The following is a 214,049-nucleotide window of genomic DNA, read 5'->3' on the forward strand; positions in this document are numbered from 1 at the left end:
CCTGGGCACCTCGATCGCGGTGGCCTTCGCCCGCTCGCCGATGACGCTGGCGTACACCGCCGACGATCTTCAGCGCCATTCGCACGGTCGGCTCACCCTCGGACTCGGCTCGCAGGTGCGGGCGCATGTCGTGCGGCGGTTCGGGATGCCGTGGGGGCGGCCCGCCGCGCAACTGCGCGAATACGTGCTGGCGCTGCGGGCGATCTGGTCCTGCTGGCACGAAGGCGCCGCGCTGGCTTACGAGGGCGAGTTCTACCGGCACACCCTGATGCCGCCGGATTTCGTTCCGCCGCAGCATGATTTCGGCCCGCCCCCGGTCCTGCTGGCCGGGGTGGGCGAGGCGATGACCCGGGTCGCCGGTGAGGTCGCCGACGGGTTCCTGTGTCACGGCTTCACCACCGCCCGTTGGTTGCGGGAACGCACCGTCCCCGCGCTGCGCGAGGGCCGTGCGCGCGTCGGCGCCACGATGGACGGATTCGACATGGTGGCAACGCCTTTCGTCGTCACCGGCACCGAAGCCCAGATCGCCGCCGCAATACCCACGCTCCGGCAACGCATCGCTTTCTACGCCTCGACCCCCGCCTATCGCGGCATCTTCGAACTGCACGGCTGGGCGGAAACCCGCGAGCAGCTCACTGCCCTGTCCAAGGCGGGCCGCTGGGACGAGATGGCACGCCTGATCACCGACGAGATGCTGGATGCCTTCGCGGTCATCGCCCCACCGGACGAACTGCCGTCCCGCATCGCAGATCGCTTCGGCGGCTTGCTCACTCGTCTGTCGCTGACGCTGCCACCGAGTTTCGACCGAGCCGAGGCCGCCGACCTCGCCCGCCGAATCCGGGAGGAATGCACGCTCCGGGAGGCCAGTGCCTCGTCCGGATAGGCCGGTGCCGGCACGCCAACCACCCGGAAGATTGAGACTAGGACTGCTCACCATCGGGATCGATCGTAGTGATCACATCGCCAGGCTCTACATTATGGGAGATGGGCTCGGAAAAAATGATCGAGAAATGATTCGGGGCGACCGAGGACGTGTGAATATGCATTCCGGTCATCACCCCGCGGTAAACCCGGCCATCGCGCTTGGTGAGTTCCACTCTCTGTCCGACTGTGAACTCCCCTTGGACAAATCCGGTAACTATGGGCAGCTTTTGGAAGCTTACCCTGAATACGTCGTCCACCTCGAATTTACTCAACCTGCTCACTTTCCTCCGTTGGCGATGTACTTTGCCCAGAATGCATCCTCGGCAGCGTAGGCCTGAGCCTCGAGTCCAGCGCTTGTTCCCGTGCCGATTTGCGTTCCGCTGGCGTACTGATCCACGTGAACCTTCTCATGCACCAGGGTGCGCATCAGCGTCTCGGGGTCGGAGAACGCCGAGGGGGCCAGTGTGATGTCGTTGCCGGTCGTGCTTCCGACCGCTTTCTCGGCATCGTAATATCGGATGTCGTCGGCGGATGTGCCGAGGTGTACATTGACACCTTTCAGGTCGACGCCCGCCTTCGCAGCGTATTCTTCGATCGTTTCCTGGGTTATAGGGAGGTGGTCGCCACTCTCCATGATGTCCTTGCTCAGTCGGCTGGCACTCCGGGAGAACAGCTTGCCGTCCCGGTAGCCGCCGCCTCGTGCGAAGATGCTCAGGTTTGTCCGAGCTTCGTCGACCCACTTCTGGACACGCTGAAGAATTGGCCTCGCCCGTTCGAGCAACGGTGTGAGCGTTTTGGAAACTATTTCCCCGGAGCGGGCGATCAAGGCGCTGATGAACCCTTTGATCTTCTCCGCCTTCTGGGCGATGCGACCGGCATAGGCGGCGTTGCCGACCCATTCGGAGAGAGTGCCGGTGAAGGGTGCCAAGATGGCGAAGGCGGCTTCGAAGGCGACCGCTTCTTCGACGAATTCGGCCAGCTCGTCGACGGCCTTCTTTTGTGCGTCGTCGAGATTTTGGGCGTAGTCGTTGCAGGAGTCGCCCAGTTTCTGGCAGATATCGGCAAGATCGGTGAAGTCGGTTTTACGTTGGTTACAGGAGGCGACAGCGGTGTCGATCTCGGGAGACTGGTTGTTGCTGAGCAACCCCACGGCGCTGGTCACCGCGGTAGCGAGGGTGCGGTAGTCGGAGGCCGCAGTGTGCCAGGCGTCGGCTGCGGCGTGCAGTTGGATCCGGTTGCCGTTCGGCCAAGCATTACTGACCAGGTCTTGTACGACGGACCAGCCGAACGGCACGTCGATGCCGCCTCCAGCGGCCGGGGAGACAGTCGTGCCCAGGGTGATGTCGGGTGTCAGCGTCGGTTTGGCCGGCGACGTGGCGGTCGAGTGGTTGGCTGTGGCTTCGGTGACAGCGTGGTTGTAGACGCCGACCGCGATCAGGTTGCGGGTTTGCACACATGCTTCGGCCAACGTCGCCGAGGTCCCGATCGCCGCTTGCGCTGCCTGGTCGTAGGTGGTGGCCCACTGCTTGCCGGCGTCATCGACTCCGGCCATGCCGCTGTAGTAATTGAGCACCGCGAGCAGGGCGTTGTGAGTGTCGGAGGCGTCAACGCCGATCTTGGCGAATTCCTCACCGGCGTCGTGGTAGTCCTGGGACCGGAACACGATGTTGGGCACCGTCGGCGCGGGCACAGGTGTTTTTTTCGGCGGCGGCTTCGCCAGCGTCGGCGGGGGGTTGTCCGGCGCAGGGGTCGGTACTGGAGCAGGTGCGGGCGAGGTGGGTGGCGGGTTGGAACGGTTCCCGGCGTGGCCGCTTTTGTCGGTGGTGTCGGTGGTGTGGTCATTGTGGCCACATCCCATGGTTGGTGGGCCCGACTGTCTGGTACGCGGTCAATGCGTCAGCGAGCTTTTGTCGCAACGTCGCCAACGCCTCGTTCATGTCGGCGACGGCTCGGATCCGGTTGTCGTGCGCTGTCTTGTGGGCGTCTGCGGCGTCACCGGTCCAGGTGACATGCAAATCGCTGATGCGCTGGTCGATCTCGGTGATGTTCTGTTCGATGGACGATTTCAGCGTTGCGGTGTCGTCGATCAATTTCGCGAGTCCGACGAGGTCGACGCGATAATCGGTGGCCACTTCCATGCCTGTCCGGGACCCCGCGCTAGATCGGCGGCAGGTTCAGGCTCGAGCCTGCCTGGCTGATCGCAGTCGCCTGGTTGGTGTCGGTCGTGGTGTAAGTGTTTGCGGCGGTGTGCAGGGCGCCGACGTCGGTGTAGAACGAGCCGACGGTGCGCCGTGCGCCGTCGGCCCAGGGGTCTTCGTGTGAGGTCGCAGCGATGCCCTGCCAGTCGCTGCCGAGGAAGCTCGATATCGCCTTGACGTGCGCCTCGATGGCGGTGGACATGTCGTCAGCTTGCTGCTGCAGCCATTGCGCAGTCTGGTGGACCGTCGCCGGATCAACTTCCATTCCCGCCCCGTCTCTACATGTTCTCAATTTGTCAGCCGACCACTCAGGCACCACGGGCACCACGGCTCCAGATCTATGTCTGTGGTCACACTGCTGGTCAAGTTCAGCGAGCTTCATTTGGGTGGGTGCAGGAAGTTCACCAGACACCCCGGGGCAGTGCGCCGTCGCCCAGGCTCATTGCGTGATGCAGCACCACGTCGGCTGTCGGGCGACCCGCCGCTCGCGCAAAGCAGCTGCTGCGCTCTGGGCTTTTGTCGATACCGGCCGCGTCGTGCCGGATGTCAGCAAGCCACGGTGATCGTCGATGACTCCACTCCCCGGTAACAGGCTCCGGCAACCGGTTGGCCGGCATGAGGAGTCGGATGCCGCGAACAATCGGGACCGGTGCGCGGTGTACGGAATGCCCCGCCGCGCAACGATTCTGATGATGGTCAGCTCACTCAGGGAGTTCGGCTACTCCCCCGGGTGGCGCGCGCCGTCCGGCGCTCCGGCACCGCCTCGGTCACTGCGTCAGCGTGAAACCGTCGTAGTCGTCGGCGGCGACTTGGTCGCATTTCTCGCGATATGCTCCGACGCCGCCGATGTACGCGTACATCACCCTCGGCTTGCCGGGCACATTCGAGCCCACGTACCAGGAGTCGACCTTCGGATACAGCGTCATATTGCCCGCTTCGTCGACGTGCCGAGTCCATTCCTGCTCCGCGTCGACCTCGGCCTCCATGCTCGTGACGCCCTTGGCGCGCAGCGCGTCGATCGCGTCCGCCACCCAGTCGACGTGCTGCTCGATGGACACCATCATGTTCGACAGGACCGAGGGGCTACCCGGGCCCGTGATCGTGAAGAGGTTCGGAAAGCCCGCCATGGCGAGACCGAGGTAGGTGATGGGCCCGGCGGCCCACTTCTCCCGCAGCGACGCACCGTCCCGGCCGCGAATGTCGATCGCGTCCAGCGCACCGGTCATCGCGTCGTATCCGGTGGCGTAGATGATGTCGTCGAACTCGAAACTCTCCTGCGTCGTCGCGAGTCCGGACTCGGTGACCTCGGTGAGCGGGGTCGCGCGCACGTCCACGAGCCGGACATTGGGACGGTTGAAGGTCTGGTAGTAGTCGGTCCCCAGAACCGGGCGCTTGACGCCGAAGAGGCCGGCGGGCTGAAGTAGCCGGGCGACAGCCGGATCCGTCACCATCTCGGCGATTCGGTCGCGGATGAACTGGGCGGCGGTCTCGTTGGCGGCCTCGTCGGCGAGCAGGTCCGTGAATCCGACCAGCATGCTGACCAGTTCGCTGTTCTTGTCCTCCCACACCCTGCGGTAGAAGGCATTTCGTTCCTCTTCGCTCACCTCGAGCGCCCCCTTGGTGGCCTCGGGCTGGGCGATGCCGAAGCCCGATTCCCGGTTGGCCTTGCGCACTTCGCGATAGCGCGACTTGATCCCGCGTTGGAATTCGGGGTCGATCGGGTGATTGCCTGCGGGCAGAACATAGTTCGGGGTCCGCTGGAACACGGTGAGCTGCTCGGCCGCTTCGGCGACCAGCGGAATAACCTGCACCCCGGAGGAACCGGTGCCGATCACCGCGACCCGCCGGCCGGTGAAGTCCACCTCCTGCTCGGGCCAGTTGCCGGTGTGGAAGCTGCGGCCCCGGAACGTCTCGATGCCCGGAACCTCCACCATCTTCGGCACCGACAGACAGCCGGTCGCCATGATCGCGAACCGTGCCGAGACGACCTCGCCCCGATCGGTCGTGATCCGCCACCGCGCGGCGGACTCGTCGTAGACCGCGGCGGTGACCCGGGTCTGCAACTGCACGTCCTTACGCAGATCGAAACGATCCGCGACGTGGTTGATGTAGCGGAGCAACTCCGGCTGCGGCGGCAGCTTCTCCGTCCACTCCCACTCCTGCTCGAGCTCCGGGTCGAAGGAGTAGTTGTAGTACATACTCTTCACGTCGACGCGTGCGCCCGGATAGCGGTTCCAGAACCATGTGCCGCCGAGTCCGTCGCCCGCTTCGAACACCTGCACCGAGAGCCCGAGTTCGCGCAACTTGTGCAGCATGTGGAGCCCGGCGAATCCGGCTCCGACGACGACGGCGTCGATCTCGCGAGCCTCCTGCCCGGTCGAGAATGTGGAGTGCTCCGAGGTCGTTGTCATTCCTGCCCCCTCATGTCGCTGCGGCTCGGTTGATGTCACGAGCTCATCGGTGCGCGGATGAGCTCGCCGAGCGTCAGTTTTCCAGACCGGTACAGGCTGCAGGTTAGCGGAACATCCTTGCGCGCGTTCGTTGTTCCGCACAATGCCAGGTGAAACCGCTTGCCGGACATCACAACGCGAGTACGCCGATCGCATGTCGGTGCAGGATAAGAACTGCCGATGCCGTCATCGCGACTGCCAGTGCACGACAGGCGAATCCGCCATCCGCACGAGACGCGCCCGGTTGCGTCCGCCGTCACCACCGATAGCCCGGCAGCGGACGGCGGTGCGCGCGGACCGGGGCGCCGCGGCGTATCAGCGACCGTCGGTGTTCGGTGGGAGCCGGGTGGGCGGGGCTGCACGGCGGCCCTGGCGGGTGCCGTTCTCTATGGTGGACATGAGGTCTCGGGCTTGTTCGGCGGTGCGGTTCGGGCGCGGGGCCGTGGAGTCGACACCCGGGGTCTCGGCGAGTTCGGGGGCGAGACTGGCCTGGCGGCGGCGTTTGGGGAGGGCGGGTTTGCCCTGGCCCGACGCGGCCGGTCGGGGCTGCGGGGCGGTCATGACGGGCGCGGCGCCGACCGGGACCGCGGCCACGGGCTCGGGGGGAGGTGAAATCCGCTGCGGGGCATTCTCATCGGTGACCGGCTCGATGCTGACGCAGGAGTTCGGGATGAGGACGATGGCGCGGACGCCGCCGTAATCGGACTCGGTCAGGCGCACCGAGATGCCGTGGCGCGCGCCGAGCAGCGCGACGACGAACAGCCCCAGCCGGGAATCGGCCGACAGCGTGGTGACGGCGAAATCCGGTGGCCGGGCCAGCATCTCATTGGACCGACGCATGTCCTCGGGGCTCATGCCCATCCCCTGATCGCCGATCTCCACGGCCACCCCGCGCCCGACGACCGTGCCGGTGACATCCACGCGGGATTCCGGCGGCGAGAACGAGGTGGCATTGTCGACCAGTTCGGCCAGCAGGTGGATCAGGTCGCCGACCACATCGCCGAGGATGTACGCGTGTGGCATCCGGCTGGTGTGCACCCGGGCATAGTCCAGGGTTTCACCGACCGCGCTGCGGACCAGTTCCATCAGCGGCACCGGTTTACGCCACTGGCGGCCGGGTCGCCCGCCGCCGAGGATCAGCAGATTCTCGGCGTTGCGGCGTTCGCGGGTGGCCAGGTGATCGAGCCGGAAATACACGTCCAGAACGGCCGGATCCTCTTCGCCCCGTTCGGCTTCGTCCAGGATCTCCAGTTGCCGATGCACGACGAGCTGACTGCGGTGCGCGATGTTGAGGAAGACCGCGCGCACGCCCTCACGGGTGCGCGCCTCGGTGACCGCGGCGTCCACGGCGGCGGTGTGCGCCTGATTGAAAGCCTGTGCCACCGCGCCGATCTCGTCGCGACCGAAGTCGAGCCGCGCGGCGCGTTCCTCGGCCGAGACGTCCTCGCCGGCGCCGAGTCTGCGCATGGTCTCGGGCAGCGCGACCTCGGCCAGGGCGAGGGTTTCGGTCCGCAGTCGTTGCAGGCGTCCGATGATCCGGTTGGCCAGCAGTAGCGAGAGCAGGAATCCCAGTAGCGCCAGGCCTGCCATGCCGATTCCGACGATCAGTGAGTTGTGCGCGCGATGCGTACCCGAATCGGCGGATTGCCGCTGCGCGGTGGCATTGTGCTCCACCCACAGCTGCATCATCTGCCCCTCGACGGTGTCGGCGGTGCGCCGCCAATCGGCCAGATTCATCGGCAGCACAGCGGAATTGCCGGATCGCCCGGTCGCCGCCGGGTGCAGGATCGCGTCCTCCATATCGCTGAGCTGCCGCCAGTCCGGCGCGGCGACCATCTCGGCGATCCGCTTCTCGGTGGCCGGATCGGTCTCCACATATCCGGCCTGCACCTTGGCCAATTGCGTGTGATACCAACCGACTTGGTTGCGGTACTCGGTCAGCAGCGTCGGCGGCATGCCCGCGGTGGTCCCGGCCAGGGCGGTCAGCGAGATGGAGCGGGCCATCGCCTCCACGACGCCGAGCAGGTCCGCGGCGTGGGTGAGCTGGATGGCCGAGGCGATATCGGGCGCGGACTGCTCGATCGTGTAGGTGCCCTGATCCACGCCGTCCAGCAGGCGGCTGTAGAAGGTGTAGACGTCCGAGAGCGGTGCGGTGCCCGCGTCGACGCCCTTGCGCAGCAACGGAAGTTGCGTCTTGAGCGTGTCGAATCCCTGGAGGGTTCCGGCCACCGAGGTGCCCTGGGTCTTGGCGAACTGGACCTCGACCGGGATGATTCCGTCCAGCGCACTGTCGAAGGCGGTGCGCGCGGCCGGGAGCGCGCCCGGATCGATCCGCTGCCCGGCCAGCTTCCACAGCGACAGCAACCGCTCCTGCTCCACCGCGACGACGAGGTTGCGAGCCGGAGCCTCGTTGGCGCGCAGGTCTTCTGCGAAGTTCTCGGCACGATGTCCGGTGATCACCAGGTAGATGGCTCCGGTGATGCCGATGGCCAGCAGGACGAGGCTGGGGACGAGTGCGACGGCGAGGATCTTGCTGCGGATCCCCGCGAATCTGGCGGGTAGCACCGAGCCAATATAACGGAAAACCATAAAAAGTAATCAGCTCTCGCGGAGAGAATTCGCAGCTAATCGCCGGGATTCCGATGGTCGGCGGCGTCGATGGCGGTGGCGAGCGGGCCCAGGTCCGCATTCAGTTCCGCGGCGAGGTTGCGAGCTACCGACACGTCCTTGCGCAGGAATTCGCCCACCGACTCGGCGAACGCCGCCACCGACCCCTTGGCCGCGACACTGCCCAGCGCGCGTCCGGCGCTGCTGGCATGCGGCAGGGCCGACAGCAGCGCGGACTCCTCGACGCCGAGTTGTGTTGCCAGCCGCACCGATTCGGCCACCAGGCCGATCTGCGCGGCGAACAGCACATTGTTGACCAGCTTGACCCGCTGTCCCGAACCCAGCGGGCCCAGGTGCAGGATCGGATCCCCGTAGGACGCCAGCGCGGGCCGGATCCGCTCCAGCGCCGCGGCGTCCCCGCCGCCGAACAGGGTGAGCTGCCCGGCGGCGATATCGTACGGCCCACCGCTGACGGGTACGTCGAGCACCTCGATGTCATGGGAATCCGCCACCGCGGCAATGGCTTCCACGGTGCGCGGGCTGCCCGTGGTATGCACGGCCAGCACCGAGCCGGGCGGCATGGTCTCGAGCAGCGGCGTGTCCAGGCAGACCGCCCGCACCTGCTCGTCGGTGAACACGCAGATGATCACCGCGTCCGCCCGGGTTCCGGTGGCCGCGGGGAAGGGCACGGCCTGCGCGCCCAGTTCGATGATGGCCCGGCGCGCATCGGCGTTGCGGCCCAGCGCAGTCACCTCGTGTCCGGCCGCCACCAGCCGCTGGATCATGGGCCTGCCCATCCGGCCCGCACCGACGAATCCGATTCGCATCGCGTGTATCCCTGTCCGGCAGTCGAATTCAGCGTGGGTGCTGCATCATCGCGAGCGTCGCATCGGCCGCGGTGAGCACGATGCCGGGCTCGATGTCGGCGTCCGAGGCCAGGCCCGCGATCAGGCCGACATCCTTGCGCAGCAGAGTGGCCGCGTGCGCGGCGAGCACTTCGAGCGTGCCGCCACCGGTGATCCGGCCGAGGGCGAAGCTGTTCGCGGTGCCGTGCGTGATCACCTCGCCCAGGCGCGCCGCGTCGACGCCGAGCGCGTTCCCGAGGTCCAGGGCGCTCTTGGCGGTGGCCAGGTTCGCGGTGAACAGCAGGTTGTTGAGCAGTTTCGTGGTCTGCCCGGAGCCGACGCCGCCCAGGTGCACGATCGGGTCGGCATAGGTCGCCAGGACCGGCCGGGCCCGTTCGACCGCATCGTCGTCGCCGCCGACCATCACCAGCAGCCGCCGCGCCTCCGCGGCCATACCGCCGCCGCTGACCGGCGCGTCGATGAGCGAGACGCCCTGTGCGGCAGCCTTTTCGGCCAGTTCGCGGCAGGTGTCGGGGTGCACGGTGCTGTGAATTGCGACGATGCCGCCGGGCCGCAATCCGGCCAGTACGCCCTGTTCGCCCTCGAGCACCTGCCGCACATCGTCGTCACCGACCACGCACAGGCACACCAGATCACTGGCCGCGGCCAGTTCCGCCGGGGTGGCCGCGGACTTCGCGGCGGTGTCGGCGTAGGGCTCGAGCGACGCCGGACGGCGTGCCCAGAGCGTCGTCTCGAAACCCTCCTCGACGATCCGGCGGGCCATCGGGCCGCCCTGACTGCCCAGTCCGATGAATCCGACCCGCATGCGGTGCCTCCCTATCGAAAAATGCTCCTGCGCACCGCTGTTCGGTGGCGCGGTGATGATGTCTAGTTCTGCGGCGCGACCTCGGGCGCGGGCTGGGGCCGGTAGAACGTGGCCAGCAGTCCACCGGTCGCGACCACTCCGAGGATCAGGGCGACACCGCCGCCCGCCCACCCGGTGATCGCGATTCCGCCCGCGTGGTCCAGCGACAGCCAGCCGGGTCCGAGGATGCCCAGTGCCAGCGCCACGACGCCCAGTACGAGTACGTATTCATAGCCCTCTTTGAAGACGAAGAACCCGTTGGTGCGATGCGCCAGCAGTCCGGCGACCAGCATCACCGAGATCACCGCCGCGGCCGCGAACGAGGTCAGCAGGCCGAGGATCAGCAGCGCTCCGGCCGCGATCTCGGTCAGCACGCTCAGCCATGCCTGCAGGATCGGCCGGCGCAGCCCGAGGCCGCCGAACCACCCGGCGGTTCCGGCGATCTTCCCGCCGCCCAGCCAGTGGTTGACGCCGTGCGCGATCATGGTGCCGCCCAACACGATTCTTACCAGCAGTAACGCGACATCGGTCACGCTCATGACAACTCCTCCGATAACTCCGGCCGATCAGGTGTCGCTACGCAGCAGCAACGCCCCGCCCGGGGTCAGGCCGCCGCTGGAGACGACCGCGACGTGGGCGTCGGTGACCTGACGGGCCTCGCCCGCGCCGCGCAACTGCACGATAGCCTCGTGCAGCAGGCCCATGCCATGCGTGCGGCCGTGCGAGAGCTGGCCGCCGTGGGTATTGAGTGGCAGTAATCCGTCCCGGGCGATGTTCTTGCCGCCGTCCAGGAAGTCCTTGGCCTCGCCGATTCCGCAGAACCCCAGCGACTCGATCCAGGACAGGCAGTTGAAGCTGAACCCGTCGTAGAGCTCGGCCACGTCGACGTCGGTGGGACGCAGCGAGGTGCGGCTCCACAGATGCGCCGCGGGCCCCAGCGACTGCGGCTCGTGGGTCAGCGTGCTCTGATCCCAGTCGATGCGCTCGATGATCTGCGTGCCGACCGCCTCCACGAGCACCGGTTCGACGGGCAGGTCGCGTGCGGCGTCGACCGCGGAGACGATGACCGCGACAGCGCCGTCGCACGGCACGTCGCAGTCGTACAGGCCGAACGGAGTCGTGATGGTCCGCGCGGCGAGATAGTCCTCCATGGTCATCGGATCCCGGTACACCGCACTGGGATTCAACTCCGCGTTGGCGCGCTGGTTCAGAGCGATCCAGCCGAGCGTCTCGCGCGTGGTGCCGTAGCGGTGGAAGTGCCGCTGCGCGTTCTGCGCGAGAGTGTGCGCGGCCGAGGACGCGCCGAAGGGCATCTGCCAGCTCGTCGTGCGTCCGCCGCCCGGCGCGGGCACCTTGCCCGCACGCATGCGTTCGTTGAACGTGGCCTCCCACACCGTGCGGAAGCACAGCACGTGCCGGGCCAGGCCACCGGCGACCGCGAGCATCGCCGCGATCACCGAACCGCCGGGCCCGAACGTCTCGATGCCGCCGTTGTGCCAGGTCGGCCGCAGCCCGAGGGCCGCTTCGAGTGCGGTGACCCCGCCCTCGGCGAACCCGCCGAGATTGCCGCCGCCGGGATAGGTCGACAGGCCGTCGATATCGGCCATGGTCAGGCCCGCGTCGGCGACCGCCTGCTCGCAGGCGTCGATGGTCAGCTCGAGCGGTGGGCGCATCAGCCGCCGCCCGATCTGCGACATGCCGATTCCGGTGAGCGCGACCTTGTCCTCGAACTTCTCGGTCCGGACCATCGGCCGCACGTATTCGCCGAATCGCGCCGGGTCGATCTCGTCCCGCGGCAGCGGCGCGGGCTCGGACCGGGGCGCCGCAGGCCGGAACACCGGCAGCCAGACGTCGCCGTCGGCGAGGAAGGTGACCTCGACCCGCATGCCCAGCGTCAGCGAGTCGGGATCGGCGTCGATGATGTTGGTGGTCAGCCGAACTCGCGGATCGTCCTCGAGCGCGACCTGCGCGATGACGTAGGGCGCGGGCATGCCCGGCAGGCTGAACCGCTCGTTGACGGTGAAGCTCGACAGCGTGCCGAATCCGGACACCACCCGCACGCCCAGCTCGCGACTGCGGCAGTACCGGCAGATCGGCTGCGGCGGATGGATCAGTGCCGCACAGGATTCGCACTCCTGTATCCGCAGGTTGCCGTCTTCCCCGGAGGTCCAGAAGAACTCGTTCTCCAGGGTGAGCAACGGTAGCGGTCGTCCCGATTCCTCGGCCATCTCGCCTCCTTACCTTGCCGTGCTGCGTTGTGCTGCGTCGTGATTCGCCGTGCGTGCGGGTGTGCCCGATCAGCTCTGCGTGCGGGGCCTGCGAGCGGTGACCGGTTCGGCCAGGCGCTCCTCGTCGCAGAGGCGCTGCAGCGCGACCAGGGTCTCGTCGAGTCCCGCGCCCAGGCGCTGTCCCGGGGTGAACGTCGCGGGCAGATGCCGCATGCCCTGGATGACGCCGATGGTGTCGTAGTGCATCGTGCCCTCGGCATCGCACCGGAAGTCGGGCATCCGGTCCAGGACCGCCAGCAGCATTCGCTTGAACACCATGCGCGCCATATTCGAACCGATACAGCGGTGCACCCCCAGCCCGAAGCTGTAGTGCCGGTTGCCCCGCCGCTCGAGATCGACCTCGTGCGGATTGTGGAACACCCGGGGATCGCGATTGGCCATCGCCCAGGACAGCCACAGTCGCTCGCCTTCGACGAATCGCTTACCCGCCACCTCGCAGTCCTCGGCTATGGTGCGGCCGTCGCCGGGTGCGGGGGTGAAGTAGCGCAGGAATTCCTCGGTTGCCGAGTCGAGCATGAGATCCCGCTCGCGGCTGAGCAATTCGCGTTGATCGGGATGCTCGGACAACCACTCCAGCGAATGCGCGGTGAGTGCGGTGGTGGTGTCGAAACCGCCGCCGATGATCAGCGCGAGCATGCCGATGGCGTCCATATCGGAGATCGGCTCGCCGGACAGGGTGGACCGGGCCACCGCATCGATCAGCCCCGGGCGCGGATTCTGCTTGATCCGAAGGTAATTGGTGAGCAGATCCATGCCCATGGCCTGGTTCATCTCGCCGACCCGCCCGTTGTCCGGGGAATCGGGCGGGGTGTAGACCGAGGCGTGCGCCGGTTCGTTGTAGATGGTCCAGTTGTCCAGCGGGATGCCCATCATCGCCAGGGTGAGCACGGCGGGAACGATATTGGCCAGATCGTCGACGAAGTCGATCCGTCCCGATTCGATCTTCTCGTCGATACTGGCGCGGATCACCTCGTCCGCCAACGGAATCCAGCGTTGCACCGCGGCGGGGGACAGGTAGGGGTTGAGCGCGGCGCGCAGTTCGGTCTGCTCGGGCGGGTCCATCTCCAGGATTCCCGAGCGCCTGGCCACTCCGCGTTCGGGCGTGGGGATTGTGATCCCCTGGTAGCCGCGACGTTCCCCCGCGGGGTCGTGATCGTTGGAAGTGTACGGGCAGCGGGCCAGTTCGAAGACCTCCCGATTGCCCGCGGCGACCCAGTGCCCGCCGTAGGTCTCGGTCCAGGCGATCGGGCAGCTGTCCTGCATCTGCTCGGTGATCGCGGTGAACTGCTCGCGGTAGTGCGGGGTGTGCCGGTCGAAATGGAAGATCGGCCGTCTGCGCTCGGCAGCGTTGTCCACGCTCATGGTGGTTCCCTACTCGGTGATCGCGATCGCGCGCTCGGGGCAGGAGCGCACGGCCTCGCGCACGTTCTCCTCCTGATCGGTCGGGACGTCCTCGCTCACCGGTGAGGAGTGACCGTCGATCTCACTGAGCTCGAACATCTTCGGGGCGATCATCGAGCAGAGGGTGTGTCCCTGGCAGCGATCGGCGTCGACATGAACCTTCACGATATTTCTTCCCTTCAAGTGTGGTAGCCGTACCACTCGAGACAGCCGTCGGCCGCGCCTGCTCGCTCGCGGTCAGGTGTTGCGTCCGCCGTTGACGCCGAGGATCTGCCCGGTGATGTATCCGGCGTCCTCGGAGATCAGGAACGAGCAGGCCGCGGCGATGTCGGCGGGCTTGCCGACGCGGCGTACGGGGGTGCGCTGGATGTGTTCCTCGATGGTGCCGCCCAGCAGTCCCTTCTCCTCCGAGCGGCGCAGCATGGGGGTGTCGATGAAGCCCGGCGGGACGGCGTTGACCGTGATCCCGTACGGACCCAGTTCCAGCGCAAGGGATTTGGTGAGCCCGTTGAGACCGGACTTGGCCGCGACGTAGGCCGACATGAACGGCTGGCCGGAGTGGGTGCTCGAGGAGGAGATGTTCACCACCCGGCCCCAGTTCGCGGACATCATGTCCGGCAGCACCCCCTGCACGGTGTGGAACACCCCGTGCAGGTTGACGTCGATGATCTGTTTCCATTCCTCGAAGCTGAGGTTCTGGAACCGCCGGTACTTCTCCACGCCGGCCGCGTTCACCAGGACCGTCACCGGGCCCAGCTTCTCGCGGACGTCGGTCAGGGCGGCGGTGACCTGGTCGGGATCGCTGACGTCGGCCCGATAGGCGAAATCGTCGTCGGCGGCCGGGTTCAGGTCGAGGGTGGCGACGTGCAGGCCGTCGGCGCGCAGGCGCTCGGCGATGCCGAGACCGATACCGGACGCGCCGCCGGTGACTACGGCGGTTTTCACGAAAGAATCTCCCTTCCGAATGCTGAGAACGGTACTCTCGCGCTGAACGGGTGCGCAAGGTTTCCGCGGTGGCGGAACCGAGTGGTGACCGGGCGTTCCGGGCTGGAGTGTTTGCCAGGTCATCGATTGTTGCTACAGTCCGCTGGAGAAGAATGTATCATTCTCCATTAAAGAGAATGTAATTTTCACGCGCAGCTAGGAGACGCGATGTCAGCGCAACAACAGGAGGCGGGCGTCACCCGACGGCTGCTCATCGATGGGCAATTGGTCGAGACCGAGCGCACGCTCGACTCGCTCAACCCCGCGACGGGGCAGGTGTACGGGTACGCGCCCGAGGCCGGTATCGCCGAGACCGATGCGGCCGTGGCCGCGGCGCGGCGCGCGTTCGACACCACGACCTGGTCCACCGACCACGCCTTCCGGGCGCGCTGCCTCGATCAGCTCTACACGGCGCTGCGGGACAACGTGGAGGAGCTGCGGGAGCTGACCATCGCCGAGGTCGGCGCGACTCGCCAGCTCACGCACGCCAATCAGCTCGAGGTTCCGTTCGAGATCGTCCGGTATTACGCGGATCTGCTGCCGAAGTACTCCTTCAGCGACGACATCGGCGAGATCGAATTCCGCGGACGTCCGCATCGGCGCTGGGTGGAGCGCGAGGCCGGGGGCGTCGTCTCCGCCATCGCGGCCTACAACTACCCGCATCAGCTGGCCCTGGCCAAGCTCGCGCCGGCGCTCGCGGCCGGATGTACGGTGGTGCTCAAGGGCGGGCCCGACACTCCGCTCGCGACCCTGGCTCTGGGCGAGATCATCGCCCAGCACACCGATATTCCCGCGGGCGTGGTGAATGTGCTTGCCTCCTCGGATGTTTCGGTGGGCGAGCGGATGACCACCCATCCGGACGTGGACGTGGTCACCTTCACCGGTTCGACCCCCGTCGGACGCAAGATCATGGCCGGCGCGGCGGGCACGCTCAAGCGGGTGTTCCTCGAACTCGGCGGCAAATCGGCGGCGATTCTGCTGGACGACGCCGACTACAAGTCCGCCGCGATGTTCGCGGCGTTCAGCATCGTCAGCCATGCCGGTCAGGGGTGCGCGCTGACCTCTCGGCTGCTGGTCCAGCGCAAGGACCACGACGCGGTCGTGGAACAGGTGGCCAACTTCATGGGCATGGTGAAGTACGGCGATCCGGGTGATCCCAAGACCATCATGGGCCCGCTGATCAGCGAACGTCAGCGCGAGAAGGTCGACGGTCTGGTGCAGCGCGCGGTCGAGGCCGGGGCGAAGCTGATCACCGGCGGCGAGAAGGTCGATCCGGGCTACTTCTACAAGCCCACGCTGCTGGCCGGGGTCGACCCCGACAGCGAGATCGCGCAGGAGGAGGTCTTCGGGCCGGTCCTGGCGGTGATCCCGTACGAGGACGACGACGATGCGGTGCGCATCGCGAACAATTCGATCTACGGGTTGTCCGGCGGCGTGTTCAGCGCCGACGAAGCACGTGCGCTCGCGGTGGCGCGGCGCATTCGCACCGGAACCATGAGTATCAACGGCGGCAATTACTTCGGCGCCGACGCGCCCTTCGGCGGGTACAAGCAGTCCGGCATCGGCCGCGAGATGGGAGTTGCGGGTATGGAGGAGTTCCTGGAGACCAAGACCTTCGCGGCGGCGTCGGCATGAGCGGGCCGTTGGAAGGGATTCGCGTCCTCGAGGTCGCCATGTACGGCTTCGTGCCCTCGGCGGGCGCGGTGCTGTCCGACTGGGGCGCGGACGTGATCAAGGTCGAGCACGCGGTCACCGGCGACCCGCAGCGCGGGCTGCGGCAGATCGGGCAGTTCAAGGTCGAGGGCGATCCGAATCCCAATGTGGAGCATGCCAATCGGGGTAAGCGCAGCATCGGCGTGGACATGTCGGTGCCCGAGGGGCGGGAGGTGATCCACGAGCTGGCCAAGACCGCCGATGTGTTCCTGACCAGCTTCCTGCCGCAGCACCGCCGCAAGTTCGGCATCGATGTGGACGACATCCGCGCGGTGAATCCGACCATCGTCTACGCCCGCGGCAGCGGCCTGGGCCCGCGCGGCGCCGAGGCGGACAAGGGCGGCTACGACATGACCGCCTACTGGTGCCGCGGCAGTGTCGCGGCGACCATCACCCCGCCCGATGTGGACGGGTTGATCGGCCCGCCCGGTCCGGCTTTCGGGGACACCATCTCCGGGACGAACCTGGCCGGCGGCATCGCCGCGGCGTTGTTCAAGCGCGAGCGCACGGGGGAGACCTCGGTGGTGGACGTCTCGCTGCTCAGCAGTGGTCTGTGGTCGATGGGGCACACCATCGCCCTGTCGGCGCACGTCGGCGAGCCGCTGCAGGCCGGGCCGACCGGGGCGCACGGCTCACCGGCGAATCCGCTCTCGGGGCTGTACGCCACCAAGGACGGCCGGTATCTGTCCCTGGTGATGTTGCAGCCGGGCAAGTTCTGGGCAGACGTGTGCCGCCACATCGACCGGCCGGAGCTGGCCGATGATCCGCGGTTCGCCGACGCGGCCTCGATCGCGGCCAATACCCCTGCGGCCGTGGAGATTCTGCGCGAGGTGATCGGCACGCGCACGCTCGCGGAGTGGACCGAGCGGTTCGGCACCCTGTCCGGCCCGTGGGCCCCGGTGCAGGACGCGTTGCAGGTGCTCGCGGATCCGCAGGTGCGGGCCAACGAGTACATTCGCGAAGCTGGTGAGCTGCAACTGGTTTCGAGTCCGGTGCAATTCGACCTGACCCCGCCGCAGCTGCGGCCCGGCCCGGAGTTCGCCGCGCAGACCGACGAGGTGCTGCAGGATCTGGGCCTGGACTGGGACCGCATCATCGCACTCAAGTCCGCGGGCGCGGTCACGTAATTCGCTGGAGTACCAATGCCGTTCATCGCATCGCTGGGGACGTATCTGCCGTGCTGGGGCGCACCGCGCCACCGGGTACCCGGATCGGACGAGGACGCGGTCACCCTCGCCGTGGAGGCCGGGCGCGCGGCCCTGTACGACGCCGGTCCGGTGGAACGGGTCGTGGTGGTCAGCCGGGATCTGCCGCTGGTAGGCAGCAGTAACGCCGCGGTCCTGCTGGCCGGGCTGGGCCTGGATCCTGAGCTGGAGGTGATCGAGCGGCTCGGCGGCGCGCCCGCCACCCTCGACGCCCTGAGCTCCGCGCGCTCGCGCACGCTGATCATCGGCGTGGATCTGGATCCCGCCGGTGCGGCGGCGGTCCTGGTCTCCGATCACGGCCTGCAGATCCGCATCGCCGCCCGGGTGGCGCGGAGTCTGCCGGTGCGCACCCGCAATGCGATCGGCACGGTGCACGACTACGGCGATCCCCGGCTGCTGCACGAGCGCGGACTGGTGGCCTCGCTGGCGGCGGCCTGGCTGGATACCCCCGCGGCGGTGGCCGGGGTCGGCGACAAACAGGCCGCGGACCTGTGCCGCTCGGTTCCGCCCCCGCTGCCGACCCTGGGGGCCAGTGCGAGCCTGTTCGCGCTGGCGGCCATGGTCGATTGGGGCACAACGGGTTTGCTGGTCGGCGTGGAACAGGCCGGGCTGTCCGGGCTCACGGTCGTCGGCGGCGATGCCGCGGTGCACCGGCGCGAACCGGCGGCCCGGGACCTGCCGCCGAGTGATCTGGTGCCCGGTTCGGAGATTCCCATCTCGCTGGCCGCCTACGAGCGGGCCTTCGAGGCGAAGGTGCGCTGGGAGGCCGGAAAACATTCCGGCAGTGACGAACTGGACTTTCCGCCGCGTTATCGAATCGGCGAGGACGGCGCGCTGAGTACCGAGTACACCCTGGTGCCGCTGCCGCGCACCGGCACCGTCTACACCGAATGCACTGTCGCGGTTCCGGTTCCGGGCCTGCCCACGCCCTACACGCTGGTCATCGTGGAACTCGACGACGTCGGCGTGCGGGCGTTGGCGAAGGTCACCGGCACCGATCCGGGCACGGTGGCGATCGGCGATCGCGGGCGGATGGTGCTGCGGCGCGTGGCGGTGCGATCCGGGGTGCCCGATTACGGTTACGCATTCGATCCGGAGGTCCTGCCATGAGACGGGTGGCCATCGTCGGCGCGGGGATGACCCCGTTCGCCGAGCATTTCGCGTTGGGTATCAAGGATCTGGTGCCGATGGCGTTCGCCGAATGCCTCGGCGGAGTGGACCGGGGGATGTGCAAGACCGATGTGCAGGCCGCCTGGTTCGGCGCGATGGGCAATACCGACGGCTTCCCGGCCGGCATCCTCGCCGATGCGCTGGGCATGCCGGACCTGCCGGTGACCCGGGTCGAGAACTCCTGTGCCACAGGCAATGACGCCGTGCGCAACGCGCTGTTCGGCATCGCCTCGGGCGCCTGCGACGTGGCGCTGGTGGTCGGCGCGGACAAACTGCGCGAGACCGCGCAGAAGGACATGCTGTGGGAGTGGGAGGCGATGGCCCGCGATATGGCGTGGGACTATCCGCTGGGCCTGATCGCGCCCGCCGGATTCGCCCTGCACGTCTCGCGCTACCTGCACGAATCGCCCGCCACCCGGGAGCATCTGGCCATGGTGGCGGTGAAGAACCACCGGCACGGCATGCGTAATCCCAAGGCGCGCCTGCAGTTCGAGATCACCATGGAGCAGGCGCTGGACGCGCCGATGGTGGCGGGCCCGTTCGGGGTGTACGACTGCGCGCCGCAGAGCGACGGCGCGGCGGCGCTGCTGCTGGCCGCCGAGGACGTCGTGGACCGCTACACCTCCCGGCCGGTGTGGATTCGCGGCGTCGGACTGGGCCTGGATTCGGTGATGCACCAGCACAAGCAGGATATGACGACGTTTCCCGCGACGGTGCGCGCGGCCCGCGCGGCATTCACCATGGCGGGGCTGTCCCCGCGCGATGTGGATGTCGCCGAGGTGCACGACTTCTTCACCGGCATCGAGCTGATCAGTTACGAGGACCTCGGCTTCGCCGAACGTTTCGAGGGGTACAAACTGCTGGAGACCGGCGCGACCAGCGTCGGTGGCACATTGCCGGTGAATCCCAGCGGCGGGCTCAAGACCAAGGGGCATCCGCCGGGTGCGACCGGGGTGGCGCAGTGCGTCGAATTGTTCGAGCAGTTGCGCGGCGAGGCCGCCAATCAGGTCGAGGGTGCGCGAATCGGGTTGGCGCACAACCTCGGCGGGCCGACCGCGGTGTCGGCGGTGACCCTGCTGGAGGGGCCCGGAGTGTGAGATGACCGCAGCACCGGGGCCCGAGGTGGTCGCCCTGATCTCCGGCAGGCCGTCGGTGCGCCGGATCATCCTCGAATGGGCCGCACGATACGTCGGCCGGACCGGCACCGTGCACGTGGTCTGCGACGGTATGCCGGACCCGCTGCTGGCCGGTTCGATCGCGCTGTGCGGTCTCGTGGTGGACGAAGGGTATCGCGAGCACATCGATTTCCACTGCACCGCAACCACTCTCGCCCCACACGGCTGCGGCTGGACCTGGCAGTACGTCGCCCTGGGTGCGGCCGGGCAGGCATTGCGCCGGGCGAAGCTGGCCGGGGTGGTGGCGGTGCTGCCGCGCCGTTCCTCACTGCTGCGACCGGCGTCGATCCGGGTGGTGCGGCCCGAGCGCGGCTGAGCGGCCGACTCGTTTCACTATGCTGTGAAGGCAGAACGACACGAGAGCGGTGAGCCACGAGGAGGCCGGATGAGCGAGGCGGGCGCACCTGTGCGACGCGGGGCCGGTCGGCCGACTCGCGAGCAGGCGGCGGCACGGCAGGAGGAGTTGCTCGACACGGCGCTGGATCTGTTCCTGGAGAACGGATTCGACGTGACGACCGTGGAGATGATCGCGTCCCGGGTGAATATGACCAAACGCACCATCTACGCGCGCTACCCGGACAAGTCCGCGCTGTTCCTGGCGGCGGTGCATCGTGCCGTCGACGGCCAGATCGTGCCGCGCGAGGTGCTCGAGGGATTCGACTCCGGAGATCTCACGCGCACGCTCGAATCGGTCGCCCGGCTGCGGATCGATCAGGTAATGACGCCCAATGGTCTTCGGCTGCAACGGATCATCAACACCGAGGGGTACCGGTTCCCGGAGATCTTCGTGGCCAACTACGAGCGCAGCGCCGGACCGGTGATCGACTTCGTGGCCGGTGTGCTCGATCGGGCGATCACCGACGGCACGATCGCGCCGATCGATACCGATCAGGCCGCACGCGCGTTCATGAGCATGGTGGTCGGCGGGCAGGTCCGCAGTATCGTGGCGGGGCGCCCGCCCAGTGCGGCGCAGCTCGAGGAGCGGGTGGGGTTCACCGTGCGTCTGCTGCTGGACGGGTTGCGCCCGCGCTGAACCGCCGAAGTCAGATCGGTTCCCAGACCTTCATCGTGGTGTGCTCGGGATCGCCCAGGGTGCTCGCCGACATGCGTCCGTCCTTCAGCCGCGCGCCGATCTCCTTGCGCACGGTGTCGATATCGCCGTCGATCTCGTAGATGGCGAGGAATTCGGCCGGCTGTCCCTCGCGGGTCCGCAGCCGGTGGCGCGTACAGGAGCTCACGCCGTCGATGGCGAGCATCTCCGGCACGTGCACGGTGGCGTACCAGGTGTTGTACTCCTCGTCCTTGCCCGCGATGGCGCGGGAGTTCACCAGCATCTTCATCAGGTCCTCCGTTCGGGTGACCGTGCGGTCCAGGTGCGCGCCGACGGTCTTGTCTCGGTGACGAAACATCATTATCGTATTTAGAGAATCACATTTCCACCACTGTTGCGCCAGTGCTGCGACCAACGATGCGGGAGATCTCATGGAGAACCACACGAATGCGGCCCACGACACCTCGGCGGCAGATGAATCACTGGTCGAAGGCGTCTCGATCGATGGCATGTGCGGTGTGTACTGACGCGCGCCGACATCCGTCGTCAGCGGACGGGGCAGCGAAAGGCGTTGTACTGCAAGTGATCGTGTGGGAGAGGACAGCGTCATGGCACGTCCGTACGGGAAGGTGAACTCCGGGGAGCATCGCCGGGTGGCGCTGGTGACCGGCGCGGCGCGGGGGATCGGCGCGGCCACCGTGCTGGAGCTGGCCGATCGGGGCTGGTCGGTGCTGGCGGTGGACGTCGCGAGCGACGATCCGGTGCTGCCGTATCCGATGGGCAGCAAGAGTGAGCTGGTGGCGGTGGCGACCGAGGCCAGCAGTCGGGTCAGCCGGGTCGGCGCGGTGCGGCCGTTCGTCGCCGATGTGCGCGATCCGGAGGCATTGCGCGCCGCGGTCGCCGAGGCGGTCGAGACCTGGGGCGGATTGGATGCGGCGATCGCGGTGGCCGGGGTCATCGCGGGCGGAGAGCCGTTGTGGGAGATGCCGGTCGAGCGCGAGCGCGCCGTCATGGACATCTGCCTGGGCGGGGTGATGAACCTGGCCCGCGCGGCGATTCCGGCGCTGCTCGCGCGTCCGGCGCCGCGCACCGGACGTTTCCTGGCCGTCGCCTCGGCCGCGGCCACCAAGGGGCTGCCGCAGCTGGCGGCGTACTGTGCCGCGAAAGCCGGTGTGACAGGGCTGATCCGGGCGCTGGGCGCGGAACTGGGTGGTACCGGGGTCAGCGCCAATGCGGTGAGTCCGGGATCCACCGACACCGAGGTCCTGGCCGAGACCGCGCGGATCTACCACCTGCCCGACGCGATGCGTTTCGGCGGGCAGCAGCCGGTCGGCCGGCTGCTGGATCCGGCCGAGATCGCCTCGGTGCTGGCCTTTCTCGCCGGTCCGGACAGTAGCGCGATGACCGGTGCGGTCGTGCCGGTGGACGGCGGCCTGGCGCTGTGACCGAGTGGTTCCTGTTTCTCCCGCAGATCCGCATGGGTGTGGCCGATATCGTCGAGCGCGCCCGAGCCGCGGAGGCCGCCGGATTCGACGGGACGGCGTTCATCGATCATCTGCTCGCACCCGGCGCCGAGCAGCAGCCGCTGTGGGAGGCCATGACGGTGGCCACCTGGGTTGCCGCGCGGACCGAACGGCTGAAGATCGGTCATCTGGTGCTGTGCGATGCGTTCCGGCATCCGGCGGTGCTGGCCAAACAGGCGGTCACGTTGCAGGAGGCGTCCGGGGGACGTTTCGAGCTCGGGCTGGGCGCGGGCTCGGTGCCGGGGGAGCTCACCGGATTCGACATCACCCGGGACAAGGCCGTAGCCCGGCGGGCGCGGCTCGGGCGCACACTCGAACTGCTGCAACAGTATTGGGGTGAACCCGGTTCGGACGGACCTGTCCAGCCGCCACGTCCGAGCACGCCGATTCCGATTCTCATCGGCGGTTCGAGCGACCCGGTGCTCGAGCTGGTGCGTCGTCATGCGACGTGGTGGAATCTGCCCGTCTCGCACCTGGATCGGCTGGAATCGCTGAAATCCGAGGTTGGTTCGGCGCGGGTCTCGGTGCAGCAGATGGTCGGATTCGTCGGGCGTGAGGGCGATGCCGATCAGGTGCGTGCGCAGAGTGAGCGCCGATTCGGTTATCTCGGTGCGGGTTTGGTCGTCGGCGATGCCGCGCGGCTCGCCGAGCACTTCGCGGAGCTGACCGCGCGCGGAGTCGAGCGGTTCTACGTGTGGTTCGCCGATTTCGCGGCGCCGCGGACACTTGCCGAGTTCGGCGAGACGGTCATCGGCGATCCCCGCTTCGGGTCCGCGGTTTCCTAGACCCCGGCGGGCGGCGATTACGCTGGTGCACCACGAAATCCCCTGACCACCAACGTCATTCGTGTCATCAGCTCACTTCAGCTGGTCCTTGACCACCTTGCCCGTGGCGTTCATCGGCAGCGCGGTCCGGAACTCCAGCGACCGCGGCACCTTGAACCCGGCCATCCGGTCCCGGCTCCAGCGCAGCAACTCCTGTTCTGTCGCAGCGTCTTTCAACACCACGAACGCCTTGCCCACCTGCCCGAGCCGCTCATCGGGCACCCCGATCACCGCCACCTGCGCCACGGCCGGATGCTCCAGCAGGAAACCCTCGATCTCGGCCGGGTAGGCGTTGAAACCGCCGACGATGAACATGTCCTTCTTGCGGCCGACGATGCGCAGCCGCCCATCCGGATCGAGTTCGCCCAGATCCCCGGTGTGCAGCCAGCCGTCGGGATCGATGGCCGCCGCCGTGGCGTCGGGATCGTCGAGATAGCCCTGCATGACCGAATATCCGCGAACCAGGACCTCTCCGTCGTCGCCGAGATCGATCTCGATGCCGTCGCAGGCCGTGCCCGCGGTGGTGGCGATCTGCTCGAAGGTGTCGCCCGGTCGCGAGGCGGTGACGGTACCGGCCTCGGTCAGCCCGTAACCGGTCATGATGGATCCGAACGGCAGTTCCTCGCGCATCCGGCGAACCAGTTCGACCGGAATGTCGGCCGCGCCGGTGACCGCCGCACGCAGCGAGGACAGATCGTGCCCGCTGCCCTGTGCCTGTAGCAGCGAGTGGTAGAGGGTCGGCGGGCCGGGCAGCATCGTCACGCGTTCGCGCTCGATGAGATCCAGCACGGCGGGCATGTCGAGTACCCGCACCGGCAGCATCGTCGCGCCGCGGGTCAGCGAGGCGACCAGTCCGGCCTTGTAGCCGAAGGTGTGGAAGAACGGATTGACCAGCAGATACCGGTCGCCCTCCCGCAGATCGGCCAGATCGCACCATTCGGCGTACAGCCGCAGCGTCTGACGGTGATTCATCATGACGCCCTTGGGCTTTCCGGTCGTGCCGGAGGTGTAGATCACATCCGCCACGTCGGTGCCGAGCATCTCGGCCTCGAAAGGCTTTCCGCTGGAAAGGAATTCCGAGGCCAGATCGATCACCGGCACCTCCGCGGTGTACTCCCTGTCCAGAAATCCCTGTTCCGCCAGCACCATTCGGGCGCCGCTGCGGCGGATCACGTCGGCGGCCTCGGCGGCGGTGAACCGGGTGTTCACCGGGACCAGCACCGCGCCCGCGGTGAGCACGCCGAAGGCCGCGACGATCCACTGCGCCGAATTGGGCGCCCAGATCGCGACGCGCTCACCCTTCGCGATCCCCGCCGCCGCGAATGCGCCCGCGGCGCGGCGCACCCGATCGGCGAGTTCGGCGAAACTCCAGCGCAGCGGGCCGTCGACGACCGCTTCGGCCGAACCGAAGCGGTCGCCCGCGCTCAGCACCAGCTGCGCAAGGGTGTCGCAATCATTGCTCATACGCTGTGCCTTCCGGGCGCATGAGCGGGGCCCTGCGTGGTGACGCTCCGCTGCCGCCGCTGTGTCGGATCGCGGTGCTCCCGGGTCGCTCCGTGGTTACGCAGGCTGCCGCCTCCGCTCCTGCCGCTCGCACCGCGCGCCAGACCGCTCATACGCCCAGCAGCCGAGCCAGGTTGCCGCCCATGATCTTCGCCTGGTCCGCCTCGGGGAGGTGGCCGAGCATGTCGGCGAAGTGGGTCGGTTCGGCCAGGCCCTCGGGATGCGGGTAGTCCGAACCGAACAGCACCCGGTCCACACCGACCAGATCGATCAGATCGGTGACGCCCTCCTCGTAGAAGGGGCTGACGTGGATGCTCTTCTTGATCGCGGCGACCGGATCCTGCATGCCGAAGCCCTCGGGGGCCTTCTTGTAGACGTCGGCGAGGGTCTCGAGCAGCGGCTTGAGCCAGGCCGAGCCGTTCTCGATGACGGCGATCTTCAGCTTCGGATAACGGAACAGCGCGCCGTGGCAGACCCAGGAGGCGACGGTGTCCTGTACCGGCCGCCACTCGTTGACCATCCGGAAGGCGTTGGTCACGAACGGCAGCATCTCGCTGCTGTTGCCCTCCCATTCGGCGTCGAAGCGGGAGTAGCCGCTGTCCGAGGAGTGCATCGCCACGAGAATGTCGTGATCGACCACGCGCTGCCAGAACGGATCGAACTCCGGCAGTGCGAACGAGCGCGGGCCCTCGAGGCCGGGCACCGGCGCGGGACGCACCAGAATCGCCTTGGCGCCGTTGGCGACCACCCAGTCGAGTTCCTCGATCGCCTTGTCCACGAACGGCAGGGTGATCACCGGCGTGGTGAAGATGCGGTCCTCGTAGTTGAACTTCCAGACGTCCAGCAGCCATTCGTTCAGGGCGTGCACGACCGCGACGATCAGCTTCGGATCGTCCCGCATACGCTCCTCGACGAGGCTGGCCAGCGTCGGGAACATCAGCGAGCGCTGCACCCCGAGCTCGTCCATCAGCTTCAGCCGGGCTCCGGGCTCCCGGAAGGCCGGGATCGACTTCATCGACTTGCCGAAGATCTCCCGGCGGCTCTTGCCCTCGGGATTGCCGTTCTTGAAGTAGTCCTCCATCGCGCCGGGCCGCGCGACCACCTCGAAGGTGGGGTTGGGGATGTAGTCGCTGATCTGGCCGCGTACGGCAATCTTGGTGCGCCCGTTGACATTCACGTACTGGATCGCGTTCTTGTACCGGTCGGGCAGGTACTTGGTCAGCGACTCTTCGGTCTCGTAGAGGTGGTTGTCGGCGTCGAACAGCGGGTACGGCAAGGTCCGCACTGGCATGAGATCCTCCTTCGCTTGTTGGGAGAATCTTATTCTCATAAGCGATGCATCGCAATCGCTTGGTCGAGACCTGTGTGTGAGAGCTGGGGTTCAGTCGACCCCGACGGCGACTTCCGCTTCGGCGGGGGCCGGGGTCACGCGGGCCTTGCGTCCGGGAGCCCAGGCGCCCAGCGCCACCGCGACCACCAGGGTGGCCGCACCCAGCACCGTTGTGGCCTGGTGCAATCCGTGTACGAAGGCCGCCTCGGCCATATCGGCGAGCGGTTGCGCCTGCGGCCCGATCCGGTTGGTGACCTCGAGCGCGCCCGCGAGCGAGCCGGACACCGGCCCGCGTAGCTGCTCCGGAATGAGCGGAATCACACCCGCGATGCGGTTGCTGTACCCCGCCGCCAGGATGCTGCCCGCCAGCGCGATGCCGATCGCCGCGCCCACCTCACGCGCCGCATCGTTCACCGCGGCGGCGACGCCGTGCTTGTCCGGCGGTGCGTCGTTGACGATGGCCGCCGTCGCCGGGGCCGCCGACAGACCCAGTCCGGTGCTCATGATCAGCAGCGGCCAGAGCAGATCGACGAACGTGCTGTGCACCCCCAGGTGTCCGAGCGCGAGCAGGCCGATGCCGACGATCGCCAGGCCGCTGGCGGTCGGCAGGCGCAGCCCGTAGCGTTCGGCGAGCCACGGCGCGATCAGCGCCAACCCGACCATCGGCACGATCATCGGGGCCATCGCCACCGCCGACATCAGCGGCTGGTACCCCAGGATCAGCTGCATGTACTGCACGATCAGCATGAACAGGCCGAACGACACCATGAACTGCAGTGCGACAGAAGCGGTTCCGGTGCCGAATCCGCGCCGCGCCAGCAGTCGCACATCCAGCAGCGGATGTGTGACGCGCAGTTCGATCACCGCGAATCCCGCGCCCACCACCACCGCGCCGATCGCCGCGCCGATGACGATCGGCGAGGTCCAACCGCGTTGCGGCGCTTCGAGTGCGGCGATCACCGCCAGCGCCACCGCACCCGCCCCGGTCAGCGCGCCCCAGGGATCGAAGGACGGCCGCGAGGAGTCGCGCGATTCCGGGACGGTGCCGGTGGCGATCGTCAGCACGCCGCCGATGGCGGCCATCGCGATCATGATGGACTTCCACGAGAAGTTCGCCAGCAGCAGTCCCGAGCCGAGAATGCCCACGATCGCCCCGACGCCCACCGTGCCCGCCCAGATGCCCACCGCGACGTTGCGTCGCTCGCGGGGCAGTCCGGCGGTGAGGATCGACAGTGTGGAGGGCATCACGAACGCGGCCCCGGCCCCGGCGACCGCGCGTGCCGCGATCAGCCAGATCGGTCCGTGCGCGACCAGCGGCACGATCGAGGCGACGGTGAACACCGCCAGCCCGCCCAGTAACATCAGTCGTCGGCCGAAGCGGTCGCCGAGGGCTCCGGCGGGCAGCACCAGACAGGCCAGGGCCAGGGTGTACCCGTCGATGATCCAGGTGAGTTGTCCTTGGGTCGCACCGGTTTCGGTCGCGATGTGCGGCAGCGCGGTGTACAGCGCGGCCATCGCCGCGACGACCAGCGCCACGGACAGACAGGACAGCAGCACGACCCATCGCATTCTTGCGGACATCTGCGTCACCGGGTGGTCCATGGTTGTCTCCCAAGAAACGAAACTATGAGTATCGCTACGCAACTACCAGTATCATAGTGCCGTCACCGGCGACAGACCTTCCCCGAGGAGCATGCTTAGTCCATGGCCATGAGCAGTACCGATGGTCGTCCGTACCACGACGACGATGTCGATCCACGCAAGGTGCGCTCGCGGACTCGCCTGCTCGACGCCGCCACCGCGCTACTGGAGTCCGGTGGACTCGACGCGGTGACCATCGACGGCGTCACGCGGCTGTCGCATGTCGCCCGCACGACCCTGTACCGGCACTTCGACAATGTGGTGCAGCTGCGCGCCGCCACCCTCGAACGCATGCTGCCGCCGGTGGTGCAGGTCCCGGTCGAGGGCACGCTGCGCGAACGCCTGATCGAACTGGTCACCCGGCAGGCCGACGTGATCAACGACGCCCCCATGCACCTGACCACCCTGGCCTGGCTCGCCACCGCCGAACGCGACGAGGCCGCCGGCGCCCGCGTCGGCTCGCTGCGTCACCGCCTGATCGAGCAGTACCGCAAGCCTTTCGACGAACTGTTCGAGGCCCCGGAAGCTCGTGCACTGCTCGCGGGCCGCGAACTGGCCGCGGTCCTGGCGCAGCTCATCGGGCCGATCATCTTCCCCCGTCTCACCGGCATCGGCTACGCCACCCGTGCCGACTGCACCCGAATAGTCGACGACTTCCTCGCTGCCACAGCGGCTTCCGGCGAATAGCCTGCGGCCTCGGCCCGATCGCGCGGTGGCGGCTCACTCCTCGAGACGGCGATTGGTCGCGGCCAGCTGGCGATCGGTGGCAGTGGCGAGCCGTTCGACCAGGCCGGTGTCGAGGCGGCCGCACGGATGGTCCCAGTGCAGCGCGATATGGTCGCCGATCGCGATATCGGCGACGGATTCGTCTGCCGGAGCGGTCATCTCGACCACGCGCGGGATCTCCTCGGACAGGAACAGCTGCCCGCCGTCCCAGCGCAGGCGGCGGGCGCGGACCGTGAGGGTCGAGCCGTTCCGCTCGCAGACCCGCGCCGGGGTGATCCGGCAGCTGTCCAGGATCCGGAGCGGTAGCTCGTCCGGGCCACGTCCCAGCAGACGGGTCCACGGGTAGATGCCGAAGACGTGGAAGCTGTGGTCCGCGGCGGCCTCGTCGGACAGATCCGCGGTGAGGTGCTGCCAGTATCCGCCCGCCATCGGGCCGATGAGCGTGAGCAGATTCGACAGGAAGGCCGCGGGATCCACATCGGCACCGATACCCCCACCGAGCCAATAGGATTCGACCAGCCGGACGTCCAGCGGGTCGGTGATTCCGGTCATCCGCGACAGCACCCGCAGATACGGCCAGGCTCCGGTGAATCGGGTTGCCAGCTCGCGGATCTCGGCATCGGTCCCGCCGGCCATCGCCGCCGCGTCCGGGGGACCGCAGTAGCCCAGGGCATTGGGAGCGTAGGCGTAGCGCGCGAACAGCCGCGGCCCGCTGACCGCGGTCACGACGGGGACCTGGGGATCAGCTCGTCGCCGCGCCTTCGGCCCAGCGCGGTGTACCGCCACAGGGCCAGGGCCAGCAGCCACGTCCCGAGGAACAGGGCCACCAGGACGATGCCCATCGAACCCAGATCGAGATTGCCGATCCAGGCCAGCGGCCCGGAGGTGATGTCGAGTCGCTCGGCCAGGATGGAGATGATCTCCTGTGCGCCGATGAGCAGCGCGACGGTGACCGACAGCCCGGTCATCACCAGGTTGTAGTAGATCTTGCGGACCGGTTCGGCGAAGGCCCAGCCGTAGGCGAAGTTCATGTACGCGCCGTCGAGCGAGTCGAACAGCGTCATGCCCGCCGAGAACAGCAGGGGCAGAACGATGATCGCGTACCAGGGCACGCCGGTGGTCGCCGCGCCTCCGGCCAGCACCAGCAGGCTCACCTCGGTGACGGTGTCGAATCCCAGACCGAACAGCAGCCCGACCGGATACATCTGCCCCGGCGCGCGGACCGCGCGCAACAGCGGCGCGAGCACCCGGTTGACCGCGCCCCGCGACTGCAGTCGCCGTTCGAGTTCGCGCTCGTCGTAGCAGCCGCGCCGGGCGGTGCCGAACACCCGGCCGATGCCGATGAGCGACACCAGATTCAGCAGGCCCAGCAGGATGAGGAAGGTGCCCGACACCCCGGTGCCGACGACCCCGGTCCACCGTTGCAGGCCCGAATTCCGGTCCTCGATACCGTGCGCCAGCGCCCGCACGCCCAGGCCGAGCGCCAGCACCATGACGAATACCACCGTGGAATGTCCCAGGGAGAACCAGAATCCGACCGACAGCGGCTTCCTGTTCTCGGCCACCAGTTTCCGGGTGACGTTGTCGATCGCGGCGATGTGGTCGGCGTCGAAGGCGTGCCGGATGCCCAGCGTATAAGCGGTGACGCCCAAGCCGATTCCGAAGACCGTGGTACCGGCCGTGTAGTGACCCGGCACGACGAGGGTGAGCAGCACGCCCCAGCCCGCCAGATGCAGCGCCAGCACGACGCACGTCATCAGCGTCACGCTACGTCGTTGCGCCCGAGTGGATTTCGACCATATCCGGGTGAGCGCGGCCGAGATCGCCGGGCGCGTCCCTGCTTTTGCCTGTCGCATCGCCTCGCCGGTGATCGCTCAACAGATCCGCGGCAGTTGTTCACCGGCGGGAAGGTCCACCACGCGCGTCCCGCCCAATGCGGTCCGTGCGACAACCATACCCGGATGGTCCTCGACACAGACCCCGATCGCCTGTGCCCGCGCGCCCAGTGGATGCGCCCGCATCGCCTCGAGTGCGCGATCGGCGTCCTGCGGGGCGAGGAAGGCGACCAGCTTTCCCTCGTTCGCGACGTACAGCGGATCCAGGCCGAGCAGACCGCAGGCGTCGCGCACCGAATCGGGAATCGGCAGTGCGCGTTCGTCCAGTCGCACACCGACATTCGCCTGCGCGGCGATCTCGTTGAGCGAGGCCGCCACACCGCCGCGGGTGGGGTCACGCAGGACGTGCACATCCGCGCCGGTGGCCAGCATGTCGGCGACCAGACCGTTCAGGGGTGCGGTGTCGCTGCGCACGGTGGTGCCGAATTCCAGGCCCTCGCGGCAACTCATCACCGCGATCCCGTGCACGCCGATATCGCCGCTGATCACCACGACGTCACCGGGCCGCGCCCGATGCGGGCCGATGTCCACGCCCTCGGGGACCAGGCCGATTCCGGCGGTGTTGACGAATATCCCGTCACCGTGCCCGGCGTCGACGACCTTGGTGTCGCCGGTGACCAGCTTCACCTCCGCGGCAGCTGCTGCGGTGCCGAGAGATTGTGCGACACGGGCGATCTCGGCCAGTTCGGTGCCCTCCTCGAGGATGAAGGCGGTGGACAGGACCAGCGGGCGCGCGCCCATCATCGCCAGATCGTTGACGGTGCCGTTGACCGCCAGTTCGCCGATGGTGCCGCCGGGGAACGTCAGCGGCTTCACCACGAACGAATCGGTCGAGAACGCCAGGCGGACACCGCCCACCTCGATCACCGCCGCATCGCCGAGAGCGGCGTCGGCGGCCGCGCCGAACGCGGGCAGGAACAGGTGCTCGATCAATTCGCCCGACATCGCGCCACCGCCGCCGTGCGCCATCACGATCGTCGGCGAATCCCGCAGCGGCAGTGGGCATACCCAACTCCCGGCATCGAATCCCGGTGGCGAGGAGGGGTTCGCGGCCTGGTCAAGCATGGGCCACCTCCGCGGGCTGATCCAGCCGCCGGTACAGGTAGTAGGCGGCGCACGCGCCCTCGGAGGAGACCATGGTGGCGCCCAACGGATTACGCGGCGTGCACTTCGTGCCGAAGGCCGCGCACTCGGTCGGCTTGATCAGGCCCTGCAGCACCTCACCGGACCGGCAGATCGAGGATTCGTCGGTGTGCACGTCGGTCACGCTGAACCGGTGTTCGGCGTCGTAGTCGCGATACCGCTCGGACAGTCGCCAGCCGCTGCGCGGAATCACGCCGATACCGCGCCAGCCTCGGTCGGTGACCTCGAACACGTCCTCGAGCATCGCCTTGGCCGCCGGATTGCCCTGCGCCGGAACCGCACGCGGGTAGGCGTTCTCGACCTCGTGCCTGCCCTGCTCCAGCTGCATCACCGCGCGACGGATGCCCTCGAGGATGTCCAGCGGCTCGAATCCGGTGACCACCATGGGAACTCGGTACTTCTCCGCCAGGGGCGGATACTCCGCGGTCCCCATCACCGAGCAGACGTGTCCGGCGGCCAGGAAGCCCTGCACCCGGCAGTCGGGCGATTCCATGATCGCGGCGATCGCCGGCGGGACCAGCACGTGCGAGACCAGCAGCGAGAAGTTCTCGATACCCAGGCGCTGGGCCTGGTACACCGTCATCGCGTTGGCCGGGGCGGTGGTTTCGAATCCGATGCCGAAGAACACCACCTGCCGGTCGGGGTTCTCCCTGGCGATGGTGAGCGCGTCCAGCGGCGAATACACCACGCGCACATCGCCGCCCTTGCTCTTGACCCGGAACAGATCCTCGGAACTGCCCGGCACGCGCAGCATGTCGCCGAAGGAGCAGAAGATCACATTCGGGCGCGCGGCGATCTCGAGCGCCTTGTCGATGATCTCCAGCGGGGTGACGCAGACCGGGCAGCCGGGCCCGTGGATCATCTCGATCTGATCCGGCAGCAGCTGGTCGATGCCGTGCCGGATGATCGAATGCGTCTGGCCCCCACAGACTTCCATGATCGCCCAGCGGCGGGTGGTGGTGGCGCGAATGCGTTCGAGCAGATGGTGGGCCAGCTCGGGATCGCTGAATTCGTCCAGGTATTTCATCATTTCACCTCGTTGTCGTGGGCGGGCTGGGACGGCGCGGTCGGGTCGGGCAGACCGGACTGGCGGGCCGCGATGGCGAACCCGTCGCCGAATTCCTCGTTCAGCACACCCAGATGCTGGAATTCGGCCAGGGTCTTGAGGGCCGATTCCTCGTCCAGCCGCTGGATGGCGAATCCGACATGGACGACGACGTAGTCGCCGACGGCCGCGTCCGGGATGTACTGCAGGCAGACGTCTTTATGGACTCCGCCGAAATCGACCACCGACATCAGGGTCTGGTCGCGCTCGTAGAGTTCGAGCACCTTCCCCGGGACTGCCAGGCACATGATCGGTTCCTACCTTTCGCTCATCCGGCTCCGGCAGCGAGCAACTGTCCGAAGGCCAGGCCGCCGTCGTTGGGTGGCACCCTGTGGTGGGTGATGACGTGAAATCCGTTCTCCTGCAGGCGACGACGCGCGAGTGACAACAGCAGAGCGTTCTGGAACACCCCGCCGGACAGGGCTACCGGGACGCCCGGTTCGCCGAATCGGCACGCCGCGTCCAGGATCAACTCCGCCACCGCCGCATGGAATCGCGCGCCGATCAGCCCGGCTCCGGCTCCGGCGAGCACGTCGGCGACCACCGCGGCCACAAGAGATGCGGGACAGATGCGGGCGACCCCGTCGGCATCCGGGTCGCTGATCTCGAAGCGGTAGGCGTGCTCGGGTGCGACATCGCGGGCCAGGCCCTCGAGTTCGATGGCGGCCTGCGCCTCGTAGTCGACGCGGTGCCGCACACCGGCCAGCGAGGACACCGCGTCGAACAGCCGCCCCATACTCGAGGTCGGCACGCAGCCCAGTCCGGTCCTCAACTGGTGCAACAGGATCCGGCGTTCCGCGGGCGGGCAGACGGCGACCGATCCGATCCCCTCGGACCAGTCGATCCCGGCGGCATACAGGTGTGCCAGCGCCATCCGGTAGGGCCGGTGCACGCTGGTGTCACCGCCCGGCAGCGGAACGTACGCCAGGTGCGCGAGGCGGCGGAAACCCTTGTACCCCGCGGCGAGTATCTCCCCGCCCCAGATCGCTCCGTCGGCGCCGAATCCCGTGCCGTCGAAGGCGATTCCGGTGACCGTCGCGGAGCCGGGCAGGCCGTGCTCGCCCATCACCGCCGCGATGTGCGCGTGATGGTGCTGCACCGAGGACACCGACCGCTCGCCCGCGGTGCGGTGCGCCCACGCACTCGAGCGATACCCGGGGTGGGCGTCGGCGGCCAGCTGTCGCGGCCGGACCCCGGTCAGTTGCTCGAGATGCGCCTCGGCGGCCTCGAACGCGCGCAGGGTGGCCAGATCGTCCATATCGCCGATGTGCTGACTCAGCCACGCGTACCGCCCGTCGGCGAGCGCGCAGGTGTTCTTCACATCCGCGCCGACCGCGACGGTGGGTTCGACGGGCATCGGCAGTGCCAGTGGCAGCGGCGCGTATCCGCGCGAACGACGGATCGGCAACTCCTCGCCGTCGACGAGCCGGACCACCGAATCGTCGCAGGGCACCAGAATGCGCCGGTTGTGTCCGAGGACCGCGTCCGCGAGCTCCGTGAGCCGGTGCGCGGCATCGTCGTCCGTGTAGCAGATCGGCTCGCCGCCGAGATTGGCCGAGGTCATCACCAGCACGTCCGGACCGGGCGGATCGCCGGGCAGCCCGAACAGCAGCAGATGCAGCGGCGTGTAGGCCAGCATGACGCCGAGATCGCGATTGCCCGGAGCCACCGATGCGGCGACGGGGCGGGTTCCGCGCGGCAGCAACAGGATCGGACGTTGCGGCGCGGTCAGGATCTCGGCCGCATCATCGTCGAGTTCGGCGATCGCGCCTGCGGTGGCCGGATCGGCGACCATGACGGCGAAAGGTTTGTCGCCGCGCCGTTTCCGGGCGCGCAGCAGTGCCACGGCGTCCTCGTTGTCGGCGTCGCACGCCAGGTGATACCCGCCGATCCCCTTCACCGCCAGAATTCCACCCTCGCGCAGCAGCTTTCGTGCCGCAGCGAGCGGATCGTCGCTCCCGGCAGCGGAATAGGTGAGGCTCGGGCCGCAGTCCGGGCAGGCGATCGGCTGGGCGTGGAAGCGGCGGTCGGCCGGATCGTGATATTCCCGCGCACACCGCTCGCACATCGCGAAATCCGCCATCGAGGTCCGGTCGCGGTCGTACGGCAGGCTCGCGATGATGGTGAACCGGGGGCCGCAGTTGGTGCAGTTGATGAACGGGTGACGGTACCGGCGATCGTCCGGATCGGTCAGTTCCCGGGCGCAGTCCGCGCAGATCGCGACATCGGGGGAGGCCAGCGTGCGGCCGCTGCCCCGGGTGGTTCCGGCGATCTGGAATCCGGTTCCGCCGCGCACCGGCAGCTCGGTGCGTTCGATCGACTCGATCACCGCCAACGGCGGCGGCCGGTGCCGCAGGCGTTCGGTGAACTCGCGCAGCGCGGCGGGTGCGCCTTCGATATCGATCGTCACTCCGGCACTGTCGTTGGCGACGCTGCCGGTCAAGGCGAGTTCGGCGGCCGTGCTGTAGACGAACGGCCGGAATCCGACGCCCTGTACGACGCCGCGCACCAGCAACCGGCAGCGACCGCGGTCGGCGCTCACGACTGCACCTCGCCGGCGCTCGGCTCCGTCGTGCCCGCCGGGCGCTGCGCCCATGGTTCGCTCCGCTGCGCTCCGCTCACGGACTGCTCGCCCCGGCCCATCAGCTCCAGGCCCGCCAGCGCCCGGCGCGCCCCCGCCTCGTCGGTCCGTTCGACCGCCAGGCCCATGTGGATGATGACCCACTCCCCGGCCTGCACCGGATCATCCTGGAGCAGGCCGATATTCACCTTCCGCTGCTCGCCGGAGACGTCGACCAGGGCCAGCTGCCGGTTGTAACCCTCGATGATCCGCACGACACGTCCGGGGATCCCGAGACACATGCTCACACCTCCGCTCGCTGGTCACACAGCTCGGTCACGACCCGCCGCACGGTGTCGACCGCCGGATCCACCGCGGCCGCAACGGGATCGGACAATCCGATGCCCTCCTCGGTCGAGTGCACCTGACAGCCGACGACCACCGTGGGCGGTACCGCGCCGCCCAGTGCCCGCACACCGGCGAACACCGCGGCCGGATCCATACCGTGCGCGTCCAACTCGGCCGGTCGGTCCTGATCGGGTTCGGCGCGGATCACCTCGAGCCGGCCGGGCTCACCCCGGTTCGGCACGGCGTCCACGAGTACCAGCGCATCCCAGTCCTCGAGCAGGTCGTAGGCCAGGTGCATCCCGCGGATGCCGTAGTCGACGATCCGCGCCGATTCCCCTGGCCCGGAAGGCATTCGGCGCACCACCTCGGGGCCGAAGCCGTCGTCACCGAGGAAGATGTTGCCGATCCCGGCAACCAGGACCCGGCTGGTCACATCCGCCGCATTCGCAGGTAGCGCCTCATGTCCGGGACCGACCGCAGGCCGATCGCCGCGGCCAGGAGGATCGCCACCACGATGATCACCGTCAAGATGATTCCCATGACCTCCATGGGTGCTCCTTTCCTCGTGCCCGCGTCGCGGGCAATCGTCGGGTTCAGTTGTCCGGTCTCTCCAGTGGTTCCAGTTCGTCCGGGTCGAAATACAGGTAGCGCCCGTACCATTCGTGCAGGTCGGCGCCGGGGTCGTCGAGGATGACCACGCCCACGTGGGTGCGTCCGTCCACGTCGGCGTGCACCGAGGTGACTCGTGCGTCACGGCCGTCGAAGAACATGTCGTGGATGTCCGCGCGGCGCGCGGGATGCAGCCGCACCCGGCTGCCCTGGCGCACCAGCACGCCGCCGATGGGCACCGCGTCCGATTCCGGCCGGACCGCGCCGTCGGCGTCGGGATCCCACCAGTCCACGCCGGGCGGGATCTCCGGGATCGCGTGGGCCTCATCGGCGTGCGGATCACGCAGGACGCCGTGCAACCGGTCCAGCTCGGGTGCGGTCATCGCCTCGCAGCGGTCCACGATGCGTGCCGCGCGGGGATCGGTCGCCCGCGCGGCGGCCTTCTCCGCGTCGGTCATCGTCAGCACGCGCAGGGTGAGGATCTCGTCGATCTCGGTCGAGTCGAACAGCGGTTCCGGGCTCTGCTCGGCGATCTCGGGATGGTCGTAGAGGATGATCGGCGAGACCAGCAGCAGACTGTGGTCGCCGGGCGGTCCGGCCAGTACCGGGAAGCAGCGGTGGTGCGTGCAGCGGCTCACGGCCGCTTCGGCGTCCGGTGGCGGTTCGAGGAGCGAAACGAATTGCGCCCCTTCGGCTTCGGCGATGATGTGCGCGCCGATCAGTGATCGGGCGATGGCGTCGCGCTGGTCCGTGGCGGGCTCCCCGGTGTTGCGCACGGTCATCGTCAGGCGCAGATATCCGTCGTCCGGTTCGACGGCCAGTTCGAACTGTCCGTCCAGCGCGCACCGGGTGCGCACGACCGAGCCCTCGGGGTCGCCCGCCGGGTCACCGAGCCGTTCGACCTCGACGCCGCCGGGGATCTCGATCGGCGCGGTGATCGCCACGGGCGCAACGGGATCCAGGGCGAATTCCCGCTCGACCGCCTCGTCCCAATCCAGCCACGTCCGCCCGGCGGCGGTCAGTTCCGCGACGGGTTCGTCAGCGGCATCGCGGATGCCACGATGCTGAAGTTGCAGGAACCGCACGGTGATTCGCAGCGAGCACGCACCGGTGACCTCGAGCAGCGCTTGTCCGCTGATCTCGCTGTCCTCGCCGAACCCGTCCGCGGCCGCGCCGACCGGTCCGAGAACGCCGAACTGCCAGCGGGAGCGGTTCTTTCGCGCATCGGCGCGGTAGGGGTACAGCAGATATCCCTCGTAGAGCACCGCGTCGGCCACCGCGCGGGCACGTGCCCGCGCTGTCGACTGCGCCTCCGGCCTACTCATGCCGACTCCTCGGCCGTGGCGAGCAATCGCTCGACGGTGTCGTCGAAGCCGAGCATGCCGTGCTGAGCCTTGAACGCGGTGAGCGCGGTCATGGTGTCCTCGCGCAGGCGGACCCAGCCCGCGTGCGGGAAGTGCGCCGCCATCAGCTCGCGCCACACCGTGACCGGCATCTCGTAGCGGTCCTCGCGATCCCACGGGATCTGCTGTACCGCGAAACCGGTACTGCCCTTGCTGAACACCGTGCCGCTGAACAGGAACTGCAGCGGGATCGTGCCCTCCTGCAGGGCGTGCAGATATTTCGATCCGGCGACCTCGAAGTCGTAGGTGCACAACATCGGCAGGTCCACCTCCGAACCGCCGGTGAATCCCGGAATCGTCGTCGCGCAGTGCATCCAGAGGAAGGACCGCTGCGTCTGCGCCCAGCGCTCGCGCGGTCCGAACAGATCCAGCAGCCCGGCGCTCTCGGCGTCGGTGTAACCGCGCCGTCCCGGCTCGATCCGCACCTGGGCGCGCAGGGCGATCGCGTGCACGGGTTCGTCGCCCACCGAGGCGATCCCGACCCGCGCGGACAGGATCGGGGTCACCGCATACGGTTCGGGGCGGATGTCCAGCACCGCGAACGTCGTGGAATAGGCCGGGCTCACGAGACCTCCCCGGATCCGGCCACATCGGCCGGGCGAGCCCTGGCCGACATCGTGGCGAAGAAGTCGTCCACGTAGCGGTGCACCGCCGAGCCGCCGTCGAAACCGTGCCACAGCAGGCGGATTCGCCCGACGAACTCGTAGCACGCGTCGATCGGCAACAGCAGGCACTGCGCTGCCGCGACATCGCGATCGGGCACCCGGATCAACAGCGCCTCCACATCGTCGGCGAGATCGGCGAATTCACCGTGCTGGTCGACGAACTGCTGCCAATCACGCAGCGGCAGCTCGGATTCGGTCGCCCCGGCCGGTCCGGGATACAGCGCGACGGTGCGGTTCGCGGCCGAGTTGCGGAAGAAGAAGGCCAGGCCCACCGGGATCTCGAGCCCGTCCCATTCGGGCATGCTCAGGGTGAAGTCCGGGAACGACAGGTACCGCTGCGGCACGGCCCGGAAACGCAGTGCCGCGCGGCGATCGGTGAACAGCAGATAGCAGCCGCGGCATACGCACATCAGTTGCCGCGCTTCGACATCGACGACGTGCTGATGTTCCTCGGCGATGGCTTCCGCGCACATCTCGCACCGCTCGCCGGGGGCCGGGGCGGGTGGCCGATCGGCCGCGATCCGCCGCAGGGCCCGTATCGTCGGATTCATCCGGCCACCCCCGCGGGCACCGCGACCGACAGCTCCCCGGACCGCACCAGCACCGGGAAGGGCTCCAGATGACCGTCGCCGTCGAGCCGGTCCCCGGCGTGCACGACGTCGAAGTGGGCGCGGCAACTCGGGCAGCGCAACACCGGATCACCGGATCCGAGTTCGCGGTGCAGCGCCGCGCCCGCCAGCGACCGGCTGCATGCCGCGCACGAGTCGCGGTAGACGTAGACGTTCTCGCCGACCCGGCACGCCAGCAGCGTGATCCCGGCCAGCTCGAATCCGCCGACCTCGCCGGGCGCGAGCTCCTCCAGTTCCGGTGCGGCGACCCAGTTTCCGCCCGATCGCACATGCGAGAACAGCGTGTCCGGGGCGATGACCGCGGCCTGGGCCGCCGGCTCGGCCGCGACCGCCTCGATCGCCGTGACCTCCGGCGCCGCCGCGCGCACCGCATCCTCCACGGCCAGTTCCAAGGTCACCGTCGAGGACGGGCAACTGCGACAGCTGCCCGTCAGCTCGAGCCGGACCACGCCCTCACCGGTGATCTCGAGCAGCCGCACGTCGCCGCCGTGCGAGCCCAGATACGGGCGCACACTGTCGAGTCCGGCCGCGACCCGGGTCCGCACGTCCTGCGGATGCAGACCGTGGACCAGCAGCAGGCTGGCCACCAGATCGTCCTGGACCAGGCGTCGCACCGCGACGTCGTCGAGTTGCTCGACGATGCGTCGCAGTCCGGCGCCGTACAGATCCACGACCTCGCCGACGAGCGCCTCGGCTCGTTCGCGCGCCACCGTGCCGTGCGCGGACGCGGCGTCGAGCAGGCTCTCGATTCGATCGCCCACACCGCGCCACCGGTCGTCGTCGACCGCTACGTCGGGGTCGTTGTCCTCGGAGCGCGTGAGTATCGCCTCCTTCACCGTGGCCCGGCCGGTACGACCGGGCCGGGCATCATTCGCCGGTCAGTGCCTGGGTCGGAGAGTGCAGGGCGTCCAGCGTCTTGCCCTTGCCCAGATACATGTGCACACCGCAGGGCAGGCAGGGATCGAAACTGCGCACCGTGCGCATGATGTCGATGCCCTTGAAATGCTCGCGGTCGTTCTCCTCGAAGATCGGCTGGCCCTGCACCGCGTCCTCGTACGGGCCCGGAGTGCCGAAAGTGTCGCGCGGACTCGCATTCCACGGCGTCGGCGGATACGGGTGGTAGTTCGCGATCTTGCCGTCGCGGATCACCATGTGGTGCGAGAGCACGCCGCGCACGGCCTCGGTGAAACCGCAGCCGATGCCTTCGTCGGGCACCTCGAACTTCTCCCAGGTCTTGGTGTGGCCCGCCCGGATCTCCGCGAGCGCCTGCTCGGCGAAGTGCAGTGCGCAGGCGGCCGCATAGGCCTGGAAGTAGGTGCGGGCGCGGTCGCGTTCGATGGTGTTGCTCCCGTACGCCGGGATCTTCCACTCGAACTCCACCGGCCCCTTCAACGCGGTCTTGGGCAGGTTGATCTGCACGCTGTGCCCGGTCGAACGCACGTAGCCGATATCGACCAGACCAGCCAGCGCCGTGGACCACAGCCGAGCCAGCGGGCCGCCGCCGGTATCCAGGGCGAGGTGGTCCTTGCCGTCGAACCAACGCGGGGACATCACCCAGCTGTACTTGTCGTCCAGATCGCGTTTCTGCGGTTTGGGGTTGGTGTGCTGGTTCCAGGGGTGCCGCCGGTCCACCGGATTGCCCAGCGGATCGGTCTTCACGAACATCTCCTGATCGGTCCAGTCCTCGTAATACGAACTGCCCAAGTGGATTCGGAGACCGAGGTTGATGTCGACGAGCGAGGTGGTGAGCAGTTTGCCGTCCACCACGACGCCCGGGGTCACGAACATCTTGCGGCCCCAGTTCTCCATGTCCTTGTAGGCGAAGTTGCACGCCTCCGGATCCTGGAACGAACCCCAGCAGCCCAGCAGTGTGCGGCGCAGCCCGACCTTCTCGTAGCCGGGAATCGCGGTGTAGAAGAAGTCGAACAGATCGTCGTGCATCGGCACGACCTTCTTCATGAACTCCACGTACCGCATCAGCCGCGTCATGTAATCGGTCATCAGCTGAATGGTTGCCACCGTTCCGACGCCGCCGGGATACAGCGTGGAGGGATGAACGTGCCGACCTTCCATGAGGCAGAACATCTCTCGCGTGTAGCGGCTGACCTGCAGCGCCTCGCGGTAGAACTCACCGGTGAACGGATTGAGCGCTTCCATGATCTCGCCGATGGTGCGGTAACCGTGCATCGCCGCGTGCGGCGCCTCGGTCTTGCGGGCGGCGTCCAGGACGCTGGGATTGGTCTCGGCCACCATTTTCTCGCAGAAGTCCACGCCGACCAGATTCTCCTGGAAGATGTTGTGGTCGAACATGTATTCCGCGGCCTCGCCGAGATTGACGATCCACTCACCCAGATGCGGCGGTTTCACCCCGTAGGCCATGTTCTGGCAGTAGCAGGAACAGGTCGCGTGGTTGTCACCGCAGATACCGCAGATGCGGCTGGTGATGAAATGCGCGTCGCGCGGATCCTTGCCGCGCATGAATATCGAGTAGCCGCGGAAGATGGACGATGTGCTGTGACATTCGACCACTTCCCGGTTCTCGAAGTCGATCTTCGTATAGATACCGAGGCTGCCCACGATGCGGGTGATCGGGTCCCACGCCATCTCGACGAGCGAATCGGGCTCGATCTTCTTGTGTGAAGCCTCCGGGATGATCTGTGTCATCTCCGAGATCCTCCTACCAGGTGCGAGTGGCCCCTGTCTCCAATTTCTCTCCCCGGTGCCGCCAGTGCGGCTCCTTGTCGACCGTGCGATCGGTGATGTGCCGCAGGCTGCGGATCACCGAGCCGTACAGCCCCGATGCCGTGGACGAGATTCTCGCGCCCGGCGGTTCGTCCATGAACGGCATGAACATGTCCGGGAATCCCGGCATCGTGCAGCCGATGCAGATGCCGCCGACATTGGGGCACCCGCCCACGCCGTTGAGCCAACCACGTTTGGGCACATTGCATTTGACGACCGGACCCCAGCATCCCAGTTTCACGATGCATTTCGGCGATCCGTACTCGTTGGCGAACTCGCCCTCCTCGTAGTATCCGGCGCGGTCACAGCCCTCGTGGACCGTCGCGCCGAAAAGCCATTTGGGACGCAGGGCTTCGTCGAGCGGAATCATCGGCGCCTGTCCGGTGGCCATGTAGAGCAGATAGGTCAGCGTCTCGGACAGATTGTCCGGTTGGATCGGGCAGCCGGGCACGCAGACGATCGGAATACCGGCCTTGGACTTCCAGTCCCAGCCGAGATAGTCCGGCACGCCCATCGCACCGGTCGGATTACCGGCCATCGCGTGAATTCCGCCGTAGGTCGCGCAGGTGCCGGCCGCCACCACGGCGGTGGCCTTCGGCGTCAGGCGGTCGAGCCATTCACTGGTGGTTATCGGCTGGTTCGTCTCGGGATTGTTCCCGAAACCGCACCAATAGCCGTCACCGTTGATCTGCTCGTTCGGAATGGATCCCTCGACGACGAGCACGAACGGCTCGAGTTCACCGCGGTCGGCCTTGAAGAACCATTCGAGGAAATCGTCGGCTCCGCCGGCCGGGCCGCATTCGTAATCGATCAGCGGCCAATGTACGGCGATCTTGGGCAGACCGGGAAGCGCTCCGAGAGCGATCTCCTCGACGCTGGGCTGGGTGGCGGCAGTCAACGCCACCGAATCGCCGTCGCAGCTCAAGCCGGCGTTGATCCACAGCACGTGTATCAACGTTTCTTCGGCCTCGACTGCTTCCTTCGTGGGCATGAGCGCCACCTTCCCGAGCCGGGCGGGGGCTGTCCGATCCGGCTCGAAGCCGTCTCAATATGCACTGTCTCAACCTGTGATGCAGGCCACATAATTTTATGCTTGCTGGGAAGTAACCTCAATGGCTCGTTCGAGGGTGGAACGTCGCCGCTCGCCGAGCCACTCGTACCACTCGCCGAACCCTTCGCCCGTCGTCGCCGACAGCGTCAGCAGCTCGACACCCGGATTGGTCGTGCGGGCGTAGCGCACACACTGGTCGAGGTCGAAGTCGACATACGGCAGCAGGTCGATCTTGTTGATCAGCACCAGCTCGGCCGCGGCGAACATGTGCGGATACTTCAGTGGTTTGTCCGTCCCCTCGGTGACCGAGACGATGACGACCTTGGCCTGCTCGCCGAGGTCGAACAGCGCCGGGCACACCAGATTTCCGACGTTCTCGATGAAGACGACGCCGCGCTCCGGCGGGTTCAGCGCCTCCAGTGCGTTCCAGGTCATCTCCGCGTCCAGATGGCAGCCCGCGCCGGTGTTGAGCTGTACGACCGGGCAGCCCGTGGATTCGATCCGCCGGGCGTCCAGCAGGGTCTCCTGATCGCCCTCGATGACCCCGATCGGGAGGTCCGGGCATTCGCGGATGGTTCGCTCGAGCAGCGTGGTCTTGCCCGCGCCGGGCGAGCTGGTCAGGTTCAGCGCCAGGATCTCGCGTTCGGCGAACCACCGTCGATTGCGCTGTGCCAGTTCGTCGTTCTTCGCGAGCACCTGCTGTTCCAGGATCACCGTCTCGGTGGCCGGGTGATCGTGCTCGTGGTGGTGCGGATGGTCGTGTTCGTGCTCGTGTACGTGCGGTTCGGTGATCACCGCCGTGCTGTCGCGGCCGCATCCGCAGGTAGCGCACATGGATCGCTCACCTCCATCGAACGGATTCGCAGGTCTGTGCCCGCGCTGATGCCGACGTCCGCACTTCCGCAGTCGCACAGGGGAATCGGCTCGTGCAGGGTGAAATCGCGCTCGCATCGATGGCAGTGTCCCCGGGCGGGGACCTGCTCGATGATCAGCTCGGCTCCCTCGGCGAGGGTGCCCTCGGCCGCCAGTTCGAAACAGAACCGCAGCGCGTCCGGCACCACCGCGCAGAGCGTTCCGACCGCGACGGTCACGCGAAATATCTGTCGGCCCGCCGCATGCTCACATGCTCCGCCGATGATTCCCTGTGCGATTGCCAGCTCGTGCATGAGATATCTCGATTCCTCGGATACCTATCGATTTTCCGGAACGCCGACGCTCCGAGCATACCTCCGCGAAGTCGCCGCGGAACAGGTATGGAGATACCGCCGGGGTGGTCGGCTGTGGTGGATCGACATTGCCGACCGGACTGCAATACTGCGATTGCTATTATGTTGCCGTTGCCTGCGAGTGCTCGCTGGTGGGGTGGATCTACGAAAAAGCCGGGCGGCCAGGAGTATCGGCCGTAGTGATGGCGAATACTCCTGGCCTGAGCCGGGTTCGGCGAGCCGATCAGTCGATCGTGCAGCCGGAGACCGGCTTTCCGTCCAAGCGGTCGACCAGATAGCCGATCGCGTTGTTGGTGCCGTAACCGTCGATCAGCTCGGGGCCGAAGTGGTTGGGCAGGGTGGCGCCGGGCAGGATGGGCGGGAGGTTGTTGGTGCGGAAGGTGACCGTGGCGCCCTTGGCACACCAGTCGGAGGCGAGCCGGCGGGCCTGGCCGTAGGGCACCGTGTCGTCGTTGCGGCCGCTGGTGATCAGCACCGGGGAACTCGGGCGCAGCGTGCCGATGCGCTGCTCGTTCAGCACCTGCACGGCCTCGGGGATGGCGTTGAGGTGATCCAGCATCGAGCGGTGGTCCACGGTGAGCGCACTGGTGCGCATGAACGGCTGCTTCACGATGACGTCGCCGATGCAGTCGGAGGCCAGGCCGTCGAGCACCGCGTGGCCCTGCGGTGTGGCCGCGCTGTCCAGTGCGGTGCGCAGCTGCGGGTTCCGGGCGACGAATCCGTTGATGGCGAAGCCGATCACGCCGCTGATCAGCGTCCCGTCGACCTGCCCGAGCACCTTGGCCAGATCCGCGGGCGGGGCGCCGGCCCAGGTGCCCTTCAGATTCAGATCGGGTGCGTAACCGGGCTGCAACTCCGCGGCCGCCGCGGTCGCGCCGCCGCCCTGGGAGTAGCCCCACAAGACCAGGGGAGTGCTGTCGGGAACACCGCCGAGCCGGTTCGCGGCCCGCGCGCCGTCGAGGACCGCGTGCGCCTCCTCGACGCGGTTCACATAGGTGTGGATCCCGGGCGTGCCCAGGCCGATGTAATCGGTGACCAGGACGCGCGCACCCATCGAACTCCACGCCGCGGCGGCGATCGCCTCCTGATTCGGCGACATCGACAGCGGGTCGGTGCTGACGACGAAGCCGGTGGAGAACGCGATCGAGGGGGCGCACTGGGTGCCCTGCCCGACCGTGCCCGGTGCGATCACCACCGTCGGACGCGGGCCGCCCCCCTGCCACGGCCGCGTCGGTTCGATGTAGGTGCCGCTGACCGCGACCGGCGCGTCGTCCTGGGTGCGCGAGGTGTACATCACGCGTTGCGCGGCCACCGGCCACTGCCCGCCGCCGCCCGGCAGCGTCGCGAAGATCGGCATCGGCTCGGACTTCACGACCGCTCCCGGCTGCGCGGGCAGCCGAGCGGGCGGGGCGTAGAAAGCGCTGACCGGTGCGGCATCGGCGGCCACGGCGCCGGTGACGCAGGATCCGGCCGCGACGGCCACCGCGGCGACGGTGCACGCGGCGAACCGGCGTAGTCGCGAATTATGTTCTTGCACTGGATATTTCCCCTCTGTAGAAGCCCGGACTGCCGAGCGGGCATCCGGGCGGTGGCGACCTCAGATGACGCTGCCCACGTCCTGCGGCACGAGGTGGTCCAGGGCGCGTTCGGCGACGGCCGCGATGGTCATCGAGGGGTTGCACGCCCCGCAGTTGCCCGGGATCAGCGCACCGTCGAGCACGTAGAGCCCGCGCTGACCGTGCACCCGGCCCTCGGCATCGCAGACCGAGCCCATACTCGCCCCGCCGAGCGGATGCCAGGTGGAGGGGAAACCCAGGTTGGTATCGGTCAGGATGCTGCCCGGCCCCGCGATCCGGTTCGCCAGCGGCCCGATCCGGCCGTTCTGGATGACCGCGTCGCCCTCGTGCGGCCAGCGCAGTACGGCGTTGTCGTCGGCCGCGGTGTATTCGAAGTGACCGCGCGCCTTGCTCACGCCGTAGCCGACCATCATCGTGCTGTGCGTGTCCATGCCCATCGGCGGGATGGACGCCTGGATGAGGGTGGCCGCGTTGGCCGGATCACTCCAGTTCAGGCTGCCGAAGACGACCGGGCCGCCCTGCGGGTAGCCGAACGCCTCGTTCGGCTGGGACCACACGTAGATCCGGTCCGCGTTGGTGCCCCAGTTGCCGCCCAGGCCGGCGGGCATGTCCGGGATGTGGCCTTTGGCGGCCGCGCGCACGAGCAGTTTGGTGGTGTTCAGGCTGCCCGCGGCCATGATCAGCGCCGGGGTGGTGAGGATCAGGTTCTCCAGGACCTTGCCGGAGGTGTCGATCCGGTTCACCGAGACCGTCCAGCGGCCGTCCCTGGCCCGCTGGATATCGGTGACCTCGTGCAGTGTGCGGACCTGCACCCGGCCGGTGGCCTCGGCCGCGGCGATGTAGGTGACGTCGACCGAATGCTTACCGCCGTTGTTGACCCCGAGCGCGCCGGCGCCGTTGGTGTAGGAGGGGGTCATCTTGCCGTGCAACTCGTCCAGCGCGTAGTTCCAGTCGATCGGCATCGGGATCTTCGACACCGGCAGCCCGGCCTTGCGGGCGTGCTCGGCGAAGATCCGGGCGGCCTTGTAGTTCGGGCTGTCGACGAGGGCGTCGGGTGCGGTCTCCAGCTTCAGCATGCGTGCCACGCGCGGGTAGTGCACCCGGTTCATCGTCTGCCAGTCCAGGTCCATCGGGAACATGGACGCGAACACGGCCTCGGTCGGTTCGAGTGACATCCCTTGGTAGACAAGCGATCCGCCGCCGACGCCCGCGGCGCACAGGGCGGTCATGTTGTCCCCGGCGACCGCCTCGATCAGGCCGGTGTAGGGCTCGAAGATCAGCGGCGTGCCGAAGACGTTCGGGTTCGAGCGGTACCAGAGCATGCGCTTGTCCGGCTTGGTCGCCAGCGGGAACGTGGTGGCGTTCGGGCCGGTCTGCCAGCGCCGTCCACGCTCGAGCACCAGGACCGGAACCCCCGCCTGCGCCAGCCGCAGGGATGCCACGCCACCGCCGAAGCCCGAACCGATCACGATGACCCGGTGCTCCTCGCGGGTGAGCGGAACGCGTGCGGCCGGATTGGTATCGGCGCGAGCGATTCCCGTGCTCGCCAGCGCGACTCCGGTGGCGGCGGTCGCGCCCAGGAAGGAGCGACGCGAGAGTGCGGGCATGAATGACCTCCAGAACGCCGACGGACATCTCCGCATGCGCGAGGCCGAGCATCCCGACCGTCCGCTGCACTGCGGCAGTTCTGCCCGAATCGGCGTGTCCGGGCTCGCTCAAACTAGACAGTAACTTACGAAAGTGTCAAGAATTACATCCGTGATCGGAGATCAACGGTGTGTGAGCGACAACGCAGGCACCACCCAGCGCGCGATCAGTCGCCGTAGATCCTCGTCGGACTCGATGTCCGGGTCGTCGAACAGGACCACCGACAACCCCAGGCGGATCCCGATCTGCGCGATGTCGTCCAACTGTGGCTCGATCGCCGGATCCAGCTTCATCAGTGGCCGGAGCAATTCGTGGGCAATGGGTTTCGCGCGGGCGATCATGTCGGCGTCGAAGATCGGGTTCCCCGGTTCGATGCGCACCAGCCGCGCCAGGATCGGGTCGTCGCGGACCACCGCGCGCCCGACCACGAACAACTCGACGATGTATTCGGCGGCGTCGTCGATCTCGGCGAGGCGAGACCGCAGGCCGGTCGTCGCGCGGAACAGCAGATCGGCCATCGCCTGGGAGACCAGATCCTCGCGAGAGCCGAAATTCGAGTACACGGTCTGCCGAGTAACCCCGGCCGCATGCGCGGCAGCGGCGATGTTCACACCGCCGAAGCCCTCACTCGCGATCAGTTCGAGCGTGGCGTCCAGGATCTTCCTCCGCGACCGCATCCCCCCAGTATCTGCGATCGTCGGCATCGGCGTTGCCAAAGGTTGCCGGGCATCCCGCAGAACCGAACCGCTGCGTCCGGAGCAGACCGGAGCCGACCGATCGAGCACGGCAGCGACACGGTATGAGCGATTTCTCGGCAACAGGCGTGGCTCTGGTTACCGGATCGCCGATCCGCCGGCCGGTCGTTCGGGTCGAAGATGCTGTGGCCCAGCTGTATTCGTGCGACGTCATTCGCGCCGATGCGCGCTGGATCAGTTGCTCGCCAGCTGAATGTGGACGTAGCGGGTCGAGGAGTCCCGCTCGTCCACGACGATGGTGCGGTTGACATGCTTTCCGTCAGGACGCGAGTAGTAGTCGTAGGCCCGCACCAGTGATGGCGAGGTCTGCAGCGGCGGACCTGCAATGGCGTGTTCGGACTGATAGGTGGTTCTGGTGAGTGGTGCGGTGAATTTCGATGCCGTGAGTAGCTCGGTGAGCCCCTGCGGATCTGTGGATATCGCCAGTTGGTAAATGATGACCCGGTTGTCCGTCGACCGGGCAGCGAGGAGGGTGGCCTTGGGGGGCAGGACGATGCCGCCGTAATCCGAAGCCTCCCTGGCGATATCGGCAGGCTTCTGGGTCGGCTTGCTGCCGGTGCAGCCTGTCAGGCACCCGGTGATGGCCATCAGGCATGCGAGGGCACAGGCAAGTATCGCCTGCCGGATTCTGGGCATGGCAAACTTCATCGGGTGGGGTCGGTCCTTCCTCCGTCTCGGCTGCCGTGCGCGGCCGGTAGAATGCCCGGCCCGCTCGAGGGCACCGGCCCCGCGTACTGCCGGGCTCCGCTGGATCCATCCATCTCGTATTCGCGCGCCAGCCCCGCCGTGTGCAGTGCCCCCATGCGCTTGTCGGTGACCGTGACACCGGCGATCTCGGTGCTCTTGCCACCATCCCAGTTGTAACGGTCGTGCACCCACACCTTGTACTCGGTGGTGATGTTCGGCTGTGCGCCATCGGCTGGCTTGTTCACGGTGACGACACCTGTCACCGACATGTGGATGGAGCCCATCGCAAAGAACCAATCCGGGCTCTGCGTCTGATCGAAGGTGTAGCCCTCCCATTGCGACTGGAATTGCACCGGATTGTCGTAGTTCTTGGCGGACGATGCTCTGATGGCGACCTGCTGGATCTCTGTCGCGGCCATTCTGTTCGCGTTGTTGTCGGCGTCGGACACATCCCGCAGTAGTTCGTCGACCTTGGGGTCCAGCGGGTCGCCGGTGTTGTCGAGGTAGTGATTCAGAAAACGGGCGGCGTGCGTCCAGCCTCGCGAATCCGCGGCGACGACCGCGGCGGCGGCGACCTGGGCGAAAGCGAGATCGTCGGCGCGGCTGTAGATGGGCTGGGAGCCCCATGCGCCTGCCCCGGAATCGTCCGGCGGGTGAGGGAGCGGATCGGGTATCGGTGTCATGGTCCTCGAGGTTCGTCGATGTCGAAAGCGCTAGGTCAGCTCGTGGAGCCGATGGTGTGTTCGAACCAGACGCTGTTGCCGTATCCGTATCGGCTGGCGCCGAGGTCCACGGTGACCTTGGCGGGCAACTCGAATTCGCTCGGGTTGTATGTCGGGGCGGCGCGGCCCGGCTGATAGTTCACTGCGCCGGAGATGCGCTCGATGGTGGCCGATATCGCGTCGTGCCGGGCCGCGGCCGATTTCTTCAGGGCATCGACGGCCGAGGAGACCTCGGACTGCATCGGCTCCCGGAGGTGACCGCCGCCCAGCTGCGCCCAAACACCGAGGGGCAGAGTGAAATTGAGGTAGTGCATGGACTTGGTGATGGTGTCGGCCAGATCCATTGCCTGGTTGTACACGAGACGTTCGAGTAGCAGCCCGCCGTTCTCGACGATCTTGGCCACTGCATCGAGGTCCTCGCTGCGGTCGGCCAGGGATTGCCTGAAGGCGGTCGCGGTGGTCCCGAATGCGCTCGATGCCTCCCCGGACCAGCTCTTCTGTAACCAGCCGGCACCGTTGGAAAGGTTCTGTGACGCCACGTAGTCGTTGACTCCGAGTACGCCGATCTGTTTGCCCACCGATCGCAGAGCCTCCCAGTCCGCGGAAAGCGGGGACAGATAGTCGGCGACGGGTTTGATGCCGATCGCCCGGCTCACGGGCTCGTCGTATGGGGTCAGGGCCTCGATGCTCGCGGTGACCACCTGGCGGACCGTGTACTGGACCTCCTGCGCGTCCTGCAATGCCGGGAGCTGCAGCCCGCTGTACCGCGTGAGGCCTTGTGCCGAACTGGTCGCGGCAACGCTCTGCCCGTCGAGGGTGGTCGCTGCCCGGGAAAGGCCGGCGGCGTGCTATTCGTCGGAATTCTGATATTGATTCTTCGCGGTGCCCAGGTTCGCGCCGAGGGTATCGAAGACGCCCGAATCCCGCTGATACGCGCTGGACAGCGTGGTGTTCAGTTGTTGAACGGGCAGAGTCAGCGCGGCCAGTTGTCCCGTCGTTCCAGCGGGCAGTGCCACCTTCGGCAGCAGCCGCTTGGCGTTCGACGAGAAGTTGGCTCCGAGGTCCTGTAGATCCACCGTGAACCCAGAAAGCTTGGATGGGTCGACAGTGAAGCCAACCAATGGTTCCCCCCATTTTCATCATTGCCGTTGCTGCTCATGAGCCCGACTGCGACGCCTCACAGTAACACGGCAATTATCCAGGGCCGCAATATTTCTCGACTGCTCGGTCGAACCGGGGTCAGCTGGCGTCCGAGTGGCGGGTGGTGTCGCGATCCTCGGGTTGGGAGCCTGCGGCGACTTCCATGCCGCGGTTGAAGGCTGCGATGACGGTCGGATCCAGGCGCAGCGGGTGGGCGGGATCTCCGACGGTGGGGCGGTTGCGGGCGCGGCGGGCGGCCGGTTCGTTGTTCGCGGTCAAACGGCGCATCACCCGCTCCAGGATGGGCAGGATCTCGGTGATGTCGAGGGTTTTGTCCGCGACGCGGCCCATCAGGGCGTAGGCCATGTTGGCCAGGACCAGGCCGACGTCCTCGATGTATTCCGGATCCGCGCCGCCGAAGATCTGACCGGCTACCGGCAGCACCGCGTCCAGGCCCTGGGTGTCCAGTCGCGTCCCGCCCGGACCCGAGCGGGCGCGGTGGAAGGCCTCGAGCATCTTCGGGCTGCGTTCCCAGGGCTGGAAGACGCTGTGCAGTACGCGCATCAGGCCGTCGTGCAGTGTTTCCTCGGGGCCGGGCGGTGCGAGGTCCGGGTAGGCGTGATCGGCCATCCACCGCTCGATCGCGGTGACGATCAGTTCGTCGCGGGTGTGGAACAGCTTGTAGACCGTCGCCAGTGAGACGCGGGCACGGCGTGCCACCTCGCGTAGCTGCACCGCGTCGTAACCTTCGGTTTGCAGCAACGTGAGCACCACGTCGATGATCTGCTCCGACGCGTCGCGTCCAGGGGCCCTGCTCACACCATTACTGTAACACGGTTACTACAGTAACATCGTTACTTGGTTTATCCGGAGACGCTTCGGTGACGAAGTCGAGCGTAATTGCCGACCGAGTGCGGAGCGTTTGCGGCACAACGCTATTGATGCCGTATCCCGATCGCACACGGGATACGGAGCGTACCGCCTCCGGGCGCTCAATCGCGAATCATGCTCTGGCGCACGCGATATTTCTGAATCTTGCCGCTCGGCGTGCGCGGGAAATCCTCGACCACGTGGATCTCCTCGGGCCACTTCTGCTTGGCCAGGCCCACCTCGGCGAAATGCGCGCGCAGATCCTCGAGTGAGGGTTCGGGGGAGTCGGCGGCCAGGCGCACCACCGCCGCGACATGCTCGCCGAGCCGGTCGTCGGGGGCGGCCACAGCCACCGCCTCGACGACGTGCGGCATGCTCAGCAGCACCTCCTCCACCTCGAGTGCGCTGATGTTCTCCCCGCCGCGAATGATCAGGTCGGTGGTGCGGTCGGTGATGGTCAGGTAGCCGTCCGCGTCCAGGACGCCGATATCGCCGGTGTGGTACCAGCCCTGTGCGTCGAACGCCTTCGCGGTGAGGGCGTCGTCGGTGTAGCCGAGGCACAGATCCGGTCCGCGACTGAGGATTTCGCCGTCCTCGGTGAGCATGATCTCGACGCCGGGCTGCGGGTCGCCGTCGGTGTAGAGGCGTTTGGGACGGGGGTCGGTGGCGTCCGAGGCGGTGATCGAGGGATGTTCGGTACTGCCGTAGGAGCGGTAGACCGTCAGGCCCAGATTCGTCAGGCGTTCGGTGACCGAGGCCGGGACCGACGCGCCGCCCATTCCGGCGTACTTCATTCGCGCCAGATGGTCCGGGCCGAAGGTGGGATGTTCGATGAGGCTGGTCAGGTAGTACGGCACGCCCCCGCCGAAGGTGATGTCGTACGTGGTCATCAGGTTCAGGATCAGCTCCGGATTCCAGGTGTCCACCAGGTCGACCGAGATGCCGTCGCGGATCGGGATGAGGAACGCGTTGAGCATGCCGATGAAATGCCCGACCGGTGCGGCGGTGATCTGCGGGCCCAGATCGTCGGGATAGTGCTCGGCGAGTTGGCGGGTCTCGCAGCCGAGGGTCTGGTGGCTGTGCACCACGCCCTTGGGTGCGCGGGTGGTTCCCGAGGTGAACGCGATCAGGGCGGGACCGCTCGGGTCCACCGCGGTCACTCCCTCGAAGGGCTCGGCCGCGAGCAGGTCCTCGAATGTGCTCCCCACGATTCCGGTGATCGGCACCCGCTCGTACACCGCCGGGTCGTAGGTGATCGAGCCGAAGCGGTCGGTGGTCACGAACGCCTTGGGGTGCACCGCGTCCAGGATGTACCGCACCTCGCGTGGGCCGTAGATGTGCACGATCGGGACCACCATCGCCCCGAGAAACGTTGTGGCCCAGAAGGTTGCGGCGGCCTCCATCCAGTTGGGCAGTTGGCAGGCAACCGCGTCGCCGGGGCCAACGCCACGCTCGTGCAGACCCTGGGCCAGGCGGCGGGCGATCAGTTCGACCTCGGCGAAGGTGCCGGTGTAGGGCCGGGTCGCGGAGTGCACGCGCAGCGTCGAGCCGGGCGCCGAGGCCAGGCCGCGCGCCAGCAGATCGCCCAGGGTGTCGCGGGTCCACCACCCCTCGTCTTCGTAGCGTTTGACCAGTTCGGTGGGGATCGTGCGCATGGTGGGACTCCAAGTCCGGATGCGCGGGCGTGACGGCCACACCCGCGGGCTGCCGGGTGGTTGCAGGGATCATCGAAACGGGGGCTGTCCGTGGCGGATATACTATTCTCCAAATACAAGAATTCCAATATCTTGATCGGAGAACCGGTTGTGGTCGACCTCGAGTTGGACGACGGGCTGGCAGTGGTCACCATCGACCGTCCCCAGGCGCGCAACGCCATCGCGCCAGAGACGATGGATCAGCTCGACGAGGCATTGGACGCCGCCAAGGGCGCACGCGCACTGGTGATCCGGGGTGCGGGGGACAAGGCGTTCGTTTCCGGCGGTGATCTCAAACAACTCGCCGCGATCCGCACCCTCGACGGCGCGGCCGAGATGGCCTGGCGGATGCGCGGCATCTGCGATCGGCTCGCGGAATTCCCGGCCCCGGTGATCGCCGCGTTGAACGGGCACGCCTTCGGCGGTGGCGCGGAGGTGGCCGTCGCCGCGGACATCCGGGTCGCCGCCGACGACATCCGGATCGGATTCAACCAGGTCGCCCTGGGCATCATGCCCGCGTGGGGCGGCGCCGAACGGCTGGCCGCACTCGTCGGCCGCAGTCGCGCACTGCTGCTCGCGGGTTCGGGCGCCGTGCTCGATGCCACCGAAGCCGAACGGGCCGGGCTGATCGATCGCGTACTCCCACGCGAGTCCTTCGAGGAAGGCTGGCGCACGCTGGCCCGCTCCCTGGCCAACGTTCCCGCCGGCCGGATCAAACACGTCCTGTCCGGCGTCACCCCCGACGAGGCCGTCGACGCCTTCGCCCACCTGTGGATCTCGGACGAACACTGGGCCGCCGCGGATCGCGCGCTGAAGAAGAAGTAGCGCCTCGCTGCTCCTGCGAGTCGCAGACCCCGCCCACTAGCCTGGGTCCGTGCCGACGTTGCTGATCATCCATCACACCCCGTCACCGTTCATGCAGGCGATGTTCGAGTCCGTGGTGTCGGGTGCGACCGATCCCGAGATCGAAGACGTGGAAGTCGTGCGCCGCGCCGCGCTGGCAGTGTCCCCGACCGACGTCCTCGAGGCGGACGGCTACCTGCTCGGCTCCCCGGCCAACCTCGGCTACATGAGCGGCGCCCTCAAACACGCATTCGACGTCATCTACTACCCCTGCCTCGATTCGACCCGCGCCCGCCCCTTCGGCCTCTACCTGCACGGCAACGAGGGCACCGAAGGCGCGGAGAAGGGCGTCACCGCCATCACCACCGGGCTGGGGTGGGTGAAGTCCGCCGAGTACGTGACGGTGTCGGGCAAACCGTCCAAGGACGATCTGCAAGCGTGCTGGGAACTCGGCGCGACGGTCGCGGCGCAACTCATGTCCTGACCGGTCACTTTCCGCTCCCCCCATGGAATCAACGGCTCACGTCGGGGCTGCTGCCCCGGCATACTCGAATCCGATACGTTCCGGATTCGGTCGGTGTGGGTGCCGATCGAAGGGGCGAGGTGGTCGTTCCCGGAACACGGGATCTGGGAAGAGGTGAGAGCGCTGTGGAGCCGACATATGAGGGCGCGGTCCGGCCGCGACGGATCGGGCTGGTCGAAGATCACGAATCCGTGGCGCTCGGGCTGGCCAGTATGCTGGCGCCCGAGCCGGATCTGGACCTGATCATCACTGCCGGGACCGTGGCCGAACTGTTCTCCGCCGCACCGGAATTGGATCTGGTGGTACTCGATCTGCGGCTCGCCGACGGGTCCGCGCCGGAGGACAATGTGCGCGCATTGCGCGAGGGCGGGCACGAGGTGCTCGTATTCACCGGTGCGGACAATCCGTTCCTGGTGCGTGCGGCCGCCCGAGCGGGGGTGCTCGGGGTGGTCCGCAAATCCGAGGATGTGCAGACCGTGGTGTCGGCGGTGCGTGCGGCCGCATCCGGCGAGCAGGTGGTCACCACCGACTGGGCCGCGGCCATCGACGGAGATCCGCAACTGCCCGACGTCGGACTCAGTCCGCGTCAGCAGGAGGTGCTGACCCTGTACGCATCGGGGGAGAAGGCATCGCGGGTGGCGCGGATGACGGGTCTGTCCGAGCAGACCGTCAACGACTACCTCGGCCGGATCCGGCAGAAATACGCCGACGCCGGGCGTCCCGCACCCACCAAGACGGACCTGTACAAGCGCGCGGTGGAGGACGGGTGGTTGCCGGTGCCCGAGCGCAACCCACGCGCATGACCGTGTCCGCCGCGCGGGGCGTCCCGCGTGCGCGTCCCGGGGCGCGGGCGTCGACAGGCGTCGGCCGGAGGGGGAGATACGTTGCGTCCCGGCATGTCTCACCGACCGCGTCGGAGGGGATCATGCGGCGGCTGGGCCTGTCGATGGGCCTGGGCGGGGTGATCATGGGCCTGGTGACGATGCCGGAGATCGTCGAGCAGGGCCATGACGCGCCGGGCTGGTGGAGTCCGGTCGCGGCCGTGCTCACCTTCGGCGGATTCCCGGTGCTGGCGGCGGTGTCGGTGCGGTCGCGTCCCGCGGTGATCCGCGTGGTGTCCGGCCTGACGGCGCTGAGTTTCCTCCTCGCGCTGGCGATCACGCCGATCGCGGTGCAGCCGCACACCCTCGACGCGTCCTCGGTATGGCTGTATCGGATGCTGCCGCTGGGCATGCTCGCCGCGGCGCTGGCCTGGCGGCTGTTGTTCTCGGTGGTGTATCTGCTGGTGGGCTCGACCGCGGTGGCGTTCGTCAACGTGTATCTGGTCGAGCAGTTCAGCACCATGTCGGCGCTGAGCGGTCTGCTGCGGGCCTCCGGGCTGGCGACTCTGTTCCTGTGGTGTGTCACCTGTGCGCAGGGCGCGGGCGCGCGGGTCGACCGGGAATCGGCCGTCGCCGGTCGGCGTGCTGCCGCGACGGCCGCCTCCACCGCCCGCGATCACGAACGCGCCCGGTTCGCCGCGCTCATCCACGACGCGGTGCTGTCCACGTTGCTGGACGCCTCCCGCGGTGCGGAGGACGTGCCCGCGGGTCCGCCGCCCGCGGGCGCACCCAAACCCTGTCCCGGCGGGTCGCCGGGTGAGGTCTCGGTGTTGCGGCGACAGGCCCAGTCGACGCTGGATCAGCTCGACGAGATCCGGGTCGAGGTGCGCGAACCCGATGTGCTCGATGCGCGGTCGGCGGTGATCTTCCTGCGTTCGGCGGTGCACGAGATCAATCCCGGCATCCGTTTCGCCACCCGCACCTGGCCCGGATTCGACGATCTGCGGATGCCCGTGGCCGTGGCCGGGACGGTGGCCGCAGCGCTGGGCGAGGCGGTGCGCAACAGTCTGCGTCACGCCACGATCCCCGGTCAGCCGGTGCATCGCACGGTCACCTGCACCATCAGCGCGGGCAGTATCCGGCTCGTGTTCAACGACGACGGCGCGGGTTTCGATGTGGCGCAGGTGTCCGCGGACCGGCTGGGCATCTCGGTGAGCATTCTGGGCCGGATGCGCCAACTCGCGGGCGGTGCCGGTTTCGTCGAATCACAACCGGGAGAGGGCACCACCGTGACGCTGGTGTGGGGTGGCGATGGCTCAGCGTGAGGCGGGCGGTGACTTCGACTCCCGATTCGGGCTACGAGATCTGCTGGGCCTGCGCGGCGGGATGGCGTGGCTGTTCGTCCTGATCCTGGAACTGATCATCGTGCTGTACATGCTCGGCAATCTGCAGGCCGCGTCGCTGACTCAGACGTTGGTCGCCCTGGTGATCATGGCCGCGGCCGGGGCGCTGGTGCTACTGGTGCCCGACGATCCGCTGCCGTGGAGCTCGACGGTGTTCGTCACCGTCGCGGGGCCCGTGGCCACCGCGCTGACGGCGGTGGATCTGGGTTCCGCGCCCGCACATCACGTCGTGTGGACGGCTTTCGCCTGCTCGTATGTCCTGGCTGCGCTGGTGTTGCGTGGCCGGATCGCGGCGGCGTGGCTGAGCGTGGCCGCGTCGGCGGCGGTCCTGGTGGTCGCCGGGCTGCGGATCGATGTCCGGTTCGACGCGATCGTCTCGGCGTCCATCGTCCCGATCGGCACGGTCGCGGCCATCTCGGCGTTCGCGGTGATCATCCGACCGACCCAGCGTTCGCTGCGGATGCTGCGCGAGGAGGCCACGATTCGGGCGGCGGCCGAGGCGACGATGATCGCCGCCGACGGTGAGCGGATCCGGCAGCTGGCCCGGCTGGATCGGGTGGCGCGCCCGATCCTGGAGCGGATCGCCGACGGCGCGGTGCTGACCGGCACCGAGCGGGAACAGTGCCGGTTGCTCGAGGCCGAGCTGCGGGACGGCCTGCGCGCGCCGCAATTGGTGACCGAGGAGCTCAGCGGGGCGGCCCGGGGTGCGCGGGCCCGCGGGGTCGAGGTGGTCCTGCTCGACGACGGCGGTTTCGAGGGCGTGCCGCAGTGGGTGCGACAACGTGTGATCGATTCCGCGGTAAGGGAATTGGATGCCGCGAACGCGGGCTCGGTGACGGTGCGGGTACTGCCGCTGGGGCGGCGCGTGCTGGCGACGGTTCTCGCGCACGCCGCCGATGACGACCGGCGCACCGAGATCGATACCGACGGCAATGTCGCGGTGAGCACCTGAGCGAGCCCGTCGGCGGGATGCGCGCATTCCGGTGTGCGTGTACGTCGACCAGCACGGGTGGCTCACCTGATGTCATGGTGACGCCACCCTGGCGTCTCCGGTTGATTACCCTGTGCGCGAACGTAGTTCAGTCCTCGCGACGCCTCGGCCCGCCCCAGCGAGTCTGATCGCGCAGCGCATCCTGGACGGTCGTGGACAGCCACGAGTTCAGCGACATGCCGTTCTGCTCGGCGGCCTGCTGCGCGCGGGACTTGATCTGGTCGACCATGCGCAGGGTCACGCGGCTGATGTCACCGGTGATGTCCTCGAAGGTCGGAGAGTCCTCGTCGGGTGACGGGGCGTTCTTGCGAACGTCCACCTTCGCATCGGTCCCGTCCAGCGAGACGTGCACGGTGCGATCGCCGAGCTCCGTACTGACCTCGGCCGCCAGATCCGACAACGCCGCCAGCAGCGTGAGCCGCGCGGCGTTCTCGGTTGCGGAAGCCAGCGCTGCCGCAGTGGCCTGGGTCTTCTCGTCGCCGAGAGCGGCAGCGGTCACCAGATCCTCGCGTAGCCGCGCGGTGTACTTATCGATATCCATGACGCCATTGTGACGTCACCAGTGACATCATTCAAGGAAAAATGTCCGGCAAACAAATGCTGATGTGTCCCCGACTGGCTGCTGACGCACTCACCGAACAACTGTCGACGGACTCACCGAGCGGTTGACGACGTGCCCAGCGAATAACCGGCGACGACGCTTGTGAACGACTGGCGACGTGCCCAGCGGCGAAGCGTCTGCGTCCGGCCGGAACTCGCCCGCGAAGCGAAAGGCTCAGCAAGAACACCTGCAAGTTTTTCGGCGCGGCTCGTCGTTGCGCGCTCGAAGCGCATGGGCGAAGCCCGAGTCTCGAGTGCGCAACGACGAGCCTGAGGGCGCCGAAAAACCAGCCGGAGCGAAGCGGAGGCAGAAGACACAGTAGCCTTTTTGACCATGACGAACGGTGAATCGACGGGGAACGGGCTGCGCGCGTCCGGCACGGTCGGTGTCGCGATGGTGACTCCCTTTACTGCCGACGGCAAGCTCGATGTCGATGCCGGCGTCGCACTGGCCGCCCATCTGGTCGATCAGGGCGTCGACCTGCTGGCCATCTCCGGCACCACCGGGGAGTCTCCGACGACCACCGAGAGTGAGAAGTTCGATCTGCTGCGCGCGGTCGTCGACGGTGTGGGTGACCGGGTGACCGTCATCGCCGGGGCCGGTACCTACGACACCGCGCACAGCATCGAGCTGGCTCGTAATGCGCAGCGCGCGGGCGCGCACGGGCTGCTCGTGGTGACCCCGTACTATTCGCGTCCCACGCAGGAGGGGCTGATCGCGCATTTCACGGCGGTCGCCGATGCCACCGATCTGCCCGTGACGTTGTACGACATTCCGCCGCGCTCGGTGGTGCCGATCGCGTCGGAGACGATTCTGCGGCTGTCGGAGCATCCGCGGATCGTCGCGGTGAAGGACGCCAAGGGTGATCTGGCCGGTGGTGCGCAGCTGATCAGCGAGACCGATCTGGCCTACTACTCGGGCGATGACATCCTGAATCTGCCGTGGCTGTCGGTCGGCGCGGTCGGATTCATCAGCGTGATCGGGCATCTCGTGCCCGAGCGGCTGTGTCAGCTGCGGGATGCCTATCTCGCCGGTGACGTGGTGAAAGCGCGTGAGCTCCACGTAAGTATGTTGCCGCTGTGCCGGGCGATGGCCCGGGTGGGCGGTGTGTCGATGACCAAGGCGGCGTTGCGGCTGCTCGGGGTGGAGACCGGTGAGCCGCGTCTGCCCCAGTTGATGCCCGATGCCGAACAACTCGAAGCGGTTGCCGCAGATCTGCGGGCCGCGGGGGTGCTGAAATGAGTGAAGAGAATTCGGGTGCGCCCGTGACGCGTCGTCCTCGGCGGGCGGCCTCCCGCTCCGCTGGTGCTCCGGCTCCGGCCCCGCCGCCGGAACCGGTGGTTGTACCGGAACCGGTTGCGCCGGAACCGGTTGCGCCGGAACCGGCTGTGGCGGAAGCGGTTTCGGAGGAGCCGAAGAAGCGGGCCGGGCGAGCCAAGTCGGCCAAGGAGGAGACCCGGGTCGCGAAGACCCGGGCCCAGGACACACAGCCGGAGAAGGTCGCTCGCGCCGCGAAGGGCGAGTCCGCACCGGACAAGGGCGCGCAGGACAAATCCGATCGCGGCGGTTCCGCGCGTCGGTCGGGCCGTGGCCGGCAGCCCTCGAAGCGGTCCGAAACCGCTGCCCCGCAACCGGGCTCGGTCCTCGGTCAGCCCGCGGGTCTGCCGCCGACGTTGCCGCGCAACGGGTTACGCGTGTTCGCTCTCGGCGGTATCGGCGAGATCGGCCGCAACATGACCGTGTTCGAGTTCGGCGGCAAACTGCTCATCGTCGACTGCGGTGTGCTGTTCCCGGAGGATCAGCAGCCCGGTGTGGATCTGATCCTGCCCGATTTCCGGCCGATCGAGGACCGGATGGACGATGTGGTCGCGGTCGTGCTCACGCACGGCCACGAGGATCACATCGGCGCGGTGCCGTTCCTGCTGCGGCAACGCCGCGACATTCCGGTGATCGGTTCGAAGTTCACGCTCGCCCTGGTCGCGGCCAAGTGCCGGGAGCACCGGTTGCAGCCGAAGCTGATCGAGGTCGCCGAGGGTGAGAAGACCACGCACGGCCCGTTCGAATGCGAATACTTCGCGGTCAACCATTCGATTCCGGATGCCATCGCGGTTGCCATCCGCACCCCTGCGGGCCTGGTGTTGCACACCGGTGACATCAAACTCGATCAGCTGCCGCTGGACGGCCGCCTGACCGACCTGGCCGGATTCTCCCGGCTCGGCGACGAGGGCGTGGACCTGTTCCTGGTCGACTCCACCAACGCCGAGGTGCCCGGGTTCGTCACGCCCGAGCGTGAGATCGGCCCGGTGCTGGACAACGTCATCGGCAAGGCCAAGGGCCGGGTGATCGTCGCCTCCTTCGCCAGCCATGTGCACCGCATCCAGCAGGTCGTCGAGGTCGCCCAGCGCTACGACCGGCGGGTCTGCTTCGTCGGCCGCTCCATGGTGCGCAATATGCAGATCGCGCAGGATCTGGGTTATCTGGAAATTCCGGACAGCGTGGTGGTGGATCTGGATCAGGCCGCCAACCTGCCGGTGCACAAGCTGGTGCTGATCTCCACCGGATCGCAGGGTGAGCCGCTCTCGGCGCTGTCGCGGATGGCTCGCGGGGATCACCGCCAGATCAACATCCGCGCCGACGATCTGGTCGTGCTGGCCTCCTCGCTGATCCCGGGTAACGAGAACGCCGTGTTCGGCGTGGTCAACGGCCTGGCCCGGCTCGGCGCGACGGTGGTCACCCAGCAGAGTGCCAAGGTGCACGTCTCCGGGCACGCGTCGGCCGGTGAGCTGCTGTACCTGTACAACGCGGTGCGGCCTACCAACGCGATGCCGGTGCACGGCGAATGGCGGCATCTGCGCGCGAACGGTGCGCTGGCCGCGGCGACCGGTGTCCCGGCCGATCGGGTGATCCTGGCCGAGGACGGCGTGGTGGTCGATCTGGTCGACGGCATCGCCTCGATCGTGGGCCGGGTGCCGGTCGGACAGGTCTACGTCGACGGCCTCTCGGTCGGTGACGTCGGCGAGTCGACCCTGTCCGATCGCCTCGTGCTGGGTGAGGGTGGTTTCATCTCGATCACCGTCGCCGTCGACGCGACGACCGGTAAGGCGGTCAGCACTCCCGAGGTCAGCGGCCGCGGCTTCTCCGATGATCCCGACGCCCTGAGCGAGGCTCATACGCTGGTCGAGGCCGAGTTGGTCCGCCTGGCCGGTGAGGGCATCACCGACACCCACCGCATCGCCCAGAGCGTCCGCCGCGTGGTGGGCCGCTGGGTCGCCGACACCTACCGCCGCCGCCCGATGATCGTGCCCACCGTAATGGGAGTCTGAGCTGTATTTTCGGCCTCCGCTTCGCTGCGGCGGGTTTTCGGCGCTGTAAGGCTCGTCGTTCAGCCCTCGAGACTCGGGCTTCGCCCATGCGCTTCGAGGGCTGAACGACGAGCCCGCGCCGAAAACCTTTGGAGTTGGCGTGTCTTGCCTGACTATTCCGGCGTATGGAGACGCTTCGCCGTGGTGATCTTCGGAGCAGCGCCGGGTCCGCCGCGCACGTCGCGGAGGTGGTTCTGCGGTTCCGACCGGCTCGAGGTTGGTTGAGTGCGGATTTGCTGCCGGGGCGCGGGGTGGAGAGGTCGCCCGGTGACGTGGGTGTGGATAGGGTTGGCCTATGAGTATGGCTCAGGACGAGCGGCGGGCGTTGGTTGTGGCGATGACCGCCGCGGGGCCGGACGCGCCGACGTTGTGTGGGACCTGGACGGTGCAGGATCTGGCCGCGCATCTGGTCGTGCGGGAGCGGCGGCCCGATGCCGCGCCCGGCATCATGATCAAATCCCTTGCCGGGTACCTGGATTCGGTGCAGGCCAAGGCGGCGCAGCGGCCGTTCGCCGAACTGCTGGAGCAGGTTCGCACCGGCCCGCCGTGGTGGTCGCCGCTGCGGCCGGTCGACGCGGTGGCCAACCTGACCGAGATGTTCGTCCATCACGAGGATGTGCGGCGCGCCGAACCGGGTTGGGAGCCCAGGGAATTGGCCGCCGAGGATGAGCGGAATCTCTGGAATGCCCTGCGCCGCATGGCTCGTATGGCCTACCGCAAGGCCCCGGTGACGGTGGTGCTGGCGACCCCGGACGGTGAGCGCGTCACCGCGCACAGTGTCGATGGCTCCGAGGTGGTGCTCACCGGCCCGCCTTCGGAGTTGCTGCTGCACGCCTTCGGCCGCAAGGAGGTGCGGCTCACCGCCACCGGCAGCGACGAGGACGTGCGCGCGGTCCACGACTGCGACCGGAGCATCTGAGCCGCGCTCGATCGCTTCCGAGGCCGGAGAATCGGTCGTCTGCGGAGCGTCGTGGGGCGTGTCGAGTGGGTGGCGGCGCGGTCTGCCGATATTCTGTGACACAGCTCTCGGCGGGGTGTTCGTTGACATCGGTTCGCCGGACGGTCGCCCAGATTTCCCCGGCTGATGTGTGTGGGGTGGGTGTTGCGGATGGTCTGGATGGGGCTGTTGCGGCTAGCCTGAGGGTATGGCAGGCAAGTCCCGCAGCACCACGGCGTCTCGTTCGCGGGCGGGATCGGCGCGGGGGCGGGCTCCGGCACGGTCCCGTTCGGCCGGTTCGCGTTCCGGATCATCCTCGGCCAACTCTCGGAAGAATCCCGCGCCACGCGCGCGAAAGGCCCCGGCTCGCCGTCCGGCGCCGCGGGCCCGTTCCAACACCGCACCTCTGGCGGTTTTCCGGCGCGGCGTCGGCAACGGCTGGACCATGCTCGCCCGCGGGATGGGCGCCACCACTCGCACGCTGAGCCGTGCCGGGGAGATCGAGCACGGGCATCGCCGCGACGGAATCGCCTTGGCGCTGGTGGCATTCAGTGTGATCATCGCCGCGGCGGTCTGGCTGTCCGCGGGCGGTCCGGTCGGGCACGCGATCGATACGGCCGTGCGGCTGTTCACCGGATCCGCTTCGGCCGCACTGCCTCTCGTGGCCTGCGCGATCGCGGTGGTGCTGATGCGCACCGAACCGCGCCCGGAGATCCGGCCCCGACTGGTACTCGGCGGGCTGCTCGTCGCGCTCCCGGTCCTGGGGGTGTGGCACATCGCGGCCGGTTCGCCGACCGACGCGCACGGCCGCGCGCACGCGGCGGGTTTCGTCGGTTACGTGATGGGCGGGCCGCTGCGCAACGGCCTGACCGCCTGGCTGGCCACCCCACTGTTGTTGCTCGCCATCGCATTCGGTGTGCTGCTGCTGACCGGGACGACGGTGCGCGAGGTGCCCGATCGCCTGCGCTGGCTGTTCGGCACCGACGCTCGCGACGAATACGACTCGTACGACGACCGATACGGGTACGACTCGGACGAGTACGACGAGAACGGCCTGCCGGTGCACGAGCCGCGTCCGCGTCGGCGGCGCGGCCGCACACCCGAGGAGAACTACCCGACCGACGAATTCGGCGGATCCGATTCGGCCACCGAGATCATGGGCGAGCCTCCGCTGCAGGACGCCAAGCCCGTCGCGGCGGAGAAGTCCGAGCCCGCACCCGAGCCGAAGCCGAAGCGCAAGGCGCCCAAGGTCATCGATCAGACCCCGCCGCCCCCGGAACCGCAGCAACTGGAATTCGTCACCGAACGCCAGGTCGACGGCGACTACCAGCTCCCGCCGCTGTCCCTGCTGACCGACGGCGAGCCGCCGAAGAAACGCAGCGCCGCCAACGAATCGATGATCGAGGCGATCACCGAGGTGCTGGTGCAGTTCAAGATCGACGCCGCGGTCACCGGATTCGTGCGCGGCCCGACGGTCACCCGGTACGAGGTGGAACTCGGTCCGGGCGTGAAGGTCGAGAAGATCACCGCGCTGGCCCGCAATATCGCCTACGCCGTCGCCACCGAGAACGTCCGCCTGCTGGCTCCGATCCCGGGCAAGTCGGCCGTCGGCATCGAGGTGCCCAACGCCGACCGCGAACTCGTGCGCCTGGCCGACGTGCTCAAGGCGCCCTCCACCCGCAACGACCAGCATCCGCTGCTGATCGGCCTGGGCAAGAACATCGAGGGGGAGTACCTCTCGGCGAACCTGGCCAAGATGCCGCATCTGCTGGTCGCCGGCTCCACCGGTTCGGGTAAGTCGAGCTTCGTGAACTCGATGCTGGTCTCGCTGCTGCACCGCGCCACCCCCGAGGAGGTGCGGATGATCCTGATCGACCCGAAGATGGTGGAACTCACACCGTACGAGGGCATTCCGCATCTGATCACGCCCATCATCACCCAGCCGAAGAAGGCCGCCGCCGCGCTGGCCTGGCTGGTGGAGGAGATGGAGCAGCGCTACCAGGACATGCAGGCCAGCAAGGTCCGCCACATCGACGACTTCAACAAGAAGGTCAAGTCGGGGCAGATCACCACGCCGCTGGGCAGCGAGCGTGTCTACCGGCCGTACCCGTACATCCTGGCCATCGTCGACGAGCTCGCGGATCTGATGATGACCGCGCCGCGCGATGTGGAGGATGCGATCGTGCGCATCACCCAGAAGGCTCGTGCGGCGGGCATCCACCTGGTCCTGGCCACGCAGCGTCCCTCGGTGGATGTGGTGACCGGTCTGATCAAGACCAACGTCCCCTCGCGGCTGGCGTTCGCCACCTCCTCGCTGACCGACTCGCGCGTCATCCTCGATCAGCCCGGTGCGGAGAAGCTGATCGGTATGGGCGACGGGCTGTTCCTGCCGATGGGCGCGTCCAAGCCGACCCGTCTGCAGGGTGCGTTCATCTCCGACGAGGAGATCCAGGGCGTCGTCGATTTCGCGAAGAATCAGGCCGAACCCGATTACACCGAGGGCGTCACCGCCGCCAAGGCCGGGGAGAAGAAAGACGTCGATCCCGATATCGGCGACGATCTGGACCTGTTCGTCCAAGCGGTGGAACTGGTCGTCACCTCGCAGTTCGGCTCCACCTCGATGCTCCAGCGCAAGCTGCGGGTCGGTTTCGCCAAGGCCGGTCGCCTGATGGATCTCATGGAGACCCGCGGCGTCGTCGGTCCCAGCGAGGGATCCAAGGCGCGTGACGTGCTGATCAAGCCGGACGAGTTGGATGGCCTGCTGTACACGATTCGTGGTGGAGATCCGGCCGACGTGTCCGACGACGCCGCATCCGAGAGTGCGGGGTAGACGAAAATTCGCGTGCGACGGCAGCCGCCGGAGTGTTATTTTCTGGCGGCTGTTTGTTCCGCGATGGAGGAGGTTGTCGTGAAGCGCTCCGATTTCGAGAGTTCGTTTCGAGCGAACCAGTAAGCGCCGCAGGGGTTTCCCTTAGCGAGACCAGCGTCAAACGTGGTGCTCGCAGTGTCGGCGAGGATACCGAGCTGATCGAGAAGCTCGGTGGAAACGATCTGTGTCCCTGTGGATCCGGGCGTCGGTTTCCGTCGCTGTTGCCGGTCTTCGGGACGGTTCGACGACAGTCTCGGGCACTACTACGTGCGGGACTGATCAACCGGTGTAGGACCAGCCGGAGATTGTCCGCACGGCGATCCGGACTACCGGGCCCTGTGGTGGATTGTCTTGGTACTGCTGGTATTTCGCGGTGAGCCAGGCGATCGGCGCGGCGCGGTCCGATGGTTCGGTGAGGATGCGGGCCGTGCCGTCCAGGCGGACCCACCACAGCCGGGTCCAGTCCTCGGCGTATTCGTCGGCCAACAGTGAAATTCGTTCCGTGGCAGCGATATTCCGCAAGCGTCGCAGATTCGTCGTGGTCTTGGGTTTGTGATCGATGGCGAAGACTGCGATCGGCTCGGGTGTGTCCGGGGCCAGGGCGAAGGTCACCGGGACGACGTGCGGTTGCCCGTCCTCGCTCACTGTCGCGAGGCGGGCGACCCGCGCGTCACGAAACCGCGTCAGCGCATCCTGCTCGGTCAACCGCACGTGCTCAGGGTATCGACCACGGGTGGTGGATTGCCGGGGCGCTCAGGCTCCGGCGGTTTCGCGCTGGATCTGCTCGGCCGCCTCGCGTCGGATCTGCTCGAACTGTGCGCCCATCGCCTCGGACAGGGCGGTCGCGGCCGAGAGCGGCCGGACCATCACCGTGAGCTCGTTGACCTTGCCCTGCTCGTTCAGGTGGACGAAATCGCAACCGTTGACATGCTTTCCGCCGACAGTGGCCTCGAAGACCAACGCCGCGTCCCGGCCGTTCGCATCGACGATCTCCCGGACGTAGCGGAAGTCCTCGAACACCCGCAGCACCCCGCGCAGAATGGCCGCCGTGATCGCCTTACCCGGATACGGCTTGAACGCCACCGGACTGGTGAACACCACGTCGTCCGCCAATGTCGCCTCGATCGCCGCCGCATCGTGCGTCTCGACCGCCTGCCGGAATGAATGCATCGCCACCTCACCTATGCAACTGGTTGTATAGGTGCACTGTACCGAACCCTGCCGGTTGTGCGTAGTGCGTGAGGTAGCGGCACGCTCGGGTAACACCGAGAATCCGGCAGCGAAACGGATTTGTTCGCTGCCGGATTCGTGGCTGATTCGATGGTGAAATTGTTTGTGGTGCAGGGGATTTCGTTGCGGATCAGTCGACGAACGCGCCCATGGTCGGCTTCCACTCCACGATGCGCGCCTCGTGCAGCAGGTCGTGCTTTGCGAACGGGTCCTGCGCGAACAGGGTCTGCGCGGCGGTCAGGTCATCGGCGCGGACCAGGATCAGGGCGCCGGAGCCGTTCGGGTAGGGGCCGCTGGTCAGGACTGTGCCCTGGTCTACCAAGTCGTTGAGCCAGGCGCGGTGGGCCGGGCGGTGCTCGTCACGACCAGCGGCCTGGGCCTCGGCGTAGGTGTAGAGGACGGCGAAGATGGCCATGGTGACTCCCGGGGCGTTCGGCGATGGGTGGGGTAGCGGAGGCTCGATCGTGCGATCAGAGGTTCAGCAGCATACGAGTATTGCCGAGGGTGTTCGGTTTGACGTAGCTCAGGTCCAGGAACTCCGCGACGCCGGTGTCGTAGGAACGGCACATCTCGGCGAACACCTCCGCGGTCACCGGCGTCCCGTCGATCTCGGCGAAACCGTGCCGCTCGAAGAAGGGCACCTCGAAGGTGAGCACGAACAGCCGGCGCAACTGCAACTCCCGCGCGGTCGCGATGAGCTGATCGACGATCAGGCGGCCGACGCCCTTGCTCTTGACGCTCGGATGCACCGCCACGGTGCGCACCTCACCCAGATCGGCCCACAGCACGTGCAATGCGCCACATCCGATCAACTCGCCGTCCAGTTCGGCGACCCAGAACTCCTGGACCGCCTCGTAGAGGGTGACCAGGTTCTTCTCCAGCAGAATCCGCCCGGCATACACGTCGACCAGGGTCTTGATCGCGGGCACGTCCGAGGTACGGGCGCGGCGGACGATCGGGGCGTCCGCCACCGTCCCGTCGCTCGAACCGCTGTGTGTCGCCCGTGTCGTCATGGGGTGCACAGTAGTCGGGTTCGGTACCGATAGTCTGGTGTGGTGCCGCACATCCACTCCGCCCGCTCGCCCGAGGTTTTCCGGGCCCGTCCCGGACGAGGGTGCCGGTGAGCGTGCAGAGCGACGATATGGACGGCGGCTGGTCGGACTCGCTGCGCCCGCAGACCGAAACGCCCCGTTCGCGCCCGAATCTGGTACCGGCCCCGGCCGTGCCGAGCATCGAACCGGCCGCGGTGCCGGTGCTGAACATCGCCAACATTCTGACCGTGTTGCGGATTCTGATCGTGCCGTTGTTCCTGGTGGCGCTGTTCACCGGGACCGGGCACGACACCGGCTGGCGGATTCTGGCCGCGGCGCTGTTCGGCATCGCGGCGATCACCGACCGCATCGACGGACAGGTGGCCCGCAAGTACGGTCTGGTCACCGATTTCGGCAAACTCGCCGACCCGATCGCCGACAAGGCGTTGATCGGCGCGGCGTTGATCGGGTTGTCGGCGCTGGGGGATCTGGCGTGGTGGATCACGGTGGTGATCTGCGCCCGTGAGATCGGAATCACGCTGTTGCGCCTGGCTGTCGTGCGGCGCGGAGTCATCCCGGCGGGCCGTGGCGGCAAGCTGAAGACGCTCGTGCAATCGCTCGCCATCGCGGTGCTGCTACTGCCGCTCTCGGGTGCGTTCGCCACGGCGGGACTGTGGTTGATGTACGTGGCCGTCGCGCTGACCGTGGTCACCGGCCTGGATTATGTCGTGCAGGCCGCGCGTCTGTGGTCGCGCTCGGCCAAGTCGCGATGACCGATCCGCTGACGGTGGCGGTCCCGGCCGCAGACCTGGTGCGACGCCTGCTGTCCGCCCGCGCGACGGTGGCGACGGCCGAATCGCTCACCGCGGGCCTGCTGTCGGCCACCATCGCGGGCGTGCCCGGCGCCAGCGCCGTCCTGCGCGGGGGCCTGATCGTCTACGCCACCGACCTCAAACACACCCTGGCCGGGGTGGACGAGCACCTCCTGGCCACCGAGGGCCCGGTCGCGGCCGGAACCGCCGAACAGCTCGCCGCCGGGGCGCGGCGAGTCTGCGGAGCGGACTGGGGAATCGGCCTGACCGGGGTGGCCGGGCCCGACTCACAGGACGGTCACGCGGTGGGCACGGTGTTCCTGGGGGTGTCCGGTCCGGAGAGCACCGAGGTTTTGCGGTTGAAACTGGCCGGTGACCGGTGGACGATCAGATTGGGAGCGGTGCACGCCGCCGTGACCGAACTCGCTCGCGGCCTGGGCGGGGGATGAGCGCGTAGCGCTCGTGACGCCGGGGTACCGGCGAGGCAGCGGCCACGGTTGGGAACCAGCCGAGGGCATGTGACGTTGTCACTTGCATAGGCTCGTCCGGCCAGGCATGAACCGTTAGGAGAACGAGATGACGCTGCTGCGAGAGGCAATCGGAGATAGTTTGCGGCGTGCTCGGATCGCCCAGAGCCGGACCCTGCGGGAGGTGTCGACGTCCGCCCGGGTGAGTCTGGGATATCTGTCCGAGGTGGAGCGCGGTCGCAAGGAGGCTTCCAGTGAGCTGCTGGCGGCGATCTGCGAGGCCCTGGACGTGCCGTTGTCCGAGGTGCTGTCCGATGTGAGCATCAACATGGCAGAGCAGGATTTCGCCGCCGCGCGGACCCGGCGCGAACCGGCCGCGGCCGAGCGCGCCACCGCGTCCGCCGCACCGGTCGACGCCGCGCCCGCCCCGTCGCCGTCGACCTTCGCCCGGATCCCGGGTGAGACCAGGATCGTCATTCCGGCGCCCACCGCCGACAAGCTGGTACTCGTCCAAGCGAACTGACCCGGGGAAGTTATTCGACCGGCAAAGGTATGTGATCGGTATCGGCGAGGCTGTGCGACGGAACGGAAACGGATAGATTCTCTAGTGAGCATCGGTCCCGGGCGAGTTCGCCCGTCCGGGGCGCCGGGCGATGGAGGATAGGTACCACAGGGGTGCGTGACGGTCGCGCACCACAGTCGCGTGGGAGCGCGGCGCGTCAGATGGAGGCGGGATCAATCGATGGCTAATCCGTTCGTCAAGGCCTGGAAGTACCTGATGGCCCTCTTCGATTCCAAGATCGAGGAGCACGCGGATCCGAAGGTCCAGATCCAGCAGGCCATCGAGGAGGCTCAGCGGCAGCACCAGGCACTGTCGCAGCAGGCCGCGTCGGTGATCGGCAACCAGCGTCAGCTGGAGATGAAGCTGAACCGTCAGCTGGACGAGGTGGAGAAGCTCAACTCCAACGCCCGTCAGGCGGTCATGCTCGCCGATCAGGCCACCACGGCCGGTGACACCGACAAGGCGATCCAGTACACCAACGCGGCCGAGGCGTTCGCCGCGCAGCTGGTCACCGCTGAGCAGTCGGTCGAGGACCTGAAGGTGCTGCACGACCAGTCGCTGCAGGCCGCCGCGCAGGCCAAGAAGGCCGTCGAGCAGAACGCGATGCTGTTGCAGCAGAAGGTCGCCGAGCGCACCAAGCTGCTGAGCCAGCTCGAGCAGGCCAAGATGCAGGAGCAGGTGTCCGCCTCGCTGCAGTCGATGGATTCGACGCTGTCCACCCCGGGCAGCACGCCGAGTCTGGACGCGGTGCGGGAGAAGATCGAGCGCCGCTATGCCAATGCGCTGGGTGCGGCCGAGCTGGCCGGTAACTCGGTGCAGGGCCGCATGATGGAGGTGCAGCAGGCCAGCGTGCAGATGGCCGGGCACAGCCGGCTCGAGCAGATCCGCGCGTCGATGCGCGGTGATTCGCTGACCGCCGGCGATGCCACCCCGCAGGTCACCGCCCCGAACTCGAATCCGGCCGCCGCGCAGCCGCAGGCCAACCCGGGCCAGGCCGCCCAGCAGTAGTTGTCCGTGCGGCGCTCGCGCCGAGTTCGAAAGGCATCGAGGTGATGGGGAGATCGCAGGCCGCCGACGAGCCTGCGATGGGCCGCGTCCGCGGCCGCGCATCCGGTGCGATGCGCTCCCGGGTGGCGCGAGAAGTGTTGACGCAGTCCGGGATCGAGCCCGCACAGCTCGACCGGGCACGGCGGCTGCCCGACACCCTGCGCGAGGCGGGGGAGACCGCGATGCACGCGGTGCGCGCCTGGGCAGATCCGCGTGAGCGGGAATTGCGACGGCGCAGGCGCGCCCGGCGACGCAGTCTGTGGTGGAGTGCCGCCTCCGGAATCACCGCCCTGGGCGCCGCGGGACTGGTGGTCGTCTCGGCTCCGGCCTGGGCGGTGATCGTGCTGGGCAGCGGTGCGGCGGCCATGGTGACCGGCGCCGCCGTCAGCACCCGGAATTATCTGCAACTTCGTCGAAATCCCTTGCCGCAGGCGGCATTCGTGCCGCGTCGCCTGCCGCCGGTCCGGTCGGCGGCGCGCGGATCGATCGCGCGGCTGGTGCGCGCCGAGGCCGCGTTGCACGCCCTGAGCGGGCGGATCTCGCAGGGTGGTCGGATGCCTGCGGAGGATCTCGCCGACACCGTCGAGACCGCCGCCTCCTGCGCCGCGGCGCTGCACGCACTGGCCGCGGACATCGCCGCCATGGAGAAGACGGCCGAGGTTGTGGGCGAGGGTGATTCGATCCCGGGCCTGGACCTGTCCGGCCAGGTACGCGTGGTGATCGCCCGGCTCGACTCGGGCGTCATCGAATACGAGGCGTTGGTCGCCGCCGCGGGCCGTATCCTCGCGGTCCCCGAATCCGCCGCGGTCCTGTCCGAAACCGATTGGGCCCTACTGAATCTGCGCGAATCCGCCGACCGCCTGGACGGCTGGGCGCAGGCGCTGACCGAGCTCGCGGACAGCCGGTTCCGCGCGTAGTCTCCGGTCGACCGGGGACTGTGACAGTTTCGCTGCGCTGCAACGTCTTTACCCGACAAGCCTGGTAGTTGGTCGGCCCACGGCTGCGGCCTCGCAGGCAGTCGATTTCTCGGTTGTCCTCCGGGACAGGTGATTCGGTGCCGCGACCGGATCGTTGTCGGGCAGGTCGATCCGGCGGACATTTTCTGCGCTATCGATCGGAAAGATCTGATGGGCCGCAACGCTTCTCGCGGGCCTGTCCGGGGCGAGTGCGGTAGATCTGTGGGGGTGCACCGAGCGGTCACTCCTCGGCGGTTGTCCCGTGTTCCCTGTCGTAGGCGGTGCGAGCGGCAGCGACGGTATCGCGATGGCGGGTTGCCCATCCGGTCAGGCCCTGCAGGGAGTCGAGTAGTTCGGTCGCGATGTCGGTGAGGGTGTATTCGACGCGCGGCGGCACCGTGGGGTAGACGGTGCGGGTCAGCAGGCCGTCGCGTTCGAGTCTGCGGAGTTTGAGGGTCAGCATTCGGCGGCTGATTCCTGGCATCGCGCGATGCAGGTCGGCGAAGCGGACCGGGCCCTGGGCGGCTGCGGCGAGGATGCTGATACTCCATTTGCCGCGGACATGATCGATCACCTCGGCGACCGGGCATGCGCGGCTGACCAGGGCGGGTACATCGATGTGACTCGGGGACACGAAAGTGCCTTCTTCCGCTCGTGCTGAACCGACACCACCATGGTCGCTGATACAGGACGGCCCTGGTCGAGTTGGACGCCCGATGCGCGAAATCCGCGGTGCCGGGAACCACTCGGCCGGGCTCGCAGACGAGGAGGAACATGCGTATCGGCGTGAACATCGGCGGCACTCCGCCGCTCGAGGAGATGCTCGCCACCGTCGGCTCGGTCGCCGAGGCCGGGCTCGACGGCGTGTACTTCAATCAGGTGTTCGGCTGGGATGTGCTCACCCTCGCCGCACTGGCCGGTCGTGCCGCGCCCGGTCTCGAGGTCGGTACCGCCGTGGTGCCGACCTATTCGCGGCATCCGGTGGCCCTGGCACAGCAGGCGCTGACCGTGGCGGCGGCCACCGGCGGACGGTTGGTGCTCGGCGTCGGGCCGAGTCACGCGGCGGTGGTGGAGCAGGTCTACGGCGTGCCGGCCGAACGACCTGTCCGGCATCTGCGCGAGTATCTCGCCGCGCTGCTGCCGCTGTTGCGCGGGGAGAGCATCGAATTCGTCGGCGAGACGCTGAAATCGACTGCTGCGGTGGATGTTCCGGGTACCGAGGTGCCACCGGTGCTGCTGTCCGCATTGCGTCCGGCGATGCTGGAACTGGCGGGCTCGACCGTCGATGGCATCGTCACCGTCTGGACCACAGCGGAATTCATCGCAACGAATATCGCGCCCCGGCTCACCGCCGCGGCCCGTGCGGTGAATCGTCCGCAGCCCAGAATCGCCGCCATCGTCACCGCCGCTGCCGCCGCCGATCCGGTGCGGGTCTCGCGGCAGGTCGCCGAACGGACCGCCGCCGCATCGGATCTGGCCAATTACCGTGCGCTACTGGAACTTCAGGCGCTGACCGGGGTGCACGAAACCGCGGTGATCGGCACCGAGACGGCGGTGGCCGCGGGGCTGCGGGCCTACGCGTCGGCAGGCGTGACGGATCTGCTGATCAGCCTCGCCGGTGACGCGCAGGACCGTGCCCGCACCCTCGCGTTGCTCGCGGACCTGCGCCGGGATCTCGCCGGACCCGGCCATCACCAGGGCAGCGGCCCGGAGATGTCGAAGTAGCTCCCGGTCGGGCCGTCCGGCGGGGTCCGGGCCATCCGGACGACGATCTCGGCGGCCTGCTCGACGGTCTGGTGGCCGGAGTGGCCGTTGAGATCGGTTGCGGTGTAACCGGGTTCGACGACGTTGATCCGCATCGCCGGAAACGCCTTGGCGTACTGCACGGTGAGCATGTTCACCGCGGTCTTGGACGTCGGGTAGGCCAGTCCGGGATAGGCGTGCGCGGGACTGTCCGGGGCCGAGACGGCGGTGAGCGAGCCCAGGCCGCTGCCCAGGTTCACCACCACGGGTGCGGTCGAGCGCGCCAGCAGCGGCAGGAAGGCGTGCATCACCCGGACGACGCCGAATACGTTGGTGTCGAACACCTCTCGGATCATCTCGCCGGTCGTCTCGCCCGCGCCGGGGACGCCGTTGTCCGGGCCGCGGGTCTCGATGCCCGCATTGTTGATCAGTACGTCCAGCCCCCCGTCGGCCTCGATGGTCTTCGCCGCGGCGGCGACCGAGGCGTCGTCGGTGACGTCGAGCTGGACCAGGCGCGCGCCGATCTGCTCGGCCGCCCGGCGGCCTCGTTCGAGATCGCGTGCGCCGATGTAGACGGTGTGTCCGGCGGCGATGAGCCGCCGTGCGGTTTCCAGGCCGATTCCCTTGTTCGCTCCGGTGATCAGTGTTGTCGTCATGGCTTCAGCTTCTCTCCGCCCGAACCGCTCAGCCAGTCGCCTGGATGTCCTGGGACTGGCGGTACCAGGCACGACGCGCTCGGATATCGCAGACTGGAACCATGACGGCCTCGGAGTTCGGTGCGGCGATGCGGCGGTGGCGCGACCGGCTCGAACCGGGGGATGCCGGGCTGCCCGCGGGCGAGCGGCGGCGGGCTCCCGGACTGCGTCGTGAGGAGTTGGCGTTGCTGGCGGGGATTTCGGTGGACTACATCACCCGCCTTGAGCAGGGGCGGGCATCGAATCCGTCGGCGCAGGTGGTGGAGGCGCTGGCGCGGGCGTTGCGGTTGTCCGGCACCGAACGGGCGCATCTGTTCCAGCTGGCGAATCTGCCGCTGCCGGATCCGGACCTGGTCCCGCGCCGGATCACGGCCAGTGTGCAGCGCGTACTGGATCGTCTGACCGGGACGCCGGTCGCGGTCTACGACGCGACCTGGCAACTTCTGCTGGCCAATCCGCAGCATGCGGCGCTGGTCGGCGATCAGTCCGGGCTGGTCGGCGTGCAGCGCAACGGGGTGTGGCGGCACTTCCTCGGGTCCGCGCCCCATGCTCGCCGCACCCCGGAGGCTCTCGCCGCCTACGAGACCGCGCTGGTGACCGATCTGCGCACGGCCGCGGCCCGCTATCCGGCCGACCGTCAGTTGCAGGAGTTGATCACCACCCTGCACACCGGCAGTGCCCGATTCGCCGAGATCTGGGATTCCGGTGCCGTCGGCCGACGTGACGCCGCCCCGAAGATCATCGATCATCCGCTGGTCGGCCCGGTGACGTTGGACTGCGACATTCTCACGGTCACCGGCAGCGATCTGCGCATCATGATCTACACCGCGGAACCGGGCACCGAGGATGCCGAGCGCCTGGCCCTGATCACCGTGCTGGGGACGCAGACACTCACCGGGTGAGAGCGGTCTGCGCCCGCCGTATGCGCTTCGGCGTGGTCGTCCGGGAACGCGGTCGACGGCAGGTAGGGTCGGCGGCCGTCGGTGTCGTCGATGGTGGGAGTGGGATTCATGCGCATCAGAGCAACACTTGCCGGAGTGGCCGTCCTTGCCGGATTCGCGGCAGTGGCGGTGACCGCACCGGCGGCCGGTGCGCGCCCGATCGCGCAGCAGAGGTACACCTGCACCGGTACGGACTGGTCCGGAAAACCCTTGCAGCCGGTCACCTTTCAGATAAAGGGCAATCGATATCAGGCCGCGCACCGGGCGCAGACCACCTGGCGCGGCGTGGCCAAGTTCTCCTCCATCGTCTGCCAGTCGAGTTGATCTGCACCGCACCATGATTCGGCGGCGTGCCCAGTGCGGACGCACGCCACTCCGGGAATCGGGCTCGTGGCCGGTCTGATCCGGTTGTCGCGTGCTGCCGAATGGGCTGCCGGGAAGATCGCCGGGCTCCGGGTGATTCGTCGTCGACCGTGTGCGTACCCAGGTTAGGCTAAGCTTCGCCGAGTAGGCTGCCGGTCGATTGCGCGACGGCGGGTCGGATCGTGGGGAGGAAAGCCGAAGTGGTGCGAGAGACCGAGACGGGGAGCTCCGCGGGGCACACCCAAGGGGAGAGCACGTGGGTGCGGACTCCGGACGGACGCGAACTGCACGCGATGGTGTTGCCCGGCCCCGATCAGACACAGGCGCCGACGATCGTGTTCGAATCGGGTGCGGCGGTGAACCGTTCGCTCTGGGCATTGGTGCAGCCGTTGGTCGGGCAGTGGGCGCGTGCGATCGTCTACGACCGCTCCGGTTACGGCCGCAGTGCGCCGGACCCGCATTCGCGAACCCTGGCCAGGATCGTCGAGGACCTCGGCTGCGTCCTGGACCATTTCGGTCCCGGACCGTATGTGCTGGTCGGGCACAGTGCGGGCGGTCCGATCGTGCGTGCCGCGGCGGCCGCGAATCCGCAGCGGATCGTCGGCCTGGTGTTGGTCGACCCGACCGAGGAGGGGCAGGACGTGCTGTTCAACCCCGTGGTGCGGCGGCTGGAGAAGGTGGGGCCGGCCGCGCTGCGGCTGGCCGCGCGACTGCGGGTGCTGCCCTGGTTCTACCGCTCGACCGTCACACCGCTGCCCCCGGATGCCCAGCAGGACATGCGGCGCGAAGCGTTCACCCTCCAAGCCATGCGGACATTCACCGAGCAGCAGCGCACGAATCTCGACGAACTGGCCGAATACCGGCACAGCCCACCGGATTCGGGCGATCTTCCGGTCACCGTGATCTCGGCGGCGCACGGTGGTCACGGTGTGCTTGCTTCGCAGCGTCCGGTGCTCAACGCACTGCATGCGCAGCGGGCGGCGCGATCTGCGCACGGCCGCCACGTCGTCGCCGAACACTCCCACCACTACGTTCTGCTGTCCGAACCGGGTCTGGTCGCCGACGAGATCCGCCGGGTGGCCTCGAGAGATCCTCGGGAAGTACCCTGATTTTACCCTGATATCCGGGTTGACCTGGTGATTTTCTTGGGTGGGGTCGGCACTATGGAGGGTGTCGGATCACGGAGGCGAGGTTCGACGGAAACCTTCGGGAGGATTGGACCAAATGAGCATGTTCTGGAAGATTCTGGGCGTGGTCGCAGTCGTGTGGCTGGTGTTGATCGTGGTCGGAGCGCTGGTGAAGGCGCTGTTCCCGATCCTGATGATCAGCTTGGTCGTGTTCGGGCTGTACCTGCTGTACAAGGCGGTGTCGGGCTCGAAGTCCACGGTCGACAAGCTGTAGATCTCGCTGCGCGGGCCGCCCGGAATCGGATCCGGGCGGCCCGCTCGCATGTGCGGTGATTCAATGGGACCCATGGATCAGGTACCCGAGGACTGGCAGACCGGACTCGTCATCGTCGCGCATCCCGGCGACATCGAGTACGAGGCTTCGGCCGCGGTGCACCGATGGACGATGCAGGGCAAGCGCATTCGCTATGTGCTGGCCAGTCGCGGTGAGGCCGGTATCGCCGGATTGCCTCCGGGGCAGACCGGTCCGCTGCGCGAGCGGGAACAGATCGCCGCGGCCAAGGTGGTCGGCGTGCAGGACGTGGAATTCCTCAGTTACCCGGACGGCAGGATCGAGGACGGCCTGGCGTTGCGGCGGGATCTGGCGCGGGCGATTCGCCGCCATCGTCCGGAGATGGTCGTACTGTTCAACTTCCACGACACCTGGGCGCCCGGCCGCGCCAACAGTGCCGATCACCGCGCGGTGGGGCGGGCCGCATTGGATGCGATCGCCGATGCGGCCAACGAATGGATCTTCCCGGAGCTGAGCGGACTGCCGATCTGGACGGCCCGGTGGGCGGCGGTGACCGGGTCGGTCGTCACCCATGCTGTCGATGTCACCGATTCGATCAAGGCGGCGACGGAATCCATTCTGGCGCATGGTCGTTACCTCGCGGCGCTGGGTCCGGTGCCGGTTCCCGAGCAGGCGCGCGCGATCGTCGAGGAAGCCACCGCACCGATCGACGGTTTTCCGGCCGAGCGGGCCATCGGATTCGAGTTGTTCTACGGTCGCGGCTGAGCCGCGACCCGTTCGATCACCGGCCGCCAGGATGCCAACGGCGCCACCATGAGCCCGACGACCTTGCCCGAATCATCGGCCCGGCGCAGGGCAAGCGCGGCCGCGAACTCCGGATCGGCTTCGAACACGGCCACTTCGGCGTTCGTCATCGGACCGCCCTGAGTGACGAGGGTGCGCCTGCTCGATGCGGACAGTGCGGCCGTGTGCTGCGAATCCGTCGCCGCCAGATAGCGTTTCGCGACGACGTGCAGTTCGACCAGCCGTGCGACCCGCGCGCCGAGCAACTCGCGCACCGCGACCGCGCCGGTGCGGCCGTGCCCGGCGTCGTCGCCGGGGGCGAGCAGATGGCCGATGTCGTGCACCAGCCCCGCGATCTGGAGCTCCTCGTCGTCGGGGTGATCGCGGCGCAGCAGTTCGGCGCACTGCCGGTCGTGATCGAGTATGTCGACCGGATCGCCGCTGCGATCGGGCATGTCCCAGACGTCGGCGCAGGTTGCGAGCAGCGACATCAACTCGTCCACGGTGCCGGGTACGTTCCGCGCCTCGCGCTGATCGGTCTGCTCGCTCACGGCTTCCTCCTCGCGTCCGTGCCGTCATCGTAACCAGCGCATGCCCACGGCCCGGCCCGCGCCTGTCGGGGCGATGTGGCAGGCTGGGCGGATGCGAGTTGCTGTGGTCGCGGGACCGGATCCGGGGCATGCGTTTCCGGCGATCGCACTGTGTCTGCGGTTGCTGGCGGCGGGGGACGAGCCGGTGCTGTTCACCGGTCCACGCTGGCTCGACGCGGCGCGGGCGACGGGGATCGGCGTGCGGCGGCTGAAGGGGCTGGCGCCGCGCCCGCAGGACGACGATCTCGATGCCGGGCAGCGCATTCACGAGCGCGCGGCGCACATCTCCACCGAGATCCTGCCCGAACTCGGGGCGATGCTGCCGGAGCTGGTGATCGCCGATGTGCTCACCGTCGGCGGCGGGATGGCCGCCGAACGGATCGGGGTGCCGTGGGTGGAGCTGTCGCCGCATCCGCTGTATCTGCCGTCGAAAGCGTTGCCGCCCATCGGAAGTGGGCTGGCGCCGGGGGAGGGGTTGCGGGGGCGCGCGCGGGATGCGGTGCTGCGCGGTATGACCGGGCGGGCGATCGCCCGCGGTGAGCGTCAGCGCGCGGCCGCACGCGCGAGTGTCGGTCTGCCCGAACAGGATCCGGGTCCGGCCGCCCGGCTGGTCGCCACCCTGCCCGCACTCGAGCTGCCGCGGCCGGACTGGCCGCACGACGCCCAGGTGATCGGCCCGCTGCTGTGGGAGCCGACCGAGAAGGTGCTGGCGTTGCCGCCCGGGGACGATCCGCTGGTCGTGGTCGCCCCCTCGACCGCGCACACCGGCGTGTCCGGGATGGCCCAGACCCTGCTCGAGGCGCTGGCCGGGGCCGGTGTGCGGGTTGCGGTGTCGACGCTGGACACGCCGCCCGCGGATCTGCCGCCGTGGGCGACCGCCGGACTGGGCCGCCAGGACGAGTTGCTGCGGCACGCATCGGTCGTGGTCGGTGGCGGCGGACACGGGCTGCTGGCGAAATCGCTGCTGGCCGGGGTGCCGATCGTGACCGTCCCGGGCGGGGGAGATCAGTGGGAACTCGCCAATCGCGCTGTGCGCCAGGGGAGTTCGGTGCTGGTTCGGCCGTTCACCGCCGAATCCGTGCGCGCCGCGGTGCGCACGGTGCTCGCGGAGCCGTCCTTCACCACCGCCGCGCGGGCCGCCGCCGCGAGCGCTGCCGAGGTCGCCGATCCGGTGGAGATCTGTCATCGCGTCCTGGACCGCGCCAGTTCCCATTGAGCCGCGCGCGACCTGTAGCCTCGGCACCGTGCGGTTGACGGAATTCCAGGAACTGTTGCATACCGAATTCGGGGTGTCCCGCGGCGACGTCCTGCTATCCGATCACGTGCTACCCGCCATGGGTGGCCGCACCGGCGCCCAGGCCATCGAGGACGGCGTCGATCCGCGCGATGTCTGGCGCGAGCTGTGCCGCGAATTCGACGTTCCGCGGCCCCGCTGGTAGGAACCGGCGCACCGACCGGAATGTCCGGTCCGGACGGTACGGCGAGCGCGCCGACCGGCCGTGCAGCCGTACGGGTTTGACCAATAGCCCGGTACGTGGCGACTTCGGGGTGGATCATCATCGGCGGATCCACCCGTCTGCGCCGCGGTCGGTCATGTGCATCGGACATTGTTCGGGTCTCGTCGGTTGTCGGGTGAGATGCCGTGCCGGGTGTCGTGTGCCCGGCTGACACGCCGATCGATTCCGGTGTCGGCGGGCGGGTCCGGCCGATGGTTCGAACCGGTCCCGAGTGAGCAGATCAGGGGGCAGCCGAGGTGTTGCCGAGGTCTAATCGACACTGCTCGCCGACTTGGTCGGGATCAGAGTGAAAACGGAGCTTCCGTCAGACGGAAATGCTACTCTCGTCACTTGTCCGAACTGCCGAACGTGCATGTTTGGTACTGGATGTGCACGCTGGGGCGTTGGTCGGGGGTTGTCGGGTGAATGTCGAGGGTGTTGCCCGGGGCGGAATGTTGCTACAGTAACTGTGTTACGGAGGTAACATTCTCCTTTGAGGAGAATGGCGCTTCCTACTCCAGGAGGAGGCAGGATGCCGGGGCAACACCCTGACGGATCCGCCTCACCGATGCCGGGCGAGTACGCAGCCCTCGTGCTGCCCGAGCGCTCGGCATGCTGCGTCGGTCGCGCAACTCGCGGTTGCGGCATGGAAGTACGCCGGATCAGGGAGGAATCGATGACCGACAGTGCCGAACCCGTGGCGAGTGAAGCGAGGCCGTGATGAGCGCACCAGCGGCCGGAACGGACGTCGCCGGGCAGTCGGCGGTCGGTGAGATCAAGCGGTGGACGGGCGGATATCTGCGCCGTCACCCGCTCGCCTCCCTGGAAACCGTGGGCGGCCAGGTCATTCTGGGCGTTCAGGCCATCCGGTACCTGTGCACCGACATCGCCACCGGGCAGTTCCCGTTCCGGGAGTTCGTGCAGCAGGCCACGTTCATGGCCAAGACCGCGGTGGTGCCGACCGTTGCCGTGGCGCTGCCGATCAGCGCCACGATGTCGATCCAGTTCGGTCTGCTGGCCGGACAGGTCGGCGCGACGTCGCTGGCCGGCGCCGCGGGCGGTCTCGCGGTGATCCGCCAGGTCGCACCCTTGGTGACGGCGATCTTGCTGGCGGCCGCGGTCGGCTCGGCGATCTGCTCGGACCTGGGTGCGCGCACGATCCGCGAGGAGATCGACGCCATGGAGGTCATGGGCGTCTCGGCGCTACGGAAGCTGGTGGTGCCCCGGCTGGCGGCCGGGATCCTGGTCGCGATGGGCCTGACCGGACTGAGCTGTTTCGTCGGATTCCTCGGCGGATATCTGTTCAACGTCTATGCGCAGAATGGCGTCCCGGGCAGTTATCTGGCGACGTTCTCCTCCTTCGCCACCATCGGCGATCTGTGGTTGGCGATGGTCAAGGCCGTCACCTTCGGCGTGATCGTCACGCTCGTCTCGTGCCAGAAAGGATTGAGCACCAAAGGCGGACCGGGCGGTGTGGCCAATTCGGTCAACGCCGCGGTGGTCGCGTCCATCGTGCTGCTGATGATCGTGAACGCCGGATTCACCGAGTTGTACACCCTGCTGTTTCCGAGGACGACGCTCTGATGGCATCGCGATACTATTTCCCGGGCACGAAAACGGCGGTGGTCGCTGGGAACACGGCGGCGGTCCCGGTCATGCGACTGGGCTATATGGCGACATTCTTCTTCCGGATGATCGGCGGAATTCCCGTGGTGCTGCGGCACTATCGGTCCGAATTCCTCAAGATTCTGTCGAATGTGACCTGGGGCAACGGTTCCATCGTGGTCGGCGGCGGCACCGCGCAGGTGATTCTGGTCCTCGGGGCCGCGGCCGGGGTGGTCGTCGGGATCGAGGGGTTCAGTGCGCTGAAACTGCTGGGTATGGCCCCCGCGACGGGCATGATCGCCTCGACGGTGGCGACCCGCGAACTCGCGCCGATCATGGCCTCGATCGCCTTCGCCGCCCAGGCGGGCTGCCGATTCACCGCGCAGCTGGGATCCATGCGGATCGCCGAGGAGATCGACGCGCTCGACGCCATCGCGATCCGCCCGATCCCGTATCTGGTCACCACCCGGATGCTGGCCTCGATCGTCGCGATGATTCCGCTGTATCTGGCCTGTCTGGCGGTCAGCTACCTGGGTGTGGAAATCGTCGTCGGGGTGGCGGGCGGTCAGTCGCCGGGCACCTACGAACACTATTTCCGCCTGGTGCTCAGCGGGACGGACATAATTTATTCCCTGGTGAAGGCGATCATTTTCGTCGTCACCACCACCACGATCCAATGCTATTTCGGCTTCTACGCCTCGGGCGGCCCGCAGGGCGTCGGAGTGGCGGCCGGACGGGCGATGCGCGCGAGCATCACCGTGATGATCTTCGTGGATCTGATGTTGACACTGACGCTGTGGGGTTTCAACTCCGGCGCGAGAATCAGCGGGTAGCCGATGTCCATTGCATTCGAATCCGACGGCAAGGTCCTGCCCAATTGGAAACTTTTCCTGCGCGGGCTGGGATTCCTGGTCGTACTCGTATTGATCGGGGTGGCGATGATCGCCCGATCCGAGGGCGTGTTCAACAAGAGTGTGCAGGTTACCGCCGATCTGGTGAACGTCGGCGACGGCCTGCCCAGCAAATCCGATGTGAAGTACGAGGGTGTGCTGGTCGGCATGGTGGACAGCGTCACCCCGTCCACCGACGGCGGGCCCAACCACGTGCACATCTCGCTGCTGCCGCAGTATTCCTCCGGAATTCCCAGCACGGTGACCGCGCGCGTGGTGCCCAGCAACGTGTTCGCCGTGCCCTCGGTGCAACTGGTCTACAACGGCCAGAGCCGGTCACTGGCCTCGGGCGCGCACATCACCGAGGACCGAAGCCTGGCGACCGTGCGGTTGCAGACCTCGCTGACCGCCCTGGACAAGATCGTCGCCGCCGCCGGACGTTCGGAATCCGATCCGGTGCTGGGCATCTTGACCACGGTCGAACAGGCCACGGCCGGACACGGCGCCGCGGCCGCGCGGGCGGGCGCCGAGCTGACCCGGATCGCCCAGGCGTTCAACGGTGTCATGGCCCCGGACGGCACGGTCTCGATGCTCGCCACCCTCGCCGACGCTCTGAGCGGGCTGCGCGATTCCGCGCCGGATCTGCTCGGCGCGGTACACAATGCGGTGGGCCCGCTGCGCACCGTCGCCGAACAGCGAGATCAGTTGTCCGCCTTGCTCAGTGGCGGCCTGACCACCACCGGGACGGTCGCCGCGGCACTCGAGCACAACACCGGAACCATCACCAACATGACCAGCAAGTTCTCCCCGGTGCTGGATGTACTGGCAAGGGGCAGTGCGAATTTCATGCAGATGACGACCTCGGAGACGAACCTGTCCAGCAAGTTCCGCACGCTGTGGAATCCCAAGACGCAGAACATGACCGGCAAGATCATCATCGAACTCACGCCGCACAAGCAGTACACCCGCGCGGACTGCCCGCGATACGGCAATCTGGTGGGCCCGAGCTGCGCCACCGGCCCGGCCGGCGGGCCGACGATCGTCGCTCCGCACACCGCTCCCGCGAGCTATACCGGCGGCAACGTCGGTGACGTCGGCAGTGCGCGTGAACAGCGGCAGATCGCCTCGATTCTGGGCGGAAAGCCCAATACCGCAACGGATCTGATCGTCGGGCCGCTGTTGCGAGACAACTCGGTGACCATTGCCCCGGCCGCGGATACGCAGCCCGTCGAACCGTCAGGAGCGCCTCGATGAGCTATCGCAAACCGCTGATCGGCCTGATCCTGTTCCTGACGGTCTCGATTCTGCTGACCTGGACGGTCTATATCACCCTGGCGCGCAGCGTGAGTGGGCGCACCGACAGCTATTCGGCGGTGTTCACCGACGTGTCCGGACTGCATTCGGGCGATGACGTGCGGATGGCCGGGGTGCGGGTGGGCCGGGTCAAGGCGGTCGAACTCGACGGGGTGAACGCCAAGGTGACCTTCGACGTGCAGCACGATCAGGTGCTGTACGGCAACACCGCCGCCTCGGTCACCTATCAGAACCTGATCGGGCAGCGCTATGTCGGGCTGTCGCTGGGCAACTACGGCGATCCGAAGGTGCTGGCGCCGGGCGGGCAGATTCCGCTCGCGCACACCGAGCCGTCGTTCGACATCTCCAAGCTGCTCAACGGATTCGAGCCGCTGTTCAGCATGCTGGACCCCAAGCAGGTGGACAACATCACCGCCGCGGTGGTCCGGGCGCTACAGGGCGACAACGGCGCGATCACCTCGCTGATCACTCAGACTTCCCAACTGGCGCAAGCATTTTCGGGTCCGGATCAGATCCTGGGTCAGATCATCGACAATCTGGCCGGAGTGATGTCGGATCTGGCGCGCCAGAGCGGCAATCTGCAAACGGTCGTGCAGCAGACGCGGCGGATCTTCGACGGCCTGTCACAGGATCGTGACGCGCTGTTCGGGCAGGTCAGCTCGATCTCGGCGGTGGTCGGGCGCGCGGCGGCCGTGGTGCAGGGCGCGGCGCCGGCGATGAACGACTTCGTCGTCCGCCAACCGGGATTCGCGCAGCATTTCATCGACAACAAGAAGAAGTTCGAGTTTCTGGGATTCAACCTGCCGTACATGCTGAAAGGTCTGTCCCGCATCACCGATACCGGCGGGTATCTCAACGCGTACGTCTGCAATGTGCAAGTGAGCGCCGTTCCCGGAATCGATCCGCTGATGTCGGAGATCCTCGGGATGACGACGCCCAGTGGCAAGGTCGAGAATTCGGCGATCTGTCGATAGGGATTATCGTGACACGACTCAGGCAAATGTGGCAGCGGATGCGTGGACGTCCGTTCGAGGAGTACGGCAAACTGCGCATCGGCATCGCCGCGATGGTCGTGCTCGTGGTCGTCGTCGGCATCACGGTCTTCGTGAACTCGCTGCATGTGGGTGATGACACCTACACCGCGAATTTCGCGCAGGCGGCCGGGGTCGGCGCGGGAGATGCGGTGACGCTGGCCGGAATTCAGGTCGGCACGGTCACCGGAACCCGCCTCGACGGCGACCACGTCGTGCTCACCATGAAACTGCACCGGGATCTGCCGCTGGGCAAGGACACCAAAGCCGCGATCAAACTGACCACGCTACTGGGATCGCGCTACGTCGAATTGCGGCCCGCCGGTTCGGGACATCTCGACGACAACGTTATCCCGTTGTCCGACACCGAGGTTCCCTACAATCTGCAGACCGCACTGGAGAATGCCACGACCACCTTCGGCGGGATGGATGCCGACCGGATCGCCTCCTCCATGCAGGAATTGAGCACCCAGTTGCAGGGGACGCCGAAGCTGGTGCCCCAGGTGCTGCAGAACGTCAGGGACCTCGCGACCGTGATCGCGGACCGGCGCAATCAACTGGGTTCGCTGCTGACCAGCACACAGCAGGTGACCGACGTGCTGGTGCAGCAGAAGGCCGAACTCGCGCAGTTGATCAGTCAGGGCCGGGATGTGTTGTCGCAGATCATCTCTCGGCAGCAAGCGGTGGTGAATCTGCTCAACGCCGCCACCACGCTGATCCAGCAGCTCGAGCCGATCGCGGCGGGCGACCGCGCCGAAATACAACAGCTGCTCACGAATCTGCGGCAGATGACCGGGATGCTGGCCGGTCACGACGATCTGCTGCGCAACATCCTGCAGATCCTCCCGGTGCCGTGGCGACTGTTCGCCAATGCCACCGGTGCCGGTCAGGAATTGGTGGGCAACGGTCCCGACGGCGCGTTCATCGACTCGTTCATGTGCGCGCTGAGCGGATACGCCAAGAAGGTGAATCGCCCTGCGTACCTGAAGGATTGCCGATGAGTACCGTCAGTCGCGCGCTCAAGCTGCTGGTCGTCGCCGTCGCGACCGTGGCGGTGGCCGGATGCTCGAGCGGCCCCGTGGGCGATCTGGTCGATTCCTCGATCACCGTTACCGCGCAATTCACCTCCGCTAATGGCCTGTACAAAGGCAATACCGTTGCGGTGCTGGGGATGAAGGTCGGCAAGGTCGTCTCGGTCACCCCGCATCCGACGTATGTGGACGTGACGATGACGGTGGACAAGTGGGTGAAGATCCCCGCCGACGCGATGGCTGTCACGGTCTCGGACTCGCTGCTCACCGATCGGCACGTGGAATTCACGCCCGTCTACCACAGCGGACCGACCCTGCGCGACCACGCCGTGCTGAACACCGACCGCACTCGCACACCCGTGGAGTTCGACAGCCTGCTCGCCATGGCGGACAAGCTGTCCCAGTCGCTGGGCGGGGACGGTAAGGGCAACGGACCGGTCGCGGGCCTGCTCGATGTGAGTTCGCAGATCGCCACCGGTAACGGCAAGGAAATGCGCGATGCGATGACCGAGTTGTCCCGTGCGCTGCAGCTCGGCTCGGGCAACGGCGCCTCGACCAAGGACGCGGTGACCACGATCGTGCGGAACCTGGACGTGCTGACCTCCGCCGCAGCCCGCAACGATCAGCAGATCCGCCAATTCGGTTCCGGCGTGGACACACTCAGCGGAATCCTGGCCGATCAGAATCTGGGCGCGGGGGACACCGGCAAGAAGCTCAACGAGATTCTCGTACAGGTCGCGGATCTGTTGCAGCGCAACCGGGGCAATCTGCACGGCCTGGCGACCAATACGAACACCATCACCAAGTCGATGGCCGACTACAACGACAATCTGGCCGAGTTCCTGGACATCTTCCCGATGGTCACCGACAACGTCTACAACGCGATGGACACCAATATCGGAGCGTTGCGCGGCACCGTCGGCCTGGACAAATTCCTCTTGGACGGTCAGATGGTCAAGGAGGTCTGCAACCTACTGCAACTGCACAATCTGGGCTGCGCGACCGGCACGATGCGCGATATGGGGCCCGACTTCGGCCTCGGCGCGATGCTCACGGCGATGGCGGGGGTCCCGGCGGAACAGCAAGGGGTACCGAGGAAATGACGAGATTCGGACCGAGGCGGCGACTGGCCGGACTCGCGGCGCTGGTGGCATTGTCGAGCACCGCGTGTTCGGTGAGCCTGGACAAACTCCCGCTGCCCGCGCCGGGCGTCGGCGCCGACTCCTATTCGCTGACAGCCACATTCGGCAACGCGCTGAATCTGCCGACCAAGGCCAAAGTGCGGCTCAACGGTGCGGACATCGGTGAGGTCGAGTCGATGCAGGCGAAGAACTACACGGCCGTGGTGCACATGCGGATCAAGGCCGGGGTGCTGCTGCCCGCCGGCACCTCGGCCGAATTGCGTTCGGCCACACCGATGGGCGACGTCTTCGTCGCGCTGACCCCGCCCGCGCATCCGGCCCCGGACGCCCCCCGGCTGGCCGACGGCGCGAGCATTCCCGAAGAGTCCACCGCGGCGGCCACGACCATCGAGGAGGTGCTCTCCCGCGCCGCCCTGCTGGTCAACGGTGGGGCGATCGAGAACATCACCACTTTGGCCAACAGCCTCGGCGAGGCGGTCGGCGGGCGCGGGGATCGCCTGGCCACCATGATCCAGCAGACCCGCCAGCTGGTGGACAGCCTGCTCGCGCGCACCGATCAGATCCGCCGGGTCCTGGCCACCACGAAGGATCTGAGTGCGACGCTGGCCGCGCATCGGTCCGATGTGGACGCCGCGGTGGCCGCGGCCGGCCCGGCGGTACAGGTCATCGGCGACAACACCCAGCAGATCGTCGACCTGGTCGGTCAGCTGAACCGGATCAGTCAGCAGCTCTCGCAGTACCCCTCGGTGAAGGGCACCAACAATCTCAGCCTGATCAAATCGATCAACTTGATGGCCGCCAATATGAATGCCGCGGCGAACAATCCGAAGGCGAATCTCGATCCGCTCATCGGGATCCTGCCGATCGTGGTGAAGGTGACCGACGCGCAGTCCGCGCACGTGAACGTCGACATCGTCCGCCTGGCCATCGGCGCGACACCCGACATCCACTCGCCCGGTGATGCGGGTTCGACCCTGCCGACTCCCACCGATTGGACGAATTTCGTGGGTTCGCTGGAGTACACCCTGAGCCGATTGAGAGGCCGGTTGACGGTGCCGGGGCAAGCGCCGCCGCCGGCGCCCGGACAAGTGGCAGTGCCGGGACAACCGACACTGCCCGGTTTGACACTCCCCGGTTTGACGCTGCCCGGTTTGACCTTGCCGGGGCAACCGACGGGACCGGGACGATGAGTATCTCCGCGGTGTTCGAACCGCCTGCGCGTGTACTGGTTTCGGGCACGCGTGCGATGACGCGGCATCGTCTGCTGACCTCGATGGTCGGTCTGGCGCTGGTGTTCGTGCTGGGCGCGGGCTATCTGCTGCTGGGGTCGCTGAAGATCGATCCGCTGCACTCGCAGTACCAGGTGCGCGTGGAGCTGGCGCAGTCCGGCGGGCTGCTGCCGAATCAGGACGTCACGTTGCGCGGTGTGCCGGTGGGGCGCGTGCAGTCGGTGAGTGTGAACGGCGACAAGGTGGTCGCGGTCGCGGCGATCGACGACGGCGTGCACATTCCGGTGGGCGGCGACGTGCGGGTCGCGGCGCTGTCGGCGGCGGGAGAGCAGTATCTGGACTTCCTGCCGACCACCGACAAGGGGCCCTACCTGACCGACGGCGCGGTGGTCGATCCGTCGCGGACCACGACGCCGGTGCCGCTGGCCACCCTGCTCGATCACCTCAACGGCCCACTACAGCAGATGGATCCGGCGAAACTGAAGGCCATCGAGAGCGAACTCGGTGTGGGGCCGAAGGGGCCGGAGAAGTTGTCGGCGATCCTGGACGGCGGCATGTTCATGCTCTCGACGCTGGATTCGGTGCTGCCGCAGACGGTTTCGCTGCTGCACAACAGCAAGTCGGTGCTGACCATGATGAGCCAGGTGAGTCCGGGTCTGCGGGTGACGTCGCGGAATCTGGCCGAGACCATGGCCGGGGTCGGCTCGATGACCGGCGGCTACCGGACCATGGTGAACACCCTGCCCGGGATGACGACCTCGATCGATCAGGTCATCGCGGACAATTCCCCGACCATGGTGCAGCTGCTGGGCAACCTGACCACCACCGCCCAGATGGCCTACGTGCACATTCCGGCGCTGAACGAGTTCTTCTGGCCGCAGCAGCGCGCCGGGTCAGCGCTCGATGCCATCTCCTCGGCCTTCCACGACGGCGGCGTCTGGGCCGAGGTGGCCATCTATCCGCGCAGCACCTGCGATTACAACGTGCCGCGGCTGCCGGGTCGAGTGCCCGACTCGCCGGAGCCGTACCTGAACGTGCGGTGTACCGATCCGGCCCACAATCCGGTCCGCGGCGCGTCGAATGCGCCTCGTCCGCCGGGCGACAACACCGCGACCGCGCCACCTGGCTCGAATCCGCTGCAAACGTCGGATCCGACACCGACCGGCCCGCTTTCGATTCCGACCCCGTACGGCGGCCCGCACGCCGCTGGATGACGGTGCCCGCGGTAGCCGTACGAGGCCCGACGATTGGAGAAACAGATGAACGACCGGACTGCGGTGGCGACACCAGGCGAGGACGCCGATACGGTGAAAGAGCCCACGGCGCTGTCGGATTCGGATCTCGCAGACGGGACGCTCGCTGAATCCGCGAAGCCGACGGGGGAGTCGGCGGTCGCGGGCGAGTCCAGGGCCGGAAAGGAATCTGCTGCCGCAGAGAAGGAGCCGGCCGCACAAGACTCCACTGGCGTGGAGAATTCCGCGGTGGATTCGGCTGCTGCGGACAAGTCCGTGCCGGCGAAAGAGTCTGCTGCCGGGGGTAAGTCGGGGGCTGCGGAACAATCGGTGAGCTCGGGCAAGTCGGCGGGTGCGGAGACATCAGCGGTCACGGAGAAGTTTCCGGTCGGGGGGAAGACGGAAAGTGCTGCGGGCGACGATGGTTCGGACTCGGCGACGGCTGATGAGAAGTCCTCGGAAGGAACCGTCGAGACAGTGGAGGAGTCCCGTTCCCGGTGGCGGAGTCTGGTACCCCGGCCGGTGACCGGGGTCCTGCTGCTCCTGCTCGTGGTCGCGGTGGTCTGCGCGGCGGTGTTCGGCTGGAAACTGAAGGCGCGCAACGACGACGAGGCGGCCGGGCAGGCCGCGATGGCCGCGGCGAAGGATTACGCGGTCGCGTTGACCAGCATCGACTCTGCGCACATCGACACCGACTTCTCGACCGTGCTGAACGGGGCGACCGGGCAGTTCAAGGATATGTACAGTCAGTCCGCCACCCAGCTCAAACCGCTTCTGTTGCAGGCGAAGTCGGTCAGCAAGGGGAACGTGGTGGCCGCGAGCGTGCAGTCCGCCTCGTCCGATCACGCCGTGGTGATGCTGTTCGTCGACGCCCAGATCACCAACGTGACCAATCCGGACCCGCGCGTCGACCGAAACCGCATCCTGATGACCATGGATCGGGTCGGCGGGCGCTGGCTGGCCAGCAAGGTGGACCTGCCCTGAGGCGATGCGCGTGGCCGCGGCCGGAAACGGCTGCGGTCAGCGGCTTTTCGCGTAGGGCGCGCTGACCGCGGGCGTCGCGACGCCCACCTCCACCCGCACCCGGTCCTGATAGAAGGCGATGTGCCCGCGCAGCAGCGCGACCTCCGGATACGGTTCGGCGTATTCCCAGGCGATCGGTTCCGTGCCGTCGCTCGCGCGCCAGTACCGCGCGGTGCCCTTGAACGGGCAGCGGCTGGTCGTATCGTCGGGGACGAGCAGATCGACGCGGACGTCGGCCCGGGGCAGGTAGAACGCGATGCCGTGATCCTGTTCCGCGACGAGCAGACCCGCGCTCGTCTCGGCCAGGACTCGATCCCCGGCGGTGACCCGGATCAGATTGCGGACCCGCTGCACGTCCACGCGGTAGTCCGGCCAGTCGACATACCCCGACGGCTCCATGATCCTGCCTTTCTCCTGGTCGGGTGCGGTGCCGGGCGGCACCGGGACAACGCGTGAACCCGGCACCGGAGCGTTGTCCGGTACCGGGTCCACGATAGATGTGCGATCAGCCGGCCCGCTGGGCGTAGGCCGCGGCGTACTCCTTGCGGGAGGTGGTGGAGGTGTCCACATCCTTGGCCTGCGCGCGCAGCGCGCCGACGGTCGCCTGCTCCTTCGGGATGTGCGCGAACGGATCCCAGTTCAGGAAGCGGCAGGCGTTCTGCCAGGTGATCTTGTCGATATCGGAGTCGTCGGCGTCGACGGCCTGCAGCTCGTCCAGCACGAATTCGGGCGCGTTGGGCCAGATCGAATCCGAGTGCGGGTAGTCGCACTCCCAGGCGATGTTGTCGATGCCGATCTCGTGCCGCAACTTCAGCGAGGTCTTGTCGGTGACGTAGCAGGCGACGGTGTGCTCCCGGAACACCTCGCTGGGCATCTTGCCGCCGAAGTCGCGGCGCAGCCAGCGCTGGTTGGTGTAGTGCCGGTCCGAGCGGTCCAGGAAGAACGGGATCCAGCCCACGCCGCCCTCGGAGAAGGAAACCTTCAGGCCCGGGTAGCTGCGGAACGCCGGGCCCCACAGCAGGTCCTGGGCGGCGATCAGCGAGACGCTGGGCGCGAGCACCATCAGATTGTCGATCGGCGCGTTCGGGGCCAGGTTCAGCACCCGGAAGCCCTGTCCGATATGCAGATTCATCACGGTGCCGTGATCGGACAGCGCCTGGAACACCGGGCCCCAGTACTCGATGTCGTGGTAGCTGGGCAGGCCGTCCAGATGTGGCAGCTCGGGCATGGACACCGAGTGGCAGCCCTTCTCGGCCACCCGCTCGATCTCCGCGACGGCCAGCTTCGGATCCCACAGCGGCAGGATCGAGAGCGGGATGAACCGGCCCGGGTACGCCCCGGCCCAGTCCTCGATGTGCCAGTCGTTGTACGCCTGGATCATCGCGACGGTGATCTCGTCCTTGAAGTAGGCCAGATGCCCGGCGCTGAACCCGGCGAAGGTCGGGAAGCACATCGAGGCCAGGATGCCGTTGGCGTTCATATCGCGGATGCGCTCGTGGACGTCGTACACCCCGGGACGCATCTCGGCGTATCCGGCGGGGTCGTAGCCCCACTCCTCGGCGGGCCAGGAGACCACGGCGTTGAGGCCGGTGACGCCGGTCGGGCGGTCACGGTAGACCCACCGGTCGATGCCCTTCTCGTCGACGATCACCTTCGGGGCCAGATCCGCCCACTTCTTCGGGACATGGCCGTCGAACATGTGAATCGGCTCGACCACATGGTCGTCGATGCTCACCAGGATCATGTCGTCGATATTCACGGGACTCCTCGCTAGTTCGTGCGGAATGTCGTATGGGTCGACCTCGGCTGCCTCTTGGAGATGAACAATCTCCGTCAAAGAGAATGATACTCTCGCGCCCCTCCTGGCCGCCAGGGGAGTCGGACGATGTGGTGGCCGAAGTCGTGTCGGACCACGATCGAAACCTCCCATTGTCATCTTGGAGAATGATATTCTCATTTAAGTTATACGAGTGCGCTGCCGGAGGCGTTTTCGATCGGTGTCGTTCTCGTCGGAGTTCCCGCAGGGGCTGGATGGATGGAGAAACACGTGCGAACGACGACGTACAGCGCGCGGGCCGAGACCTTGAATTCGCTACGCGAGGGCCTGCGGGTGCAGGCCACCCGAACGGTCGTGCTCTACTCCGCGGTCGCGGCCGATCTGGGCATCACCGTCGCGGATCTGACCTGTCTGAATCTGTTGTGGATGCGCGGGCGGCTGACGCCCGGCCGGCTCGCGGAGTTGCTCGGCATCGCCCGGGGTGGCGCGATCACCGCCGTGGTCGACCGGCTCGAGCGCGCGGGATACGTTCGGCGAACCCGTGATTCGGAGGATCGCCGCAGGGTGTGGGTGGAATTGGTGGCGGTGCGCGCGGAGGTCGCCGTCGCCCCGTTGTTCGGTGAGCTCGCCGCGCTGGACGAGACCCTGCCGCAGGACGAGGAGAGTCTGGCGACGCTGGTGGATTTCGTCGAAGAGGTCAATACGGCGCTGGCGCAGGCGACCGCGCAGGTTTCGGGCAACCGCGCGCTCTGAGTGGTCCGGATCGGCGCGGATCGCGCCCTCGCCGATCCTTTCGCACGGATCTCGTCAGAACGACTCGCTTCCATGGGGAGAATGCTATTCTCGCCCTGATGCCGCCCCGGCTCCGGCGAAGGATGGAAATCATGGTTGCTCACAACTCCGGTCCCCGCGATTGCGTCCCCGGCGAGGTCTACTCGGTCGCCGGCTGGCGGGCGCATTCCCGCAAACACCTGCTGCGGTACCGGCTCGCGGTCGTCGCGTCCGATGCGGTGGAGGCCGTCCGGCACGTCGGCGGCTGGATGTACGACCGGACCATGGCGGGCTGGGAGGTCACCGCCCTGCTGGCCGACACCACCGATGTGCGCCCGCTCCGGATTCTCGGTGCGGCGGTGCTGGATCTGGAGGATTCGCTGGCCTCGCCGGTGCACGACATCTGGCCGCACGCGGTGGCCGTCGCGCCGGAGTTGATCGCGAACGATCTCCGGGTGCGCCGCGGTGTGCTCGAATCCCTCGAGCAGCGGCGTACCGAGGTGGCGCTGTGGGGTGCGGATCTGCCCGCCGAACTCGACGGGCGCCTGGATCTGGCCCAGCACCGGCTCAGCGTCGCCGCGCGGGCGTTCAAGAGTGCCGCGCTGGCCGCCGCGGGTGAACCGGCGGCCGAGGTGGGCGGCGTGGAGGTGTTCCACTGCGGTGAACTGCTGCTGACCGGACTGTGGGGCGGGGCGGATCTGACCACGCCCGCCTGAGTCGCGATGACGGATATGATATTCTCGCATAAAGAGAATGGCGATACCGCACCTCGGAGGGATCCGCGCGGATCGTCGTGGCCGAGGAAAGGATCGCAATGGTCAAGAACGGCAATCGGCTACGCAGCCAGGTGTGCGATACGGAAGTGATCGTCGTGCGGGCTTCGGACAGCCTCGACGATCTGCGCGCCGGGGGTGTTCCTATGATTCCGATCGACGGGAAGCCGGAACCGGGCGCGACGGTGGCCGCGGAACTCAGCGACGGCAATCTGCTGGGCAAGCGGTACGTCGACGAGTCCGGAGCCGAGGTGCTGGTGACCAAGGCCGGTGCGGGCACCCTGAGCATCGGCGCGACGCCGCTGGCGCTCAAGGAGGCCAAACCGCTTCCCGCCAGCGATTGAACCGAAGGATTTCCGTCATGAACTCGAAGATGCTCGTATTCTCCAATGCCGTTGCCGGACAGGACGATGCGTTCAACGACTGGTACGACAACACACACCTCGCCGAAGTGGCCGAGGTGCCCGGCGTGGTACGCGGTGAGCGGTACGAGATCGTGCCCAGCGCCCTCGGCGGCGGCGGTGAGCCCGCGCACCGCTATCTGGCGGTGTACGAACTCGACGGCGATCCGGAGGACGTGGCCAAGGCGTTCGGCGCGAAGGCCGCCACCGGGGAGATCAAGCTGAGCCCCACCCTGGACATGTCGACGCTCTCGGTCCAGATCTGGCGCGCCCGCGACGCGGGCAAGTAGGCGCGGGCTGAATACGCGAAAAGCCTGAAAATGCCTGTGGCCCGGCAAGATGAGCCGGGCCACAGGCATTTTCGCGCCCAGGGACGGAAGGCGGCCGGCGATCTATGATTCGGCATCCGGCATACGGATGATGGCGTGCGCGGGGCAGTCCAGCAAGGCGCGCATCACCCCGTCGTGATCGACCGCATCGACCACGCCGTCGCCCTCGAGCGAGGCGTAACCCCAATCGTCCAGGGAGAAATACCCGGGTGCGTGCTTGGTGCAGGTACCGAATCCGTCGCACATCGTCCGGTCGAGTCGAATCTTCACGGCACCAGTACCTCTCGTGCGTCGAACGGCCGATCGGCCAGGTAGAGCTGCTGTGCGCACTCGGGGCACCGGCCGTCGAGGTGGCTGGCGACCTCGGCCGGGAATCGGGTCAGCAGGGTCGCGGCGGTGTGGCACGCGCCGTCCAGGGTGCCGCAGGCGCCGCGGCCGCGCAGCACCACCGACCAGCGTTGCAGGCGTTCGACATCCGCGTGCGTGGCGCGTCCGTCGCGCAGAGCCGCCGCCACCGCCGCCATGGCCGCGGTGCCGTTGAAGCAGGAACCGCACTGTCCGGCGTTCTCCCGGTCGAAATATCCGAGTACCGAGGCCGCCACCGCGACCGGGCATTCGCCGGTGATCAGCGATATCGCCCCGCAGCCCAGGCCGTAGCCGAGACCGCGGATCGATTCGTGGTCCAGGGTGGCGTCCAGGATCGCGCGATCGGCTATCCCCGAGAAGTAGCCGCCCATCAGCGCGCCGCGTACGTCCTGTGCTGAAATCCGATGTAAGGCAAGCAGATCGATGAAGCTCGCGCCGTGCGGGAGTTCGTAGAGGCCGGGCCCGCGGCCCGCGCCGGTGACCGTGACCAGGAAGGTGCCGGGCGATCCGGCGGTACCCGCCTCGCGGAATGCCTGGCCGCCGTGCCGATGGATGAACGGCAGATTCGCCAGGGTCTCCACATTGCTCACCGCTGTGGGCAGATCGTCCACGCCGGATTCGAACGGCCGCGGCGGTTTGTCCGAGGGTTTGGCCGGGCCGCCGTTGATCGCGCGGATCGCCGCGGTCTCCTCTCCGGCGACGTAACCCGGTGCGACGGTGACCAATTCGATCCGTACCCCGACTATCCCGGCGCCGTCCAACTCGGTCAGCGCCGCGTCGACGCGCCGCGCGGCCTCGGTATCGGAGACGTACACGTAGGCGTGCGCAGCACCCGCGATCGCGGCGGCCAGACGCAACCCGTCCAGGACCAGATGCGGGCGGTGGCACAGCAGCCAGCGGTCCTTGAGCGAGGCGGGTTCGCCCTCCTCGCCGTTGGCGACCACCACGGTCGCGCTGCCGCGCAGATGCGCGTCGCGCACCGAACCCAGTTTGATCGCCGTCGGGAACGCCGCGCCGCCGCGGCCGCGCAGACCGCTGTGCCGGATCTCCTCGAGCAGCTCCGCCGCCGAGTCCGACGCACGATAGCCTCCGCTCGCACGGTAGGCGGCCAGATCCTCCACCTCCGATCCGGCGCGGAGCAGACGTGGTTCGATACCGGGGGCGGCGAGCACCCCGACCGGGTCGAAAATCTCTTGCATGGCAACCTCTTTCGGCTGGAAACAGGCCAGTGGGCGGAAGGTCGGCCGCGGGCTGGTGGGTGCGCCGCGCCGGTGGTTACGCTGGCGGACATGAGAACCGCAGTGCTGCGCATCGATGTCGACCCGGCCCGGGAGCTCACGGCGGCCCGGTGGGCGCAGGGGATGAGCGCCCTGCGTGCCGACGCCGCGACGCTCGGGGCCGAAATCCAGGGCGACAGTGCGGAACTCCCGCTGCGACGCGAAGTGCAGCTGCTGATCGACACCGACGACGCCGATGCCGGCGTGCGCGAGGCAGTGCTGTTGTGTGCCAAGGCATTCGGCACCGAACCGGTGGCCGCGGCGGTGACCTACGTCAGCCGCGGCACCGACGCCGACGCGCACGGCGTCCTGGCCGGTTTCGGATTGAGCGCCGAGGTGGTGCGCGAAGCCGATGCGGACGGCTTCGACATCGTGCACGTCACGCTGCGGTCCGCCGACCTCGAACGCGTCCCCGAGAGCCGGATCCACACCGCGCTCGAGGCGGCGCTCAACTGCGAGGTCCGCATCAGCACCCGGTGAGGGGCGGGCGGCCTGCGTCATGGGCAGTCCAGGAATTCCAGGATCGGCGGGGCGGCCTGCACCCAGGTGTCGAACAGGTTGAAGTGATCGACCCGCCCGCCGGCCTGATCCTCCATCGCGCGTTCCCAGGCGTCCTCCGGCCACGGCGGTTCGATCACCGTCGAGCCCGCGATCAGGCAGCTCACCTCGAGCGAGGTCCGCTTCGGATGATCCAGATCGCCGACGCCGCCGCGAATGATCAAGGTGGGCACCGTGATCCGCTCGAACATCTCGTCGTCCACCCCGGCGATGGTCTGCCCGGGTTTGGGCACGTACGCATTGAGCCAGCGCAGCGACAGTTTGATGAACTCGTCCCGGTCCAGATCCCGCAGGCGCTGGTCGTTGCGGGGATTGGCCGCCACCCGCTCGCGCCATTCCCGCAGCTTCGGCAGCGCCGCGGTGCCGCCGCCGCGCACGGTCTGCAGGCTCGGCAGCACGTAGAACGCGCCCAGGTTGAACATCCCGTAGACGCCCCCGACGATATTCCACAGCGCGAGTTTGGTGACCCGCTCCGGATACAGCATCGCGGTGAGCATCGAATCGCGCGCACCGCCCGAGCCGCCCGCGAGGATGCACGGACCCTCGTCCAGTGCGTCGAGCAGGCCGTCGAGCGTCTCGGCGCGCATATGCGATTCGGACTGCCCGTAGAACTGCACATCCGAGGCGCCGCAGTTGGGCCGATCCCACAGCAGGACCCGATAGCCGCCGGCCACGATCGCCTCGGCCAGCGGGCGCAGTCCCGGAACATTCATGCCGAATCGGCCACCCGGCGTCAGGACGACGAGATCGCCTGCCTCACCGAGGATTTCGTGGACGACCTCGCCGCCGTGCACTGTCACCGAAGCCATGGGCATCCTCTCTCACGCCAGCACGACGACGGAATCGCCGACGATCCGCACCGGATAGGTGCGGATACTCCATTCGGGTTTGACCGCCGTGGTCCCGGTCGCCAGCTCGAAACCCCACTGGTGCCACGGGCAGTAGATGTACTCCTGATCGCGCACCATGACCTGGTCTCCGGGCACGGACTCGTCGACGATCGTGCGCCCGCGCGCGCGTCCGGAACACAGCGGACCGCCCTCGTGCGGACAGTAATTCGCGATCGCGTAGAACGTGCCGTTGACGTTGTAGACACCGACCCCGTGCCGCCCGATCGGCACCACCTTGGACGACCCGGGCGGAATCTCCTCGACCGTCGCGACGACGTGTTCGCGTCCCTGGGCCAGCCGGGGTTGTTCGTTTTCCTCGGCCATCAGAAGACCGGCCTTCGACCGTCCAGGGACGGCACCGACGTGGGCAGGTGATAGGTCTCGATGCCGTTGAGGTACATCACCCGATCGCGCGCGTGCGCCGGCAGATGTTTGACCAGCCAGCGCGGATCGTCGAACGTCCAGTGCGGATAGTCCGAGGAGAACAGCAGGATCTTGTCCGCCTCCATCCACTCGAACGCCCGGGTGAGTTCGGTCTTGTCCTCGGGGTAGTCCAACGGCTGGGTGGTGAAGCGGATGTGTTCCTTGACGTACTCCGAGGGCTTGCGCCGAAGGCCGGTGAAGGACCCGCGCTTGGCGTAGATCGCGTCCATCCGCCACATCAGCGGCAGGATCCAGGTGAACGCGTGCTCGACGAACACGATGCGCAGCTTCGGATGCCGGTCGAAGACGCCGTCGAAGATCAGGCTCATGATCTGGTTCGCCGCCAGCAGCGAGTAGGTGACCATGAAATCGTGGTTGTAGCTGGGGAATCCGACCGGCGGCATGGGCATCGTCTCGTACGCGCCGCGGCTGAGATGACAGCTGACCACCAGATCGTGCTCGACCGCCGTGGCCCAGATCGGGTCGTAGGCCGGATCGCCCCAGGACGGGCGCGGTTCGGCCTTGATCAGGATCTGCGACATGAACGGATGCCCGGCCCAGTGCTCGATCTCGCGCACCGCGCCCGCCGGATCGTCGATGGCCACGCAGATCGATCCGCGCCACCGCTGATGCCAGTTGTTCTTCGGGTCCAGCCAGTGGTTGGCCAGCCAGTGGTTGACCCCGATCGCCATCGCCTGGGTGGCCTCGGGCAGGCGGGTCGCCTTCACCGTCGGTTCCAGGATCGCGATATCGGACCCGGCGTCCACGATCAGCTGCCGGAACGCCATTTCCGGGTCACTGCCGGGGAAATTGCCGTCCGCGGGGAAGGTGTCGGTCCGCATCGCGAACGAGTGCGCGTAGTCCGGCGCGTCGTAGATGATCGTGTCGCCGACGCGGTGGCTCAGGAAGAACGAGCTGCGGTGCGGCTCGGGGATGTACTCCACGAGTTCTCCGCGCCGCGGTACCGGATGCACATCCGAATCGACCACCCGGACCGCGGTCTGCTCGGCCGCCGGTGCGCGATGCTGCTGATGAGCCAGTGTCATGGTCCCTCTCCTCTCAGACGGTGGCCGTCGGGGCCGGGACGTCGATGCCGTAGAGGCGAGATGCGTTGCGCCAGAGCAACTTCTCGCGCTGCTCGGTGGTGAGTGCCTGCGGCAGCTCGTCGACGTCGCCGCAGTGCCAGTGCGGATAGCTGGAGCCGAACATCACCATGTCCTGTTTGCCGGTGAAGTCGAGCCATTCGCCGGCGAAGTCGGCCTCGCCCGGACCGTCGAGACTGTTGTGCACGAAGTACACGTGTTCGGGCAGATAGTCACTGGGCATGCGTGGCGCCCACGGGGTCTGCTCCAGATGCGGCCGCCCGAAGGTGTCCATCCGCCAGGTGAACGGCGTGAGCATGTCCGCCGCGCCGTCGGCCCAGACGAATTTCAGCTCCGGAATCCGCTCGAACACGCCCTCGGCGATCATGTTCATCAGGTGATAGATGTAGTTCAGCGAAGTGAAGCCGAGGTACTGCTCGTAGGTGCGGGTGTGCCCCGACGGGGTCGGCGGGAACGCGATGCTCTCCCCGGTCTCGCTGTGCACGGCCACCGGCAGGCCCGCGTGCGCGGCGGCCTCCCACAGCGGCCAGAACTGCGGTTTGCCGTACAGCTCACGCGACTGCAGCGGAACCCCGATCTGCACGACGCCGGGATGGCTTGCCCACCGGTCGATTTCGCGCAGCGCACCGGTGATGTCCTCCGGATTCACCCGGATCGTGCCGCGGAACCGGTCGGCGTGCGGATTGGCTTCCAGCCAGCGCGAGACCATCATCTCGTTGTGCGCGGCCAGGACGGCCGTGGTCAGATGCCGGTCCGGCAGGATGCCGCGGGTCATCGGATGCAGCACCGCCACATCCACGCCGCGACCCCCGAACAGCGCCTCACCGACGAGTTCGGGGTCCGAGCCCGGGTACTGCTTGTCCGGCCCGCGGGTGCCCTTGGCATATTCCCCGCCCGGCGCCCCGTACCAGTCCATCTCCACATCCGGGATGCCCCGGCTGGCGAACGGCTCGCGCAGGAATCCGCGCATATCGCGATTCGACCCGAAGAAGATGTGCACGCTGGCATCGATGACGGGTATGCGGGTCCCGTCGGCTAGTAATCTGCTCATCCGCTCTCTCCCGGTGCGCTGTTCGCGTCAGTCGATCCGCGCGATATCGGGCCGCTCCGTCACGGGTGCGGCGAGTTCCTGTGTGTCGCAGATCTTCTGGAGCTTGTCCAGGGTCTCCTCGAGTCCCGCGCCCTGGCGCTCGCCGGGAGTGAAGGTGGCCGGGAGATTGCGCATGCCCTGGATGACGCCGATGGTCTCGTAGTGCACGGTGCCCTCGGGATCGCACTGGTAGTCCGGCATCCGGTCCAGCACCGCGGTGAGCATCTTCTTGAACACCGCGCGCGCGACGTTCGAGCCGATGCAGCGGTGGATGCCCAGCCCGAAACTGAAGTGGCGGTTGCCCCTTCGGTCCAGCACCACGTCGTTCGGGTCGGGGAAGACCTGCGGATCGCGATTGGCCATCGCCCAGGACAGCCACAGCCGGTCGCCCTCGGCGAACCGGGTGTCCGCCACGGTGACATCGGCGGACATGGTGCGGCCGTCACCCGGCGCGGGGGTGAAGTAGCGCAGGAATTCCTCGGTGGCCGGATCGAGCAGATGCTCGCGCTCCTTGCTGAGCATCTCGCGCTGGTCCGGATTCTGCGACAGCCACTCCAGCGAATGCGCGGTGAGCGCGGTGGTGGTGTCGAAACCGCCGCCGATCAGCAGGCCGAGCATGCCCAGGATCTCGAGGTCCGGGGCGGGCTCGCCGTCGAGGCGGAGTTTGATCAGGCCGTCGACCAGGCCCGGCCGCGGGTTCGCCTTGATCTCGACCAGACTGTTCAGCAGGTCCAGGCCCATCGTGCGGTGCATCTCGGCCACGCGGGCGGCGTCCGGGGAACTCTCCGGGGTGTACACCGCGGCGTGCACCGGCTCGCTGTAGAGCGACCACCGCTGCAACGGGATGCCGAGCATGGCCAGGGTCAGCACGGCCGGGACGATATTGGCCAGATCGTCCACGAAATCGATGCGGCCGGACTCGATCTTCTCGTCCAGGGCCGCGCGCACGATCTCGTCGATGACCGGATCCCAGCGCTTGACCGCGGCGGGGGACAGGTACGGGTTGAGCACCTGCCGGTACAACCGGTGTTCGGGGTCGTCCATCTCCAGCATGCCGCCGCGCACGGCCTGGGCGCGCTGCGCGGTGGGGATCGAAATGCCTTTGTAGCCATTGCGATCGCCGGTCAGGTCGTGGTCGTTGGACACATGCGGGCAGCGCGCGAGTTCGAAGACCGACGTGCTGTCCGCGGCCACCCAGTGCCCGCCGTGCGTGTCGCTCCAGGCGACCGGGCACTTGGCCTGCATCTCCTGGGTGATGTCTTCGAACCGGTGCCGGTATTCGGGGGTGTGCCGGTCGAAGCTGTATCGGTTCTTCTTGCGGTCCTGGTCGACGGTGGTGTCTTCGATGCTCACGTTGTTCTTCCTCCGCTACTCACGGATTCGGTGCGCCCTCGCCGGCACCGCGGGTGCGGTGCGCGGCGAGGGCGCGTGCCGGGACGATCACATGTGGTAGTCGTACAACTTCAGGTAGCCGCCGCCGTCGACGCGCATCTGCGTGCCGGTGACGTACCGGGCCTCCTCGGAGGCCAGGTAGAGCACGGCGTTGCTGATGTCCTCGGGCTCGACGTACGGGATGCGCATGGACTGCTGCACACCGAACACCGGTTCGGCATCGGCGCGGGTGGGGTGCTCGAGGTCCGGGCGGAACGAGCGGTACATCGGTTCGCTCTGCAGCATCGGGGTGTTGCAGTTGGTGGGGTGCACGATGTTGGCGCGGATGCCGCGTTCGGCGAGCTGGCGCGCGAGCTCGTAGACGTAGGCGGTCAGCGCCCGCTTGGAGTGCACGTACGCCGAACCGCCGGGATCCTTGCCCGGCTGATCGACCTTGGAGATGTCCATCAGCGCGGCGGTGGACCCCGTCGCGATGATCGATGCGCCCTCTTTCAGATGTGGCAGCGCGACCTGGATGGCGTTGATCGTGCCGACCAGATTCGTATTGATCACATCGGTCCACGCCTGCATCGCCGGCTGGCCCTTCATACCGGCGACACCGGCCTGGGCCACGACGATGTCCAGCCGGCCCAGTTCGGCGATGCCGGTTTCCAGCGCCGTCTGCAACTGTTCGGCGATGCGCACGTCCGCCTTGGCGGTCACCACCCGACGACCGGTCGCGGCAACCAGTTTGGCGGTCTGCTCGAGATCCTCCGGACGCGCCAGCGCGTATCCGATGGTCGAGATGTCCTCGCACAAATCCACCGCGATGATGTCGGCGCCCTCCTCGGCGAGGCGGACCGCATGACTGCGACCTTGCCCGCGCGCTGCGCCGGTGATGAACGCGACCTTGCCCTCGACACGTCCCACAGCTGACCTTCCAATCTCTATCCCCGGGGTGGCGGTGCCGCCGCGACGGATCGCCCGTCCCCGCTGGTTGCCGCGGCGGCCGATGCATACGACATCGGCCGCTTCATGATCTCGCCATAGAAGAATTTTCCTTGCGGTGAAAGAGAACATTACTCTCGCGCCGAAGTTGCCGCAAGGTCTCGACATTGGCTGTCAGCCGTGGGGTGCGGGGGAGATTTTCGGGGAGAAGCACTGTCGTTTGGGCGTATTTCCGGGCTTTTTCCGCGAAAGTGACCTTTGCATCTGACGAGAACGTTATTCTCGTCTACATCGAAGGGGTATGCCTCCGATGCCCCAGTGAGTGAGAGCTGAGATGCGAACCATCCCCGAGGAATTGAGCCGCCGCTATGCGCAAGCGGGCTGGTGGAGGCCCGAGACGCTCGGCGACCTGCTGAGTCGCGGCCTGGCCGCCGCGCCCGAGGCCGAGTTCCGGGTGCATTCGCGGGTCAGACCGTGGTCGGGCACGGTGGCCGAGGTCGAGCGCACCGCGCGGCGGCTCGCGGCCGGCCTGCGCGCACGCGGCGTCGGGCCCGGCGACGCGGTCGCCTTCCAGTTGCCCAACTCGATGGAGGCCGCCGCAACCTTCTGGGCCGCAGCGTTTCTCGGCGCGGTGGTGGTGCCGATCGTGCACTTCTACGGCGATCGCGAGGTCGCGCACATTCTGGCCACGGTCCGTCCGGCGGCCTACCTCACCGCGGAGCGATTCGGCGCGCGCAGCTTCGATCCGGACCTGGCCGCCGAGGTTCCGGTGGTGGGCGTGGTCGGACGGGATTTCGACGCGCTGCTGGCCGACGAGCCGATGGAGGGCACGATCGGCGTGGATCCCGCGGGCCCGGCGCTGATCGCCTTCACCTCCGGAACTACCAGCGCGCCCAAGGGAGTGGTGCACAGTCATCAGACATTGGGTTGCGAGGCAAGGCAATTGGCCGAGCAGAACGCCCTCGACGAGGGCAATCAGCTCACCGCGACGCCGGTCGGCCACTTCATCGGCATGCTCGGCGCATTCCTGTTGCCGGTGCTGGGCGGCAGGCCCATTCATCTGCTGGACGTGTGGGAACCGGGGCACGCGCTGGCGCTGATGAGTGAGTACGGCCTGTCGGTCGGCGGCGGCCCGCCCTACTTCGTGACCAGTCTGCTCGATCATCCGGATTTCACGCCCGCACATCTCGAGCACGTGCGGTACGTCGGTCTGGGTGGTTCGGCGGTGCCCGCCGCGGTCACCCGCAGACTCGCCGATCTGGGGCTGGTCGCCTTCCGGGCGTACGGCAGCACCGAACATCCCTCGATCACCGCCTCGCGCTACACCGCACCGGAGTTCGAGCGGCTGTGCACCGACGGGCGGCCGCTGCCGGGCGTGGAGATCCGGCTGGCGCAGGACGGCGAAATCCTCAGTCGCGGACCGGATCTGTGCCTGGGCTACACCGACCGGGAGCTGACCGAGCGGGTTTTCGACGCCGAGGGCTGGTACCACACCGGCGATATCGGCGTCCTGCACCGGGACGGTCATCTGACGATCACCGATCGCAAATCCGACGTCATCATCCGCGGCGGCGAGAACGTCAGCGCCGTGGAGGTGGAGGAGGTACTCGCCACCATGTCCGCGGTGGCCGAGGCGGTCGTGGTGGCCGTCCCGGACGAGCGCCTGGGCGAGGCTGTCGGCGCGGTGCTGCGGATTCGTCCCGGGCACGTCCTGCCTTCGATCCAGGCCGTGCACAGGCACTTCCGGGCCGCGAGCGTCGCGCGGCAGAAGTGGCCGGAGCGGTTGTTCGAGGTGACCGACTATCCCCGCACCCCGAGCGGCAAGGTCCGCAAACAGCTGATCCGCCAGCAGATTGCCACATCCAACTGACGAGAATATGATTCTTCTCATTCGTAAATGGAGGTCTCATGGCTAGCCGTGCAAACGAAGCCGACACACCCGAATCCGAGGTCGACGTCGTCGTACTGGGCAGTGGTGCATCCGGCCTGACCGCGGCGCTGACCGCCGCGGTCCGCGGCGCCTCGGTGGCGATCGTCGAGAAGGCCGCGACCGTCGGGGGAACGAGTGCGGTTTCCGGTGGCATCGCATGGATTCCGGCACACGACCGATCGCCCGACGGGCCGCTGAGCGTCGAGGACGCACTGCGCTATCTGCATGCCCAGTCGCTGAATTCGATGGACGACGAACTGGTGGAGACCTTCGTGCGCACCGGTGCGCGGATGGTCGAGTTCGTCGAGAAGCACAGCGGGTTGCGTTTCGAAATCGCCGACGGCTTCCCGGATTACAAGCCCGAACTGCCCGGCGGGCGGCCCGGCGGCGGGCGTTCGCTGAGTCCGGTCGCCTTCGACCGGTCCCGGCTGGGGCAGTGGCGCGAGCGGATCACCGCCTTCCCGGAGGACTGGAGCAACGTCGGCTTCGACGCCGAGACCCGGGCGCGGCTGCACGCCGGGACCGATACCGAGTCCACCGATCTGGTCGTGGCCGGAGCCGCCCTGGTCGCCGGACTGCTGTTCGGCGTCCTCGAGACCGGCATCGTGCCGCGCACGAAAGCCCGTGCGGTGGAACTTCTTTCGGAGGACCGGCGGATCACCGGCGTGCGGTTCGAGACGCCCGAGGGCGCATCGATCTTGCGGGCCCGCAAGGGCGTGGTACTCGCGACCGGCGGCTTCGAATGGGATCCGGGACTGGTCCGCGCCTATCTGCGCGGCCCGATGTCCGGCCCGGTCTCCCCGCCCAACAACACCGGAGACGGTCTGCGCATGGCGATGGCGCACGGCGCGGATCTGGGCACCATGAGTGAGGCGTGGTGGGTTCCGGTCGTGCAGATCCCGGGCGACACCATCGAGGGAAAGCCGCGCAGCCGCAGCGTGCGGCTCGAGCGCACCCGCCCGCGCAGCATCATGGTCAACCGCGCCGGACGGCGGTTCGTGAACGAGGCGTCGGAGTACAACTCGATGGCCGGGGCGTTCCACTACCTCGACCCCAAGGGCGGTTACGTCAACGATCCGGGCTGGATCGTGTTCGACGCCGAACATCTGCGCAAGTACGGCTTCCTGGGCGTCGCGCCGGGCGAGGCGGTGCCCGAATGGTTCTGCGAATCGAAGGATCTCGACGAGCTGGGCGCCAAGACCGGTATCGATCCGCAGGGCCTGGCCGCGACGATCGAGGCCTGGAACCGCAACGTCGCCGCGGGCGCCGATCCCGACTTCGGGAGGGGCGCAAGCGCTTACGACGGCTGGTGGGGCGACGAGAACGCGACTACTTCCGCGGGCCGCACCCTCGGCCCGCTCGACACCGGTCCCTACTACGCGGTGCCGGTCACGGTCGGCGCGATGGGCACCAAGGGCGGGCCGCGCACCGATCGCGACGGGCGGGTGCTGCACGTGGACGGCGAGATCATCCCGGGTCTGTTCGCGGTCGGCAATGCGATGGCCGGTGTCACCGGGCGGGCCTACGGCGGTGCGGGCGGAACCATCGGCCCCGGCATGGTGTGGGGATTCCGGGCCGGGCACACCGTCGCGACCGGTACGTCTGCGGACGCCTGAACAGCGAAAACAATCAGCGCGCCCGAGTCGCCAGGACGGGCAGGCCGGGTTAGGGAGGTTACGAGTTGTCGGAGTACGAGAGCATCTGGAGCGATCTACAGGGTGTCGCGTTCACCCAGGGATATCTGGACGTCGGCGGTGTGCGCACGCGCTACTGGCAGGCGGGCGACCGGGACAAACCGGCGCTGGTGCTGCTGCACGGGTCCGGCGGGCACGTCGAGGCATACTCCCGCAATCTGCAGGCGCACGCCGAACACTTCTCCACCTGGGTGATCGATATGCTCGGGCACGGTTACACCGCCCGGCCGGGGCACCCGCTCGAGGTGAAACACTATGTGGCACACCTGATCGCGTTCCTGGACGCGGTCGGCGTCGAGCGGGCGAGCATCAGCGGTGAATCGCTCGGCGGCTGGGTGGCCACGCGCACCGCGATCGATCACCCCGATCGCGTCGAGCGGCTGGTGCTCAACACCGCCGGGGGATCGCAGGCCGATCCCGAGGTGATGAAACGCATCATCACGTTGTCCATGGCCGCGGTCACCGAACCGACCTGGGAGACGGTGCAGGCTCGGATCCGCTGGCTGATGGCCGACAAGGCGAAGGATTACGACGACGTCGTCGCCAGTCGCCAGCGCATCTACCGTCAGCCCGGATTCGTCGAGGCCATGAAAGACATCATGGCGCTGCAGGATCCGGAAATCCGGCAGCGAAATCTGGTGTCCCCGCAGGACTACGGCCGGATCACGGCGCCGACCCTGGTGCTGTGGACCAGTGACGACCCCACCGCCGACGTCACCGAGGGACGCCGCATCGCTTCGATGATCCCCGGCGCGCGCTTCGAGGTGCTGCCCGACTGCGGGCACTGGCCGCAGTACGAGGACCCGAAGAGCTTCAACGCCTTGCACATTGATTTCCTGCTGGGCGGCTGACCGTGTCCGAGCAGAACAGCGCCGGGACGAGCGGGAGCAAATCCGTCCAAAGCAGCGGCGGGCCGGGCGAGGGGGAGATTGGCCTCGGCTCGAACGGGTCCGCACACAGTGGTGCCGGGTCGAGCAGGCGGGAGGCTGGTCATGACCCGAGTGGATCCACGCAGATTGGTTCCGCGCCAGTGGATTCCGGGCCTTCCACCGATGTGGACGTGCTGCTGGTGGGCGCGGGACCGGTCGGGCTGACGCTGGCGAACATCCTGGGTATGTACGGGGTGCGCACCCGCGTGGTCGAGGAACGTCCCACGCTGATCGACTATCCGCGCGGGGTCGGCCTGGACGACGAATCGCTGCGCACCTTCCAGTCCATCGGCCTGATCGAGCAGATCCTGCCGCACACCACGCCGAATCAGTTCATGCGATTCGTCGACGGCCGACGCCGGTTGCTCGCCGAAATCGCCCCCACCGACGCGCAATTCGGCTGGCCCAAGCGCAACGGTTTCGTGCAGCCGCTGGTGGACGCCGAACTGCTGGGTGGACTGTCCCGGTATCCGCACGTCGAGGTCGTCTGGGGCGCGGGGATGAGCTCGGCGGCCGATTCGGGTGATCGGGTCGCTGCCGAACTCGTCACCGCCACAGGCACTTCCACCCTCACCGCCCGCTATCTGATCGGCTGTGACGGCGGGCGCAGCGCGACCCGGCGGCAGATGGGCGTCTCGTTCGAGGGCACCACCTCCTCGACCCGCTGGCTGGTGGTCGATCTGGCCACCGATCCGCTGGGCCATCCCAATCTCGAGGTGGCGGCCGATCCGGCCCGGCCGAATGTGTCGGTGTCCATCGCGCACGGCATCCGCCGCTTCGAATTCATGATCCACGACGACGAATCCGACGAACTCGCCGAGGATCCCGCCTTCGCGCAGCGCCTGATCGCGCCGTTCGTGCCGCATCCCGATCGGCTCGAGGTCATCCGGCGACGGGTCTACACGCATCATTCCCGGATCGCCGGTTCCTTCCGCAAGGGCCGGATGTTCCTGGCCGGTGACGCCGCGCATCTGATGCCGGTGTGGCAGGGGCAGGGATACAACAGCGGTATCCGGGACGCGGCCAATCTCGGCTGGAAGCTCGCCGCGGTCGTCACGGGTAAGGCCGGAGACGGCCTGCTCGACAGTTACGATCTCGAACGCCGCAAACACGCGCGGGCGATGATCGACCTGTCCACCATGGTCGGCAAGGTGATCTCGCCGACCGACCACAGGGTCGCCGTGGTGCGGGACGTGCTGGTTCGCGCCGCGGCCGCGATCCCGCCGGTGCGCCGGTACGTGCTGGGCATGCGGTTCAAGCCGATGCCGAAGTACGAACGGGGCGCGGTGGTGCACACCTGGTCTCGCACACCGAAATCCGCGGTGGGCACCCTGTTCATCCAGCCCCGGGTGGATACCCGCGAACAGTCGAACGTGCTGCTGGACGAGGTGCTCGGTCCCTGGTTCGCGGTGCTGTGCTGGAACAACGCACCCCGGCGGGTCCTCGGCGACGATGCGTTCGAACAGTGGAAAGCGTTGGGGACCAGGTTCTTCGAGATCTTGCCGGTCAACCAGCTGCACTGGACCGGGCACGACGATCCGGATGTGACCGTGCTGGCCGATCGCGGTGGCGCGCTGAAGAAATGGTTCGACGGCCAACAGGATTCGGTGCTGTTCCTGCGCCCGGACCGGTGCATCGCGGGCGCGACCATCGCCCAGCTCGCCCCGGAACTCAGCGCGGATCTGCTGCGCACCCTCACCGCCGCCCCGGGAGGAGGACACGATGCCGCTGGCCCTGTGCTGCGTCTCGCACAGCCCTCTACTTGATCTGCCCGGACCGGACCGGGAGTTGCTCGACGAGATCGGCGCGGCCCTGGACCGGGCCGCGGAGTTCGTCCGCGAGTTCGATCCCGAACTGGTCGTGACGTTTTCGCCCGATCACTACAACGGGTTCTTCTACAAACTGATGCCGCCGTTCTGCATCGGCGCCGCGGCCTCGGGCGTCGGCGACTACGGCACCCATTCCGGGCCGCTGGACGTGCCCGCGGATCTGGCCCGCGACCTGGCCGAATCGGTGCTGGACGCGGGGGTGGACGTCGCGATGTCGATGACCATGGAGGTCGACCACGGCACCGTGCAGCCCTTGCAGCGGCTGCTGGGCGCGGCCACCGCGCGGCCGGTGATCCCGATCTTCGTCAACTCGGTCGCGGTACCACTGGGTCCGCTGCGCCGGGCCGCCGTGCTGGGGGCGGCGGTCGGCGATTTCCTTGCGGGCCTTGGTAAACGGGTCCTCGTGGTGGGATCGGGCGGGTTGTCCCACGATCCGCCGGTGCCCGCCCTGGCCACCGCGACCGGTCCGGCCCGCGAGCGAATTCTGCACGGCGGCACCATGTCCGCGCAGCAGCGCGCCGCGCGGCAGGAGCAGGTGATCGCGGCGGCGCGCGAATTCGCTTCCGGGAATGGGCAGTTGCGCTCACTCAACCCGGACTGGGACCGCCGGGTGCTCGCCGCGCTCGACGACGGGCGGCTGGACGAGTTCGACGACTGGTCCAATCCGTGGATCACCGAGGTGGCGGGCAATTCCGCGCACGAGGTGCGCACCTGGGTCGCGGCCTTCGGTGCACTCGCGAGCCAGGGCCCCTACCGGACCACCGTGCGCTACTACCGGCCCGCCCCCGCGCTGATCGCCGGATTCGCCGTGCGCACCGCGCTCGGGCAGCGCGATCTCGATTCGACCAGCAGGAGGCAGCCGTGACAGCAGAGAACACCGGCACCGGCACGCCGGAAAACGGTGCCGCACAACAGGATGACGCCTTCGACCGCACGGTGGACGTGTTGGTGATCGGCTCCGGTGGCGGCGGAATGACCGCGGGTCTGGCCGCTCAGGCCGCGGGTCTGCGCACCCTGATCGTCGAGAAGTCCGCGCAGTACGGCGGATCCACCGCATTGTCCGGCGGCGGCATCTGGGTGCCGAACGCTCCCGCGCAGGTCCGCGACGGCTACAGTCCCGACCCCGAGAGCGTGGTCGAATATCTGCGCACCATCACCCAGGGCCTGGTCACCGAGGAACGGCTGCGGGCCTATGTGGACACCGCGCCGGAGATGATGGAATTCCTCGAGCGCAGCAGCGACTGGCTCGAATTCGTCTGGAAGCCGGGCTATGCCGACTACTACCCGGAGCTTCCCGGTGGTTCGGGCGAGGGCAGCACGATCAATGTGCCGCCGATCGATCTGCGCAAGCTCGGCCCCGACGAGGAACAGCTGCTGCATCCGCTCGCACTGGCTCCGAAGGGAATCTGGCTGGGGCCCAAGGATCTTCGGATGTTCTACCAGGTCCGGCAGAACTGGCGCGGTAAGGCGGTGCTGGTGAAGCTGGTGTGGCGGATGTTCCGCGCCAGGGTGTTCGGCGATCGCATCGCCGCGATCGGCCAGTCTCTGATGGCCCGGATGCGCCTGGCGCTGCGCGAGCACGACGTGCCGCTGTGGCTCGACTCCCCGATGACCTCGCTGATCACCGGCCCGGACGGCCGGGTGGTGGGCGCGGTGATCGAGCAGGACGGTCGTGAACTGCGCGTGCGCGCCGAGGGCGGTGTCATCCTGGCCACCGGCGGATTCGAGCACGACATGGTGTGGCGCAAGGAATTGTGCCCGGAGGTCGACCAGGACTGGAGTTTCGGCAATCCGGCGTCGATGGGCGACGGGATCCGTGCGGGTCAACAGGTCGGCGCGGACACCGATCTGCTGGACGAGGCGTGGTGGTTCCCGTCGATCCAATGGCCCGACGGCCGTATGCAATTCATGCTCAACGAGCGGATGATGCCCGCCCAGTTCATCGTCAACGGCGCGGGCGAGCGGTACATCAACGAGGCCGCGCCGTACATGGACTTCGGCCACGCGATGATCGAGGGGCAGAAGTCCGGCGTGACACACATTCCGAGCTGGCTGATCACCGATGCGCGCTCTTGGCGCCGGTACGTCGTCGCGGGGCATCTGCCCATTCCGAAGGTTCCGTTCGCGCCGGTGCCGACCGGCGGGAAGATCCCGCGGGCGTGGCTGGACTCCGGCGTGGTCAAGCAGGCGAACTCGTGGGCGGAACTGGCCGCCAAGATCGATGTGCCCGCCGACCGATTGGCCGCTACCGCAGAGCGTTTCAACGAACTCGCGCGCAACGGCCACGACGACGACTTCCAGCGCGGGGACAGCGTCTACGACAACTACTACGGCGACCCCACGCTGCCCAACCCCAACCTCTACCCGCTGGGCAAACCGCCGTACTACGCGTTCCGGATGGTGCCGGGCGATCTGGGCACCTCCGGCGGTCTGCGCACCGACGAGTTCGCCCGGGTGCTGCGGGCGGACGGGACGGTCGTGACCGGTCTGTACGCGACCGGGAACACGACCGCGGCGGTGATGGGCCGCAGCTATGCCGGGGCGGGGGCCACCATCGGTCCCGCGATGACCTTCGGATACATAGCGGCCCAGCACATTTCGGGGAGAGACCGAGCCGACGACAGCGGTTCGGCACAGGTGACGAGCACCGATTCCAATGGAGGAAGTAAATGAAGATATCGCTGTTCTACGAGTTCGCCCTGCCGCGGCCGTGGGTTCCCGACGACGAGCGGCAGATGTTCCAGGACGGACTGGACGAGGTCGAGGCCGCCGACAAGGCCGGCTTCTCCACGGTCTGGCTGACCGAGCACCACTTCCTCGAGGAGTACTGCCACTCCACCGCACCCGAGATGTTCCTGGCCGCGGCGAGCCAGCGCACCAAGGACATTCGCCTCGGCTTCGGCGTCATGCACCTGCCGCCCGCGATCAACCACCCCGCGCGCGTCGCCGAGCGGGTCGCCTCGCTGGACCTGATCTCCAACGGCCGCGTGGAATTCGGCACCGGCGAATCGTCTTCGGTGGGTGAGCTCGCCGGCTTCAACATCGACCCGGCAGACAAGCGCGGCCAGTGGGAGGAGGCGCTCGACGTCGCCATCCGCTGCATGATCGAGGAGCCGTTCACCGGTTTCAAGGGCAACCATATCGAGATGCCCCCGCGCAACGTCGTGCCCAAGCCCGCGCAGCGCCCGCATCCGCCGGTGTGGGTGGCCTGTACCCGGCCCTCCTCGGTGCAGATGGCGGCCCAGAAGGGGATCGGCGCACTGAGTTTCGCGTACACCGGTCCCGGCCCGCTGGCCGAGCGCGTGCGCGGCTACTACCAGGAGTTCGAGGACAAGGCCGAGCCCACGATCCCGATCCTGAACCCGAACATCCTGGCCATCGGCGGCGATCTGTCGATGATGGTCGCCCCGACCGACGAGCAGGCCCTGCAGCGCCTCGGCGTCGGCGGCGGGTTCTTCTCCTTCGGCATCATGCACTACTACATGACCGGCCAGCACATTCCGGGCCGCACCGGGGTGTGGGACCGCTACCTGGACGCGGTCAAGGAGGACGAGACGCTCGCCTACGGTCCGGGCCGCGGCGCGATCGGCTCGCCGGACACCGTGCGCGAATTCCTGCGCGGTTACGAGGAGAGCGGGGTCGACGAGATCATCCTGCTGCTCAATCCGCGCAGCCACGAGGGAACCATGGAGTCCATCGAGTTGATGGGCAAGGAAGTGCTGCCCGAATTCATCGAGCGCGACGAGAAGCAGGTCGCGGCCAAGGCCAAGCGGCTCGAGCCGGTCATCGAGAAGGTCGAGGCGCGCCGCAAGCCCTTGGCCGGACCGGAATTCGACGAGACCTACTCTTTCGGCGGCCTGCCGACCGGCCGCGGCGGCAAGTTCACCGCGAGCGAGATCCCCGAGGCCATGGCCGAGATCAACGAGGGCCGGGTGCAGGCCGCCCAGCGCGCCAAGGACGAGCAGTAGCAGCACGGCGAAGACGAGGTATCCGAGATGGGACGAACAGATCAGCTGTGGCGGTACGACGGCCGCCGGGTCGTGGTGACCGGATGCTCCTCGGGCATCGGCGCGTGTGTCGCCGAGCAGGTCCGCGACCTGGGCGGCACGGTGATCGGCCTGGACGTGGCCGAGCCGTCCGGTGAACTCGACGAGTTCCACCGGGTGGACATGGCCGGCGCCGCATCGATCGATCGTGCCGTCGCGGCGATCGGCGCCCCGGTGGACGCGTTGTTCAACGTCGCCGGGGTGTCCTCGGGCATCGGGGATCCGATCAAGGTCGTCACCATCAATTTCCTGGGCCTGCGCCGGTTCACCGAGGCCCTGGCCGAGCGGATGGGCCCGGATTCGACGATCGTGAGCGTGTCGTCGCTGGCCGCGTCCGGGTACCTCGATCACCGCGAGCAGTCCGACGGGCTGCTCGCGACCGCCGATATCGACGACGGGATCGCCTGGTGCACAAGCCATCCCGAGGCGATCGCGGACGGCGGATACCGGTTGTCCAAGGAAGCGATCATCTACTACACGATGCGCAACGCCGTACCCCTCGGGGCGCGGGGCATCCGGATCAACTGCACCGGTCCGGGGGTCACCGAGACCCCCATCCTGGACCAGCTGCGCTCGGCGTACGGGCCGCAGTATCTCGACACCATCCCCAAACCGCTCGGCCGCGTCTGCGAGCCGGCCGAGCAGGCGGCCGTCCTGGTGTTCCTCAACAGCCAGGCTGCCAGCTATGTGCACGGCCAGGTGCTGTGGGTGGACGGCGGCAATGTGGCCGCGCGCATCGCGGGCACACCCACCACAGAAGGAGAGGCATAGTGGCCACCCTGACCGAATTCCGGCGCGTCGCCGAACAAGTGCGCAACTGGGGCCGCTGGGGCGCGGCCGACGAACTCGGCACGCTCAACTTCATCACCCCGGACAAGATCGCCGCGGCGGCGAAGCTGGTGCGGCACGGGCGGGTGTTCCCGCTCGGGGTCGACTTCGACTCGTCCGGACCGCAGGGGGCGTTCAAGTTCCGGCAGAACCCGGTGCACGTGATGACCGTCGACGGCGGTGACGCGCGGACCATGGCCGAATACGGACCGCAGTGGGCGGCAAACGGTTTCGGGCAGGAGTTCGGCGGTTTCTTCGCCGGAGAAGAGAATCCGTTCCGGTTCAACGACGACATGATCGTCATGCCGCTGCAGGCGGCCACGCAGTGGGACGCCCTGTCGCACGTCTACTACGACGACAAGCTGTACAACGGCTTCCCGGCCGATTCGGTCACCAGTGCCGGCGCGTTCCACTGCGGTATCGACAAGGTCGACGGCAAGGGCATCACCACCCGCGGCGTACTGCTGGATCTGGTGCGTCATCGCGGCGCGGACGTCTTCCTCGAGCCCGGAAACCCGATCACCCCGGACGAATTGGACGAGGTGGCCAAGGCTCAGGGCGTCGAGATCGGCCGGGGTGACATCGTGCTCGTGCGGACCGGCTGGTGGTCCCGGTTCCAGGAGACCCGCGACGGCGCGGAGCCGTATTCGGGCCTGGACTGGATGTGCGCCAAGTGGTTGCACGAACGCGAGGTCGCCGCCGTGGCCGCGGACAACCTGATGGTCGAGGACGTGGTATCCGGCGTCGAGGGCACCTTCCTGCCGATGCACATGCTGTGCCTGCGCGATATCGGCCTGATGCTCGGCGAGTACTGGGATCTGACCGCCCTGGCCGCGGATTGCGCCGCCGACGGCGTGTACGAATTCCAGCTCGTCGCACCGCCGTTGCGGGTGGTCGGCGCGGTCGGCTCCCCGATCAACCCCATCGCGATCAAGTAACCGAGCCAAGCCTGGAGGTTTCGAGTTAACGGTTCTCCCGCCTGAGGGCGGGAGATTTCCAGCTCAGACCGCAACCGAACCATCCACCCGCAGGAGGTGATCCGATTGTCTGACGTCCTCGACACTGACGTGGCCCCGTTCTGCCACGGCCAGAACCACTCTGGCAGCGTTCCGGTCCCGACTGTCGGCGTAACCGCAGTGCGGGCACCGGAAGTCTCTCTCGTGCAGTTCGAGTCGCTTGGTTCTCGCGAAACACCGGCTGCACGTCATGGTCGTGTACGCGGGCCGGACCATCACCACCTTCCGCCCGGCCCGCGTGGCACGCTCGATCAGTTCACGCTTGGCCGCGCCGATCGCGGCATCAGCAGCATTGCGCGCCATGGTGGACTTCGCCAGGAACTTTGGCTCGAAGTCCTCGACGGCGATCAGATGGTGGTGGTCGACAACGCGTTTGGCCCACACACGCGAGTCGTGAACGGTTCGCAGGGCAGATCTCTTCGCCAGCCGGGCAACATGCCGCCTGGCATCGGCGTAGCCCCGCGACTGCGGACGGCCCTTGCGGTGACGTCGCGCCATCGTGCGTTGCGCTCTCGCCAACTCCGCAGCGCATCGCCTGCGATGGCCGAGATGTGGGAGATCGAAGGCAGGGGCGGTGGTGGTCGCCGTGGTGGTCACACCCCAATCGACCCCGATGTTGCCCTGGCCGTGCGGATGAGGCTGGATCTGACGGCGCACGACGAACGAGGCATACCAATGCCCCAAGCTGTCCCGGCCGACACGCACCGACGTCGGCTCGCTCGGCAACTCCCGGGACCACACAACCGGAACCGCAACACCCTTCGGCAGGATCAAACGACCTTCACGGATCGAGAACCCTCGCCTCGTGTACTCCAACGACGGCAGAGAACTCTTGCGGGACTTGACCTTCGGACGACCACGCCCCTTCACCGTGAAGGACTGATCCAACGCTCGCGCGTAATCACTCAGCATCTGCTGCTGGGCGACCTGCGAACCTTCGCGCAGCCACAACATCGCCGCTCGTGCCTGGGTCAGCAGCTTCCCGAGCCGCGCGAACGTCGGCTTCCGACCCGATCGCTGCTGATGGACCGCCTCGTTCCACAACCATCGACAACGCCCCCACTCGGCCACCAACGCTGCCTCGGCAGTGCACCCGGGCCGAAGCCGGTACGTGTACCGCACCACCTCATCCATTCGAACATACTATCGAAAGATGCTGTAATGCGACACAAACGACACCCTCACCTATTGCTCTCTGCCGTCAACGATGACGTATCCAAGGCGGATGCCCGATGACTGCAACTACGACCAGCGCGGACCCCACCGTCGCGGACCACGACGGACGGCCGTTCGTCGTCGGCCTCGGCGGGACGTTGCGCGCGGGCTCGTCGACCGAGCGGGCGCTGCGGCACTGTCTGGCGGCGGTCGAGCGGCAGGGCGGGCGCACCGCGTTGTTCTGCGGTGCGGATATCAACCTGCCGATGTACAACCCGCATGATCCGGATCGCACGCCGGAGGCGATCGCGCTGATCGAGGCGTTGCGGCGTGCGGACGCCGTGGTGATCGGCTCGCCCGGTTACCACGGCGGGATCTCCGGACTGGTGAAGAACGCCCTGGACTACATCGAGGATCTGCGGGGTGACCCGACGGTGTACCTGGACAACAAACCGTTGGGCTGCATCACCTGTGCCTTCGGCTGGCAGGCCGCGGTGGGCACGCTGGGGCAGTTGCGGGCGATCGGGCACGCCCTGCGCGCGTGGCCGACTCCGCTCGGCGTGCCGATCAACTCGGCCGATCCGATCTGGGACGCCGAGGGGAATCTGTCCGACGACACCGTCGCCGCGCAGCTGGAACTGCTCGCGACCCAGGTGCTCACCTTCGCCCCGGCGGGCGGTGCGCGGGCGTGACTCCCCGGACACCGGACCCGGCCGCGGTGCGCGCGGCGATCACCGCGCTGCGCCGCGGTCGAATGGTGTTGCTGGTCAGCGAGATCGACGGCGGGTACCGCGGTGATCTGGTGCTGGCCGCCGAGCGGGCCACGGCCCAGACGGTCAATCTGCTCACCGGTATCGGACGCGGACTGGTCCAGGTGGCCATGCGTTCGGCGGAGCTGGATCGGCTCGAGATACCGCCCGCCGATCCCGCCATGACCGGACCGGGCCGGGCGCGGTTCCGGGTTCCGGTGGGTGCGGCCGCGACCGGTGCGCACGCGTCGCAGCGAGCGAAAACCATTCGCGCGCTGGCAGATCCGTCGAGTACGCCGAGTAGTTTCGGTCGGCTCGGGCACGTGTTCCCGCTCGGTTGCGCCGAGCGGGGCGTACTGGACGCGCCCGCGCCGCCCGAGGCGGCGATGGATCTGGCCGAGCAGGCGGGCATGTCGCCCGCGGGCGTGCTGTGTGAGGTGTGCGGGGCCGACGGGGAAGCGGCCCGGCTCTCCGAACTGCTCGAACTCGGTGGCGCGCACGGGTTGCCGGTGGTCTCGATCGAGGATCTGATCGCCTACCGGCGGCGCGAACTGTGCCGGGTGGAGCGTCGCGGTGTGGCGCGAATCCCATTGCCGGTGGGTGAATTTCGCGCGGTCGGATTCATCGACGGGCTCGGTCGCGACCATATCGCCTTCGTGCACGGCCAGCCCCGGGCCGATCGGGTGCCGTTGGTGCGGGTGCATGTGGAATGCCTGTTCGGCGATACGCTGGGTTCGCTGTTCTGCGACTGCGGGGCGCGATTCGATCGTGCGCTGGAGCTGATCGCCCGAGCAGGACACGGTGTACTCGTCTACGTGCGTTCCCGTGACGCCGTGCTGCGCGGTCTGCCAACCTCGTCTTCAGGGGAAAGCCGGACTGCCGCAACACATCCGGTGGATCCTGCCGACCTGCTGTCGGCGTTCGAGATCCTGGATGAACTCGGCTTGCATGAAGTTCGCCTGCTCACCGCGTCGGGGGAGAACCACTTCATCCCCGACCAGGTCCGCATTCTCGACCGGGTCGCGATGGGCGATGACGTGAGCGAGACGTCCTTCCGGGCGCCGATCTGGTCGGACGCCGCGTCTGCCGAGGATCCGATGGGGAAGGTTTCGTGATGAGCGGATTCGTCGCGCGGACTCAGGCCCGCGAGGTCGGGACGTTGAGTGAACTTCAGCGAGAGTGTCTGCGCTGCAGGGCTTGTGCCGGTCATGCGCATGATCGCAGGCCGATAGCGGAAGGGGATCATCGATGAGTCAGGAGTCATCGGTTGTGCGGCCCACAGTCGGCGCGCAGCGCAGGACGTTGATCGTGGACGGCCTGCTGACCAGTTATCTGGAGGCCGGGACCGGTGAGCCGGTCGTGCTGCTGCACGGCGGCGAGTTCGGCGCGGGCGCCGAGGTCGGCTGGGAACACACCATCGATGCGCTCGCGCAACGCTATCGCGTGCTGGCCCCGGACATGCTGGGATTCGGCGAGTCGGCCAAGGTGATCGACTTCACCGATGGCCGGGGCCTGCGAATCCGGCACATCGCACGGTTTCTCGAGCTGTTGGGCGTGGAATCCGGGCATTTCGTGGGTAATTCGATGGGCGCGGTGAACATGTTCGCCGATATCACCTCCGCGACGCCGCGTCTGCCGATGCGCAGTATGGTCACGATCTGCGGCGGCGGGGAGATCCAGAGCAACGAGCACATGCGTGCGCTCTACGACTACGACGCCACGCCGGAAGCCATGCGGCGCATCGTCACCGCGCTGTTCCACTCGGACGATTATCCCGCCGACGAGCAGTACGTGCGTCGGCGGTATGAGGCGAGTATCGCCCCGGGAGCGTGGGAGGCGTTGGCGGCCGCGCGGTTTCGCCGTCCTGGTGCCGATGCGCCGTCGGGGCCGTCGAGTCACCGTGCGTACGAACGCATCTCGATTCCGGTCCTGGTGGTCGAGGGCGGCTGCGACAAGCTCCTGCCACCGGGCTGGGCCGCCGAGATCGCCGGGGCGATCGCCCGCGGACGAGCCGCGGTCGTCCCGGAGGCCGGGCACTGCCCGCAGATCGAGCAGCCCGAGGTGGTCAACGAGTTGTTGCTGACCTTCCTGGACGAGCAGTCCCGCACGACCACCGAGTCCGACCGGCCCGCCCCGCTCCGGGCCTGACACCGCAGACCGCGAGTTCGGCTATGGCCGAACCGAATCGAAAGGATCACAGGCATGATCGACGAACTGGCCGGAAAGGTCGCCGTCGTCACCGGCGGAGCCTCCGGAATCGGCCGCGCGACCGTGACGAAACTGGTCGCCGAGGGCGCGAAGGTTGTCATGGGCGACCTGGACCCCGAGCGCGGCGCGGCCTCGGTCGCCGAACACGGCGACTCTGCGGTCTTCCTGCAGACCGACGTCTCCGATCCAGCGCAGGTCGAACGGCTGGTCGAGCACGCGGTGCGGACTTTCGGCGGGCTGCACGTCATGTGCAACAACGCGGGCATTCCCGGCACGATGCATCCGAGCCTGCTGCTGGACGATCTCGCCGATTTCCACCGGGTGCTCGGGGTGAATCTGCTCGGCGTGATGGCGGGCACCAAGTTCGCCGCGCGGCATATGGCCGAGCACGGCGGCGGGTCGATCATCAACGTCTCCTCGGTCGGCGGCCTGCAGGCGGGCGGGGGAGTGCAGACCTATCGCGCGTCCAAGGCCGCGGTCATCCACTTCACCAAATCGGCCGCGATCGAGTTGGCGCAGTACGACATTCGGGTGAACTGCCTGGCACCCGGGAATATCCCGACCGCGTTGCTGACCACCTCGGCCGCCGGCATGCCGCCGGACAAGGTGGAACGGTTCGCCAAGGCGGTGCGCGCGTCGATGAACAACGACCGGCCGCTGCCACGGGAGGGTGAGCCCGAACATGTCGCGGATGCGGTGGTCTATCTGGCCGGTGACCGGTCGCTGTACGTCACCGGTACGGTCCTGCCGATCGACGGTGGCACAACCGCGGGTAAGCCGCTCAAGCCCCGGAAGAAGCCCGAGGAACGCACGCCTGCGGAACCGAATTCGGCCGCTCGGCCGGTCGCGTCGAAAAACTGAGTCGCCGCGGATCTCTCGTTTCTAAGTCAATCAGTTGACTTAAGACCCTTCTAGGCGTTGACTGGAGGTAATCCCATGATCGGATACGAGAACATGATTCTCCGTCGTCCGATCGACCACGGTCGGCGTATGGACCGGACCGCACATCCGAAGGGGCACATGATGGGATCCGTTCGTTCCCAGCGCGTGGACAGCACGCGCGAAGCCATCCTCACCGCCGCGGAACGCCTGTTCGCCGAGCGGGGGATCGCGGCGGTGTCGAACCGTCAGGTGAGTGAGGCCGCGGGCCAGGGCAACAACACCGCGGTCGGCTACCACTTCGGCGGGAAAGCCGATCTGGTGCGCGCGATCGTGCGCAAACATCACGCGTCCACCGAACAGCTGTGCCGGGAGATGGTCTCCCGGCTGGATGCCGACGCCGGACTGCGGGACTGGGTGGGCTGTCTGGTCCGCCCGATCACCGAACATCTGGCGGCACTGGGCAATCCGACGTGGTACGCGCGCTTCAGCGCGCAGGTCATGCCCGATCCGGTATTCCGCGATCTCATCTCGGACGAGTCGCTGGCCTCCCCGTCGGTGGTGCGCATCGTGGACGGTCTGCAGCGCTGTCTGCCGGAGTTGTCACCGCAGCTGCACCGGGAGCGAAACGCCATGGCGCGCTTGCTGATCGTGCACAGCTGCGCCGAACGCGAGCGCGCGCTCGCGGACGACACTCTGGTCTACCGCACGAGCTGGGAGGAGGCCGCGGTCGCCCTGATCGATGCGATCACCGGGCTGTATCTGGCCCCGGTCACCCGGTGAGTGGCATCGAACCCCGCATGCGCAGAAAGGAATTCGCGACATGACCACATCCGCCCGGACCCGCCGCACGGGGGTGCTCGTCGTCGGCGCCTCGGTGTCGGGGCTGAACACGGTGGAAGCGTTGCGCCGCCGGGGTTTCCGCGATCGCATCACGGTCGTCGGCGACGAGCCGCACCTGCCCTACGATCGTCCGCCGCTGTCCAAGCAGATCCTCTCCGGCGCATGGCGTCCGGAGCGCACGCTGTTGCGTGCGCCGCGCATGCTGGCCGATCTGGATATGGAACTGCTGCTGGGGCATCGCGCGCTGGCACTGGACCTGCCCAGCCGCACGGTGCGGACCACCGCGGGTCCGATCGCCGCCGACGCCATCGTGATCGCCACCGGCGCAGCGCCTCGCACACTGCCGGTGCCCGAGGGAGTGCGCGGGGTGCACGTGCTGCGCACCCTCGACGACGCCCTCGCGCTGCGCGACGAATTCGCCGCGGGCCCGCGCGTGGTCGTCGTCGGCGAGGGTGTGCTGGGCGCCGAAATCTCCGCCACGGCACGGCAATCCGGCCTGGACGTGACCATGACCGGGCCGCTGCACGCGCCGATGGCCGCGCAACTCGGCGATCTGGTCGCCGGACAGCTGGCGGACCTGCACACCCGGCACGGGGTCGCACTGCGGCTCGGAGTCGGGGTGCAGAGCATCCTCGGCGAGCGCGGCCGGGTATCCGGTGTGCGCCTGGCGGATTCGCGAACGCTGCCCGCCGATCTGGTGGTCGTGGCCATCGGCGCGGTCCCCGCGACGGACTGGCTCGCCGGCAGCGGACTGACCCTCGATCGTGGCGTCGTCTGCGATGCGCGGTGCCGCGCGGCCGAGGGCGTCCACGCGGTCGGCGACGTCGCCCGCTGGCACGACCGTGGCACGAATACCGCTGTGCGCCTGGAAAATCGCACGCACGCGGCGGAACAGGCCGCGGTGGTCGCGGCCAACATCCTCGGCGCGCAGGATGTCTACCAGCCGATTCCGTACTTCTGGACCGATCAGTACGAGGTCAAGATCCAGGTGCACGGCACCGTCACACCCGATGCGCGCGCCACCGTCGTGGAGGGGGATCCCGCACAGGGGCGCTTCCTGGTGCGGTACGAACGCGACGGCGTGCCGACCGCGGTGCTCGGCTGGAATATGCCCAAACAAGCCCGCATGCAACGCCAGATCCTGCTGGACGCGCAGTCCGCATCCGGTCCGGCGCTGACATCCGCGCACTCATCCTAGGAAGTAGGTCCCGATGAAAGTGACTGTCGATCAGGTCAAATGCATCGCGGCCGGGCACTGCGTCATGCACGCGGGCGCGGTGTTCGATCAGCGCGACGAGGACGGCATCGTCATCCTGCTCGACGAGAACCCGCCCGCCGAGCTCGCCGACGACGTCCGGCACGCGGCGGCGATGTGTCCCGCGATGGCCATCCAGATCGAGGAATGAACCGACACCCTGCGGTTCGCCCCGCAGCCGATCATCAGGAGTGAGAAGTGTCCGAAGCGTTGACCGACGAGACCACCGCGACGACGGAGGTCCCCGAATACCCGATGTTGCGGTCGTCCGGATGCCCGTTCGCGCCCCCGCCCGAGGCGACCCGGCTGGGCCGGGACAAACCGCTGAACCGGGTGCGGATCTGGGACGGCAGCACGCCCTGGCTGGTGACCGGGCATGCCGAATTCAAGGCGCTGATGTCCGATCCGCGGGTCAGCGTGGACGACCACGTCGCCGGATTCCCGCACTGGAACGAGGGTATGGCCGCGATGGTCGACACCCGCCCGAAATCCCTGTTCACCACCGACGGCGAGGAACACAGCCGGTACCGTCGGATGCTCACCAAACCGTTCACCTTCAAGCGGGTCGAGGCGCTGCGCCCGGCGATCCAGCAGATCACCGACGATCACATCGACAAGCTGCTGGCCGGTCCGCAGCCCGCGGATCTGGTTGCGGGACTGGCACTTCCGGTGCCGACGCTGATGATCAGCGAGATGCTCGGCGTGCCGTACGAGGATCACGAGTTCTTCCAGCAGCAGGCCGTCACCAGCGTCGACCGCTTCGCCACCAAGGAACAGGCCGAGAAGAGCCGAATGGGCCTGGCGCGCTACCTGATCGATCTGGTCAAGAAGAAGCTGGACGAGCCCGCCGAGGATCTGGTCTCCGATATCGCCGAGCGCGTGCGCGCCGGGGAGATCGATATGAAGGAGGCTTCGCAGCTGGGCACCGGCGTGCTCATCGCCGGACACGAGACCAGCTCGAACATGATCTCGCTGGGAGCCCTTGCGCTGCTGCAGAATCCGGAGCAGTTCGCGCTGCTGCGCGATACCGACGATCCCAAGGTGGTCGCCAACGCGGTCGAGGAGCTGATGCGCTATCTGAGCGTCATCCAGAACGGCCAGCGGCGAGTTGCGTTGGCGGACATCGAGATCGCGGGGGAGACCGTGCACGCGGGTGACGGGTTGATCCTGGACCTGGCCCCGGCGAACTGGGACGAGAAGGCCTGGGAGCAGCCGGACAAGCTGGATCTGACCCGTCCCGCGGCTCAGCACGTGGGCTTCGGCTTCGGCCCGCACCAGTGCGTCGGGCAGCAGCTCGCGCGCGCGGAGTTGCAGATCGTCTTCCAGACGCTGGTGCGCCGGATTCCCACACTGCGCCTGGCGATTCCGTTCGACCAGGTCGAGTTCAAGCACGATCGGCTCGCCTACGGGATCTACGAGTTGCCCGTGGCCTGGTAGCGCGCGGTCCCCGGACCGCTCTACCGGTCAGCCCGCCCCCGCCCCTCGGTGCCAGCCCGGGGCGGGGGCGGGCTGTGTTCTGCCTGGATATCGCTGAGAATGAGACTCTCGAGATATGAGAAGATCAGTTGCAACAACGTACTGTCACATTTACACTGAGTAGTACTTTTTCCGACGACTCGGTCCCGGTGAAGCCCGCCCGCACCGAGCACGATGACTTTTCTGCGAGAGGTGAACCTCTGTGACCACCAGCGCGGCCAGTGACGTCTACTACGACCCCTACGATGTGCGGCTCAACGCGGACCCCTATCCGATGTTCAAGCGGCTGCGCGAGCAGGAGCCGCTCTACTACAACGAGCAGCACGACTTCTACGCGCTGAGCCGGTTCGAGGACGTCAACGCGGCGTTGCTGGACCACGGCACCTACAGCTCGGCCAAGGGTGCGATCATCGAGCTGATCAAGGCCGACATCCCGATCCCGCCGGGCGTGCTGATCTTCGAGGATCCGCCGATCCACGACATCCACCGGAAGCTGTTGTCGCGCATGTTCACTCCGCGCAAGATCCGGGAGCTCGAGGACAAGATCCGCGAATTCTGCGCGCACAGCCTGGACCCGCACGTGGGCACCGGCAAGCTGGATTTCATCGCCGATATCGGCGCGCAGATGCCGATGCGCGTGATCGGCATGCTGCTGGGCATTCCGGAACAGGATCAGGAAGCCATCCGCGACTTCGCGAACGAGCAGATGCGCACCGAGGAGGGCAAGCCGATGAAGGCCGCCTCCGAGGGGATGGACGGCGGCGACATCTTCGGCGCGTACATCGACTGGCGGGTCGAGCACCCCTCCGACGACATCATGACCGAGCTGCTGAACGTCGAATTCGCCGACGAGACCGGCGCCGTGCGACGGTTGACTCGCGAGGAGCTGCTGACCTACGTCAATGTCGTGTCCGGCGCGGGCAACGAGACCACCACGCGGCTGATCGGCTGGGCAGGAAAGGTTCTCGCCGAACATCCCGATCAGCGCCGGCAGTTGGTCCAGGATCCGAAGCTGATTCCGAACGCCGTGGAGGAACTGCTGCGCTTCGAGCCGCCCGCACCGCATGTCGCGCGGCACGTCACCCACGACGTCGAGTTGTACGGCCGCACGGTCCCGCAGGGCAGCGCGATGATGCTGCTGATCGGTGCGGCCAACCGCGACCACCGCCACTTCGCCCCCGACGGCGACGTCTTCGACATCCATCGCGACACCCGCCAACATCTCACCTTCAGCGTCGGCACCCATTACTGCCTCGGCTCGGCGCTGGCCCGCCTCGAGGGCCGAATCGCGTTGGAGGAGATCCTGAAGCGCTTCCCGGAGTGGGAGGTCGACCTGTCCTCGGCCAAACTCTCGCCCACCTCGACCGTGCGCGGTTGGGAGACGTTGCCCGCGATCACGCGCTGAGCCGATCAGCCGCGGCGAGCGAACCGTTCGCCTCGCCGCGCAGCGCGCCACCACCGATGTCCGGTGTCGACGGCACGACGGATCCTGCGCACCGCGGGTACCTGTGTGAGCAGGTGTCGCTGGTACTGCCACGGCATCTGCAACCCGTGCCGCACCGCCATCGCATAGGCGAACCGCACGGCGCTGCGGTCGAGATAGCGATCTGCGTTCTCGTACCAGATCATGCTGGTGCGGGCGGCGGCCTGGATCGGGCGCAGTGCCGCGCGCCGCTGCGCGTCGTAGTTCTCCAGCGCGTCGGCGACCTTGTCGTGCTCGTACAGATTCTGTGCGAGCACGACGGCGTCGATGATCGCCAGCCGGGTGCCCGACCCGATCGTGAAGTGCGTCGTGTGCGCCGCATCGCCGAGCAGTACGACGTTGTCGTGATACCAGCTCTTGTTGGTTACCTCGGGAAAGCGGCTCCACCTTGCGAATTCGCCTCGCGTGTTGCTGATCAGCGAGTGACCGTCGAGACGGCGCGCGAAGATGTTCTCCAGGAGACGAAGGTTTTCCAGGTTGTCCAGCGCATCGAAGCCCAGTCGCTGCCAGGTCCGTGGTTGACACTCGACGATGCAGGTGCTGATCTTCCCGGCGATCGACGGGTAGGCGTGGAACCAGATCCAGCCTGCCGCAGTGTGTTCGAAGGCGAAGGTGAACCGCGTGAACACCTTGTTCGTACCGAGCCAGATGTATTGATTCTCGCCGAATCTGACGGACGTGCCGAAACGGTGGTCACCGAGCTGTCGCACCCGGCTGTTCGCGCCGTCGGCGGCGACGACGAGATCGAAGTCCTCGAAGCCGGACAGATCGTGGATCTCGCGGTCGTGCCGGACATCGACGCCCAGATCGCTCGCGCGCCGGGAAAGCACGTCGAGCAGGGCGGCGCGTCCCATGCTGAATCCGTAGCCCCCGAAATGCGCAATCTCGTTGTCGCGCACATGGATTTCCTGGTCACGCCACAGGACGGACCCGGCGCGCACCGCCTCTGCGCTGTCGGGGTCGTTCCGATACAGAATGTCGAGCAGGTCGTCCCAGTACACGACGCCCCAGCCGTAGGTGGATCCGAGGGGATTGCGGTCGATCACCGTGATGTCATGGGCCGGGTCGCGCCGCTTCATCGAAATGGCGAAGTACAACCCGGCCGGCCCGCCACCGATACACACGATCTTCATCTCGCCACCAGTTGGTCGAATCCGGCTGCACAGGAACGGTATTCGATGCGATCGAGCCCGGCACGCGGCGCGTGCCGGGCTCGATCACCGGCGTCAGAAGCTGCCCCAGCCACCCCATCCGGGTAGGTTCCACCAGCCGGGATTCCATCCCCAGCCGCCGCCGTGACCCCAGCCACCCCCGTGACCCCAGCCGCCGCCGTGGCCCCAACCACCACCCCAACCCCCGCCGTGACCCCAGCCGCCGCCACCCCAGCCCCCGCCGTGACCCCAACCGCCGCCGTGACCGACGTCCCCGGCGAGTTGGGTCGTGGATGTCGGTGTCGCCGCCTGCGCGCTGGACGCCTGCGCCGCGGTGGCGACGACCGGAACAGCGGCAAGTGCGGCAATCCCGGCGGCGGCCGCGAACCTGATGAACTTCCTGTGCGAATTCTTTCTCTCGATCATGATGGGCTCCAGATACAGTCCCGACCTGCCAGAATTCTACGCGGCTCCGCCGAACTGCAGGAATTTTCGCGTTAAGCCCGCTATAATGCGCACCGCCTCAGATGGGCTGCGGACGGCGGCGCCCGCGTCCCCGGCCGCCGGCGCTCACGGGCGTGCCGGGGTCGATGCGCTGCCGGGTGCGCGGGCCGAATGCGGCGAGCACGATGGCGCCGACCATCCAGGTGGCGGCGATGAAGAAGAACACCGATCGATAACCGCTCCAGGTGTAGAGGTGGGCGATGATCAGCGGCCCGGCGGCATTGGACAATCTCCCCAATCCGTAGGAGACGCCGGTGCCCAGCGAGCGGGTGCGCGTGTCGAACAGTTCCGGGGAGTAGGCGTAACCGAGTGCGGTGTAACCACGTTCGAACAGGTTCACCAGGAAGCCGAAGGTGACGATCATCAACGGGGTGAAGGTGAGCCCGTACAGCAGGCCGCAGACGGCGATGACCGTGCCGAAGGCGACCAGGCACCACTTGCGTTCGAACCGGTCGGTGACCAGCGCGGCGAGATACGACCCCAGCGGCGCGCCGACCGTGGACAGCGCCACGTACAGCGTCGAACTCTGCACGCTGAATCCCTCCTTCGCCAGCAGCGAAGGCGCCCAGGTGGAATAGCCGAAGAACCCGATCGACTGGGTCACCCACAGCACGGTCAGCAGCAGGGTGGGTAGCAGATACCTGCGCTGCAGCAGCAGCGACAGCGGCGCCCGCGTGGCAGGCTCCGCATCGACGGGCGGCGCGGGTTCGGGGAGCGGTCCGCGCTCCGCGCTCACGCGGGCCTCGATCTCGCGCAGCATCGCGTCCGCGGCGGCGTGGTCGCCCCGATTCTCCTGCCACACCGGCGATTCGGTGAGATACCGGGCGAGGAACAGCACGACCAGTCCGAGCGCGCCCCACAAATACACCAGCCGCCACGACCAGGGCGCGAGGCCGACCACCCCGCTGGCGATGAAATTGGTGACCGGTGTGCCGCAGATGCCGATCACGATGGCGTACGCCTGGTACTTGCCGCGCACGGCCGCCGGGAAGATCTCGCTGACGTAGATGACGGCGACCACCGTCATCGCCGAGAGTCCCGCCGAGGTCAGGACTCGAAATACCCCGAGCGACACGATATCCCACGAGAATACGGCGGCCAGGGAGAACACCGAGAAGGTGAGCGTCGTCCACAGCAGCGCCTTCTTGCGGCCCCAGCGGTCGGCGATCCATCCGGCTGCCAGCGAACCGATGAACATGCCCACGAAGGACAGCGAGGTGACGTAGGCGATCTCGTTGACGCTCACCTTCCACAACTTGATCAGCCGCGGTGCGGTGATGGCGAAGCTGTTGATGTCCGCGAATTCGAAGAAGTAGGCGATCGCGACCGCGGCCAGGGTGAGGTAGTGGAACCGGGAGATCGGAAGCCGGTCCAGCCGGTTGGACGCATTGCAGCGCTGCATTGGGCGATCCTTGTCGAGCAGAAAAGTGGAAATCGGTTGTGGTTCAGGACTTCTCGTCGGGCCAGTACAGCCGCATCGGATTGCCGACGAGCAGCTTGCGCTGCAGTTCCGCCGTCGTGGCGATATGCGGGATGTGATCGACCAGCAGCCCGTCGTCGGGCATGTGATCGGTGAGGTTCGGGTGCGGCCAGTCGGTGCCCCACAGCACCTGGTCCGGGAATTCCTCGACGACCCGGCGCGCGAACGGCACCACGTCGGCGTACGCGTTGCGCTCGCCGTCCAGGGCGACCGGGCCGGTCACCGAAAGTCGTTCGGGGCAGCTGACTTTCACCCACGCTCCGGTGCGCTCGGTGAAGCGCAGGAAGCGCGAGAACTCCGGCCCGTCCACCGGTCGCCCGACATCCGGGCGGCCCATGTGATCGACCACCAGCGTGGTGGGCAGAGTGGCGAAGAAGTCCTCCAGCTCGGGCAGATCCGCGGCCTCGAAGTAGATCACGATGTGCCAGCCGAGCGGGGCGATCTTCGCGGCGATCGCGGCCAGATCGTCCTTGGGCGCCGCGTCGGCGAGGCGTTTGAGGAAGTTGAACCGCACCCCGCGCACACCGGCCTCGTCCAGCGCTCGCAGTTCGGTGTCGGTCACGTCGGGGCGCACGGTGGCGATGCCCCGCGCCCGGCCGCCGGCGGCCCGCACCGCATGGACCATGGCCCGGTTGTCGGCGCCGTGGCAGGTCGCCTGGACGATGACGTTGCGAGCCAGGCCGAGATGGTCGCGCAGCGCGAACAGCTGTTCCTCGGACGCGTCACACGGGGTGTATTTGCGTTCCGGGGCGTACGGGAACCGGTCGCCGGGCCCGAAGACGTGGCAGTGTGCGTCGACCGCGCCGGCGGGCAGCTGGAAGGTCGGTGTCGTGGGGTCCGCATACCAGTCCAGCCAGCCCGCGGACTTGGTGAATCGGGTGTGAGCGTCAGCGGTCATGAAGCAAACATAATCGTTGACAAGATTGTTGACAATAATTCCGGAAATCTTTGTTCCGGCCGTCGAGTATCAGCGGGCGCTGTCAGGGCGGCTCGGGCTGCGACAATGTGGGTGGTGTGTCGTCACAAGCCGACAACGGAGGTGGGAAACGATGGGTACGGTGGTGCATCACAGGTATGCGACGGTCCGCGGACATCGACTCTTCTACCGTGAGGCAGGATCGGCCGATCTGCCGACAATCGTTCTGCTGCACGGCTTTCCGACCAGTTCGTTCATGTTCCGCAATCTGATTCCGCAACTCGCGGGCTACCGGGTCATCGCGCCGGACCATCTGGGGTTCGGGCTCTCGGACGCGCCCACGGTCGAGGAGTTCGACTACAGCTTCGACGCACTGGCGGAGCTGACGCAGGGGCTGCTCGAGCAGCTCGGCGTGCAGCGATACGCCATGGTCGTGCACGATTACGGCGCGCCGATCGGCTGGCGGCTGGCGATCGCGAACCCCGAATCGGTGGTCGCGGTGATCAGCCAGAACGGGAACGGTTACGACGAAGGTTTCGTCCCGAGCGGCTGGGCGCCGATCTGGGCCTACCAACGCAATCCGAGCAGCGAGAACGAGGCGACGCTGCGCGGGGTGTTCACGCCGGCGGCGATTCGCGGTCAGTACGTGACCGGCGTCGCGGACGAGAGCGTCCTGAGCCCCGACACCTGGACCCTGGACCACGCCTATCTGTCGCGTCCCGGCAACGCCGAGGTCCAGCTGAAGCTGTTCGCGGACTACATCACGAACCCGCCGCTGTATCCCGCACTGCACCGATGGCTTCGGGACAATCAGGTGCCGGTGCTGGCGGCGTGGGGCGAAGGCGACCCGTTCTTCGGGCCCGACGGTGCTCGGGCCTTCGCCCGCGATACCGACAAGGCCGAGATCCACGTGCTGGAGGGCGGCCACTTCCTGCTGGAGAGCGCCTGTGACGAGGTCGCGTCACTGATCCGGGAATTCCTCGCCAAGTACCTGCCCGCGGCCTGAGCCGCGGGCTATCGGCAAGCGGATCGGCGCGGCGTCCCCAGCCTCCGCCTGCACCACGCCGGACTAGTTGGCCGCCAGCTCTCCGGCTCGTGCCGCCTGCTCCTGGGCCTGAGCCCGATACAGTCGACGCAACCGCAAGACGCCCAGATCGTGCTGATAGAGGTTCTCGGCCTGGTCGGCATCGGAAGCCATGTGCTCGAGCATGACGCGATCCTGTTCGAGCACATGCCAATGCCGCTCCTCGAGCTTGGTGCGATACAGGAACTGCCACACGTCCCGTTCCCAGCCGGTGACCCGGCGGTAGCGCCAGAAGAACACCGCGGTACGCCGTTCGTCGATCGGCGTACCGATGCCGACGATGCCGAACGGACCGCCCGGACCCGCGGTCGGCGGGTAGGGGATCTCGAGGTCGACCCAGTCGATTCCGGTGCGGCAGAACTCGACCCAGTCGAAGTTGACGCCGCGCTGGTCCGTCTTCTCGAAGAAGAAGCCGCGGTCGGTCTCGCGGATGCGGAAACGTGCGGTGGTCCCGCCCGCGAACATGGTGTGCGAATCGCGGTGCAGGAACGCGCCGTGCATCGGGTCGAGCAGATTCTCCATGGCCCAGCGCCACGGCGACTCCCATTCGGCGTAGCACAGGAACGCGGCGGTGTCCTCGTCCACGAGCGGGCCGGGCAGTTCGAGCGGGCCGGGTTCGGCGGCCGGGTCGATGCCGACCCACGCCAGGATCGCGCCCGCGACCTCACGCACGGGCAGGCTGCGGACGAGCTGTTTACCCTCGAGGTTGCAGCCGGGCATACCGGGCACGGACACCACGGTTCCATCGCCGTCGACCTCGATGCCGTGGTAGCGGCAGGCGATCCGGTCGCCGAGGTGCTGGCCCAGCGACAGCGGCGCGCCGCGGTGCGGGCACCGGTCGGCGAGCATGCGCACGGTGCCGTCGGACTGCCGGTACAGCAGCCAGTTCTCGCCGAGGCGGGTGATGCGCTTCATGCCGCCGCGCTCGACGAAGTCCGACGGGCAGATGGCGTGCCACTGATCGCGCATACCGGTGGTGAAGATCCGGTCGGCGGTCAGTGTGGTGGTGGGGGATTCGTTCATCAGCGGGCTCCCAGCCGTGCGATTTCGGTGGTGAAGGATTCGGCGGTCCACGCCTGGCCGTCGGGCGCGTAGATGCTGCGGCCGTTGAGCCCGGCCACCAGTGCGTCCAGGGTGTGGCTGCCGCCGCCGAAGACTTCTTCGATGGCCCCGGCCAGCTTCATTTCGTACGGTGTGGGTTCGCCGGTGCGAGCCTGGTGGATGACCAGGTACTGGTCGTTCATTCGATTCTCCTAGAGGTCGAGCACGAGCTCGTCGGTGAGCGCCCGGGAGACGCAGATCATCATGGTTTTCCCGGCCGCCTGTTCGGCGCTGGACAGCACGTCGTCGCGGTGGTCCGGAATGCCTTGCAGCACAGTGGTTTCGCAGCTGCCGCAGATACCCTCGCGGCAGGAACTGGGCACCTCGACACCGGCCTGTTCGAGGGTGTCGAGGATGCTGCACCCCGGGGTGGCGGTGGCGGTGACGCCGGAACGTCGGCACACCACCCGCACCGGCTGCTCGCCCGCTGCGTCGCCTTGGGTGGACCGAGTGGTGGGTGCGAAGCGTTCCAGGCGGACCGCACCTTCGGGCCAGGCCGAGCCGAACTGCTCGACGGCGGTCAGCATGCCCTCGGGGCCACAACTGTAAATCAATGTGCCGGAGCGGGATTCGCCGAGCAGACCGGGTAGGTCGAGCCTGCCCTCGCGGTCCTCGCTGACGATGTGCACGCGGTCGCCGTGTGGCCGGAGTTCGTCGAGGAAGGCGAGCGCGGCGCGGGTGCGTCCGCCGTAGTGCAGTTCCCAGTCCGCGCCGCGCCGCTGTGCCTCGCCGATCATGCCGAGCAGCGGCGTGATGCCGATGCCGCCGGCGAGGAACAGGTAGTTCGGCGCGTCGAGCATCTCGAAGTTGTTGCGCGGCAGGCTGACTGTCATCGGCTGGCCGGGCCGCAGGTTCTCGTGCACATAGCGGGAGCCGCCTCGGGAGGCGGGGGCGAGATGTACGGCGATGCGGTATCCGGTCTTGTCGGTGGCGTCGCCGCACAGGGAGTACTGCCTGATCAGGCCGTTGGCCAGGTGCAGATCGATGTGTGCGCCCGGGGTCCAGTCGGGGAGGGTCGCGCCGTCGGCGTCCTCCAGCCGCACGGATACGACCTCGCACGCCTCCCAGCGCAGCTGGCGCACTACCAGCTCGAGCGTGTCGAGTCCCATACCGGCGATCTGTTCCCGCGTCCCCATCAGGACTCCGTCGGCACCGACACCGGCGGCGTGAACGCCGTCCGCATCGGCCCGTACGCCACCAGATCGACCTCGACGATCACGGGCGCCTGCAGGCTCGCGGCCTCCGCCAGCACCGCGACCGCCTGATCCGCGCTCTCGATGCGGCGGTACGGAACCCCGATCGACTCCGCGAGCAGTGCGAAGTGCGGATTCACCAGATCCACCGCGTACGTATGAGTCCCATTGGCCTGCTGCATATTTCGCAGCACCCCGTAACCGCCGTCGTTGCACACGAGCAGCACCAGCCACGGCTTCTCCTGCGCCATGGTCAGGATCTCGCCGAAGTGCACCGCCAGCCCGCCGTCGCCGCACAACGCCAACGTCGGGCGGGTCTCGTCGGCCAGCGCCGCGCCGAGCGCCATGCCCAGGCCCTGCCCGATACCGCCACCGCGCGGGAACACATTGGCGCGCGGGTCGTAGATCGGCAGCAGCCGGTTGCCCCACGAACTGGACGCGATGGTGACGTCCCGGGCGATCACCGCGTCCCGAGGGAGCGCGGCGCGCACGGCGTCGGACAGTACGGCGTGGTCGCCGAGTCCGTGCCGCTGCGCTGCCCGTACTCGTTCGCGGGTCCTGCGAGCGCGTTCGGTCCATGCGGCATCGACGGGCGTGAGGCGGCCGGATTCGGTGACAGCGCGCAGGAATTCGCCGATGTCGCCGGTCACCGGCACGGTCGCCGGGTACACCCGGCCGTTGGCCGCCGGGTCGAGATCCACCTGCACATGTGCGGCGGGCACCGGCATGCTGTAGTCGCCGGTCTCGTTGGAACGGAAATGCGTTCCGAGGGAGAGCAACAGGTCGGCCTCGCCGAGCAACTCCCTGCCCGCGGGCGAAGTGCCGTAGTTGCCGATGCACAGCGGGTGATCCTCGGGAACCGCGCCGCGGCCCGAGTTACTGGTCAGCAGCGGCACACCCCAGTGTTCGACCAGCGCAAGCAGTTCCGCGCCCGCGCGGGCGACACCGCCGCCGGCCCAGACCGCCGGTCGTCGCGCGGCCGCCAGCGCCGCGAGCGCGGCCTCGAGCTGTCCGGCGTCCGGACCGGGGGCCTGCGGGACAACCAGTTCCTCGGCGGCGATCTCCTGCTCGGCGTATTGCAGGTCGATCGGCCATTCGACACTGACCGGACCGCCCGGCCGCGACAGCGCCCGCACGACTCCGTCCCGCAGCGTCTTACCTGCCGTTTCGGAGTCGAGAATCGTTGCGGCATAGGCCGACACGGCCTGCAGCATGCCGAGCTGATCCTTGGTCTCGTGGATGAATCCCCGGCCCGATCCCAGGTATCGGCTCTCCACCTGACCGGTCACATGCAGCACCGATGTTCCCGCGGAAAGGGATTCGACCAGCGCCCCGGCCGCATTGCCCGCACCGGTGCCGGTGCTGGTGAGCGCGCAGCCCAATCCGCCGCTCGCACGGGCGTATCCGTCCGCGGCGTTGACCGCGGTGGCCTCGTGTCGCACCGGCACGAACCGCAGTTCCCGAGCGACCGCCTCCACCAGCGGCTGATTGTGTACGGACACGATGCCGAAGACGGTGTCCACACCGGCCTCTCGCAACACCTGCACCAGCAGGTCTCCACCATTTCGGCGCACTGTTCGGGCTCCTCTCACATGTACCGGGCGACGCCGCCACAGACGTCGAGAACAGCGCCGGTCACATAGGACGAGCGCGGGGACAACAGGGTGACGATCATGGCCGCGACCTCGTCGGCGTGGCCGAACCGGCCCAGGCCGATGCCGCGGTCGGCGGCGATCTCCGCCTCCCATTCGGCGAAAGTCGCAGTGCCGCTGGACTCTTCGTAACGTCGGCGCCACTGACCGGTGTCCACCAACCCGAGCGCGACCGTGTTCACCCGGATACCTTCGGGTGCGAACTCGATCGACATCGATTTGGTGAGATTCAGCAGTCCGGCGCGCGCGGCGCCGGTGGTCACCAGCCGGGGGTCGGGCTGCCGGGCCAGGACGGCGTTGATGTTGACGATGGCGGGCACGGGGGAGCGGCGCAGCAGCGGCAGTGCGGCGTCCACGGTGTTGAGCACGCCGGCGAACTTGAGGTCCAGTTCGTCACGCCAATCATCCAGTCCCGCTTCGGCTCTCGGCACCATACGGGACTTCCCGGCATTGTTGACCACACCGTCCAGCCCGCCGAAACGTTCGGCTCCGGCCTCGACCAGGGCGTCGACCGCGGCGGTGTCCCGCACGTCGCAGGCGGCGGCGTGCACGCGCTCGGCTCCGGGCAGCGCACCGACGACCGCACGCAGCCGCTCGACGTCGCGGGCGCAGGTGACGACGTTCGCGCCCTCCTCCAGTAGCAGCGCGACCGTGGCCGCGCCCACCCCGGAACTGCCGCCGGTCACCAGATAGGTGCGGCCACCGATGTTCAGATCCATTGTGTCCGTATTCCTTCCGTGCCGTCAGTGCAGGACGAATCCGCCGTCGACGACCAGTTCCTGGCCGGTGATGTACCCGGCCTCCGGGCCGAGCAGGAAGGCGACCGCGCCGACCAGATCGGCGGGTTGCTGCGGCCGGTCCAACGCCCGGTTCAGCCGGTACAGTTCGTGCCGGTCCGCGGGCACGAACGCGGCGGATTCGCTCTCGGTCAGCCCCGGCGACACCGTGTTGACGGTGATGCCGTGCAGTCCGAGATCGCGGGCCGCGGTGCGGGTCAGCGCGGCCACCCCGCCCTTGGCGGCGATGTAGTGGGTCAGGCGCGGCGATCCGTACCGGGCCGCGTCCGAGCCGATCGATACGATCCGCCCGCCCGCGCCGGCGGCGATGAGCGCCCGCGCCGCGCCGCGCGTCACCAGGAAGGTGCCGCGCAGGTTGACCCCGACCACCCGGTCCCAGTCGGCGGCCGCGAGTTCGTGAATTGCCTTGCCGCCCACACCATCCGCGAGCGCGGCATTGTTGACCACGCCGTACAGCGGTCCGGCGGCGGCGATTGTCGCGAACATCGCGTCCACCGATTCCTCGTCGAGCAGATCGACCGGGACGAACCGCGCGTCCGCACCCGCGGCGCGCAGTTCCGTGGCGGCATCCTCGCCCCAGTCAGCGCGCACATCCGCCAGCCACAGGGTGGCGTGATCGGCGGCGAGCCGGGTCGCGATCGCCCGGCCCAGGCCGCGACCGGCCCCGGTGATCAGAATCGTCCTGCCCGCCAACATCAGTCGCGCGTGATTCCGTGCATCGCCGAGGTCTCCGGGTAGGTGGGGACCTGGGGCTTGCGGGTGCCGATGATGACGCAGAACAGCGCGGTGGCCTCGCCGTTGTTCTTCAGGCTGCGCGGCACACCGGCGGGTACCACGATCATGTCGCGATAACCGAGGGTGCGTGTCTCGACCTTGCCGTCGCGGTGCACGCCGACCTCGATCTCACCCTCGAGCACGAAGAACGCCTCCTCGGCGTCGTGATGGGTGTGCTCGGGACCTTCGGCGCCCGGGGGCAGCATCATATTGGAGAAGGTGAATCCCTCCGAGGCGATGATGCGCCGGTCGTCGTCGTGATTACCGGTCGCGCCGGAGCCGACGTAGCGGATCTGCGCGCGACGGAACCGGTCACCGGCCTTGGCCTGGAAGCCCAGGGCATCCCAGTCCTCGTGCCTGCTGGCGCGGGTCAGCACCAGTGAATCGGTGAACTCGGCCAGCTCCGATGTCGTGTAATCCATGATGAATCTCCTTGTTGTTCTAGCGGTTTCGCAACCGCTCGGTGATGTGGACGAAGGATTCGACCCAGGCGTCGAACGCCTCGGGCCGCTCCTGATTGGCCAGATGTCCGGCCCCTCGCAGGGTGACGAACACCGCGTCCGGGATCCCGCCCGCCAGTACCTGACCGGCCGCGATTCCGGTGACGCCGTCCTGGTCGCCGCTCAGCACCAGGGTGGGCACATCGACGTTCGGCAGTTCGGCGGTGTGGTCGGTGGCGGCCATGGATTCGGCCGCGGCGCGATACCCGTCCGGCCGCACGGCAGCGGCCATGGCGGCGGCGACGGCGGCGACATCCTGCGGATCCGCCTGTGGTGAAAGCAGTTTCGGTGCGCGCGCGGCGGCGAACCGCTCGGCTCCGACGGTGTCCAGCTCGTCGGCTCGGGCGCGCATCGCCGTTGCGGCCGAGGGGTCGGCGCCCGAGCCGACGGTGGAGCTGCCCAGGATCAAGCTGCGCAGCAGTTCGGGGCGTCGCAACGCCAGGCGGGTCGCGATGACCCCGCCCCAGGACATGCCGAGAACATGGGCGGTGCCGCAGCGGTCGGCGATCAGCTCGGCCACGCGATCGGCGTAATCGTCCAGAGTGCACGGTGTTTCAGGGGTAGTGCTACGCGCGTAGCCGGGTGCGTCCCAGGCCAGGACGTGCAGGCGGTCGGCCCAGTCGGCGAACTGTGCGGCGAAAGTGTCGGCGCTGCCGCCGATTCCGTGCAGCAGCACGATGGGCGGGGCGTCGCGCGGCCCGAGTTCGGTGACATGCAGATCGGCCATGGCTCAGTACCTTCCGGCGTCGGCGACGCGGACGTCGGTGCCGATCTCGGTGGCCTGGACCGCGCCGGGAATCTGCTCGCGCAGCTCCGGAAAGCGTTCGAACGCACCGGGATCCGCGATCCCCGCCATATGGGTGCGAGTCTGCGGCGAGGGCGGCCCGGCGGTTCCCCAGGTGTCGGAGAGTTCCGGAATGCGCCGCCATACCCGGCACAGCCACCGGTCCTCCTCGACCTGCGCGATACCGCTGGTGTATTCACAGACCAGCCCGGCCGGATCGGCGAAGTAGGAGAAGGTGTTGTCGCCGGGACCGTGCCGCCCCGGACCCCACAGCGGGGTGATGCCGCTGTGCCGCAGCCGCCCGATGCCGCGCATGAAGTGGTCGACGCTGGGCATCTCGTAGGCGACATGGTTGACCGAGGTCCAGCCGGCCTGGTTGAAGGCGATGCTGTGGTGGTCGGAATTGCAACGCAGGAAAGCCATCTGGTGTTCGGACCAGTCCGAGACCCGCATACCGAGCACCGAGGTGTAGAAGGCGACGGCGGCGTCGATGTCCACGGTGTTGAGCACCACGTGGGTGACGCCGACCGGGACCGCGTCATGGCGGCCGAGTTCGGCGACGGCATAGGTGCCGGAGAGCAGTTCGATGACCCGGCCCTCGATATCGGCGAACCGGAGGCCGTAGCCGCCGCCGGCGTCCGCCACGGGGCCGGGGCCCTCGAGTACCGGGATGCCGAGCTGTTCGAGGCGGCGCGCGGCGGCGTCGACCTCGGCGGGGGCGGATACGGCGAAACTTATGCGGCCCAGTCCGTTTCGCTCGGCGGCGGTGAGCTGCAGGACGTGATGCTGCGGGCCGCTGCCGCGCAACCAGGCGACATCGTTGTCCTGTTCGACGGTGCGCAGGCCCCAGATCTCGGTGTAGAAGTCCACGGATTCGGGGCAGGCGACGGTCCGCAGTTCCACCGAGCGTAGTGCCCTCAGCCGGGCGATCGGCTCATTCATGGGAATGCCTCCAGATTGTTTGAGCAATAAATAACTTAGCGCTAAGTTAAATGGGCGGCAAGTCCTCGGCGCGAATTCGGTTCCGGATCGGTCGGATCCGGCTCACGCCGAGTCGATCAGCTGTCCGCCCAGGCGATCGGCGCGTCGTCCATGCCCAGATAGATACTCTTCTGCCGGGAATAGGCGCGAATTCCCGTGCGGCCCTTCTCTGTCGACAATCCGCTCTCCTTGACTCCGCCGAACGGCGTGGAGATGCTGAACTGCTTGTAGGTGTTGATCCACACCGTGCCGGTGTACAGCGCGCGCGCCAGCCGCCAGGCCCGCCGGTAGTCCCGGGTCCAGATGCCCGCGGCCAGACCGTAGACGGTGTCGTTCGCCTGCGCGATCAGGTCCGCCTCGCCGTCGAACGGCAACGCCACCAGCACCGGGCCGAAGATCTCCTCTTGGCACACCCGCGCGTCGTTGGCCAGACCGTCGATGACGGTCGGCAGATAGTACGCACCCCCGGCCAGTCGGGGATCGTCGGGAACCGCTCCGCCGCAACGGATTCGACCACCTTCGGCGCGGGCCAGCTCGACATACCGGGCGACCGCGTCTCGATGCCGGTGATGCACCAGCGGGCCGACCTGCACGCCGGGCTCGCGGCCGGGGCCCACCCGAAGCGCCTGTGTCTTCGCGACCAGCCGGTCGAGGAACTCCTCGTAGATTCCGGCGTCCACGAACAGCCGCGATCCGGCGATGCAGCTCTGTCCCGACGAGGAGAAGATGCCGTACAGCACCCCGTTCACGGCCTGCTCGACATCCGCGTCGGCGAGCACGATGGTCGGCGACTTGCCGCCCAGTTCCAGCGATACCGGCATCAGCTTCTCGGCCGCCGCGTGCGCGAGTGTGCGACCGGTGGTGGTGCCGCCGGTGAAGCTCACCTTCCCGACCCCGGGATGTCTGACGATCGCGTCACCCACCACCGATCCGCGGCCGGGCAACACCGACAGCAGTCCCGGCGGCAGCCCGGTCTCGTCGATGATCCGGGCCAGGGCCAGCGACACCAGCGGTGTCCACTCGGCCGGTTTCACCAGCACGGCGTTACCAGCGGCGAGCGCCGGCGCGATCTTCTGCGCGTCACTGGCGATGGGCGAGTTCCACGGGGTGATCGCGCCGACCACGCCGATCGGCTCGTGCACGCTCATGGTCAGGTACGGGCCGCGCGGTGTGGTCAGATCCTCGTCGGAGGTCTCCAGCACGGCCGCGAAATAGCGAAAGGTATTGGCGGCGCTGGCAACCAGGGCGCTGGTCTCGGTGAGCGTCTTGCCGGTGTTGTAGCTCTGCAACAGTGCCAAGCGCCGGGCCGCCCCCTCAATGGCGGCCCCGATCCGGTGCAGGTAGGTGGCCCGTTGGTGCGGCAGCAGCCCGCGCCAGGCCGGATCGACGGACGCCGCCGCACCGGCGCTGACCGCCGCGTCGACATCCTCGACGGTGGCATGCCCGACCCGCTGCAATTCGGATCCGGTCGCCGGATCGATCACGCTGGTGGCCGCACCCGCGCCGTGCTTCCAGTTGCCCGCGAGCAGGAACTCGTCGGGCACGGGCTCGAATATCATGTCGGGCAACGTCTTCGGCGCGCCGGTCATGCGGTGATCTCTTCCAAGGTCTTCTCCTTCGTTTCCATGGCGAACAGGCCGAAGATCAGGCCACCGGCCAGGGCGATCGCGCCGAAGATGGTGAACAGCGTGCGCAGCGCACCGTGGTCGAGCAGCCAGCCCACGAGCAGTGGGCCGAGCACCATGCCGAGGCGGCCGCAGGCGCCGCCGAACGAGACTCCGAGAGCGCGCATCGAGGTGGGGAATACCTCGGTGGTGTACAGGTACAGGGCCAGCGTCACCGAGAACACGAAAAGCGATGAGCCCGAACACCACAGCATGACCTTGAAGGCGCTGCCGGTGGCGGTGGCGGCGGTGAGGAACAGCAGCGCGGACGCCATACCCAGGGCGAAGGCGATGGACAGTCGGCGACCGAGGCCGTCGATGAGCAGTGCGACCAGCACACACCCGATCACCCCGGCGAACGTCGTGATGACGCTGTAGTGCAGGCCGGTGGCCAGCGAGACGTGGAATCGCCCGGTGTACAGAGTCGGCAGCCACGAGGTCAGGCCGTAGTTGACGAAAAACGTGGTGAGCCAGGTCATTCCGATGACGGTGGTGCGTCGCAGATACGGACCGCGGAACAGGTCGAGCAGGCGCGCGGCCTGTGGTTGGGCGCCGGTCGGCATCGGCACGGGGGCGGGCAGGGTCTTTCCCGACGCCGTGATCTCCTGCTCGATGCGGGTCATCGCGGCGTCGGCGTCGGCGATCCGGCCGCGGGCGGTCAGCCAGCGCGGCGATTCGGGAAGCTTCAGCAGGATCGGCAGCAGCACGATCGGGAGCAGGCCGGTGACGAACAGCCAGCGGTATCCGGCGTGCGGCACCACCCACGATGACGCGATCGAGGACAGCAGCAGCCCGATCGGGAAGATCGTCTCGTAGAGCAGCACGAACCGGCCGCGGTGCCGGGCCTTGGAGATCTCGCCGATGTAGCAGGTGGCGACGGGAACTTCGGCGCCCAGGCCCAGACCCTGCACGAAGCGGAAGACGACGAACAGCGCGAGCGTACTGCTCAGTGCCATACCCAGGCTCATCAGGGAATAGAGCAGCATCGCGCCGATGACGACGGGCAGCCGCCCGACCCGGTCGGCGAGCCGTCCGCCCAGGAGGGATCCGATGAGCATGCCGATCCCGCCCGCGGCGATGACCCATCCGCTCGCGGTGGTGGTCAGGTGCCATTGCTTGGCGATCTTCGGCATCGCGTAGGCGATCATGAGCTGGTCGAAGCCGTCGAAGAAGGTGACCGCGCCGACGGCGACGCGGGCCTTGATATGCCATCGACTGATCGGTAGCCGCTCCAGCCGGGCGGCGATGGCAGCGGCGTCTGTTGCGGTGGCGGTTGATGCCATGGAGGTATCTCTCCGATCCCCAGCGAGATCAATCGCTGAGCGCTAAATCATTTGGCACAAAGATATAGCCGTACGTCACATCTGGGGTCAACCCTTGACTTTTGTCGAAACATGCTGTTATTGCGCGGTTACTGTGCCGCAACACGCCCGGGGTGGGGCTTGACCGGCGCGGCATCGCAAATTAACTTAGCGCTAAAGGTTCTTGTCAGCCGGCTCTGCGACCGAGGAGATCACCCGATGTCAACTGCGGTTTCCGCCCAGCACCCCTACCGCCCGGCCGTGCGTGCGGGGCAGTTCGTATTCGTTTCCGGCGCACTGTCGGTGGACGGCGACTACGTGCCCGTACCCGGTCGCACCGAGGCTCTGGACGCGGCGGCGGACCGCATGCTGGAGCGCCTGGCCACCGCCGGCGGCGGCCTGGACGACGTCGTGAAGCTGACCTACTTCGTCACCGACCTGTCGTTGCGCGAGGAGGCCAACCGCCAGTTCGAGCGCCTGTTCGCCACCGCTCGACCGGCCCGCACCTTCGTGGAGGTCAGCGCGCTCCCGTACGGCGCGACGGTCGAGATCGACGCGATCGCGTGTGTGTCGGCCGAACCCGGTGCGGTCGCCGAGTAGCCTGGCCGATACCGTCATCCGAAATTCGTTCGAGCCCAACGGGAGGAAGCGTGGCGCGGTCGAACCCCGACCGGGATGCGGTCGACGACATCGTCGCGCAATGGCATCAGCAGCGACCCGAGCTGGATGTCTCGCCGCTGGAGGTGTTCGGCCGATTGCACCGCAATTACGTCTACTACCAGTCCTCGCTGACCGCGCTGTTCGACCGGCACGGCATCAATATGGCCGCCTTCGATGTTCTTGCCGCCCTTCGTCGTTCGGGCCCGCCCTACCGGATGACGGCGGGGCAGCTGGCCGAGATGGCCCTGGTCACCACGGGCGGCATGACGCTGCGCGTGGATCGCCTCGAAAAGGCGGGCCTGGTGGAACGCGAACGCGACCCCGATGATCGGCGCATCGTCTACTCCCGCCTGACCGAGGCGGGACTGCGCGTGCTCGAGGTGACGGCCACCGATCACTTCGCGAACGAATCCCGCATGCTCGCGGGGCTCACCTCCACCGAACAGGCCGGGCTCGCCCATCTGCTGCGCAAACTCGAACGGTCCATCCTCGCCGCGGAATCCACCGAACCGGAACAGTCCCACGCGGATTCGGCCTGACGTGTCGAGCGGCACCCCGCCGAGAGCGGTGTGCGCCGCTGGTGGGAATCCCTACCCGTCACCAGGCGCGGGTATCGAAGGGCGCCTGACGTTCGCGCTGCCCGGAAATCTCCAATGAGCCCTCCAGGCGCTCCAACAGTGCTGCGAGTCGGCGGCGTTCGGCCGGTACGAGTCCGGCGAGCATGTCGAGTTCGTTGGCGAAGTGGTCCTCGATGAGCCGATCGGTCAGCGCCAGTCCGGTATCGGTCAGGCGTAGATAGACGATGCGCCGGTCGTTCTCGTCGCGTTCGCGCAGGATCAGTCCGGCCTCTTCCAGTTTGTCGGCCCGCAGCGTGATGCCGCCGGTGCTGACCAGGCTGGACGTCGCCAGGTCTCCGGCGGTGCGCCGGTAGGGGGCCCCGGCTCGGCGCAGGGCCGTGAGTACGTCGAGCGCGGCGAAACTGATGCCGTGCTGCTCTATGATCCGGCTGATCTGGGTCTGGTAGCGCAGGAAGCATCGGTGTAGCCGACCGAAGACCGCCAGCGCCGAGACATCGGTGTCGGGCAACTCGGCCCGCCACTCGGTCAGGATGCGTGACACGGCGTTGGCGCCGGTGTCCGCTGCTTCGTCGGAGGTATCGGCGGGAGTCGGCATGTCCTGCAACGCGACCGCCAGCACGGCCGCGAGTGCGGGTTCGAGCTGCTCGGTCGGGACGGAGTGGGCGGGCTCGTGCGCGAACAGGTAACGCTCCATGATCACGCCGAACAGGATGCTGCGCACCAGCCCCGCGCTCGCGTCGGCCGTGGCGGACCCGTCGAGCAGATGCGTCAGGGGGCCGCTGACCTGCTTCTCCAGTACCTCGCGGAGCATGGCCGCGCTCGGTGGATGGGTGAGTGCGGAGCGGATCAGGGCGGGCCAGGGATCGTCGGGCGGCAGCTGGTCCCAGCGTGCCAGATAGGCGTGGGCCAGGGCTTGGGCGAGTCGCTCCGGTCCGCTGCCGGCGTGCGCGACGACGTCGGTGCCGATGCCCGCGCCACCGCCGACCACCTCGCGGAAGAGTGCGTCCTTGGTGCCGAAATACGACATCACCAGTCCCGCGGTCACCCCTGCCTCCGCGGCGATGGCCCGGATGCTCACCGCGTCGTACCCCTGCGCGGCGAAGAGTCGTCGCGCCGCGGCCAGCACGGCTCGGCGGTTGCGCTCCGGATCGTATGCGCGGCGGCGGGCTGTCGACCGCTGCCCACTCAGGGAGGTCATCCCACCACTTTAACGAGCGTTCAAAACTGGACGATGATATTGAACGGATGTTCAAAAGTCTGGCCGCTGAGACGGCAAGGGCTCGCTGGCCGAGTGCGTGTTTCGGGCGTGTTGCCTCTCGAATCGACTCGAACTTCCTCTTGCGAAAGAGGAAAACCTCGGATAATAATCTTAATAGCAAGATATTCCCCCGGTGTGCGGGACCCGACGGCGGCGCTGCCCAGCCTGGTGTGCCGACCGGCCGCACCTCACCGGGATCACTCGAACATCACCCCGGAAGACACGATTCGATGAGCGACAGCACTCGAACCCTGCGGGTTCAGCAGAAATCGTGGGAGGCCGCGGGCGTCACCGCCATCACCCTGGTCGACCCCACCGGAGCGGACCTGCCCGGCTGGGAGCCGGGCGCGCACCTCGCCCTGCATCTCCCCAACGGGATGGTGCGCGAATACTCCCTGTGCTCCGATCCGGTGGATCGGCGGCGGTGGACCGTCGCGGTACTCCGCAAGCCGGATTCGCGCGGCGGCAGCAGTCACATCCACGACGCGCTGCCGGTCGGTTCGCTGCTCGAGGTCGACGGCCCCCGCAACGCCTTCGCACTGGAAGAGACTGCCGCCCAACACATTCTGGTCGCGGGCGGCATCGGGATCACCCCGATCATCGCGATGGTGCGCAGCCTCGAACGGCGGGAGCGCCCGTGGCGTCTGCTCTACACCGGACGATCCCGCTCGACCATGGCGTTCCTCGACGAGATCGCGAAACTGCCCGCCGGCCGCGTCACCGTGCACGCCGACGACGAGTCCGACGGACGCTACCCCGACATCGCGGGACTGCTCGCGGACCTGCCGCCGACCGCACTGGTCTACTGCTGCGGCCCCGAACCCCTGATGGATGCCTGTGGCGCGGCGCTGGCCGACCCGAGCCGGCTTCGGCTCGAACGCTTCAAAGCACCCGAGCCGGTCGCCGCCACGACCCCCGACGACGAGTTCGACGTCGTGATCGCCACGACCGGACAGCGGGTGCGCGTGGGCGCGACCACCTCGGTGCTCGACGCGCTGAACGCCGCCGGAATCGCGGTGGCCTCCTCGTGCACCGAGGGAATCTGCGGCACCTGCGAGGTCGCGGTGGTCAAGGGCGATATCGACCATCGCGACTTCGTCCTGAGCTCCGCCGAGCAGGAGAGCGGAACCACGATGCTGCCGTGCGTCTCCCGATGCCGGTCCGCCGAACTCGTCCTGGATCTGTAGGACACCGACCGACTTTCTCACCCTCCCTACGACCGATGAGGAGCCACCGTGCTCAAAACCGCTGACAACGACCAGATCTCCCAGGTCGGGCCCGGCACGCCGATGGGAACGTATCTGCGGAAATTCTGGATGCCGGTGGCGCGCAGCGCCGCGGTCCGTCCGGGCGCGGATCCGGTGCGCGCGAAAGCGCTGGGCGTGCCGATGGTCATCTACCGGCTCGCCGACGGCTCACTCGGCTGCCTCGACGAGCAGTGCCCGCATCGCCGCGCCTCGCTGGCCCTGGGATTCAACTCCGGTTCCAGCCTGACCTGCATCTACCACGGCTGGGAGTTCGGCAGCGGCGGTCGCTGCGTCGCGGTGCCCACCGAGCCGGAACAGCGGCGGGACCGGTTCCGGGAGATCCTGCCGGTCAATGCGCATCCGGTGCGCGAGGCTGCGGGGATGATCTGGGTGTATCTGGGCGACGGCGATGAGCCGCCGTTCCCGGATATGGATTTCATGGGTCTGGACGAGGAACAGTGTCAGGCCGTGGTCGGGGTGACCCGGTGCGGCTGGGTCCAGTGCCTGGAAGGTCTGGTCGACACCGCGCACCTGGGTCAGTTGCACAAGACCCAGTTCCCCGGACAGCATCAGGTGGCCTACGAAGCCGCGCCGTCGATCATCGTCCGGGACCGTCCCTACGGTATGCGGATCTACGCCGATCGCCCGCGGCCGGACGGCGGGCACTACTACCGCGTCACCGAATACATCGCGCCGTTCTGGTGTTTCGTGCCGCAGAACGACGAGCGTGCGGCATTCTGCATCGTGCCGATCGACGACACGCACTGCCTGCAGTGGGTCATCTGGTACGACAAGAACGATCGGCTCGACCCGGCCAAGCCGCTGGGACGGCATGTCGCACCGCTGACCCTGCACCCCGACGACTTCACCGCCGACATGCGCGGCAAGCAGCGGTGGGGGCAGGACCGCGACACCCTCGGCCGCGACCACTTCTCGGGCCTGGGCAACCTCTTCTTCGAGGATCTCGCGGTTCAGGAGAGCCAGGGCGCGATCATGGACCGGGAGAACGAGCACCTCGGTTCCAGTGATGTCGGGGTCGTGCGGCTGCGCAAGATTCTGCGCGACGCGGCGACCCGGGCCGTTGCGGAAGTGCCGGTCATCTTCAATCGGCCCGGTGAGAACGACCTGAAATCGGTGCGCGGCGCCGCATTCGAAAGTGACGGCGACGATGCGGAAGCGGCGCTCGCGGTGGCCGGGCGCGGGGTGTGAGAGCCGCGATGGATTCCGAAAGCAACAGTGCGGCAGCCACTTACGCCGCAGACGTCGCGATCGCGGAATACGACTCGATTCGGTTCTCCGATGTCGGCTGGATCGGAATTCGGCAGTTCCGCCGAGATCCGGAGGGGTCGTTCTTCGTTTCGGGATTCGATGCCGAGGGCACCTGGGTGCAGAATGTCCCACTGCCGCACGGAGTTCGGTTCCGCGTGCGGTGAGCGAACGCGCAGGCCGCCTCAGTCGGACTTCGCGGGTGTGCGGATGACGGCGGGGGAGCCGCCGATGATGCCGTCGGCCTCGAGTTCGCCGATCTCTGTTTCGGTGAGACCGAGTGCCGCGAGCACCTCGGTGGTGTGCTCGCCCAGCAGCGGTGCGGGGGAGCGGTGGAACTGCTCGGGGCCGGCGGAGAAGCGGACGGGGACGGTGCTGTGCCGGGCGGTTCGGGCCACGGGGTGGGAGACCGGTTCGAAGAACTCGCGCGCGTCGAGCTGCGGGATCTCGAACTGGCGGTGTGGCTGCATCGCCTTGGCGACGGGAACGCCTGCGTCCCAGAGGATCCGGACTATCTCGTCGCTGTCGCGGGTCGCGCACCACTCGGCGAGGTGTGCGTCGATCGCATCGTGTTCGCGTCGTCGACCGGCGGCCGAGGACAGATCGGGGGATTGGGCCCAGGCCGGATCTCCGAGAACCTTGGACAGGGCGCGCCACTGGTCGTCGGTGCCGACTGCGATGGCTACCCAGCAGTCCTGGCGGCCGAATTCGTCTGTGCCCGAGGCCTTGTAGAGATTCTGCGGGGCGGCTTCGGGGCCCCGGTTGCCGTCGCGTTCCAGCAGGGCGCCGTAGGCGGAGTGTTCGATGACCTGCTCGGCGGCCACGTTGAGGGCGGCGTCGACCATGGCCGCCTCGACGAGCATGCCGTTTCCGGTGCGGCGGCGGTGTTCCAGCGCCAGCAGCAGGGCGTTGAGGGCGTGCACCCCGGCGTTGGGATCGCCGATCGAGTAGGGCTCCAGCGGATTTCGGTCCGGGTGGCCGGTGAGCCAGGTCAGGCCGGAGGTGTCCTCGATGACGTACGCGAAGGCGGGATTGTCGCGCCACGGGCCGTCCAGGCCGAAGCCGGGCATGCGGACCATGATCGTGTCCGGTCGAAGTTGTTGTACCGCAGGATAATCCAGTCCGATCTGATCCAGCACGCGCGGCGTGTAGTTCTCCACGATGACATCGCAGGTGGCGGCCAGGCGGGAGAGCAGCGCACGCCCACGATCGGAGCGGAAATTCAGGGTGATGCTCTTCTTGTTGGTGTTCAGCCCGGAGAAGATCGGCGAGTACTCCCACCATTGCTCCTGCGTCGCGGGCACTCCCGCGATGAGGCGGGTGCCGTCGGGGCGGGTGGCGGATTCGACGTGGATGACCTCCGCGCCGAGCATGGCCAGATAGTGGGTGCAGGACGGTCCCGCCCAGTAGGTGGTCAGATCCAGTACTCGAAGTTCCTGGAAGGGAAGGGGATTCAGTGTCGCGGCGGGTCGCGCGTCATGGCGTTCCGGGCGGGCCGCGCGATATCGGGCGGTGTGCTCACCCAGTCGCGGCGCGGGCAGCGGGCCGCCCAACCAGGTCGGCTGCGGGCGATACGGCGGACGCGGCTGAACGAATCCGTCGCGCGGATTCACCGTGAAACTCGCACGAGCGATGTGATGATCCATCGTGGTGGCATTGGCCCCGTTGACCACCGGTCCGTTCGGAATTCGGAACGCGGAGGCCAGATCTCGGATCACCTCGGTCGGCTGCTCGGCCAGCCACGCGAAGATCTCGGGTGCGTTCTTCCCGGCCCGTTCGGTGATCGACAGGTCGGTGTCCTCGTCGATCCACTCCGGATGCCCGACCATCGCACACAGATCGAACCACTGCTGCGAGGTGCCGCACCCGAGGGCGACCATCCCGTCGGCGGCGGTCGCCACACCGGGCACACTCAACCGTCGCTGCGTGCGGAAGGGCCGGTCCAGGGCTTCGTAGAACGACACCGGGAAATAGGTGAGCCCGAGGATCTGCGTCTCCAGGACGGACAGATCGACCAGCTCACCCGTCCCGGATCCGAGTGTGCGCAGCCGTGAGGTCATGGTGGCCGCCGAAGCGTATGCCCCGGCGAACCATTCGCCCACCCGGCCGCCGATGTGCACCGGGGGCTGTTCGGGTGCGCCGCGTCCCAGCCCGACGATGCCTCCGGACCACGCCTGCAACGTGAATTCTGTTGCCGCACGGTCACTCCAGGGGCCTTCGAGCCCGAACGGGGTGATCGCGGTGACCACCAGATGCCGGTGTGCGCGGCGTATCGCGGAGATGCTCAGCCGGGGATGCTCGGTCAGCCGCGAGTCCCGCGACCAGACCACGATGTCGGCCGAATCCAGCAGCGTGTCCACCAGATCCAGATCCTCGGTACGATCCGGATCCGCGCGCACACTCTCCTTGCCGCCGGCCAGGAAGCTGAACAGTGCGCCATCGCAACCGTTTTCGATCGCCGCACCGGACGCCGACCAGGATCGCAGCGAATCACCCTCGGGCGCTTCGACCTTGATCACCTGCGCGCCGCCGTCGCGCAGCATTCTCGTGCAGTACCCGCCCGCGATCCCGCTGGACAGATCGATCACGACACAGCCGCGTAGCGGCGGGGAGACCGACCGTTCCGAGGCGCGGGTGGTTTGCCTGGATGACATTCTCGCTCACCGACTTTCGCCGCACGCCGCAGTGCGGCTACACCTTCTTGTTCCGGCCCGACCTGCTGAGCCGGAAATCCGGCGGGAACTGCGCGTCGTTGTCCTTCACCGAATTGTTCAGCCCGTTGTCGAACGCGTTGTCCAGCATCAGTTCGTCGTCGTCGGCGCGGATGTGCCCGCCCATCGATTCGAAGAACCCGCTCAGCAGACTGCCCATGTATTCGCCCTGATGCTGCTTCATCACCTCGAAGAACACCTTCTGCATGAAGACGGTGTCGGTGGGGCGATTACGCGAGCAGGCCAGTGCGTACTTCGCGGTCTCGGCCTCGAGTTCGTCGCGGGGGACCACCTTGTTCAGGAAATTGCACTCGTACATCTCCTGCGCGGTGAAGGCGCGTCCGGTGAACACCATCTCCTGAAAACGCCGCAGCCCCATGGTCTGCGCCCAGGTCCACATCCGCGGTCCCCAGCCGTAGTAGCGGAACGAGGGATGCCCGAACAGCGTGTCGTCCGACGAGATCACCAGATCGGCGTCCGCGGCCTGGTAGAAGTGCCAGCCGTAGCAATAGCCCTTGGTCTCCACGATGCTGATCTTCTTGAATTCCTGCAGGCTGCGGCAGCCGGCCGAGGCGTTGGCATACCACTGGCTGATGGTCGCGCCGTGCCGGAAGGAATCCTTCGGCGGGTACTGCACCTCGTCCTCGCCGATCCGGTACTCGGCCAGTCGCCGCTTCTGGGACGGGTCGTTCTGGATATCCATGAACTCCGGCAGATCCGCGCCGGTGCCGAAATCGTTGCCCGCGCCGCGGACGACGAGCACCTTGACCTCGTCGTCCACGCTGGCCCGGTGCAGCAGATCCGCATAGCGCAGCCGCGCGGCGACGGTGGGCGCGTTGAGCTGATCGGGCCGGTCGAAGGTGATCGTCGCGATCCTGGTCTTCGTATCCTTCTCGTAGCGGATGATCTCCTCGGCCGAGGGCTGATCCGCCTGTGTCGAGGATTGGTCGTTCGAGGGCTGCTCGGATTCGGACATGCCCGCCTCCTTTGCTGAAAGTGATCGGGGGACAAGAGATCCGAAGCTCGGAGCACTGTGCGCCGAGCTTCGGACCGCTCAGTGTTCCCAGTGGGGCGCGGAGGTGAGCACCTCGAAGCCGTCGTCGGTGATCAGCACCGCGTCGCGGCCGAATACCGCGCCGACTCCGGACTCCCAGACGTAGCCCGTCACCGCCAGCACCATGCCCGGCTCGAGCCGTTCGGCCTCGGCCGTGGCGCGCAGCTGCGGTGAGACGACGGGCGAATCGAATCCCATGCCCAGGCCGCGTGCGACCGGCATCGCGGGCAAGGGTTCACCCGCGAGTTCATACGCGGTGAGCAGTCCCGCCGCCGTCTCGCCCGGACGGCAAGCCTCGAAAAGCCTGGCCTGCAACGCATCCCAGCGTCGATACAGCTTGCGAGCGCCGTCGCTCGCCGAGCCGACCGGATACGTCCGGCCGACCTCGCCGATGTATCCCTCGCCGAGAACTCCGGCCGAGAACGCCACCAGATCACCCTCGTGCGCGCGCCGGTCCGCGCCCGCGCGCCGCCACGGATGTTCCTTGGAGGTCACCCACACCGAATCCTGCGAGGCCGGGGTGCTGATCCCGGCCGCGGTCATCGCCTCGAGCATCGCACCGATCAGCACCTGTTCACTACTGCCGGAGGCGAGTTCGGCCACGGTCGCGGCCAGGCCCGCCTCGGCGACCCGCAGGGTGCCGCGCAATACCTCGATCTCCTCGGCGGTCTTGATCCGCCGCGCCGTGCGCATCGCCAGCTCGCCGTCGACCAGTTCGGCATTCGGGAAGGCCAGCGGCAGCAGCTTCGCGAAATTCGGTGAGAGCGCGTCGGTGCCGACGCGTACCGCGGTCGACGCGCCCTGGATGTCCCGAAGTGCCGCAATGGTATTCATCGGATTCCACATCATCCCGTACAGGTGATCGTGCGGAATGTCCTCGGGAATGCCCTCGTCCCAGGTGCTGAGCAGATGGACCGCACCGGTCTCGCGCACCACCGTGGCCACCGGCCCGAAGGGACGGGTTCCGGCCACCCACAGCTGGGGTGCGCCCGCGACGTAGCGGGCGTTGGCCTGCCGCCCGAGCACGAGGACGTCCAGGTCATGGGCTTTCATCTGTGCCAGTGCGCGATCGCGCCGCCCATGCCGCAGGGCGCGATCGTCCGGCATCACCTCAGTGCCCATAGGGCGCATACGGGTAGTCGGTCAGGGCGATCGAGCCCTCTTCGGTGATCACGATGATTTCCTCGCTTCGGTAGCCGCCGGTGCCGTCCTCCCAGACGACCGGCTCCAGGACCAGCACCATGTTCGGTTCGAAGATGAAGTTCTCGTCGAACTCCGCGCCGAGATCCGTTCCGATCATGGGTGTTTCGGCCGCGCTGACCCCGATCCCGTGACCGAGGTAGAAATGCGGCAGCCAGGGCTTGACCCCGTCGTTGGCGGCCGTGGCCGCGCGCGCGAGATCCGCGGCGCTCGCCCCGGCCCTGGTCACTTCCAGGACCGCGGTCAGGATCTCGTGCCAGCGCTCGAACTGCTTGTGCTGCCGCGCATTCGGCTCCGCGCCCACGGTCCAGGTGCGGCCGAAATCGGAGCAGTAGCCGCCGTAGGTGATGCTGACGTCGGTCCACAGCACGTCACCGGCGGCGAGTTCGCGTTCGGTGGTGAGCAGCGGCAGCGCCAGATCGCCGTGTGTGGTCCACACGCCTTCGGCCTTGGTGTCCGGCATGACCTGCCAGATCGCGTCCAGCATGGTGGCGGTCGCGCCCAGTTCGAAGGCCCGGCGCACGAAGCGCGCGGACAGATCGATCTGGCGGCGTCCGGGCGCGAGCGCGGCCTGTACGTCGACCATGGCCTGATCGGTGATCCGGGCCGCGGTGCGGATGCAGGCGATCTCGTCGGGAGTCTTGATCAGCTTGGCCGGGCCGACGACCAGTGCGGCGTCGGTCGGCGCCGCGCCGGGGAACAGATCCGAGCGCGCCCGCAGCATCGCGCCGGTGCACTCGTCGACCGCGACGGCCGAGCCGGACGGGATCAGATCCGCGAGCACTTTCGCGAATTCGGTGACGCCCTCGTCGAATTCGAGATAGACGGGTCCGTGCAGGTGGTCCGCGGGCAGATCGGTCTCCGCCGAGGTGCCCTCCCGGAACGGCAGGAACAGATGCGGCCACGGATCACCCGCGACCACGACCGCGACCGGTCGTTCGACGTGCGACAGGCCCGCGTCGCCGAGCGGCCAGTTGGCCCCGGTGGCGTAGACGACATTGCTGTTGTTCAGCAGGACCAGCGCGTCGATTCCCTGAGCGGCCATGGCCGAGCGCAGCCGCGCGCCGGTCTCGCGGCGCATGCGTGCGCGGTCGGGTACCTCGGGAATGACGAGTGCCGGTGTGCCGGTGGTGGAAGAGGCCATGGCTACAGACCCAGGAAGTCGGTGATGTTGCCGCTGACGATCTTGGCCGCGTCCTGCGGCCCGACCGCCTCGACCACGCCGGCCAGCGACTTCTCCGAGTAGCCCCAGGTGCTCTCGTTGTGCGGGTAGTCCGAGGACCACATCACCCGATCACGCCCGATGTGATCGATCAGCGACAGTCCTAGCGGATCCACCATGAACGAGGCACGCATGTGGTTGTCCCAGTAGTACCGCACGTCGTGCTCGATCGGCCGGTTGTACATGTGCTTGTAGGAGGCGTTCATGTGCTCGGCGTCCTGGATCGCCGAGGGGACCCAGTTGATCCCGCCCTCGAACCAGCCGATGTTCAGGCCCGGATGCCGGTCGATGATCCCGCTGAACACATACTTGGAGAACAACTCCCGGAACGGCGCGACATTGTGCATCATGCCGACCACCACGCTGTTGACCTCGCACGGCGCGGACAGCGGGGATTCGCCGATGTGATGGGAGACCGGCACGCCGGATTCCTCGATCGCGTCCCACACCGGGATCATCGCGGTGCTGCCGTAATCGATGACCTTGCCGTCGTCGTCCTTACCGGCCGAGAGCGGCAGCAGGAAGGTCTTGAGCCCCAACGATTTCAGCTCGTCCAGGGTGCGGCGGGCGCCGGCCGGGTCCCACCAGTTGATCAGCCCGACGCCGTAGAAGCTGCCGCCGGAGCGTTCCTGCAGTTCGGCGATGTACTCGTTGTACACCCGGAACGCGAGCTCCCGGACCTCCTTGTCCGGGTAGAACAGCAAGGCCAGCAACGCATTCGGGAACGCGAGTTCCTTGGCGATGCCGTCCGCGCGCAGATCGGCGGCACGCGCGTCGAAATTGGCGCTGCCCGACCCGTCCAGCGGGTCGTACTGCATCAGCACGCTGCTGAAATCACCGGGCAGGAAGGACTTCCCCTTGCGGCCGATCTGGAATGCGCCGTCCTCGTACCAGATCCGCGGCGCGCGGTCCTTCATGTTCTCCGGGAACCGCTCGTAGAAGATGTCGTCGGCCAGGGAGATGTGATTGTCGGCCGAGAAGACCTCGGTGCCCGCGGGCAGGCCCACCGAGCCCTGCGCGTGACCGCGACGATCCTTCGGCGGCCCGAATCCGCCGGGCGGGTACAACGAAGCGCTGCTGGTGGGAACCGACATCTTGACCCTCCAAGGGAGTTTTCCGTTTCGCGGGATCGGTGCCTGGTCGATGGGCGGCGGAGGCTGATCCGGGTGGAGTCCGGTGGGCCCGGCGTGGCCCCGTGGCGCCCGCGTGGCTCCCCGGCGCTGCGCCCGGAGACCGTGAATCCCGATGGGAATGAAGTTATCACATTAGGAGAGGGCGATACACCAGTGTTGACCGAACAGACTCCTATTATGCCAGTTCAGCCCGCGAGAATGATGTTATCGTCTATATCTGCTGCCGGTCGTCCTCAGAGAGAATCGACGGAGTCGCGGTGGTAAGTCGGCAGGTCGCGGCGGGTGCGCACGACTCATTGGCCTGAGACCCTTGTCACAACACCCCCAACCAACCTACTGTGTGTTCACTAGGTTTGATCGAGGAGAGCTTCTCGTGACAGATCCACGTCCGTATGCCTCGCTACGCGCCAAGGGCGAAGACCGCAGGCAGCGCATCCTGGAAGTCGCTCAGCGGCTGCTCACCCGGAATGGCTGGCGCAGTACGACTTTGGCGCAGATCGCCGGTGAAGCCGGCGTTAGTCCGGCCGGGCTGCTGCACCACTTCCAATCCAAGGACCAACTCCTGCACGCGGTCCTGGACGCCCGCGACGCCGACGACGCCGCGGATACCGACCTGAGCGGGGATCTGGTCGTGGAGATCCGCAAGGTCGCCGACCGCATGGAGCGCTCGCCCGATCTCGTGGGCACTTTCGTGGTGCTGCTCGTGGAGAACCTGGTGCCCGAGGCTCCACTGCACGACCGCATGCTCGACCGATGGAAAGTGGCGGTCGGCATCGTTGCCGACATCATCCGTCGCAATCAGGAGACCGGACGGTATCGGGCCGACGTCGATCCCGACATCCGAGCTATGGAAATCGTCGCTTTCATCAATGGAATGGAGATGTCATGGCTGCTCGATCACTCGATCCCGCTGCCCGAGGTGTTCGCCGAGTACACGAAGTCACTGGCTCGCGATCTGGCTCCGGACGATCCGGTGAACTGACCGACGCCGATCGATCCGGCGACCAGCGGGGCACGATGCGGTACCGGCTCGACGTCGTCGCGACCAGTGTCGCCGACGTCGTCGAACACGCCGGGGGCTGGCTGTTCGATCGCTCGATCGCGGGCTGGGAGGTCACCGTTCTGGTGGCCGATCCGTCGGACCCGCGGCCGCTGCGCATACTCGGCGCGGACGCGATAGCCCTCGAGGAGGTGCTCGCCTCGCGCGGTCAGGGGCGTCGGCCGCATGCGCTGGCGGTGGCTTGCGATGTGTGCCAAGGGGATCCGCGTGCGCGACGCGGTCTGCTCAAGGCACTGGGCGACGGCGGAATCGAGGTCGTGGTGTGGGGTGAGGGCTGGCCCACGCCGCCGGAGCATCGGGTCGATCCGGTACTGCACCGGCTGAGTGTCGCCGCGCAGGCGTTCAAGGCTCAGGCGCTGACCGCGGCCGCGCGCCCGGTGACCTCGGTCGGGACCACCGAGGTCTTCCGCAGCGGACTGTCGGACATCCCGCCGGTCGGCGCGGATCTCAGCCCGGTCGGCTGAGCGAGAACTCGTCACAAGTCGTGCCGCGTCCCCGGTCGGGACGCGGCGGTTCGACATGGATGCTGGTCAGTCCCACAGACCCGCGCAGGGTAGCGAGGGTAGATCCGGTCGGACGTCGTCGTCCACCGTGACGGTGATACCGGCACTCGTGCGTAATTCCGCGACGATGTCCGCGATCTGTTCGGCACATGCCTGGTAGTCCGCCGAGACCGCACCGGCCTCGATCCGGATGTGCCTGATGCGGCGGGGCGGCAGTTGCATCGCCGTACCGCCCAGGGTCCCTTGGTGCGTGACAACATCGTCACGTGACAACACTTTCTTCCTCCGGGATTATGCGGCCTCAACCGGCCGAGCGATCCGATCGTCTGCGTCGCAACAGCGCGAATAGCAGTCCGGCGACCGCCAGCAGAGCGATTCCGCCGTATCGCGCCATCGAACTCGCGCCCGCGGTGGCGAGTAGATCGATCGGCTCGGCGGGGGTGCGGGGCGGCGGGGTGGCCGCCGCGGCGGGTGCGGGCGCGGGAGTGTGCTCCGGTGCGTCCGGCGAAGTGCCCGCGGCGGACGGGGATAGGGCGTCCGCCGCGGGGGCCGGTGCCGCCGCGGTGATCTCCGCGGCGAGATTGGTGGCGAACTGGCCGATCAGGGTGCCCGCGACATCGGCGAGCGCGCCCCGCCCGAACTGGGCCGGCTTCCCGGTGATCGACAGCTCGGTGTCGACGAAAACATCTGTGGCACCGTCGGATTCGACCAGGCGGCAGGTGATCGTCGCCTTGGCCGTGCCGTTGCCGCGCACTTCCCGCCCGCGGCCCTGCAACACGGCGATTCCGGCGGCCTCGTCCTGGGAGACCACGGTGATGACGCCGCTGTAGCTCAGTCCCACCGGACCCAGTTTGACCTTGATCCGGCCGTGGAAGTCCTCGCCCTCACGTGAGGTGATGTTCGCGCCCGGGACACAGGGCGCGATCCGTTCCAGATCGAGCAGCACGGGCCAGGCCTGCGCGGCCGGAACCGGGATGCGGAAGGTGTTGTCGAGTTTCATCGCCAGATCCTTTGCGTGCTCACGCCTGCTGCGCGGTGGGCGCGGCGGCGGTGTGGTTCGAGTCGGCGGCGGCGCGGACCGCGCGGATGATGCCCTGATATCCCGTGCAGCGGCACAGGTTTCCGGATATCGCCTCGCGGATCTCGGCATCGGTCGGGTGCGGGTTCTCGGCCAGGAAGGCGGTGACGGTGACGATGAATCCGGGAGTGCAGAATCCGCACTGCAGACCGTGTTCGTCCCGGAAGGCGGCCTGTACCGGGGACAGTTCGCCGTCCGGTTCGGCGATGCCCTCGACGGTGGTGACCTCCGAACCGTCGGCCTGCACGGCGAACATCAGGCACGAACGCACGGCCGCGCCGTCCACCAGAACCGTGCACGCACCGCAGACGCCGTGCTCACAGCCCAGATGGGTCCCGGTCAGACCACACCGTTCGCGCAGGTAGTCGGCCAGGGTCAGTCGCGGCGGCACCCGATCCCGGTGTCGCGCACCGTTGATCCGGACCTCGATGTCCAGGTCAGTCATTGCTCGCCTCCTGTACGGCGCGTCGCCACGCCCGCGCCACCATGGCCGTTCCGAGTCGACGGCGATACTCGGCCGAGCCGTGCACATCGGCCGGAATCGCGTGCAGTCCCGCCGTCGCGCTCGCGCCGATCTCTTCGGCCACGACCGCCTCGATCGGTCGGCCGAGCAGTTCGGCCTCGGTCTCGCGCGCCCGCACCGGGGTCGGGGCCAGGCCGAACAATCCGATGGCGCAGTGCGAGATTCGGGAATCCGCGTCGAGCTGGACCGCCAGGGTCGCACCCGCCATCGCGAAATCGCCGGTACGCCGTGCGAATTCCTCGATGGCGAAGCCGGATCGACCGTGCCGCACCGGGAATCGGATCGCGGTCACGATCTCGTCCGGTTCCAGCGCCGTGCTCCACATGCCGGTGAAGAACTCCGCGGCAACGATCGTGCGCCGCCCGCGCGGGGACAGAGTCTCGATTTCGGCATCGAGAGTCGCTGCGACAGCGGGATATTCGCCTGCCGCGTCGGCGTGTGCGATCGCTCCGCCGATCGTGCCGCGATTGCGAATCTGGAAGTGCCCGATCAACGGCGTGGCCCGCGACAACAGCGGCACCGCCCGGCGAATCTCGGGGGATGCGCCGACCGCCGCGTGCGTCGTGCCCGCGCCGATCCGCACCGAATCCGAGCCGATCTCGATCCCGCGGAGTTCGGCCGGACGCCGCAGATCCACGAGATGATCGAACACCGCCAGGCGCAGCGCCAGCATCGGCACCAGGCTCTGCCCGCCCGCGATGATCTTGGCCTCCTCGCCGAGTTCGGCCAGCAAGGTCACGGCTTCTTCGGCGGTGGTGGGCGAATGATATTCGAAGGCAGCGGGTTTCATCGATCCCCCTCCTCACCGGCGCGCGCCCGATCGAGCAGTTCGACGATCCGGCTGGGAGACAGCGGCAGATCGCGGATCTCCACGCCGAACGGGGACAGCGCATCGGCGACCGCGTTGAGCACCGCCGGGGCAGAACCGATCGCGCCGCCCTCGCCGACGCCCTTGAAACTGCCTGGCCCCGGACTCGGCGTCTGCACATGTCCTATCTCGATCGAGGGCACCTCGGTCGCGGTCGGCAGCAGATAGTCCAGGAAGGTCGTGGCGACCGGGTTGCCGTCCTCGTCGTAGGGCAGATGTTCGTACAGCGCGCCGCCGATGCCCTGCACCGTTCCGCCGTAGATCTGCCCCTCCACGACATTGGGATTGATCATCGGGCCGCAGTCCTCGCTGACGATGTACCGCAGCAGCGTCACCTCGCCGGTCTCGATATCGACCTCGCAGGTGCACACGTGCGTCGCGTTGGCCCAGATCGCGATCTGCGGAGTCTTGTGCCGCCCGCTGGCCTCGAGTCCCGGGGTCGTACCCGGCGGCAGGGTGTCCGGCTGGAAGTAGGCGATATTCGCGATCTCGCCCAGGCTCAGGCCGGTGTCGGGAGTTCCCCGCACGGTGGCGCGGCTGTCGGCGAGGTCGATCTCCTCGGGTGCGGCATCGAGCCGATGCGCCGCGATCGCCCGGATCTTCTCCCGCAGTACGGCGGCGGTCTGTTCGATCGCGCCCGCGGTCATCGACCCCGAACGGCTGCCGCCGGTGCCGCCGCCGAAGGGGGTGATCGCGGTGTCGCCCTGGATGGTTCGCACATCGGACAGCTTCGCGCCCAGGGCGTCGGCGGCGAGCTGAACCACGGTGGTCTCCAGGCTGTTGCCCGCCGAACCGCCCGCCACATAGACGTTGACCTTGCCGGTGGGTTCGATCCGGATGGTCGCACCCTCGGTGGCCAGGAACGGGGTGGCGCCGGTGGTCGGTTCCACGTAGGTGCAGGTGCCGACGCCGAGGTAGCGGCCCTGGGCGCGGGCGTTGCGCTGGGCGCGGCGGAAGCGGTCGTAGTCCAGCATTTCGATCGCCTGCTCGAGCGTTTCGAGCGGGGAGATGTTGTCGTAGGTCATCCCGTTCGGGTTCGCCCACGGTAATTCGTCGCGGCGCAACATGTTCCGGCGACGCAGGTCGATCGGATCGATGCCGATCCGCCGCGCCGCGTGATCGAGCAGCACCTCGCGCGCGACCGATTCGAACTGCCACGGACCGCGATAGGCCACCCGGCCGACGGTGTTGGAGTACCGGAACTTCGCGCTGAAGGAGGTGTCGGTGATCCGATACGGCCCGGGGAACAGGATGCCCACGGGTATGCCGCCGGTGATCGGCGAGGGCGTCGGATACGCCCCGACGTTCTGCACGTGCGCGATGGACGCGGCCAGAATCCTGCCCTCGGCATCGAAAGCCATTGCCGCCTCGGCATGTTCGTGCCGGGCCATCCCCGAGGCCATCAGATTCTCCTGACGGTCCTCGATCCACTTCACCGCACAGCCCAGGGCCCGCGCGGCCAGCAGCACACAGGTCTCCTCACGCAGCGGCAGCTGTTTGAGTCCGAAACCGCCGCCGGTGTCGCGGGCGATCACCCGCACCTGATGTTCGTCCGCGCCGATCAGTCGCGCGCAGAAGGCGCGGACTTCGTGCGGGGACTGGGTGGAGATCCACACCGTCATCTCCGCCATCGGCGCGGACCACTCCGCGACCAGACCGCGGGTCTCCATCGGCACCGGCAGATACGCCTGCTGGAAGATGTTCTGGCGCACCACATGTGCGGCCGAGTCGAAGATCGGCTCCAGGTCGGCTGCGGGCCGCCCGCCCATCTCCCCGGCGGAGTTGCCCGCGAATCCGGCGTGCACCAGATTCGGGGAGTCCGCGGCGGTGACGTAGTCGACCACCGGATCCAGCGGTTCGTAGTCGATGATCACCAGTTCGGCGGCGTCCTCGGCGATGTACCGGTCCGCGGCGATCACCAGGGCGACCGGATCCCCGACGAACCGCACCTCCTCCTCGGCCAGCGGCGGGCGCGGCACCGGTGGCATCCCGGCCATGTCCAGGTCGTAAGAGATCTCGCGGGCGGTGGGATTGAGGTCCGCGGCGGTGTAGACGGCCAGGACGCCGTCGAGTTCCAGTGCGTCGGTCAGGTCGATCTCACCGATGCGCGCGCGGGCGAGCGGGCTGCGGACGAAGCAGGCGTGCACCAGACCGGGGCGGGTGACGTCGTCGACGAAGGTGCCCGCGCCGGTGACCAGACGCGCGTCCTCGATGCGCGGCACGCGTGCACCGACGGCCCCGGTGGTGCCGGTGGCAATCTGCGCGCCGGTCATCGCGGGACTCGAACCGGGGTGTCAACCATCGCAGTTACCGTCTCTCCGATGTCATATATGCCAATTATGAGTATGACATTATAGTGCTACGAGAATCACAGTCTCGTCTACTTGTGAAGCGCCACCGGTTCGGTGGTGGGGCGGCGGGTCGGTCCGGCCCGCGGCCGACGATCGCCGGAGGTCATCGTGCGCGAACTCGGCACGCAGCTACTGCGATGGCATGCCGCGGACACCGTCTATGCCCTCGCGACCGTGGTCGGCGTGCGCGGCAGCGCACCGCTCCCGGCGGGGACGAGCATGGCGGTGGACGAATCGGGGGCCGTGTGGGGAAGTGTGTCGGGCGGTTGCGTCGAAGGCGCGGTCTACGACCTGTGCCGGGAGGTGATCGCATCGGGTGCGCCGGTGCGCCGCCGCTTCGGCTTCAGCGATTCGGACGCCTTCGCGGTCGGCCTGACCTGCGGCGGTGAGCTGGACGTCTTCGTGCATCGGATCACCGCGGCCGAGCGCGCGGCGGTCGAGGCCGCGCTGGATTCGCGGGCGGCGGTCGCGGTAGTGCGCGATCTGGAATCGGGCGCGATCGCGACCCTCGGCCCGGAGGGTGTGGTGGGGGAGGATTTCGATCCGGCGATCGTGCGCCTGGCGCGGGCGATGCTCGATATCGGTGCCGGCGGTGTGCGCGTGGTCGGCTGCGCCGATCGCGAGCGGACGGTGTTGGTGACCTGTTTCGCCGCGCCGCCGCGCATGATCATCTGCGGTGCAACGGATTTCGCTGTAGCACTGGCACGGGTCGGCCGACTGCTGGGTTATCGGGTGACCGTCTGCGAGGCGCGTCCGGCGTTCGCGGATCCGGCCCGGATTCCGGACGCGCAGGAGGTGGTGCGGCAATGGCCGGATCGGTATCTGCGTTCGACTCCGGTCGACGCGCGCACGGTGATCTGCGTGCTGACTCACGATCCGAAGTTCGATATCCCGGTGCTGGTGGCGGCGTTGCGGCTACCGGTGGCCTATGTGGGCGCGATGGGTTCGCGTCGCGCGGACCGCGATCGGCGTCGCCGGTTGCGGGAGGCCGGGATCACCGAGGACGAAATGCGTTGTCTGCGTTCGCCGATCGGCCTGGAACTGGGCGGGCAGACTCCGGAGGAGACGGCGGTGGCCATCGGTGCGGAGATCGTGGCCGTCCGGCGCGGCGGCTCCGCGCTCGCGCTCTCGGCGACCGACCGGCCGATCCACCCCGTCGCGACCGATCGGCGCGCCGCGGGGTGAGTCGCGCGGCCTGTGAATCTACCTGCCGCGGAACGTTATTCGTCGCGGCCGATGAATCCGCGGGCACAGAAGTCCCACGCCTCGTCGGCGCTGATCGGCTGCTGGCCCTCGTCCCCGGAGGTCGCGGCGGCCTGCGCGATGAACATCAGGGTCTGCATGAGCATGGCCGCGGTCCGCCGCGAGGCGACCTCCGAACGCAGCTGCCCGGACTCGTGCGCCTGATCCATCAGCTCGGTGAACAGCGTGAGCATCGGCTCGTGCGCGGTCTTCACATGACCGGGATGTGAGATCAGCAGCTGCGGCGCGAAATCGGTGAACAGCGGTCGCGCGGTGTCCGGATCGGGTCGGCACAGTTCGAACAGCAGCACCGCGGCCGTGCGCAACTTGTCCAGCGGCTGGGTGCGGCCGTCGGCCGCGGCGCGCAACTGATCGGCGGTGCGGGCCAGCGCATCCTCGAACAACGCGAGCAGTAGTTCGTGTTTGCCGTCGAACTGCATGTAGAAGCTGCGCAGCGACTGGCGGGAGCGGTCGACGACCTCCTGAACGGTGAAGTCCGTCGTGCCCTTCTCGGTGATGATCACTTGGGCGGCGTCCAGGAACCGCTGCACCCGTTGTTCGGCACGCAGTTTGGCGGTGTGCAGCGACCGCTCGACGGCTCGCTGCTTCCAGGCTGGTTTCTCGCTCGGGCTGGTCACCGGCGCCTCGTTCCCCGGTCATCTGATGAGAACATGGATGTACTATATAGGAGAATGGGATATTATTCTGACGATGACGGCATTCTCCTTCCATCTGACAAGTAATCGTCTCGCCGGTTGGGAGAATCTCATTCTCGTATCTGTCATGCGCAACCCGCGAAGCTGAGCGACATCGGCCCGGTCCGAGCGCTCGAGAGCTGCCTCGCCCGGCGCTCCCGGGCTCGGCGCCCCGCGGGTAGACGCCCTGTTTCCCGATGATTCTGCCGGTTCACCAGGCTTCGCGAGTCGGGTTCGACTCCTCGGAGAACCACATTCGCAAATATGAGTAACTGTGTTACCATCCGTATGTTGCCCAGCTCACTCAGGAGTTCTCCGGATGGTTGATTTCGATTCGGTCGATTACTTCACCGACCCGTCGCTAGTGCCCGACCCGCACCCGTACTTCGATCACATGCGGGCCAAATGCCCGGTGTCGCAGGAGTCGCACCACGGTGTGTACGCGGTCACCGGATATGAGGAAGCGGCCGAGGTGTTCAAGGATCCCGACCTGTTCTCGTCGGTGATCTCGGTGGGTGGTCCGTTCCCGCCGCTGCCGTTCGAGATCGAAGGCGATGACATCGGCGCGCTGATCGAACAGCACCGTACTCAGATGCCCATGTACGAGCACATGGTCACGATGGATCCGCCGGGCCACACCTATGCGCGATCCCTGCTGAACCGCCTGCTCACCCCGGCGCGGTTGAAGGAGAACGAGGACTTCATGTGGCGGCTGGCCGACCGCCAGCTGGACGAGTTCGTGAGCCAGGGCAGCTGCGAGTTCCTGGCCGAGTACTCCAAACCCTTTGCGCTGCTGGTGGTTGCCGATGTGCTGGGTGTTCCGGAGGAGGATCACCAGCAGTTCCGCATCGTCCTGGGCGCCGAGCGTCCGGGCACCCGGGTCGGCGCGCTGGACGACGACATCGTCTCCGGCAACCCGCTGGAATGGCTGGACGAGAAGTTCAGCGCCTACATCAGCGATCGTCGCGAGAATCCGCGCGACGACGTGCTGACCCAGCTCGCGCAGGCGAAATATCCGGACGGGTCCACCCCCGAGGTGATCGACGTCGTCCGGTCGGCGACCTTCCTGTTCGGCGCGGGACAGGAGACCACGGCCAAAATGCTCGGATCCGCACTGCGGATTCTGGGCGATCGCCCCGACATCCAGGACGCGCTGCGCGCGGACCGCAGCCTGATCCCGGTCTTCATCGAGGAGTCGCTGCGGATGGACGCGCCGGTCAAGAGTGGATTCCGGCTGGCGAAGCGTGCCACCACCGTGGGCGGGGTCGAGCTGCCGGTCGGATCCAAGGTCATGGTCTGCCCGGGTGCGGCGAACCGGGATCCGCGCCGATTCGACAATCCGCACGAATTCCGGTTGGACCGCAAGAACTTCCGCGAGCACATGGCGTTCGGGCGCGGTAATCACACCTGCCCCGGCTCTCCGTTGGCGCGGGCCGAGGGCCGCATCTCCATCGAGCGGATCCTGGACCGGATGCTCGACATCCGCATCGACTCCGGACACCACGGCCCCGAGGGCGATCGGCACTTCGACTACGAGCCGACCTACATCCTGCGCGGACTGTCCAACCTGCACATCACCTTCACCCCGAATCCCTGAAGCTCCGCATCCCGGAGCGCGGATTCCCTTGCACATCAGGCCCTTCCACGAGACGGGCCGCGTCGACAGCACTACGAATCGAGGAAGAAATGACCGGACGGGTCGAAGGCAAGGTCGCCTTCATCACGGGTGCGGCACGCGGTCAGGGCCGCAGCCATGCGGTGCGACTGGCGCAGGAAGGTGCGGACATCATCGCGGTCGATGTCTGCAAGCCGGTCAGCGGCAGTGATGCCATCGCGGCGTCCACGCCGGCGGATCTGGCCGAGACCGCCGACCTGGTCAAGGGTTTGGGCCGCCGGGTCGTCACCGCCGAGGTCGACGTGCGCGACTTCGACGCGCTGAAGGCCGCGGTGGACAGCGGCGTCGAACAGCTGGGCCGGTTGGACATCATCGTGGCCAACGCCGGTATCGGCAACGGCGGCGACACGCTGGACAAGACCAGCGAGCAGGACTGGGACACCATGATCGGGATCAACCTCTCGGGTGTCTGGAAGACGGCGAAAGCCGGTATCCCGCACGTGCTTTCGGGCGGACGCGGTGGTTCGATCATCCTGACCAGCTCGGTGGGCGGGCTCAAGGCGTACCCGAACACCGGTCACTACATCGCGGCCAAGCACGGCGTGGTCGGCCTGATGCGGGCCTTCGCGGTGGAGCTGGGCCAGCATTCGATCCGCGTCAACTCGGTGCACCCGACGAACGTGAACACCCCGATGTTCATGAACGACGCCACCATGAAGTTGTTCCGCCCGGATCTGGAGAACCCGACCAAGGAGGATTTCGCTCCGGTCGCGCAGTTCATGCACGTTCTGCCGGTGGGCTGGGTCGAGCCGGTGGACATCAGCAACGCGGTGCTGTTCCTGGCCTCGGACGAGTCGCGGTACGTCACCGGTCTGCCGATGACGGTCGACGCGGGCAGCACCCTGAAATAACTTCTCGTGAAACCCGTTGTCCGCGTGGGTGCCTACCTATCCGCCCACGCGGACAACGGGTTTTTCTCATGTGCCGTTCGCGGGCTGGGTGTACACGCGGCCGTCGCTTGTCGTGGTCATCGTGCCCGTGGCCTGGAAGTCATTCTGCAACACCGCCGGTGAGAGGGTGAAGCCATCGGGTTCGGAGGTCTTCTTCGTGCCCTGATGCCGCCCGGACATCAGCAGATCCTCGTGCCAGGTGTATGCGCTGATCGCGGCGTCCGAGACCCGTTGCACGCTTTCCGTGCCGTTCAGCGTGCTGTCCGGGGTATCGCTGAAGTCTTTGTAGGACACCTGGATTCGCATGACCCGGGCGGCGGTGGCGTCCTCGGTGACGACCACCTTCGCCGCCCCGGATCGCTTGCCCGGCAACGTGTACGTTCCCGCGGGCAGGTGCGGTCGGGTCGGCATGGGGTCGCCCGGGTGATAGGCGATACCCCAGGTGGCTTCCGGTGCGGGCGGCACCGCGATCGGCGCGGTCGGTGCGGTGTCGGTGAAACGTGCGATCATGACGCGGCTGTGCCGTCCGCCGGGTTCCCGGGATATTGGGCACGGCAGCGCATTACCTGCGCCGCAGGCGGGGGCGGTCACCAGATTCTCCGCCCAGACCGCGGCGGTGCTGTCGGCCAGCCAGGCCGGATCGGCTGCGGCATTCCAGCCGGGATCGCCGCCGGGGTCGAGCTGCTGGCTGCGGCCCGAACCGAGATCCACGACGTAGGGCAGGAAGAATCGGCGCTGTCCGTTGTTGCGGATGCCCGAGATGTGGCCGGTGGTGCCCGCCTGATCGGTGAGCGGCGCGATGCCCTGCATACCCGAGATGAAGTCCAGTCGGCCCGAACCGAGCACCTGCTCGGAGAGCAGATAGCGGCCGTCGGGGGAGGGAGCCATGGGGTCGGTGTACTGCGCGTGCCGGGTCAGCAGGCGTGATCGTCCGGTCGTGTTGTCGGTGGCCCAGGCATCGATCCCGTCCGACTCGGCGCTCTGAATCCCCAGGGCCGCGGTGCCGTTCGCGGTCCAGCCGCGGAACTCGCCGATCATCCCGGCGGGCTGGAAGCGCAGCTGCCCGTCGGCCACGGCGTACGGCTGGAAGGACGGTGCGGGATTGAGCAGCATGCGCACCTTGTCGATGTCGTATCTGCCGTTCGCTCGATCGAAGTTCAGCGTCCCCATGAAGGCGAACTCGTCGTAGGCGCCGCCGGTGGTCACCGCGTAGTTGAATCCGATGTGGGTGTCGTCCGGGTTCAGCCGCGGCTCGCGCAGGGCGCCGGGTTTGCCGGTGCCGTCGTCCCAGTACAGCGGATAGGCGTGCAGTTGCGTCGACGTGCAGCGCGGGTCGGCGAATTCATGTGCGCCGCAGTCGATCACCGATGCACCCGCGAGGGCGCGGTGTCCGTCGTGGAAGCCGTTGATCGGGTAGGTGAAGTTCGCGTTCTCGCTGAATGCGGCCGGACTCGCGACGCCGCAGGTCAGGCATTTCCAGCCGTCGCCATTGGGGAACGTCGCGCCGTCGGTGTGTACCAGCAGCACCTGAGGTCCGGTGTAGATCGTGGCCGGTCCCGCTGTCGGGGCTCCGGTGAGTACCGCGCCGACGAGGACGTATCGGCTCGACGGCCAGTAGGTTCCCGCCGCGCCGAGAGCTCCCCAGGCCGGGCTCACGCAGCCCGTGCCGTGCGGATTGATTGCGGCGGTACATGATCCGGCGGCGGTGGACGGCGCGGTCGGCGGCACCGGCAATTCGTCCAGCGTGACCTTCCGGTGCAACTGCTGGGACGGATCCACGGTGATCGCGCCGTCCGGGGATGCGGCCGATGCCGGTGGTCCGGCCCAGGTCAGTGCGATCGACAGCAGCACGGCCAGGACGCACCGCACTCGTGTGGACGAGCGGGTGCGGCGGGCTCGAATCACGTCGCCCATGGAACAACCTATCTTCGACGGATAAATATCGGTACCGATGTATTCGGTCAATTGCATCGGTACCAATGTATCGGCTCTACTCTAACCTAGGGCGGTATGGACGGAAGACGGCTTCACCGACTGGGCAGGCATCTGATCGAGCTGGCCCGGCAGCTGAGTCTCGAATCCGGTGTGGAGCGTCCGCCGGAGGGGGAGATCGCGGTGCTGACCGACGTGCTGGACAATCCCGGCAGTTCCGTCCGGGAGATCACCCAGCGGACCGGTTTTTCCCAGCCGCACATCTCCGAATGCATCACCCGGCTGGTCGAGGATGCGATGCTGGCCACCGACGTCGATCCGCGGGACCGCCGCCGCACCCTCGTCTACCCGACCGACGCCCTGTTCCGCGCCATCGCCCGCCGCACCACCCCGCACCTGGACGACACCCTCACCGCCGCCCTCGGCGACCCGGCCAAGGCTCAGCGCGCCCGGGAACTGCTCACCGAACTCGCGGATCTGCTGCTCCCGGACCAGTGAGCCACGAACTATCCTGTCGCCGTGCGGATTTCAGCGCATCCCGATGCGGATGTTCTTCACCTGGAGGAATTCGTACAACCCGTCCAGGCCGCCGGTCCGGCCGAATCCGCTCTGCTTGTAGCCGCCGTACGGGCCCTGCGGCGAGATATCGCTGATCTGGTTGACCCACACCGACCCGGCCTGCAACTGTCGTGAAACCCGATGTGCCCGAGTCAGATCCCGCGTCTGGATGAAGGCGTTCAGGCCGTACTCGGTATCGTTCGCCAGACTGATGGCGTGCGCTTCGTCGCTGAACGGAATCACCGAGACCACCGGGCCGAAGGTCTCGGTCCGCGCGAGTTCCGATCGGTTGTCCACGCCGCCGAATACCGTTGGCTGTAGGTAGTAGCCCCCGGCCAGCGCACCGCCGATGCGTCGACCGCCGGTGAGCAGTTCCCCGGAGCCCTCGGTGATCGTCCGCTCGATCACCCCGAGAATGCGCTCGGCAGCGTTCTCGCTGATCACCGGGCCGAAGACGACCGTCGGATCGAACGGATCGCCCACGGTCGCGGCTTCGATCGCCGCGACGAACTTCTCCGTGAACGCGTCGTGGACCGACTCGTGCACCAGCACCCGGCTCGCACTCGCGCAACTCTGGCCGGACTGCATGATCGGTCCCTGGTGAGCGGCCAATTGCGCCGCCGCGTCGAGATCGGCGTCGGGGAAGACCAGATTCGCCGATTTACCACCCAATTCGGCGACCACCGGGGTGAGATTCACCGCCGCACTCGTCAGCACGTGGCGGGCGGTATCCGCGCCGCCGGTGAAGTGGATCTTGCGAATTCCCGGATGTCGCACCAGCGCCGCACTGCCGTCCGCGTCGGCCGGGACGACATTAACCAGTCCTGCGGGAAGCCCTGCCTCGGTGCACAATTCGCCGAGCCGCAGCGCCGCGAACGGCGCCAGCAGGGAAGGTTTCAGTACGACGGCATTACCCGCCGCCAGCGCCGGGGCGACACAGGAACCGGCGACCACCATCGAACCGTTCCACGGCGCGATCACACCGACCACGCCGTAGGGTTCGCGCTCGACCAGATTCACATCCGCCGATCCGGTGACCGGTGTGCTCAGACCGTGCGGCTTGTCGGCGTATCCCGCGAAGTATCGCAGAAAACGTTCCAGCAGAACGGCATTGACCGCGAGCGACACCGGCACCGCGTAGTCGTGCACATTGAGCCGGGTGAATTCGGGCATGGTCTCGTGCACCGCGTCGGCCAGGTCGATCAGCAGATCGCGGCGGCGATCGGCGGGGTAGGAGATCCACTCCCGCTGTGCGTCCCGGGCCGAGGCGACCGCCCGGTCGATCTCCGTCGCTCCGGCCACCTGGACCGTGCCGTTGACCCGGCCGGTCGCGGGGTAGATGTGCTCGTACGCTCCCTCGGAGGTCCGAGTGACGCGATCCCCGCCGATGAGCGGCCCGCCCTGTAGCGGCGGTGCGCTGTCGATATTCGTGGACATGGGTGCTCCTACGACGTTTCTGCCTCGTCCGCGCGCCACTCGTCCAGGACGCGGACCTTCTGCTCGGCGATCACCCGGTCCAGGTACGAGGCTTTCGGCCAGCCGGAATACGCGGCGAAATGCAGTGCGAATTCATCCATTTCGGTGAAGGACAGATCGCGGCTCTTCAATGCCGCGTAGACGTGCGACATGATCGGATAGGGCGCGTCCTGGAACGCCACGCAGGCCACCGTGATCAACCGCCGTTCCTTCATGCCCAGGCCCGGCCGCGGCCACATCTCGCCGAAGACGAAATTGAGGATGCCCGCGCCCTGATACGGGTTGTCCCGGTCCGGGACGTAGGGCAGGCAGTTGACCTCCCGGAAGGACTGCTCACCGCGGGTCAGCCGGGCCTGCGGATCGCTCGGCGTGACCAGCGGCAGCAGCGGTTCGGGCGGTGGAACCTGCTGCCCGCGTTCGTGATTGACGCGCTCCCACTGCTGATCGACGATCATGTTCAAGCGCGACGCCTTCGGCCAGCCCGCGTAGACCGCGAAATGCAGTACCGCCTCGCGGATTTCGGTGACGGTGAGGTCACCGCTGTTGAGCGCCGCGTACACGTGCTCCACGATCGGGGCCTCGGCATCGGCGTCCGCGACGCAGGCCAGGGTGATGAATCGACGTTCCCGCCGGGTCAGTCCCGGCCGGGTCCAGATCTCGGCGAAGACGAAATCGATCAGGCCGCGGGCGATCGCGGGACTCGAATCGTCCGGGGCCGCAATGGTCATCACCTCCCCGAACGTGCGCCTGCCGCGTTCGGCACGCGCGGGATCGCTCGTCCCGGCGGTGTCGATCGTCGTCATGAGTTGTGCCTTCCGTGTGGTTGATCCGTTGGCGTGTGCCCGGCTATCTGACGGTGACGCCCGCATCGACCTTGAACTCCATACCGGTGACGTACCGCGACTCGTCCGAGATCAGGTACAGCACGGCATTGCTCACATCGACGGCGTCGATCATCGGGACCGGCATCGCATTGCCGAACAAGGGCGCCAGATCCGGTCGTTTCTCGGTCAGCAGCCCGAACAGGGACGTCGGATTCATCCCGGTCTCGACACCGGTGGGATGTACGGTATTGACCCGGATGCTCTGTGCGGCAAGCTCATTGGCCAGAGCCTTGCTCATTCCGACCACGGCGTGCTTCGACGCGGTGTACGGGGTGTGCAGCGGAGTGCCCTTGATGCCGGCAGCCGAGCTGATGTTGACCAGGCTGCCGCCCCGATCGACCAGGTGCGGCAGGGCCGCGGCGCAGGTGTTCCATGCGCCGATGAGGTTGACGTCGATCACCGTCCGCCAGTGCTCGGAGGTGGTCGCATCCCAGGTCGCCGCGGTCAGCACGCCCGCATTCGCCACCGCGGCGTCCAGCCCGCCCAGTTCGACGACGCCGTCGTCGACCGCCGATGCCAGGGCCTCGGCATCGCGCACATCCACGATCGCGGTCACCGCGCGACGGCCGAATTTGCCGACCAGGCGGGCGGTTTCGGCCAGATCCTCCGGCGTGGACAGCGGGTACTCGATCTCCGGCAGCGATCGGCAGATGTCCACCAGGATCAGATCCGCGCCCTCCTCGGCGAGGCGCACCGCATGGCTGCGGCCCATACCGCGCGCCGCGCCGGTGACCAGGACCCGTTTACCGGCCACCCGGCCGGTCGAATTCGTCTGCGTCATGGTCGCCTCGCTCAGAGTTTGTTGGTGAAACCGGCGTCGACCGGGAGGGTCACGCCGGTGATGTACTTGGCCGCATCGGAGGCCAGGAATGCCACCGCGTCGCTGATGTCCCGCGGTTCGAGCAGCGAAACCGGCATGGGGTTCATCAGGTGCGGGCCGCCGTCGGGATTGTTCGCCGCCCACTCCATCATCTGCGGGTTGACCGCCATCATCGTGTTCACCGCGGTCGGATGCACCGTGTTCACCCGAATGCTCTGGGCGGCAAGGTTGTTGGCCAGACAGCGCATGATGCCGACGATGGCGTGCTTGGACGCGGCATAGCCCAGACCGCCGCCGTCGAGTCCGCCCATGCCGACCAGCCCCGCGGTGGAACTGGTCAGGATGATGCTGCCGCCGCGACCACCGGCGACCAGGTGCGGGATCGCCGCGCGGACCGTGTGGAACGTGCCGGACAGATTCACCCCGATCACATCGGTCCACTGCGCGAGTTCGGTCTCGATCGGCACCTGTTCCAGCGACAGCGGCGCGATACCCGCATTGGCGCAGACGATGTCCAGACGGCCGAACTCGGCGACACCGGCGTCCAGAGTCGCACGCACCGTGGCGAACTCGCGCACATCGGCGATCGAGCCGATCATCCGGCGCCCGTGTTCCTGGACGAGGCCGATGGTCTCGTCGAGCTCCGCCCGGGTCGCGAGTGGATAGTTGTTGCTGGATATGTCGGCGCAGATGTCCACGCCGATGATGTCCGCCCCCTCCGCGGCCAACCGGACCGCGTGACTGCGGCCCTGCCCTCGCGCCACGCCGGTGATGAAGGCGACTCTGCCATCCAATGAACCCATCGATCCTCGCTTCGGAGCCGAGTAGATCCCGCGCCGCCGGGCTGCGTCACGGCAGGAGCGCGGTTACTATCAAGCGCAAGTTATGCACCTGTACTGCGGTAATCTGATTACCACCTGGAGAGTAGCACGCTCTCTCGGGTGCGGGAAGGAGTCTGTGTTGGGCGCGGAACACGCTGAGGCCGAACAGGCGCACGACCGGATCCATCGGGCCGTGGTGGAGTTGCTCGAGGCCGACGGATACGACGCGCTGCAGGTGCGCGAGGTCGCCCGGCACGCCCGTGTGTCCCTGACCAAGATCTACAAGCTCTACGGCACACGTGACGAATTGATCTGTGCCGCACTGGAAGTGTGGATGCGGGAGAACCGTTACGCGGGACTGGTGGCGCGCGGGCACGGCGAGGAGTCGCTGTACGAGGGGCTGATGCGGGTGCTGCGCCGGATATTCGAACCGTGGGAGGAGCATCCCGCGCTGCTCGCGGCCTATTTCCGGGCGCGTTCGGCGCCCGGCGGGGATGTGCTGGTCCGTCGCGGATTCGAGGCGGTCGTTCCGGTCGCGATGGCCGTATTGGACGGCGTGGACAGCGATTTCGTCGACGACCTCGACACCATCGTGTCGAGTCTGGTCTACGGACTGCTCGGGCGTTTCGCCCGCGGGGAGATCGAGGTCTCGCAGATCGTGCCCGCGCTCGACCGGACCGTGTACTGGCTGACCAAGGGTTATCTCGCCGAGCGCGGACGTTGACCGTGCGGAATCGTGTTGTGGGGAGCGCTATTTCAGGGTGCTGCCCGCATCGATGGTGACGGGCAGCCCGGTGATGTAGCGGGACTCGTCCGAGGCCAGGAACAGCACCGCGTTGCTGATGTCCACCGGCTCGACCCACCCGATCGGCAGCACGTGCATGAACTGCGCGACCGGGGCGAAGTCCTCCTTGGTCGGGTTCTTCAGATCCGGTCGGAACAGCTTCATCGTGCCTTCGTTCATGAACATGGGGGTGTTCACGTTCGTGGGGCATACGGCGTTGACGCGGATCGAGTGTTCGCCCAATTCCACGGCGAAGCTGCGCATCATGCCGATCACGCCGTGTTTGGCGGCGATGTAGTGGCCGGTGTTCGGGTATGCCTTGAGCCCGCCCACCGAGCTGGTCAGCACGATCGAGCCACCGGATCCACCCGAGAGTAGATGGGGCACACCGGCTTTCACGGTCTTCCAGACGCCGGACAGGTTGATCCCGATCATGGTGTCCCAGTCCTGCTCACTGGTCTTGTCCAGCGTCGCACCGCCGTTGCCGATTCCGGCGTTGGCCACGATGATGTCCAACCGGCCCAACTGCTCGACGCCGCCGTCGACCGCCGCCTGTAGTGCGTCGAAGTCGCGCACGTCGACCTCGGCGGTGACGACTCGGCGTCCCAGGCCCTTGATCAGGTCGGCGGTCTCGGCCAGATCCGCCGGGGTGGACGCCGGAATGACGTCGCTGCCGCTGACCGGTTTGCAGACGTCGACCGCGATGATGTCCGCGCCCTCCTGTGCCAGCCGTACGGCGTGACTGCGGCCCTGACCGCGTGCTGCACCCGTGATGAAGGCGACCTTGCCTTCGACCCGCCCAGTCATGAAACCACCTCGTCAGTCTCGGATCGAGCGGTCGACGCTCGACCTTGCGTCGATCGGGCTTTCCTGATCGATCGATCAAACTGTGACACCGGCGGGGTGTGCTGTCAACGGTTCCGGCGGAACTACGAGGCCGGGTCGGGTCGCGAATTGCGTACCGGCAGTGGACTGTCGAACCGATCCATGTAGCGCTCGACGAAGGCGCGCAGTTCGGCATGTCCCTGTTCGACGCCGACCGCGCCCTCGTTGCACAGGATCCGCGCCGCGCCGGTGAGCAGCATCGACATCACCACCGGCGGAAACTCCGCCAGGTCGACGCCGTACGCGCGCAGCACCAGGGTGACCGCGGCGGTCTCGATGTCCCGGACGCGCTCGGCGTAGATCCGCAGCTCGGTCCCGATGGCCTTGCGGTGGTTCGCCAGCGCCATGAATTCCATGTTGAGCTGCGTGAATCTGGTGTCGGTGTTGATCGTCCAGAGGGCGCGCAGCGGATCGTCCTCGGTGATCGCCTGACGCATCCGTTCCAGCGCGCCCTCCGCGCCGGTGCGCAATACCGCCAGGAACAGGTCGTCCATCGTGGGGAAGTAGTAGTAGACCAGGGCCGAGCGCACCCCGGCCGCCGCGGCCACCCGGCGCGAGGTCGCCGCCGCGTACCCCTCCTCGCGCATGATCTGGGCGGTCGCCTCCATCAGCCGCTCACGCGCGCCCACGTCCCCGCTCTTGCTCATGTGCGGGCCTGTCGCACGGCGGGATCGCCGAGAACTTCGGCAGTGCAGCGGTTTCGGATCGGAGGTACTGTGCTTGACCACTCGCCGTGCTTCGTGATAGGCATGGTCCATTCTAACAGTTTGATCGATCGATCAGCATTCGACAGAGCGCGGGCGGTGGGGGCGCGCGGCGGATGCGGGCGACGACTCCGATCCACGGCGGTGTGCAATGACCGATCCGGCTACTCTCGACTACTTCTCCGATCCACAGATCGCGCAGGACCCGTACGACTATCTGGCCTTCCTGCGCAGCCGCAATCCGGTGTTCCGCGAACCGCACTATGGTGTCGTGGCCGTCACCGGATATCAGGAGGCGGTGCAGGCGTTCCGCGATACGGACTCCTTCTCGGCCTGCGTCTCGATCGGCGGGCCGTTCCCGCCGCTGCCGTTCGAACCCGCAGGGGACGACATCAGCGGACAGATCAGCGAAAACCGCCATCTGTTCCCGATTTTCGAGCATATGGTCACCATGGATCCGCCGGACCACACCCGGGCCCGCTCGCTGCTGAGCCGATTGCTGACACCCAAGCGGCTCAAGGAGAACGAGGAGTACATGTGGCGGCTGGCCGACCGCCAGTTCGACGAATTCCTCGCCGAGGGCCGCTGCGAATTCCTCGCCGATTACGCCAAACCCTTCGCCACGCTGGTCATCGCCGACCTGCTGGGCGTGCCCGAGTCCGATCGCGAGACATTCCGGGAAACCCTTGCCGGACACAAGACTCCGGGCAGCCGGGTGGGTGCGCTCGACCACGAACCGGTGGGGAGCAATCCGCTGGAATGGCTGGAAGAGACCTTCGGTGAGTACATCGCCGACCGTCGCCGCACACCACGCGGGGACATCCTGAGCGCATTGGCCGCCACGACCTATCCCGACGGCGTGATGCCCGAGATCATCGAGGTGGTCCGGCCCGCGACCTTCCTGTTCGCCGCCGGACAGGAGACGGTCACCAAACTGCTCAGCGCCGCGGTGCGGGTACTGGCCGAGCGACCCGAACTGCAGCGGGTCCTGCGCGAGGACCGTCGGCTGATCGGCCCGTTCATGGAGGAGTCGCTGCGCACCGAGAGCCCGACCAAGGTGGATTTCCGGTTGGCGCGCAGGACGACTCGGCTCGGTGACCTCGACATCCCCGCCGGAACCGTCCTGATGCTGTGCATCGGCGCGGCCAACCGCGATCCGCGCAAGTTCGAGGATCCGGACGAGTTCCGGCTCGATCGCCGCAATGCCCGCGAGCACATCTCCTTCGGGCGCGGCATCCACACCTGCGCGGGCGCACCGCTGGCCCGCGCGGAAGGTCAGGTCACGTTGAATCGGATGCTGGATCGCCTGCGGGACATCACGATCGACGATGGTGTGCACGGTCCCGCGGAGCAGCGCAGCTATCGGTACGAGCCGACCTTCCTGCTGCGCGGACTGCGCGAGTTGAACATCGAATTCGAACTCGCGGACGCCCGCTGATTCGGTGTGATCGCGGTATCCACGCCCGCACGGAGGCGTGGGATCGCGGTCGCGGCGGCTGTGGTCCGGCGGATCGGAGGTTCGCGTTGGGTGGATTGCGTCTCGAATTCATGCTCGAGGGCGTGTCGATCCCTTGCCGGTGGCCGTCTGTGGCGGAATCTGTTCCGAACCCCGTCCGCTATGGAGGAAACTCGCCGAGCGGTCCGTGGCGGCTGCCGATTCCATCGACTCGCCGATAGCGTGACCGGCATGCGAAGCGATAGCGATGACTGGGACATCACTACGAGTGTGGGGTCGACGGCGCTGTTCGTGGCGGCCGCGCGGACGCTGGCCGCGCAGGACGAGAAGCCGCTCGCGGTCGATCCGCTGGCCGAGCTGTTCCTGCGGGCCGCGGGCGGGGAGTGGGCCCTGCTGGCCGACCCGGATCCCGGACTCACCCGCGACCACATCCTGCGGTCGCCGGACTTCGGGACCTCCTTCCGTGCCCATATCGCCGGGCGGACAAGGTATTTCGACGACTACCTGCTCGCCGCGCGAGAGGCCGGCATCGCCCAGGTGGTGATTCTGGCGGCGGGCTTGGACGCGCGCGCCTATCGGCTGCCGTGCCTCGCGGGCGCGGTGGTCTACGAACTCGACCGTTCGCACGTGCTGGACTTCAAACGCGAGACGCTGGCCGAGGCCGGAATCGAACCGCTCGCCGATCGCCGCGAGGTCGCGGTGGATCTGCGCGACGAATGGCTCGATGTCCTGCGGGACAACGGATTCGACCCGGCGGCCCCGACCGCCTGGCTGGTGGAGGGGCTGCTGATCTACATCACCCCCGAGGCGCAGGATCAGCTGTTCGCCACACTCGATGCGGCCAGTGCGGCGGGCAGTCGCGCCGCCATCGAGCAGATGACGCCGCTGCCCCGGGAGGAGTACACCGAGATGGTCGAGTCCGAGCAAGCCGATGACGAGGCCAAGAGCGATTGGGCCCGGCTGATCTACAACGATCCGAGATCCGATGCGGCACAGTGGTTCTCCGAACGCGGATGGGACGCCGAGCGCACCGGGCTCGCGGATTATCTGCGTGCGGCGGGGCGGCCGCTGCCGGTGGTCGAGGCGGGCGCGGGACACGTCGGCGCACCGCTGGTCAATCTGGTGACCGTCGTGCGCCGGTGATCGGGATGTGAACGATACCGACGTGAGCGTGCGGCATACTGGGATATCCCACCCGATAGCCGACCAGCAGCATGGGAATCCCCTCATGACCGTCGATGGAGTGCACGAATCCTCCGTGCTCGACCCGCTGGACCGGCGGATCGTGCACGGCCTGGTCACCGATCCGCGTATCCCGTTCGCGAAACTCGGTGCGGTGCTGGGCGTTTCCGAGCAGACCGTCGCGCGGCGCTATCGCTCCCTGCGCGGACGCGGCATTCTGCACATCTCCGGTCTGGTGAACGCGGTGCCGCTGGGCAGTACCCGGTGGATGCTGCGGCTGGGCTCGACCCCCGACAAGGCGCTGCGACTGGCCGAATCGCTGGCGCGCCTGCCCGACGTCAGCTGGGTGGCGTTGCTGGCGACCGGTTCGGAGGTGACGTGCGTGAGCCGGCCGCGCACGGCCGAACAGCGGGATGCGTTGCTGCTCAACGTCCTTCCGCGGGCCAGTCAGGTGACGCGGTTGAACGCGTACGAGATCATCCACCGGTTCCCGCTCGAGGAGGAGTGGCCGCGTTTCGGTGGTCTGCTCACCGCCGAACAACGGGCGGCGCTGGGCTCCTCGACCCGGTCGATCGCCGATCCGGTGGGTCCGGACGAGCCGATGGACCTGTCGGCGGCCGACGAGGCGATGCTGGCGCTGCTGAGCCGTGACGGGCGAGCGTCGTATGCCCGGATCGCCGCCGAGACCGGCTGGAGTCCGACCCGGGCCGCGCGGCGGATGGCCGAGTTGGTGGAGGCCGGTGTGCTGTATTTCGATCTGGACTTCGCGATCGAGCGGATGGGGTACGCGGTGCGCGCCTCGCTGTGGCTGCGGACCCGTCCGGCCGATCTGCACGCGGTGGGCACCGCCGTCGCCGCCTTCCCCGAGACGGCGTTCGCTGCCGCCACCACCGGAGCGACCAATCTGATCGCCTCCATCGTCTGCCGCGACACCGCGCATCTGTACCGGTACGTCACCGAGCGGCTCGGTTCGCTGGACGGCATCACCGATGTCGAGGTCACCCCGTCGCTGCGGGTGTTCAAGCAGGCCCAGGCGCTGATGGGCGCGGACCGGATCGCGCTTGTTCCCCCGGAGCGCAGGTCCTGAGCCGGTCCGGCGGCGGCGCCCGAGGAGGTGGGGTTCGGTGTGGTCGGGCGTCATGGGTGCTGCCCGAGGAGGTGGGGTTCGGTGTGGTCGGGCGTCATGGGTGCTGCCCGAGGAGGTGGGGTTCGGTGTGGTCGGGCGTCATGGGTGCTGCCCGAGGAGGTGGGGTTCGGTGTGGTCAGGCGTGTCGCTTGCCTCGAACACGTGTTCGTCTAAGCTGGGCGGCAGAACTTGTCGGTGCCGCCCTCTACTGTGGGCGCCAACCACACAACGATCACCCGTGAGAAGGGGAACCAGACGATGGCACCACAGGCCTACGACCGCGACAAGGCTCTCGAGCTCGCCCTCGCTCAGGTGGAGAAGAGCTTCGGCAAGGGGGCGGTGATGCGCCTCGGGGAGGAGGCGCGCCAGCCCATCTCGGTCATTCCGACGGGTTCGATCGCGCTGGACGTCGCCCTGGGCCTGGGCGGGCTGCCGCGCGGCCGCATCGTCGAGATCTACGGTCCGGAATCCTCCGGTAAGACCACGCTGGCCATGCACGCGATCGCCAACGCCCAGGCCAACGGCGGCGTCGCGGCCATGATCGACGCCGAGCACGCGATGGATCCGGACTACGCCCGCAAGCTGGGCGTAGACACCGACGCACTGCTGGTCTCCCAGCCCGACACCGGTGAGCAGGCGCTCGAGATCGCCGACATGCTCGTGCGCTCCGGCGCGCTGGACATCATCGTCATCGACTCGGTGGCCGCGCTGGTGCCCCGCGCCGAGATCGAGGGCGAGATGGGCGACAGCCACGTCGGTCTGCAGGCCCGCCTGATGAGCCAGGCGCTGCGCAAGATGACCAGTGCGCTCAACAATTCCGGCACCACCGCCATCTTCATCAACCAGCTGCGCGAGAAGATCGGCGTCATGTTCGGTTCCCCCGAGACCACCACCGGTGGTAAGGCGCTGAAGTTCTACGCCTCGGTGCGCCTGGACATCCGCCGTATCGAGACGCTCAAGGATGGCACCGACGCGGTCGGCAACCGCACCCGCGTCAAGGTCGTCAAGAACAAGGTGGCCCCGCCGTTCAAGCAGGCCGAGTTCGACATTCTCTACGGTGTGGGCATCTCCAAGGAGGGCTCGATCATCGATATGGGCGTCGAGCACGGATTCATCCGCAAGTCCGGGTCCTGGTACACCTACGAGGGCGATCAGCTCGGCCAGGGCAAGGAGAACGCGCGCAAGTTCCTCCTGGAGAACACCGACGTGCGCGACGAGATCGAGAAGAAGATCCAGGAGAAGCTCGGCATCGGCGCCGACGTCACCGCAGACGCGGGTGCCGAGGCGCCCGTCGACTTCTAGCCGATGCCGCACCGGGAACCGCCGGGGTCCGGGCCTGCTCGCGACCCCGGCGCGACTCGGCTCGATGCGGTGGAACGCCTCCGCCGCCAACTCGAACAACTCGAGTCCGGTGGGCGTGCGCGTGCGGACGATTCCGCCGAATCCGTTCGACCGCATCGTCGTCCGGTCCGCAGGAAGTCGTCCGGAGCGGGGGAGGACAGCACCGGCGGCCTGTGGCGTTCCGATGGTGGTCCGGTAGGTCCGGACGCTGCGGAACGTCATCCGGGCGGTTCGCGTCCTGCTGGCCCAGGTGATCGTACTTCTCGGGAATCTCGGCGCACCGGCCCCGACTCCAGTGAGTATGAGCGCGACTTCGTAGGTGATTCCGCCGCCGCTGGGGGAGTGCCGCGCACTTCGGTGCCCGCTGATGTGTACGAGGCGACTTCGTCCTCCGCGGGTTCGGTGCGGCGGGCATTCGCCCCGGGTGATGATCGTGGATACCGTTCCGGCCGAACGGATTCGGATGAGCGTTTCGGGGCATCGGGTACTCGGGCGCGGCGGTTGGACGCTGATTCGTCTCGAGCGGAGAGCCGGTCGGATAGCAGTCCCGGAGGGGGCGATGACTCCGGGCGTCGTTCCCGGCGCGGAGCGCGGCGACGAGGGGAGGGGGCCGAGCGGGAGACTCCGGCTGGAACCGAGGCGCAGGCCAAGGATCTGTGTCTGCGGTTGCTGACCGATCGGGCCCGCAGCCGGGCCGAATTGGCGGACAAGTTGGCGGACAAGGGTTTTGCGCCCGAGGTGGCCGAGCGGGTGCTGGATCGGCTCGCGGCTGTCGGCCTGATCGATGATGCGGCGTTCGCCGAGCAGTGGGTCCATTCCCGGCACACCTACTCCGGCAAGGGGAAGAAGGTGCTCGCTCAGGAGTTGCGCCGTAAAGGCATCGCCCCCGACGTCGCGGCTCCGGCCCTGGAGTCCATCAGCGTCGACGACGAACACACTCGCGCGACCGACCTGGTGCACCGCAAACTCCGCACCCTCCCCGCGGATCTGGACCGGGACAAGGCAACTCGCCGCCTCGTGGGAATGTTGGCCCGCAAAGGCTACGACCCGTCCACCGCCTATGCGGTGGTGAAGGCGGCCGTCGCCGAGGCCGACCTCCCTGCCCCGCCCCGCCCCGAACGCCCCGGCTCGACCCTGCGTCGCGCCGAACCGCCCGGCCCCACGTCCTCGGAAGGCACCGCGCCCGAACGTCTCGCGCCGGTCGGTCACCGACACACCACCGACGGTGACTACTCGGCCGATCACGATGCCCTGCCCGGCAATGACAATGCCGTTGACGACGCCACCGCCGAACACAACACTCCCGATGCCGACCCCGACGAGGCCGCCATCGCCCTGATCCAACGCAAACTCCGCAGCACACCCCGAAACCTGGACCGCGACAAGCTGATCCGCCGCCTGGTAGGCATGCTCGCCCGCCGCGGCTACAACCAGTCCCGAGCCTATGCACTCGTCAAAGCCGAACTGGCAGCCGCCGACATCGGGTGATCCGGCGCCTCCGGCCCGAATCATCCCCGCAGACGTAGACGCTCCACCCGTGGCCGAGGTGCTGTTCGCCGCGATCGGCGGTGATCGCTCCCGACTCACCGCCGCATGCGAGTTCTACCGGAACGATTGCGACGCAGTGCTTCTCGCGTTGATCATGCACGGCCGGCCGATCGGTGTGGCGGGATACAAGCTGGACCACGCCGGAATCACTCTCCGGCACATCGCGACAATCGAGCCGCATCGGCGCACCGGTGCCGGTCGGCGTCTGCTGGCCGAGATCCGTTCCCGCCATCCGGATTCGGATCTGGTAGCCGAGACGGACGCCGATTCCCTCTGCTTCTATCTCGCCACCGGATTCGCCGCCACATCACTCGGCGAGAAGTATCCCGGTGTCGAACGATTCCGGGTCCACCTGTCCAGGTGCTCGCTCGACTGCTCACCAGCGCATCCTGCCTATATACCCAGGAATGAGTCGCCGCCAGATGGTGACCGAGTTGTTCGACCAGTTCGGGGCGGTCCGGGAGAAGGTGGTCGCGGCCAACGTGCAGGGGACCGGACGGGTGGATGTACGAACTGATGGGCGCGGGCTGTGCGGTCGTTCGCACTGTCGGGACCGCCTGTCGCGCTGTCTGCTCGCGAAGAGCGGCACAAGATGAATCCGCCGGTTGGTCTCGGTATTCAGGCGGGATGCGCGGCGGACATCTGTTGTCAGGTGTGGTGTGAATATTTCTGAATTCATCTCGGGAAAGAGAGATTGTGGTGCCGAAGACTCATCAATACGAGGTTGATGTGACCTGGACCGGTAATACGGGTGCGGGTACCAGCGGATATCGGGAATACGAGCGCGCACACGATGTTTCGGCGCTGGGCAAGCCGGTGATTGCCGGTAGCGCCGACCCGGCATTCCGCGGTGTTCCGGAGCGGTGGAACCCGGAGGAACTGCTGGTCGCCAGCCTGTCGCAGTGTCATATGCTCTGGTTTCTCGCACTGTGTTCGCAGGAGCGGATAGTCGTCACGGATTACACCGATCGCCCGTCCGGGACCATGGTCGAAACGGCTGATGGGAGTGGCCACTTCTCGGAAGTGGTGTTGCGTCCGCAGGTGCGAATTGTCGACTCCGAGCACGTCGACCGGACACGGATTCTGCACGAGCGCGCACACGAGATGTGTTTCATCGCCAACTCGGTCAATTTCGAGGTGCGTTGCGAGCCGGTCGTATCGGCCGCGGGCGAATGAACCGGGGGACCTGCCCGAGAGCGCCGGAGTTGTTCCGCCGGAACATGATTCCGCACTGACGTCGCGATGATCAGGCGGGATACGTCTGAAGGTGGTCCACGACGACGAAGGCGCTGGACGGGCTGGCTGCGGTGACGGCTTTGCGGAGCCGGGCCAGTCCGCCGGTGTCCTTCGCGGGCCGACTCAGGGGGAGGTCGAAATCGTCCCAGTGCGTCGGGAGGATGTGAGGCGGGTTTCCCAGGGCGTGCAGGAGGCGCGGGACATAGTCGTGCACATTCGAACCGCCGACGGGCAGGAGCAGGACGTCGGGGCGCAGGGTGGTCAGTTCGGATTCGATGTAGTTCGAACCGCCCAGGTTCAGGACCGAACCGCCGCGGCTGTCGATCTGGTAGGCGAGCGTGCCGCCTTCGACCAGGTCCGCGATGGTGCGTGGGCGCGGCGGCGGGGCTGCTGGACGGGTGCCCGGGAACGGTATGCGGGCGCGGGGACCGAGCTGGGAATGCAGGGAGCGCAGCACCCGGATCTGGTGAGTGCCGCAGTCGATGTACTCGCCGCCCGACGCCAGCGACAGCTGATCCTGCGGAGCGCCGAGCGAGATCAGGAGATTCAGGTGCGATTCGGTGCCGATCACCGTGGCGCCGGTGCGCTGGGCCAGGTACGGGACGTCGGTGATGTGGTCGTAGTGCCCGTGGGTGACCAGAATGTGGTCGGCGCGCAGTTCGCCGCTGTCCACGTAGTGGTCGATCAGGGCGGTGTCCACCGACAGGGGCGTCGTCGGGTCGGCGCCGGCGGGGGTGTAGGTGCCGGTCCGGAATCTGGTGAGCCACGGATCGATCAGCACCGTCCGGTCGCCGCCGGGAGTGGAGATCCGGATCTCCCAGCTGTTGTTGCCCCACCAGCGCAGCCGGATCCCGGTCAGCTGTCGTGCGGGGCGGGTGTTCTCCTCGGCGGTCCCGCAGGCCGCGCCGCCTACCGCCGCCGCGACACCCGCGCCCACGCCGAACAGTCCTCGGCGCGTCAGTGGTGGAATATTTCCGTTCATCGGTCCTGATTCGATTCTGTTGTGTCCGTGCGGGATTGGTTTCAGCTCAATGCCGTGACCGCGGCGTTCGCGGCTTGGGCGATGAGGGCGTTGTCGTAGGTGTCGTCGTGGCCGTGGCGGGTGGACATGACGGCCAGGACGATCGGGGCCCGACGGGGCGGCCAGAGGACGGCGATGTCGTTGCGGGTGCCGTAGTCGCCGTTGCCGGTCTTGTCGCCGACCACCCAATCGGCCGGGACACCGGCGCGGATGAGCCCCGCACCGGTCGTATTGGTGCGCAACATCGTGGTCAGCAGCGCGCGGTTGTCCGTCGGCAGCGCGGTGCCCAGGACGTAGGTGCGCAGGTCGGTGGCGAAGGTGCGGGGCGTGCTGGTGTCGCGCGGATCGCCCGGGGTGGCTTCGCTGAGCGCGGGTTCGAGACGGTCGCTCCGGGTCACCTGATCGCCCAGATTCCGCAGGTCGTGTTGCAGACCGGCCGGGCCGCCCAGCAGTCCGAACAGTAGGTTGGCGGCGGTGTTGTCGCTGTAGCGCACCGCGGCGTCCAGCAGTTCCCGCACCGTCATCCCGTCGGCCACGTGCTGTCGGGTGATCGGTGCGTAGGCGGTGAGATCCGTTGCGGTGTAGGTGATTCGGCGATCCAGTTCGGCGGGGCTCGCGGTGGTCAGGATCACGCCCGCTTCCAGGGCCTTGAACGTGGAACAGAACGCGAACCGCTCGTCGGCGCGGTACTCCACGGTGCGTCCGGACCCGGTGTCCAGCGCGAAAACCCCCAGGCGCGCACCGAATCGGCCTTCGAGCTCACCGAATCGGCCCGACAACGCGGTGCCGCCGACCGGTGTCGTCGGCGAGGCGACCGAGGTGGCAGCCACGGAGGAACCCGAATTGCCCGAGCCGCAGGCGCACAGCGCCAGCAGCGCCGTGCCGACCGCGAGAGTGACAGCGACCCGGCGGCTCCGGACGGAATGGAACATCGAGGTCACCTTCCTTGTCGACCGCCGCACCGGAGCGGGCGGCGTGGTGACGACGAGCCTGGCACCGATCTTCGATGCCGTCCAAGACAGAAATCACCGCGACGATGCCGAATCGGCATAGACTGCCGCATCGTGGATATCGTCGCCGCATGCCGAGCCTTCGTCTCGGTCAGCAGTCACGGCAGTTTCACCGCCGGGGCCGCCGCGGCGCGGATCCCGCAGTCGGTCGCCAGCCGTCGCATCGCCGCGCTCGAACAGCATTTCGGGGCCCGATTGCTCGACCGGACCTCGCGGACCGCGACCCTCACCGCCTTCGGTCGCGACATGCTGCCCTCGGCGCGTCGCCTGGTCGAACTCGCCGAGGCGATGCAGGACGAGGCCGAACGCGCCCGCAGCCGCCCGTTCCGGATGGCGGTGCCCGCGGTCTGCGGTCCGCTCCCGCTGGCTCGCCTGGTCGCCGACGGCACGGCCTGCGGCCTCACCCTGGATCTGCATCCGGCCGACCCGCGCGAACGCGCCGAACTGGCCCGCACTCAGGAGGTGCGCGCGGCCCTGATCGCCGTGCCCGCCGATCGTGCGGTCTGGCGAATCCCGTTGGGACTGGCCGAAACCGGCGGCCCGCACAGCACGCCGATCTACCTGGAGACGCTGCGCGCCGGACGCGCGGACCGCGACAGTCGCCGCCGCCGAGTCTGGATTCAACCCGAGGACGATGTGCCCCACATTCGCGACCGCATCATCCGCCTGCGTGATTCGCTCGGCCTGCAACCCGTCCAGGTCGTCGTGGGCCCGGCTCTCGTCACCGCCGCGGCCGCGGTCCTCGCCTCCGACGACCTGCTGCTCTGCTCACCGGCCCAGGCCACCGAATTGGGCCTGAACTGGCGGCCCATCGGCGAACTGGATCCCGCCCGCGGCTACGACATCACCGCGGCCCACCCCGAGGACGCCGACCGCATCGCAACCCTGCCCCACCGCGGCATCGCGCGCTGCCTCGGCCTGCCGGACGCCCGCGCGGAAACGACCGGCAACGGCGATGCGCGGTAGTGGCGGCAGGCAGTCTTGTTTTCCGTCATTGGCTGGGCGACAAGGGAACTGCCGAGCCTTGCACGCGATGAGGCAGATCGGCGCGCTGGGCGGCGGATTGGCGGGAGGTAGGCCGACGAGCCGTATGCGGACTCCATGGTGCGGACGGCACGGAATGTGTTCCACGAATGCGGTGGTAGGTCCATGAGAAAGGCTGTGCGGCAATGGGAATGACCACGGCGGTGCGGGTGGCGCGGCAGGAGTTGGACGATGCCGGCCTGCGCGGGTCGATCCTGGTGCGGGATCTGGACAGCGGGGATGAGCTCGGGATCGATGCGGAGCTGGAGTGGCCGATCGCCTCGCTGGTGAAGGTGCCGCTGGTGGTGGCCACGTTGGAGCGGATCGGGCGCGGGGAGCTGGATCCGGCCACGCCGATCACGGTGCGCCCGGGGGCGATCGCCACACCGGGGCCGATCGGGGTGGCGAAGTTCCGGCATCCCGCGACGATCGCGCTGGAAGACCTGCTGTACCTGAGCATCGCCATCAGCGACAGCGCCGCGGCCGATGCGCTGTTCGCGCTGACGCCGCCCGCCGCGGTGGCCGCCGAATTGCGCCGGCTCGGTTACGACGGGATCGCCGTGCGGCACCTCATGGACGATCTGACCCGCACCCCGGCCGAGGCGTTCGAGCAGGCCCAGGCGTATCTGGCCCATACCCTCGCCATCGAGGCGGCCACCGCCGGACACGGCCACCCGGTGCCGCAGCTGGACGTCGGGAGCGCGAACACCGGTTCGGCCCGCGCCTTCGCAGACCTGCTGCAGGGGCTGTGGCGACCCGCGAGCATCACCGAGCCGACCGCCGCCCGGACCCGGGAACTGATGGCGGACAACATGATCCGGCACCGGCTCGCCCCGGACTTCAGCTCCGATGCCTCGCGCTGGTCCTCCAAGACCGGCTCACTGCTGAACTTCCGTCACGAGGTGGGCGTCGTCGAACACGCCGACGGGCAGACTCTCGCGGTGGCGGTCCTGACCCAGTCCCGGGTCCCGGCGGTGGTGCAGCCGGGTGCGGAGGCGATCATGGCCAAGGCCGCCCGAATCATCCACAACGAGTTGCGAATTCGGCCCTGAGACCCCTGGTTCAGAGCTCGAAGCCGCCCGCCTCGGAATGTCCGATGACCTGGGCGATCCGCGCACACAGCTGGACCGGACGCTTGACGTCGGTCGACGCCTTACCGCTGGTCAGAATCGCTCCGGACAGCCCGCGAGCCGGATCGGCCCAGCCGTACTGCGTGGTCAAACCGCTACGGCCGAAATGTGATTCGGTGTTCGGGCCGAATTTGGACCGCCGCGCGCCGAGTTCGAATCCGGCCCGGCTGACCCGCCCCGCGGCGCCGGGAATCCACTTCGCCGGTGCGGCCGCCATCCGGACGGTATCGGGCTTCATGATCCGTACGCCGTCCAATTCCCCTCCACGCGTGAGGATCTCGTAGAAACGCGACAGCTCCGAAGCGGTGGTGACCAGATTGCCCGAGGGCAGTTCGGCGGTGAGGAAATCGCGATTCTTCTCCGCCGAGATCGGTCCGTTCAACGCACCGCCGAGTGCCTTGTGCGCCAGGAACTTCATCATCGGGGACGGTTTCGGTCCCGTCTGGACACTGGGCACGACCAGCTCGACGTCCTGGGCCCGGACCCCGAAACTGGTCCACCGGAAACCCAGCGGGTCCAGGATCTGCTCGGCCAGATGATCGCGCATCCGCTTGCCCGTGACCCGCTGCACCAGCAGCCGCTGAATCAGCCCGCCGGTCATCGCGTGATAGACCCGGAACCGCCGTCGCGGCCAGGCCGGGGTCAGATCGGCCAGCGCCCGCGCGGCCAGCTCGTCGTCCACCACCAGCTCGAAACCCCGGTATGGCCCGGTCACGAACGGCACGCCCGCCGCGTGGGACAGTACGTCGCCGATCGTGATCGACTCCTTGCCGTGCGCGGCGAACTCGGGAATGTGCTGTGCCACCGGATCGTCGTACGCGAAGAATCCCTGCTCGATCAGCATGGCCATGACCGCGGCGGCGACGCCCTTCGCGGTGGAGAATCCGCAGAACGGCATATCCGGGGTCAGCGGGACTTTCTCGGCGGTGGGATCGTCGCCGGGCGCGTTACCCCAGCCGTGCCCGACGGCGCGATTCAGCACGACGCGACCGTTGCGGCGCAGGCAGACCTGGATCGCGGGCGTGGTACCCAGCCGGTACCACGCCCGGACCGCATCCCACACCGACTCGACCTGCGCCTTGCTCAGCCCGGCGGCGGCCGGATCGTCCTCGTCTCCGATCGTGGTCACCGAATCCACATCCTCGGCTACGGTCACCAGCGTTGCGGGTGTGCTCATCCGGCCAGCATAGGTCGGTTGCGGCGACACATCACCCCGCGCACGTCGGGCTCCTGCGCGGAGCCCGACGTCCCGAAGCAAGATCAGACCGCGGCGAATCCGGTCCGCAGATCGGCGAGGATGTCCTCGATCCCCTCGACGCCGACCGCCAGGCGCACCAGACCCGGGGTGACGCCCGCGGCGAGCTGCTCCTGCGGGGTCAGCTGCGAGTGGGTGGTCGAGGCCGGGTGGATCACCAGCGAACGGACGTCACCGATGTTCGCGACGTGGCTGTGCAGGGTCAGCGCCTCCACGAAACGCTTCCCGGCGTCCACGCCACCGGCCAGCTCGAAGCCGATGATCGCGCTGGTTCCCCTGGGGGCCAACTGCTTTCCGCGCTCGTACCACGGCGAGGAGGGCAGACCGGCATAGGCGACGGAGGTGACTTCCGCACGCTCGGAAAGGAATTCGGCCACCGCCTGCGCGTTCTGCACGTGCCGCTCGACCCGCAGGCTCAGCGTCTCGAGGCCCTGGCTGATCAGGAACGCGTTGAACGGCGCGATGGCCGAGCCCAGGTCACGCAGCAGCTGCACGCGTGCCTTGAGCGCGTACGCCGGAGCGCCCAGGTCCGCGTAGACCACACCGTGGTAGCTGGCATCCGCCTCGACGAAGCCCGGGAAACGCGGCTTGCCCTCGGCATCCTGCACGGTCCAGTCGAACGTGCCGCCGTCGACGATCACACCGGCGATCGCCGCGCCGTGGCCGCCCAGATACTTCGTCGCCGAATGCACCACGATATCGGCGCCGTGCTTCAGCGGCTGGATCAAATACGGTGTGGGAACGGTGTTGTCGACGATCAGCGGCACACCCGCGGCGTGCGCGACCTCCGCGATGCCGGGGATGTCCAGGATGTGGTTCTGCGGGTTGGACACCGTTTCGCCGTAGAGCGCCTTGGTGTTCGGGCGGATCGCCGCACGCCACTGCTCGAGATCGTCCGGGTCCTCGACGAATTCGACGGTGATGCCGAGCTTGGGCAGCGTGTAGTGGAACAGGTTGTAGGTGCCGCCGTACAGCCGCGGGCTGGACACGATGTGGTCACCGGCCCCGGCGATGTTGAGCAGGGCGAAGGTCTCCGCGGCCTGTCCGGAGGACAGCAGCAGTGCGGCCACGCCGCCCTCGAGCGCGGCGATCCGCTGCTCCACCGCGTCCTGGGTGGGATTGGCGATGCGGGTGTAGATGTTGCCGGGCTCGGCCAGACCGAACAGCGCCGCCGCGTGCGCGGTGTCGCGGAAGGTGTAGGAGGTGGTCTGGTAGATCGGCAGCGCGCGGGCGTTGGTGGTGCCGTCCGGCACCTGCCCCACGTGGATCTGTTTGGTCTCGAAACTCCAAGCGGCGCTTGGGTCTTCGGGCGTGGTCGAATCGGGCTGCGAGGACTCGTTGGCGGTCATTCGGCAACGGTAGAAATGATGCTCCCGCCAGGAAATATTTTCACGCGGCGTGAGTCCAACGGCGGCCGCGAACTCCGGGCGTCGGGGTGCCGGAACGCCGCGGTCAGTAGCGGTCGACCGAGGGCGGTGCGGGGATCGGGAAGTCCGTGCCGAGGTTCTTGGTCAGCGCGGTCTGCCACGGCTTGGCCGGATCGGTGAGCATCGCGCTGATCGCGTCGCCGATTTTCGTGCGGGATTCGTTGTCGCCCTTGCGCAATCCGATGCCGTAGAGCTCCTGCACCGGCTTGCCGTCGAGGGTGATCGGCCCGAGCAGCTTCAGCAGCCGGGGCGAGCGCGCTTGATAGCCCGCCAGGATGATGTCGTCGGTGGTGACCGCGTCGACCATCTTGCTCTGCAGCGCCTCCACGCACAGCGAATAGGTGTCGTACTCGGTCAGTTTCACGCCCTGCGGGAATTCCCGCTTCACCTGATCGGCGGAGGTGGACCCCGCCACCGTGCACAGCCGGCTGCCCGCGGGCAGCGAGTTCGGATCGTGGATGGCGGTGTTGTCCGCCCGGACCAGCAGGCCCTGATGCGCGACGAAGTACGGCCCGGCGAAATCGACCTTCTGCTTGCGCTGGTCGGTGATCGAATAGGACGCCACGACCATGTCGACCTGCCCGCTCTGGATCAGCCGCTCGCGCTGGGCCGAGGGCGCCTCCTTGAACGTGATGTTCTGCGGCGCGACGCCCAGTTTGCCCGCGACATATGTCGCGACGTCCACATCGAACCCGGAGAACGAGCCGTCTCGATTCTGCAGACCCATCCCGGGCTGATCGAATTTGATACCGACGGTGAGCTTTCCGGCCGCGGCATCCTGAACGGCGGTTCTGGGGCTGCCCGCGCCGCATCCGCTCGCCACGACCGTGAGTGCCAGAACGCCGATGCCGAGGCGCAGTGCCCGGGTGAACCTCATCGAATGCCCTCTCTGCCGAACAACGCAGCGGTGGTGAGTGCGGACGGGTGGCATTCCCAGTGTGCGGCAATGCCGGTCGATGCCTCAGGATCTTGCCCGGAAAGCCCTCGGCGCGCCGGACCGGCATCGCCGCCGCTCGGCCCGGGGAACGGGCCGATCCGGATTTGCGCACTACCGATACCCTGGACGGGTGAATTCGTCGATGCAGGTGGCAGCTGGTGCCGCGGATCCAGCGGTGGCCGCCGCGGACGCGACCCGTACCTACGAGGTGCGCACGTACGGGTGCCAGATGAACGTGCACGACTCCGAACGGCTCTCGGGCCTGCTCGAGGACGCCGGATATCATCGGGCCGCGCCCGGCTCGACCGCGGATCTGGTGGTGTTCAACACCTGCGCGGTGCGCGAGAACGCGGACAACAAGCTCTACGGCACGCTCGGGCATCTGGCCCCGATCAAGGCCGATCGGCCCGGTATGCAGATCGCGGTCGGCGGCTGCCTGGCCCAGAAGGATCGCGACACGGTGCTGCGCCGCGCGCCGTGGGTCGACGTGGTGTTCGGCACGCACAACATCGGCTCGCTGCCGGTGCTGCTCGAGCGGGCCCGCCACAACGAGCAGGCGCAGGTCGAGATCCTCGAATCGCTCGAGGCGTTCCCCTCGACGCTGCCCGCCAAGCGCGAGTCGGCCTATGCGGGCTGGGTGTCCATCTCGGTCGGCTGCAACAACACCTGCACCTTCTGCATCGTGCCGTCGCTGCGCGGCAAGGAAGTGGACCGGCGTCCCGGCGATGTGCTCGCCGAAGTGCAGGCGCTGGTCGATCAGGGGGTGCTCGAGGTGACCCTGCTCGGGCAGAACGTCAATTCCTACGGGGTGAACTTCGCGGATCCGGACGAGCAGCGCGATCGGGGTGCGTTCGCGCAGCTGCTGCGTGCCTGCGGAAGTATCGAGGGCCTCGAGCGGGTCCGGTTCACCTCACCGCATCCGGCCGAGTTCACCGACGACGTCATCGAGGCGATGGCGCAGACCCCGAACGTGTGCCCGCAGCTGCACATGCCGCTGCAGTCGGGTTCGGACCGGGTGCTCAAGGCGATGCGCCGGTCGTATCGGTCGGCGCGTTATCTGGGCATCATCGAGAAGGTGCGTGCCGCGATGCCGCACGCCGCGATCACCACCGACATCATCGTGGGCTTCCCGGGCGAGACCGAAGAGGACTTCCAGCAGACCCTGGACGTGGTGCGGCAGGCGCGTTTCACCAGCGCGTTCACCTTCCAGTACTCGATCCGTCCGGGCACGCCCGCGGCCACCATGGCCGATCAGGTGCCCAAGGCGGTGGTGCAGGAGCGGTACGACCGGCTCATCGCGCTGCAGGAGGAGATCTCCCTCGAGGCCAACCGGGCGTTGCTCGGCACCGAGGTGGAACTGCTGGTCGCCGACGGTGCGGGCAAGAAGAACGCCGCCACCGCCCGAATGAGCGGGCGGGCCCGCGACGGGCGGCTCGTGCACTTCCGCCCGCCGGAGCACAACACCATCCGGCCCGGTGACATCGTCAGCGTCGTGCTCACCGAGGCCGCGCCGCACCACCTGATCGCCGACAGCGAGATCCGCGAGCATCGCCGCACCCGTGCGGGCGATTCGCACGAGCGGGGCATCACGCCCAAGACCGCCCCGATCGGCGTCGGCCTCGGCCTGCCGCGAATCGGCGCACCGGAACCGCTGCCCGCCACCGCGGGCTGCGCGTCCGGGTGTGAGGTGTGATCGGTCGTCCGGCGCGCTGGTACGACGTCGGGTCGTAGTGCCGTGACGTCGAGTCGTAGGGTGGGACCGTGACTCGGTGGCGACGGCCGGATGCCCGGCCCGAGGTGATGCGGAAACCGGATCACCCCATCGGAGAACCGCGACGAGTGGTGGAGAACTGATGCTCGAACGTCCCGAAGACGAATCCCGGCCCGGCGAGTCGGGCTCGGCCGGTGCGCACGGCGATCCCGGGGCGTCGGCCGATCGGGTGTCCGAGGCCGGCGCGCCGGTCGGCGACGCGGCCGAAAAGGGTGCCGAATCCATTGTGCCGCAGGATGATTCGGACGAAACCGGTGCCGCGTCGGACACTGCTGCCGCGTCCGGTGCCCAGAGCAGCGATTCCCAGTCGAACGAGGAGCAGATGAATCCCGAGCAGACTCAGGTCTTCGAGTCGTATCACGACGACCTGGAGGCGGTCGAGCGCAAGATCGCCGGTGAGATCGATCCCGGCTATCGCGCGATGGTGGTCGCGGCCGCTGTGTTCGTGCTGCTGCTGACCCTGGTCCTGCCGCATACCGGGCACACCCGCGGAATGGACATCCTGCTGTTCGACCACACGGCAGTCGCCGACCACATCGGGCTGCCGTCGCGGGTGTTCCAGTGGTTCGTGCTGATCTTCGGCATCGGCTTCTCGTCGCTGGCCCTGCTGACCCGTCGCTGGACCCTGGCGTGGATCGCGGTCGCCGGGTCGGCCGTCGGCAGCGTCTTCGGCGTGCTGTCCATCTGGCACCGGCAAACCCCGGACCTGGGCAACTACCACGGCGCCGGACCGTCGATCGGCCTGATCCTCGGCGCGATCGCGATGGTCGTGCTGACCTTCCACTGGCTCAAGGTGGTCTGGAGCCGCACCGCCGTCCAGCTCGAGGCCGAGGAACAGCGTCGTCTGGCCGCCGCCGAGGAAGAGGAGCGCAGCCGACGCTGGCTGCGAGGCGAGCCCGAGGACGAGTAGCGCGCACCGGGCGGCTGCTCGGTGCAGGCTGCCCCCATGGCGTCGACGGTGATCGGACGCGGCGTCGTTGCCGAGTCCGGTTACCGGGCAAGATGATTCAGTACTCGCAGGTTGGTGCCGGAGGACTCAGCGCCGGGTGACCGCACCCTCGGCGGCCTCGGCCCATTCGCGCCACTGCTGGGCCTGCTCGAGGGCCTTGTCCGCATCGCGGGTGCGACCGGCCGCCTGTGCCTTGGCCGCCTGCTCCTCGAACTGGGCGACCCGCTCGCGGAACTGCGCGGCGCGCGCCACGGCCTCGGGGTCGGAGCGCCGCCACTGGGTGTCGGCCGCATCGCGGACCTGCTTCTCGATCCCGCGCAACCGCCCCTCGAGTTCCTGCATGCGCTCGCGCGGCACCTTGCCGATCTCGTCCCACTTGTCCTGCAGATGCCGCAGTTCGGTGCGTGCGCCGTCCAGATCCGACTCCAGATGGGCCGCGATCCGGTGCTCGAAGGAGGACAGCAGCTCGAGTTTGGCAGTCGCGTTCTCCTCGAATTCGGCGTCCCGCTCCGAGGCCGCGGCATTGCGCGCCCCGAAGAAGACGTCCTGGGCGCTCTTGAAACGCCGCCACAACTGATCGTCGGCCTCGCGCGGGGCCCGGCCCGCGGCCTTCCAATCGGTCAGCAGATCACGGAACACCGAGGCGGTGCCGGCCCAGTCGGTCGAGGCGGACAGTTCCTCGGCGCGCACGCACAACTCTTCCTTGCGCGACTTGGCCGCGGCCCGTTCGCGATCGAGTTCGGCGAAATGCGCGCCCCGGCGGCGGTTGAACGCCTCACGCGCCTTGGAGAACCGTCGCCACAGGGCGTCGTCGACCTTGCGGTCCACCCCGCGGATGGTCTTCCACTCGTCCAGGATCTCGCGCAGCCGATCGCCGGCGGCCTTCCACTGGGTGGAGTCGTTGGCGATCTGCTCGGCCTCCGCGCACAGGTTCTCCTTGCGCTCGGTCTGCTCGTGCCGGGAGCGCTCCTTCTCCTCCCTGGCCTGCGCGGCCGCCTCGTCGGAGTGCTCGGCGATCGCCTGCAGGCGCCGGGCCAGGCCGTCGACGTCGCCGATCACCGCCGCCGTGGGCAACGACTCGGCAAGCGCGAGGGCCGCGGTCTTGGTCTTGCGGGCGTCGGTGCCGGCCGCCAGGCGCGCCTCGAGCAGCCCTACCTCGGTGGCCAGATCGTCGAAGCGGCGGCCGAAGTGCGCCAGGCCCTCGGTGGCGTCACCGGCCTGCCAGGAGCCGATCTGCCGCTCGCCCTCGGCGGTCTTGACCCAGGCGGTGCCGTCCTCGTCGACGCGGCCCCAGCGGCTCGGATCGCTGACCGTGGGCACCACCACCGGATGCGGATGTTCCTGCGACGCGCCCGGCGCGTGCTTGATCGCATGAGGTTTGGGCGCCTCGTGCGGTGTGGGCGCCTGGGGTTTGCGGGCACCGGGTGTCGGGGTACCCGGTTTCGGTGCGCCCGGCCGCGGTGCACCGGGTTTGGGGACCGGACCGGGCCGTGCCGCTGTATCGGCGGGCGTGGCTCCTGGTGTGGCGGGGGTGCTGGACTGCTGCGCCGTGCCGGTGTCCGGATGGGTAGCCTTCTCGGTTCCGCTGTTCTCGGTCATCACTCCTCGTCCCTGCCGCGCGTCACGGCTGCCTGGTTACGCCCTAGCTTCATCCCATTCAACCAGCCGAACCGCAGATACGCCGCCTCTTATCGGCGGTGGCGCAGCGCGAGCGGTGGCAGGGACCGCGAATACGTGGTAGAGCCCATCGCGGGAGGGTGCGCGCGAGCGCCCGTCGCCATGCCCCCGTAACCGGCCGAACGGACCGGTGCGCACCCTGTCCGGACCGGCCGCGCCGCGCTGCCGGGGCGGGCCGCTACCGTTGACGACGTGTTCTGTCTCGCCGCGTTGATCCCCTCACCGCCCGTGCTGGTCCCCGAATTGTGCGGCGGACGCCCCGGGGCCGATGACGCGCATCTCGCGGCCCGGGTGCCCGCGTTGCGGGAAGCGGTGCTCACCGCGGTGCGCGAACTGGCCGGGCAGGCGTCGCGGTGGACGGTTGTCGGGGTGGATATGGCGGCCGACAGAGGTCCCGGTGAAGTGGGGACCTTCGTCACGGAGGCGGCGGGCGTGTCGCCGGGGCCGAGCGCGACCCGAGGCGAGGTCCTCGTATTCGATACCGGGACGGTCGGTACGTTCCGGGGGTACGGGGCCGATGTCCGTGTCGCACTGTCGGATGACGCGCTGGAGGGGAACGCTCCCGCTGATCCCGATCTGCCGCTGCCGGTGCTGATCGGCGGATGGGCGCGCGGATGTGCGGGGGACGGTGTGACGGCCACGGCGCGTCTGGTGGATCACGACGCTGCGCTGGCGCACTGTGTCGAACTGGGCGAGCGGCTGCGTCGCGAGCTGGACGCGGAACCCGGAACACACGGTGTGCTGCTGATCGCGGACGGTGCGGCCACCTTGTCGACCAGTGCGCCCGGCTACTTCGATCCACGTGCGCAGGCGGTACAGGACGAGATCGATGACGCCCTGTCCGCAGGCGACCGGACCGCTCTGACGACGCTGGACACCGATCTGTGCGCTGAACTCGGCGTGTCGGGCCGCGCGGCCTACCAGGTGCTGGCCGGGTTGTTCTCCGCTGATGTCCCGAAGGTCGAAACCCTCTACCGGGCAGCGCCTTTCGGTGTCGGCTATCAGGTGAGCACCTGGCGTTCCGGGGCCGGTTCGTGATCACCCCGATCGCGGTGGTCGGTCCCACCGCCACCGGAAAGTCCGATCTCGCACTGGAATTGGCGCAACGCCTGGACGGCGAGATCGTCAACATCGATGCCATGCAGCTGTATCGCGGCATGGATATCGGCACCGCCAAACTGCCGGTCGCACAACGTCGCGGCATCGTCCACCACCAGCTCGACGTGCTCGACGTCACCGAAACCGCCACCGTCGCGGCCTATCAGAGCGGCGCCTCGGCCGATGTCGAGGACATCATGGCGCGCGGGCGCACCCCGGTCATCGTGGGCGGATCGATGATGTACGTCCAGGCGCTGCTGGACCGGTGGGATTTTCCGGCCACCGATCCGCAGGTGCGCGCGAAATGGGAGGCGTTGCTCGCCGAGGAGGGTGTTGCCGCCGTGCATGCCGCGCTCCTGGAGGCTGATCCCGTTGCGGCGCAGACGATTCTGGCCACCGACGGACGCCGCATGGTGCGCGCGCTCGAGGTAATCGAACTCACCGGCCGCCCGTTCGCCGCCTCACAGCCTCGGATCGGCGAACCATATTGGGGCACAATCATTCTCGGTGTCGACCGGGAGACCGCCCAGCTCGATGCGCGCATCGAGATCCGCACGGCGGCGATGTTCGAGGAGGGGCTCGTGGACGAGGTGCGCACCCTGCTCGAACAGGGCTTGCGAGAAGGCCGAACCGCCTGCCGTGCAATCGGATATGCTCAGGTGCTCGCCTACCTCGACGGCGAATACGACCTCGCGCATGCTCAGGAACGCACCTTCATCGGCACCCGCCGCTACGTGCGCCGTCAGCGCTCCTGGTTCCGCCGCGACCCCCGCGTGCATTGGCTGGACGGCGCTGCCCCCGACCTCCCCGAAACTGCCCTCGAACACGTGCTGTCCCTCCTCGCCCCGGACACCCGCGAACGCTTGGAGCACTGAGATACGGTTCCGCAGCCGAGCAGCCGGTGGGTTCTGCGCGATCGATGGTCGCTTCGGAGCGGGTGAGGTTTTTCGGGAATGCCCCTTGACGGAATCTCCGCCTCGGACTCGGTGTTGGACGCGATACGGAGATCCGGGCGGACCCCGGTGACGAGTGGTGTGGTGCGGAACGGGGAGAATGCGGGAGTGTCCGATATCGAATTCACCAAAGGCCACGGCACGCAGAACGATTTCGTGATCCTGTTCGACCCGGAGGCCGAGCTGGATCTCACGGCGAGCCGGGTGGCGGCGCTGTGCGATCGGCAGCGCGGCCTGGGCGCGGACGGTGTGTTGCGGGTGGCGTGGGGTGAGCCCCTGGTCGAAGCCGGTGTGCTGGACGCGCTGCCCGAGGGGATCGGTCCGGACGACTGGTTCATGGACTACCGCAACGCCGACGGTTCGATCGCGGAGATGTGCGGTAACGGGGTGCGGGTGTTCGCCCATCATCTGGCGGTGATCGGCGCGGAGACCAGCGGATCGTTCGTGGTCGGAACACGTGCGGGGGCTCGGCCGGTGATCGTGCACGCCGCGGATCGGGTGCACGGTGAGGTCACCGTCGACATGGGCACCGTGCGGCAGCTGGGCGAATCCTTCGCGACGCTCGGCGGCCGGGCGCTGCCGGGTATCGGCATCGACGTCGGCAATCCGCACCTGGCCTGTGTGGATCCGGAACTGACCGCCGAGGCCCTGGCGAAACTCGATCTGACCGTGGCTCCCGGCTACGCGCCCGAGATGTTCCCGCACGGTGTGAACGTCGAAATCCTCACCGCGCTGGGGGATTCCGGCTCCGCCGCGCGGGGGGTCGACATGCGCGTGTACGAACGCGGCGTCGGCGAAACGCGTTCCTGCGGAACGGGAACCGTGGCCGCGGCCGCCGCGGCACTGGTACGCGAGGGCTTCGCGATCGAGCAGGACTCCGGCGAGGTGGTCGTGCGGGTGCCCGGGGGAGCGGTCACCGTCACGATCGACCACGGCAACGCCCGGTTGCGCGGGCCGTCCGAACTGGTCGCCTCCGGTCGCATCGCCGGGCAGTGGTGGGACGAGATCTGATCCTCGTATCGGTCGCGGATGACCGCACCCGCCAGGACGTGCAGGCCGTGCCGGAAATAACTCGAGTGCATCTTCGTGTTCTGTCGTGGGAGCATGGAGGTATATGAGGAAATCCGAAACGTATGAGTTCACTCCGGTCGACGAGTTGGCCCCGGAGGATACGACCGCCCCGGACGAGGATCGTGCGGGCGGCGGCTGGGCTCCCGAACCGACTGTCGGCGAGCTGCAGCTCGAGGAGCGCAGCTCGCTGCGACGCGTCGCGGGTCTGTCCACCGAGCTCACCGACATCACCGAGGTCGAATACCGGCAGCTGCGCCTGGAACGGGTCGTGCTGGTCGGAGTGTGGACCGAGGGCACCGCGACACAGGCCGATGCGAGCATGGCCGAACTGGCCGCACTCGCCGAGACCGCGGGCTCGCAGGTGCTCGACGCGCTGATCCAGCGTCGCGACAAACCCGATCCGGCCACCTACATCGGCTCCGGCAAGGCCGACGAGCTGCGCGCGGTGGTACTCGACACCGGCGCGGACACCGTGGTCTGTGACGGCGAGCTGACTCCCGCGCAGCTGACCGCGCTGGAGAAGGTCGTCAAGGTCAAGGTGATCGACCGGACTGCGCTGATTCTGGACATCTTCGCCCAGCACGCGACCTCCCGAGAGGGTAAGGCGCAGGTCTCGCTGGCGCAGATGGAGTACATGCTGCCGCGGTTGCGCGGCTGGGGTGAGTCGATGTCCCGGCAGGCCGGTGGTCGCGCGGGTGGCGCGGGCGGCGGTGTGGGTACCCGTGGTCCCGGTGAGACCAAGATCGAGACCGATCGTCGCCGGATCCGTGAGCGCATGGCGAAATTGCGCCGCGAGATCCGGGAGATGAAGACCGCACGCGACACCAAGCGGTCCCGGCGCACCTCCAGCGGCATTCCGTCGGTGGCGATCGTCGGCTACACCAACGCGGGTAAATCGAGTCTGATGAACTCGCTGACCGGTGCGGGCATCCTGGTACAGGACGCGCTGTTCGCCACCCTGGATCCGACCACGCGTCGCGCCGCCCTCGAGGACGGTCGCGAGGTGGTGTTCACCGACACCGTGGGCTTCGTCCGGCATCTGCCGACGCAGCTGGTGGAGGCGTTCCGCTCGACGCTCGAGGAGGTCACCGGCGCGGATCTGCTGGTGCACGTCGTGGACGGCTCCGATCCGCTGCCCGGCGAGCAGATCAAGGCGGTGCGCGCGGTCGTCATCGACGTGCTGCGCGAGACCGGGACCCCGGCTCCGCCGGAGTTGTTGGTGGTCAACAAGATCGACGCACTGGACCCGATGGAGCTGACCCAGTTGCGCGGGCTGCTCCCGGACGCGGTGTTCGTCTCGGCGCGCAGCGGACAGGGTATCGAGGACCTCCGCGACCACCTGGCCGATATCCTCGGCGGCCTGGACGTCGAGGTCAGCGTGCTGCTGCCGTACAGCCGCGGCGATCTGCTGTCCCGGATCCACGCGGACGGCAGCATCATCAGCTCCGACCATCAGGAGTCCGGCACCCGGGTCTGCGCGCGCGTTCCGCGTTCGCTGGCCGCGTCGCTGGCCGAATTCGCGCACGCGGGATCCGCCGAATCCGAGGGCCTGGTTTCCCAGGACTGATCGCACAAGCTCGAGTCCCACTGAGTCGGTGACTGCTGGCGGAACCCGCCTCGGTCTTGCCACGCTGGTCTGATATCGGCCGAAGTGGAGAGTGCTGGTGCGAGGTGTCTGTGCCGGGTGGTGAGGTTCCGCGGCTGTCGGCGTTGGGCGCGGATCCCGCCGCGGTGCTGCGCGTCGTCGGATATTTCGATCGTTTCGACGAATCCGCCGCCAACGCCGATACCGTGGTCCGGGCCGCGGCGTTGCTGGCGGAATGCCCGGTCGGTGCGGTGTGGTCGTCCGGGACGACGATCCGGTACGACGCGTCCGGGCGGCTCGTGCCGGGCGCCTCGCCGCTGGATGCCTTCGGCGCGGATCCGGCGGTGTGGCTCGAACCGGTGGGCCCCGCGCACCCGCTGCATCCGGTGCTGCTGGATCGGTTGCGACACTGCCTGCAGATGGTGGCCGTGCGGTTGTCGCTGTCGGGCTCGCTACATCTGGACGATCCGGCCCTGCTCGAGGTCGTGCTGTCCGAGAAGGAGCGGCGCGAGGATCGGGTGCGGGCACTGCGACTGCTGGGTATCGATCCCGAACGCGCGGTGCGGGTGTTCGCGGTGACGGGTCCGGCTACCCAGGATGCGGTGCGGATCATCGCCGACCGGCTGTCGGTGGTCAGATCCGTCGTCATAGGTGCGACGACCGCCGTGCTGGTACTCGATTCCGGTTCGATTCGGCAGATCTCGGATGATCTGAATTCCGCTGTGGTGCAGTTGTTTCCGTCCTCTCGATCCGGGGCGGCCGGTCCGCGGGTCGGCATCGGGGAACGAGTGGCGCCGCTCGCGGCGGCGTCGTCCTGGGAGCAGGCGCGCCGGGCGCTGCGCTTCGCCTCGTCGACTTGGCAGGGCCGCCGGGTGGTCGCCTTCGAGCGACTGGGGTCGCTGGAGTTGCTGGCCGATCTGCCGGTGCGGCGCCTGCTGGGAACGGCGGATATGTTGCGTATCAACGGATTCGCCGAGACCGAGGCAGGTGCGCTGGCCGTCGACACGCTCGAAGCGTTCTGCGTCTTCGGGTCGCTGCGCCGCACGGCCGCGGAACTGCATCTGCATCACAGCACGGTCGCCGCGCGGATCGCGCACGTCGAATCGGTCATGGGCTGGAATGTGGACGAGGCGCTGGACCGGTTCTGCGCGACGCTGGTGCTGACCGTGCGCCGGCTCGCACTGTCATCGGCCGAGCTGGCGGGCGGTGACCCGACGCGCGTCGGGTCCGGCGACGCATTCCGCCGACGCGCGGCGGATGATCCGGGCGTGGGTGATCGGTGATGATCTCCGGGCACACCTGATGACCGAAAAGGAGTGTCGCACAATGGCTGTCATCGATCCGGACCGCACCTGGGCCCCGCTGGAGAAGCGGCTGGCCGAGACCGCCGACGAACGGCATCGTCGCGTGCTGAGCATCGTCATCGAGCATATGAAGGCCGAGGCCGTGCCCGATCTGGATGGACTCATGCGCACGCTGACGCCCGAGCCGGACTATCACTTCTGGAACGATGGCCGGGACGTCGGCCCGAAGACGTACGCCGGTGTCCGGGGCTACTATCAAGCCTTTGTCGAAAGTCGTTCCAACATACTGGAATTCGAGATCGATCGGCTGGTGGTCGACGACCACTGCGTGGTCACCGAGGGTTTCCTGCGGCAGATCTATCCGGGCGCGTACGCCGCGCAGCTGGGCTTCCCGGTGGACGATCCGGCCGCGGACTATCTGATCGTGTTCCGGCAACTGCTGCTGTGGCCGATCGACGTGCACGGGGCGATCATCGGTGAGGATTCCTATCATTCGGGTCCGTCCGAGATCCGCAAGCTGTCGCGGGAGGAATTACCGCAGACGTATATCGAACTCGTGCACGCGGATTCGTAACCGACCGGAGAACGGCTGAGGGAAAGCGAGGTCGAGATGACCGACCACCTGCGCACCGATATCGCGACGATGCTGCTGGATCGGCTGGGCGACGACCGGCCCGGCCTGCTGTCCCGCACCACCACCTGGACCTGGGACGAGGTGGTGCGGGAATCGGCGGCGCGCGCGGCGCTGGCCCGGGAGCTGCGCCGCGACGGCCCGTTCCACATCGGCGTGCTGCTGGAGAACGTGCCGGATTTCGTGTTCTGGCTCGGCGCGGCGGCATTGGCGGGCGCGACCGTGGTCGGCATCAACCCCACCCGCGGCACCGAACAGCTCGGCGCGGACATCCGGTACACCGACTGCCAGCTCATCGTCAGCGATGCCGCCGGGCTGGAGCGGTTGCGGGATCTGGACACCGGATTGTCGCGGGACCGGTTTCTGCTGGTCGACGATCCGGAGTACGGGCGCGCGGTGCGGGAGCGTCGGTGCGAACCGGAGGCCGCCGGGGGACCGGACTCGCTGCTGCTGTTGCTGTTCACCTCCGGAACCACCGGGATGTCCAAGGCGGTCAAATGCTCCCAGGGCCGCCTGACCCGGGTGGCGTACGCGGCGGTCGAGAAATTCGGGCACATCCGCGAGGACGTGGAGTACTGCTGTATGCCGCTGTTCCACGGCAACGCCATCATGGCGCTGTGGTCCCCGGCCCTGGCAGTCGGGGCGACTGTTTGTCTGACCCCGAAATTCTCTGCCTCCCAATTCCTTCCGGACATCCGGTACTACGGCGCGACCTTCTTCACCTACGTCGGCAAGGCGCTGGGCTACCTGATGGCCACGCCCGAGACGCCCGACGATGCCGACAACCGCCTGACCCGTGGATTCGGCACCGAGGCGTCGACGGCGGACCAGGCAGAATTCCGCCGCCGCTTCGGCGCGGAGCTGTTCGAGGGCTACGGCTCGAGCGAGGGGTCCGGCATGGTCGCGCTGGATCCGCACTCGCCGCCCGGTGCCCTCGGCCGTCCCGCACATGCCGGGGTCGCGGTCGTGCACCCGGACACGCTGACCGAATGCGTCCGCGCCGAACTGGACGAGTACGGGCGGGTTCGCAATCCCGACGAGGCGATCGGCGAGATGGTCGACAAGGCGGGCGCGCTGTCCTTCGAGGGGTACTACAAGAACGACGTCGCCGACGCCGAACGCATCCGCAACGGCTGGTACTGGACCGGTGATCTGGGTTACATCGATACCGGCGGATTCCTGTACTTCGCCGGTCGCAAGGGCGACTGGATTCGAGTGGACGGGGAGAACACCTCGGCGCTGATGATCGAACGGGTGCTGCGGCGTCATCCCGCGGTGATCGCCGCGGCGGTCTACGGCGTGCCCGATCCGCGCTCGGGCGATCAGGTGATGGCGGCGGTCGAGGTCGCCGATCCGGCCGCGTTCGATCTGCGTGAGTTCGCCGAATTCCTCTGTGCCCAAGACGATCTCGGGACCAAGGGGACGCCGAGGCTGCTGCGGGTCTCGGCGAATCTGCCGGTGACCGGTTCGAACAAGGTGCTCAAACGGCAGCTTCAGGAACAGGGCTGGCGTACCGACGAGGCGGTGTACCGCTGGTCCGGGCGCGGCGCACCCGAGTACGCCGCGCTGACCGAGCCGGGCAGATCCGCGCTCGAGGCCGAATTCGCCGCGCACGGTCGGCAGCGTCTGCTCTGAGAATCCTCTCAGCCGGCGTCGTTACCATGGCGGCATTCGAACGGCCTGCAGGGAGGATTCTTGTCCGATATCGAGCCGGTAGCGACGGCTACCGCCGACACTACGTTGACGGATGGCGCGCCGCTACGAATGTCGTTGACCGAGAACGATATTCGAAGACTCGAGGCGTTCGCGGCGCCGCTGCGGGCATGGACCAGTCCGGTATTCCACGGATTGGACAACATTCCCGCGGACGGCCCGGTGCTCCTGGTGGGCAACCACAATTTCCTGGGCATCGATACCCCGGTGCTGTGGCCCGAACTCGCGCGCACGCGGGGGCGGCTGCTGCGCGGTCTCGCCGAGAACGTGCTGATCACGGTGCCGGGTGTGCGGCATCTGCTGCAAAGTATCGGGTGCGTGCGGGGCAATCGCGAGAATTGCCGAACGCTGCTCGAAGAGGGCGAGATGGTGCTGGTCTTCCCGGGCGGCGGGCGCGAGGCCGTGCGTCGCAAGGGGGGAGAAGTACGTCCTCAAATGGGAGGGCCGCACCGGTTTCGCGCGGATGGCGATCGAGACCGGCGCACCGATCGTGCCGTTGGCGATGATCGGCGCGGACGACGTCTACGACATCATCTTCGACGGTGACGATCTGGCCATGCGCCCGGTGCGGATGCTCGTGCAGGCCCTGGGCATGCGCGGCAATCTGACGCCGCCACTGGTCCGCGGCCTGGGGCCGACGCTGCTGCCCAAACCCGAGCGGTTCTACTACGCGGCGGGCACACCCATCGAGACCACCCCGTGGGCCGATGCGCCGGATCTGGACAGGGCCGCCGAGGATCTGCAGGCGGTGGTCCGCAAGGCGCTCGAGGAGGAGTTGCGATTCCTGTTCGCCGAGCGGGAGCGCGACCGCGGCAGGACCCTGTGGGGCCGGGTGCGCGGATCGATCGGCCTGTAGCGGCCGCGGTCCGGGAAGGTTTACCGCGGTTCGGACGGACGCCCTCCTCGCCTGACCACCGTGTTACGCAGTTGGGACTGCTTTTTCCAGGATCGAAGTAAACGGTGATTCGACTTCCATGTACCGTATGGGCAGAGGCGAGGTAGCCCATGTGGTCACAAGGAGGTTGGCGTGGAGCGCACCCTTTTCGAACCGGAGCACGACCTGTTCCGGGAGTCGTACGGCAAATTTCTCGAGCAGTACGTCGCACCGAACCATGCGCAGTGGGAGCAGGAGGGCGTCGTCGACCGGCAGGTCTGGCTCGAGGCCGGTAAGCAGGGATTCCTGGGCATGGCAGTGCCCGAGGAGTTCGGCGGCGGCGGTGTGAAGGACTTCCGCTACAACGCGATCCTCACCGAGGAGACCGCCAAGGGGCAGTACTCGGGCCTGGGATTCACGCTGCACAACGACGTGATCGCCCCCTATCTGCTGGAGCTGGCGAACGAGGAGCAGAAGCAGCGCTGGCTGCCCGGCTTCTGTTCCGGTGAGATCATCACCGCCATCGCCATGACCGAACCCGGCACCGGGTCCGATCTGCAGGGGATCAAGACCCGTGCGGTCAAGGACGGCGACGACTGGATCCTCAACGGCGCCAAGACATTCATCACCAACGGCATCAACTCCGACATCGTGATCGTGGTCGCCCAGACCGATCCGGAGAAGGGGTCGATGGGCTTCTCACTGCTGGTCGTCGAGCGCGGTATGCCCGGTTTCGAGCGCGGTCGCAACCTGGACAAGATCGGCCTCAAGGCGCAGGACACCGCCGAGTTGAGCTTCACCGACGTCCGGGTTCCCGGCAAGAACCTGCTGGGCACCGAGGGGATGGGCTTCATCCACCTCATGCAGAACCTCCCGCAGGAGCGGCTGTCCATCGCCGTGATGGCCGCCGCGGCCATGGAGGGCTGCCTGGACATGACCATCCAGTACGTCCGCGACCGCAAGGCTTTCGGCAAGCCCATCGGCGCCCAGCAGAACACCCGCTTCGTCCTGGCCGAACTCGCCACCAAGACCACCGCGGTCCGCGTCCTGGTCGACAAGTGCATCGAGGCCCTCAACGACGGCAAACTCACCGTCGAAGAGGCCGCCATGGCCAAGTGGTGGAGCACCGAGGAAGAGCTCGACCTCATCACCAAATGCCTGCAACTGCACGGCGGCTACGGCTACATGCGCGAATACCCCATCGCCAAGGCCTACATGGACGCCCGCGTCCAGACCATCTACGGCGGCACGACCGAGATCATGAAGGAGATCATCGGGCGTTCGCTGAAACTTGCCTGATAGGGCGCAGTTTCCAGGGTCGGGAGGCGGCCTCCGTCCCCTTGTGGTCCCCTTCCGGATCTGAAAGAGTTCCGTTTCCAGGTGGGTACCCTACTGGGGTATCCCCCTGCGGAGTGGAGGTCCCCTGGATTCTCGCAGTTGGCGGTGGGCATGATGCTCAGGTGTCGGAAGAGTCGATGGTCGCCAAAGCGTTGAGTGTGCTGGCAGCGTTCGACCGCGACCGGTTGGTGCTCACGTTGCCGGAACTTGCGCTGCGGACCGGGATTCCGCAGACGACGGTCTATCGGCACGCCACTGATCTCGTTCGGTGGGGTGCACTGGATCGCTCACCTGGTGGGGGATACCAGATCGGATTGCGGATGGTGGAGATCGCGGCGCTGTGCCCACGCGGCCAGCAGTTGCGCGATGTCGCGTTGCCGTACTTGGAAGACCTGTACGAGGCGACACATCAGAATGTGCAGTTGGCGGTGCGCGACGGGGCGGAGGTCGTGTACGTCGAGTTCTTGTCGGCTCGTAACGCCGTGGCCGTACACATTCGCGTCGGTGCCAGGTGGCCACTGCACGCGACCGGCGTCGGGTTGGCGATTCTGGCGTATGCGCCTGACGATGAGGTCGAGGAGATTCTCCGTGGACCGCTTCGGTCCTTCACCGATAAGACGATCCACACCGCCTCTCGCCTGCGGCAGGAGTTGGCGCAGGTCCGTCGGACCGGGGTGGCAGTGAGCGAGGGGCAGGTGACGCTGGACGCGTACTCGGTGGCCGCGCCCGTGTTCGGTGCCGACCGGAAGGTTGTTGCTGCAGTCTCCGTCGTGGTGCCGAGCGACGATACGCGACGTTGGGTGTGGGCCCCTGCAGTGCAGACCGCTGCTCTCGGCATCACGCGGCAGTTGGGTGGACGGCCTCCCGCTTCTTTCTCGCCTCCATGAGATCCGCGTTTCCATTGGGTGGAAGTGAGTCTTGGATCTCATTTCGGGCCGGACGCATCATGACCGGAACAGTTCTCGCCCCGGTCGGGGATGGTCCTTCAGGAGTCCGCTATGAGTCCCACAACAACTCTTGTTCGTAATCAGTGGTATGTCGCTGCCTATAGCGAGGAGATCGGAGAGGAGTTGTTCGCGCGGACGGTGTGTAACGAGCCGCTGGTGTTCTTCCGCGCCGAGGACGGTGCGGTGGTGGGGTTGGCCGACCGTTGTATCCATCGGCGGTATCCGCTGTCGAAGTCGCAACGTGTCGAAGGCGATCGAATCGTTTGTGGCTACCACGGTTTCACCTACGACCGCACCGGGACGTGTGTAGCGGTACCGGCCCAGACACGGATACCGCGCAGTGCGCGGGTAGCCGCCTATCCCGTGGTCGAACAGGACTCCTTGGTGTGGGTCTGGATCGGTGATCGCGAGCCGTCCGCGCCGGAGTCGATCCCACGGGCGCCTTGGCTCATCGCGTCGGGGTGGACGACCACTCGCGGGCTCGAAACGATTCAGGGGCGACATGCGCTGCTGATGGACAACCTGATGGACCTGTCGCATGAGACCTATCTGCACGGCGGCTATATCGGGACACCCGAGGTCGCCGACACCCCGATCACGACCGAGATCGACGAGGAAGCCGGTGTCGTGCGGGTGAGCCGTCGCATGGACGATGCGGAATGCCCACCGTTCTATGCGAACTCGACAGGAATCACGGGCCGCATCACGCGCTGGCAGGATATCGAATTCACCCCGCCGTGCCTTTATCGGTTGCACAGCCGAGTGGCGCCGCAGGGGAACTATCCTCCGCCGGATTATGTGCCCGGTCGGGACTACTCCGTCGACGATGGCGCCTTCCATACCGAGATCGTCTATGCTCTCACCCCCGAAACCGAGCATTCGGTCCACGACTTCTGGATGGTCGCCCGTGATTTCGCGATCGAGGACCAGTCCATCACCGAGTATCTCCATACGAACAATCGCGTCGTGGTCATGCAGGATGTCGAGGCGCTCAATGTGGTGGAAGCCGTGATCGCGGAGGAGGAGCGGACCTCCGGTACGTATCAAGAGTTGTCGATCAACATCGACACCGGTGCGCTCGGGGCGCGGCGGTTGATGGCCAATCTGCTGAAGACCGCGGAGCTCACGGAACCATCCGGTGGGGTGGAGGCCCGATGACTGCACGGCCATACCGTGTGGAGTGGCGTCCTGGTACTGATGAGCTACTCGGATACTGCCACTGTGGTGCCACACATTCAGCCCTGGATCCGATCGAGCTCTGGCAGTGGTTGCTGTCCCATCCTGTCGGCCACCGTGCTGAGACGAACCCCGTTCCACTGGCAGTCGCGGGGCCATCGACTATGGCCGGAGCCGTATCGTGAAGCATGAACCCGAGTATCCGGTCGTCGTCGCCGCTCGTCGCGTGATCGCCGACAGGGTCGTGGAATTGACGTTCCGCATCACCGCAGATGACCTGCCGACATGGGAGCCGGGGGCACATGTGGATGTGATTCTCGGGCCGGATCTGGTGAGGCAGTACTCGTTGTGCGGAGACCCACAAGCACGCGACACGCTGACGATCGCGGTACTTCACGAAGAGGTCGGCCGCGGCGGTTCCACGTTGGTGCACGAAAAAGTAGCTGTCGGTGATCGACTGCGAATTCGGGGCCCGCGCAACAACTTTCCACTACGCGATGCGAAGGAGTATCTATTCATCGCCGGCGGCATCGGGATCACGCCGCTGCTGCCGATGATACGGATGGTTGCTGCGCGAGGTGGCAAATGGGCACTCGAGTACTGCGGTAGAGCAACTGCCGGCATGGCCTATGTCGAGGAACTGTCGGGCTTGGATGGTGTGCGGATCCATCCGAGCGACAGGAGCGGGCCACTGGATTTGAGTACCGTGCTCGGTACGGTGCGGCCGGGGGTGCACGTCTACTGCTGTGGACCGGAACGCTTGCTCGCTGAGGTTGAACAGCGTTGTGCTGCATGGCCTTCGGATTCAGTGCATGTCGAGCGGTTCGCTGCCGGACAGGTCGAATCCGAGGTGGACGAGATGTTCGAAGTCCGGTGTGCCCAGTCGAAAATCGACCTGATGGTGCCACCCGGTTCTTCGATTCTGGAGATTGCTGAGCAGGCTGGTGTCCAGGTCCTCTCGTCCTGCCGTGAAGGCACCTGCGGCACGTGTGAAACGGTGGTGCTGGAAGGCACTCCCGATCACCGGGACAGTCTGCTGAGCCCGCAGGAGCGTCAAGCCAACGAAGTGATGATGATCTGTTGTTCGCGGTCCCTGGGCTCCCGTTTGGTACTGGAGCTGTAGTCAGGTTGTCGGCATTCTTTTCGCTTGCCGCCGAGGGGATTCGGGTGTCGGTGTCGCAAAGAGTGCGTAATCTGTCCGAAGCGACACCACCCAGCGGCGATATCTCTCCCTATCGTTCATACATGACTCGTTTGCGACATCTCGCCACTGAGTCGATGGCATACCCGGTACGAGCGCTCCATCATCCGATGGTGCGGATGCGCGCCGAGGTAGTTTCCGGGACGAGGGGACGAGAATGCGCATCAATTGCAGCCGCTGTCGCACAGTCGATTACACGGTCGCGCCGGCGGCCGCGAGCCGTGGTGTGATCGATCTCGAGCCGATGGCGGTGAGCGCGACGACAGGTTTCGCCGACTGCCTGCTGGTCCGGGTAGGTGTCGAGCGCGGGGATGCGGCGCTGGCCGATGTCGCCGCGAGGGTCGTGGACCGCATGGCCGTTCGAACGGACGCGGCGATCACGGTCATCGACGGCTTCGCCCGGCGCACGCTGGCGCGAGGAAGCGATCGGCACTACTGCCGCGGGCGGGGCGCCGGCACCGCCGAGGTGTTGCGGGAGCTGGCGGGGCGACTGGAGGAAAGTGGCCACGCCGTGCATCTCGTACCGGAAGGATGGAACAAGAGCTGGGATACCGAGCTGCTCGAATCTGCGGGCGCCCAATGCGTGGTCGATCTGACCGAGGGCAGTGAGCCGGTCGTCTGGAGTTCGGAGAACATCTGCGGGTGGAATTCGCGGTGTGGTCCGCTGTTCCGACCATAGTCGATTCCGGTCCGCCGCTCTCCTGAGAGCGGGATCACCCTGCGGTATTGGTGATTTCGCCGACGCCGGCCGAGAGCCCCGCGAGCAGGGTCGCCGCCGTCGTCTGGAACATGTCGAGATCGCCGTACAACCGGGCCACCAACATCGAGCCTTCCAGGCAGCTGATGATCATGTGCGCCTTCTCGCGCGGAGATTCGGCGAAGGTGAGTGTTCGTTCCCGCTGTCCCTGCGTCAGTACCTCGGAGAGCCACTCCTTGTTTCGTTCGAAGAAGTGGACCACCGATTGCCGCATGGGCTCGGACAGTGTCGTGTATTCGGCGGCGAGCATGCCGCACAAGCACATTCGCTCCTCGCGAAGGACACCCGCGTACAGGCTCGCATAGCGCTCCAGCCGGGCGGGGGCGTCCCGATCATCGACCGCCGACAGCGCCTCGAAGAACCGTTGCTCGTACCGCTGCACGAGTGCCAGGCCCAGCTCGGCTTTGCTCGGAAAGTGGTAGTGCAGAGCGGGTTTGGAGATCGACAGAGTCGCGGCGATGTCGGCGTAGCTGAACCCGTTGAACCCGCGACTCTGCACGAGTCGCTCAGCGACGTCGAGGATGTGTGACGACGTGGGGCGTGGCGTCATTGTCCTGTGCCTCTTGACTATCGGGCGGGTACTGGTGAGAATCTGACCTACTGGTAAATCAGTGTACGTCGATCGATCCGATACGACGTCAGTCTGTTCTGCGAAGCTGTTGCAGCGTAACCGATGTCGGTTGCGTAGAACATCCGCTCTCGCGGTCGGGGGGTTTCACTGGATTTGCCGGGTAGCGAACTCGACCTGGGAGGAGGGCGAGTCTGGCCAACGCTGTGGGGCAACGGATCTCGGCCGTGCGACATCACTCGCCCCACTCGGCTTCCCAGGCGGCAGGAACAATGCGAGAACTCAGCGAAATCGAACCCACGGCTGCGCTGGTGGAGCAGTCCGGCGCGGGTGGGGCGCTCGAATATCTTCCGTTCGACGGTCCGGACGGCCGCTTGATCGGCCGGCGGGACGAACTCGATCGGATGGTGAAGCGGATCGACGGGGTGGTCGCCGGGGCGGGCGGGATCGTCCTGGTCGAGGGCGAATCGGGCATCGGCAAGACCGCGATGCTCACCGCGGCCGCGCGGCTCGCCTCCGCGCGCGGCATGCGGGTGCTGTGGAGTGAAGCGAAAGAGCTCGAGCAGCGTGTGGCACTCGCGGCGATGAGGCCACTGCGGGCCGCGATCGACGCGGCGGCGTCCACACCGGAGTTCCCGCCGATGCCGGAGGGGCGCAGTGCCGCCACCCCGATGGTGATCCGGCACGAGATGGGAATCATCGAGGACCTGCTTGTGAAGACCGAGAATTACTGTGCCGCAGGTCCATTCGTAATGATCGTGGACGATGCGCACTGGGCGGATTCGTCGAGCCTGCTGGCGCTGCAACGACTGGGAGAACTCGTCCGGACGCTACCGCTGCTGATCCTGCTCGCCGTCCGGCCGCTGCCGCGGCCGCGCCATCTGTCGGTGCTGCTCGCCGAATTCGAGTCGGGGGGCGCCGAACTCGTACGGCTCGGCCCGATGAGTGATTCGGAAGTTGCCGTGCTCGTGGAACTCTCACTCGGATCCGTTGCCGGGCCGCTGCTGTCGGCGGCTGTCTCCCGGGCGGGTGGTAATCCGCTGTACATCACCGAACTGGTGGCGGGACTGCTGCAGGCGGAGATGATCGAGTCCGGGGAAATCACCTCGGACACGACGACTTTCGCGGTGAACGGACCGAAGGACATTCGCCTACCGGAATCGCTGACCGATGTGATCGTCCGGCGGCTGGATCATCTTCCGGCGCGATCGCGGCAGATCCTGTCGATGGCAGCCGCATTGGGGCAGGGCGTCGAGGCGATCGAGCTGTCCGAGGTCCTCGAGGCCCCACTCATCGACGTATGGAACGTGATCAGTGTCGCGGTCGCCTCGGGAATCCTGGTTCGTTCCGGCGCCGAGCTGAGCTTCCGGCACGACCTGATCCGTCAGGTGCTGGCCGACCAGCTTCCACCCGCCACGCGGGTGACGTTGCAGTTGCGAGCGGCGCGGGTGCTGATGTCGATCGAGGCACCGGTAGAGCGCATCGCAATGTACCTGCTGACGGGTGACGGCCCGCTCGAGGCGACCGTGGTGGAGTGGCTGGTGGATGTCGCGGAGAGGTTGACCGGTCGTGCACCGGAATTGGCGGCCGGACTGCTCGCCCGGGGCCTCGGGACGCCGGGACTCGATGCGAGGTGCTACGACGAGTTGCGGCTCTGGCAGGTCAGGGCGCTGTTGTGGAGCGGGAACCCGACCAGGGCCGAGGCGGTGGCGCGGCAGGCGTTGTCGCAGGGCGCCATCGCGGCCGGTCGGCAGCAGGAGGTCGGCAACCCGCTGCGCTGGCTGCTGGCGCACGCGTGCTTCGCTCGCGGAAACCTACTCGACGCCGTCGCGCTCGTCGACTCGGTGCTTGCCCGCCCCGGCCTCACGGCACTGCAGGAGGGGCAATTCCACGGATTTCGTGCTCTGTGCTGTGTGCTGCTGGAACGGTTCGATATTGTCGAAGAGGCATCGGCACAAGCGATTTCAACCGGTGCAGCCTGCGAGGATCCGGTCGCATGGGGACTGGGTTCGTTCGCGCTGGGCTTGTTGCGATTCCATCAGGGATTTCTGGATGAGGCGCAGCAACTCGGTGATCGGCTGATGCGGAATTTCGAATCCAGTGGGCGCCCGCGACTGTCCCACATCCAGCCCTATTCGCTGAGCGGACGTTGTCTGGCCGAGTCGGACCGGTACGTGGTCGCGGAAAAGACACTCGAGCGGGCGATTCGGTACAGCGAGCACAACTCTGGAGTGTTTCTCGGCTTGAACCGGTTGGCGCTGGCGCAATTGCACTTTCTGCGAGGCCGCTGGGACGAATCCCTGATCGGACTGCGCGCCTGCCGGGAGATACCGGACGTGTCCGGCCATGCCGCACCCGCCGAGTGGTTGGAGGCGCTCGTCGCGGTGCACCGCGGCACGTTCGTCGGCGCCCCGGAATCGCTGGCCGCCCCCGATGATCGGGAGTGCCCCAGCTATCGGCACCTGCGCCCGTGGGTGCAGGCGTTGATATATGAGACGCAAGGTGATTCGAACGCGGCATTCGATACGCTGTGGGGCCTGCGCGGGGAGTTCGAGGACGGACTGCTGTCCGCCATGGCGTATCACGCATTTCCGGATCTGGCGCGAGTGGCGTTCGTGGCCGGGCGGATGGACATTGCCGGCAAGGTCGCTGCCGTCGCGGATCTGGTGGATGCGCGTCATTCCACACCCAGCCGGCGCGGCACGGCGGCGCTGTGTCACGGGCTGGCCGAGGGCGACGCCGCGCTTGTCGCCCGGGCCGTCGAATCGTTCCGGGAGGCCGGTCGCCCCTGGTATCAGGCACAGGCGAACGAACTGCTGGCGCTCCTGCTCGCGGGCGAGGGGCGGGAGGCGCAGGCTCGGTCCGCATTGGACGACGCCGTCGAGTTGTACGCCGGGTTCGGCGCCGAATGGGATATCGCCCGGGCCGAGGCACACCTGCGGGAATTCGGGATCCGCCGTGGCCGGCGTGGTCGCCGCAACCGTCCGAAGAACGGTCTGCAGGCACTCACACCGACCGAGCAGAAGGTTGCCCTATTGGTAGCGCAGGGGCTTTCGAACCCCGAGATCGCCACCAGAATGTTCGTCTCGCCCCGCACCGTCCAATCGCACATTTCGAGCATCCTGACGAAACTGCGACTGCAATCGCGGATTCAAGTGGCTGTTGCCATAGCCACTCAGGGATGACGCCGGGCCTGCGTCTCGGCGGCGTGGCTGTAGAGCGACTCCACCCCGGTGCGCTGGGCCACGGCTTTCGCGGTGGGTTGCGGGATTCTGTGACATGAATTGTTTACGGTGGTATGCATGCAGGTCCTGCGCACGCCCGACGATCGCTTTGCGGAGTTGCCCGATTTTCCGTTCCGGCCGCGCTATGTCGACGTGGCGGGGGACGACTCCCGGCTGCGGGTGCACTATCTCGACGAGGGCCCGGTCGGCGGCGAGGTCGTGCTGTTGTTGCACGGCGAGCCGTCCTGGTGCTTCCTCTACCGGCACATGATCCCGGTGCTCGTGGACGCTGGGCTGCGTTGTGTCGCGCCCGATCTGGTGGGTTTCGGGCGCAGCGACAAACCCGGCGACCGCGCCGACTACACCTACGCCCGCCACGTCGAATGGATGCGCGAAGCGCTTTTCGACCGGCTGGATCTGTCGTCGATCACGCTCGTCTGCCAGGACTGGGGTGGCCTGATCGGGTTGCGACTGGTCGCCGAGCATCCGGATCGGTTCGCCAGGGTGGTGGTGGCCAACACCGGACTGCCGACCGGTACCTCGAAGGTGACCGACGCTTTCCTTGCCTGGCAACAGTTCTCGCAGGAGTCTCCGGACTTCCCGGTCGGCGGCATCGTCGCGGGCGGCTGCCGGACGGCATTGTCCGCGGATGTGATGGCGGCCTACGACGCGCCGTTCCCGGACGAAACGTACAAGGCCGGTGCCAGGGCCTTTCCGCTGCTGGTCCCGACCGGGCCGGACGACCCCGCGGCCCCGGCCAACCGCCGGGCGTGGGAAGAATTGTCCCGCTTCGACAAACCGTTTCTCACCGCGTTCTCCGACGGTGACCCGATCACCCGCGGCGGCGACCGGCAATTCCGCGAGCAGATTCCCGGAGCGTCCGGGCGACCGCACACGATCATCGAGGGCGGCGGGCACTTTCTGCAGGAGGACAAGGGCCCCGAATTCGCGGCCGTGGTGGCGCAGTTCGTCGAAGACGCGGGACGGTGACCGTGACCGACACGCTCACCCCGCGGGTGACGGCCTGGCAGCGGGCCGGAACGGTCGAACAGGTTGCGGGCCATAGCATTTTCGTGCGCGAGCGTGGCGGATCGGCCGATCGGGCTCCGCTGGTGTTCCTGCACGGGTATCCGTCGAGTTCCTACGACTGGCGAGACGCCTTCGACCTGATCGACGGGCACCGGCTGATGGCGTTCGACTTCCTCGGCTTCGGGCTCTCCGACAAGCCGCGCGACCAGCTCTACACGCTGGCCGCCCAGGCCGACATAGTCGAGGAATTGACGCGACGATTCGCGGATGAACCGGTGGTCCTGGTGGCACACGACATGGGTAGCTCGGTCGCGACCGAACTCCTCGCGCGCGACATCGAAGGGCGGCTGTCGTTCCCGCTGCGGTCGGTGTTGCTGTTCAACGCCAGCCTGGTGCGCGAGCGGGCGAGCCTGCTGCGTGGACAGAAGCTGCTGTTGAGCCGGATCGGCCCGCTGTTCACACGGCTGACCACACAGTCCGGGTTCACCCGCCAGTTCGCGGGCATCTTCTCCGCCGAACACCCCCTCGACGCCGACGAGGCCGCCGACCAGTGGTCGCTGCTGGCCCGGTACGACGGCCACCACATGTTGGACAAGCTCATCCACTACAACCGCGAACGCGTGACGCCGCCGACCGCGGGCCGCTGGCACGACGCCCTGCGATCCTGGCCAGGCAGACTCGAACTGGGATGGGCCGGAAAGGATCCCATCTGTACCGAGGCCGTGCTCGAAGCCGTGCTCGCCCTTCGCCCGCACGCCGAACTGACGCGGTTGCCGGGGCTCGGGCACTACCCGCAGATCGAAGATCCCCGCACGGTCTGCCAACTCGTTCAACGGCACGCGTCACGGGACTGAGCGCCGCCATCAAGACCTCTGGGTTCTGTCGAGCCCGCACAGAACAGCCCGGCAATGGAGCCATCCGGCTCAATGATGCGGAGCACGACAGCCCGACTAGCCCCAGTTGGCAGCGAGGGTGAGGCAGAACGGGTGGCCGCTCGGATCGAGCAGCACCCGCCAGCTCTCACCGGGCTGAAACTCCGGCACCGTGGCGCCCAGTTCGACCAGTTGCTTACTGGCGATCTCGAGGTCTTCGACCGCCAAATCCAGATGGAACTGCTTGGTGCCATTCTCGTTCGGCCAGGTCGGCGCCTGATAGTCCGGGACCGTGCCGAACCCGAGCGCGTGATCCGGACCAGTGAGCATGGCGTACTCGTCCTGCGCGTGCGCGATCTTCCAACCGAGCGCCGCCGCCCAGAACTCCGCGTCTCGCCGTGCGTCGGCACTGTCCAGAGTGAGCATTTTCAACGTGGCAACCGCCATGGGGTTTCCTCTCCGCAACAAAATTACTGTCAGCCAGCCTGCAACACCGACGCCGCACGCGATTGCAAAAACGCGACACCGGCCCGCGCCCGAGATCGGGACCGGGGCGTTGCGTCGTGCCCAGCGGGAAGACGTACCCACAGTGCTCTCCGCACTGCGAAACTCGACCGATCGACTCCGATATCGACAGACACGTGTGGATGTTCGACCAGCGGCCGACCGCCTCCTAGTGCTGTCAGCACGCAAAACCCAGGTCGCTGACGAGAGCGGTCAGCCCAAATGAGTTCCACCCCAGGGGTATTGCCCGCGACAGCATCGTGAGCATGTGGCGATCCCGGACGATTCGCACATCGTCTCCCTCATCCATATACGGAGGGCGGCCTGAGAGTGGCACTTCGAGCCGGTCGATGGATGGATGGCGGCGGGTTATGGGTAGTGAAACATGTTAGAGTGCAATCCATTTCACGGATCGGGGAGGAAATGACAGAAACCGGCATCATCGCTGCTGATGTGGCGCAGGCCGCCAGCGCGCTCGCTCTGGGCCAACTGATCGCGGTGTTTCCCGAACCGACGAACGACACGGGGTCGGGGATCAATGCGGGGCTGTTGAAGTTCGCTCGCAACATCAGCAACAGTGACAACCAGGCGGTGTATGTCTACGAACAAGGCGCGGTCTGGCAAGACCGGCAAGAGAACAAGCAGACCGACAGCTGGGATACCAACCAAGAGCCTGGACCAGTTCCGCTGGTCGGAGGTCGCAAGCTTCGCGAGCTCGGCGCGCCGTGAGATCGGCAACGGAGTAACCCGGACCATCTACAAGTGGGGGTGCACCCTGGTGGACGGTCGGCATTTTGCCATCGGGAGGCAAGGCGAACACGGCCGCAACGCCGACTTCTCAAGGGTGTCTGGCGTGAAGGATCAAGTGATCCGGGTGGGGGCATT

General features: G+C 67.6%; 212 protein-coding genes and 1 pseudogene (1 of these 213 running past the window's edge). 108 read left to right on the top strand and 105 right to left on the bottom strand.

From position 1 onward, the window contains the following. A protein-coding gene (locus K7711_RS25655; protein WP_222972001.1) for a TIGR03617 family F420-dependent LLM class oxidoreductase crosses the window boundary here: on the top strand, positions 1-883 show its 3' portion. Its footprint begins 155 nt before the window's first position; 883 of the gene's 1,038 nt are visible here — the last part of the coding sequence; the start codon falls outside the window, past its left edge; its stop codon occupies positions 881-883. A gap of 37 nt (positions 884-920) precedes the next feature. On the opposite strand, the gene K7711_RS25660 is transcribed toward K7711_RS25655, so the two are convergent. The 13 genes from K7711_RS25660 to K7711_RS25720 form a co-directional block, all read right to left on the bottom strand. Then, entirely contained in the window at positions 921-1,097 is a 177-nt protein-coding gene (locus tag K7711_RS25660) for a hypothetical protein (protein ID WP_222972002.1), read from the bottom strand. A 104-nt stretch (positions 1,098-1,201) separates the two neighbouring features. Further along, positions 1,202-2,614 carry a WXG100-like domain-containing protein gene (locus K7711_RS48995; RefSeq protein ID WP_222972003.1) on the bottom strand — a complete coding sequence of 471 codons (1,413 nt, stop codon included), beginning with the start codon at positions 2,612-2,614 and terminating at the stop codon, positions 1,202-1,204. A gap of 148 nt (positions 2,615-2,762) precedes the next feature. Further along, positions 2,763-3,056, bottom strand: coding sequence for a WXG100 family type VII secretion target (locus tag K7711_RS25670; RefSeq protein ID WP_222972004.1), 294 nt, complete (start codon positions 3,054-3,056; stop codon positions 2,763-2,765). A 25-nt stretch (positions 3,057-3,081) separates the two neighbouring features. After that, complete coding sequence (locus K7711_RS25675; protein ID WP_222972005.1) at positions 3,082-3,324, bottom strand: hypothetical protein; 243 nt, start codon at positions 3,322-3,324, stop codon at positions 3,082-3,084. Positions 3,325-3,889: 565 nt separating this feature from the next. Further along, positions 3,890-5,533, bottom strand: coding sequence for a flavin-containing monooxygenase (locus tag K7711_RS25680; RefSeq protein WP_222972006.1), 1,644 nt, complete (start codon positions 5,531-5,533; stop codon positions 3,890-3,892). Between the two features lie 354 nt (positions 5,534-5,887). Continuing rightward, positions 5,888-8,137, bottom strand: a complete 2,250-nt coding sequence (locus K7711_RS25685; protein WP_308014939.1) for a sensor histidine kinase — start codon at positions 8,135-8,137, stop codon at positions 5,888-5,890. A gap of 59 nt (positions 8,138-8,196) precedes the next feature. After that, on the bottom strand, positions 8,197-9,006 hold the full coding sequence (locus K7711_RS25690; RefSeq protein ID WP_222972008.1) for an NAD(P)-dependent oxidoreductase: 810 nt from the start codon (positions 9,004-9,006) through the stop codon (positions 8,197-8,199). Positions 9,007-9,034: 28 nt separating this feature from the next. After that, positions 9,035-9,850, bottom strand: a complete 816-nt coding sequence (locus K7711_RS25695) for an NAD(P)-dependent oxidoreductase (RefSeq protein ID WP_222972009.1) — start codon at positions 9,848-9,850, stop codon at positions 9,035-9,037. Between the two features lie 62 nt (positions 9,851-9,912). Next, positions 9,913-10,428 (bottom strand): DoxX family protein, encoded by a 516-nt coding sequence (locus tag K7711_RS25700; RefSeq protein WP_222972010.1) that lies wholly within the window; start codon positions 10,426-10,428, stop codon positions 9,913-9,915. A 27-nt stretch (positions 10,429-10,455) separates the two neighbouring features. Then, positions 10,456-12,117, bottom strand: a complete 1,662-nt coding sequence (locus K7711_RS25705; protein ID WP_222972011.1) for a thiolase C-terminal domain-containing protein — start codon at positions 12,115-12,117, stop codon at positions 10,456-10,458. A gap of 69 nt (positions 12,118-12,186) precedes the next feature. After that, positions 12,187-13,539, bottom strand: coding sequence for a cytochrome P450 (locus K7711_RS25710; protein ID WP_222972012.1), 1,353 nt, complete (start codon positions 13,537-13,539; stop codon positions 12,187-12,189). Positions 13,540-13,548: 9 nt separating this feature from the next. Continuing rightward, positions 13,549-13,743 (bottom strand): ferredoxin, encoded by a 195-nt coding sequence (locus K7711_RS25715; RefSeq protein ID WP_040825581.1) that lies wholly within the window; start codon positions 13,741-13,743, stop codon positions 13,549-13,551. Between the two features lie 72 nt (positions 13,744-13,815). After that, on the bottom strand, positions 13,816-14,523 hold the full coding sequence (locus tag K7711_RS25720) for an SDR family NAD(P)-dependent oxidoreductase (protein ID WP_222972013.1): 708 nt from the start codon (positions 14,521-14,523) through the stop codon (positions 13,816-13,818). 207 nt (positions 14,524-14,730) lie between these two features. Here K7711_RS25720 and K7711_RS25725 point away from each other — a divergent pair, with 207 nt between their 5' ends. The 6 genes from K7711_RS25725 to K7711_RS25750 all read left to right on the top strand — a co-directional run bounded on the left by K7711_RS25725 (position 14,731) and on the right by K7711_RS25750 (position 20,858). Then, complete coding sequence (locus K7711_RS25725; RefSeq protein WP_222972014.1) at positions 14,731-16,197, top strand: aldehyde dehydrogenase family protein; 1,467 nt, start codon at positions 14,731-14,733, stop codon at positions 16,195-16,197. Next, positions 16,194-17,402, top strand: a complete 1,209-nt coding sequence (locus K7711_RS25730) for a CaiB/BaiF CoA transferase family protein (RefSeq protein ID WP_222972015.1) — start codon at positions 16,194-16,196, stop codon at positions 17,400-17,402. The genes K7711_RS25725 and K7711_RS25730 overlap by 4 nt, the downstream gene beginning before the upstream one ends. A gap of 15 nt (positions 17,403-17,417) precedes the next feature. Beyond that, positions 17,418-18,590 (top strand): OB-fold domain-containing protein, encoded by a 1,173-nt coding sequence (locus K7711_RS25735; RefSeq protein ID WP_222972016.1) that lies wholly within the window; start codon positions 17,418-17,420, stop codon positions 18,588-18,590. Continuing rightward, positions 18,587-19,747 (top strand): thiolase C-terminal domain-containing protein, encoded by a 1,161-nt coding sequence (locus K7711_RS25740; RefSeq protein WP_222972017.1) that lies wholly within the window; start codon positions 18,587-18,589, stop codon positions 19,745-19,747. The genes K7711_RS25735 and K7711_RS25740 overlap by 4 nt, the downstream gene beginning before the upstream one ends. A 1-nt stretch (position 19,748) precedes the next feature. After that, positions 19,749-20,141 carry a hypothetical protein gene (locus K7711_RS25745; RefSeq protein WP_222972018.1) on the top strand — a complete coding sequence of 131 codons (393 nt, stop codon included), beginning with the start codon at positions 19,749-19,751 and terminating at the stop codon, positions 20,139-20,141. A 69-nt stretch (positions 20,142-20,210) separates the two neighbouring features. Next, complete coding sequence (locus K7711_RS25750; RefSeq protein WP_235747762.1) at positions 20,211-20,858, top strand: TetR/AcrR family transcriptional regulator; 648 nt, start codon at positions 20,211-20,213, stop codon at positions 20,856-20,858. 10 nt (positions 20,859-20,868) lie between these two features. Here the strand turns inward: K7711_RS25750 and K7711_RS25755 are convergent, their stop codons facing one another. Continuing rightward, complete coding sequence (locus K7711_RS25755) at positions 20,869-21,237, bottom strand: DUF4286 family protein (RefSeq protein ID WP_222972019.1); 369 nt, start codon at positions 21,235-21,237, stop codon at positions 20,869-20,871. 70 nt (positions 21,238-21,307) lie between these two features. Here K7711_RS25755 and mftA point away from each other — a divergent pair, with 70 nt between their 5' ends. From mftA to K7711_RS25770, 3 genes are all read left to right on the top strand, one after another. Further along, complete coding sequence (mftA, locus tag K7711_RS25760) at positions 21,308-21,403, top strand: mycofactocin precursor MftA (protein ID WP_222972020.1); 96 nt, start codon at positions 21,308-21,310, stop codon at positions 21,401-21,403. 81 nt (positions 21,404-21,484) lie between these two features. Continuing rightward, positions 21,485-22,321: a mycofactocin-coupled SDR family oxidoreductase gene (locus K7711_RS25765; RefSeq protein WP_222972021.1), complete on the top strand. Its 837-nt coding sequence runs from the start codon at positions 21,485-21,487 to the stop codon at positions 22,319-22,321. Then, entirely contained in the window at positions 22,318-23,184 is an 867-nt protein-coding gene (locus tag K7711_RS25770) for an LLM class flavin-dependent oxidoreductase (protein ID WP_222972022.1), read from the top strand. The genes K7711_RS25765 and K7711_RS25770 overlap by 4 nt, the downstream gene beginning before the upstream one ends. A 72-nt stretch (positions 23,185-23,256) precedes the next feature. On the opposite strand, the gene K7711_RS25775 is transcribed toward K7711_RS25770, so the two are convergent. The 3 genes from K7711_RS25775 to K7711_RS25785 form a co-directional block, all read right to left on the bottom strand. Further along, positions 23,257-24,687, bottom strand: a complete 1,431-nt coding sequence (locus K7711_RS25775; RefSeq protein ID WP_222972023.1) for a FadD3 family acyl-CoA ligase — start codon at positions 24,685-24,687, stop codon at positions 23,257-23,259. A 148-nt stretch (positions 24,688-24,835) separates the two neighbouring features. Continuing rightward, a complete protein-coding gene (locus tag K7711_RS25780; protein WP_222972024.1) occupies positions 24,836-26,017 on the bottom strand; it encodes an amidohydrolase family protein in 1,182 nt (393 codons plus the stop codon). A 90-nt stretch (positions 26,018-26,107) separates the two neighbouring features. Further along, positions 26,108-27,658, bottom strand: coding sequence for an MFS transporter (locus K7711_RS25785; RefSeq protein WP_235747763.1), 1,551 nt, complete (start codon positions 27,656-27,658; stop codon positions 26,108-26,110). Positions 27,659-27,760: 102 nt separating this feature from the next. Between K7711_RS25785 and K7711_RS25790 the strand changes: the two genes are divergently transcribed. Further along, complete coding sequence (locus tag K7711_RS25790) at positions 27,761-28,384, top strand: TetR/AcrR family transcriptional regulator (RefSeq protein ID WP_235747764.1); 624 nt, start codon at positions 27,761-27,763, stop codon at positions 28,382-28,384. Between the two features lie 33 nt (positions 28,385-28,417). Here K7711_RS25790 and K7711_RS25795 read toward each other — a convergent pair whose 3' ends face one another. The 26 genes from K7711_RS25795 to K7711_RS25915 all read right to left on the bottom strand — a co-directional run bounded on the left by K7711_RS25795 (position 28,418) and on the right by K7711_RS25915 (position 52,852). Continuing rightward, positions 28,418-29,149: a DUF6390 family protein gene (locus tag K7711_RS25795; protein ID WP_308014940.1), complete on the bottom strand. Its 732-nt coding sequence runs from the start codon at positions 29,147-29,149 to the stop codon at positions 28,418-28,420. Then, a complete protein-coding gene (nicT, locus tag K7711_RS25800) occupies positions 29,146-30,279 on the bottom strand; it encodes a Nickel transporter NicT (protein ID WP_222972025.1) in 1,134 nt (377 codons plus the stop codon). The genes K7711_RS25795 and nicT overlap by 4 nt, the downstream gene beginning before the upstream one ends. Before the next feature lie 18 nt (positions 30,280-30,297). Then, entirely contained in the window at positions 30,298-31,383 is a 1,086-nt protein-coding gene (gene hypE / locus K7711_RS25805; protein ID WP_222972026.1) for a hydrogenase expression/formation protein HypE, read from the bottom strand. Beyond that, positions 31,376-32,488 (bottom strand): hydrogenase formation protein HypD, encoded by a 1,113-nt coding sequence (gene hypD, locus K7711_RS25810; protein WP_222972027.1) that lies wholly within the window; start codon positions 32,486-32,488, stop codon positions 31,376-31,378. The genes hypE and hypD overlap by 8 nt, the downstream gene beginning before the upstream one ends. Continuing rightward, complete coding sequence (locus K7711_RS25815) at positions 32,488-32,814, bottom strand: HypC/HybG/HupF family hydrogenase formation chaperone (protein WP_222972028.1); 327 nt, start codon at positions 32,812-32,814, stop codon at positions 32,488-32,490. The genes hypD and K7711_RS25815 overlap by 1 nt, the downstream gene beginning before the upstream one ends. A 20-nt stretch (positions 32,815-32,834) precedes the next feature. Then, positions 32,835-35,108 carry a carbamoyltransferase HypF gene (hypF, locus tag K7711_RS25820; RefSeq protein WP_308014941.1) on the bottom strand — a complete coding sequence of 758 codons (2,274 nt, stop codon included), beginning with the start codon at positions 35,106-35,108 and terminating at the stop codon, positions 32,835-32,837. Then, a complete protein-coding gene (locus K7711_RS25825) occupies positions 35,105-35,428 on the bottom strand; it encodes a HypC/HybG/HupF family hydrogenase formation chaperone (RefSeq protein ID WP_222972030.1) in 324 nt (107 codons plus the stop codon). The genes hypF and K7711_RS25825 overlap by 4 nt, the downstream gene beginning before the upstream one ends. A 2-nt stretch (positions 35,429-35,430) precedes the next feature. Continuing rightward, the gene (locus K7711_RS25830) at positions 35,431-35,907 is read right to left on the bottom strand and encodes a hydrogenase maturation protease (RefSeq protein WP_222972031.1); all 477 of its coding nucleotides are present in this window, start codon (positions 35,905-35,907) and stop codon (positions 35,431-35,433) included. Continuing rightward, positions 35,904-36,023 carry a DUF6893 family small protein gene (locus K7711_RS49350; protein ID WP_372460188.1) on the bottom strand — a complete coding sequence of 40 codons (120 nt, stop codon included), beginning with the start codon at positions 36,021-36,023 and terminating at the stop codon, positions 35,904-35,906. Before K7711_RS49350 ends, K7711_RS25830 begins: the two co-directional genes overlap by 4 nt. Positions 36,024-36,067: 44 nt before the next feature. Further along, a complete protein-coding gene (locus K7711_RS25835; RefSeq protein WP_222972032.1) occupies positions 36,068-37,408 on the bottom strand; it encodes a hypothetical protein in 1,341 nt (446 codons plus the stop codon). Beyond that, positions 37,405-38,052: a DUF6084 family protein gene (locus K7711_RS25840; protein WP_222972033.1), complete on the bottom strand. Its 648-nt coding sequence runs from the start codon at positions 38,050-38,052 to the stop codon at positions 37,405-37,407. The genes K7711_RS25835 and K7711_RS25840 overlap by 4 nt, the downstream gene beginning before the upstream one ends. Further along, positions 38,049-38,702 (bottom strand): DUF5947 family protein, encoded by a 654-nt coding sequence (locus K7711_RS25845; protein ID WP_222972034.1) that lies wholly within the window; start codon positions 38,700-38,702, stop codon positions 38,049-38,051. Before K7711_RS25845 ends, K7711_RS25840 begins: the two co-directional genes overlap by 4 nt. Continuing rightward, a complete protein-coding gene (locus K7711_RS25850; protein WP_308014942.1) occupies positions 38,699-39,616 on the bottom strand; it encodes a NifU family protein in 918 nt (305 codons plus the stop codon). Before K7711_RS25850 ends, K7711_RS25845 begins: the two co-directional genes overlap by 4 nt. Before the next feature lie 31 nt (positions 39,617-39,647). Then, positions 39,648-41,444, bottom strand: a complete 1,797-nt coding sequence (locus tag K7711_RS25855) for a nickel-dependent hydrogenase large subunit (RefSeq protein ID WP_222972035.1) — start codon at positions 41,442-41,444, stop codon at positions 39,648-39,650. Positions 41,445-41,457: 13 nt separating this feature from the next. Beyond that, the gene (locus tag K7711_RS25860) at positions 41,458-42,513 is read right to left on the bottom strand and encodes an NADH-quinone oxidoreductase subunit B family protein (protein WP_222972036.1); all 1,056 of its coding nucleotides are present in this window, start codon (positions 42,511-42,513) and stop codon (positions 41,458-41,460) included. Positions 42,514-42,609: 96 nt separating this feature from the next. Then, positions 42,610-43,407 (bottom strand): hydrogenase nickel incorporation protein HypB, encoded by a 798-nt coding sequence (gene hypB, locus K7711_RS25865; RefSeq protein ID WP_222972037.1) that lies wholly within the window; start codon positions 43,405-43,407, stop codon positions 42,610-42,612. Further along, a complete protein-coding gene (locus K7711_RS25870) occupies positions 43,365-43,739 on the bottom strand; it encodes a hydrogenase maturation nickel metallochaperone HypA/HybF (protein WP_222972038.1) in 375 nt (124 codons plus the stop codon). The genes hypB and K7711_RS25870 overlap by 43 nt, the downstream gene beginning before the upstream one ends. A 283-nt stretch (positions 43,740-44,022) precedes the next feature. Further along, a complete protein-coding gene (locus K7711_RS25875) occupies positions 44,023-45,336 on the bottom strand; it encodes a lipase family protein (protein ID WP_308014943.1) in 1,314 nt (437 codons plus the stop codon). A 60-nt stretch (positions 45,337-45,396) separates the two neighbouring features. After that, the gene (locus K7711_RS25880; RefSeq protein WP_222972039.1) at positions 45,397-46,983 is read right to left on the bottom strand and encodes a GMC oxidoreductase; all 1,587 of its coding nucleotides are present in this window, start codon (positions 46,981-46,983) and stop codon (positions 45,397-45,399) included. A gap of 162 nt (positions 46,984-47,145) precedes the next feature. Further along, the gene (locus tag K7711_RS25885; RefSeq protein WP_222972040.1) at positions 47,146-47,700 is read right to left on the bottom strand and encodes a TetR/AcrR family transcriptional regulator; all 555 of its coding nucleotides are present in this window, start codon (positions 47,698-47,700) and stop codon (positions 47,146-47,148) included. Between the two features lie 252 nt (positions 47,701-47,952). Then, positions 47,953-48,414 carry a hypothetical protein gene (locus tag K7711_RS25890; RefSeq protein WP_222972041.1) on the bottom strand — a complete coding sequence of 154 codons (462 nt, stop codon included), beginning with the start codon at positions 48,412-48,414 and terminating at the stop codon, positions 47,953-47,955. A gap of 8 nt (positions 48,415-48,422) precedes the next feature. Beyond that, complete coding sequence (locus tag K7711_RS25895) at positions 48,423-49,148, bottom strand: hypothetical protein (protein WP_222972042.1); 726 nt, start codon at positions 49,146-49,148, stop codon at positions 48,423-48,425. Positions 49,149-49,183: 35 nt separating this feature from the next. Next, positions 49,184-49,927 (bottom strand): hypothetical protein, encoded by a 744-nt coding sequence (locus K7711_RS25900; protein ID WP_222972043.1) that lies wholly within the window; start codon positions 49,925-49,927, stop codon positions 49,184-49,186. Between the two features lie 108 nt (positions 49,928-50,035). Then, the gene (locus tag K7711_RS25905; RefSeq protein WP_222972044.1) at positions 50,036-50,263 is read right to left on the bottom strand and encodes a hypothetical protein; all 228 of its coding nucleotides are present in this window, start codon (positions 50,261-50,263) and stop codon (positions 50,036-50,038) included. Positions 50,264-50,426: 163 nt separating this feature from the next. Beyond that, entirely contained in the window at positions 50,427-51,146 is a 720-nt protein-coding gene (locus K7711_RS25910; RefSeq protein ID WP_308014944.1) for a TetR/AcrR family transcriptional regulator, read from the bottom strand. A gap of 173 nt (positions 51,147-51,319) precedes the next feature. Next, positions 51,320-52,852 (bottom strand): AMP-binding protein, encoded by a 1,533-nt coding sequence (locus K7711_RS25915; RefSeq protein WP_222972045.1) that lies wholly within the window; start codon positions 52,850-52,852, stop codon positions 51,320-51,322. 150 nt (positions 52,853-53,002) lie between these two features. Between K7711_RS25915 and K7711_RS25920 the strand changes: the two genes are divergently transcribed. The 5 genes from K7711_RS25920 (at position 53,003) to K7711_RS25940 (ending at position 57,433) form a co-directional block, all read left to right on the top strand. After that, entirely contained in the window at positions 53,003-53,716 is a 714-nt protein-coding gene (locus K7711_RS25920) for an enoyl-CoA hydratase/isomerase family protein (protein ID WP_222972201.1), read from the top strand. 49 nt (positions 53,717-53,765) lie between these two features. Then, positions 53,766-54,218 carry a flavodoxin family protein gene (locus tag K7711_RS25925; RefSeq protein ID WP_222972046.1) on the top strand — a complete coding sequence of 151 codons (453 nt, stop codon included), beginning with the start codon at positions 53,766-53,768 and terminating at the stop codon, positions 54,216-54,218. 164 nt (positions 54,219-54,382) lie between these two features. After that, positions 54,383-55,060: a response regulator transcription factor gene (locus K7711_RS25930; protein ID WP_040826000.1), complete on the top strand. Its 678-nt coding sequence runs from the start codon at positions 54,383-54,385 to the stop codon at positions 55,058-55,060. 122 nt (positions 55,061-55,182) lie between these two features. Next, entirely contained in the window at positions 55,183-56,403 is a 1,221-nt protein-coding gene (locus K7711_RS25935; protein WP_222972047.1) for a sensor histidine kinase, read from the top strand. After that, a complete protein-coding gene (locus K7711_RS25940) occupies positions 56,390-57,433 on the top strand; it encodes a DUF8320 family protein (protein WP_222972048.1) in 1,044 nt (347 codons plus the stop codon). Before K7711_RS25935 ends, K7711_RS25940 begins: the two co-directional genes overlap by 14 nt. A gap of 127 nt (positions 57,434-57,560) precedes the next feature. Here K7711_RS25940 and K7711_RS25945 read toward each other — a convergent pair whose 3' ends face one another. After that, on the bottom strand, positions 57,561-58,013 hold the full coding sequence (locus K7711_RS25945) for a hypothetical protein (RefSeq protein ID WP_222972049.1): 453 nt from the start codon (positions 58,011-58,013) through the stop codon (positions 57,561-57,563). 393 nt (positions 58,014-58,406) lie between these two features. On the opposite strand from K7711_RS25945, the gene dapA reads away from it, so the two are divergent. The 5 genes from dapA (at position 58,407) to K7711_RS49355 (ending at position 65,618) form a co-directional block, all read left to right on the top strand. After that, the gene (gene dapA / locus K7711_RS25950) at positions 58,407-59,315 is read left to right on the top strand and encodes a 4-hydroxy-tetrahydrodipicolinate synthase (protein WP_222972050.1); all 909 of its coding nucleotides are present in this window, start codon (positions 58,407-58,409) and stop codon (positions 59,313-59,315) included. Further along, entirely contained in the window at positions 59,312-61,396 is a 2,085-nt protein-coding gene (locus tag K7711_RS25955; protein WP_222972051.1) for a ribonuclease J, read from the top strand. The genes dapA and K7711_RS25955 overlap by 4 nt, the downstream gene beginning before the upstream one ends. A 334-nt stretch (positions 61,397-61,730) precedes the next feature. Then, on the top strand, positions 61,731-62,354 hold the full coding sequence (locus K7711_RS25960; RefSeq protein ID WP_222972052.1) for a TIGR03085 family metal-binding protein: 624 nt from the start codon (positions 61,731-61,733) through the stop codon (positions 62,352-62,354). Between the two features lie 226 nt (positions 62,355-62,580). Then, positions 62,581-65,202: an FtsK/SpoIIIE family DNA translocase gene (locus tag K7711_RS25965; RefSeq protein WP_222972053.1), complete on the top strand. Its 2,622-nt coding sequence runs from the start codon at positions 62,581-62,583 to the stop codon at positions 65,200-65,202. A gap of 32 nt (positions 65,203-65,234) precedes the next feature. After that, on the top strand, positions 65,235-65,618 hold the full coding sequence (locus K7711_RS49355) for an SEC-C metal-binding domain-containing protein (RefSeq protein WP_222972054.1): 384 nt from the start codon (positions 65,235-65,237) through the stop codon (positions 65,616-65,618). Here K7711_RS49355 and K7711_RS25975 read toward each other — a convergent pair. From K7711_RS25975 to K7711_RS25990, 4 genes are all read right to left on the bottom strand, one after another. Further along, on the bottom strand, positions 65,521-65,952 hold the full coding sequence (locus K7711_RS25975; protein WP_222972055.1) for a TIGR03668 family PPOX class F420-dependent oxidoreductase: 432 nt from the start codon (positions 65,950-65,952) through the stop codon (positions 65,521-65,523). The genes K7711_RS49355 and K7711_RS25975 overlap by 98 nt on opposite strands. Positions 65,953-65,994: 42 nt before the next feature. Further along, on the bottom strand, positions 65,995-66,411 hold the full coding sequence (locus K7711_RS25980; RefSeq protein WP_222972056.1) for a nuclear transport factor 2 family protein: 417 nt from the start codon (positions 66,409-66,411) through the stop codon (positions 65,995-65,997). A gap of 190 nt (positions 66,412-66,601) precedes the next feature. Continuing rightward, positions 66,602-66,886, bottom strand: coding sequence for a YciI family protein (locus K7711_RS25985; RefSeq protein WP_222972057.1), 285 nt, complete (start codon positions 66,884-66,886; stop codon positions 66,602-66,604). Between the two features lie 55 nt (positions 66,887-66,941). Further along, on the bottom strand, positions 66,942-67,484 hold the full coding sequence (locus K7711_RS25990) for an amino-acid N-acetyltransferase (protein WP_222972058.1): 543 nt from the start codon (positions 67,482-67,484) through the stop codon (positions 66,942-66,944). A gap of 107 nt (positions 67,485-67,591) precedes the next feature. On the opposite strand from K7711_RS25990, the gene pgsA reads away from it, so the two are divergent. The 5 genes from pgsA (at position 67,592) to pspM (ending at position 71,307) form a co-directional block, all read left to right on the top strand. Continuing rightward, positions 67,592-68,275: a CDP-diacylglycerol--glycerol-3-phosphate 3-phosphatidyltransferase gene (gene pgsA, locus K7711_RS25995; RefSeq protein WP_372460189.1), complete on the top strand. Its 684-nt coding sequence runs from the start codon at positions 67,592-67,594 to the stop codon at positions 68,273-68,275. Next, positions 68,272-68,763 carry a CinA family protein gene (locus tag K7711_RS26000; protein WP_222972059.1) on the top strand — a complete coding sequence of 164 codons (492 nt, stop codon included), beginning with the start codon at positions 68,272-68,274 and terminating at the stop codon, positions 68,761-68,763. Before pgsA ends, K7711_RS26000 begins: the two co-directional genes overlap by 4 nt. A gap of 127 nt (positions 68,764-68,890) precedes the next feature. Continuing rightward, positions 68,891-69,304 carry a helix-turn-helix domain-containing protein gene (locus tag K7711_RS26005; protein ID WP_040825507.1) on the top strand — a complete coding sequence of 138 codons (414 nt, stop codon included), beginning with the start codon at positions 68,891-68,893 and terminating at the stop codon, positions 69,302-69,304. A 219-nt stretch (positions 69,305-69,523) separates the two neighbouring features. Beyond that, positions 69,524-70,351 (top strand): PspA/IM30 family protein, encoded by an 828-nt coding sequence (locus K7711_RS26010; protein WP_222972060.1) that lies wholly within the window; start codon positions 69,524-69,526, stop codon positions 70,349-70,351. 44 nt (positions 70,352-70,395) lie between these two features. Next, positions 70,396-71,307, top strand: a complete 912-nt coding sequence (gene pspM, locus K7711_RS26015; protein ID WP_235747766.1) for a phage shock envelope stress response protein PspM — start codon at positions 70,396-70,398, stop codon at positions 71,305-71,307. A gap of 280 nt (positions 71,308-71,587) precedes the next feature. Here the strand turns inward: pspM and K7711_RS26020 are convergent, their stop codons facing one another. Beyond that, positions 71,588-71,980, bottom strand: a complete 393-nt coding sequence (locus K7711_RS26020; RefSeq protein WP_308014946.1) for a winged helix-turn-helix transcriptional regulator — start codon at positions 71,978-71,980, stop codon at positions 71,588-71,590. A 140-nt stretch (positions 71,981-72,120) separates the two neighbouring features. Here K7711_RS26020 and K7711_RS26025 point away from each other — a divergent pair, with 140 nt between their 5' ends. After that, positions 72,121-73,071: a TIGR03564 family F420-dependent LLM class oxidoreductase gene (locus tag K7711_RS26025; RefSeq protein ID WP_222972061.1), complete on the top strand. Its 951-nt coding sequence runs from the start codon at positions 72,121-72,123 to the stop codon at positions 73,069-73,071. On the opposite strand, the gene K7711_RS26030 is transcribed toward K7711_RS26025, so the two are convergent. After that, on the bottom strand, positions 73,038-73,745 hold the full coding sequence (locus tag K7711_RS26030; protein ID WP_222972062.1) for an SDR family NAD(P)-dependent oxidoreductase: 708 nt from the start codon (positions 73,743-73,745) through the stop codon (positions 73,038-73,040). The genes K7711_RS26025 and K7711_RS26030 overlap by 34 nt on opposite strands. Before the next feature lie 101 nt (positions 73,746-73,846). Between K7711_RS26030 and K7711_RS26035 the strand changes: the two genes are divergently transcribed. The 5 genes from K7711_RS26035 (at position 73,847) to K7711_RS26055 (ending at position 77,272) form a co-directional block, all read left to right on the top strand. Further along, a complete protein-coding gene (locus K7711_RS26035) occupies positions 73,847-74,686 on the top strand; it encodes a helix-turn-helix transcriptional regulator (protein WP_222972063.1) in 840 nt (279 codons plus the stop codon). Between the two features lie 108 nt (positions 74,687-74,794). Beyond that, a complete protein-coding gene (locus K7711_RS26040; RefSeq protein WP_222972064.1) occupies positions 74,795-75,049 on the top strand; it encodes a hypothetical protein in 255 nt (84 codons plus the stop codon). Positions 75,050-75,288: 239 nt separating this feature from the next. Beyond that, complete coding sequence (locus K7711_RS26045; RefSeq protein WP_308014947.1) at positions 75,289-76,197, top strand: alpha/beta fold hydrolase; 909 nt, start codon at positions 75,289-75,291, stop codon at positions 76,195-76,197. A gap of 115 nt (positions 76,198-76,312) precedes the next feature. After that, positions 76,313-76,489 carry a hypothetical protein gene (locus K7711_RS26050; RefSeq protein WP_157116702.1) on the top strand — a complete coding sequence of 59 codons (177 nt, stop codon included), beginning with the start codon at positions 76,313-76,315 and terminating at the stop codon, positions 76,487-76,489. 72 nt (positions 76,490-76,561) lie between these two features. Next, positions 76,562-77,272, top strand: coding sequence for a PIG-L deacetylase family protein (locus K7711_RS26055; protein ID WP_222972065.1), 711 nt, complete (start codon positions 76,562-76,564; stop codon positions 77,270-77,272). Here K7711_RS26055 and K7711_RS26060 read toward each other — a convergent pair. Further along, positions 77,257-77,841 carry an HD domain-containing protein gene (locus K7711_RS26060; protein WP_308014948.1) on the bottom strand — a complete coding sequence of 195 codons (585 nt, stop codon included), beginning with the start codon at positions 77,839-77,841 and terminating at the stop codon, positions 77,257-77,259. The two genes, K7711_RS26055 and K7711_RS26060, sit on opposite strands and share 16 nt — an antisense overlap. A 91-nt stretch (positions 77,842-77,932) precedes the next feature. Between K7711_RS26060 and K7711_RS26065 the strand changes: the two genes are divergently transcribed. The 11 genes from K7711_RS26065 (at position 77,933) to K7711_RS26115 (ending at position 89,834) form a co-directional block, all read left to right on the top strand. Then, positions 77,933-79,096: a glycosyltransferase gene (locus K7711_RS26065; RefSeq protein WP_222972066.1), complete on the top strand. Its 1,164-nt coding sequence runs from the start codon at positions 77,933-77,935 to the stop codon at positions 79,094-79,096. 28 nt (positions 79,097-79,124) lie between these two features. Then, complete coding sequence (locus K7711_RS26070; RefSeq protein WP_040825493.1) at positions 79,125-79,319, top strand: DUF3046 domain-containing protein; 195 nt, start codon at positions 79,125-79,127, stop codon at positions 79,317-79,319. A 777-nt stretch (positions 79,320-80,096) separates the two neighbouring features. Further along, on the top strand, positions 80,097-80,960 hold the full coding sequence (locus K7711_RS26075; protein WP_222972067.1) for an MlaE family ABC transporter permease: 864 nt from the start codon (positions 80,097-80,099) through the stop codon (positions 80,958-80,960). Continuing rightward, positions 80,960-81,814 (top strand): ABC transporter permease, encoded by an 855-nt coding sequence (locus tag K7711_RS26080; RefSeq protein ID WP_222972068.1) that lies wholly within the window; start codon positions 80,960-80,962, stop codon positions 81,812-81,814. Before K7711_RS26075 ends, K7711_RS26080 begins: the two co-directional genes overlap by 1 nt. A 3-nt stretch (positions 81,815-81,817) precedes the next feature. Beyond that, positions 81,818-83,125 (top strand): MlaD family protein, encoded by a 1,308-nt coding sequence (locus K7711_RS26085; protein ID WP_222972069.1) that lies wholly within the window; start codon positions 81,818-81,820, stop codon positions 83,123-83,125. Beyond that, complete coding sequence (locus tag K7711_RS26090; RefSeq protein ID WP_222972070.1) at positions 83,122-84,159, top strand: MlaD family protein; 1,038 nt, start codon at positions 83,122-83,124, stop codon at positions 84,157-84,159. The genes K7711_RS26085 and K7711_RS26090 overlap by 4 nt, the downstream gene beginning before the upstream one ends. A gap of 38 nt (positions 84,160-84,197) precedes the next feature. Further along, complete coding sequence (locus K7711_RS26095; RefSeq protein WP_235747767.1) at positions 84,198-85,217, top strand: MCE family protein; 1,020 nt, start codon at positions 84,198-84,200, stop codon at positions 85,215-85,217. Then, entirely contained in the window at positions 85,214-86,350 is a 1,137-nt protein-coding gene (locus K7711_RS26100; protein WP_222972071.1) for an MCE family protein, read from the top strand. The genes K7711_RS26095 and K7711_RS26100 overlap by 4 nt, the downstream gene beginning before the upstream one ends. Further along, the gene (locus K7711_RS26105; RefSeq protein ID WP_222972072.1) at positions 86,347-87,579 is read left to right on the top strand and encodes an MCE family protein; all 1,233 of its coding nucleotides are present in this window, start codon (positions 86,347-86,349) and stop codon (positions 87,577-87,579) included. Before K7711_RS26100 ends, K7711_RS26105 begins: the two co-directional genes overlap by 4 nt. Further along, a complete protein-coding gene (locus K7711_RS26110) occupies positions 87,576-88,832 on the top strand; it encodes an MlaD family protein (RefSeq protein WP_222972073.1) in 1,257 nt (418 codons plus the stop codon). The genes K7711_RS26105 and K7711_RS26110 overlap by 4 nt, the downstream gene beginning before the upstream one ends. Positions 88,833-88,877: 45 nt before the next feature. Beyond that, positions 88,878-89,834, top strand: a complete 957-nt coding sequence (locus K7711_RS26115) for an Rv1363c family protein (RefSeq protein WP_222972074.1) — start codon at positions 88,878-88,880, stop codon at positions 89,832-89,834. Positions 89,835-89,870: 36 nt separating this feature from the next. Here the strand turns inward: K7711_RS26115 and K7711_RS26120 are convergent, their stop codons facing one another. Then, positions 89,871-90,365 carry a DUF427 domain-containing protein gene (locus tag K7711_RS26120; protein WP_308014949.1) on the bottom strand — a complete coding sequence of 165 codons (495 nt, stop codon included), beginning with the start codon at positions 90,363-90,365 and terminating at the stop codon, positions 89,871-89,873. A gap of 13 nt (positions 90,366-90,378) precedes the next feature. Then, positions 90,379-91,632: an amidohydrolase family protein gene (locus K7711_RS26125; protein ID WP_222972075.1), complete on the bottom strand. Its 1,254-nt coding sequence runs from the start codon at positions 91,630-91,632 to the stop codon at positions 90,379-90,381. A 288-nt stretch (positions 91,633-91,920) separates the two neighbouring features. Here K7711_RS26125 and K7711_RS26130 point away from each other — a divergent pair, with 288 nt between their 5' ends. The 4 genes from K7711_RS26130 to K7711_RS26145 all read left to right on the top strand — a co-directional run bounded on the left by K7711_RS26130 (position 91,921) and on the right by K7711_RS26145 (position 93,885). Then, on the top strand, positions 91,921-92,403 hold the full coding sequence (locus K7711_RS26130; protein ID WP_245567920.1) for a MarR family transcriptional regulator: 483 nt from the start codon (positions 91,921-91,923) through the stop codon (positions 92,401-92,403). A gap of 131 nt (positions 92,404-92,534) precedes the next feature. Next, the gene (locus K7711_RS26135) at positions 92,535-93,137 is read left to right on the top strand and encodes a hypothetical protein (RefSeq protein WP_372460190.1); all 603 of its coding nucleotides are present in this window, start codon (positions 92,535-92,537) and stop codon (positions 93,135-93,137) included. A 98-nt stretch (positions 93,138-93,235) separates the two neighbouring features. Beyond that, positions 93,236-93,538, top strand: a complete 303-nt coding sequence (locus K7711_RS26140) for a hypothetical protein (protein ID WP_222972076.1) — start codon at positions 93,236-93,238, stop codon at positions 93,536-93,538. Positions 93,539-93,555: 17 nt separating this feature from the next. Beyond that, a complete protein-coding gene (locus K7711_RS26145) occupies positions 93,556-93,885 on the top strand; it encodes a hypothetical protein (protein ID WP_222972077.1) in 330 nt (109 codons plus the stop codon). Between the two features lie 102 nt (positions 93,886-93,987). Here K7711_RS26145 and K7711_RS26150 read toward each other — a convergent pair whose 3' ends face one another. Both K7711_RS26150 and K7711_RS26155 read right to left on the bottom strand, forming a co-directional pair. Further along, a complete protein-coding gene (locus K7711_RS26150) occupies positions 93,988-94,194 on the bottom strand; it encodes a ferredoxin (protein WP_222972078.1) in 207 nt (68 codons plus the stop codon). After that, complete coding sequence (locus tag K7711_RS26155; protein WP_222972079.1) at positions 94,191-95,489, bottom strand: NADH-ubiquinone oxidoreductase-F iron-sulfur binding region domain-containing protein; 1,299 nt, start codon at positions 95,487-95,489, stop codon at positions 94,191-94,193. Before K7711_RS26155 ends, K7711_RS26150 begins: the two co-directional genes overlap by 4 nt. A gap of 90 nt (positions 95,490-95,579) precedes the next feature. Here K7711_RS26155 and K7711_RS26160 point away from each other — a divergent pair, with 90 nt between their 5' ends. Next, on the top strand, positions 95,580-96,047 hold the full coding sequence (locus K7711_RS26160) for a hypothetical protein (protein ID WP_222972080.1): 468 nt from the start codon (positions 95,580-95,582) through the stop codon (positions 96,045-96,047). 17 nt (positions 96,048-96,064) lie between these two features. Here the strand turns inward: K7711_RS26160 and K7711_RS26165 are convergent, their stop codons facing one another. The 6 genes from K7711_RS26165 to K7711_RS26190 all read right to left on the bottom strand — a co-directional run bounded on the left by K7711_RS26165 (position 96,065) and on the right by K7711_RS26190 (position 101,932). Continuing rightward, complete coding sequence (locus K7711_RS26165; RefSeq protein WP_222972081.1) at positions 96,065-96,934, bottom strand: alpha/beta fold hydrolase; 870 nt, start codon at positions 96,932-96,934, stop codon at positions 96,065-96,067. 12 nt (positions 96,935-96,946) lie between these two features. Continuing rightward, positions 96,947-97,339: a Rieske (2Fe-2S) protein gene (locus K7711_RS26170; protein WP_222972082.1), complete on the bottom strand. Its 393-nt coding sequence runs from the start codon at positions 97,337-97,339 to the stop codon at positions 96,947-96,949. Beyond that, positions 97,339-98,484, bottom strand: coding sequence for an amidohydrolase family protein (locus K7711_RS26175; protein WP_222972083.1), 1,146 nt, complete (start codon positions 98,482-98,484; stop codon positions 97,339-97,341). Before K7711_RS26175 ends, K7711_RS26170 begins: the two co-directional genes overlap by 1 nt. Before the next feature lie 13 nt (positions 98,485-98,497). Continuing rightward, positions 98,498-99,592, bottom strand: coding sequence for an amidohydrolase family protein (locus tag K7711_RS26180; RefSeq protein WP_222972084.1), 1,095 nt, complete (start codon positions 99,590-99,592; stop codon positions 98,498-98,500). Positions 99,593-99,619: 27 nt separating this feature from the next. Then, the gene (locus tag K7711_RS26185) at positions 99,620-100,984 is read right to left on the bottom strand and encodes a cytochrome P450 (RefSeq protein ID WP_222972085.1); all 1,365 of its coding nucleotides are present in this window, start codon (positions 100,982-100,984) and stop codon (positions 99,620-99,622) included. An 87-nt stretch (positions 100,985-101,071) separates the two neighbouring features. Next, positions 101,072-101,932 carry a mycofactocin-coupled SDR family oxidoreductase gene (locus tag K7711_RS26190; protein ID WP_040825460.1) on the bottom strand — a complete coding sequence of 287 codons (861 nt, stop codon included), beginning with the start codon at positions 101,930-101,932 and terminating at the stop codon, positions 101,072-101,074. Between the two features lie 352 nt (positions 101,933-102,284). On the opposite strand from K7711_RS26190, the gene K7711_RS26195 reads away from it, so the two are divergent. The 9 genes from K7711_RS26195 (at position 102,285) to K7711_RS26235 (ending at position 114,144) form a co-directional block, all read left to right on the top strand. Beyond that, positions 102,285-103,820: an AMP-binding protein gene (locus K7711_RS26195; RefSeq protein WP_222972086.1), complete on the top strand. Its 1,536-nt coding sequence runs from the start codon at positions 102,285-102,287 to the stop codon at positions 103,818-103,820. 38 nt (positions 103,821-103,858) lie between these two features. Then, positions 103,859-105,496 carry an FAD-dependent oxidoreductase gene (locus tag K7711_RS26200; RefSeq protein ID WP_222972087.1) on the top strand — a complete coding sequence of 546 codons (1,638 nt, stop codon included), beginning with the start codon at positions 103,859-103,861 and terminating at the stop codon, positions 105,494-105,496. Positions 105,497-105,561: 65 nt separating this feature from the next. Continuing rightward, a complete protein-coding gene (locus K7711_RS26205; protein WP_222972088.1) occupies positions 105,562-106,425 on the top strand; it encodes an alpha/beta fold hydrolase in 864 nt (287 codons plus the stop codon). A gap of 179 nt (positions 106,426-106,604) precedes the next feature. Then, positions 106,605-108,269 (top strand): bifunctional 3-(3-hydroxy-phenyl)propionate/3-hydroxycinnamic acid hydroxylase, encoded by a 1,665-nt coding sequence (locus tag K7711_RS26210; protein WP_222972089.1) that lies wholly within the window; start codon positions 106,605-106,607, stop codon positions 108,267-108,269. After that, positions 108,226-109,197, top strand: coding sequence for a 3-carboxyethylcatechol 2,3-dioxygenase (locus K7711_RS26215; protein ID WP_222972090.1), 972 nt, complete (start codon positions 108,226-108,228; stop codon positions 109,195-109,197). Before K7711_RS26210 ends, K7711_RS26215 begins: the two co-directional genes overlap by 44 nt. A gap of 107 nt (positions 109,198-109,304) precedes the next feature. After that, positions 109,305-111,005: an FAD-binding protein gene (locus K7711_RS26220; RefSeq protein ID WP_235747837.1), complete on the top strand. Its 1,701-nt coding sequence runs from the start codon at positions 109,305-109,307 to the stop codon at positions 111,003-111,005. Further along, positions 111,002-112,300: an LLM class flavin-dependent oxidoreductase gene (locus K7711_RS26225; protein WP_222972092.1), complete on the top strand. Its 1,299-nt coding sequence runs from the start codon at positions 111,002-111,004 to the stop codon at positions 112,298-112,300. Before K7711_RS26220 ends, K7711_RS26225 begins: the two co-directional genes overlap by 4 nt. A 27-nt stretch (positions 112,301-112,327) precedes the next feature. Then, positions 112,328-113,149: a coniferyl-alcohol dehydrogenase gene (locus K7711_RS26230; RefSeq protein ID WP_222972093.1), complete on the top strand. Its 822-nt coding sequence runs from the start codon at positions 112,328-112,330 to the stop codon at positions 113,147-113,149. Beyond that, on the top strand, positions 113,149-114,144 hold the full coding sequence (locus tag K7711_RS26235) for a cyclase family protein (RefSeq protein WP_222972094.1): 996 nt from the start codon (positions 113,149-113,151) through the stop codon (positions 114,142-114,144). Before K7711_RS26230 ends, K7711_RS26235 begins: the two co-directional genes overlap by 1 nt. 63 nt (positions 114,145-114,207) lie before the next feature. Here K7711_RS26235 and K7711_RS26240 read toward each other — a convergent pair whose 3' ends face one another. After that, entirely contained in the window at positions 114,208-115,356 is a 1,149-nt protein-coding gene (locus K7711_RS26240) for an RNA-guided endonuclease InsQ/TnpB family protein (RefSeq protein WP_222972095.1), read from the bottom strand. Positions 115,357-115,454: 98 nt separating this feature from the next. Here K7711_RS26240 and K7711_RS26245 point away from each other — a divergent pair, with 98 nt between their 5' ends. From K7711_RS26245 to K7711_RS26285, 9 genes are all read left to right on the top strand, one after another. Then, positions 115,455-116,069 carry an NADPH-dependent FMN reductase gene (locus tag K7711_RS26245; protein ID WP_222972096.1) on the top strand — a complete coding sequence of 205 codons (615 nt, stop codon included), beginning with the start codon at positions 115,455-115,457 and terminating at the stop codon, positions 116,067-116,069. Further along, positions 116,066-117,241 (top strand): 3,4-dihydroxy-2-butanone-4-phosphate synthase, encoded by a 1,176-nt coding sequence (locus K7711_RS26250; RefSeq protein WP_222972097.1) that lies wholly within the window; start codon positions 116,066-116,068, stop codon positions 117,239-117,241. The genes K7711_RS26245 and K7711_RS26250 overlap by 4 nt, the downstream gene beginning before the upstream one ends. A gap of 133 nt (positions 117,242-117,374) precedes the next feature. After that, positions 117,375-118,274, top strand: coding sequence for an alpha/beta fold hydrolase (locus K7711_RS26255; protein WP_222972098.1), 900 nt, complete (start codon positions 117,375-117,377; stop codon positions 118,272-118,274). Positions 118,275-118,328: 54 nt separating this feature from the next. Further along, entirely contained in the window at positions 118,329-119,195 is an 867-nt protein-coding gene (locus K7711_RS26260; protein WP_222972099.1) for an SDR family NAD(P)-dependent oxidoreductase, read from the top strand. 159 nt (positions 119,196-119,354) lie between these two features. Next, positions 119,355-119,996 (top strand): TetR/AcrR family transcriptional regulator, encoded by a 642-nt coding sequence (locus tag K7711_RS26265; protein ID WP_222972209.1) that lies wholly within the window; start codon positions 119,355-119,357, stop codon positions 119,994-119,996. 40 nt (positions 119,997-120,036) lie between these two features. Beyond that, on the top strand, positions 120,037-121,254 hold the full coding sequence (locus tag K7711_RS26270) for an NAD(P)/FAD-dependent oxidoreductase (RefSeq protein WP_222972100.1): 1,218 nt from the start codon (positions 120,037-120,039) through the stop codon (positions 121,252-121,254). Positions 121,255-121,267: 13 nt separating this feature from the next. Further along, positions 121,268-121,462, top strand: a complete 195-nt coding sequence (locus K7711_RS26275; protein WP_222972101.1) for a ferredoxin — start codon at positions 121,268-121,270, stop codon at positions 121,460-121,462. Between the two features lie 47 nt (positions 121,463-121,509). After that, a complete protein-coding gene (locus K7711_RS26280; protein WP_372460191.1) occupies positions 121,510-122,748 on the top strand; it encodes a cytochrome P450 in 1,239 nt (412 codons plus the stop codon). A 241-nt stretch (positions 122,749-122,989) separates the two neighbouring features. Further along, a complete protein-coding gene (locus K7711_RS26285; RefSeq protein WP_222972102.1) occupies positions 122,990-124,192 on the top strand; it encodes a cytochrome P450 in 1,203 nt (400 codons plus the stop codon). Between the two features lie 5 nt (positions 124,193-124,197). On the opposite strand, the gene K7711_RS26290 is transcribed toward K7711_RS26285, so the two are convergent. From K7711_RS26290 to K7711_RS26305, 4 genes are all read right to left on the bottom strand, one after another. Then, the gene (locus tag K7711_RS26290; protein ID WP_222972103.1) at positions 124,198-125,403 is read right to left on the bottom strand and encodes an FAD-dependent monooxygenase; all 1,206 of its coding nucleotides are present in this window, start codon (positions 125,401-125,403) and stop codon (positions 124,198-124,200) included. Positions 125,404-125,496: 93 nt separating this feature from the next. Next, positions 125,497-125,847, bottom strand: a complete 351-nt coding sequence (locus K7711_RS26295) for a hypothetical protein (protein WP_222972104.1) — start codon at positions 125,845-125,847, stop codon at positions 125,497-125,499. 97 nt (positions 125,848-125,944) lie between these two features. Next, on the bottom strand, positions 125,945-127,327 hold the full coding sequence (locus K7711_RS26300) for an MFS transporter (protein WP_222972105.1): 1,383 nt from the start codon (positions 127,325-127,327) through the stop codon (positions 125,945-125,947). Positions 127,328-127,370: 43 nt separating this feature from the next. Then, positions 127,371-128,303, bottom strand: coding sequence for an amidohydrolase family protein (locus K7711_RS26305; RefSeq protein WP_222972106.1), 933 nt, complete (start codon positions 128,301-128,303; stop codon positions 127,371-127,373). Between the two features lie 151 nt (positions 128,304-128,454). Between K7711_RS26305 and K7711_RS26310 the strand changes: the two genes are divergently transcribed. Beyond that, positions 128,455-129,327 carry an alpha/beta fold hydrolase gene (locus K7711_RS26310; RefSeq protein WP_222972107.1) on the top strand — a complete coding sequence of 291 codons (873 nt, stop codon included), beginning with the start codon at positions 128,455-128,457 and terminating at the stop codon, positions 129,325-129,327. Between the two features lie 63 nt (positions 129,328-129,390). On the opposite strand, the gene K7711_RS26315 is transcribed toward K7711_RS26310, so the two are convergent. The 11 genes from K7711_RS26315 to K7711_RS26365 all read right to left on the bottom strand — a co-directional run bounded on the left by K7711_RS26315 (position 129,391) and on the right by K7711_RS26365 (position 140,134). Then, on the bottom strand, positions 129,391-130,428 hold the full coding sequence (locus K7711_RS26315) for a Rieske 2Fe-2S domain-containing protein (protein WP_222972108.1): 1,038 nt from the start codon (positions 130,426-130,428) through the stop codon (positions 129,391-129,393). Further along, positions 130,428-130,649 carry a recombinase-like helix-turn-helix domain-containing protein gene (locus K7711_RS26320; RefSeq protein WP_222972109.1) on the bottom strand — a complete coding sequence of 74 codons (222 nt, stop codon included), beginning with the start codon at positions 130,647-130,649 and terminating at the stop codon, positions 130,428-130,430. The genes K7711_RS26315 and K7711_RS26320 overlap by 1 nt, the downstream gene beginning before the upstream one ends. Before the next feature lie 9 nt (positions 130,650-130,658). Then, positions 130,659-131,642 carry a PDR/VanB family oxidoreductase gene (locus K7711_RS26325; protein WP_235747768.1) on the bottom strand — a complete coding sequence of 328 codons (984 nt, stop codon included), beginning with the start codon at positions 131,640-131,642 and terminating at the stop codon, positions 130,659-130,661. Beyond that, on the bottom strand, positions 131,642-133,273 hold the full coding sequence (locus K7711_RS26330) for a thiamine pyrophosphate-binding protein (protein WP_222972110.1): 1,632 nt from the start codon (positions 133,271-133,273) through the stop codon (positions 131,642-131,644). Before K7711_RS26330 ends, K7711_RS26325 begins: the two co-directional genes overlap by 1 nt. 14 nt (positions 133,274-133,287) lie before the next feature. After that, the gene (locus tag K7711_RS26335; RefSeq protein ID WP_222972111.1) at positions 133,288-134,070 is read right to left on the bottom strand and encodes an SDR family oxidoreductase; all 783 of its coding nucleotides are present in this window, start codon (positions 134,068-134,070) and stop codon (positions 133,288-133,290) included. Between the two features lie 24 nt (positions 134,071-134,094). Further along, the gene (locus K7711_RS26340; protein ID WP_222972212.1) at positions 134,095-134,847 is read right to left on the bottom strand and encodes an SDR family oxidoreductase; all 753 of its coding nucleotides are present in this window, start codon (positions 134,845-134,847) and stop codon (positions 134,095-134,097) included. Further along, a complete protein-coding gene (locus K7711_RS26345; RefSeq protein WP_222972112.1) occupies positions 134,844-135,344 on the bottom strand; it encodes a cupin domain-containing protein in 501 nt (166 codons plus the stop codon). Before K7711_RS26345 ends, K7711_RS26340 begins: the two co-directional genes overlap by 4 nt. 19 nt (positions 135,345-135,363) lie before the next feature. Next, the gene (locus K7711_RS26350) at positions 135,364-136,149 is read right to left on the bottom strand and encodes an alpha/beta fold hydrolase (protein WP_222972113.1); all 786 of its coding nucleotides are present in this window, start codon (positions 136,147-136,149) and stop codon (positions 135,364-135,366) included. A gap of 3 nt (positions 136,150-136,152) precedes the next feature. Further along, positions 136,153-137,148, bottom strand: a complete 996-nt coding sequence (locus K7711_RS26355) for a VOC family protein (RefSeq protein ID WP_222972114.1) — start codon at positions 137,146-137,148, stop codon at positions 136,153-136,155. A 116-nt stretch (positions 137,149-137,264) separates the two neighbouring features. Then, positions 137,265-138,776, bottom strand: coding sequence for an aldehyde dehydrogenase (locus tag K7711_RS26360; RefSeq protein ID WP_222972115.1), 1,512 nt, complete (start codon positions 138,774-138,776; stop codon positions 137,265-137,267). Next, positions 138,773-140,134: an MFS transporter gene (locus K7711_RS26365; protein ID WP_222972116.1), complete on the bottom strand. Its 1,362-nt coding sequence runs from the start codon at positions 140,132-140,134 to the stop codon at positions 138,773-138,775. The genes K7711_RS26360 and K7711_RS26365 overlap by 4 nt, the downstream gene beginning before the upstream one ends. A gap of 237 nt (positions 140,135-140,371) precedes the next feature. On the opposite strand from K7711_RS26365, the gene K7711_RS26370 reads away from it, so the two are divergent. Together K7711_RS26370 and K7711_RS26375 are read left to right on the top strand one after the other, a co-directional pair. Next, a complete protein-coding gene (locus tag K7711_RS26370) occupies positions 140,372-140,752 on the top strand; it encodes a RidA family protein (RefSeq protein WP_222972117.1) in 381 nt (126 codons plus the stop codon). 50 nt (positions 140,753-140,802) lie between these two features. Next, positions 140,803-141,351: a MarR family winged helix-turn-helix transcriptional regulator gene (locus K7711_RS26375; RefSeq protein WP_222972118.1), complete on the top strand. Its 549-nt coding sequence runs from the start codon at positions 140,803-140,805 to the stop codon at positions 141,349-141,351. Positions 141,352-141,409: 58 nt separating this feature from the next. Here the strand turns inward: K7711_RS26375 and K7711_RS26380 are convergent, their stop codons facing one another. Next, complete coding sequence (locus tag K7711_RS26380) at positions 141,410-142,588, bottom strand: TetR/AcrR family transcriptional regulator (protein ID WP_222972119.1); 1,179 nt, start codon at positions 142,586-142,588, stop codon at positions 141,410-141,412. A gap of 290 nt (positions 142,589-142,878) precedes the next feature. Here K7711_RS26380 and K7711_RS26385 point away from each other — a divergent pair, with 290 nt between their 5' ends. Genes K7711_RS26385 through K7711_RS26395 form a run of 3 tightly spaced genes read left to right on the top strand, consistent with a single transcriptional unit; the run spans position 142,879 to position 145,328 of the window. Beyond that, positions 142,879-143,835: a PDR/VanB family oxidoreductase gene (locus K7711_RS26385; protein WP_222972120.1), complete on the top strand. Its 957-nt coding sequence runs from the start codon at positions 142,879-142,881 to the stop codon at positions 143,833-143,835. Positions 143,836-143,883: 48 nt separating this feature from the next. After that, positions 143,884-145,104, top strand: coding sequence for a Rieske 2Fe-2S domain-containing protein (locus K7711_RS26390; protein ID WP_222972121.1), 1,221 nt, complete (start codon positions 143,884-143,886; stop codon positions 145,102-145,104). 8 nt (positions 145,105-145,112) lie between these two features. Further along, positions 145,113-145,328, top strand: a complete 216-nt coding sequence (locus K7711_RS26395; protein ID WP_222972122.1) for a hypothetical protein — start codon at positions 145,113-145,115, stop codon at positions 145,326-145,328. A gap of 18 nt (positions 145,329-145,346) precedes the next feature. On the opposite strand, the gene K7711_RS26400 is transcribed toward K7711_RS26395, so the two are convergent. The 5 genes from K7711_RS26400 to K7711_RS26420 form a co-directional block, all read right to left on the bottom strand. Then, a complete protein-coding gene (locus K7711_RS26400; protein ID WP_222972123.1) occupies positions 145,347-147,815 on the bottom strand; it encodes a CaiB/BaiF CoA-transferase family protein in 2,469 nt (822 codons plus the stop codon). Positions 147,816-147,852: 37 nt separating this feature from the next. After that, the gene (locus K7711_RS26405; protein ID WP_222972124.1) at positions 147,853-148,848 is read right to left on the bottom strand and encodes an enoyl-CoA hydratase/isomerase family protein; all 996 of its coding nucleotides are present in this window, start codon (positions 148,846-148,848) and stop codon (positions 147,853-147,855) included. A 78-nt stretch (positions 148,849-148,926) separates the two neighbouring features. Further along, positions 148,927-150,048 carry a M24 family metallopeptidase gene (locus K7711_RS26410; protein ID WP_222972125.1) on the bottom strand — a complete coding sequence of 374 codons (1,122 nt, stop codon included), beginning with the start codon at positions 150,046-150,048 and terminating at the stop codon, positions 148,927-148,929. Next, positions 150,038-151,270 (bottom strand): M24 family metallopeptidase, encoded by a 1,233-nt coding sequence (locus K7711_RS26415; RefSeq protein ID WP_235747769.1) that lies wholly within the window; start codon positions 151,268-151,270, stop codon positions 150,038-150,040. Before K7711_RS26415 ends, K7711_RS26410 begins: the two co-directional genes overlap by 11 nt. Positions 151,271-151,272: 2 nt before the next feature. Then, positions 151,273-152,442, bottom strand: coding sequence for an amidohydrolase family protein (locus K7711_RS26420; protein WP_222972126.1), 1,170 nt, complete (start codon positions 152,440-152,442; stop codon positions 151,273-151,275). A 412-nt stretch (positions 152,443-152,854) separates the two neighbouring features. Between K7711_RS26420 and K7711_RS26425 the strand changes: the two genes are divergently transcribed. Together K7711_RS26425 and K7711_RS26430 are read left to right on the top strand one after the other, a co-directional pair. Beyond that, the gene (locus K7711_RS26425; RefSeq protein ID WP_067887403.1) at positions 152,855-153,463 is read left to right on the top strand and encodes a TetR/AcrR family transcriptional regulator; all 609 of its coding nucleotides are present in this window, start codon (positions 152,855-152,857) and stop codon (positions 153,461-153,463) included. Positions 153,464-153,498: 35 nt separating this feature from the next. Beyond that, complete coding sequence (locus tag K7711_RS26430) at positions 153,499-154,005, top strand: hypothetical protein (RefSeq protein ID WP_040825407.1); 507 nt, start codon at positions 153,499-153,501, stop codon at positions 154,003-154,005. 66 nt (positions 154,006-154,071) lie between these two features. Here K7711_RS26430 and K7711_RS26435 read toward each other — a convergent pair whose 3' ends face one another. The 5 genes from K7711_RS26435 to K7711_RS26455 are packed head-to-tail and all read right to left on the bottom strand — an operon-like array spanning position 154,072 to position 158,786. Next, the gene (locus tag K7711_RS26435; protein ID WP_222972127.1) at positions 154,072-154,317 is read right to left on the bottom strand and encodes a hypothetical protein; all 246 of its coding nucleotides are present in this window, start codon (positions 154,315-154,317) and stop codon (positions 154,072-154,074) included. 28 nt (positions 154,318-154,345) lie between these two features. Then, positions 154,346-155,044, bottom strand: coding sequence for an SRPBCC family protein (locus K7711_RS26440; protein WP_222972128.1), 699 nt, complete (start codon positions 155,042-155,044; stop codon positions 154,346-154,348). Between the two features lie 19 nt (positions 155,045-155,063). Then, positions 155,064-155,567 (bottom strand): (2Fe-2S)-binding protein, encoded by a 504-nt coding sequence (locus K7711_RS26445; protein ID WP_040825402.1) that lies wholly within the window; start codon positions 155,565-155,567, stop codon positions 155,064-155,066. After that, positions 155,560-156,435: an FAD binding domain-containing protein gene (locus tag K7711_RS26450; RefSeq protein ID WP_222972129.1), complete on the bottom strand. Its 876-nt coding sequence runs from the start codon at positions 156,433-156,435 to the stop codon at positions 155,560-155,562. The genes K7711_RS26445 and K7711_RS26450 overlap by 8 nt, the downstream gene beginning before the upstream one ends. Further along, the gene (locus K7711_RS26455) at positions 156,432-158,786 is read right to left on the bottom strand and encodes a xanthine dehydrogenase family protein molybdopterin-binding subunit (RefSeq protein WP_222972130.1); all 2,355 of its coding nucleotides are present in this window, start codon (positions 158,784-158,786) and stop codon (positions 156,432-156,434) included. The genes K7711_RS26450 and K7711_RS26455 overlap by 4 nt, the downstream gene beginning before the upstream one ends. Positions 158,787-158,972: 186 nt before the next feature. Between K7711_RS26455 and K7711_RS26460 the strand changes: the two genes are divergently transcribed. Next, positions 158,973-160,049, top strand: a complete 1,077-nt coding sequence (locus K7711_RS26460; RefSeq protein WP_222972131.1) for an XdhC family protein — start codon at positions 158,973-158,975, stop codon at positions 160,047-160,049. A 35-nt stretch (positions 160,050-160,084) separates the two neighbouring features. Here the strand turns inward: K7711_RS26460 and K7711_RS26465 are convergent, their stop codons facing one another. Then, positions 160,085-160,744: a TetR/AcrR family transcriptional regulator gene (locus tag K7711_RS26465; RefSeq protein WP_222972132.1), complete on the bottom strand. Its 660-nt coding sequence runs from the start codon at positions 160,742-160,744 to the stop codon at positions 160,085-160,087. Positions 160,745-161,120: 376 nt separating this feature from the next. On the opposite strand from K7711_RS26465, the gene K7711_RS26470 reads away from it, so the two are divergent. After that, entirely contained in the window at positions 161,121-162,398 is a 1,278-nt protein-coding gene (locus K7711_RS26470; RefSeq protein ID WP_222972133.1) for a cytochrome P450, read from the top strand. A gap of 89 nt (positions 162,399-162,487) precedes the next feature. After that, positions 162,488-163,327 (top strand): mycofactocin-coupled SDR family oxidoreductase, encoded by an 840-nt coding sequence (locus K7711_RS26475; RefSeq protein WP_040825390.1) that lies wholly within the window; start codon positions 162,488-162,490, stop codon positions 163,325-163,327. 66 nt (positions 163,328-163,393) lie between these two features. Here K7711_RS26475 and K7711_RS26480 read toward each other — a convergent pair whose 3' ends face one another. Then, positions 163,394-165,280: a hypothetical protein gene (locus K7711_RS26480; protein WP_222972134.1), complete on the bottom strand. Its 1,887-nt coding sequence runs from the start codon at positions 165,278-165,280 to the stop codon at positions 163,394-163,396. A gap of 96 nt (positions 165,281-165,376) precedes the next feature. Between K7711_RS26480 and K7711_RS26485 the strand changes: the two genes are divergently transcribed. Further along, positions 165,377-165,796, top strand: coding sequence for a winged helix DNA-binding protein (locus K7711_RS26485; RefSeq protein WP_222972135.1), 420 nt, complete (start codon positions 165,377-165,379; stop codon positions 165,794-165,796). Positions 165,797-165,826: 30 nt separating this feature from the next. Here K7711_RS26485 and K7711_RS26490 read toward each other — a convergent pair whose 3' ends face one another. From K7711_RS26490 to K7711_RS26505, 4 genes are read right to left on the bottom strand one after another with little or no spacing between them, the layout of a single operon-like run. Then, the gene (locus K7711_RS26490) at positions 165,827-167,293 is read right to left on the bottom strand and encodes an aldehyde dehydrogenase family protein (protein WP_222972136.1); all 1,467 of its coding nucleotides are present in this window, start codon (positions 167,291-167,293) and stop codon (positions 165,827-165,829) included. 8 nt (positions 167,294-167,301) lie between these two features. After that, positions 167,302-168,135, bottom strand: coding sequence for a carboxymuconolactone decarboxylase family protein (locus K7711_RS26495; protein WP_222972137.1), 834 nt, complete (start codon positions 168,133-168,135; stop codon positions 167,302-167,304). 43 nt (positions 168,136-168,178) lie between these two features. Next, positions 168,179-168,997: a mycofactocin-coupled SDR family oxidoreductase gene (locus K7711_RS26500; RefSeq protein ID WP_222972138.1), complete on the bottom strand. Its 819-nt coding sequence runs from the start codon at positions 168,995-168,997 to the stop codon at positions 168,179-168,181. 11 nt (positions 168,998-169,008) lie between these two features. Then, positions 169,009-169,839, bottom strand: a complete 831-nt coding sequence (locus K7711_RS26505; RefSeq protein ID WP_222972139.1) for a mycofactocin-coupled SDR family oxidoreductase — start codon at positions 169,837-169,839, stop codon at positions 169,009-169,011. A 157-nt stretch (positions 169,840-169,996) separates the two neighbouring features. Between K7711_RS26505 and K7711_RS26510 the strand changes: the two genes are divergently transcribed. After that, positions 169,997-170,581: a TetR family transcriptional regulator gene (locus K7711_RS26510; protein WP_235747770.1), complete on the top strand. Its 585-nt coding sequence runs from the start codon at positions 169,997-169,999 to the stop codon at positions 170,579-170,581. Between the two features lie 27 nt (positions 170,582-170,608). Here the strand turns inward: K7711_RS26510 and K7711_RS26515 are convergent, their stop codons facing one another. Then, a complete protein-coding gene (locus K7711_RS26515; protein ID WP_222972141.1) occupies positions 170,609-171,448 on the bottom strand; it encodes a mycofactocin-coupled SDR family oxidoreductase in 840 nt (279 codons plus the stop codon). A gap of 122 nt (positions 171,449-171,570) precedes the next feature. Continuing rightward, complete coding sequence (locus tag K7711_RS26520; protein ID WP_222972142.1) at positions 171,571-172,173, bottom strand: TetR/AcrR family transcriptional regulator; 603 nt, start codon at positions 172,171-172,173, stop codon at positions 171,571-171,573. 208 nt (positions 172,174-172,381) lie between these two features. Between K7711_RS26520 and K7711_RS26525 the strand changes: the two genes are divergently transcribed. From K7711_RS26525 to K7711_RS26555, 7 genes and pseudogenes are all read left to right on the top strand, one after another. Then, positions 172,382-173,668, top strand: a complete 1,287-nt coding sequence (locus K7711_RS26525) for a cytochrome P450 (protein WP_222972143.1) — start codon at positions 172,382-172,384, stop codon at positions 173,666-173,668. A gap of 249 nt (positions 173,669-173,917) precedes the next feature. After that, positions 173,918-174,829: an SAM-dependent methyltransferase gene (locus tag K7711_RS26530; protein ID WP_222972144.1), complete on the top strand. Its 912-nt coding sequence runs from the start codon at positions 173,918-173,920 to the stop codon at positions 174,827-174,829. An 85-nt stretch (positions 174,830-174,914) separates the two neighbouring features. Beyond that, positions 174,915-175,955 (top strand): Lrp/AsnC family transcriptional regulator, encoded by a 1,041-nt coding sequence (locus K7711_RS26535; protein ID WP_222972145.1) that lies wholly within the window; start codon positions 174,915-174,917, stop codon positions 175,953-175,955. 297 nt (positions 175,956-176,252) lie between these two features. After that, positions 176,253-177,296: a recombinase RecA gene (gene recA, locus K7711_RS26540; protein WP_222972146.1), complete on the top strand. Its 1,044-nt coding sequence runs from the start codon at positions 176,253-176,255 to the stop codon at positions 177,294-177,296. Between the two features lie 540 nt (positions 177,297-177,836). Further along, a pseudogene (gene recX, locus K7711_RS47805) lies at positions 177,837-178,421 on the top strand (recombination regulator RecX); the annotation flags it as partial. Continuing rightward, a complete protein-coding gene (locus K7711_RS49360; RefSeq protein WP_372460195.1) occupies positions 178,404-178,823 on the top strand; it encodes a hypothetical protein in 420 nt (139 codons plus the stop codon). The pseudogene recX and the gene K7711_RS49360, both read left to right, overlap by 18 nt. Before the next feature lie 759 nt (positions 178,824-179,582). Then, positions 179,583-180,059, top strand: coding sequence for an OsmC family protein (locus K7711_RS26555; RefSeq protein WP_222972147.1), 477 nt, complete (start codon positions 179,583-179,585; stop codon positions 180,057-180,059). A gap of 70 nt (positions 180,060-180,129) precedes the next feature. On the opposite strand, the gene K7711_RS26560 is transcribed toward K7711_RS26555, so the two are convergent. Next, a complete protein-coding gene (locus K7711_RS26560; RefSeq protein ID WP_222972148.1) occupies positions 180,130-181,101 on the bottom strand; it encodes an MBL fold metallo-hydrolase in 972 nt (323 codons plus the stop codon). 41 nt (positions 181,102-181,142) lie between these two features. Then, positions 181,143-182,072 (bottom strand): class A beta-lactamase, encoded by a 930-nt coding sequence (gene bla / locus K7711_RS26565; protein ID WP_222972149.1) that lies wholly within the window; start codon positions 182,070-182,072, stop codon positions 181,143-181,145. Between the two features lie 132 nt (positions 182,073-182,204). Here bla and K7711_RS47815 point away from each other — a divergent pair, with 132 nt between their 5' ends. Then, on the top strand, positions 182,205-183,116 hold the full coding sequence (locus K7711_RS47815; protein WP_308014952.1) for a LysR family transcriptional regulator: 912 nt from the start codon (positions 182,205-182,207) through the stop codon (positions 183,114-183,116). Positions 183,117-183,319: 203 nt separating this feature from the next. Continuing rightward, positions 183,320-184,225, top strand: coding sequence for a serine hydrolase (locus tag K7711_RS26575; RefSeq protein ID WP_222972150.1), 906 nt, complete (start codon positions 183,320-183,322; stop codon positions 184,223-184,225). Between the two features lie 10 nt (positions 184,226-184,235). Here the strand turns inward: K7711_RS26575 and K7711_RS26580 are convergent, their stop codons facing one another. From K7711_RS26580 to K7711_RS26590, 3 genes are all read right to left on the bottom strand, one after another. Next, entirely contained in the window at positions 184,236-185,480 is a 1,245-nt protein-coding gene (locus K7711_RS26580) for a serine hydrolase (RefSeq protein WP_222972151.1), read from the bottom strand. Positions 185,481-185,563: 83 nt separating this feature from the next. Further along, entirely contained in the window at positions 185,564-186,907 is a 1,344-nt protein-coding gene (locus tag K7711_RS26585; RefSeq protein WP_222972152.1) for a bifunctional o-acetylhomoserine/o-acetylserine sulfhydrylase, read from the bottom strand. A 103-nt stretch (positions 186,908-187,010) separates the two neighbouring features. Next, positions 187,011-187,862: a glutamate ABC transporter substrate-binding protein gene (locus tag K7711_RS26590; protein WP_222972153.1), complete on the bottom strand. Its 852-nt coding sequence runs from the start codon at positions 187,860-187,862 to the stop codon at positions 187,011-187,013. Between the two features lie 202 nt (positions 187,863-188,064). Here K7711_RS26590 and miaB point away from each other — a divergent pair, with 202 nt between their 5' ends. After that, positions 188,065-189,615: a tRNA (N6-isopentenyl adenosine(37)-C2)-methylthiotransferase MiaB gene (gene miaB, locus K7711_RS26595; protein WP_222972215.1), complete on the top strand. Its 1,551-nt coding sequence runs from the start codon at positions 188,065-188,067 to the stop codon at positions 189,613-189,615. Positions 189,616-190,015: 400 nt separating this feature from the next. Continuing rightward, positions 190,016-190,603 carry an Rv2732c family membrane protein gene (locus tag K7711_RS26600; protein ID WP_222972216.1) on the top strand — a complete coding sequence of 196 codons (588 nt, stop codon included), beginning with the start codon at positions 190,016-190,018 and terminating at the stop codon, positions 190,601-190,603. A 126-nt stretch (positions 190,604-190,729) separates the two neighbouring features. Here K7711_RS26600 and K7711_RS26605 read toward each other — a convergent pair whose 3' ends face one another. Continuing rightward, complete coding sequence (locus K7711_RS26605) at positions 190,730-192,241, bottom strand: DUF349 domain-containing protein (protein WP_222972154.1); 1,512 nt, start codon at positions 192,239-192,241, stop codon at positions 190,730-190,732. Positions 192,242-192,511: 270 nt separating this feature from the next. On the opposite strand from K7711_RS26605, the gene K7711_RS26610 reads away from it, so the two are divergent. The 14 genes from K7711_RS26610 (at position 192,512) to K7711_RS26670 (ending at position 206,889) form a co-directional block, all read left to right on the top strand. Beyond that, positions 192,512-193,357 carry a class III extradiol ring-cleavage dioxygenase family protein gene (locus K7711_RS26610; RefSeq protein WP_222972155.1) on the top strand — a complete coding sequence of 282 codons (846 nt, stop codon included), beginning with the start codon at positions 192,512-192,514 and terminating at the stop codon, positions 193,355-193,357. Next, on the top strand, positions 193,354-194,292 hold the full coding sequence (miaA, locus tag K7711_RS26615; RefSeq protein WP_222972156.1) for a tRNA (adenosine(37)-N6)-dimethylallyltransferase MiaA: 939 nt from the start codon (positions 193,354-193,356) through the stop codon (positions 194,290-194,292). The genes K7711_RS26610 and miaA overlap by 4 nt, the downstream gene beginning before the upstream one ends. A 195-nt stretch (positions 194,293-194,487) precedes the next feature. Continuing rightward, positions 194,488-195,381 (top strand): diaminopimelate epimerase, encoded by an 894-nt coding sequence (gene dapF, locus K7711_RS26620; protein ID WP_222972217.1) that lies wholly within the window; start codon positions 194,488-194,490, stop codon positions 195,379-195,381. Positions 195,382-195,484: 103 nt separating this feature from the next. Continuing rightward, positions 195,485-197,008 carry a GTPase HflX gene (gene hflX / locus K7711_RS26625; protein ID WP_222972157.1) on the top strand — a complete coding sequence of 508 codons (1,524 nt, stop codon included), beginning with the start codon at positions 195,485-195,487 and terminating at the stop codon, positions 197,006-197,008. A gap of 104 nt (positions 197,009-197,112) precedes the next feature. Next, a complete protein-coding gene (locus tag K7711_RS26630; RefSeq protein ID WP_372460192.1) occupies positions 197,113-198,309 on the top strand; it encodes a PucR family transcriptional regulator in 1,197 nt (398 codons plus the stop codon). Between the two features lie 43 nt (positions 198,310-198,352). After that, positions 198,353-198,904, top strand: coding sequence for a nuclear transport factor 2 family protein (locus K7711_RS26635; RefSeq protein ID WP_222972158.1), 552 nt, complete (start codon positions 198,353-198,355; stop codon positions 198,902-198,904). Between the two features lie 36 nt (positions 198,905-198,940). Then, the gene (gene casI / locus K7711_RS26640; protein ID WP_222972159.1) at positions 198,941-200,596 is read left to right on the top strand and encodes a steroid-22-oyl-CoA synthetase; all 1,656 of its coding nucleotides are present in this window, start codon (positions 198,941-198,943) and stop codon (positions 200,594-200,596) included. 60 nt (positions 200,597-200,656) lie between these two features. After that, positions 200,657-201,220 (top strand): 1-acyl-sn-glycerol-3-phosphate acyltransferase, encoded by a 564-nt coding sequence (locus K7711_RS47820; RefSeq protein ID WP_235747772.1) that lies wholly within the window; start codon positions 200,657-200,659, stop codon positions 201,218-201,220. Continuing rightward, positions 201,138-201,530 (top strand): lysophospholipid acyltransferase family protein, encoded by a 393-nt coding sequence (locus K7711_RS47825; protein ID WP_235747773.1) that lies wholly within the window; start codon positions 201,138-201,140, stop codon positions 201,528-201,530. Before K7711_RS47820 ends, K7711_RS47825 begins: the two co-directional genes overlap by 83 nt. 171 nt (positions 201,531-201,701) lie before the next feature. Further along, positions 201,702-202,847 carry an acyl-CoA dehydrogenase family protein gene (locus tag K7711_RS26650; RefSeq protein ID WP_222972160.1) on the top strand — a complete coding sequence of 382 codons (1,146 nt, stop codon included), beginning with the start codon at positions 201,702-201,704 and terminating at the stop codon, positions 202,845-202,847. 161 nt (positions 202,848-203,008) lie between these two features. Continuing rightward, positions 203,009-203,773, top strand: a complete 765-nt coding sequence (locus tag K7711_RS26655) for an IclR family transcriptional regulator (protein WP_308014953.1) — start codon at positions 203,009-203,011, stop codon at positions 203,771-203,773. Between the two features lie 111 nt (positions 203,774-203,884). Beyond that, positions 203,885-204,991, top strand: a complete 1,107-nt coding sequence (locus tag K7711_RS26660; protein ID WP_222972161.1) for a Rieske 2Fe-2S domain-containing protein — start codon at positions 203,885-203,887, stop codon at positions 204,989-204,991. 199 nt (positions 204,992-205,190) lie between these two features. Next, positions 205,191-206,132: a PDR/VanB family oxidoreductase gene (locus K7711_RS26665; protein ID WP_308014954.1), complete on the top strand. Its 942-nt coding sequence runs from the start codon at positions 205,191-205,193 to the stop codon at positions 206,130-206,132. A gap of 304 nt (positions 206,133-206,436) precedes the next feature. Beyond that, on the top strand, positions 206,437-206,889 hold the full coding sequence (locus K7711_RS26670) for a hypothetical protein (RefSeq protein WP_222972162.1): 453 nt from the start codon (positions 206,437-206,439) through the stop codon (positions 206,887-206,889). A gap of 34 nt (positions 206,890-206,923) precedes the next feature. Here the strand turns inward: K7711_RS26670 and K7711_RS26675 are convergent, their stop codons facing one another. Then, the gene (locus K7711_RS26675; RefSeq protein WP_222972163.1) at positions 206,924-207,517 is read right to left on the bottom strand and encodes a TetR/AcrR family transcriptional regulator; all 594 of its coding nucleotides are present in this window, start codon (positions 207,515-207,517) and stop codon (positions 206,924-206,926) included. A 290-nt stretch (positions 207,518-207,807) separates the two neighbouring features. On the opposite strand from K7711_RS26675, the gene K7711_RS26680 reads away from it, so the two are divergent. Then, complete coding sequence (locus tag K7711_RS26680) at positions 207,808-210,720, top strand: helix-turn-helix transcriptional regulator (protein ID WP_222972164.1); 2,913 nt, start codon at positions 207,808-207,810, stop codon at positions 210,718-210,720. Here K7711_RS26680 and K7711_RS48520 read toward each other — a convergent pair. After that, positions 210,711-210,839 (bottom strand): hypothetical protein, encoded by a 129-nt coding sequence (locus K7711_RS48520; protein ID WP_268929444.1) that lies wholly within the window; start codon positions 210,837-210,839, stop codon positions 210,711-210,713. The genes K7711_RS26680 and K7711_RS48520 overlap by 10 nt on opposite strands. Here K7711_RS48520 and K7711_RS26685 point away from each other — a divergent pair. Both K7711_RS26685 and K7711_RS26690 read left to right on the top strand, forming a co-directional pair. Further along, complete coding sequence (locus tag K7711_RS26685; RefSeq protein WP_222972165.1) at positions 210,838-211,749, top strand: haloalkane dehalogenase; 912 nt, start codon at positions 210,838-210,840, stop codon at positions 211,747-211,749. The two genes, K7711_RS48520 and K7711_RS26685, sit on opposite strands and share 2 nt — an antisense overlap. Beyond that, a complete protein-coding gene (locus K7711_RS26690; protein ID WP_222972166.1) occupies positions 211,746-212,642 on the top strand; it encodes an alpha/beta fold hydrolase in 897 nt (298 codons plus the stop codon). Before K7711_RS26685 ends, K7711_RS26690 begins: the two co-directional genes overlap by 4 nt. A 96-nt stretch (positions 212,643-212,738) precedes the next feature. Here K7711_RS26690 and K7711_RS26695 read toward each other — a convergent pair whose 3' ends face one another. Further along, positions 212,739-213,107 carry a VOC family protein gene (locus tag K7711_RS26695; RefSeq protein ID WP_222972167.1) on the bottom strand — a complete coding sequence of 123 codons (369 nt, stop codon included), beginning with the start codon at positions 213,105-213,107 and terminating at the stop codon, positions 212,739-212,741. Positions 213,108-213,587: 480 nt separating this feature from the next. On the opposite strand from K7711_RS26695, the gene K7711_RS26700 reads away from it, so the two are divergent. After that, positions 213,588-213,893 (top strand): hypothetical protein, encoded by a 306-nt coding sequence (locus tag K7711_RS26700; RefSeq protein WP_222972168.1) that lies wholly within the window; start codon positions 213,588-213,590, stop codon positions 213,891-213,893. The last annotated feature ends 156 nt before the right edge of the window (positions 213,894-214,049 follow it).

Source organism: Nocardia coffeae, assembly GCF_019890715.1.
GTDB classification, from domain to species: domain Bacteria; phylum Actinomycetota; class Actinomycetes; order Mycobacteriales; family Mycobacteriaceae; genus Nocardia; species Nocardia jiangxiensis.

Bases quoted from the DNA above. Each gene is read 5' to 3' on its own strand.
- K7711_RS25675 (WP_222972005.1), bottom strand. From the start codon at position 3,324: ATGTCCACCGCCATCGAGGCGCACGTCAAGGCGATATCGAGCTTCCTC.
- K7711_RS25680 (WP_222972006.1), bottom strand. From the start codon at position 5,533: ATGACAACGACCTCGGAGCACTCCACATTCTCGACCGGGCAGGAGGCT.
- K7711_RS25690 (WP_222972008.1), bottom strand. From the start codon at position 9,006: ATGCGAATCGGATTCGTCGGTGCGGGCCGGATGGGCAGGCCCATGATC.
- K7711_RS25695 (WP_222972009.1), bottom strand. From the start codon at position 9,850: ATGCGGGTCGGATTCATCGGACTGGGCAGTCAGGGCGGCCCGATGGCC.
- K7711_RS25700 (WP_222972010.1), bottom strand. From the start codon at position 10,428: ATGAGCGTGACCGATGTCGCGTTACTGCTGGTAAGAATCGTGTTGGGC.
- K7711_RS25705 (WP_222972011.1), bottom strand. From the start codon at position 12,117: ATGGCCGAGGAATCGGGACGACCGCTACCGTTGCTCACCCTGGAGAAC.
- K7711_RS25710 (WP_222972012.1), bottom strand. From the start codon at position 13,539: ATGAGCGTGGACAACGCTGCCGAGCGCAGACGGCCGATCTTCCATTTC.
- K7711_RS25725 (WP_222972014.1), top strand. From the start codon at position 14,731: ATGTCAGCGCAACAACAGGAGGCGGGCGTCACCCGACGGCTGCTCATC.
- K7711_RS25730 (WP_222972015.1), top strand. From the start codon at position 16,194: ATGAGCGGGCCGTTGGAAGGGATTCGCGTCCTCGAGGTCGCCATGTAC.
- K7711_RS25735 (WP_222972016.1), top strand. From the start codon at position 17,418: ATGCCGTTCATCGCATCGCTGGGGACGTATCTGCCGTGCTGGGGCGCA.
- K7711_RS25740 (WP_222972017.1), top strand. From the start codon at position 18,587: ATGAGACGGGTGGCCATCGTCGGCGCGGGGATGACCCCGTTCGCCGAG.
- K7711_RS25745 (WP_222972018.1), top strand. From the start codon at position 19,749: ATGACCGCAGCACCGGGGCCCGAGGTGGTCGCCCTGATCTCCGGCAGG.
- K7711_RS25750 (WP_235747762.1), top strand. From the start codon at position 20,211: ATGAGCGAGGCGGGCGCACCTGTGCGACGCGGGGCCGGTCGGCCGACT.
- K7711_RS25755 (WP_222972019.1), bottom strand. From the start codon at position 21,237: ATGATGTTTCGTCACCGAGACAAGACCGTCGGCGCGCACCTGGACCGC.
- mftA (WP_222972020.1), top strand. From the start codon at position 21,308: ATGGAGAACCACACGAATGCGGCCCACGACACCTCGGCGGCAGATGAA.
- K7711_RS25765 (WP_222972021.1), top strand. From the start codon at position 21,485: ATGGCACGTCCGTACGGGAAGGTGAACTCCGGGGAGCATCGCCGGGTG.
- K7711_RS25775 (WP_222972023.1), bottom strand. From the start codon at position 24,687: ATGAGCAATGATTGCGACACCCTTGCGCAGCTGGTGCTGAGCGCGGGC.
- K7711_RS25780 (WP_222972024.1), bottom strand. From the start codon at position 26,017: ATGCCAGTGCGGACCTTGCCGTACCCGCTGTTCGACGCCGACAACCAC.
- K7711_RS25785 (WP_235747763.1), bottom strand. From the start codon at position 27,658: ATGGACCACCCGGTGACGCAGATGTCCGCAAGAATGCGATGGGTCGTG.
- K7711_RS25790 (WP_235747764.1), top strand. From the start codon at position 27,761: ATGGCCATGAGCAGTACCGATGGTCGTCCGTACCACGACGACGATGTC.
- nicT (WP_222972025.1), bottom strand. From the start codon at position 30,279: ATGCGACAGGCAAAAGCAGGGACGCGCCCGGCGATCTCGGCCGCGCTC.
- hypE (WP_222972026.1), bottom strand. From the start codon at position 31,383: ATGCTTGACCAGGCCGCGAACCCCTCCTCGCCACCGGGATTCGATGCC.
- hypD (WP_222972027.1), bottom strand. From the start codon at position 32,488: ATGAAATACCTGGACGAATTCAGCGATCCCGAGCTGGCCCACCATCTG.
- K7711_RS25815 (WP_222972028.1), bottom strand. From the start codon at position 32,814: ATGTGCCTGGCAGTCCCGGGGAAGGTGCTCGAACTCTACGAGCGCGAC.
- K7711_RS25825 (WP_222972030.1), bottom strand. From the start codon at position 35,428: ATGTGTCTCGGGATCCCCGGACGTGTCGTGCGGATCATCGAGGGTTAC.
- K7711_RS49350 (WP_372460188.1), bottom strand. From the start codon at position 36,023: ATGGAGGTCATGGGAATCATCTTGACGGTGATCATCGTGGTGGCGATC.
- K7711_RS25835 (WP_222972032.1), bottom strand. From the start codon at position 37,408: ATGAGTAGGCCGGAGGCGCAGTCGACAGCGCGGGCACGTGCCCGCGCG.
- K7711_RS25845 (WP_222972034.1), bottom strand. From the start codon at position 38,702: ATGAATCCGACGATACGGGCCCTGCGGCGGATCGCGGCCGATCGGCCA.
- K7711_RS25855 (WP_222972035.1), bottom strand. From the start codon at position 41,444: ATGACACAGATCATCCCGGAGGCTTCACACAAGAAGATCGAGCCCGAT.
- K7711_RS25860 (WP_222972036.1), bottom strand. From the start codon at position 42,513: ATGCCCACGAAGGAAGCAGTCGAGGCCGAAGAAACGTTGATACACGTG.
- hypB (WP_222972037.1), bottom strand. From the start codon at position 43,407: ATGTGCGCTACCTGCGGATGCGGCCGCGACAGCACGGCGGTGATCACC.
- K7711_RS25870 (WP_222972038.1), bottom strand. From the start codon at position 43,739: ATGCACGAGCTGGCAATCGCACAGGGAATCATCGGCGGAGCATGTGAG.
- K7711_RS25880 (WP_222972039.1), bottom strand. From the start codon at position 46,983: ATGCCCGCACTCTCGCGTCGCTCCTTCCTGGGCGCGACCGCCGCCACC.
- K7711_RS25885 (WP_222972040.1), bottom strand. From the start codon at position 47,700: ATGCGGTCGCGGAGGAAGATCCTGGACGCCACGCTCGAACTGATCGCG.
- K7711_RS25890 (WP_222972041.1), bottom strand. From the start codon at position 48,414: ATGCCCAGAATCCGGCAGGCGATACTTGCCTGTGCCCTCGCATGCCTG.
- K7711_RS25895 (WP_222972042.1), bottom strand. From the start codon at position 49,148: ATGACACCGATACCCGATCCGCTCCCTCACCCGCCGGACGATTCCGGG.
- K7711_RS25915 (WP_222972045.1), bottom strand. From the start codon at position 52,852: ATGCGCACGATCCCCACCGAACTGGTCAAACGCTACGAAGACGAGGGG.
- K7711_RS25935 (WP_222972047.1), top strand. From the start codon at position 55,183: ATGCGGCGGCTGGGCCTGTCGATGGGCCTGGGCGGGGTGATCATGGGC.
- K7711_RS25940 (WP_222972048.1), top strand. From the start codon at position 56,390: ATGGCTCAGCGTGAGGCGGGCGGTGACTTCGACTCCCGATTCGGGCTA.
- K7711_RS25945 (WP_222972049.1), bottom strand. From the start codon at position 58,013: ATGGATATCGATAAGTACACCGCGCGGCTACGCGAGGATCTGGTGACC.
- dapA (WP_222972050.1), top strand. From the start codon at position 58,407: ATGACGAACGGTGAATCGACGGGGAACGGGCTGCGCGCGTCCGGCACG.
- K7711_RS25955 (WP_222972051.1), top strand. From the start codon at position 59,312: ATGAGTGAAGAGAATTCGGGTGCGCCCGTGACGCGTCGTCCTCGGCGG.
- K7711_RS25960 (WP_222972052.1), top strand. From the start codon at position 61,731: ATGAGTATGGCTCAGGACGAGCGGCGGGCGTTGGTTGTGGCGATGACC.
- K7711_RS25965 (WP_222972053.1), top strand. From the start codon at position 62,581: ATGGCAGGCAAGTCCCGCAGCACCACGGCGTCTCGTTCGCGGGCGGGA.
- K7711_RS25980 (WP_222972056.1), bottom strand. From the start codon at position 66,411: ATGCATTCATTCCGGCAGGCGGTCGAGACGCACGATGCGGCGGCGATC.
- K7711_RS25985 (WP_222972057.1), bottom strand. From the start codon at position 66,886: ATGGCCATCTTCGCCGTCCTCTACACCTACGCCGAGGCCCAGGCCGCT.
- K7711_RS25990 (WP_222972058.1), bottom strand. From the start codon at position 67,484: ATGACGACACGGGCGACACACAGCGGTTCGAGCGACGGGACGGTGGCG.
- K7711_RS26000 (WP_222972059.1), top strand. From the start codon at position 68,272: ATGACCGATCCGCTGACGGTGGCGGTCCCGGCCGCAGACCTGGTGCGA.
- K7711_RS26005 (WP_040825507.1), top strand. From the start codon at position 68,891: ATGACGCTGCTGCGAGAGGCAATCGGAGATAGTTTGCGGCGTGCTCGG.
- K7711_RS26010 (WP_222972060.1), top strand. From the start codon at position 69,524: ATGGCTAATCCGTTCGTCAAGGCCTGGAAGTACCTGATGGCCCTCTTC.
- pspM (WP_235747766.1), top strand. From the start codon at position 70,396: ATGGGGAGATCGCAGGCCGCCGACGAGCCTGCGATGGGCCGCGTCCGC.
- K7711_RS26025 (WP_222972061.1), top strand. From the start codon at position 72,121: ATGCGTATCGGCGTGAACATCGGCGGCACTCCGCCGCTCGAGGAGATG.
- K7711_RS26030 (WP_222972062.1), bottom strand. From the start codon at position 73,745: ATGACGACAACACTGATCACCGGAGCGAACAAGGGAATCGGCCTGGAA.
- K7711_RS26035 (WP_222972063.1), top strand. From the start codon at position 73,847: ATGACGGCCTCGGAGTTCGGTGCGGCGATGCGGCGGTGGCGCGACCGG.
- K7711_RS26040 (WP_222972064.1), top strand. From the start codon at position 74,795: ATGCGCATCAGAGCAACACTTGCCGGAGTGGCCGTCCTTGCCGGATTC.
- K7711_RS26050 (WP_157116702.1), top strand. From the start codon at position 76,313: ATGAGCATGTTCTGGAAGATTCTGGGCGTGGTCGCAGTCGTGTGGCTG.
- K7711_RS26055 (WP_222972065.1), top strand. From the start codon at position 76,562: ATGGATCAGGTACCCGAGGACTGGCAGACCGGACTCGTCATCGTCGCG.
- K7711_RS26065 (WP_222972066.1), top strand. From the start codon at position 77,933: ATGCGAGTTGCTGTGGTCGCGGGACCGGATCCGGGGCATGCGTTTCCG.
- K7711_RS26075 (WP_222972067.1), top strand. From the start codon at position 80,097: ATGAGCGCACCAGCGGCCGGAACGGACGTCGCCGGGCAGTCGGCGGTC.
- K7711_RS26080 (WP_222972068.1), top strand. From the start codon at position 80,960: ATGGCATCGCGATACTATTTCCCGGGCACGAAAACGGCGGTGGTCGCT.
- K7711_RS26085 (WP_222972069.1), top strand. From the start codon at position 81,818: ATGTCCATTGCATTCGAATCCGACGGCAAGGTCCTGCCCAATTGGAAA.
- K7711_RS26090 (WP_222972070.1), top strand. From the start codon at position 83,122: ATGAGCTATCGCAAACCGCTGATCGGCCTGATCCTGTTCCTGACGGTC.
- K7711_RS26095 (WP_235747767.1), top strand. From the start codon at position 84,198: ATGCGTGGACGTCCGTTCGAGGAGTACGGCAAACTGCGCATCGGCATC.
- K7711_RS26100 (WP_222972071.1), top strand. From the start codon at position 85,214: ATGAGTACCGTCAGTCGCGCGCTCAAGCTGCTGGTCGTCGCCGTCGCG.
- K7711_RS26105 (WP_222972072.1), top strand. From the start codon at position 86,347: ATGACGAGATTCGGACCGAGGCGGCGACTGGCCGGACTCGCGGCGCTG.
- K7711_RS26110 (WP_222972073.1), top strand. From the start codon at position 87,576: ATGAGTATCTCCGCGGTGTTCGAACCGCCTGCGCGTGTACTGGTTTCG.
- K7711_RS26115 (WP_222972074.1), top strand. From the start codon at position 88,878: ATGAACGACCGGACTGCGGTGGCGACACCAGGCGAGGACGCCGATACG.
- K7711_RS26135 (WP_372460190.1), top strand. From the start codon at position 92,535: ATGGTTGCTCACAACTCCGGTCCCCGCGATTGCGTCCCCGGCGAGGTC.
- K7711_RS26140 (WP_222972076.1), top strand. From the start codon at position 93,236: ATGGTCAAGAACGGCAATCGGCTACGCAGCCAGGTGTGCGATACGGAA.
- K7711_RS26145 (WP_222972077.1), top strand. From the start codon at position 93,556: ATGAACTCGAAGATGCTCGTATTCTCCAATGCCGTTGCCGGACAGGAC.
- K7711_RS26155 (WP_222972079.1), bottom strand. From the start codon at position 95,489: ATGCAAGAGATTTTCGACCCGGTCGGGGTGCTCGCCGCCCCCGGTATC.
- K7711_RS26160 (WP_222972080.1), top strand. From the start codon at position 95,580: ATGAGAACCGCAGTGCTGCGCATCGATGTCGACCCGGCCCGGGAGCTC.
- K7711_RS26165 (WP_222972081.1), bottom strand. From the start codon at position 96,934: ATGGCTTCGGTGACAGTGCACGGCGGCGAGGTCGTCCACGAAATCCTC.
- K7711_RS26170 (WP_222972082.1), bottom strand. From the start codon at position 97,339: ATGGCCGAGGAAAACGAACAACCCCGGCTGGCCCAGGGACGCGAACAC.
- K7711_RS26175 (WP_222972083.1), bottom strand. From the start codon at position 98,484: ATGACACTGGCTCATCAGCAGCATCGCGCACCGGCGGCCGAGCAGACC.
- K7711_RS26180 (WP_222972084.1), bottom strand. From the start codon at position 99,592: ATGAGCAGATTACTAGCCGACGGGACCCGCATACCCGTCATCGATGCC.
- K7711_RS26195 (WP_222972086.1), top strand. From the start codon at position 102,285: ATGCGAACCATCCCCGAGGAATTGAGCCGCCGCTATGCGCAAGCGGGC.
- K7711_RS26200 (WP_222972087.1), top strand. From the start codon at position 103,859: ATGGCTAGCCGTGCAAACGAAGCCGACACACCCGAATCCGAGGTCGAC.
- K7711_RS26215 (WP_222972090.1), top strand. From the start codon at position 108,226: ATGCCGCTGGCCCTGTGCTGCGTCTCGCACAGCCCTCTACTTGATCTG.
- K7711_RS26220 (WP_235747837.1), top strand. From the start codon at position 109,305: ATGACCGCGGGTCTGGCCGCTCAGGCCGCGGGTCTGCGCACCCTGATC.
- K7711_RS26225 (WP_222972092.1), top strand. From the start codon at position 111,002: ATGAAGATATCGCTGTTCTACGAGTTCGCCCTGCCGCGGCCGTGGGTT.
- K7711_RS26230 (WP_222972093.1), top strand. From the start codon at position 112,328: ATGGGACGAACAGATCAGCTGTGGCGGTACGACGGCCGCCGGGTCGTG.
- K7711_RS26240 (WP_222972095.1), bottom strand. From the start codon at position 115,356: ATGGATGAGGTGGTGCGGTACACGTACCGGCTTCGGCCCGGGTGCACT.
- K7711_RS26245 (WP_222972096.1), top strand. From the start codon at position 115,455: ATGACTGCAACTACGACCAGCGCGGACCCCACCGTCGCGGACCACGAC.
- K7711_RS26255 (WP_222972098.1), top strand. From the start codon at position 117,375: ATGAGTCAGGAGTCATCGGTTGTGCGGCCCACAGTCGGCGCGCAGCGC.
- K7711_RS26260 (WP_222972099.1), top strand. From the start codon at position 118,329: ATGATCGACGAACTGGCCGGAAAGGTCGCCGTCGTCACCGGCGGAGCC.
- K7711_RS26265 (WP_222972209.1), top strand. From the start codon at position 119,355: ATGATGGGATCCGTTCGTTCCCAGCGCGTGGACAGCACGCGCGAAGCC.
- K7711_RS26270 (WP_222972100.1), top strand. From the start codon at position 120,037: ATGACCACATCCGCCCGGACCCGCCGCACGGGGGTGCTCGTCGTCGGC.
- K7711_RS26275 (WP_222972101.1), top strand. From the start codon at position 121,268: ATGAAAGTGACTGTCGATCAGGTCAAATGCATCGCGGCCGGGCACTGC.
- K7711_RS26290 (WP_222972103.1), bottom strand. From the start codon at position 125,403: ATGAAGATCGTGTGTATCGGTGGCGGGCCGGCCGGGTTGTACTTCGCC.
- K7711_RS26295 (WP_222972104.1), bottom strand. From the start codon at position 125,847: ATGATCGAGAGAAAGAATTCGCACAGGAAGTTCATCAGGTTCGCGGCC.
- K7711_RS26300 (WP_222972105.1), bottom strand. From the start codon at position 127,327: ATGCAGCGCTGCAATGCGTCCAACCGGCTGGACCGGCTTCCGATCTCC.
- K7711_RS26305 (WP_222972106.1), bottom strand. From the start codon at position 128,303: ATGACCGCTGACGCTCACACCCGATTCACCAAGTCCGCGGGCTGGCTG.
- K7711_RS26310 (WP_222972107.1), top strand. From the start codon at position 128,455: ATGGGTACGGTGGTGCATCACAGGTATGCGACGGTCCGCGGACATCGA.
- K7711_RS26315 (WP_222972108.1), bottom strand. From the start codon at position 130,428: ATGAACGAATCCCCCACCACCACACTGACCGCCGACCGGATCTTCACC.
- K7711_RS26320 (WP_222972109.1), bottom strand. From the start codon at position 130,649: ATGAACGACCAGTACCTGGTCATCCACCAGGCTCGCACCGGCGAACCC.
- K7711_RS26325 (WP_235747768.1), bottom strand. From the start codon at position 131,642: ATGGGGACGCGGGAACAGATCGCCGGTATGGGACTCGACACGCTCGAG.
- K7711_RS26335 (WP_222972111.1), bottom strand. From the start codon at position 134,070: ATGGATCTGAACATCGGTGGCCGCACCTATCTGGTGACCGGCGGCAGT.
- K7711_RS26345 (WP_222972112.1), bottom strand. From the start codon at position 135,344: ATGGATTACACGACATCGGAGCTGGCCGAGTTCACCGATTCACTGGTG.
- K7711_RS26350 (WP_222972113.1), bottom strand. From the start codon at position 136,149: ATGGCCGATCTGCATGTCACCGAACTCGGGCCGCGCGACGCCCCGCCC.
- K7711_RS26355 (WP_222972114.1), bottom strand. From the start codon at position 137,148: ATGAATGAGCCGATCGCCCGGCTGAGGGCACTACGCTCGGTGGAACTG.
- K7711_RS26360 (WP_222972115.1), bottom strand. From the start codon at position 138,776: ATGACCGGCGCGCCGAAGACGTTGCCCGACATGATATTCGAGCCCGTG.
- K7711_RS26365 (WP_222972116.1), bottom strand. From the start codon at position 140,134: ATGGCATCAACCGCCACCGCAACAGACGCCGCTGCCATCGCCGCCCGG.
- K7711_RS26370 (WP_222972117.1), top strand. From the start codon at position 140,372: ATGTCAACTGCGGTTTCCGCCCAGCACCCCTACCGCCCGGCCGTGCGT.
- K7711_RS26380 (WP_222972119.1), bottom strand. From the start codon at position 142,588: ATGACCTCCCTGAGTGGGCAGCGGTCGACAGCCCGCCGCCGCGCATAC.
- K7711_RS26385 (WP_222972120.1), top strand. From the start codon at position 142,879: ATGAGCGACAGCACTCGAACCCTGCGGGTTCAGCAGAAATCGTGGGAG.
- K7711_RS26395 (WP_222972122.1), top strand. From the start codon at position 145,113: ATGGATTCCGAAAGCAACAGTGCGGCAGCCACTTACGCCGCAGACGTC.
- K7711_RS26400 (WP_222972123.1), bottom strand. From the start codon at position 147,815: ATGTCATCCAGGCAAACCACCCGCGCCTCGGAACGGTCGGTCTCCCCG.
- K7711_RS26405 (WP_222972124.1), bottom strand. From the start codon at position 148,848: ATGTCCGAATCCGAGCAGCCCTCGAACGACCAATCCTCGACACAGGCG.
- K7711_RS26410 (WP_222972125.1), bottom strand. From the start codon at position 150,048: ATGGGCACTGAGGTGATGCCGGACGATCGCGCCCTGCGGCATGGGCGG.
- K7711_RS26415 (WP_235747769.1), bottom strand. From the start codon at position 151,270: ATGGCCTCTTCCACCACCGGCACACCGGCACTCGTCATTCCCGAGGTA.
- K7711_RS26420 (WP_222972126.1), bottom strand. From the start codon at position 152,442: ATGTCGGTTCCCACCAGCAGCGCTTCGTTGTACCCGCCCGGCGGATTC.
- K7711_RS26430 (WP_040825407.1), top strand. From the start codon at position 153,499: ATGCGGTACCGGCTCGACGTCGTCGCGACCAGTGTCGCCGACGTCGTC.
- K7711_RS26440 (WP_222972128.1), bottom strand. From the start codon at position 155,044: ATGAAACTCGACAACACCTTCCGCATCCCGGTTCCGGCCGCGCAGGCC.
- K7711_RS26445 (WP_040825402.1), bottom strand. From the start codon at position 155,567: ATGACTGACCTGGACATCGAGGTCCGGATCAACGGTGCGCGACACCGG.
- K7711_RS26450 (WP_222972129.1), bottom strand. From the start codon at position 156,435: ATGAAACCCGCTGCCTTCGAATATCATTCGCCCACCACCGCCGAAGAA.
- K7711_RS26455 (WP_222972130.1), bottom strand. From the start codon at position 158,786: ATGACCGGCGCGCAGATTGCCACCGGCACCACCGGGGCCGTCGGTGCA.
- K7711_RS26470 (WP_222972133.1), top strand. From the start codon at position 161,121: ATGGTTGATTTCGATTCGGTCGATTACTTCACCGACCCGTCGCTAGTG.
- K7711_RS26475 (WP_040825390.1), top strand. From the start codon at position 162,488: ATGACCGGACGGGTCGAAGGCAAGGTCGCCTTCATCACGGGTGCGGCA.
- K7711_RS26480 (WP_222972134.1), bottom strand. From the start codon at position 165,280: ATGGGCGACGTGATTCGAGCCCGCCGCACCCGCTCGTCCACACGAGTG.
- K7711_RS26485 (WP_222972135.1), top strand. From the start codon at position 165,377: ATGGACGGAAGACGGCTTCACCGACTGGGCAGGCATCTGATCGAGCTG.
- K7711_RS26490 (WP_222972136.1), bottom strand. From the start codon at position 167,293: ATGTCCACGAATATCGACAGCGCACCGCCGCTACAGGGCGGGCCGCTC.
- K7711_RS26495 (WP_222972137.1), bottom strand. From the start codon at position 168,135: ATGACGACGATCGACACCGCCGGGACGAGCGATCCCGCGCGTGCCGAA.
- K7711_RS26500 (WP_222972138.1), bottom strand. From the start codon at position 168,997: ATGACGCAGACGAATTCGACCGGCCGGGTGGCCGGTAAACGGGTCCTG.
- K7711_RS26505 (WP_222972139.1), bottom strand. From the start codon at position 169,839: ATGGGTTCATTGGATGGCAGAGTCGCCTTCATCACCGGCGTGGCGCGA.
- K7711_RS26515 (WP_222972141.1), bottom strand. From the start codon at position 171,448: ATGACTGGGCGGGTCGAAGGCAAGGTCGCCTTCATCACGGGTGCAGCA.
- K7711_RS26520 (WP_222972142.1), bottom strand. From the start codon at position 172,173: ATGAGCAAGAGCGGGGACGTGGGCGCGCGTGAGCGGCTGATGGAGGCG.
- K7711_RS26525 (WP_222972143.1), top strand. From the start codon at position 172,382: ATGACCGATCCGGCTACTCTCGACTACTTCTCCGATCCACAGATCGCG.
- K7711_RS26530 (WP_222972144.1), top strand. From the start codon at position 173,918: ATGCGAAGCGATAGCGATGACTGGGACATCACTACGAGTGTGGGGTCG.
- K7711_RS26535 (WP_222972145.1), top strand. From the start codon at position 174,915: ATGACCGTCGATGGAGTGCACGAATCCTCCGTGCTCGACCCGCTGGAC.
- recA (WP_222972146.1), top strand. From the start codon at position 176,253: ATGGCACCACAGGCCTACGACCGCGACAAGGCTCTCGAGCTCGCCCTC.
- K7711_RS26560 (WP_222972148.1), bottom strand. From the start codon at position 181,101: ATGAACGGAAATATTCCACCACTGACGCGCCGAGGACTGTTCGGCGTG.
- bla (WP_222972149.1), bottom strand. From the start codon at position 182,072: ATGTTCCATTCCGTCCGGAGCCGCCGGGTCGCTGTCACTCTCGCGGTC.
- K7711_RS26575 (WP_222972150.1), top strand. From the start codon at position 183,320: ATGGGAATGACCACGGCGGTGCGGGTGGCGCGGCAGGAGTTGGACGAT.
- K7711_RS26580 (WP_222972151.1), bottom strand. From the start codon at position 185,480: ATGAGCACACCCGCAACGCTGGTGACCGTAGCCGAGGATGTGGATTCG.
- K7711_RS26585 (WP_222972152.1), bottom strand. From the start codon at position 186,907: ATGACCGCCAACGAGTCCTCGCAGCCCGATTCGACCACGCCCGAAGAC.
- K7711_RS26590 (WP_222972153.1), bottom strand. From the start codon at position 187,862: ATGAGGTTCACCCGGGCACTGCGCCTCGGCATCGGCGTTCTGGCACTC.
- miaB (WP_222972215.1), top strand. From the start codon at position 188,065: ATGCAGGTGGCAGCTGGTGCCGCGGATCCAGCGGTGGCCGCCGCGGAC.
- K7711_RS26600 (WP_222972216.1), top strand. From the start codon at position 190,016: ATGAATCCCGAGCAGACTCAGGTCTTCGAGTCGTATCACGACGACCTG.
- K7711_RS26605 (WP_222972154.1), bottom strand. From the start codon at position 192,241: ATGACCGAGAACAGCGGAACCGAGAAGGCTACCCATCCGGACACCGGC.
- hflX (WP_222972157.1), top strand. From the start codon at position 195,485: ATGAGGAAATCCGAAACGTATGAGTTCACTCCGGTCGACGAGTTGGCC.
- K7711_RS26635 (WP_222972158.1), top strand. From the start codon at position 198,353: ATGGCTGTCATCGATCCGGACCGCACCTGGGCCCCGCTGGAGAAGCGG.
- casI (WP_222972159.1), top strand. From the start codon at position 198,941: ATGACCGACCACCTGCGCACCGATATCGCGACGATGCTGCTGGATCGG.
- K7711_RS47825 (WP_235747773.1), top strand. From the start codon at position 201,138: ATGGCGATCGAGACCGGCGCACCGATCGTGCCGTTGGCGATGATCGGC.
- K7711_RS26660 (WP_222972161.1), top strand. From the start codon at position 203,885: ATGAGTCCCACAACAACTCTTGTTCGTAATCAGTGGTATGTCGCTGCC.
- K7711_RS26675 (WP_222972163.1), bottom strand. From the start codon at position 207,517: ATGACGCCACGCCCCACGTCGTCACACATCCTCGACGTCGCTGAGCGA.
- K7711_RS26680 (WP_222972164.1), top strand. From the start codon at position 207,808: ATGCGAGAACTCAGCGAAATCGAACCCACGGCTGCGCTGGTGGAGCAG.
- K7711_RS26685 (WP_222972165.1), top strand. From the start codon at position 210,838: ATGCAGGTCCTGCGCACGCCCGACGATCGCTTTGCGGAGTTGCCCGAT.
- K7711_RS48520 (WP_268929444.1), bottom strand. From the start codon at position 210,839: ATGCATACCACCGTAAACAATTCATGTCACAGAATCCCGCAACCCACC.
- K7711_RS26695 (WP_222972167.1), bottom strand. From the start codon at position 213,107: ATGGCGGTTGCCACGTTGAAAATGCTCACTCTGGACAGTGCCGACGCA.
- K7711_RS26700 (WP_222972168.1), top strand. From the start codon at position 213,588: ATGACAGAAACCGGCATCATCGCTGCTGATGTGGCGCAGGCCGCCAGC.